We start from the raw sequence: 228,416 nt of genomic DNA, 5'->3' as shown, positions 1-228,416 counted from the left end.
GCCCGGACCCCTCATCAACACAGGATTCCACTTCCCGGGGGTACGGGACGCCCGCATCGACGAGAGTGCATGAATTCCGCTAGGCTGCCGGGGTCGGCCGGGCGACAGGGCATCCCCAGCGCCGCGGCAATCCGTGCTGCGGCGCGCAGCTTGACGGAGGAAGTCATGCGCTGGACCAGCGGCTTGCTTGTGGGAGTGGCCATGGCGGTCACCGTGACCGGTTGCGGAAGTGCCCCCGGCTCGTCCACGCCCGGTGGCGCCGCCCCGGCGGGCACGGGCGCCGCGCCCGCCGTGCCGAAGAGTGCCAACGTGGCGGCCGCGCTCGACGTGGTGAACGCCCAGTTCGCGTCGATCAAGGCGGGCGACTGGGCCACCGCCTGGGACGGGTGGACTGACGCGGCAAAGGACGAGATCGCCAAGGACGTCTACGTGAAGACGAACGAGGCCTGTCCGGCGCTGACCGCTGCCGCGTTCGAGCTTGAGCGCGTGACCCCGATCGACGACACCACTGTCGACGTCGGCTGGCGGCGCGACGGCATCAGCGAGCACGGCACGTCCCGCCTGGTCGGGACGGTCTGGCAGTTCGACCCGGGCAGCACGCTTGTCGAGTACGCGGGCGGCGTCGACGCGGCCGTCGCCAAGCGCACCGCGGCCGGGGAGTGCACCGCGGCGTGACCGGCCGCGCGGCGGGCCGCACCGCCCGCCGCGCACGCCGTCCTCCGGCTTCGGCGGCGTGGAGTGCCGCGCTCCCGGTACCGATGACGATCACGTTCGTTGGTGTGGACACGCTCTGTTTCAGGAGCGTCGCCATGCCGTGGCCGTCCTCCATTGCCGAACGCCGATTCCGAGGTACCACCTTGACAGACTTCTTGGGACCGTTCTTGAGACGCCGTCGAGAAACTCCTGGCAGCGTCCTTGTCATGCCACGGAACTCCCTGCACCTGCTCCTGAGCTCGGTCGCGGCCGCGCTTGTCGTCACGGGTTCCTCGCTGCTGGTGCCGGCGCTGCGCGGTGACGCCACCTGGCTGCCGAGCGCGGACGCCTCAGTCGCACCCGCGGCGAGCGCGGCCGACCTTGAGGCCGACCCGGAGGCCGAGGCGCGACGCGAGTGGGCGGCGAAGGGCGAGAGGCTGACCGCGGCGCTGGCCGGGTACGCGGAGGGCGGCGCGGAGTTCGCCGTCACGCTTGTCGACAACCGCACCGGGTACGCGTTCGACTACTTCGGCGACGAGTCGTTCGAGACCGCGAGCGTCGCCAAGGTGGACATCCTGGCGGCGCTGCTGCTCCTGGCGCAGGACGAGGGCCGGGAGCTGACCGGCCGGGAGCTGCGGCTGGCCACGCAGATGATCGGCGTCAGCGACAACGACGCGGCCACCGCGCTCTACGACGTGATCGGCGCGGCGTCCGGGCTGTCCGCGGCGAACGCGCGCCTCGGCCTGGAGCGCACCACGCCGAGCGCCAGCTGGGGCCTGACCACGACCACGCCGAACGATCAGGCCCGGCTTGTCGGCGCGCTGCTGACCACCGGCACGGTCTTCACCGACTATTCGCGGGAGACCGCGACCACGCTGATGACCTCGATCGACGCGGATCAGGCGTGGGGGGTCAGCGCGGCCGCGGCCGACGGCGAGCGGACCGCGTTGAAGAACGGCTGGCTGAGCCGGGACACCGAGGCCGGCGAGTGGATCGTGAACAGCGCCGGCCGGATCACCGGCGACCGGACGGACCTGGTCCTGGTCGTGCTCTCGCACGGCAACGCGGGCTACCGGGCGGGCGTCGACACTGTGGAGAAGGTCGCCACGCTGACCCGGGAGCAGTTGGGCGTCTGAGCGGTACGCTTGACGCACCAGTGTGCGGAGGACGAACAGCGGAGGGTTGTCATGGCCGAGGCGTACATCGTCGGTGGCGTAAGAACCCCGATCGGGCGTTACTCCGGTGCGCTCGCCCCGGTGCGGCCGGACGACCTGGCCGCACACGTGATCCGCGCGTTGTTCGACAGCTACGACACTGTCGATCCGGAGGCGGTCGACGACGTCGTCCTCGGCTGTGCGAACCAGGCCGGCGAGGACAACCGCAACGTGGCCCGGATGGGCGCGCTGCTGGCCGGCCTCCCGGTCGGCGTGCCTGGCACCACTGTCAACCGGCTCTGCGGCTCCGGCCTCGACGCGGTGTCCTACGCGGCCCGGGCGATCCGCGCCGGCGAGGCCGACCTGCTTGTGGCCGGCGGTGTGGAGAGCATGAGCCGCGCGCCGTTCGTGCTGCCCAAGGCCGAGACGCCGTTCTCCCGTGCGGCCGAGATCGCGGACACCACGCTCGGCTGGCGGCTGGTCAACCCGATCATGGAGAAGCAGTACGGCATCGACTCGATGGGCGCGACCGCGGAGAACGTGGCCGCCGATTTCGACGTCTCCCGCGAGGACCAGGACGCGTTCGCGCTCCGGTCCCAGGAACGGGCGGCCGCGGCCCAGGCGTCCGGGCGGCTGGCCCGGGAGATCGTTCCGGTGAGCGTGCCGGTCCGGCGCGGCGAGCCGGTCGTGGTGGACAGGGACGAGCACCCGCGCGAGACCAGTCTGGAACGGCTGGCGAAGCTGCCCACGCCGTTCCGTTCCGGTGGGACTGTCACCGCGGGCAATGCGGCGGGCGTCAACGACGGCGCGGCCGCACTGCTTGTCGCGAGCGGCGACGCGGTCTCCCGTTACGGGCTGACGCCGCTGGCCCGGGTGACCGGGGCGGCCACCGCCGGCGTACCCCCGCGGATCATGGGGGTGGGTCCCGTCCCCGCGACCCGCAAACTGCTCGACCGGGCCGGGCTCACCGTCGCCGGCCTCGACCTGATCGAGCTGAACGAGGCGTTCGCCGCCCAGGCGCTCGCGGTGCTGCGCGCGCTCGGCCTCCCCGACGACGCCGCCCACGTCAACCCGAACGGCGGCGCCATCGCGCTCGGCCACCCGCTCGGCATGAGCGGCGCCCGCCTCGCCCTGACCGCCGCGCTCGAGCTGGCCGATCGGGACGCGTCCCGGGCGCTCGCCACCATGTGCATCGGCGTCGGCCAGGGCATCAGCCTGCTGCTGGAAAAACCCTAGATCCTTTTCCCGCTCCCGCGGTGGCCCGGCCCGCATGCTCCCGCGGGCCAACCTCCGGCGGTCCGAAGACTCCGCTGGCGCTCCGCTTCGGCCCGCCGGCCGGAGCCGGTTCCGCTGTGGTTCCGGAAACCCCGCGCGCTCCGCCGCTTGTCACGTCACTGCCGCGGTGCGGTTTTTTTTAGACGGCCCGCAGTGCCGGTGAGCTGCCGGTGACCCGGAGATCGGCCTCGATCCGGGACGCGGCCGCGAGCAGTGGCGGGAGCAGGTCGCGGCGCAGCGCGTCGATCGAGGTGCGGCTGGCGTGCACGGAGACGTTGACGGCCGCGACCACGCCGCCGTTGCGGTCCCGGACCGGGACCGCCATCGAGCGCAGTCCCTCCTCCAGCTCCTGGTCGACGATGGCGTAGCCCTGCGTGCGCACCCGGGACAGCTCCGCGCGCAGCGCCGCCTCGCCGGTGATCGTGCGCGCGGTCAGCCCGCGCAGTTCGACGCGTGCGAGGTAGGCGTCAAGCGACGTCGACGGCGCCGCGGCCAGCAGCACCCGGCCCATCGAGGTCACGTAGGCGGGGAAGCGCGTGCCCACGTTGATCGAGACCGTCATGATCCGGCTGGTGGGGACGCGGGCCACGTAGACCACGTCGTCGCCGTCAAGCACGGACACGGACGACGACTCGCGCACCTCCGCGGCCAGGCGCTCCAGGTGCGGCTCGGCGATCTCCGGAAGCGAGATGCTGGACAGATATGCATATCCCAGCTCCAGCACGCGCGGGCTGAGCCGGAACAGGCGCCCGTCCGTGTGCACGTATCCGAGATCGGTAAGCGTCAGCAGGAACCGCCGCGCGGCCGCCCGGGTCAGATCGCAGATCCGGGCCACCTCACTGAGCGTCAGCTCCGGATGCGTGGCATCGAACGCCCGGATCACCGCCAGCCCGCGTTCCAGCGACTGGACGAAGTGTCCCTCCCGGGCAGAGTCAGTCACGCTGAGCCACCCTACCCCTCCTCGGCGAGGACCCGGCGCGCGACGGCAAGCGCCGCGTTGCTCGCCGGCACGCCCGCGTAGACCGCGGTGTGCAGCAGCACCTCGCCGATCTCGGTCGCGGTCAGACCGTTGCGGCGGGCCGCGCGTACGTGCATGGCAAGCTCGTCGTGGCTGTGCAGCGCGGTCAGCACGGCAAGCGTGATGCAGCTGCGGGTCCGGCGGTCCAGCTCGTCCCGGGACCAGACGCCGCCCCACGCGGTCCGCGTGATGAACTCCTGGAACGGCGCGGTGAGCGGCGTGGTGGCCTCGATCGCGCGGTCCACGTGCTCGTCGCCGAGCACCTGCCGGCGGACGATCATGCCGGCGTCGTCCTCCCGGTCCTCCAGGTGCTCGAGCAGCAGCGCGGTGACCGCGTCCGCCCGCTCCACGTTGGCCAGGTGGGCCGCCTCGGGCAGCACCGCCAGGCGCGCGCCGGGAATCCCGTCCACGATGACCTGGCCGTGCGGCGGCGGCGTGGCCGGATCGTCGCGTCCGGCGATCACAAGCGTGGGTGCGGTGATGCGCGGCAGGTCCGGGCGGAGGTCCATGTGCGCGATCACGGCGCAGCAGCTCGCGTACCCTTCCGGCGGGGTCCTGAGGATCATGTCCTTGAGGCGGCCGGTCAGCTCGGCGTGCCCGGCCGCGAATCCCGGCGTCAGCCAGCGGCCGACAAGCCCGTCAGCGATCGCCGCTATCCCGCCCGCGCGCACCAGCCGGGCCCGTTCCGCCCAGCCCTCAGGCGGCCCGAGCTGCGCGGACGTGCAGCACAGCACCATTCTGCCGACCCGCTCCGGCGCATGCGCCGCCAGCCACATCGCCGTCATCCCGCCGAGCGAGAGTCCCACCACATGCGCCCGCGCGACGCCCAGCCGATCAAGCAACGCGAGCGCGTCCCGCCCCAGATCCTCAAGATCAAAATCTCCCGGGGGTACGGGTGAGCGCCCGTTCCCCCGGGTGTCGCAACGGATCACCCGGAAGCGGCGACTCAACGCGGGCATCTGCGGATCCCACATGCCCAGATCGCTGCCGAGCGAGTTGAGCAGCAGCAACGGCGGCGCATCGACGGGTCCGTCGACGACGTGATGCAATTCGACGGCGCTCATGCCGGTCCCCTCACTGTCGTGCCGATGATGCCGCCTCCACGCCACGCGCCGGCCGGCGGGATCTGCCCGCCCGCCATGCGGGCCGGCCGGAGTGGTCACGTGTCATGTGGGCTGGGCCGCCCGGCATGTGGGCTGGCCGGGAGCGGTCACGAGTCATGTGGGCCGGCCCGCGCGCCATGCGGGCCTGCGGGGAGCGATCACGCGTCGCCCTTCGGGTGGGCGGCGAGGGCGCGGTCGATCAGCGCGGAGGCGCTCCCCAGGTACTCCGCCGGATCGAGCAGCGCGGTCACCCGGTCCCGGTCCAGGTGCGCGGTGATCCGCGGGTCGTCCGCGAGCGTGCCGCCGCCGCGCACCACTGACGCGATCAGGTCGTGGGCGGCGTCCTTGCCGAGCGTGGGGGCGAGCGCGCCCGCGACCCGCTCGGCCAGCAGCGCGCCGCCGGTCAGGTCCAGATTGGCGCGCATCCGGGCCACGTCGATCTCCAGGCTGCCCAGGCACTCGCGCAGCCAGTGTGCGGCCGAGCCGGTGGCGCGCAGCAGATCGGTGAGCGGCAGCCACTCCGCGTGCCAGGCGCCGGCCGCGCGCTGGTGCTCGTGCGGCATCGCGGCGTAGAGCGTGGCGGTCAGTCCCGGCGCCCGGGCGGCGGACGCGGCCGCGGAGATCGCGGCGATCGGATTCGCCTTGTGCGGCATGGTCGAGGAGCCGCCCCGACCGCCGCCCTCCCGGACCTCGCCGACCTCTGTCTGCGCGAGCAGCACCACGTCCCGGGCGACCTTGGCGATCGTGCCCGCGGCACCCGCGAGCGCGCCGGCCAGCTCCGCGATCCGGCCCCGGTCGGTGTGCCAGGGCAGGATCGGCTCGTTCAGCTCAAGCTCATCCGCGAACGCGCTGATCAACGCGATCCCGACGAGTCCGTTGCGCCTCGCGGAGACGCCTGCCGAACCGGCACGACCAGGCAAGCCGGTCGGTTCGTCACGTGCGGTCCGCGCGGCGGTCGGCCCGTCACTCGCGGTCCGCGTGTCCGCCGGTCCGTCGGGTGCGGCCCGGGTGCCCGCCGTTCCGCCGGCCGCGTCCCGTGTTTCGGCAGGTTCGCCGAGTGCGGCAAGGGTGCCGACCGCGCCGCCCAGCTGCACCGCAAGCGTGCCGTGCCGCATCCGGGCCAGCCGGCTGCCGGCCGCGTCAAGCGCGGTCATCCACCCGGCTGCGACAAGCCCGAACGTGGTCGGCAGTGCCTGCTGCAACAACGTACGCCCGGCGATGAGCGCGTCCCGGTGCTCGGCGGCAAGCGCGGCGGCCCGGTCCGCGGCCGAGGCCAGGTCCGCGCGCAGCGGCCCGGTGGCCCGGTGCGCGACAAGCATCGCGGCCGAGTCGATGATGTCCTGGCTGGTGGCCCCCAGGTGCGCCTGCCCGGCGAACTCGGGCCTCAGTTGGGCACGCAGCGCGCGTACCAATGGGACCACTGGGTTTCCGGTGTCGGCTGCCTCATGGGCGAGCGCGGCCGCGTCGAAGCGCGCGGCCTGGCAGACCTCGGTGATCGCGGCGGCGGCCGACGGGGAGACCAGCCCGAGCCGGGCCTGTGCGCGGGCCAGTGCGGCCTCCGCGTCAAGCATCGCCTGCAGCCAGGCCCGGTCGCTGACCGCGTCGTGCACCGGCCCGGCGGACAGCACGCCGTCGAAGAGGCCGCGGCGCTCAGATGGCGAAGAAGACTGTCTCATGGTCCCCCTGGAGCCGGATGTCGAACCGGTAGCCGTCCCCGGAGAGCGGGGCCACAAGCGTGGACCGGCGCGCGGCCGGGACCGTGGCCAGCACCGGGTCGGCCGCGTTCGCCTCCGCCTCGTCCGCGAAGTAGATGCGCGTCACCACCCGGTGCAGCAGCCCGCGGGCGAGCACGGAGACGTCGATGTGCGGCGCCTGCGGCCGGCCCTCGCGGTCCGGCACGGTGCCGGGCTTAAGCGTGAGTATCGCCCAGTTTCCGGCGTCGTCTGTGGGACACCTGCCGAATCCGCGGAAGCCGGTGCCCGGCAGGCCGCGGGGATCGTCCGGGTGCGCGAAACCGCCGGCCGGGTCGGCCTGCCACGTCTCGATGAGCGCGTCCGGCACGATCGCGCCGGTGCCGTCGAAGACCGTGCCGGTGATCCGGATCGCGCCCGGCGTGCCCTCGGCGACCACTGACGGGCCGTCCGGCCAGGGCAGGCCGATCGAGAGGTACGGCCCGACCGTCTGCGACGGCGTCAACCCCCGCTCAGTCATCGTGCGGGTCCTCGGTCGGGGTGCCGTCGTCCGGCCCGGCCAGCACGATGTCGAAGCGGAAGCCGAGCGCCCACGAGTCGACGGTCGCGGACAGGTCGAAGCCGGCGATCAGGCGTTGCCGCGCGCGCTCGTCCCGGATCGAGTTGAAGATCGGGTCGTACGCGAAGAGCGGGTCGTCCGGGAAGTACATCTGGGTCACCAGGCGCTGGGTGAACGCGCGCCCGAGCAGCGAGAAGTGGATGTGCGCCGGCCGCCACGCGTTCGGATGGTTGCCCCACGGGTACGCCCCGGGCTTCACTGTCACGAACCGGTAGTGCCCGTCCGCGTCGGTCAGGCAGCGCCCCACGCCTGTGAAGTGCGGGTCGACCGGCGCGTCGTGCTGGTCCCACCGGTGCTGGTAGCGGCCGGCCGCGTTCGCCTGCCACACCTCGACGAGCGTGTGCGGGATCGGCCGGCCGCCTGCGTCCCGCACCTGCCCGTGCACGATGATCCGCTGGCCCTGCGCCTCGCCACCTGGTGCGAGCGTGAGATCCGCGTCGGCCTCCGTCACCCGGCCCTCGCCGAGCAGCGGCCCGGTGAGCTCGGTGAGCGTGTGCGGAAGCAGCACGAGTTGCTCGCGCGGGGCCCGCAGCACTGTCGACCTGTAGCCGGGGGAGAGCAGCGGCGGATGAGTCGTACCATCGTCGCGTCTGTAGGTGGTGAGGTCCATCAGCCCTCCTCAAGCGCGCGGAGCACGCGCAGCTCGGTGTCGGTCGGCGCGTCGGTGGTCCGCAGGTCCGGCGCGACCCGTAGGTCCCAGCCGGTGGCCTCGCGGGCCCTGTCGAGCGTCACGCCGGGGTGCAGGTGGGTGAGCGTCAACTCGCAGGTCTCCGGGTCGGGCGCGAGCATGCCGAGGTCCGTGACGACGAGTTGCGGTCCGCTGCCGCGCAGCCCGTGCCGCTCCCGGTCGCCCGGCCCGCCGCCGAAGCCGACAGACGTGACGAAGTCGACCTTCTCCACGAACGTGCGCCGGCTGTGCGCCACGATCACGATGACCTCGCGACAGGACGCGGCGATCTCCGGCGCGCCGCCCGCGCCGGGCAGCCGCACGGCCGGGTCCGCGTAGTCGGCGCCGATCACCGTCGTGTTGATGTTGGCGAACCGGTCGAGCTGGGCCGCGCCGAGGAAGCCCATGTCGATCCGGCCCGGCTGCAGCCAGTAGTTGAAGATCTCCGGCACCGAGACCACCGCGTCCGCGGTCTCGGCGAGCATGCCGTCGCCGATCGAGAGCGGCAGCCTGCCCGGCTTCGCGCCGATCGTGCCCGACTCATACACCAGAACAAGACCTGGCGCATGGGTACGCCGGGCGAGGTTCGCCGCGGTGCTGGGCTTGCCGATGCCGACGAAGCACTTGCTGTCGCCTCGCAGCGTGCGTGCCGCCGCGATCGTCATCATCTCTCCGGAGGACCAGCTCATCGGCCCAGCACCTCCGTCCGGAGCCAGCTGGTGAAGGAGTCCCGGTCGCGCGAGATCGCGTCCCACTCCTTGTAGTAGGCGTTGTCGCGCTCGTAGTAGCCCATCGCGTAGGACGGGCGGGCCCCGCCGGGGACCTCCGCCACGCTGGTGACGGTCCACCCCGGCAGCACCACCGCGCCCGGCCGTGGTTCCAGCTCGTCGACGATCTCCTCGACCGTGACAAGCGAGCGCCGCGAGGCGAGCACGACCTCCTTGTGTACGCCGGTGATGCCCCAGATCTGCACGTTCCCGTCCCGGTCCGCGCGCTGCGCGTGCACGATCGCCACGTCCGGGTTCAGCGCCGGGACCGCGGTCAGCACCTCGCCGGTGAACGGGCAGGTGATCGGCGCGATCGTGGCGGTCTGTGCGGGCAGGTCGGTGCCGGTGTAGCCGCGCAGCACCGCGAACGGCAGCCCGGCCGCACCGGCCGCGTACCGGTTCGCCATGCCGGCGTGGCTGTGCTCCTCGATCTCCAGCGGGGCCGGCCAGCCGTGCTGCGCCGCGTCCCGGAACCGGTGCAGCGAGCCCACGCCCGGGTTGCCGGCCCAGGAGAAGACCAGCTTGCGCGCGCACCCGGCGCCGATCAGCTGGTCGTAGACGATGTCCGGCGTCATCCGGACCAGCGTCAGGTCGCGCCGGCCCTGGCGGATGATCTCGTGGCCCGCGGCCACCGGGATCAGGTGGGTGAAGCCCTCCAGCGCAATCGTGTCCCCGTCGTGCACGAGCCGGGCGACCGCGTCGGCCAGCGTGGTGATCTCCCCCATGGCGCTCCCGAGGTCGGCGACAGCGTGCGTCCTGCGCACACACGTTCGTCCAACGAACGTAACGTCCGCCCCCACGCAGCGTCAACGGCGTCTAGGCTGTCGAGTCGGCACGCATAGTGATCCAACAATATCGACGCGTGGCATTGACGTGGCCTGGGTCACGTCTTACGTTCTCTGTGGGAACGAATGTTCGTTATGCGCACACATTCTACCGTCGAAAACGAGCAAGAGGCACAATACGGGCAAAACCCTCAACCGGGAGATGGCTCATGCGTCGCCGCTCAGTCCTCAAGATCAGTGTCGCCGCGCTCAGTGGCACCGTGCTCACCGCCTGCGGCAGTTCACCGGCGGACGAGCCGGGCACCGACGCCTCAGGCCCGCGCACGGTGACGGTCGGCGTCATACCGATCGTCGACGTCGCGCCCATCTACCTCGGCAAGGAGCAGGGCTTCTTCTCGTCCCGCGGGATCGACCTCAACCTGGTCACCGCGCAGGGCGGCTCCGCGATCGTGCCGGGTGTGCTCAGCGGCGAGTTCGAGTTCGGCTTCAGCAACATCACCTCGCTGATGATCGCCCAGACGAAGAAGGTGCCGGTCAAGGTCGTGGCGAACGGCGCGGCCTCCACCGGCGCGGCAGGTAAGGACTTCAGCGGCGTCGTGGTGCGCAAGGGCAGCCAGATCACCACCGCGGCCGCGCTTGCCGGGCGCAAGGTCGCGGTCAACACGCTGAAGAACATCGGCGACACCACGGTCCGCGAGTCGGTCCGCAAGGACGGTGGGGACCCGTCCGGCATCCAGTTCGTCGAGATCGCCTTCCCGGACATGCCGGCCGCGCTCGAGAACGGCCAGGTCGACGCGGCCTGGTTGGTCGAGCCGCAGCTGTCCACAGCGAAGGCCGCGGGCGCGACGGTGGTTGCCTCCAACTTCACCGACACCGCGCCGAACCTGACGATCGCGGCCTACTTCACCGGCGCCAAGCTGATCGGGGAGGATCCGGCGCTGGTCGGCCGCTTCACCGAGGCGGTCAACGAGTCGTTGTCCTACGCGGACGCCCACCCGGACGAGGTACGCGCCGTGCTCAGCAGCTACACGAAGATCAGCGAAGAGGTGCGGGCCGCGCTGATCCTGCCGACGTGGCCGGTCGAGATCAACCGGGCCTCGCTTGAGACGCTGGCCGGGCTCGGCGAGACGGACGGCATCTTCGGCGACGCGAGGCCCGACCTGAGCAAGCTGCTGCCGTGACCACCGCCCGCACCCGGCTCGCGCTCGGCCTGGTCGGCCTGGCCGGATTCCTGCTGCTCCTGGAGGTGTTCCCGCGCGCCGGCCTGGTCCCGGCGCGCTACCTCCCACCGGCGACCGAGATCGGCGTCGCGCTCGGCGGCGAGCTGTCCGAGCCCGCGTTCTGGAGCGCGCTCCGCGACACGCTTCACGGCTGGGTGCTCGGGCTGCTCATCGCGGCCGTGGCCGGCATCGCGCTCGGCCTGCTGATCGGCGCGACGCCGGTGCTGCGCGAGCTGACCGCGTCCACGATCGAGTTCCTGCGCCCGATCCCGTCGGTGGCGCTGATCCCGCTCGTCGTCGTCCTCTACGGCGCCGGCCTGGAGTCCAAGCTGGTGCTCGTCGTCTACGCCGCGTTCTGGCAGATGCTCGTCCAGGTGCTGTACGGCGTGCGCGACGTCGACCCGGTCGCGGACGACACCGCCCGCGCGTACGGCCTCAACCGCCCCGCCCGCATCGCCCACGTGCTCTGGCCGACCGCGCTGCCGTACGTGATGACCGGCCTGCGCCTCGCCGCCGCCGTCGCGCTGATCCTCTGCGTCACAGGCGAGCTGGTCATCGGCGCGCCCGGGCTCGGCTCGCGGATCGCTGTCGCACAGAGCTCCGGCGCGGTCGCCGACATGTACGCGCTGATCGTGGTCACCGGCCTGCTCGGCGTCGCGATCAACGTGGGCGCCCGTGCGGTCGAGCGGCACGCGCTCGCGTGGCACCAGTCGGTCCGTGGCGAGGCGGCGGTGTGATGAGGCTTCTCAAGCTCGTGGCGATGCCTGTCGTCCTGGTCGCCGTCTGGTGGTTCGCGACCGCCCGCAGCGAGAACTTCTACGTGCCCCCGCTGCACGACATCGTGGCGTCCGCGCCCGGCGTCTGGACCCTCGACCGGCTCCGCTCCGACCTGCTCCCCAGCCTGTGGCGCCTGCTCGCCGGGTTCACGCTCGCGCTGCTCATCGGCGTGGCCGCCGGCGTGCTGATCGGCGGCCGTCCCCGCGTGCGGGCCACTGTCGAGCCGGTGCTGGAATTCCTGCGCGCGGTCCCGCCACCCGTGCTGGTCCCGGTGATCATGCTGTTCGCCGGCATCGGCGACGGAATGAAGGTGCTGGTCATCGTCTCCGGCTGCGTCTGGCCGATCCTGCTCAACACGGTCGAGGGCGTGCGCGCGGTCGACGGCGTGCTCACCGAGACCGCCCGCTCCTACGGGCTCACCGGACCCGCCCGGCTGTGGCGGCTGGTGCTGCCGGCCGCCAGCCCGCAGATCGTCGCCGGGGCACGCCAGGCGCTCTCCGTCGCGATCATCCTCATGGTGATCAGCGAGATGTTCGCGGCCAGCTCCGGCCTCGGCTACACGATCGTCGAGTTCCAGCGGAGCTTCGCGATCCCGGAGATGTGGACCGGAATCATCGTCCTCGGCCTGCTCGGCGTGCTGCTCTCCGGCCTGTTCCGGCTGGCCGAGACCGCGATCCTGGGCTGGTACCACGGCCTCCGCCGCGCGCAGAAGGGCTGACATGCTCACCGTTTCGGGCCTGCAGAAGACCTACACCGGCGACGGCCGATCAGTCGAGGCGATCCGCGACCTGACCTTCACCCTCGCGGACGGCGACCTCACCTGCCTGGTCGGCCCGTCCGGCTGCGGCAAGACCACGCTGCTCAAGTGCATCGCCGGCCTGCTCACCCCGTCCGGCGGCACGGTCACGCTCGACGACGCACCGGTCACCGGGCCGCCACCCGGCATGGCAGTCGTCTTCCAGGAGTACGGCCGCAGCCTCTTCCCCTGGATGCGGGTCGCGGCCAACGTGGAACTCCCGCTGCGCCAGAAACACATCCCCCGGGAACGCCGCCGTGCGCTGGTGCACGAGTCACTCGCCGCGGTCGGACTCGCCGACGCCCACTCCGCGTACCCCTGGCAGCTCTCCGGCGGCATGCAGCAACGCGTCGCCATCGCCCGCGCCATCGCCTACGAGCCCCGCGTCCTGCTGATGGACGAGCCGTTCGCCGCGGTCGACGCCCAGACCCGCGCCGACCTCGAAGACCTGATCCGCGACCTCTGGCACCGGCTCGGCGTCACGGTCCTCTTCGTCACCCACGACATCGACGAGGCCGTCTACCTGGGCCAGAACGTCCTGATCCTCTCCGCGTCCCCCACGGTGATCCTCGAACACCTCCCGATCGACCTCCCCGCCGAGCGCGACCAGCTCCACACCCGCGCGGCCCCCCGTTTCATCGAACTCCGCACCCACGTCTACGGGCAGATCCAGGCCGCGAAGAAGGCCGTCCGTGCCGACGCCGGGCCGCGATAGGGCAGCTCAGAAGGGGAAATGCTTCGGGCGCTGCTGGAGTGTGATCCAGCGAAGGTCGGTGAAGGCGTCGATGCCGGCGCGGCCGCCGAACCGGCCGTATCCGGAGGACTTGACGCCGCCGAACGGGGCTACCGGCTCGTCGTCGACGGACTGGTCATTGATGTGGACGATGCCGGTCTGCAGGCGCCGGGCCAGGTCGAGGCCGCGGGACAGGTCGCCGGTGAGAACGCCGGCGGTCAGGCCGTACGGGCTGTCGTTGGCGATCGTGACCGCGTGGTCCGCGTCGTCGACAGTGATCACGGTGCAGACCGGGCCGAAGATCTCCTCCGCGTAGATGCGCATGTGCGGTTCCACGCCGGACAGCACTGTGGCGGGGTAGAGCGCACGGTCCGGTGCGCCGCCACCGGCCGCGAGTTTCGCACCCTGGGACACGGCCTCGTCGACAAGCGTCGCGACGCGGGCGGCGGCGGACTCGCTGATCAGCGGGCCGATCACTGTGGTGGGGTCGGACGGGTCGCCGGCCGGGAGCGCGGTGGCCTTCGCGGCGAGCAGTGCGGTGAACTCGTCCGCGACCGCGCGGTGCACAAGCACCCGGTCGGCGGACATGCAGATCTGCCCGGCGTTCAGGTAGGCGCCGAACGCGACCGCGTTGACCGCGTACTCCAGGTCGGCGTCGTCCAGGACCAGCACGGAGTTCTTGCCGCCGAGCTCGAGCACCGCGGGCGTGAGGTGGCTGGCGGCCAGCTCGCCGATTCGGCGGCCGACGGAGGTGGAGCCGGTGAAGTTGACCCGCCGGACACGCGGGTCGGCGATCAGGGTCTCCGCGATCACTGCCGCGTCGGCGCGGTCGTTGGTGATCACGTTGAGCACGCCCGGCGGCAGTCCGGCCTCGTGCAGCAGGTCGGCCAGGTAGTGGGCGGCGGCGAGCGGCGCGTCCTCGCTGGCCTTGACCACGACCGTGTTGCCGACCGCGAGCGGCGTGGCGATCGCGCGGGTGCCGAGGATGATCGGCGCGTTCCACGGCGCGAACGCGGCGACCACCCCGGCCGGCTGGCGCAGGCCGAGCGCGAGCGCGTCCGGATTGTCGGTGGCGAGCACCTCGCCGATCGGGGTGCTGACCATCGCGGCGGCCTCGCGCAGCATGCCGGTGGCCAGGCCGACGTTGAACATGGCCCAGCCGAACGGGCCGCCGGTCTCCGCGCCCACCAGCGCAGCGGCCTCGTGCGCGTGCTCCTCGAGCAGGTCGGCGGCCCGGTTCAGGATCGCGCGCCGGGCGGACGGCGGGGTGGCGGCCCAGCCGGGGAACGCGGCGTGGGCGGCGTCGACCGCACGGGTCACGTCTTCCGGCCCGGCCGCGGCGACGAGCGCCAGCGGCGTACCCGTCCAGGGATTGAGGTCCTGGGTGGTGCGGCCGCCGGTGGCGGGAACGTGCTCGCCGTTTATCAGGAGATTGCGGGTGTCTGTCATGGGAGGCGCTCCAGTGTTCGCATGGCGCACAACAGTTACCCATAAGAACGCTAGAGGGGGGCCAGTTAACAGTCAAGAAACGCGGAGGCCCCGCCGGTCGCGGGCCGATCGCTGCAGGGGAGGCAAGCAGCGATCGGTCCGCGACCGGCGGGGCTCCCGATGGCGCACCGGCCACCTCCGGGGCCACCGGAGAGTGAAGCCTGAGAGCCTGGTGCGCGCGTCGAACCGGGTGTTACCGGGATCAGAGCGTAATGATCTTGATGTTGCTGAGCGTCACGTCGCCGCCCTTACCCTCGGCGGAGCAGATGTTGATCTGCTTGACCTTGCCGGAGCCGTCCGTGGTGTTGAAGCAGAGGACGTAGTTGTTCGCGTCCCCGCCCTTGACCGAGACGTTGACGTTCTTCTGCAGGCCGCCGCCGTTGTAGCCCTTGACGTCGACGTTGTTCAGGCTCCACTCGGCGCCGCCGCCGAAGGTCGAGCAGTCGTCGCGCTGGTTGAGCTTGTCCGAGACGACGTTCCAGCACTTGGCGGACGCGCCGCCGTCGGTGCCCTTCGGCACGCCGGCCCGGTCGATGACCCCGGACGTGATGGTGCGGGCGATGTTGCCCTTCTGCACCGTCACGTTGTTCAGGTAGACCTTGCCGCCCTTGGCCGTGGCCCAGCACTTGGTCATCTGGCCGGTGCCCTTGGCCCGGTGGTTCTCGCACTTGTCGGCGGCGATGCCGACGCGGGCGGCCGCCCGGTCCAGCGAGGCGAGCGCGGAGGCGTTGGCCTTCGCGGCCGACTGCGACACGAAGATCTCGACGCCGCCGAGGCCGACCGAGCCGCCGGCCGCGTTCGCCTTGCAGTTGTTGAGCTGCAGCTTGTAGCCGGCCTTCTTGGCGAGGCTGAGCGCCGCGGCGACGTTGCCGCAGACCACTGTGGAGTTGCCGTCGCCGCCCTTGACGGTGATGTCAGTGGTGTCCGCGGACGCCGGCGACGGCGCGACGGTGACGGCCATCGCCAGAACGAGCATGCCGGAGGCGACCGCGCCGATGCGCGTCAGGTGTTGCAGTCTCATGAAGTCTTCCCTGTGTTGGAGGCGGGGCCCGCAAGCGTCTGCACGGCTCCGGTGCTGAGGTCCTGCACGGTGACGGAGAAGCTGCGGGCGAGCGTGGGTTTGCAGTCCAGGCCGGTGATCACCGGGGGCTGGACGGAGAACCCGGCGACCTGCTCGCCGGCGCGTACCCCGTTGCCGTCTGCCTTGTGTTCGGAGACGACCTCGGTCTCGGAGGAGGCCTGGGAGGTGAGCGACACGCCGCCGCCGATGCAGACGACGTCCACGGTGCCGGTGGCCCGGATGGAGACCAGGCCGGTCGACCACGGCTTCGCCCCGGTCTCCCGGAACGTCACCTTCAGCAGGTTGCCGTCCCAGGTGGCCGTGTTCGTGCTTGCGAACGTGGGCGTGGCGTCCGCGGCCTGAGCCGGGGAGGCGACTGTCGCCGCGGCGGCGCCGGTGAGCAGGCCGGCGGTGAGGATCACGCCGGCGCGGGAGAGTGTCATGGTCATCCGCCCGTCGTGAACGTGCGTTCGCAACCGGAGTACCAGGCGTTCTTCACCGGGCCGAGGCAGCGGTCACGGCCGGAGCCGCCGTCCGCCTTGCCGCCGTTGGGGCCGGCCACCAGCCGGTCGTCGTCCGCGCCGCCGTAGAGCGTGTCCCAGCCGGGGCCGCCCACGAGGATGTCGTCGCCGGCGCCGCCGATCAGGATGTCGTCACCGGCGAGCCCGAGCAGGAGGTCATCGCCGCCGAAGCCGCAGACGACGTCCTTGCCCTTGGTGCCGATCAGCTTGTCGTCACCTGAGGTGCCGTTGATGGTGCAGGCCGGCCAGGGCTTCGGCGTGGCCGGCGTCGCCGCCTGCGCCACTCCGGGCGTGAACGCGGCGGCCAGTAGAACTGAGAACGAGGCGCCCGCCAGGAGGGCGCCCCGGGTAGGACTGGTCATCTCGCCATTCCTTCCGTGACTGCGGCACGAGGGGCGCTGCGTGCGCTGAGAGCCCGTGCACGCACTTGCCGACGAGTCGGAGGAGAACCTCACCTCGCGAGCGGCCCGGAGTGTGCCGCCGTGCCGCCCGCGAGGCGGGGGAGGACCGCATATGAGGTGAGGGGGCCGGTCACCCGGCCCCCTCGGTGAATCAGCTGGTCTGGATGACCGTGAAGTCGACGTTGGACAGCTTGACGTCGCCGCCCTTGGCGTCCGAGATCGCGGCGCAGTCCTGGAAGTTCTTCGAGGACGCAGAGCCGCTCAGCACGTTCGCGCACGCGGAGAGCGCGGTCGCGTCGCCACCGGCGATCTTGATGTCGGCGCTGTTGAGCTTCTTGCCCTTGCCGCCGGACGCGTCCTGGATGACGTTGACGTCAACGTCCTTCAGGACGACGCCGCCACCCTGCGCCGACGAGATGTTCTGGCAGGACTGGATCTTCGGCGGGGACTTCTTCAGCTTGGCGTAGGTCTTCGCCACGTTGAAGCAGGCGCCGACGGCCTTGGCGTCGCCGCCGACGATCGCGATGTCCGCCTTGTTGGTGGTCGACGACGGGCCGAAGCCGGCGGCGGCCGGGGCGGCGGCCACGGCGACACCGAACGCGGCGGTGGCGATCATCAGGGAGATGCGGCCGGTGGTGGCCATGGTGATCTTCATGGTGAGAGCTCCTGAAGTGCACATGCCGGAATCGGTCCGACGCCGGCCCGAGGGACTGCAGTAACCGGAGGTAACTGCGCGATCACTCGAACACGGCAAACACTATTCAAGGCAGCCGCAAAGAGCCCGTATTTTCGCCATGTGTAGGCTGTCGCGTAATTTACACTACAATTTCGTAGAAAATCGGGCATGTCGGATATGGAAAACTAGACTGGACGGTTTTCCGGGTGTAGTGCGCGACGGGCGCGGGCAGACAGGCGAAGATACCCGCTATTCGCGGACCAAACCCTTTTGCGGCAACGAATCCGGCGCCCCGCTCAACCTCTCCGCGACGCCCTCGTTGAACCGCTCCAGCAGGTCCGCGAACCGTTCGCGGTCCCGGGCCGGCCACGAATCGGTGAGTTCCCGCAGCAGCTCCCGGCGCGCCGTGCGCATGCCGCGCAGCACCTCCGTGCCGTACCCGGTGATCTCGATCAGCGCGGCGCGCCGGTCCCCCGGGTCCGCCGAGCGGCTGATCAGGTCCTCGTTCTGCAGCGACTGCACCTGGCGGCTGACCGTGGACACGTCCAGGCCGAACAGCGCGGCAAGCGCGGTGAGCCGCATCGGCCCGTCGTCGTGCAGGCGGCCGAGGATGCTGTACGCCGCGCGCTCCACGTGCCGTGCCACGCCGGGCAGGCGCACATGGATCCGTTGGGTGCGCCGGACGAGAAGCGTCAGCTCACGCTCGATGCGGTCCCGCTCGTCGGTCATCGCGCCCATCCTCTGTGCCGCTGCCGTGCCCTATGTGCCGCTGCCATGCCCTGCCGCCCCGCCGCGGCCTGCGAAGCCGTGCAGTGCCGCGTGCCGCCGGCGTGTCGCCGCGGAAGCAGAAAGCCAAGTGTGGCCGGGCCGCGCCCGTGCGACAAACCGGGCCGCCGTTGTGCGACCGATCACGATCGTGGCAGGCCCGCGCGCGTGCGGGGGACGGCTGGGGCCGCCTGTGCCAGAGTGCAGGGATGGCTCAGCAACCCGGCCCGCGCGACGCGCAGGCGGAACCGGGCCGCCTCCGGCTGGGCCTGCGCGTCCTGCGCGACTGGCGGCCCACGCTCCCACGTTTCCGCGCGCTCACCCGCGCCATGCTCACCTCGTTCGTGGTGCTCGCGGCCACGCTCTGGCTGCTGCCCGGCGTCAACGCCAGCGGCCTCGTCGCGCTGCTCTGGCTGGTCGCGCTGGTCACCGGCGTCGGCGCGTTGCTGCGGCCGCTGCTGCTTGTGGTCGCGACAGTGCTCGGCGGGTTCGGCTCGCTGCTGCTCGGCGTGGTGGTGCAGGCGATCATCCTGTACGTCGCGCTGCGCCTGAACCCGGCCGGCGGCGGCACCGGCTTCGAGGTCGCGTTCGCCGCCTCGTGGATCGCGATCGCGCTGGCCGCGGTGGTCAACTGGGTGGTCGACGCCGGCACCGACGACACGTTCGTGCTGGAGACCATGCGCCTGATGTCCCGCGTCCGGCGCAGTCACCCGCGCCCGGCCGACTGCGACCGGGACGGCATGCTCATCGTCCAGCTGGACGGCGTCTCCGCGCCGCTGCTGCGCTGGGCGGTCCGCGCCGGGAACCTGCCGCACATGGGCCGCTGGCTGCGCGACGGTACGCACCGGCTGGCGCCGTTCCACACTGGAGTGCCGGCCACCACGCCCGCGGTCCAGGCCGGGATCCTCTACGGCGACGTGCGCCAGGTGCCCGCGTTCCGCTGGTACGAGAAGGCCGAGCGGCGCCTGATGGTGACCAACCGCCCGCGCGACGCGGCCGAGATCGAGCGCCGCCTCTCCACCGGTGCCGGCCTGCTCCGTGACGGCGGCGTGAGCATCAGCAACGTCTTCCCGGGCGACGCCGAGACCTGCCTGCTCACCGTGTCCCGGGCCGCGCTGCCCGGCCCGTCCTCCTCCGGGTACGCCGCGTTTATGACGTTCGGCCTGGCCCGCGCGATCGTGCTGGGCTTCGGCGAGATCATGAAGGAGCTGTGGCAGAGCCGCCAGCAGCGCCGCCGCGACGTGCAGCCCCGGATCCGCCGGGGTGGCTACTACCTGCTGCTCCGCCCGGCCACGAACGTGCTGCTGCGCGACCTGAACGTGTCGCTGATCGCGGAGCAGATGGCGAAGGGCGCGCCTGTCGTCTACTGCGACTTCGTGGACTACGACGAGGTGGCGCACCACGCCGGACCGGCCCGCAACGAGGCACTTCACTCGCTTGAGGGCCTGGACCGGGTGGTAGGCATCCTGCACCGGCTCGCCGCGGACGCGCCCCGCAACTACCACCTGGTGGTGCTCTCCGACCACGGCCAGGCGCAGGGCGCCACCTTCCGGCAGCGGCACGGCGAGCGCGTCGAGGATGTGGTGCAGCGGCTGGTCGCCCGCGCCGGCACCGAGGCGCCGACCGGCCGGGCCCGTTCCTCGACCGCGCCTGTCGAGCAGTGGGGGCCGGTGAACGCGCTTCTCACCGAGGCCGCGAACCGGTCCGGCCCGACAGCGGCGGCGGCCCGGGCCGCGACCCGCAAGCGCTCCGAGGGCGGCGAGGTCACGCTCGGCCCGGTGGACGCGGCGGAGGACGACGACGCGGAGTCAGTGGTGGTCGCGTCCGGGAACCTGGCGATGGTCTACCTGCCGCGGCTGGCGGGCAAGGCCACGAAGGAACAGCTGGACGTCGCGTACCCCGGGCTTGTGGAGGATCTGGCCTCGCACCCGGGCGTGGGCGTGCTTGTCGTGGACTCCGCAGCCGGGCCGGTCGCGCACGGAGCCCGGGGACGGCACCGGCTCGCGGACGGCGTGGTCGAGGGCGAGGACCCGCTGCTGCCGTACGGCCCGCGCGCCCGCGCCGACCTGCTGCGCCACCAGACCATGGACCATGTGGGAGACCTGGTGCTGATCAGCCCGGTCGACTCCGCGACCGAGGACGTCGCCGCCTACGAGGAGCTGGTCGGCTCGCACGGCGGGCTGGGCGGCTGGCAGACCGAGGCGATGGTGCTGCACCCGGACGAGTGGCCACGCGAGTCCGAGGAGTTCGACGGCCCGGACGCGGTGCACCGCCAGCTGCTGACCTGGCTTGAGAAACTGGGCGTCCGCAACGCGAGCCCGGATGACGACGCGACCTCGGATGACGACGCGACCTCGGATGACGACGCGACCTCGGATGACGACGCCACCCCGGATGAGGACGCCACCCCGGATCGCGACGCTATGCCGGCGCCTCTCGGCGGCGGGACACCCACGACGCTATCTGCGTGACCACCACGACGAGCACGATCGCGGCCACCACGCCCTCCCACGGCCGGGCGAAGACCGTGCCGCCGAGCAGCCCGACCGCGGCGTAGACGGCGGCCCACAGCGCGCAGGCCGGCGCGTTCGCAAGGACGAACGTCCGCCAGGACACGCCGATCACGCTTGCGGCCAGCAGCATCGGGATCCGGCCGCCGGGCACCAGGCGGGAGATCAGCAGCACCGGCACCTCGCGGTTCTTCAGCTCCTCGCCAAGCTTGTCGAGCTTCTCGTTGCCGCGCAGCCAGCGCAGCCGGCGGGCCAGCTGCTCACCACCCCAGCGGCAGGCCGCGTAGGTGACCAGGTCGCCGAGGTACGCGCCGAGCGCGCCGGCCGCCACCACGAGCAGCACCAGGACCGGATTGTCGTGCGCGGCCACCGCGGCCGCGCCGCTCACCGCCACACCTGTCGGTACGACCGGCAGCACCGCACCGAACGCGACCAGGCCGAACAGGGAGAGGAGTACCCCGATGGTCACGGCGCCCCGAACTCCACAGTCTCGCCGGGTAGCGGCAGATGCGCGCGCACGCCCGGGATCAGCTCCTCCGCCGCGCGCACGAAGTCGCTTCCGGGGGAGTGGAACATGTGCGGCCGTACCCGGCCCATGCCGACCGGCCAGAACGTGCCGTAGTGGATCGGGACCGCGTCGGACGCGCCGACCCGGCGCACCGCCTCCGCACCGTCGGCCGGCCCCAGGTGCTGCGACGGGTGCAGGCTCGGGCCCCAGCCGCCGACCGGCACCAGCGCCACGTCGACCGGGCCGATCTCGGACATGCCGTCGAACAGGCCTGTGTCGCCCGCGAACCAGGTGCGGGCCGCGCCCTCGATGACGAAGCCGAGCGCGTCACCCCGGAGGCGGGACCAGGGGCCGCGCCCGCCGTCGTGGGCCGCGGGCACCGCCCGTACCCGCAAATCCTTGATCTTGGTTTCCTCGCCGGGGGCGAGTTCGACGCAGTTGCCGGAGTAGTGGCTGCCGAGGCGGCGGTGGATCAGGCCGGCCGCGCCGCGTGGCACCACGAACACGGTGTCGGCTGGTATCCGGCGCAGCGACGGGACGTCCAGGTGGTCGGCGTGCAGGTGGGAGACGAGCACCGCGTCGGGTGCGCCGGGGAGCAGGGGCCGGGGGCCGCGCATCCGGCGCAGATGGGCGAGCCGGTCGCCGAGCAGTGGGTCGGTGAGCAGCCGGACCCCCGAATCCTCGAGCCAGATCGTGGCGTGCCCCCACCACGTGGCCCTTACCGCCGTGCCGTCCACGTCGCCCACGGTACGTGACGATCACCCGTGGGCCGCGGGTAGACACCTCACCGGGTGATCTCGCGCAACGCGCCGGTGAGCGTGGCGCGGACCGCCTCCGGTGTCATCCGGTCCGGGAACATCAGCGCCTGCAGCGACAGCCCGTCCACGATCACGTGCAGCCGGGACGCGTGCGCCTCGAGCGCCGGGTCGGCGAGCGGCGTGGCGAGCTCGGGCGGCTCCGGGGTGCCGGTGAGCCGGGCGGCCGAGAGCCGGCACAGGTAGCGGGTGCCGGCCCAGGCCACGTCGCGGGCGGCGTCGATGCCGGGTGTGCGAAGCGTGAAATCCGCGATCATCACGAAGATCAGCACCTCGACGCGGCGCTCCTCGTCCAGCGGCAGCATCTCCTCAAGCACCGCCACGACCTGGTCGAGCGGGGTCAGCGACGCGTTCTCCAGGTGCACGCGGATGCGCTCCGGGACCCGTTCCATCATCAGCTGCGCCGCGAACGCGAGCAGCTCGGCCTGGGTGGAGAAGTAGTGCCGGATCGCGCCGGTGGACCAGCCGGACTCGGCCGCGATCGCCCGGACCGAGGTGGCGCCGATGCCGCCGCGGGCGACCACCCGCCACACGGCCGCTGCCAATTCACGTCTGCGCTGGTCATGGTCGACGATTCTGGGCACCCCTCTTTTTAGCACGGCTGTGTTACTTTGTTTTTCACACGACTGTGCGAAATAAAACGGGGAAGGACGCTCGTGGATCTCCTGACGCTCGCCGGCCTGGCCGGCCTGGCGCTCATCGACAGCACAAGCATCGGCACGCTCGTCATTCCGATCTGGATGCTGCTGTCGCCAAAGGTGCGCGCCTCCCGGTTCCTGGTCTACCTGGCCACCGTGGCGGTCTTCTACGCGATCGTCGGCGTGATCCTGGTGCTCGGCGCGGAGGCGGCCACGGCCGCGTTCGCCGGGCTGTCCGGCGCGCGGTGGGTCGCCTGGGTGCAACTCGCGCTCGGCGTCGGACTGTTCGCCTGGAGCTTCCGCTTCGACGGCAAGAAGGGGGACCGGTCCGGCCGCTGGCGGGACCGGCTGGCCGGTGAGGACGCCACCATCCCCGCGATGGTCGGTCTCGGACTCGGCGCGGCCGCGCTCGAGGTGGCCACCATGCTGCCCTACCTGGCCGCGGTCGGCCTGATCACCGCCGCCGATCTGCCGGTCGCCGGCTGGCTCGCCACGCTCGGCGGCTACGTCCTCGTCATGATCGTGCCCGCGCTGCTGCTCGGCGGCCTGCGCCTGCTCGCCGGTCACCGCGCCCAGGTGCCGCTGGAGCGCCTCGGTGCCTGGCTGGCCCGGCACACCGCGGGCGCGCTCGGCTGGGTCCTCGGCATCGCCGGCTTCCTGCTGGCCCGCGACGCGGCGTTCCGCCTCGGCCTCTTCGACAGGTGGATCCGTTGACGACCCGCCGAGCCGCCCCTAACATCGATGGCCATCGGTGGCTTGCGGATTCACGCGCCCGCGAACCACCGCGCCCGCGAACCGCCCCGGCCGGGAGCCCGGGGCGGTGTGCGAGCCGCCGCCGGCGTGCGGGCTCATGCCGGGTCAGTCATCTCCGCACCCGGAAAGGTTGCCATCATGCGCCCGACATGGACGCGCCTCGCTCCCGTCATCGCCGCCGGACTTGTGGCGGCTCTGCTCGTACCACCGGCCGGCGCACATGCGGACGAACCGGTCACTGTCATCGACAGCACGTTCGAGGACGGCACCACAGGCGGCTGGACACCCCGCGGCGGTGAGACAGTGGCGCCGTCCACAGCTGTCGCGCACGGCGGCTCCGGCAGCCTCGCGATCACCGGGCGCACCGCCACCTGGGAGGGCCCGGTCCTTGACGTGCTCGGCACGTTCGTCACAGGCACCACATACACGATCTCCGCCTGGGTACGGCTCGCCGCCGGCTCGGACAGTGCCCGGCTCAGCGTCGAGCGGCGCACCGGCGGCACGGCCTCCTACGACCAGGTGGCAGGCGACACCGCACTCACCGCGGGCGCCTGGGTCAACCTGACCGGTACGTACACGCTGGCCTCCGACGTCGAATACCTCACTGTGTACGTCGAGACCGCGACCGGCACCGGCGACCTCCACCTGGACGACGTCACGGTCTCCTACCTGCCGGAGACGCCGATCCAGACCGATATTCCGTCGGTCAGGGACGTGGTCACCGAGTTCCCGGTCGGGGCCGCGATCACGCCTGCCGCACTGCTCGGCGAGCACGGGAAGCTGCTCACCAAGCACTTCGACTCCGTCACGCCGGGCAACGCGCTGAAGTGGGACGCCACCGAGCCCACCGAGGGTACGTTCCGGTTCACCGACGCGGACACGATCGTCGACTTCGCGAAGGCCAACGGCCTGGCGGTCCGCGGGCACACGCTGGTCTGGCACAACCAGACGCCGGCCTGGGTGTTCCTTGATGCGGACGGCGCCGCGATGACCGCCACCCCGGAGAACAAGGCGCTGCTGCTGGCCCGGCTGGAGGCGCACATCCGCGGCGTGGCCGGTCGGTACGGCGCGGACATCCCGGTCTGGGACGTGGTGAACGAGGTGATCGACGAGTCCCAGCCCGACGGCTACCGGCGCAGCAGATGGTACGAGATCACCGGGCTCGACTACATCCGCACCGCGTTCCGGGTCACCCGCGAGGTGCTGCCGGACGCGAAGCTCTTCATCAACGACTACAACACGAACGTGCCGGCCAAGCGCGACAAGCTCTACGCGCTTGTGGCGCTGCTCAAGAGCGAGGGCGTGCCGGTCGACGGCGTCGGGCACCAGATGCACGTCAACATCGACTGGCCGGCGATCGACGAGGTCGAGGCGATGATCCAGACGTTCGTCCCGCTCTGCGTGGAGCAGCAGATCACCGAGATGGACGTGTCGATCTACACCAGCAGCGGCGAGTCGTTCCCGGCCCCGCCGGCGGACCGGCTGCTCGCGGTCGCCTACCGGTACCGGGACCTGTTCGCGCTCTACCGCAGGTACGCCGCGCACCTCACCTCGGTGACCGTGTGGGGCCTCGCGGACGACGACACCTGGCTTGACACGTTCCCGGTCACCCGCAAGGACGCGCCGCTGCTCTTCGACACCAGGTTGCAGGCGAAGGACGCGTACTGGGGGGTGGTGGACCCGTCCCGGATCGGCACCACGACGGCCCCGGTGACCCCGGATTCACCCGCCTGAGCTGTGGCGTTCGCCCGATGGGTCGCTCGTGGGGCCGCGGTGTTGCACACTATCCGCCGTGATGGAAGACAGCGGGCCGCCCCACGCGCACCTGCGGGCAGCCGTGCCCCCGCCGGTGCGGACGGCAGTGGTGCTCAACCCGGTGAAGGTCGCCGACCTTGCCGAGCACAAACGGCTGATCCGCGACGGCCTGGCGGTGGCCGGGTGGCCCGAGCCGCTCTGGCTTGAGACGACACCCCAGGACCCCGGCGTCGGCCAGGCACGGGCGGCGGTCGCTGCCGGAGCGGAGATCGTGCTCGTGTCCGGCGGCGACGGCACGGTTCGGGCCGTGATCAGCGGGCTGGCCGGGACCGGCGTGGCGATGGCAGTGCTGCCGTCCGGCACCGGAAACCTGCTGGCCGCGAACCTGGGCCTGGAGGGCAACGTCACCGCGGCCGTACGGGTCGTGCTCGGCGGCGGGCGGCGCCTGATCGACGTGGGCGAGGTGGACGGCACCGGCGACTGCTTCGCGGTGATGGCCGGCATGGGCTTCGACGCGCAGATGCTTGCCGGTACGTCCGAGCGGGCGAAGAAACGGATCGGCTGGATCGCGTACCTGTTCGGCGCCGCCCGGCACCTGCGGGACCGCCCGATGCGGGTGCGGATCAAGCTCGACGGCAACCGGGTGCTCGACCGGCGCGCCCGTACCGTGCTGATCGGGAACGTCGGCCGCCTCCAGGGCGGCGTCCGGCTGCTTGCCGACGCCGAGCCGGACGACGGCCAGTTCAACGTGGCAGTGGTGACCGCGCGCAGCCTCGGGCAGTGGGCGGTGCTCAGCCTCGGCGTCCTGTACCGGTGGCGTCGCGTGCCGCGGATGGAGCTGTACACCGCGTCGGAGGTGGAGGTGCGCAGCAACCGGGCTCAGCCGCGCCAGCTCGACGGCGACCTGATCTCCCCGGACGAGGTGCTGCGCGTCCACCTGCGGCCCAGGGCACTTGTGCTCTGCGTACCCCGCCCGGAACGCTCCCGCGACCTCGCCGAGGGTGTGGACCGGGTGAAGGAGCGCGCATGACCGGGTCGGTACAGCGACGGCCACGCAGCCGCCCCCGCGAAGTGGAGTCCCGGGCATGAGCAGCACCAACCAGGTTCCCGAGACGAAGCTGATGTCCGGGGACGAACTCTCCGCGGACGACGCCTGGCGCGCGCTGCGCGTCTACGGCCGCTGGCACCTGTTCCACGACGCGTTCGTCAGGTTCCGCTACGGCGACGGGTTCAGCCACTCGCGTGCGTTCGCGCTGCAGCTGTGTCTCGCGGTGGTGCCGTTCCTGATCGCGCTTGCCGGCCTCGCCACCGACCTCGGCGCGGAGGAGGGCGGCCTGGTCGTCGCGGACACCATCCTGGCGCTCACCCCCGGCGCCAGCCACGACGTGGTCAACGACCTGCTCACCGACGACGACATGACCGAGGACGCGGGCGAGCTGGCGCTGACGCTGGGTCTGATCACCGGCATGGTGTCGCTCACCCAGTCGATGGCGCAGATCGAGCGCGGCGCGAACCGCATCTACGGCGTCGAACGCGACCGCCCCGCGCTCCTCAAATACGCGCGCGGCGCCGGTCTGGCGGTCTTCGCCGGCGTACCGGCGCTGTTCGGCTTCCTCACGCTTGTCGCCGGCCGCCCGTTCGGCCACTCGATAGAGAACCGCTATCCCTGGGGCCACGACTTCGCCGGGATCTGGAACGTGGTCCGCTGGCCGGCCAGCCTCGCGCTTGTCGTCTTCGCGATCGGCGTGATATTTCGCTACGCGCCCCGCCGCCGCCAGCCCGGCCTGTCCTGGCTGCTCTTCGGTGCCGCGGTCGCCACAGTGCTCTGGTGGGCGACGAGCCTGCTGCTCGCCGGCTACGTGCGCTTCAGCGACGGCTTCGGCGCGACCTACGGCCCGCTTACCGGCATCATCGCGCTGCTGCTCTGGGCCAACCTGACCGGCATCGCGCTCTTCCTCGGCCTCGCGTTCGCCGCCCAGCTGGAGGCGGCCCGGGTGGGCGCGCCCGATCCGGCCAAGCCCGACGAGTGGCACCCCGCCCCGGAGGACAGCCTCCCGCACGCGCCGCACCTCCCCACCCAGCGCGCCCCTCGGGCCCAAAAGGTCAAAACCGTCAAAGCCGCCGCGAGGGTACGACGAAAGCCGGCCGGATTCGCGGTCAAGCCGGACGGACTCCGCAAGCCGGTCCACCCCCGCAAACGTCCACCGGCGGTGTAGCCGCCCGCGCTCCCGGGTAGCGGTGATCCCATGCTGACGGCTCCGCGACGCGCACTTGCTCGCTTCACCGAGCGGTCAGTGCTCGGCCTGCTTGCGGTGCTCGCCATCGGCGCCGCGTTCGGCCTGCTCCTACTGCTGGTCCGTGCCGAGTGGGCCCCGCTGCACGCACTCGACCAGGACACGGCCGCGGACCTCAACGCGGTCGTGTCCCGGCACGAGCCGGTCGCGGCCACGCTGCGTGCGATCTCCGAACTCGGCAACCGCCTGCTCATGGCCGGACTTGTCGGCGTGGTCGCGGCCGTGCTGCTCATCCGCCGCGAACACCGCCTCGCGCTCTACCTGGTCGTCACCGGCGTCGGCGCGCTGCTGCTCGACCCGTCACTCAAAGCGCTCGTCGGGCGGCTCCGGCCGGTCGTCGACAGCCCGGTCTCGTCCGCGCCCGGTGCCAGTTTCCCAAGCGGCCACGCTCTAGGCACGGTCGTCGCGTACGGCGCCGTGCTCCTGGTCCTGCTGCCCGCGCTCCGCCCCCTCCGGCGGCGCGTCGCGATCACGGTCTGGGTGGTGCTCGTCGTGCTTGTCGGCTTCACCCGGATCGCGCTCGGCGTCCACTTCGTCTCCGACGTGCTCGGCGGCTGGCTGCTCGGCCTCGCCTGGCTGGGCATCATCGCCCACGCGTTCCGCCTCTGGCAGCGCGACCGCGGCCGTCCCACCCCGCCGGTCACCGACGGCCTCAGCCCGTCCGCCGCCGCGGATCGCCGTGGTCGCGTCGGGTTGCAGTATTAGGTGCTGTATCGACGTGGGATGCCGGGCTGCGGCGGGGCCCAGGATCGGTGTGCGGTCGCGATGCTGGCCTACGGGCCGGTCAGGTCCGCGACATCGTGGTGACCGGCGTGCGGCAGGAGCGAGGCCGGATCGACGAACGGCCGGGCCGTGGCGTCGCCGCTGGAGAGAAGCGCGCGCACGGTACCGGCCAGGATGTCCGCCAGTTGGATGCGCGGCTCGTCCTCCGCGACCAGGAACCGCACCGCCGCCAGCCGGCCGTCGCTCCACGTCCGCAGACGCGCCACCCGGGTGCTGGACAGCGCGATCTGCCGGTCGTGCGCCACCGTCACGCCGTGCCCGGCATCCCAGCGCCGCACCGCCGCGAGGATCGCCGGTGTCAGTGGATCCACCGAGGCCCCCGCCGCCTCCGGATCAGCGGCAAGCGCCGCCCGGTACTCCGCCGCCCGCGCACCCGCACCTGCCAGCCACCCGAGTAAGTCGTCCACCCCCGAAGGGGGCGGCCCGTTCGCCGCCAGGGGACCGGAGCGGACACCTTCACGCGGCGCATTCACCGCCTCCGGAGGGAGCGGAGCGATGGCGCGCGGCCCGTTCGGCGTCGGCAGAGCCGAACCGGCGGTGTCGCGTGGCCGACGCGCCGCCTGTGGAGCCGCTAAGCCGCCACGAATTTCGGTGACGACTGTGAAGAACTGGTCTGCCGAGCCGCGTCGGCGCAGCAGGTCGTTGGCCACCTCCGGCAGGCGGCGCTCCACGATGGAGGCCGAGGCGCGCGTCACGTACCGGTGCAGCAGTTCGGTCTCCGGCCGGAGAGCCGCGCCGCCGGGAGCGAGCGGACCGTCGCCGAGCAGCAGTTCCACGACGCGGGCGAGGACGTAGTGGGTTTTGTCGACCACGAAGACCGACGCCCGGCCCCGCAGTGGCGCATCCGGGCCGAGGAACCACTCAAGCACGGCGCGGTGGCGGGGCCTGAGCAGGTGGTTCGCCTTGTACTGGGTGGCCGGGGAACGGATCCGGGCGCGCAGTTCGGCCAGGATCGTGGCGGCCTCGGCCTCCGAGATCAGCACGGACGCGTGCGCGAAGAGCGCGGTGGTCGACCCGACCAGACGGTCACCCTCGTAGCCTGACTCGTCGCACACGATCTCCACCGGCCCGGCCACGCCCACACCCTGCCACGCGCGGGACCGCACCCCACAGCGCTTTTACCGCGCCGGCGCGAGACACACGGCGGCGGCCGCGGCCACTGACAACGCCTCCGGCCAGCCGGGCCCGGCGGGTACCACCGGCACCGCGGGGTGGGCAGCCTCCAACTCGGCCCGGCCTGCGACCCCGCCCGGAGACGACACCGAGGACCAGACCACGAGCCGATGGGGTACGACCCGCCCGACCGCTGCGGAGAGCGCGCCCCACGGCATGTCGGCCCCGAGCCGCCAGGACTCGACACCGTTCTCCAGCAGCACGACCGCCAGCGCGGCAAGCGGCAGATCACCCGGCACAACAGCGAAGCCGCCCAAGCCGCTGGAGCCGGCGGAGCCGCCCAAACCGCTGGAACCGGCCGAACTTCCCAAGCTGCCTGAGCTGCATGAGCTGCCCGCGGACGGTGCAGAGGGTGTGGCCGGTGCGGCCCGTGTGTCCCCGGTAGCGCGTGCGGCGGGGGCGGCGGGTGCGGCGGGGGCGGCGGGGGCGGCGGCGAGCATGACGGACGGGCGGTGGCCGGGGCGCGCCAAGTGGGTGAGGCGACAGTCGAAGGCGGTCCGCACGCCGGTGACCAGCGCCAGCGCCGGTGCCGTGGTCAGGGCCGGCCCGCCGACCGCCGCGAGCGCCGGCGCGCACAGCAGCTCCCAGGTGGCGAGCGCGCCGCGGGTCTCCAGCGCGTTCGTGACCAGGCGTGCGGCGGCCCGGTCGTCGACCCGCCCGGCCGCCCCCATCAGCCGGCGCACCGCGGCCCGCCAGCCGGCCGGCGCGCCGGAGATCCGCCCCGGCGCGCACAGCGCGGACGAGGCCACCTGAGGCGTCGTCTCGGCCCGGATGCCGAGGCCGGGCGCGGGCGACGACTCGGCGAGCGGTGAGCGGGTGGCGGCGCAACCGCTGCGGAGGTACGGCGTGGAGCTCACGGGGCTGTCCTCCGGGGCGTCGGCGAGGTCGTGCAATCGTGAGCCCGGAGCGCGGCGCACGCCGTACCCGCGAAGGGCTCTAAGCTTGTGAATTGGTTTGAAAAGCGATCGATCCTATTTTCGTACCATCCTAGCGAAGAGGTGGCAAGCCGTGGCGGATGGTCGTGACGTGATCGCGGCGCTTGAGCGGATGCAGCAGTCGCACCTGACGATGCATCACGCGGTGGCGCGGCGGCTGGACATCAATCCGACCGACGCCGAGGCGATCGCGCATCTGAGCGCGGACGAGCCGCTCACCCAGGAGGCGCTGCGGGCGCGCCTGCTGATCAGCAAGAGTGCGATGACCGCGCTCGTGGACCGGCTGGAGCGAAGCGATTTCCTGGTCCGGGCGGCCAACCCGGCGGATCGGCGCTCGACGCTGCTGTCCCTGTCCGAGCGCGCGCGGACGGGCTGGGTCAACGGGATGGCGAAGGTGATGGACACGATCGGCCCGGTGGCGGCGGCGCTCGAGCCGAACGCCGCCGCCGTGGTCACCGAGTTCCTCACCCGGGTCACCGAGCTGCAGCTCGGGCTCGCGGACGATGTGATGAGGTGGCGGTCAGAAACGCGGGAGTAGCTCGCGCCGCGCCCAGTCCAGGAACGCCTCCTGGCTCTCGTCGCCGACCTGGACCAGGGCCACGTGGCTGAAGCCGGCGTCGATGTACTTCCTGATCGCGGCGACGTGCTTCTCCACGTCCGGGCCGCAGGTGACGGCCTCGGCCACGTCCTCCTCGCGCACGGTCTGGGTGGCGGCCGCGAACGACTCCGGCTCGGGCAGCTCCGCGTTGACCTTCCAGGTGAGGCCGGACCAGCGCCACTGGTCGTGCACGATCTTCCGGCACGCGGCCTCGTCCGGGCCCCAGCAGATCGGCACCTGGCCGTAGCGCGGCCCGGCGCCACCGGCGTCGCGGTACGTGCCGAGCAGGTCGGCCGAGGGTTCGATCGCGACGACGGCGTCCCCGTATTCGGCGGCGAGCGCGGCGGAGGACTGGCCGGAGATCGCGATCGCCATCGGCACGCGTTCCTCGGGGCGGTCCCAGATGCGCGCCTCCGGCACGTCGAAGTACGTCCCGGAGTAGGTGAGGCGCTCGCCGGCAAGCAGCGGCCGGATGATCTGCAGCGCCTCCGCGAACATGTCGTGCCGGTCCTGGACGTGCGGCCACGGGCCGACGATGTGCTCGTTGAGGTTCTCGCCGGAGCCGAGCCCGAGCGTGAACCGGCCGCCGGACAGCACACCGACCGTCGACGCCTTCTGGGCGACGACGGCCGGGTGGTAGCGGCGGGTGGGGCAGGTGACGAAGGACAGCATCTCGACGCGGGAGGTGGCGTGCGCGACCGCGCCGAGCACGGACCAGGCGTAGGGGGAGTGACCCTGCGACTCCAGCCACGGGTTGAAGTGGTCGGACATCACCAGGTGGCCGAATCCGGCGCTCTCGGCGCGGATCGCGTAGTCCACAAGTTCTCGGGGGCCGGACTGTTCGCTGAGCAGCGTGTAACCGATGGAGACCATGGGCCCGGCATACCCGGCCCGCGGCCGGTAAACCGCCCGGGCGCTACAGACGCGGGAGGATCCGGTCCGCGACCGTCTTGGCGATCCGCAGGTTCGCGGCGTCGTCGCCGACCCGGGCGTAGATGTCGACCTGGGTGTCGCCGAAGAGCACGAACAGGTGGCCGGCCTCGGTGAATGCGGCGTCGCCCACACCGGACACCACGGTGCCGGCCTTGGCCTGGTCCTTGAACTCCTTCGGCGTCATCCCGGTGACGAAGAGCGCGAGCTGGCCCTCGGACAGCTGCCACTGGCAGTACCGGACCGCTGCGGTCTCCTCCAGGCCGTCCTTGTCGATCTGCGTGACCTGCCGCGCGGTGAGCGCGGTGACCTCGGCCCGGTTGAGCAGACCGCACGGGTCCTTGATGGCGTCGCCGTTCTTCGCGCCGGTGGGCAGCGAGGGCAGCGTGGGCAGCGCGGTCTTCGGAAGACCTGTGGCCGGCGCCGCTGTGGTCGGGGCGGGCGGGGTGGCCGGCTCCGGGTTCTCGGTGCTGACCAGGATGCAGCCGGAGAGCGCGGGGACGGCGAAGACGGCGGCGGCAAGAAGGGGAAGGGCGCGGCGTCGGAACATCTCAGACTCTCCGGAGGCTGGCGGGCAGGGCGGTTATGTCCTGCAGCCTGCGACATCGCCGCAGGTCGAAGCGGGTCGTCGGCGGATCGCGGCACATTTCCGGGAGTCCGGCACGGGCTGGAATCGCTCCCATCGCAGCTCGGTAACGGTGAAGAAATCTCGAAGTCACGCCATTGACATGACGTACGTCTCAGTCGTAGCTTTCGAGTCGAAGCGTTTCGACAAACCAGTTCAAAGCTCTGACCTGCAAAAACACGGACCCGGCGTGGAGGCTGATCTTCCGATGCGACGCATTGCCGCATCCGCGAGGACTCGCCCGCTGCCGGCCGGGAAATCTGGCGGGACATCACCACGGCGGAACCGGGCGTGACCGGCCCGATCGTCGCGATCCCGCGTGTGGGTGCCCGCGATCCTGGGGCAGAGGGACCACGTACCGGAGGATTATTCGGTATTTTCGGTCGCTTCCTCCGATTGGATCGCCGAGACGACGCACACCAGCCGCCCGTGGCGGAGCTGGGGTGGTGTGCCAGTCAATCGGCCGGAGGGGCGCGAGGCTCCCTCGCTCAGCAGTCGATCCGCGGTTAGCACCACCGGCGCGGGACCGATTTTTCCGGTTCTGCGCCACACAAGGCGCCAGGTCTTATCCACTCACAAGAGGCACCACCTCGCTCCACCAGGAGGACGGCACATGTTCCGTACCAGGAAGATGGGGGTTGTCGCGGCCGCGCTGGCTGTGACCGCTTCCCTCGGTCTCGCGGCTTGCGGCGGCGATTCCGGCGACTCCGGCGACAGCAAGACGCTGCGGCTGTGGCACTACGAGAGCCCGGCCAGTGGTCTGGGCATCGCCTGGGCCGAGGCGATCAAGCAGTTCAAGGCGTCGCACCCGGGCGTCGAGGTCGTCTTCGAGGAGAAAGGCTTCGAGCAGATCCGCCAGAACGCGGGCATGATCCTGAACTCGAACGAAGCTCCGGACATCATGGAGTACAACAAGGGCAACGCCAGCGCCGGTCTGCTGTCCAAGCAGGGCCTGCTGACGGACATGACCGAAGAGGTCACCAAGCGCGGCTGGGACAAGACGGTCCCGGCCAGCATCGCCGTCACGTCCAAGTACGACCAGGACGGCATCATGGGCGGCGACAAGTGGTTCGGCGTCTCGAACTACGGCGAGTACGTGATGGTCTACTACAACAAGGACGAGTTCAAGAAGCTCAACCTTGAGGTCCCGACCACGCTCGCCGAGTTCGAGACGGTGATGCAGAAGTTCAAGGACGCGGGCACCACGCCGCTCGCGGTCGGCGGCGCGGAGTACCCGGCGCAGCAGATCTTCTACCAGCTGGCGCTCTCCCAGGCGACCCCGGCGTTCGTCGACGACTACCAGCTCTACAAGAACAAGGTCAACTTCCAGGGCCCGGAGCTCACCTACGGCGCGACCAAGTTCGCCGATTGGGTGAGCAAGGGTTACATCGCGAAGGACTCGGCAGGCATCAAGGCCGAGGACATGGGCGTCAGCTTCATCCAGGGCAAGGCGCCGATCCTGATCTCGGGTTCCTGGTGGAACGGCCGGTTCAACGAGGAGATCAAGTACGACTGGGGCACGTTCCTGTTCCCCGGCAACAAGCTGCAGGCGGGCTCCGGCGGCAACCTCTGGGTCGTCCCGACCAGCTCGAAGAACAAGGGCCTGGCGTACGACTTCATCGAGATCACGATGAAGCCGGAGATCCAGAACCTGATCGGCAACTCCGGCGGTGTCCCGATCCTGGCCGACCCGGCCGCGATCACGGACGCGAAGAACAAGGAGCTGATCGAGAACTTCAACACGATCAACTCCGCTGACGGCCTCTCGTTCTACCCGGACTGGCCGGCGCCGGGCTACTACGACGTCCTGGTGGGCGGCATGCAGAACCTGATCAACAGCTCCAAGGACCCGAAGGCGGTCCTGGACGAGATCGCCACGCCGTACAACGACAACCTCGCCAGCCTCGGCAAGTAGCAGCAACACCGACCGCGCCGGCGGCCTCGACCAGGCCGCCGGCGCGGATCGCCACTGAAAGGCACCCCCCTCACCATGGCCAAGACCCGGTCCCGGCAGGGCGGCAAGGGCGGCTACCTGCTCTTCCTGCTCCCCGGCGTGCTGCTGTTCACCGCCGTCATCATCATTCCGCTGATCATGAACATCGGGATCAGCTTCACCCGCTGGCAGGGCATCGGCACCCCGCAGTGGGTCGGGCTGGACAACTACGACCGCCTGATCCACGACGCCAACTTCTGGGCGTCCTTCCGGAACATCGGCTTCATCATCGTCGCGATGGTGATCGTCCCGACGCTGCTCGGCCTCTTCCTCGCCGCGGTCCTGTTCGACTACGTCGGCAAGAAGATCGGCCCCGGTACGGCGAGCGCGTTCCGTTCCGGCCTCTACCTGCCGCAGGTGCTGCCGGTCGCTGTCACCGGAATCGTCTGGGGATGGTTCCTCAACTCGAGCACCGGCGTGTTCAACTCGATCCTGGAGAAGATCGGCCTCGGCTTCCTGGCGCAGAACTGGCTCGGTGACCCGAAGTGGGCGCTCTGGTCGGTCATGTTCGTGATGGTGTGGGTCCAGCTCGGCTACCCGGTCGTGATGTTCATGTCCGGCCTGCAGCGCGTCGATCCCGAGCTCTACGAGGCGGCGGACCTCGACGGCGCGGGCTGGTGGCAGAAGTTCACCCGGATCGCGATCCACCTGATCAAGCCGGAGATCTACGTCGTGCTTGTGACGACGACCATCTCGGCTCTCAAGATCTTCGGCCAGATCTTCGTGCTCACCCGCGGTGGGCCCGGCAACTCCACGCTCGTCCCGTCCTACTTCGCGTGGCAGAACTTCTTCGAGAAATTCAACGCGGGGTACGGCGCGGCGATCTCCACGGTGCTGACGCTGATCATCATCGTGCTGACCTACGTCTTCCTGCGCATCCAGACGGCCGACGAGCGCCGGGAGGCCTGACCATGACGTCCTCTGAAACGGTTAAAGCCGCGAAGCCCGGTGGTCTCGCCACCAAGACGCTTGTCCTGACCGGCCTGACGATCTTCACCGGCCTGGTCCTCGCGCCCTTCCTTGTGGTCCTGCTCAACGCGTTCAAGTCGAGCGAGGACTACAGCCAGGGCGGCCCGCTCTCGCTGCCGTCCGCGATCTACCTCCAGGGCATGGTCGACTTCTGGAACCGGGTGGAGTTCGGCGAGAAGCTGTGGAACAGCTTCCTCATCGCGTTCTCCGTCGCGGTGCTCGCGGTGATCATCTCGGTGCTCAACGCCTACGCGATAGGCATCGGCCGGCTGCGCGGGCGTACCGCGTTCCTGATGTTCTTCCTGCTTGCCAACCTGCTGCCGCAGGAGGCGCTCGTCTACCCGCTGTACTTCCTGGCGAAGCAGTTCGACCTCTACAACACCCGGCTCGCCGTGATCATCATTCTGACCGCGATCCAGGCCGCGTTCGGCACGTACCTGCTCTCAAGCGTGTTCCGCGAGTTCCCGCCGTCGCTGCTCGAGGCCGCGGCGCTTGACGGCGCCGGGAAGCTTCGCACGTTGCTTCGCGTCGTGGTGCCGACCAGCTGGCCGACGCTCTCGGTGCTGTTCACGTTCTTCTTCATCTGGACGTGGAACGAGTTCTTCCTGCCGCTCATCTTCCTGATCGACAACGACATCCAGACCGTGCCGCTGGCGCTCGCGGTGCTGCAGGGCCAGCGCGAGGTGGACATCACCACCACTGCCGCGTCCGCCCTGCTCGGCATCGTGCCCGCGGTGGTGTTCTTCCTCTTCTTCCAGCGCACGCTGACCCGCGGGGTCATGTCGGGCGCCGTCAAGTGACCCACGGAGGACCTACGACATGAAGTTCAGCAACGGCTACTGGCGGATGCGGGACGGGGTGAGCCCGCTCTATCCGGCGGAGGCCCGCGACGTTTCGGTGACCCCGGACGCGCTGACCGTCTACGCGCCCACCAAGCGGATCGCCTCCCGGGGGGACACGCTCAACCTGCCGCTGCTGACCGTCGTGGCGAGTTCGCCCGCGCCGGACGTGATCTCGATCAAGGCGACGCACTTCGCGGGGCGCCGGCCGCGTACCCCCGAGTTTGCTCTTGTCCGGTCCGAGACGGCCGTGGAGATCACGGACGACGAGCAGTTCGCGGCGCTTACCAGCGGCGACCTGACCGCGCGGTTCCACAAGGGCGACAGCTGGAAGCTCGAGTTCGTGGCCGGCGGCCGGGTGCTCACGTCAAGCGGCTACAAGAACCTGGCCGCGCTCGACGTGGACGGCGACGGCTCCTACCTGCGGGAGCAGCTGCTGCTCAACGTGGGCGACACCGTCTACGGGCTCGGCGAGCGGTTCGGCCCGCTGGTCAAGAACGGGCAGACCGTCGACATCTGGCAGGAGGACGGCGGCACCAGCAGCGAGCAGGCGTACAAGAACATCCCGTTCTACCTGACCAACGCGGGGTACGGCGTCTTCGTCAACCACCCCGGCGGCGTCTCGTTCGAGGTGGCGTCCGAGTCGGTCTCCCGGGTCGGCTTCTCGGTGCCCGGCCAGGAGCTCGAATACCTGGTCATCTACGGCCCCACGCCGAAGGACATCCTCCGGAAGTACACGTCGCTGACCGGGAAGCCGGCGCTGCCGCCCGCCTGGTCCTTCGGCCTGTGGCTGTCCACCTCGTTCACCACCGACTACGACGAGGAGACGGTAAACAAGTTCGTCTCCGGGATGGCCGACCGCGACCTGCCGCTGTCCGTCTTCCACTTCGACTGCTTCTGGATGCGCGAGTTCCACTGGACCGACTTCGAGTGGGACCCGAAGGTCTTCCCGGACCCGGTCGGCATGCTCAAGCGGCTCAAGGACCGCGGCCTGAAGATCTGCGTGTGGCTGAACCCGTACATCGCGCAGCGGTCCGCGCTGTTCGCCGAGGGCGCCGAGAAGGGCTACCTCCTCAAGACCACGGACGGCGACGTCTGGCAGTGGGACCTGTGGCAGGCCGGCATGGCGCTCGTCGACTTCACCAACCCCGAGGCCCGCGAGTGGTACGCGTCGAAGCTGCGCGGACTTCTTGAGCAGGGCGTGGACGCGTTCAAGACGGACTTCGGCGAGCGCATCCCGGTCAGCGGCATCGTCTGGCACGACGGTTCCGACCCGGAGAAGATGCACAACTACTACACGCACCTCTACAACCGGGTCGTGTTCGACGTGCTCCGCGAGGTCCGCGGTGAGGGTGACGCGGTGCTCTTCGCGCGCTCAGCCACGGCGGGCGGCCAGCAGTACCCGGTGCACTGGGGCGGCGACTGCGAGTCCACGTTCGAGGCGATGGCGGAAAGCCTGCGCGGCGGGCTGTCGCTGTCCGCGTCCGGCTTCGGGTTCTGGAGCCACGACATGGGTGGCTTCGAGGGTAAGCCGCACCCGGCCGTGTTCAAGCGGTGGATCCCGTTCGGCCTGCTCAGCTCGCACAGCAGGTTGCACGGCAGCCAGTCGTACCGGGTGCCGTGGGAGTTCGACGAGGAGGCGGTGGACGTGCTGCGCACGTTCACCAAGCTCAAGGCGCGCCTGATGCCCTACCTCTTCGGCCAGGCCGTGCAGGCCCACGAGCAGGGCGTGCCGGTGATGCGCCCGATGGTCGTCGAGTTCCCGGACGACCTGGCGACCACGCACGTCGAGCGGCAGTACATGCTCGGCGACAACCTGCTCGTCGCGCCGGTCTTCAGCGAGGCCGGCGACACCACGTTCTACACGCCTGCCGGTTCCTGGACCCATCTCCAGACCGGCGAGGTCTTCACCGGCCCGGCGTGGCACCGGCGCACCGTCGGCTTCGGCGAGGTCCCGGTGCTGGTCCGGCCGGGCAGCGTGCTCGCGCTCGGCGAGATCGACGACAGGCCGGACTACGACTACGCGCGCGGCGTGACGCTCGCGCTCTACGACCTCGCGGACGGGGCGGACCTCACCGTCTCCGTTCCCGCGATCGACGGGAGCGAGGCGGCGCGGTTCACAGTGGTGCACGACGGCGGCGCGATCACTGTCACCCGGGTGTCCGGCGAGGCGCTGCCCTGGCGGATCCGTCTCGGCCACGCCGGCGACGTGGTCGAACTGCCCGCGGAGACGTCCAGCCACGTGCTCTAAGACCAGAAAAATGCGGCGGGGGTACGCGTACCCCCGCCGCATTTCTGTGTTGTCAATCTTTACTTCAGCACGCCACCGAGGTAGGCGTAGCTGCCGTAGCCGCTGCCCGGCGCCCACTGCGACGTGGCGTAGAGCGCCTTGTCGGTGCCGCGCACAAGCACGGAGACGCGCCAGTCGTGGTTGCCGGCCGTCTCGATCTCGTTGGTCAGCACGCCGCCAAGCGAGGCCCAGTCGGACCAGCTCGCGGCACCGTTGCCGGATTGCACGCGGGTGTAGAGCGCGTTGTCAGTGCCCCGCACGAAGACCTGCAGCCGGTTGTTCTTGTTGATGATCGCCGCGGCGTTGCTTGTCAGCACGCCACCCATGCTGGTCCACGCGGTCCAGTCGTTGCTGTTCGGCGAGAGCTGACGGCGCGACCACAGCGCGTCGTCGTCACCCTTGGCGAACACCTGGATGCGGCTCTTGCCGTCCAGCACCGCTGCGGTGTCACTCGTGACGCCGCCACCGAGCGACTTCCACGCCGTCCAGCTGCCGCTGTTCGCGGAGGTCTGGCGACGGGTCCACAGCGCGTTGTCGGTGCCGCGGGCGAAGATGTTCAGGCGCTGCAGCTTGTCGAACGAGACCGAGGTCTCGCTGGTGACCTTGCCGCCGAGCGACTGCCAGCTGGTCCAGGACGTGCTGTTCTGGTCCTTCTGGCGCTTGGTCCACACCGCGCCGTCCGTGCCCTCACCGAAGACGGTCAGGCGGCGGTTCTGGTCCACAGTGACAGTCGGGTCGCTGTTCAGCACGCCGCCCAGGCTGGTCCACGCGGTCCAGCTGGTGCTGTTCGGCGCGGTCTGGCGCTTCGACCAGATCGCGTTGTCGGTGCCGCGCGCGAAGACCTGCAGGCGCTGCGACGCGTCCACGCCGACGCGCGGGGCGCCGGTGACGACGCCGCCGAGGCTCGCCCAGTTGGTCCACGTGGTGGAGCCGGCGCTTGTCTGCGTCTTCACGTACACCGCGTCGTTGGTGCCGCGGCCGAAGACCGACAGGCGGCCGTTGCGGTTGAGCGCGGAGTCGACCTTCGGCGCCTCGGCCGGGGCGGCACTGCGGGCCGTTGCCGGCTTCGCGGTGCCGAGCGGCGTCGCCGCCTGGGCCGGAGCCGCGGCGAAACCGCCGCCGAGCAGCGTGAACGCGGTGGCCGAGACAATGGCGCTCCGTACACGTCGGGTTGCTACTGCACCCTCCATGACGTTCTCCTTCCATTCAGGTGGCACGCCGGACCAAACCGTCTCAATGCGACGGATGGTGGAGGTCCGATGTGTCGCGTGCCCCCGGTTTCTGGTTGGTCGCCGGTCCGATACGTGCCTAATGCACGTTTTGACCGACTACAACGGAGCGTAATTGGTGGGTCGGTGCGGAGTAGTGAGTTGAATGCGCCGCCACGCTGTGATTCGTGTCGCGTAAGTGACACTTATGGTAAAAATGGCTATATGACGTTATTTTTCCTGTTTGTCGGCCGTAACCGCTGGACGATGTGCGGTGCGGACGCGCTTTCCGGCCGTGCCGATTCAGTTCGTTCAGAGGTTTCGCTGCGGCGTCATCGGCTATGACGTCATCAGCTTTGCCGCCAGGGCGACCGGCGTCAGGTCGCCGCCGCGCAGGTCCGCCGCGGCCGCGGGCTCGCCGATCGTCTCCAGGTGGTCGGCCGCGGTGCGCAGCGCCCGTGGATCGCCGCTGAGCAGCTTGCGGGCGATGTGCGTCTGGGCCGGCGTCATCTTGGCGAACGCGCACATGTCGAGCGCGGCCATCACGCCCTCGTCGAGCGAGCCGTCCATCGCGCGGCGGGTGCCGATCTCCAGCAGCCACGCCGGCCACCAGGCGTACCGGCCGACAAGCGCGCCGTACCGGATGGCCTCCTCGGGTGGGCGCCCGGCCGCCAGCAGGCGTACCGCGAGCGCGGTGTCGAAGCGTTCGAAGCGCAGTGCGGTCATCACCAGCAGCAGCGTGGACGGCGCGCCGAGCAACGGCTCTGCCGCGGAGGCCGCGCCCGGGTAGTCGCCGCCGACCGCGATGCTGATCACCCCGGCCTCGGCCAGGCGGGTGCTGTCCGAGTCCACCCGGGCGAGCGTGCCGCGCAGCCGGGAGCGGGCCGCATCCGCGTCGTCCGCGAGATGGGCGTCGAGCGGGCGTTGCAGGTGCCGGGTGACTGTGGCCGCGGCCAGCTCTACCTCACGGCGGACCAGCGGGTTCGTCACCCGGGGGGACAGCGCGGAGGTCAGCTCCTCGACGAAGAAGGGCGCGTCGAAGTGGTCGGAGGTGGCGAGCAGCTCCGCCCACCACCCGACCGGATGCGCGGCGATCTCCTCCATTCGCCTGACTATATGATGAAAAATCATTCGTGATGGGGCAAAAGCCTCAACGGCGGTCACCGGGGTCGTGGCTTGGGTCACGTAACGTATCGCCCGGCGGTAACGTACGGAAAACTCCGACGAAACGACGGTTTCCCGCCGGTGCGCAACCGCGGGTGCGGCCGTCCGCTGCGCGGCTGTGAGGAGGGACCATGACCCCGTTCAAACCCGGACTCGAAGGCGTGATCGCATTCGAGACGGACATCGCGGAGCCCGATCGCGACGGCGGCTCGCTGCGCTACCGCGGCGTGGACATCGAGGACCTCATCGGCCAGGTCTCGTTCGGCAACGTGTGGGCGCTGCTTGTCGACGGCGAGTTCGGCCCCGGCCTGCCGCCCGCCGAGCCGTTCCCGGTCCCGGTCCACTCCGGCGACATCCGCGTCGACGTGCAGTCCGCGGTTGCCATGCTCGCGCCCTACTGGGGCCTGCCGCAGCTCCTCGACGCCTCCGACGAGCAGGCCCGCGCGGATCTGGCCCGGGTCTCGGTCACCGCGCTCTCGTTCGTCGCGCAGTCCGCGCGCGGGCTCGGTCTGCCTGCCGTACCGCAGAAGGAGATCGACAAGGCCGAGACCGTGGTCGAGCGGTTCATGCGCCGCTGGCGGGGCGACCCCGACCCGCGCCACATCAAGGCCATCGACGCCTACTTCATCTCCGCCGCCGAACACGGCATGAACGCGTCCACCTTCACCGCCCGCGTCGCCGCGTCCACCGGCGCCGACGTCGCCGCCTGCATCTCCGCCGCGATCGGCTCGCTCTCCGGCCCGCTGCACGGCGCCGCCCCCACCCGGGTCCTGCAGATGCTCGAAGCCGTCGAGTACTCAGGCGACCCGGCCGGCTACGTCCGCGGCGTGCTCGACCGCGGCGAACGCCTGATGGGCTTCGGCCACCGCGTCTACCGCGCCGAGGACCCCCGCGCCCGCGTCCTCCGCCGCACCGCAAAGGAACTCGGCGCCCCCCGCTACGAACTGGCCGAGGCGCTTGAGAAGGCCGCGCTCGAGGAGCTCTCCGCGCGCCGCCCCGACCGCGTACTCCCGACAAACGTCGAGTTCTGGGCCGCCGTCGTCCTCGACTTCGCCGAGGTGCCCGCGCACATGTTCACCTCCGTCTTCACCTGCGCGCGGGTGGCCGGCTGGAGCGCACACATCCTCGAACAGAAGAAGCTCAGCCGCCTCGTCCGGCCCTCCGCCCGCTACACCGGCCCCGACCCCCGCAAACCCTCCGCCGTCCCCGGCTGGGAAAGCCTCTAAGGCCCGCCAGATCCCGGACTACTTTTCCGCTCCCGCCGGGCTGTGGCCCGCTTGCTCGCGCGGGCGCTTGAGCTTGCCTGGGGTGCCCCAGACCCCGATCCAGATCTTCCCGCTCTCGCCGGGGCGTAGCCCGCTTGCTCCCGCGGGCGCTCGAGCTCGCCTGGTAGCCCCAGACCTCGACCCAGATCTTCCGGCTTTCGCCGGGGCGTAGCCTGCTTGCTCCCGCGGGCGCTCGAGCTCACCTGGGGAGGACCCCAGACCCCGACCCAGATCTTCCCGCTCTCGCGGTGGTGCGGCCCGCATGCTCCCGCGGGCCAACCTCGCGGCGGGCAAAGACTCCGCTGGCGCTCCGCTTTCCCCGCCGCTCGGAGCCGGTCGCGCCGTGGTCGGGGAAGGGCCGCAGCCCCGCCGGCCTCACTTCCCGCGAGGCGGCGCGACCGTGCGCGCGCGGCGCCGCTCGCGGGCGGAGGTGATCAGCCGGACAGTTTCGGCCGGGGTGCGGAGGACGTCGTCGGCGGTGAGGCGGAGGACGAGCCAGTCGGCCTCTTCGAGGCGTCGTTCGCGTGCGATGTCCTTGCGGAAGGTGTCGCGCTCCCGGTGATGATCGCCTTCGTATTCGATCGCGATCCGCAGGTCGGGATAGGCGAGATCGACGCGGCTCGGAAAGCGGGCGCCCCTAGTCAGGATCTCGTGCTGGGCCACCGGGCGAGGCAGGCCGGCATCCGTGATCAGCAGCCTGACCAGTGTCTCCATCGGTGACTCGGCAAGCGGTTCCGCTTCGGCCAGCCGCGCGGAGAAGAGCGCGACCCCTATCCACCGCGGCCGGGATGTCGCGAACGCGGCCAGCCGGTCCACAGTCACCAGCCGCCGGAACAGCATCGCGTCGAGCGCCATGACGGCCTGATGCCGGTCCGGCAGCCGTCCCAGGTCGAAGGCTGTGCGTTCCCGCGTGGTCACGGGCAACCCGCCGAACGAGGTCACGTCCTCCGGCGGCAGCCCGCCGTGTGTGATTACCAGCCGGTCCTGCGGTCGTAGGCTCCGGCCGGCCGGCACGGTCACGGTGACCGGCGCTCCCCGCACCGGTATGCCGGCGCCCCAGAGGCAGGCGGCGCTCGGTCCGCTGATCGCCCCGCCGGACGGGAGAACGAGCGCCGCCGCATCGCACCACATCCGGTGATCGTCCTGGTCGAATTCGGCCGCCCTCACATAGACGTCGCGAAATAGCCGCCGCCACTCCGCCGACTGCAGTTGACGCCGGGTCAGGAGTCCTTCCGCGACCACAAGCCTCCCCCGAAACGGCAGGAAGCGGAGTCTCGCGGGCACCGATGCCACCCGAACCACGCCCTCAATTCTGCCCCGCGCCACCCGTGATCGTCGCCGACGGAAGATCGACTGACCGTGTATGCGTAATCAACGTTTTCTCACCCTGAAAACGTTGATTACGCATACACGGTCCGGGGCCGGAGTCAGAGGGCCGGGGCCGGAGTCAGAGGGCCGGGGTTCAGGGGGTGATTGTGACGACGGTGGAGAAGGGGGTGCCGGAGTGGAGGGCGGCGATGAGGGTGGGGATGGCGGGTGGGCTGCCTGAAGCGGCGAGCCAGTGGCTGACCAGGCAGGCGGCTTTGGGATAGGCGTTGGAAGCGGCGGCGGTGTCGAGGTTCCAGGGCTGGGTGGTGAGGGGGAGGGCCTCGGAGAGGGGAAGAAGGCAGCGGTTCGGAGCGGTGGCGGGGGCGAGGTAGCGGGGGTCGTCGGAGAGGACGACGGCGAGGCCCTCGTCGAACCACTGTGGAACCGAGCTGGAACCGAGGCGGGCGTGCAGTTCGACGTGGGCGAGTTCGTGGGTGGCGATGACCGGGGTGAGGCCGTCGGGGGAGAGCATCAGGCCGCGGTTCAGGATCGCGATGCCCTTGCTGCCCCCGCCGCCGAGTCGCTGGTAGCAGGCGTCGGTGACGCAGGCGAGCACGCGCGGGTCGGCGGCCCGGCCGCCGTAGAACGCACGGATGGCGGTGTCGGCGGCGGACAGTGCGGACGTCACGGTCTCGCGCTGGGCGTCGGTGGCGCCGCGTTCGACGTACACCTGCGGCCGGGTCTGGGAAAGGTTGTAGCAGCGTGGGCAGGCGAGCGCGGCGACGGACGGGAACGCGAGGACAAGCACCGCGGCCGCGATGATCGTCAGGGCGATCAGCAGCGCGATGAGCAGTCGTCTCATCCGGCGGCGGCGCGGATGAAGTCGGCGGCCCGGGGGAGGGCGGCGAGTTCGGCGGCGCTCTGATGCGGGTCGGCGGCGCGGTGGGCGAGCGCGTTGTCCAGGTGTGGGAGCAGGCTCGGCGAGGCGGCGATGAACGGGCGGGCGAACGCGGCGGCTCCCTCCGCGAACGGGCCGTCCACCGCGACCTGGCCGAGGATGACCGCGGTCATCGCCAGGTCCAGGCCGGGCGGGCCCTCGATCGCGTTGCACCAGTCGATCAGGACCGGTCCGTCCGGGCCGAGCAGCACGTTGTCCGGGTGGAGGTCCATGTGGAGGATCGCCTCGCCGGGGCCGCGCGGTGGCACCGCGTGCAGCAGTGCGTGCAGGTCGAGCACGATGCGGGCGGCCGTGTGCAGGTCGAGCCCGCCCGTGCTCAACGCGTGGAGCATGGTCGGCCCGCCGACGCGGCCGAGCGTCATCTCCGGCCCGTCGACCAGGTGCATCGGCGGGACCGGGAAGCCATGCGCGTGCAGGTGCCGGAGGAGCTCCGCCTCGGGTTCGGCGGAGCGTCCGTCACGGTATCGGCGCAGCACGCGGGCGTCGTCGAGGGCCCACACGTCAGCGGTGCGTCCGGTGCCAACAAGATTCACGACGATCATTCTAGGGCCTGTGTCGACGTGGAATGCGGGGGCTGCGGCGAGGCCCAGGCGCCGATACAGGCCGCCCTCGGGCCTTGACACATGGTGTTCACTGATCTCAAGAGAGAGCAGTGCTCTCAAAGCGAACCGGGGAGCGATCATGCGGTACGTCGAGGCCACGCGCGCACAACAGCCCTTCAACGACTTCGCGAAGTGGCTGACCGCGCGCGGCGTCAGCCTGCTCGGCAGCAGGGTGCTCGCGGTCCGTGGCCGTCGCAGCGGCGAGATGCGCACCACAGTGGTCAACCTGTTCACCCACGAGGGCGAGCGCTACCTGCTCGCCCCCCGCGGCCACACCCAGTGGGTCCGGAACCTGCGCGCCGCAGGCGAGGCCGAGCTGCGTCTCGGCCGGCGTGTCAAGTACGTCACCGCCGTCGAGGTCGCCGACTCGGACAAGGTCCCGCTGATCCGCCTCTACCTGCGGAAATGGGAGTGGGAGGTGGGCATGTTCTTCGACGGGCTGACCAAGAACTCGCCTGATGAGGACCTGCGCGCGGCCGCACCGGGCTTCCCGGTCTTCCGGCTGGCGGAGCGGCGGCGCTAAACTCGGACCAGGCCGAGGGGCGCTGCGACGGACCGACATATGGAGTCCGCCACGCTCGGCCGGTGAATCATCCAAGGGCGCCTCCGTACCGCGGAGGCGCCTTTTTTGTGCACCTCCCGCGGTATCGCCGCGTGGCCTGACGAGGCCGCGCACACCGCCCGCTCACGGTGAGCGGACGCGGGAGAGGAGACATGACGTGGACATTCAGGACTACAAGGTCGCGGACCTCACGCTTGCCGAGGCGGGCCGGCACCAGATCCGGCTTGCCGAGCACGAGATGCCGGGCCTGATGGCGCTGCGCCGCGAGTTCGCCGAGTCCCAGCCGCTGCGCGGGGCCCGGATCGCCGGCTCGCTGCACATGACAGTGCAGACCGCGGTGCTGATCGAGACGCTTGTCGCGCTCGGTGCCGAGGTCCGTTGGGCCTCCTGCAACATCTTCTCCACGCAGGACGAGGCGGCCGCGGCCGTGGTCGCGGCCGGCACGCCGGTCTTCGCCTGGAAGGGCGAGACGCTCGAGGAGTACTGGTGGTGCACGATGCGCCTCTTCGACTTCGCCGGCGGCCAGAGCCCGAACCTGATCGTCGATGACGGCGGCGACGTGACGCTGCTTGTGCACAAGGGCGTCGAGTACGAGCGGTCCGGCACGGTCCCGCAGGCCGCCGCGGGCGACCACGAGGAGATGCGGATCATCCTGGACACGCTGCGCGACAGCCTGGCCGAGGACCCGCAGCGGTTCACCCGGATCGCGGCCGGCCTGCGCGGCGTCAGCGAGGAGACGTCGACAGGCGTGGCCCGGCTCTACAAGATGGCGGCCGAGGAGGCGCTGCTCTTCCCGGCGATCAACGTCAACGACTCGGTCACCAAGAGCAAGTTCGACAACAAGTACGGCATCCGCCACTCGCTCGCTGACGGCCTCAACCGGGCCACCGACGTCATGCTCGGCGGCAAGCTCACCGTCGTCTGCGGGTACGGCGACGTCGGCAAGGGTGCCACGGCCGCGCTGCGCGGGCAGGGCGCCCGGGTGGTGGTCACCGAGATCGACCCGATCTGTGCGCTGCAGGCCGCGATGGACGGCTTCCAGGTCACCACGCTCGACGACGTGGTGGAGCAGGGCGACATCTTCATCACCACCACCGGCGGTACGGACATCATCCGTGCCGACCAGATGGCGCGGATGAAGCACAACGCGATCGTCGGCAACGTCGGGCACTTCGACACCGAGATCGACATGGCCGGGCTCGCGGCGTACCCAGGGATCGAGCGGATCGAGGTGAAGCCGCAGGTGCACGAGTGGCGCTTCCCGGACGGCCACTCGATCCTGGTGCTCTCCGAGGGCCGGCTGATGAACCTGGGCAACGCCACCGGGCACCCCAGCTTCGTCATGTCGAACTCGTTCGCGAACCAGGTCATCGCGCAGATCGAGCTGTGGACCGGGGAGTACAGCACCGCGGTCCACCGGCTGCCGAAGCACCTGGACGAGAAGGTGGCGCGCCTGCACCTGGACGCGCTCGGGGTCAGGCTGACGGAGCTGACCAAGGAGCAGGCGGAGTACCTCGGCGTGGACGTCGAGGGGCCGTACAAGCCTGAGCACTACAGGTACTGAGACGGCGATGGGGGCGCTCGTCACGAGCGCCCCCATCGACAACGCAACCGCTCAGCCCGCCGCGACCTCGTACAGCCGCTCCGGCGAGACCAGGCCCGCGTAGAGCTTGCCGTCGTCGGTCACCAGCACGCTGAACAGCGTGCCGGAGAGCAGCCGGCCCTTGCCCCAGACGCCGCTGACCTCCGGGAACGTCTCGGCCAGCGCGGCCAGGTCCGGCACGCCCTCGGGCGTGGTCTCCGGCTTGGCCGCCTCGCCCGGGACCGCCTTCTCGGCAGCGCCCAGGTCCGCGGTGACGACTGTGGTCCAGCCCTCGCCGACCGTCTTCGGACCGGCGGCCTCGGCCACCGTGTCCATCTCGGCCTGCTGCTCGGGCGTCATCGCCTTCTCGGCGTCGGGCCCGGCCAGGTCCTTGCCGGCGTCGCCACCCTCGGTGACCGTCCCGCCGGGCGGCGGGTTGAACGCGAACTGCTCCGCGGCCGGCCGGTTGAAGTCGACCTGGGTGAACGCGACCTTGAACGCGGACACGCCGTCCTTCTTCGCGATCACCTCGACGCGCAGCGGCACCTTCTTCTCCGCGTCGATCGCCAGCCGGACCTCGCCGACAAGCGATGCCTTGTCACGCGGGCGCAGGATCAGCTCGTAGGCGTCCCGCCCGGCGACGGTCGCGGTCCGGCCGACGACGACCTCGGTGGTCGGGTCGACTGCCGCGAGCGCCTGGTCGGCCGCCTCCTGCGGGGTGCTCGGCAGGTCGGACGGCAGCGCCTCAGGCGTGTGGTCGTCCTTGTCGGCCGGCATGGTCCAGTGCTGCGCGGTGTTGCCCGCGCTCTGCCAGATCCACACGTCGGTGCCGTTGCGGATCACATCGGTCTGGCCGAGCGTGCCGACAAGCGCGACCCGTGACTTGTCCGGATCCGAGTGCCAGACGCGAAGCGTGTTCGTCCCGGCGACGAGCGAGCCGAGGTTGCCGGCCTCGCCGCCGGCGTTCGCGGCAAGCTTCGCGATGCTGGGCAGGCCCAGGTCCGCGGTCTGCACGACCGTGCCGGACAGGCCGTCGATCTTGGCCGACTGCAGGTCGACCAGAAGCTCGGCCGCGCTGCGGGGCGGGAGTGCCGGATCGGCGCCCGCGGCGAGCGCGCCCACCGCGGCGCCCCCGCCGATGACGGCCACCGCAGCGGCGGTCGGAATGAGCCAGCGCCGGGCGGTCGGTGAATTCATCAGTGCCATGGTTGTCGCACCTCCTGGACACCACTATGGGACGGCGTGCCTGTGACGAAGCTGAGCGGCTGAGGCGACGCTGAGACTGACCATGGCACGCTACGGGAATGCGACTGCTTGTGGTCGAGGACGAGGCCCGGATGGCACGGGCGCTGCAGCGTGGCCTGCAGGCCGAGGGGTTCGCGGTCGACGTTGCCGCGGACGGGCCGAGCGGGCTGGACATGGCCCGGCACGGCGGATATGACGCGATGATCCTGGACGTGATGCTCCCCGGTCTCTCCGGCTACCGCGTGGTGCGGCAGTTACGCGCGGAGGAGGTGTGGCTGCCGGTGCTCATGCTCAGCGCCAAGGACGGCGAGTACGACCAGGCGGACGGCCTGGACTGCGGCGCCGACGACTACCTCACCAAGCCGTTCTCGTTCGTGGTACTGCTCGCCCGGCTCCGCGCCCTGCTTCGTCGCGGCGCGCCCCAACGGCCGGCCGTGCTCGCGGTCGGCGACCTCACGCTCGACCCGGCCCAGCGCCGGGTCATCCGAGGCGGCGAGGAGATCACGCTTACCGCGCGCGAGTTCGCGCTTCTCGAATACCTGATGCGCCGCGAGGGCACTGTCGTCTCCAAGACCGAGCTGCTCGACCACGTGTGGGACGCGGCGATGGACACCGCGCCGAACGTGGTCGAGGTCTACGTCGGCTACCTCCGCCGCAAGATCGGGCGGGATGTGCTGGAGACAGTGCGTGGCGCCGGCTACCGCCTGTCGGCGGCCTGATGACGAACCGGCGGAAGGAACGCTCACTCCGTACCCGCATCGTGCTGTTGGGGGTCTTCGGGCTTGCCGTGGGGCTCGCGCTCGGTGGCATCACGCTGATCACCACGCTGAACTTCGCCATCAACCGCACCGCGAACGCGGAGGCCGAGAAGACCGCGCAGGCGATCGTGCGGCTGATCGAGGAGGAGGAGCTGCCCGACCTGGTCCCGGTCGCGGGCACTGAGGTCCGGGTTCAGGTCGTGGACGCGCGGCTGCGGGTGCTCAAGTCGTCGATCGACGCGGACCGGCTCACCCCGATGCTTCACGCGGACGAGTTCCCGCGCGTGCTCGCGGGCGAGCGGCTCCTCATCGACGGCGTGCGGATCGGCGTCGACGGGCCCGTGCTGATCGTGTCCGCGAGCACCGGCGCCGGCGACGACCAGCAGGTAGTGCTGGTCGCGAAGTCAATGGGCGACCTGTTCCAGAGCGCCCGCTACGTCCGCGTCGCGCTGCTCGTCGCGTTTCCGCTGCTCGTGCTGGGGCTCGCGCTGGTCGGCTGGCGGGTCGTCGGCGTCACGCTACGCCCGGTCGAGGAACTGCGCCGCGGTGCCGAGGAGATCACCGGCGGCGGGCGGGCCGGACGCCTGCCGGTGCCCGCCTCCCGCGACGAGATCCACCGGCTCGCGCTCACGCTCAACGACATGCTGCACCGGCTGGACACCGCCAGGGCCCGGCAGCGCGCGTTCGTCGCGGACGCCGCACACGAGCTGCGCAGCCCGCTGGCAAGCATGCGGGTACAGCTGGAGGTCGCACAGCGGCTGCCGGACGACACGGACTGGCAGGCGTTCATCGACGACCTCATGATCGACGCGGACCGGCTCGGCCGGCTCGTCGACGACCTGCTGCTGCTGGCCCGCGCGGACGACTCGGCGGAGGCGGCCCGGCGTACCGCCCCGGTCGAGCTGGGCGAGCTGCTCACGGACCTGACCGGCCGCTATCCCACGGTGGAGTTCACCGTGCCGTCGTCGCAGTTCTGGGTGGACGGCGACGCGGACGCGCTCCGCCGTGCGGTCTCCAACCTGCTCGACAACGCGGGCCGGCACGCCCGGTCCACTGTCGCGCTTGCCGTCACCACCGAGGGCACCCGCCACCTGATCACCGTCACTGACGACGGCCCCGGCATCCCCGCCGCCGACCGCGAACGCGTCTTCGACCGCTTCACCCGCCTCGACGACGCCCGCGCAAGCAACGACGGCGGCTCCGGCCTCGGCCTCGCCATCGTCCGCGAGGTCGTGCGCCTGCACCACGGCGCGGTCACGCTCACCGACGCGCCCCGCTCCGGCCTGCGCGCGGAGATCCGCCTGCCCGCCCTCGACTAACGGTTCGTGCAGGCCTCCGCGGACTTCTCCACAGCGGTCGTGGAGTAGACGACAGCGACAGTGAAGCAGTAGTCGGCGTCCGGATTGCTCAGGTTCATCGAGAAGCGCTCGGTGCCGGCCGCCAACTCCGTGATCAACTGTGGGGTCTGGCCCTTCCGGCCGCCGTTGAGCACCACCGGACCCTCCGCATTCTCGGGGTACGCCCAGGTCAGCGTCACCTGCGTGCGCGAGTCCTCGATCGTGAGGCCGGTCGGCGGGCCACCACCGGCGCGCGCCGGAGCCTCCGCCGGCGGGGGCGTGGCAGCCGGCGTGGTCGCGGCCGGCGTCTCCGGGGGCGGCGTCTGCTCCGTGTCCCGCTCGGTAAGCAGGAACCCGCCGATCACCACGACCGTGCCGAGCCCCACCACGATCAACGCGGCGAGGATCTTGCCGATCGGCCGCTCCGGGTACCGCTCCGGAGCCACGCCGACCGGCCGCCGGGTCGGCACAAGCATTCCCGGATGCTGCTGGACCGGCGCCGGGCCGGCAGTCAACGAACGATCCCCCTGGGTCCGCCGGTGCGCCTTGATCTGCGGCTGCCCCGGCTGCCCGTAGCCCGGCGCCAGCGGCGAGTAACGGCCGCCCGGCGGAGGCGTCCGGACCCCGCGCGCCTGCGTGCGCCACGGCTGCTCCTGCTGCGACTGCCGCCGCTCATACCCCCGACGCTCCGGCCCGCCGTCCCCGCGATAGTCCGGCGCGGCGTCTCCGCGATAGTCCGGCGCGGCGTCCCCGCGATGGTCCGGCGCGGCGTCTCCGCGATGCTCAGGTCCGCCGTCCGGGTGCCGTGGGTCGGCCGGAACCGGATGCCGGGGCTGCGCGACAGCGGGTGTGCCGGCGGCCGGTGGCTCCGGAGGCCCACCGGCGGATGATCCGCCCAGCTCGTCGAAGACGGCCGGGGGAAGCGGCGCGGCCACACCCTCGTCCGCCCACCACTGATCCTCCGCGGCCCGGCTCCCGTGCTCGTCATAGGACGACATCGGGGAGGGCGGCGTCGCGTACCGGCCCGCACGCCCCTGCGGCGGCGCCGGCACGGGCGGCTCCTGCGCGACCGGACCTGGCGCGGACGACCACGCGCCGGACGCCTCGGGCGGCTGCCACGCCGGCGGCTCGTCCAGCGGCCAGTCCCCGAACGCGGAATCCACGTCCGCACCGCGCGGCCCGGCATCCACCGGGTTGGCCGACCCGCCGGACGCCCAGGGCGTCGACCTCGGAATGCCGGAGGCCGGCCAGCGCGGCGCCGGGGCCTGCGGTCGCGTCGCCTCAGGAGGTGTCTCGGCAGGCGGGGTCTGCGCGGACGAGGCCTGCGCGGGCTGGTTCTGCGCGGGCGGCGTCCACGGGGTCGCGCCGCTGTCGCCGGGCTGCGGGCCGGACTCGCCGGCCGCGTGCGAGCCACGTGGCCACGGCTCGGACGGCCCGCGCGCGGGCGGCGGCTGCCACGGCGTCGACGGGCCGGCGGCAGTCGGCCCGTCGACGGCCTGCTGCCACGGCTCCGGCGGGACCGAGGACTCCCAGGCCGGCGACTCCCAGGCAGGCGGGGCAGAGGACTCCCGGGCCGGCGCTGCCGAGGACCCCCACGACGGCCCGGCCGGAGGCTGCCACGGCTCCGGGGCCGGCAACGGCTCGCCCTCCGGCCCCCAGGCACCCTGCTCGGCGGAACGGTTGCGCAGCTCATGACCCGCGTAGAAGCTCACCGCACGCCAGGGTTCGACGTTCTCCCCGGGCTGCAGCGGCGGATGCCACGGCCCGACCACGGGCTCGCCCTCGACCCACCGGAGCGAATCATCCCCGGCGTCCTGGATCGGCGGCCGCCACGACTCGGGATCCCGGTCCACAAGCGGCGCCCGCGAATCCAGATCAAAATCCTGCCACGGTACGCCCCGGAGCTCCGACTCCCCGGCCTGTGCCTTCTGCTCGGCCACGCGCGGCCCGGCGACCAAACCTCCGTCGCCGTCCACGGCCGGTTCGCTCTCGTGCGGCGTCTCCCCGGCGGCCTCGTCCTTCGTGAGGACGGTGTCGTCGCGGGGCGTCCCCTCCGGGCCGGACTCGGACCGGAGATCGGCGCCCGGCAGCGGTGCGTCCGTTGCGTGGACGCCCGGAAGGTGCCCGCCGTCCACGGCCGGCGCGCCTTCCGCCTCCCGGACTGCCGGGAGCTCGGTGTCTGTGGGCTGGGCTTCCCGTTCGTGGACAGCCTCGGCGTCTGCCGGCGAGGCCTCCGGTTGGTGGATGACCGGGAGGCCGGCGTCTGCGGGTGCTGCTTCCGGTTCGTGGACGGCCTCGGCCTCGGCGTCCGCGGGTGTGGCTTCCGGTTCGTGGACGGCCGGGGGAGTGAGGTCTGTGGTTGCGGCCTTCGCTTCCTGGAGGAGAGGGAGAGCGGCTTCCGCAGTCGGCGTGGTCTCGGCTTCACGGGTGTTCGAGATGCTCGCGGCCGTCGAGGCACGCCACGCCTCCCAGTCGAGGTCCGCGGGCTCGCTGAGGTCGTCGACCGGCGCGGCGGCTGGCGGCGACGCGTCTTCCGGACCGTGCTCCTCCGGCACCTCGGCCGGCGCGGGCGGGCGTCGCGGTTCCCAGTCGAGGTCCGAGGCCGCCCGGCGATCGTCCACATCGGGCGGCACGTCGCCGAACGTGTCCAGGCTGTCATCGTCGGCCGCGACCACGGAGTTCGCATCGTTCCACGGCTCGTGCAGCGCTTCCCCGGCCGCGCCTGTCCCCGGTCCGTGCAGGTCTTCCCGGGTCGGCTCCGTCCCCGGTTCGTGCGGCGCTTCCTGGGTCGCATCGGTCCACGGCTGGTGCGGGGCTTCGCCGCCCGCGTCTGTCCACGGCTCGTGCAGCGCTTCCCGGTCCGTGCCCGTCCACGGTGCCTGCGGCGTTTCCGGGGTCGGGTCTGTCCACAGTTCCGGGGTCGTGGCCGTCGCGGGCACCGGCTCGGAGGCCCACGGGCTCACCTTCGGCGGCCGCTGCGGCGCGGTTCCCCACGGGGTGCCCGTGCCGGTCGGCACGCGGGTTTCGCCCGTGCTGCCGGGCTCGTTCGTCCCACGCCCGGTGGTCGGACCGGCTGTTTCGGCGGGCCGGATCGGGTGCGGCTCGGCGTCACGTCGGCCGGCCGGGTCCGCGGTGCGTGCGTCTGCGTCAGTGGTGCTGCTGGCGTCGGTGGTGCGGCTGGCGTCCGTGTCGAGGTTCGGGACGGTGGCGGCCGCGTGCCCGGCGGGTTCCGGGTCGGCGGCGGCGTCTGGGTCGGCGGCGTCTGGGTCCGCGTCCGCGGTGTGGCTCGCGTCTGCGGTGTGGCTCGCGTCTGCGGTGTGGCTCGCGTCTGCGGTGTGGCTCGCGTCTGCGGTGAGGCTCGCGTCTGCGGTGTGGCCCGAGGGCGGGGTGCCGGTGGCGTCGGGCGCGCTCGGGGTGAGGTCGGGGTCCGGGGGCACGGCCGGGGGTTCGGGGCTCTCGGGCGTACCGGCGAGATCTGGGGTTGAGGGGTTGAGGGCCGGGTCGGCGGAGAAGTCGTCGTCGGCGGGGGAGTCGTTGCGGCAGACGTGGTCGGGGTTGGCGCCGGCGTGGGCCAGGGCCGCGATCTGGGCGGCCATCGGGTGGTCGGCCGGGAGGTAGTCGCGGCAGAGGTTGCGGGCGCCGCTGAAGCGCCTGTGAGCTTCGCCGAAGTTGCCGCAGTCGCGTTCCATGGTGCCGAGCCGGGCGAGCATCTTGATGCCGGCCGGGTGGCCCTCGCCGTAGGTCTCCCGGTGGCGGCGGTAGGCGTCCGCGAGGAGGTGCCGGGCGGTGTCGCACTCGCCGCGCGCGTGTTCGACAGTGGCGAGGTCGGCCTGGGCGGCCAGTACGCGCATGCTGCCGGGGCCGTCGACGAGCGTCAGGCGGGCGACCACGTCGCGGTAGAGCTGGGCGGCGGAGGCGTTCGCGCCGACCCGGTGCAGCACGGCGGCGAGTGTGGCGGCCGCGACAACTGTGCGCTCGTCCGCGGGGCCGTGCAGCCGCTGCTGGGCGGCGTGCGCGAACGTGGCCCAGGCCCGGGCGGAGTGCGGTTCACCGAGCGCGACCAGGATGCGGGCGAGCAGGCCGGCCGCGTCGGCCAGGTCGGCCGAGGCGCGGAGCGGATCGACGTCGACGGCGGCGAGCGCGTCGCTGAGCAGCATCTGGGCCGACCCGAGGTCGCCCGCGCCGATCAGGTCCTTCGCGTGCGCCGTCAGTTCCGCCAATCCGTGTGACACGTGCCCCATAGTGCTCGTTCCAGAACGATGTGTTCAAGTGGGCGCTCTCGCCGGGTGTGTCCCCGGGGCGCCTTACTGGGCGATTCCGGACTGTCGCGATCCCGTCAGCGCAGCTCGTGGTCGGGGTCGAGGTGGTCGAGCAGCCGGGAGCTGATCTGGCTGAGTTGGGCGAGCTGGTCCGGGGTGAGCTGGTCGAAGAGGTGGGCGCGGACGCCGTCCACGTGGCGGGGTGCGGCGGCCGCGAGCACCTCGTAGCCCTGCTCGGTAAGGACCGCGAGCTGGCCGCGCCGATCGGTGGGGCAGTCCTCGCGCCGGACCCAGCCCTGTTCGGTGAGTCTGGTCACCGCGTGCGAGAGCCGGCTGCGGGACGACGCGAGCGAGTCCGCGAGATCGCTCATCCGCATGCTTCGCTCCGGTGCTTCGGACAGCCTGACCAGGATCTCGTAGTACGCGTGCGGCATCCCTGAGTCGCGCTGCAGCTCCTTGTCGAGCGTGTCCAGCAGGGCCCGGGAGGCGAAGAGGAATGCCCGCCAGGTGCGTTGCTCGTCGGGATTCAGCCAGCGCGTCATGGCCGTATAGTAATCAACTAGTTGAACTCTCAACTATCCCCGGCTACCGTTGGCGTGGGATCGACACGACGAGGGGATCACGATGGGCGTCTTCCGGCTCAACCACGCAGTGCTCTACATCAGCAATCTCGACCGCAGCGTCGCGTTCTACCGGGACGTGCTCGGGTTCCGGCAGGTGCCGATGACGCCGAACGGGTTCCGGGCCGCGTTCATGCAGGCGCCGGACTCGACGAACGACCACGACCTCGGGCTCTTCGAGATAGGCGAGGCGGCCGGCCCGTCGATGGCCGGGCGGGCCACGGTCGGGCTCTACCACCTGGCGTGGGAGGTCGACACGCTTGACACGCTCGAGCAGGTGATGGCCGCGCTGGCGAATGCGGGCGCGCTTGTCGGCACGTCCGACCACGGCAGCACCAAGAGCCTCTACGGCCGGGACCCGGACGGGCTCGAGTTCGAGGTGGTCTGGCTCATTCCGGCGGACCTGCTCGACGACGCCGCGCTCTCCGCGCGGAAGTCGATCGGGCGGCTGGACATCGCCCGGGAAAAGCAGCGGTACGGCGGTCAGACGCGCGGTGGAGTGGGAATCTCCGTGCCCGCCTGACGATCGCCGTACCGCTCTGCGCTGCTTCTGATACTAGGACCGGGACTTGTCCTGCTTCCAGGAGAACGGTCCGGGGAGGTCGACGCGGTGCGCGCGTGCCTTCGAGTTCCAGGACCAACGGCCGATCTTGATGCTCCACGACGAGAAACCGTTCTCGGTGAAGTTGAAGATCAGCGGTCCGAACTTCCTGCGCTTACGGAACATCAGGCCCATGGCGTGTGCTCCCTTCATCTGCATAGCTGCCGGGGTTGTGGACCATGTGCCCGAAACCCCGGCGGCGCAAACGTTCGGGTGAATTAGCGCGGTTCCCACGCGTCTGGCCGCGTCGTCAGCTTCTTGACGTGGTTGGGCAGTCTGCCGCTGACCACGTCCGCAAGGCTTGTCTCGTCCACCACTTCACGCACGGCGCTGCGGACCGCGACCCAGAGCTTGGGCAGGTTCTCCGCGGCGCCGTCGTAGCGGGTCTCCTCCGGGCGCATGCCGCGCACGCCCGCGAGGGGGCCGTCGACCGCGCGCAGGATCGAGCCGATCATGATCTCGCGCGGACTTTGGGCGAGCGTGTAGCCACCCTCGGCGCCGCGCTGGGCCCGGACGATGCCGGCCCGGCGGAGATCGGCGAGCACGGCCTCCAGGAACTTCCGCGGCATGTCCTGCTCCGCGGCGATGGCCTGGGCGGACATCAGCGAGGGGTAGACCGAGGCCAGGCTGAGGGCGGCTCGGACGGCGTACTCGCCACGCGCGGAGATCTGCACCCCCACATTGTGACCCCGAACGTGGTCGTCAGGTGCGCCGCCCTACTTTGTCCGAAAATCTGGTGGCTCGATGGCCTAGATCCGGTGGAACGCGGTGGTGCGCAGGCGATGCGGGCCCGGCTCGGCCGTCTCCAGCGGCTGCCCGGTGAGCGCGACGCGGAATGCCCCCGGGGAACTGCCGGTCTCGCGGTGGAAGAAGCGGCCGAAATTCGTCGGCTCCGGGAAGCCCAGGGCGCGGCCGATATCCGCGATCGGCGTGTCCGTGCAGGCCAGCAGCCGCCGGGCCTGCAACGCCACCCGGTCGTCGATCACCTGCTTCGCGCTTCGCCCGGTGGCGGAAAGGCAGGCCCTGGTGAGGGTACGGACCGAGCAGCCGACCAGCCGGGCGTATTCCTCGACGCGGCGGGTAAGCGCGTACCGGTCTTCCACCGCGGCAGTGAACTCGTGGAACGTGGTCGGCGCCGGCGTCTGGGTGGCCGTATCGCCTGCCAGCAAAGCGATCCGCAGCATCAGCACGGTGAGCTGGTGGCGCAGCAGGTCGTCGGCGAGCGGTGTGCCGGCGTGCCGTTCCCGGTCCACGATCAGCTGGCTGACCTCGCTGATCACCGCGTCCTCGTCCTCGCCGGCGAGCTGCCAGGCGGACCTGCCGCGGGGCTGCCAGTGGTCGCCGGGCAGATCCTCCGGGCGCCAGGTGACGAGCGCCGCGTCCAGACCGGCGCGACGGTTGAGCCGGATCGCCTGACCCGGGCCGGCCCAGAGCAGCGTGCCGGGGCGGCAGTCGTGGCGGACGAAGTCGATCTCCTGAGTGCCTTGTCCGACTGTGACCAGTAAGAGCAGGTTCCGATCCAGGAGATGCGGTCCGTCTTCGGTGAAGTCGCTGAGCGTAGTGGCGCCGATCCCGGTGGCGCGAACGGGCGTGCCACCCGGCGGTGTCTGACCGATACCGACCATCCGACTGACGGTAACCGCCGCAGGCCAGGGCCGCATCCCCACCGCCGGTACTATTCCGTTTATTGCATATTTATGGCGATTTCGCGGTTTTTGGGGGTATAAGACTGACCCGCACGGCCCCTATCTGGGCCGCGCGGGTCATATCAGTTCTTTTGTCCCTTTTAAAACCATGAAAAGCGCGCTTTCCTACCGTCCTGCCAGCAGCCGGTTCACGGCGGCATCGACATCCAGATGCTCACCCTCCCGGCCCCGCGGCACCACCACGTACGTCCGGCGAAGGAACCGGACGAGCACGCTGCGTGGTACCTCGAAGAGGGCGTTTCCGTCCGGCGACGACAGGGCGAGGGCGACGAAGTCCCCCTTCGGAGTGGCCCACGGCCACACCCGGACATCGCCGATCCCGGCCGGCTCGTCGAGCCCGGTGACCAGTAGCTCCCGCGCAAATGACCAGCTCACGGCCTCTCCGCCGGCCGTCTCGGCGTGGAAGAGGACGTGCACCGCGTACGGATCTGACGGGTCATAGCGAAGGCTGGCGCGCACCGGCAACGCGGTAGCATCCGGTGCGACAAGCCGCAGCGACGTCTCGACCTCGACGGTCGTCGGTCGGATGACACTCATTGACGTTCTCCCCCCGGCACCGCTGCGGGGTACTCACCCCGCGTATCCCATACTCAGCGGATACATCCGATTACGCTCCGTCATACGCTGATCTCACCCAGTAGTAGGAAGTCGGGCCGAACTGGTCTTCCAAAAGAAAGAACTGAAGTAAGATCCCGGCGTCTTGCCTGCTCCTCGGTCCGTCGTTTCCGGCGGCACCAACGTCGACTCACTCCGGTAACGTCGAGTTGTCCTGATCAGTGACGGCCCTAGGGCTACTGGGGGTAGGTAATGGCGGCAAATCCCTCCACGGCGTCCGATACAACGGGCACAACAGTGGGTGATCATGAGGCCGACGAGGTCCTCGAAGAAGCGACCAAGCCGGTGCCCCGCTGGCGGCGCGGCATGCACGACCGGCTCGCCCGGATCCGTGCCAACCCCACCGGCGCGATCGCACTCAAGATCGGCATCGGCATCCTCGGCGCGCTCGTGGTCGCCGTCGGCATCGTCGCCATACCGCTGCCCGGACCCGGCTGGGGCATCGTCATCGTCGGCCTCGCCATCTGGGCCATCGAGTTCGCCTGGGCCCGGCACCTGCTTCACTTCACCCGCCGGCACGTCCAGGCCTGGACCCGCTGGATCATGCGCCAGCCGTGGCCACTCCGGTCCCTGCTCGGCCTGCTCTGCTTTGTCTTCGTCAGCGCGATCGTCTGGCTCTCGCTCAAGCTCACCATGGGCATCGACCTGATCCAGGTCGGCCTGGATCTGCTGGACCGCTTCTAACCCCCGCTGTCCGTCCGGGCGCGCCGGAACCCCGATGTGCGCCCGGGCTCCGGCATCCGGTATTGTTCCTTCTCGCAAGGGCGATTAGCTCAGTGGAAGAGCGCTCCGTTCACACCGGAGAGGTCACTGGTTCGAACCCAGTATCGCCCACCAGATACAGAGGCCGTGTGTTCGCGAAAGGTGCGAACCGCGGCCTTCGTCATGTCTGCGTGCTGTCTGCCCAGGGGCCGAGCCCTCGCAAACCTGGTGGGCCGGGCCTGCACTTCCCTGCGACAGCCCGGCGGCTCGTTCTAACTGTCGTTTCAGGTTCGCTCGGTAGAAGTGGCATCGCCGGGCGATGCGGGTCTCGGGATGGCCGAACGCACAGCCGGCGCCGGCCCCGCAGCGGACGGCTGTCGGACCGCCCCGCGACCGGGAAAGGCAGCGCTTCATGATCTCCGTGCTCGTGGTGGACGCCCAGCCCCTGCAGCGTTTCGGGTTTCGCATGCTGCTGGAGAGCACCCCCGACACCGAGATCGTCGGCGAGGCGGAGAACGGTGCCGAGGCGGTTCGGCGGATCACCGAGCTGCGTCCCGACGTGGTGCTGATGGACATCCGCCTGCCGGGCGTCGACGGGATCGAGGCCACCCGTCGCGTCGTCGCAGCCGGTGGGCGTTCGCGGATCCTGATGCTGACGACGTTCGACGGTGAGCGGTACGCGTTCGCCGCGCTGCGGGCCGGGGCGAGCGGTTTCCTGCTCAAGGACATCCGCCCGGAGGAGTTGCTCGCCGGCATCCGAGCCGTCGCCGCCGGGGACGCGGTGATCGCGCCGGCGCTGACCCGGCGGCTGCTCGATGCGGTCGCCGACCGGCTCGACGATGACCTCTGCGAGCCGGTGCGGGAGGATCCCCGGCTGGACTTCCTGACCGGCCGCGAGCGCGAGGTCTTCGCCGCCATCGGCCACGGCCTCACCAACGGCGAGATCGCTAAGCGGTTCACGCTGTCCGAGTCGACAGTGAAGACCCACGTCGGGCGGGTCCTCGCCAAGATCGGCGCGCGGGACCGGATCCAGGCCGTCATCCTCGCCTACGACCTGGGACTCACCCGGCCGGTGCAGCACACCTCGCGCGACTGTGGTTCCCGGCCGCGTCGCTCCGGCCTGATCCGCTCGGCCTGATCGGCTGCCACGACGCGCCACGAACGTGTGTGAGCGGTGAGCTCACACACGTTCGGCGCGTCGTCAGGGCGTGCGGGGGGAGACCGTCAGGAAGCCCGAGCACATCTCGTCGCTGGTGCCGTCGCCCCAGACCACGTAGCGCGGCGGCAGCTTTTGCAGCTGCGGCAGCTGTTTGCGCAGCCCCGCGTCGTGCGTGCACGTCACCCGCAGCGTGTCGCCCGGACCGATCTCGGCCGGTGCCGGCAGCGGTGTCAGCCGCTGGTTGTCGAAGTCGAACTGCGGCACGTCAAGCAGGACCTTGGCCTTCGGCGTGCCCGGGTTGAGTTCGACCTTGATGGATCGCCCGAGCATGTGCATGTGGCCGAAACCGGCGAACACCGTCACCGGCTCCTCCACCGCGTGGTCGCAGGTCTGGGTGTTGCCGGGCTTCGGCGCGCCCTGGCTGCACTCCTCCACCTGCTCGTTCGCCATTCCGCCGACGTCGTCCCCGAACCGCCTCGTCACGTCCGCGATCGAGGCCGCCCGGTCACAGAGCGGACCCGACTCGTCGGGGAGGCAGGGCAGCTCGGTCGGCCCGCTGATCGGCCACGTGTCGAGTTCACGGGTCTGCGGCGTGCCGTCCTTCACCCGCAGCCGCAGCGCCGAGCGGTCCGCCCCGGCCGGCTTGCCGTCCGTCGCGAGCAGGTTGTAGTGGATCTGAAGGACGATCAGGCCGCCCGGCTCCAGCCGGTAGCCGACGTCCTGGCTGAGCAGCGCCTCCGTGGCGCCCGGCGCCCAGGTGTCCACCCACGTGGCGTCCCCCTCCTCCACCTCGGCGCCGGGCACACCGGTGCCGCCGAAGCACTGCCAGCCGAAACCGGGGGTCTTGGCGTCCTGCTCGCGTACCGCGGCGGCGCCGGCCGGCGGCACCGAGTACACGATGGCGTGGTGCGCTATGGCGACGTTCTCCGGCGTGAACTGGGTGCCGGTCAGGAATGCCGCCTTGGTCAGGCCCGGGTCGATCACCTGGCACCGGTACTCGTCCGAGCCTCCCCCCTCCGGCGGGGCGGGCGTGTAGGCCTCGGCCATCCTCAGGTCGAGGAAGCGCTCGCCGGCGCGCAGCGGCTGCGGTGGAGCCGACGACACGCCCGTGTGCGCGCTGTGCGGGCCGGGCGCGGCGGGCGGCGCACCGGTGTCGGCGTTCGACCCGCAGGCAGCGACGACAGTGAACGCTGCCAGCGCCATGGCGCCCGCCCCAATCCTCCGGAGTGGGCTATCAGGTTTCGTCATGACCCGAAGGCTAGGACCGATTTCGCCGTGTTTTGTCGTACCGCGGTCGTCATCCGCGGGAGGGGAGCGGTACCGCGGTACTACGTCGGCGGCCGCCCGAGCGCCGCATTAACAGTCGTCTCAGATTCGCTCACTACAAAGTCCCCGTCAGGGAAGCGATGCAGCCCGCGTACAGGAGGACATTGATGATAGTCAAGCCAGCACCGACCGGTCGATTGGCAGGCCGATGGGTGCCGTGGTTGGTGATCGGCCTGTGGGTGGCGCTCGCGGCGGTCATGGTGCCGTTGAGCGGGAAGCTGAGCTCGGTCACCACGGACCGCGCCGTGGACACCCTGCCGGCCGGCGCGGAGTCCACAAAGGTGGCGGTGCTTGAGGACAGTCTCCCCGGCGGGGAGGACAACACGTTCGTCTTCGTGTACCACCGCGCCACCGGCATCACCGACTCCGACCGCGCGGCGGTCGAGCGCCACTACGACACCCTTGCCAAGCGGTACCCGCCCAAGGGGCAGGCGGCGGCCGGCGAGGACGACGACGATGAGGGTACGTCGACGAGGCTCTCCACCGACGGCAAGGCGATGATGTTCAACCTCGACGTGAGCACGGCCTACGGTGGACCGGAGACCATCGTCGGCCCGTTGCGGGACACCGCGAAGGACCGCCCTGCCGGCCTGGAACTCGACGTGACCGGCCCGGCCGCGATCGACGGGGACATGGACGCGGTCTTCGACGGCATCGACCTGCAGGTCTTCCTCACCACGGTCATCGTCGTCACGGTCCTGCTCATCCTCACGTACCGCAGCCCGGTGTTGTGGCTGGTTCCGCTGGTGGCCGTCGGCGTGGCCGCACTGACCTCGATGGCGACCGTCTACCTGCTCGTCAAGGGCTTCGGCATCGTCATCAACGACCAGAACTCGGCGCTGCTGACGATCCTGGTGTTCGGCGTCGGCACGGACTATGCGCTGCTGCTCATCGCCCGGTACCGGGAGATGCTGCACCACCACGAGAACGTCCGGGTCGCGATGGTCCACGCGCTCCGCAGCGCGGCACCGGCCATCCTCGCGTCCGCGGCCACGGTGGTCGCCGGCCTGCTCTGCCTGCTCGTCGCGGACCTGAACAGCACCAGCGGACTCGGCCCGATCGGCGCGGCAGGCATCCTGTGCGCGCTTGTGGCCATGCTGACGCTCTTCCCGGCGGTGCTCGTGGTGCTCGGCAGGCGGGTCTTCTGGCCGGCCATCCCGCGGTTCAGCGCGGCCGTGCAGGAGAAGCCGGGGCTGTGGGGGCGGCTCGGCACCGCGATCAACCGCCGCCGGTGGATGGCGACGATCGGCTCGGTCGGCATACTCGGCGTGCTCGCCATCGGGCTGACGGGCAACACCGGCGCCCTGCGGGAGCAGGACCAGTTCCTCTCCGCGCCGGAGTCGGTCACCGGCTTCACCGTGCTCCGCCAGCACTTTCCGGAGCTCGGCGGCCAGCCGATGACTGTCTTCACGCGGCCGGCGTACCAGGATCGGGTGCTCGAGGTAGTCAAGAACACCCCGGGTGTAGCAATGGTCGTCCCGGGTCAGACCATCAACGGCTGGGCCGACATCTCCGTGTTCCCGGCGGACGCGCCGGACACCGTCGCGGAGTACGACACGATCAAGCGGTTGCGCACCGCCGTGCACACGGTGAGCGGGGCGGAGGCGATCGTCGGCGGGCCGAGCGCGGAGAACCTCGACACCGAGGTGACCACAAGCCGCGACGAGAAGCTGGTGATCCCGCTTGTGCTCGCGGTCGTCCTGATCGTCCTCGGGCTGCTGCTGCGCGCGATCGTGGCCCCGCTGGTCCTGATGGCCACCGTGATCGTCTCGTTCGCCGCGGCCTTCGGCGGCAGCGTCTTCGTGTTCGACACGATCCTCGGGTTCAAGGGCATCGACTACTCGGTGCCGATTCTTGCCTTCCTGTTCCTGGTGGCGCTCGGCGTCGACTACAACATCTTCCTGGCCAGCCGGGCCCGGGAGGAGGCAGCGCTCCTCGGCACCAGGGAGGGCATGCTCAAGGCCCTCTCCGCCACCGGCGGCGTCATCACCTCGGCGGGCCTGGTCCTCGCGGCCACGTTCGCGGTCCTCACCACACTTCCGCTGGTGATGCTTATCGAGGTCGGGTTCCTGGTCGCCTTCGGCGTGCTGCTCGACGCCCTGCTGGTGCGGTCGGTCCTGGTGCCCGCCCTCACCCTGCTGATCGGCAGGCGGATCTGGTGGCCGAGCCGGCTGTCCCGGCCGACGGCGGAGCCGCCGAACGGGCCCCTGGCGCGTACCGACGGCGAGGAGCTCGCCCTGCAACGGTGAACACGGACGAGATCCGGGTCGGGGCATCCAGCCCCGACCCGGATCTTTTTCTGGGCCGGATGGTTCCCGTCAGCCCACCGCGGTGTCCTCCCGGGGGCGCGCGATCGGGGCCGCGGCCGGAATATCGACCCGAAGCAGCGCGCCACCGCGGGCGGAGCGGGCGACTGTGACCCGGCCGCCGTGGGCGAGGACGACCCGCTGCACGATCGACAGCCCCAGACCGGATCCCGGCATCGCCCGGGCGCTGTCGGCACGGTAGAACCTGTCGAACACCCGCGGTACGTCGGCGGCGTCGATGCCCGGCCCGGCGTCGTCGACCTCGAGCGCCGCCGAGGCGCCCTCGGCACGCAGCCGGACCTGCACCGGCTGGTCCGCGGGGGACCATTTGCCGGCGTTGTCGACGAGGTTGAGCACCGCTCGCTGGAGCGCGGCGGGACGCCCGTTCACCCACACCGAGGTCACGTCGAGTGCGACCTCGAGGCCGGGCTTGCGGGAGCGCGCCTGGGCCGCGGCGGCCACCACCACGTCGGCGAGGTCGAGCAGCTCGGCGCCCTCGTCACCGACGTCGCCGCGTGCCAGGTCGGTCAGCTCGGCGGCGAGGGTGCTCAACTCGGCCACCTGGGCGCCGAGATCGGTGAGCAGCCGGGTCCGGCTCTCCGCCGAGAGGGCGGTGTCGAGGGTGCCGCGCCGGTCCAGCCGGACCAGCAGCTCGATGTTGAGGCGCAGGCTGGTGAGCGGGGTCTTGAGCTCGTGGGCGGCGTCCTCGGCGAGCAGCCGCTGGGCCCGCCGGGAGTCCCGGAGCGCGGCGAGCATGTCGTTGATCGCCTGGATCAGCCGCCGGATCTCCCCACCGCCCTCGTCCGGGATGCCGGCGTCGAGATCCCGGGTGTTCGCGACATGGACCGCGGCGGCGGTCAGCCGGTCGATCGGCGCGAGTCCGGTCCGCGCCACGGTCCGCCCGACCAGGGCGCCGCCAGCCACGCAGAGCAGCCCGATCACCAGCATGCCGAACCCGAACTGGTTGATCGGGCTGTCGTCGGCGAGGTCGGCCACCTGGACCGCGCCGTCGCCCGCCCGCAGCGTGTAGACGCGGTAGCCGTCGTTCCAGTCGGTCGACTCCAGCAGGTCGGCCGACGCGCCCCGCGCCACACTCCCGGCGCTCTCGCTGACGGAGGGCAGTGCGGGTTGGCCGGCCGGCGTCCGGGTCGAGCCGTCGGGCAGGATGACCCGCACCAGCCGACCGGCCCCGGGGTACGGCGGTAGCTGGACCTGCGCCAGACCGGCGCGCTCCGCGTTCGTCGCAAGCACGCGGGCGTCGGCGCGCAGCTGCGTCGCGGCGGTGTCCCGCAGCTTCCGGTCCATCAGCTCGCTTGCCACCTGGAACGCCAGGAACACGCTTACCGCGATGGCCGTCGCCGCGATCACAGTCATCCTGGTCCGCAGGGACCGCCGGCGCCACCATCGGGTCAACCGGCGCGGTTCCCGGCGGGCGTGCCCGCTCACGGCGGAGTCTCCCGCAACGTGTATCCCAGGCCGCGCAGCGTGTAGATCAACCGCGGCTCACCCTCGGCCTCCATCTTGCGGCGCAGGTAGCTCACGTACACCTGGAGGTTGTTGGCGGTGGTGCTCATGTCGAAGCCCCAGATCGCCTCGAACAGCACGTCGCGGGGCAGGACCCGGGTCGCGTTGCGCAGGAGGACCTGCAGGAGGGAGAACTCGGTCCGGGTCAGGCGCAGCGGCCGCGCGCCCCGCCATGCCTCGAACCTGTCGGGATCGAGCCGGACGTCGGCGAACGACAGGATCTGCGACTCCTCGTCGGCAGGCGTCCGCCGGCGCAGCAGGGCCCGTACCCGGGCCAGCAACTCCTCGGTGGCGAACGGCTTGGGCAGGTAGTCGTCGGCGCCCGCGTCCAGCCCCGTGACCCGGTCCGAGACCTGATCACGGGCGGTCAGCATCAGCACCGGCAGATCCCGGCCCTCGGCCCGCAACCGCCGGCAGGTCTCCAACCCGCCGAGGCGGGGCATCATCACGTCGAGGATCAGCAGATCCAGCGTGTCACCGCCCGCCCCGGCGACCCCGTCGAGCACGGCGAGACCGTTGGCGACGGTGCTGGTGTCGTAACCCTCGACCTGGAGCACCCGCTCCAGCGACTCACGGATGGCCGCGTCGTCATCCGCGATCAGGATCCGCACGCTGGCTCGCCCCCTTCCACGTCAATGCTTTTGCCGCTCATTCTCCCGGGCCGACCTGAAGCCAGCATTAGAACCGCCGCCTGGTCCGTGCTCTCACCGACGCCTGAGCTGTGGCGGGTGGTAACCCAGCGGATCGATTCGATGAGGATGGTCAGGGTGAGGGGACCAACCCTGCCTCGACGGCCAGAACCGCGGCCTGTACGCGGTTGCGGACCTCGAGCCGGGTGAGGATCACGCTCACGTAGCTCTTCACCGTGCCCTCGACGAAGTGCAGGCGGGCGGCGATCTCCGCGTTGGACAGGCCGGCGCCGAGCAGGGCCAGCACGTCCCGCTCGCGAGGGGCCAGGGTCTGGATTCGGGCGCGGGCGGCGTACCCCCGGCTGGGTGTGGTCTGTCGCCACTGGGCGATGACGCGCTTGGCGATCGCGGGGGACAGGCACGCGGCGCCGCCGGCCACGGCACGGACGCCGGCGATCAGCTCGTGCGGGTCGAGCGCCTTCAGCAGGAAGCCGGCGGCGCCCGAGTCGAGCGCGCGCACGATGTATCCGTCCTCGCCGAACGTGGTCAGGATGATCACCGCGGTCTCCGGTGCCCGTGCGCGGATCCGGCCCGCCGCGGCCAGGCCGTCCAGGACCGGCATGCGGATGTCAAGCAGCGCCACGTCCGGCCGGTACGTCTCGGTAAGTGTCACGGCCTCGCCGCCGTCCGACGCCTCCGCGACGATCTCGATGCCGTCGTCGGTCCGCAGAATCGTGCGGATGCCGGAGCGGATCATCGGCTCGTCGTCCGCGATAAGCACTCGGATCATCGGGTCAGCAGGTCCTTCGTGATCAGGGCGCCGTCGGCGAAGCAGAGGCGGTACAGGTCGCCGGACAGGCTGAAGATGCCGGGCCGGTAGAACTCGCAGCTGGCGTGCGGCGGGGCCGGCGGCGCGGTGAGCACCGGCGGCGGCGTGCGGATGTAGCTGTGCGGGAGCGCGATCCCCCGCGCGCAGCCGCGTCGCCGTCTCCCGGTGCTCGTCCGGCAGCTCCCTGTCGACCTCGAGGCCGCCGGCCAGCAGCGCCATCAGGCTCAGCTGGTGACCGAGCGAGTCGTGCATGTCCCGGGCGATCCGGGTGCGCTCGTGCAGCCGGGCCTGCTCCGCCTGCAGCTCCAGCCACGCGGCCCGCTCCCAGCCGGCCCGGGCCAGTTCCGCCCGCTGCCGCCACCAGCTCCCGGCCCACCAGGGCAGCGCGCAGAGGACGAACTCGGCCAGCAGCACGTTTATCGCGCCGGAGGCCGTCCCGTTCGCGGCTGCGACCGGCAGCCCCGCGACCGCCACCACCGCGAAGACGATCTGTGGCGGCCCCACCCGGTCCAGCCGCCGCCCGGCCGCGAAGCAGACCGCGACCGCGCCGAGCATCGGCACCACGGCCGGGTCGGGGAGCAGGCTCACCGCGGCGGCCAGGGTCAGCGCGGCAAGCGGAAACCGGCGCCAGACCACGGCCGCGGCGGCGATCAGCGCGGTTCCGGCCGCCACCGGCCAGGACACGTCACCCTGGACGATCATCGAGAGCAGAAGAAAGATCAGGATCGCGGGGGTACGCAGCCGTCGCACCATCCCGGTCACGCTAACAGCGCACCCCAGCCGCCGGCACCTGCCGGAAGACAGGTGCCGGCCCGGAGATCCGAGACGGGGTTCGCTTTAGCTGTACGTGCAGGTGATCGCTTTGTCCCCCAGGAGTGCCCTGGCCCGGGCGCGGGCCAGGTTGAAGTCCTGCCAGTCGTCCTCGTGCCGGGCAAGGTCCCGGGCGATCTGAGCGGTCAGGCAGTCGTCGCCGGCCCTGGCCAGCTCCGGCGCCGCGTCCGCGGAGAGCGTGCGCAGGTAGAACGTGTCGATCCGATCCCGGCGAAGGTTGTGCCGGGCGATCAGCGCGTCCGGGTTCACCGCGACCAGTGCCAGCATGGTCACCGCTGTCGCGCCGAGCACGGCCCGGGGCAGCCATCGCGCGTGCAGCCGGATGCCGGCGACCAGCACCATCACGAAGATCACGCCGAGCCAGATCTCGGTGGCGAAGACCAGCACGCGCAGCCGGGTAAGGCCGTAGACGTCCGCGTAGACCGCCATCCGGGACAGCGCGGACGCCACGATCAGCAGCGTCAGGCCGGACAGCACGCCGAGCAGCACCCGGACCAGCACCCGGTCGGCGCGGGACGCACGCGGCGCGGTGACCGCGGCGATGCTGATCACCACGAGCGTCAGGCCGGTGACCACAAGCAGCTGCCAGAAGCCGGACCTGGCGTACTCCGCGTAGGTCAGGCCGTCAGTCTCCAGTACGTGCCGCGCGCCACCGAACAGCACCGCGGCCTGGACCAGCACGAACGCGCCGAACAGCAGGTCCAGCGCGACAAGCGGCAGCAGCCACTCGGCCCGGCGGAACGGGCGGCGGACCGGCTCGTTCAGGTCGGCGGTGCGCGGCGGCGCGGCCCGCAGGAACGCGAGCGCGCCGATCGCCAGCAGCAGCACCGGGAACAGGATGACCACCCGGGCCACGATCGTCCCGTCCAGCTCGGGCAGCGCGGCCACGATAAGCGAGTTGAACGCCGCATCAGCGGACGCGAAGAGCGCGCCGAACACGATAAGCAGCACCACTGTGAGCAGGATCGGCAGTGCCAGCCGGGGCGCGTCGCCGCCTCTGCGGCGCCGGATCGTCCGCGCACCACGGACCAGCCAGGGGACGGCTCGCCCGGCGGCCGCGGGCAGGACCGCCGTGAGGTAACCGAGCGCCCGGACCGAGCGGTCGCCGACCGCGGCGAGCAGGGCAGTGGCCAGCGCGGTGAGCACACAGAGCGCGAACAGCCAGCCGGCCGCCCTGATCGTCCCGGCGCCGGCCAGCAGCAGCGTGACGGCGGCCCAGAGGTAGCGGTCGGCGGGACGCACGACCGTGGGCACGGCGGACGTGACACGCGGCGGCGGCATCTCGGTGTGCGTGCGGGCGCGGCCGGCCACAGCGATCGCGGCGCCGGCGGCCAGCGCGGTGATCAGCCAGCCGAGACCGGGCAGATCGACGGTGAGCGTGCCGGCACCGATCGCGGCGGCGGCGAGCAGGGCGATCACGGCAGCCGGTCCGGCGGGGGCGGCGGGGTCGATCCAGCGGTAGGGGAGCGGCGCGGCCCACGGGCCCTGGTGCGGGGTGGCGTTCCAGGCGCCCGGCGGCGTTCCGGGCGCGGCGGGTGGGCCCGGCGGCTGATGTGGCAGGCCTTGCGCTGCGGCAGGGGCAGCAGGAACGGCAGGCGCGGGCGTGGCGGATCCCGCGAGAGGCGGGGTCGACGCCTGCCGAGGTGTGGGTGAGCTGAGCGTCGCCTGCGGTGCGGCGGGAGAAGCCGGATTCTGCGGTGCGGCGGGAGAAGCCGGATTCTGCGGTGCGCCGGGAGAGGCCGGGTCCTGCGGTGCGGCGGGAGAGGCCGGCTCCTGCGGCGCGGCGGGCTGGGCCGGCACGTCCTGCGGTGCGGCGGGCGAAGCCGGTGGTTCTTGCGGTGCTGCGGTCACGACGGCGGACTCCCCGTTGGGTGGGTAGGTGGCGGCGCCCGGCCGCGCGACGCGCGGACGGCACAGGCGCCGTACTCAAGTGACGTGTTCAGGGCGGCGATTCATCGCCTCCGGTGGTCAGTGACTTTCGCGCGGCAGCCGCACCTGCACGTGACAGCCGGTCATCGCGTCGTCCGGACCCGGGTCGACCACCGCGATGCTGCCGTGATGAAGCTGCACCACCCAGCGCGCGATCGCCAGCCCCAGCCCGGTGCCGCCGCCTGTCGCGCGCTGGCCTCGGGTGAAGCGTTCGAAGACCCGGTCGCGCTCCGCGGCCGGGATGCCGCTGCCCTGGTCCGCGACGGAGAACAGCACGCCACAGTCGCCGTCGGCCGCGGCGCGGAGCCGGACCGTGCCGCCCGGCGGGCTGTGCCGGGCCGCGTTGTCGAGCAGGTTCGCGAAGAGCTGGTGCAGCCGTTCCGGGTCGCCGTCGAGCGTGAGACCGGACTCGGCCGACAGCATGATCGGCACGGCGGGGCTGTTCACCTCGGCCTCCGCGACCACGTCGGCGAGGAAGTCGTCAAGGACGATCCAGGAGCGTTTCATCGGTACGATCCCGGCGTCCAGCCGGGACAGGTCGAGCAGCTCGGCGACGAGTTTGCCGAGGCGCTCGGTCTGGGCCAGTGCGGTGCGCATGGCGGCCGGGTCCGGCGCGGAGACGCCGTCCACGATGTTCTCGAGCATGCCGCGCAGCGCGGTGATCGGGGTGCGCAGCTCGTGCGAGACGCTTGCGATCAGCTCCCGCCGCTGCCCGTCCGCCGCGGCCAGATCCGACGCCATCAGGTTGAACGCGGCGGCCAGTTCGCCGACCTCGTCCCGGGAGGTGGAGTGCACCCGGCGGGTGTAGTCGCCGCGCGCCATCTGCCGGGCCGCCTCGGTCATCTCGCGTAGCGGCACCGTCGCGCCGTGCGCCGCGATCTGCAGCGTGAGCAGCGCCAGCGCAACCGCAGAGGCGATGAACGCGACGTTGAGCGGGATCCACTTCAGCGAGTACCAGAGCACGAGCAGACCGACGCCGCCGGCCAGGCCGAGCGCGAGCGACAGCTTCGCCTTGATCGAGCGGACCGGGTCGAACGGGCGGGGGAGGCGGCCGGTCAGGCGCTCGAGCACGTTCATCACCGGGCCGACCGGGGGCCGGGCCCGCAGCCAGCCGCCGACCCGGTAGATCGCGTCGAGGATCCGGGAGCCGGTCCGGATCAGCACATGTAGGCCGGCGGCCGGGCGCCCGCGGACGTGGGTCACCTGTCCACCTCAAGCGCGTACCCGACGCCGTGCACGGTTCTGATCAGGTCGGCGCCGAGCTTGCGGCGCAGGCCCTTGATGTGGCTGTCCACGGTCCGGGTGCCTGAGGCGTCGGCCCAGCCCCACACGTCGGCGAGCAGCCGCTCCCGGGGCAGGACCGTGCGCGGCCGCCCGGCCAGGTGCACAAGCAGGTCGAACTCGGTCGGCGTCAGGTGCGCCTCCACACCGGCCCGGGTGACCCGCCGCTCGGCCCGGTTGATCTCCAGGTCACCGAACACGATCGGCGGCTCGCCGGCCGCGGCCTTCGTCATCCGGCGGAGCAGCGCGTGCACCCGCGCAGTCAGCTCGCGCATCGAGAACGGCTTGGTGAGGTAGTCGTCCGCGCCGACCGCGAGCCCGATCAGCAGGTCGGTCTCGTCGTCGCGCGCGGTGAGCATCAGCACCGGCACCGGGCGCTCGGCCTGGAGTCGGCGGCACACCTCCAGGCCGTCGAAGCCGGGGAGCATCACGTCAAGCACCACCGCGTCGGGGTGGATCCGGCGGGCGGCCTCGACCGCCGCCGGGCCGTCCCCCACGCAGTGCACCAGGAAGCCCTCGGCACGCAGTCGGGCGGCGACCGCATCCGCGATCGCACGCTCGTCCTCGACGACCAGGATCGTGCGCTGTGCGGCCATTGAGTGTTTTTCAACCTGTCCCAACCTGGTCACAGCCCGACCCGTGGACACGGCCTTGGCGCAGTAGAGCAGCCAGGTTGAGAAATGCTCATTACTCCTCCTCGTGGACCCCCGTTGGCAGTGACTCTAGGTGGCGGTCGTGCAGAGGAACGGCGGACGTTGTGAACGAAGTGTGGAGAAGCCTTCCACCCGTACCCCCGGATGATCTTGATTTGGGGGTGCCGTTCCACAGTGGAAATCGGCTGACTGGGCCACGCCCGGGATCTAGGGTGACGTGGATCTCGTTTACGCTCCGGAGGTAACCCAGTGTCAGATTCCGACGACGCAGCCATTCGCACGTTCGTGCGCGAGGGGCGTCTTACCGCCATGCCGAGCAAGCTGACCCGTCGCCGGGCCGTGCTTGACCACCTGGCGGCCGGGTCCTTCACGCCCGGTCGCCGCTACCGCGAAACCGAGGTCAATGACATCCTCCGCGCCTGGTGCGACGGGGTGCCGGGGGTGGATCATGTCGCGATCCGCCGATACCTCGTCGACCTGGACATCCTGGCCCGCGAGGACGGTCTCTACTGGCGCGCCTACGAGGCGTGACTAGAACATCTGTGCGATAGTCTTTCCGGTCATTGCGCCGCGACGCCTGAGATGTGCGGCATGGAGCGACGGTCTCGTCGGACCCTGCGGTTAGGCTCGCGGGGTCGTGTTACGGCGCCACCCAGCACAAGCGCGAGGATCTGGAGTCAAGAACCGGTGACTGCACAGCCCGAGACCCTGTACGGGGCAGCCGACCTCACCCACCTCGAGGGGCTGGACGCGGTTCGTAAGCGGCCCGGCATGTACATCGGATCCACCGACAGTCGTGGCGTCAACCACCTGTTCAACGAGATCATCGACAACTCGACGGACGAGGGTGTCGGCGGTCACGCGACCCGCATCAAGGTGACGCTTCACGAGGACGGCTCCGTCCAGGTCGACGACGACGGGCGTGGCATTCCGACCGACACGCACGCCAAGTCCGGCATGTCCGGCGTCGAGCTGGTGCTCACCCGGCTGCATGCGGGCGGCAAGTTCGGCGGGTCCGGCTACAAGACCTCCGGCGGCCTACACGGCGTGGGCGCGTCCGCGGTCAACGCGCTGTCCCTGCGCTACGACGTGACGGTGCGGCGGGACGGCAAGATCCACGAGATCTCGTTCCGGCACGGTGTCGCGGGCGAGTTCCACGGCCCGGGCCCGGATGCGCCGTTCACCGCCGCGGCAGGCCTGCGCGTCACCGGGAAGATGAAGCGCGGCGAGCCGACCGGCACGTCCACTCGGTACTGGTACGACGCACGCTACTTCGAGGCCGGCGCCGCGCTCGACGTCGAGGCGGTCCGGACCAAGCTGCGCAACACCGCGTTCCTGGTCCCCGGCGTTTCCTACGTGCTCCGCGATGCGAACGTGGATCCGATGTCCGGCAACGGCACCGAGGAGTTCCACTTCCCGAACGGGCTTGCCGACATGGTCGACTTCCTGGCGCCGTCGAGCGAGAAGCCGGTCTCCGGCACGATCACCATCAACGGCACCGGGTCGTACCGGGAGAACGCCGCCGACGAGAACGGCGTCATGCGGTCGAACGTGGAGCGCACCGCCGAGATCGAGATCTCGTTCCGCTGGGGGACCGGCTACGAGCGGATCGTTGAGTCGTTCACCAACACGATCCGCAACGTGCACGGCGGCACCCACCGCAAGGGCTTCGAGCGGGCCGCGGTCCGCGCGCTGGGCGAGGCCGTGAAGAACACCCGCGGCCTGCTCAAGCCGAAGGAGGACCCGCCGGTCCTGGACGACGTGCTGGAGGGGATGACAGCCGTCATCCACGTGCGCGTGCCGGAGCCGCAGTTCACCTCGCAGACCAAGGACGAGCTGTCCACGGCCGGCATCACCCGGGTGGTGCAGGCGGTTGTGGAGGCGCGCCTCAAGGAGTGGGTGCAGGACAAGCGGACCAAGATCGAGGCGCGCACGGTCCTGCAGAAGATCGTCGACGCGGGCCGGGTGCGGCTCACCCAGAAGCAGCAGAAGGACGCGGCCCGGCGGAAGACGGCGCTTGAGGGCGCGTCGATGCCGGCCAAGCTTGTCGACTGCCGCTCCACGGGCGTCGGCCGCAGCGAGCTGTTCATCGTCGAGGGTGACAGCGCGCTCGGTACGGCCCGGATGGCGCGCTCCTCGGAGTACCAGGCGCTGCTGCCGATCCGCGGCAAGATCCTGAACGTGCAGAAGGCAAGCATGCAGCAGGTCCTTGACAACGCGGAGTGCTCCGCGATCGTGCAGGTGCTGGGTGCGGGCTCCGGGCGCACGTTCGACGTGTCCGCGATGCGCTACGGCCGGGTCCTGATCATGGCAGATGCGGATGTCGACGGCTCGCACATCCGTACCCTGCTGATCACGCTGTTCGCGAAGTACATGCGGCCGGCGATCGAGGCCGGCCGGCTCTACGCCGCGATGCCCCCGCTCCACAAGATCACCACCAAGGGCCGTTCGCCGCAGACGATCTACACCTACACGCAGCCGGAGATGACCAACACGGTCGCCAGGCTGACCAAGTCCGGCAGACAGATCGTCACGCCGATCCCGCGGTTCAAGGGCCTCGGCGAGATGGACGCGGACGAGCTGTGGGACACCACGATGAACCCCGCCTCCCGCGCGGTCCGGCGGATCACGCTCGAGGACGTCGAGGCGGCCGAGCGCACGCTTGAGCTGCTCATGGGGGAGAAGGTCGAGCCCCGCAAGAACTGGTTGATCGAATCGTCCGACCGCGTCGACCGCGACGCCATTGACGCGTAAGGGATTTCTTTCCAATGGCTCGCCGTAAAGACTCCAAGTCCGCCAAGGTCGACCTGTCCGCGTTCGACGCGGCCGGCGCGCGGATCATCGACAACCCGCTCACCACCGAGGTCGAGGACTCCTACCTGGAGTACGCGTTCTCGGTCATCCACTCCCGCGCCCTGCCGGACGCGCGGGACGGGCTCAAGCCGGTCCACCGCCGCATCCTGTTCTCCATGTCCGAGCAGGGCTACCGGCCGGACCGCGGGCACGTGAAGTCGGCCCGCGTCGTCGGTGACGTGATGGGTAAGTACCACCCGCACGGCGATGTCGCGATCTACGACGCCATGGTCCGGCTCGCCCAGGACTTCTCGCTCAACGTGCCGCTTATCGACGGCCACGGCAACTTCGGCTCGCCCGACGACGGCCCGGCCGCGGCGCGGTACACCGAGGCACGCATGTCCCGCGAGGCGATGCTGCTTGTCGGCGAGCTCGGCGAGGGCACAGTCGACTTCGTCCCGAACTATGACGGCTCGCTCATGCAGCCGTCCGTGCTCCCGGCCGCCTTCCCGAACCTGCTTGTCAACGGCACGTCCGGGATCGCGGTCGGGATGGCGACCAACATGATCCCGCACAACCTCGGCGAGGTGGTGACCGCGGCCCGGTGGCTGATCAACCACCCGGACGCGACGCTCGACAAGCTGATGACGTTCGTCCCCGGGCCTGACCTGCCGACCGGCGGGCTGCTGCTCGGGCTGGACGAGGTCCGTCGCGCGTACGAGACCGGCCGGGGCGTGGTGCGCATGCGCGGCAAGGTGGAGATCGGGCCGCTGGAGGGCTCACGCGGACGCCAGGCGATCACCGTCACCGAACTGCCGTACGGCATCGGCGCCGAGAAGGTCATCGAGAAGATCACCGACGAGGTCAACAAGACCCGCCGGCTGCAGGGCATCGCTGACGTCAAGGACCTCACCGACCGGGAGAACGGCACCCGCCTGGTCGTCGAGTGCAAGGTCGGCGTGAACCCGCAGGCGCTGCTCGCCGACCTCTACCGGCTGACGCCGCTTGAGCAGTCGTTCGGCGTCAACAACCTGGTGCTCGTCGACGGACAGCCGCGGACGCTCGGCCTCAAGGCGCTGCTTGAGGTGTTCCTTGAGCACCGCTACGAGGTGGTCACCCGGCGGACGACCTACCGGCGGACCAAGCGGCAGGAACGCCTGCACCTGGTGGACGGCCTGCTCATCGCGCTGCTCGACATCGACAACGTGGTCCGGCTGATCCGGGCCAGCGACGACGCGCAGTCCGCAAAGGACGGCCTGATGGAGCAGTTCGGGCTCTCCGACATCCAGGCGACGTACATCCTCGACACGCCGCTGCGCCGGCTCACCCGCTTCGACCGGCTGGAGCTGGAGGCGGAGCAGGAGCGGCTCAACAACGAGATCGCCGAGCTGTCGCTGATCCTCGACGACGACAAGGTGCTCAAGAAGCTCGTCTCGGACGAGCTGGGCGCGGTCGCCAAGGAGTTCGGCGCCGGCCGCCGCACCGCGCTCATCGACGGCGACCTCAAGGAGGTGCTGGCCGCCTCCGTCCCGGCCGGCCCGCTCGAGGTCAAGGACGACCCCTGCCAGGTCATCCTGTCCGCCACCGGCCTGGTCGCGCGCACCGCGGCCGAGTCCGAGGAGGCCTCCGAGGCGACGCTCCGCAACGGCCGCGACCGGCACGACGCGGTCCGCGCGCTTGTCCACACCACCGCGCGCGGCCAGGTCCTGCTCATCACGAACAAGGGTCGCGCGTTCAAGACCGACGTGCTGCCGCTCCCGGTCCTCCCCGAACACACCGGCACGGTCTCGCTCCGCGGCGGCATGTCCGCAAGCGAGCTGGCCGACCTCGAACCCGGCGAGACAGTCATCGGACTGGCCCCCCTGGTCCCGAAGCCCGGCGAGACGCTCGCGCTCGGCACCCGCCAGGGCTCGGTCAAGGTCTGCGCGCCGGAGTGGCCGGTCCGCGCGGACGTCTTCGAGGTCATCGGCCTCAAGGACGGCGACGAGGTGGTCGGCTCCACCTGGATCACCGGCGAGGAGTCGCTGGCGTTCCTGACCAGCGACGCCGCACTACTCCGCTTCGCCGCCTCGATCGTCCGCCCGCAGGGGATAAAGGGCGGCGGCATGGCCGGCATCAACCTCAGCGCCGGCGCCACCGTCGTCTTCTTCGGCGCGATCGGCGCAGACGACCCGGCCCACGGCGCGCCGCTTGTCATCACGTCGACCGGCCGCACCGTCAAGGTCACGCCGTTCGGCGAGTACCCCGCAAAGGGCCGCGCCACCGGCGGCGTCCGCGCCCACCGCTTCCTCAAGGGCGAGGACACGATCGTGGTCGGCTGGATCGGCGTCCGCCCCGGCGCCGCCACCGCCACCGGCGAGCCGATCGACCTCCCCGAGATCGACATGCGCCGCGACGGCTCCGGCCTGGCCGGCGTCTGCCCCGACCTGATCGGCCACCTGATCGAACGAGGCTGACCCCTCACTCACCACGCCGTCTCGCCGCCACCTCCGAGTGGCCGCGAGGCGGCGTTTTCAATTCATCTTCCCGCTCCCGCGGTGGTCCGGCCCGCACGCTCCCGCGGGCCCCGGTCGGCCCCGAGGGGGCCTCCCTTCCGGTTCCGCGTGGGGAAAGACCAAAGAACCACGTGCGGGGCCGTTCTACCCGTTTTGCGCCCGGGTGTGGTCACGGTCAGGTGTCACGCCCGGCGCTCCTGGTCAGGCGTTGTTCTTCAACCCGAGGACGAAGCTGTTCCACGCCGACTGGCTGAACGTCAGCATGAGGCCGGCCTGGTCCTTGGAGTCGCGGACCTGTGCCGTACCGGCGGTTGCGCGGGCTTCGACACACTGGCCGTTGCCGCCGCTTCGGGAACTCGTGCGCCAACGGCTGTCCATCGGGCCTCCCTATTCCTGGTGCTCCGCATCGCGGATCTTCTTGATCATGGCAGTTGACGCGCTGGGCGACAACGCCGACGACCGCAAGCTGTTGAACACGTTCGTGCAGCGCTGAACGTCGTCACCCTCAGCGTAGAGGTCACCGGTCAAGCCCTCGATGTAGACCACCCCTGGGCTCTCGGGGAATTTCAGGATGGCGAAGCTGGACAACATCGAGGCGTAAGCGCCCTCCCGGAACGGGATGATCTGAAGCGTCACGTTCCATAGCTTTGTGGCCTCAACCAGTGCGGTGAGCTGGGCACGCATGACGTCTGGTCCACCAATCTGGCGGTGAAGGACCGCCTCGTCCATGACGGCGACCAGTCGCAACCGGCCGGTGTGGATCAACTTCTGCCGTTCCATCCTTACGACTACGCGTTGTTCCACCGCCTCGGGCGTGGGCTGGGTTGCCTCCCGTGTGGTGATCGACCGGGCGTACTCCTCGGTTTGAAGCAGGCCGGGTACCACGATCGTCTCGAAGTTGTGCATCTCGTCCGCTGCGGATTCCAGGCCGATGTACTGCCGGTAGACCTGAGGTAGGTCGCTGTACTTGGCCCACCAGCCGCGTTGCTTGCCCGTGCGGGCCATCGTCAGCAACGTCTCGCGCAGCTCGGGATCTGCCACGGTGTACTCGTCGAGCAGCGCGTTCAACGCCGGTGCCTTGATCCCGACCCGGCCGGACTCGATGCGGCGCAGCGTGCTCGGTGACACCTCGATGACGGACGCGGCGCGTTCGGTCGAGATGCGCGCCTCATCCCGCAGGCGTCTGAGCTGAGCGCCGAGCTGGAAACGAACGAAGGTCGGACTGTCCACCCGGGCATTGTGCCCGACTGCCCGTGCCCTTCCTATGCGTCCACCCGTTTGCGTGAGCGGGACGCCTCGCGCATGTTGACCCGATAAAAATGCGCGCGCAAAATGACTCGCGCGGATGTGGTGTCGATGTCGGACAGCCCCGGCTGCCTCATCCCCTATGGGAGTCCAGATGGTGATCGTGCAAGTGCTCGCGGCCGCATTGACGCGACGGCACCGGCCGGTGTGGTCGGGAGAGCGGCGCGTCTGCCGCTGCGGATCCCGCCTGCCCTGCCGCACGCTGCATCGGTTGCGTGTCTCGTGACCAGGGACGACACAAGGCCACGGCTCAATGTGGTCTATCGGTTCGCGGACGTGGACTACAAATTCGGCCTGGGCACGCTGATCTGCCGTGTCATCCGCGTGATCGAGAAGGTCACGTTCGACAACGAGCCCTGGTGGCACATCGAGGCTTTCTGCAGACGGGTCGTCACCGATCCGGGGGCTGAGCGCCGTGTCTACGTCCGCGCGTCCGCCGTGAAGAAGTCCCAGGTGCAGCGATGAACGACCACACACCACGCCGCCCGTCGTGGGACTGTCGCCTCTGCGGCCGGGAGTGGCCGTGCGATCAGGCGCAACTCGACTTGCTTGCCGAGTACGAGGGCGCTCGGGTGTCCCTGGCGATCTACCTCGGCGCGTGCCTGGCCGAGGCGGCCCGCGAGCTGTCCACCGTACCCGCTGGCTGGCTTTATGCCCGGTTCCTGGGGTGGGTGAGGGTTCCCCGCCCTGCTCCTGCGGAAGTCCGCGAGAGTGGTGACCTGGTGTCCGACAAGCACGCAGCCTCGGCGTAAGCCGTGCGGGACCCGGTGGCCTCCGGCCCTCAACTAATACCAGGAACTTGCTCCGCGCCGTGCCCAGCGCGGACTCAAGGTGACGCCTGTTGAACTGGTTCTTGTTCTTTCCCACGCGGAACCGGAAGGGAGGCCCTCTCGGGGCCGACCGATGCCCAATGCCGCTTAGTCCATTTTGATCTTGAAATGGACCTGGTCGGGCCGCGGACCTCTGGGCAGTGCGGATGCTGTCCGGTCCGGTGGGTAGGGCGCGGACGCAGGTGGGCGTTACTGAGCTTTCGGGCTCAGGGTCCATGTCTGGCGAGACCTTCCAGTCCGTCGGCCGGAAATAGATCTTCAACTATGCGAGATTCAAGATCCTTGTTTGCTCACTGTTCTTTACGCCGCTGGGAAAGGACCGTGAGCGAAACAAGGATTCGGCCACTTCGTCGGCCAGGTGCTTATGAGACGACATTTCCGGTGCCGGGGTTGGGTACGGAGCACGCCGCTCCTGATCTCACCCGCGGGAGCGGGACCATGGCTGCGAAAAGCGGCCTCGCGATCACCGGGCCGTGATCGCGAGGCGGCTCAAGGGCGGGCGCCGGGCGGCCCAGACGGGTGAGTGGCGGGCCGCCCGGCGCCCTGAGGGGGGAAGGTCTAGAAGGTGGTGGTGAGGAAGTCGCGGGTCGACAGTGCCCGCGCGGTGATCCGGACGTCGCCGATCCAGCCGTAGAAGCCCTGGTTGAACCGCTCGGCCGACTGGGTCGCGCCGATGGTGAACGGCTTGCCGAGCGTGGCGATCCCGTGCGAGCGCTGCGACGGGTTGCGGGCGATCATGGAGCCGTCGACGTAGATGATCGTGCGGCGGCCGTCGTTGACGATGGCGATGTGGGTCCAGCGGCCGGTCGGCAGCGCGTGGCTCCAGGAGGTCGGGTCGGCGTCGACGTCGGTCGGGTAGACGACGTACTGGAGGAAGCGCTCGCTTGTGACGTTCAGACTGCAGGTGGGCTCGTCCTGGGACCAGCCGCTGGTCTTGCCGGCGTCGCCGTTGCGCCCCTGCCAGCTGAGGATGCCCATCCACGCGTGGTCGCCCTCGAACGGGTCGGGCAGCTTGATGAACGCCTCGATTGTGTAGCCGGACTCGAACTTCAGGCTGTTCAGAGGGGCATTGGATGAGGTTGCCAGGATGGTGCCGCGGTCGGGCGACTTCCCGCCGTTGAAGCGCAGGCTGGCGTGGGCGGGCGCACCGAGGTGGTGGTCGGAGGAGGCCAGCAGCGGTGCGCCGGCGCCGATCGACTGCACGGTCAGGTCGTTGCCGCGCCTGGCGAGGTCACGCACCACTGTGCCGTTCACGATCGCGGTGTTGTCCGCGCCCATGTTGTCGAACCGCCAGTACGCCACTGTGTCCCGCAGCAGCACGGCGGACGCGGGGCGGGCGGCCGGCGGGACCACGCCGGAGAAGCCTGCGAACCGGGCGTCGAAGTCGATGTCGAGCGTGAAGCGGTCGACCGGCCCGGTCAGCTCGATCGTCTCCTCCTCGAGCGCGGTGCGCTTCGACGGGTCCTTGGACAGGAACCACGGAGAGAACGTGGACACGTCGATCACGCCGCGCGCCAGGTCGAACGCGTACGACCGGATCATGCCGGCGCCGCCGTAGTAGCGGTCCTGGTAGTTCGTGATGTGGACGTGCACGTCGTGACCGGCGTCGTTCTTCAGCACGGTGCGGCCGGGCGGCCAGTAGTGCCCGTTCAGCGACAGGAAGATCTGGTCGTTCCTGCGGATCAGCCGGTCCCAGATCTGCTGGCCGTAGCCGGACAGGTAGGCCGTGCCCGCGTCGTCCGCGTAGGCCAGCTCATGCGTGGTGATGATCGCGGGCAGCGTCCGGTGCTTGTCCAGCACGGACTGCGCCCACGCGAAGCCGGCGTCGGAGAGCCGCCAGTCCAGCGCCAGGATCAGCCACTTCCGGCCGCCTGCGGTGAGCACGTGGTAGCTGTTGTAGCCGTCCGGGGACGCGCCGCCGAACGTGCGCGCGGCCGCGAACCGCTTCGGGTTGAACGCCTTCAGGTAGGCGGAGGCGCCGCGCTGGTCCGTGGTGCTGCCGTTGATGTCGTGGTTGCCGGCGAGCACGCTGTAGGGGACCTTGCCGTCGATCGCCTTGAACGTGTCCGACGCGAGCCCGATCTCGTGCTCGCTGCCGTGCTCGGTGACGTCGCCGAGGTGCGTCATGAACGCGATGGTGCGGTTCTCGCGGAGGTACGTGAACGTCGCGCGCAGCGGCTCCGGGTCGGAGCTGTCCTCGTCGAACAGGTACTGCGTGTCCGGCAGCACAGCGATCGAGAAGCGCGGGTGGTCCACGTCGAATCTGCTGCCTGTGGCGTGCGCCGGTGCGGCGTCGAACGCGCCCGAGGCGAATCCGGCGGCCGCGCCGACCGCGGGTGCGGCGACCGCCGCCTGAAGCAGGGTGCGTCGGGGCAGGGCCATCGTGGTACTCCCATGTGTCGCGATCAGGTGATCCGGCGTGAGCCTGGCCCGCGTCGATGACGCTCGCATGGCGTGACGGCGACCGGCGCCTGAAAAACTGCAAGATCCTCTGCGGGTACGCCGTACCCCGGCAGATCTTTTCCGGTTTTTTTCGGCGGGGGTGTCGAGAACGGGGTGACGGTCTCTACCTGTCCGTGAGAGCGTCGGATCGGCGCACCGAACGAGGAGCAGAACCGTGAAGTACATGCTGATGATGCAGTTCTCCCAGGTCTCCGTGGACTTCCCGGAGATCCACACCTGGAAGCCGGAGGAGATCGAGAAGCACATCGCGTTCATGGGCGAGGTGAACGAGGCGCTGACGAAGTCCGGCGAGTGGGTGGCGGCCGAGGGCCTTGGCGCGCCGAACGAGCTGAAGATCGTGCGGGCGGACGCGGACGGCGCGCCGGTGGTGACCGAGGGCCCGTTCCCGGAGACGAAGGAGTTCCTGGCCGGCTACTGGATCGTGGACGTGGAGTCGCCGTCCCGCGTGCTGGAGGTGGCCGCCTACATCTCCAGCGCGCCCGGCCCGGAGGGGAAGCCGCTGAACATGCCGATCGAGGTCCGCCAGATCATGGAGGCGCCGGCACCTGATTCGTGGTGACCAATGCCGCGTTCGAGGGCCTGCTGCGTGAGCTCGCGCCGCAGGTCCTCGGCGTGCTCACCCGCAGGTCCGGCGACTTCGCGGCCGCGGAGGACGCGGTGCAGGAGGCGTTGCTTGCCGCGTTCCGGCAGTGGCCGTCCGAGGGGGTGCCGGCGAATCCGCGCGGCTGGCTGATCCAGGTGGCGCAGCGGCGGCTGATCGAGGAGATCCGCAGCTCCTCGGCGCGGCGGAACCGGGAGTCGACCGTTTCCCGTCTTGAGGAGCCGCTGACCGGGTCGTCCGCCGAGGGCCGCGACGACACGCTCGACCTGCTGTTCCTCTGCTGCCATCCGGCGCTCACGCCGGCGTCCGCGATCGCGCTGACGCTTCGCGCGGTGGGCGGGCTGACCACGGCGGAGATCGCCCGCGCGTTCCTGGTGCCGGAGGCGACGATGGCCCAGCGGATCAGCCGAGCCAAGCGGACATATGCCGCGTCTGCCTCGGGCCGCGGTGATCTCGCCTCCGTGCTTCACGTGCTCTATCTGATCTTCAACGAGGGGCACACCAGCTCGGCCGGGCCGTCGCTGCTGCGCGTGGAGCTGTCCACCGAGGCGATCCGGCTGACCCGGGCGGTGCGCGCGCTGCTGCCTTCGGAGAGCGAAGTAGGCGGGCTGCTGGCGTTGATGCTGCTCACCGAGGCGCGAGCGGCCGCGCGGACCGGCCCGGTCGGCGAGCTGGTGCCGCTGCCGTCGCAGAACCGCGGCCTGTGGGACGCCGCCGCGATCGCGGAGGGGATCGCGCTTGTCACCGAGGTGCTGCCGCGCGGCCCGATCGGCCCCTATCAGGTGCAGGCCGCGATCGCGGCGCTTCACGACGAGGCGCCGTCCGCTGACGAGACCGACTGGCCGCAGATCCTCGCGTTGTACGGCGTGCTGGAGCGCCTGACGCCGAGCCCGGTGGTGACGCTTAACCGCGCTGTCGCACAGGCGATGGTGGCCGGGCCGGTCGCGGGACTTGCGACGCTGGACCGGCTGGCGGCCGACCCGCTGCTGGCGCGTGGGCACCGGCTGCCGGCCGCGCGGGCGCATCTGCTGGAGATGGCGGGGTCCCGGACGGCGGCGATCGAGGAGTACCGGACCGCCGCGGCACGTACGTCGAGCGTGCCGGAACGCAATTACCTCACTCTGCGTGCTGCCCGGCTTGCCGCTCTTGGGCCTTCCGCCAACTAATAAGGTTTATTTACCGTTCCTTTAGCCCGCAGCTGGTGCCCCCACTGAAAGCATTCTCACGTCCTCGACGTGTGGAATGGGAGTTGGTGCACGGTGAAGCTCAGAGTCGTCGCTACGGTGCTGGCGGTCGCGGGTGCGGGAGCAGCCGCCGCGATCCTGCCGATGACGATGGCCTCGGCCGCCGAGTGCGCCAGCGGGTACAGCGCGTCCGCGGTCTACTGGGGCGGCAACACGGCGTCGTTCGGCGGGCGCAACTGGCGGGCCAAGTGGTGGACGCAGGGCGAGCAGCCGAGCACGGCCGGGACCGGCGTGTGGGAGGACCAGGGCTCGTGCGGCGGTGGCGGTGGTAGTGGCGGCGGCGGTTCTACCGCGTGCAACCACCCTGCCTGGGCCGCGGGCACGACCTACAAGGCCGGCGCCATCGTCAAGTACACGGACGGCAAGTACTACATCGCCGAGCACGAGAACCCGGGGTACGACCCGATCATCAGCACCTGGTTCTGGGAGCCGTACACCTGCTCCGGCAGCGGCGGCGGCACGACCCCGCCGGCGCCGACCACCGGCGCGCCGAACCCGGGTGGCTTCGTGGTCTCCGAGGCGCAGTTCAACCAGATGTTCCCGGGGCGGAACCAGTTCTACACGTACAAGGGCCTGGTGACGGCGCTGTCCGCGTACCCGGCGTTCGCCGGCACCGGAAGCGACACGGTGAAGAAGCAGGAGGCCGCGGCGTTCCTCGCGAACATCAACCACGAGACCGGCGGGCTCGTGCACATCGTCGAGCAGAACACCGCGAACTACCCGCACTACTGCGACCCGGGCCAGTCCTACGGCTGCCCGGCCGGCCAGGCCGCGTACTACGGCCGCGGCCCGATCCAGCTGAGCTGGAACTTCAACTACAAGGCCGCGGGTGACGCGCTCGGCATCGACCTGCTGCGCAACCCGAACCTGGTCCAGAACGACGCGGCGATCGCCTGGAAGACCGGCATCTGGTACTGGATGACGCAGACCGGGCCGGGCACCATGACCGGCCACAACGCGATGGTCAACGGCCGGGGCTTTGGCGAGACGATCCGCAGCATCAACGGCTCGATCGAGTGCAACGGCGGCAACCCGGGTCAGGTGCAGAGCCGGGTCGCCGCGTACCAGAGCTTCTCCTCGATCCTCGGCGTCTCGCCGGGAGCGAACCTGAGCTGCTGATCCGGTTCCACCACATGGCCGGTGCCGCCGTTGCGGCACCGGCCATTCTTCTCTTACCTCCGGGGGTACGGCGTGAGCGCGTCCCTTATTCCATCAGAGGAGCGTGGGCCGCCGGTCTTACGCCGTTTCCTTCTTCAGGGTCAGGCGTAGCCCGATCGTGCCACACCGCGCGACGTCGTACCGCGTGAAGTGACTCTCGTGGGCCAGTTCCTTGAGCCGCGCCGGCGTGTGCGCCCGCCGCCGCAGCCAGCCCAGGATGAGCCGGGTGGACAGCGCCTTCCCGCCGGACAGCCGCATGCCGCCGACCTCGGCCGCGATCCGCGCGCGCGAGGCGTGCGGATCAAGATCCTCGATCATCGCGACGCCGCCCGGCCGCAGCACCCGGCGCATCTCGTTGAGCGCCTCCACCGGATGCAGGAAGTTCTTGAACGCGGCCTGGCAGATGATCACGTCGAAGCTGCAGTCGTTGAACGGCATCGCGGCCGCGTCACCCTGCCGGACGTCGACGGTCACCTGCTCCCGCACGGCACGCTCCCGGACCATCCCGGCGAAGGTGTGGCTGATGTCCAACGCGGACACCCGTGCGCCACGCCTCGCCAGCTCCACGGTCAGGTAGCCGGGACCGGGAGCGATCTCAAGGATGTCCCCGCCCACGGCCGTCAGCCGGTCCGCGTCCGCGCGCCACGCGGCCAGTTGGCTCTCGGTGCCGCGGACCCGGGCGTAGCGGTGTGCCGCCGCGCCCTCCATCTCCGGGCTCAGCCTGCTCTTGGTCATGCGTTTCTCCTGTTCAGGACAGGATCCACTGACGAGGAGGCCCGGCTATGCTTCTGGTTGCCACCTTGCGCCGGCCGCCTCGCGCGGATCGATGTGAGGAACGCGCCCCGGTCGTGGTGTTGGCGCACCGTGACCGGGGCGTTTTTCATTGCTCCAGCAGCTCGGCCCACCCTTCCGGGCCGATGCCGGACTCGTGGAACGCACGCCACTCGGCCAGGCCGGGCAGCGTCCCCTCGGTGAGTTGCTTGTGCAGCGCACTCACCCAGGTGGTCTCCGCTTCGCGCATCGCGAGCGCGAATTCAGTCTCGATCAGAAACATCGGGGGTACGCCTGGCGCGTCCAGATCGGCGCGCAAGGTCTCGATCTCCCGTGCCAGCCCGGTCATCCGGGCTGCCAGCAGGGCCGCCACCTCGTCCGGAGGCAGTACGCCGGCCACTGACAGCGCGGACTCGAACCGGTCCGGGCCCCGCGCCGGCCTGCTGATCAGCTCACGCAGCCAGTCGTGCAACTCCGCGCGCCCGTCGTCGGTGATCGCGTAGCTGGTCCGCTCCGGCCGCCGCCCGGAGCGATCGGTCCCGGTCGCGGCGATCAGGCCGTGCTTCTCCAGACTTCCGATCACTGTGTAGAACGAGCCCCACTTGATCGCCATGTCCCGCTCCTTACCGGTCCGCTTCAGGACGGTCGCCAGCTGGTAGGGGTGCATGGGGACGCCGGGGGAGAGCATCGCGAGCACGGCGAGCGCCAGCAGGTTGCCGACCTTGCGTCGCGCCATGGATGGCCTGCCTCCGGGTACTCGTCAACGTTTACTCGTAGGCGAGTATATGCCGTGAGGTGGTCGCCGGATAGCCCGCTCGATCAGCTCTAACACGGTCGGCCATCGGTGATCTCTGGTGGGGCGCCGCGGGGTGGCGTGATGGCAAGGCCCGAGGGCGGTGGCGGGGACAGCTCCCCGACGGCACCTCGGCGGGTCCTCGCCTGATAACGAGGGGAATTCCGCACGCCGACGGTCGGGCGGGGCCGTCCGCCTCAAGCGTGGGTGAAGGCCAGGCGAACGGTGCGCCGGGTGCTGGAGAGCGGGACCGAGGACGCCGCACTCACGCTGAACGGGGACGTCCTGTTGCTCAACCGGCTCGGCGGAGTCGCGCGGAAATCAGTCAGACCAGGTGGTGAGCTCATCACGAGGTCGACGACATCGACCGTCACTCGAAGCGCTCACCCCGCTCCGCCTTTTCCAGCAGCAGGCGCGGCGGGGTGAACCGGTCGCCGTAGCGGCCGGCCAGCTCGCGGGCGCGGGTGATGAAGCCGGGCAGGCCGCCGGGATACTGGTTGATGTACTGCAGGACGCCGCCGGTCCAGCCGGGATAGCCGATGCCGAGGATGGAGCCGATGTTGGCGTCCGCGACGGAGGTGAGCACACCCTCGTCGAGGCAGGTGACGGACTCGATCGCCTCGATGAAGAGCAGGCGCTCCTTCAGGTCCTCGAACGGGATGCCGGTCCCGGGCTTCGCGTAGGCGGCGAGGCCGGGCCAGAGCCGGGTGCGTTTGCCGTCCTTGTACTCGTAGAAGCCGGCACCGCCGGAGCGACCGGGGCGGCCGGCGTCGACGAGCTGGTCGATGATCGCGTCGGCCGGGTGCGGGGTCCACGCGTCACCGGCGGCGGCCGCGTACTCCCGGCGGATCCGCTGCGGCAGCGTGAGTGTCAGCTCGTCCATCAGCTGCAGCACCGGTGCGGGGTATCCTGCCTGGCTGCTGGCCTGCTCGATGGAGGGTGCGGGCACGCCCTCGGCGAGCATGGCGACGCCCTCGTTGGTGAACGTGCCGATTACCCGGCTGGTGAAGAAGCCGCGGCTGTCGTTGACCACGATCGGCGTCTTGCGCAGGCGGCGGACCACGGCGAGCGCGCGCCGGACGGCCTCGTCGCTCGTGCGCTCGCCACGGATCACCTCGACCAGCGGCATCTTGTCGACCGGGGAGAAGAAGTGCAGCCCGACGAAGTCGGCCTGGCGGCGTACCCCCTCGGCGAGAAGTGTGATCGGCAGCGTGGACGTGTTTGAGCAGAGCAGCGCGTCCGGCGCGACCACGTCCTCGATCTCGGCGAAGACCTTGTGCTTGAGCGCCGGGTCCTCGAACACGGCCTCGATCACCACGTCCACTCCGGCGAGCGCGCCCGGATCGTCCGCCGGCGAGATCCGGGAGAGCAGTTCGGCACCGGTGGCCTCGGTGAGACGGCCGCGGGAGACCGCCTTCGCCACCAGGCGTTGCGAGTAGCCGAGGCCGCGGGCGGCGGCCTCCACGGACACGTCCTTGAGTGCCACGTCCAGCCCGGCCTTGGCGCAGACGAACGCGATCGCGGCGCCCATCATGCCGGCGCCGAGCACGCCGACTTTCGTGATCGGCGGGACGTCGCCGACGTCGCGGGCGTTGGCCGTGTTCAGGTCGAAGAAGAACGCCTGAATCATGTTCTTCGCGATCTGGCCGGTGACCAGCTCCACGAAGTACCGGTTCTCGATCACGAACGCGGTGTCCAGGTCGACCTGTGCGCCCTCGACCGCGGCGGCCAGGATGTTGCGCGGCGCGGGGTAGGGCGCGTTCTTCAGCTCCTTGCGCAGAGTGGCCGGGAACGCGGGGAGCAGGGCCGCGAGCGACGGCGTCGACGGCGTACCCCCGGGGATCGTGAAGCCTTTGACGTCCCACGGCTGGGCCGCGCCGGGGTTGGCGCGGATCCACTCGCGGGCGGCGGGCAGCAGGTCGTCAGCGGACGGGACCAGCGCGGAGATCAAGCCGAGTTGGTGGGCGGCGGCCGCGCGGTGGCGGTTGCCGCGCAGCAGGACCTGGGTCAGCGCGGTCGTGAGGCCGAGCAGGCGGACGGTGCGCACCACGCCGCCGGCGCCGGGCAGCAGGCCCAGCGTCACCTCGGGGAAGCCGACCTCGAGGGTGGGATCGTCGACCGCGATCCGGTGGTGGCAGGCGAGCGCCAGCTCCAGGCCGCCGCCGAGCGCGGAACCGTTCAGCGCGGCGACGACCGGCCGGCCGAGCGTCTCCAGCCGGCGGAACTGCGCCTTCACTGACGCGGCCCGGGCGAACGACTCCGCACCCTGATCCGGGCCGGGCGTGCGGAGCTGGTCCAGGTCGCCGCCGGCGAAGAACGACTTCTTCGCGGACACGAACACCACGCCGGTGATCGACTCGCGCTCCGACTCCAGCCTGGCGACGGTCTCCTCCATGCTGCGCAGGTAGGCCGCGTTCATCGTGTTGGCGGCGCGCGCCGGATCGTCGAGCGTCAGCACGACGATGCCGTCGTCCTCACGGTCCCAGCGGATCGTCGACGTCATGTGAGCCTCTCGATGATTGTGGCGATGCCCATGCCGCCGCCGATGCAGAGCGTCACCAGGCCGTACCGCCCGCCGCGTCGCTCCAGCTCGTCGACGATCGTGCCGAGGAGCATCGCGCCGGTCGCACCGAGCGGGTGGCCCATCGCGATCGCCCCACCGTTGACGTTCACCCGCTCGGGGTCGAGCTTCATGTCGTCGATGTAGTGCAGGACCACGGCCGCGAACGCCTCGTTGATCTCGACCAGGTCGAGGTCGTCGACGGTCAGGCCGGCACGGTCAAGCGCCTTCCGCGAGGCCGGGGCCGGGCCGGTCAGCATGATCGTCGGATCGGCGCCGCTGAGCGCCGCCGAGACGACGCGCGCCCTGGGCGTCAGGCCCGCCGCCTCGCCCGCGGCCTGCGAACCGACAAGCACAAGCGCGGCGCCGTCCACTATGCCTGACGAGTTGCCGGCGTGGTGCACGTGCTCGATGCGCTCGACCCAGTGGTATTTCTGCAGCGCCACCGCGTCGAACCCGCCCTGCTCGCCGATCTGCGCGAACGACGGCCTGAGCGCACCGAGCCCTTCCACTGTGGAATCCGCCCGGATGTGCTCGTCGTGGTCGAGGATCAGCAGGCCGTTGCGGTCCCGCATCGGCACGACGCTCCTCGCGAACCGGCCCTCCGCCCAGGCCTGCGCGGCGCGGGCCTGCGAGCGGAGCGCGAACCGGTCCACGTCCTCGCGGGAGAAGCCGTCGATCGTGGCGATCAGGTCGGCGCTGATGCCCTGCGGAATGAAGTCGGTCTTCAGACTGGTCTCCGGATCGAGCGCCCAGGCCCCGCCGTCCGACCCCATCGGCACCCGGGACATCGACTCCACGCCACCGGCCAGCACCAGCTCCTCCCAGCCGGAACGGACCTTCTGCGCGGCGATGTTCACCGCCTCGAGCCCGGAGCCGCAGAACCGGTTGACCTGCACGCCCGCGACGGACGGCGGCAGCCCGGCCGCGATCGCCGCGGTCTTGGCCAGGTCGGAGCCCTGATCGCCGAGCGGGGAGACGATGCCGAGCACCACGTCGTCGATGCGCTCCGGATCGAGCCCAGGGAAGCGGCGGCGCAGCTCGTCGATCAGGCCGACGACGAGCGAGATCGGTTTGACCCCGTGCAGCGAGCCGGTCTTCTTACCGCGGCCGCGCGGAGTGCGCACCGCGTCATAGATGAACGCCTCGGTCATCGAAGCCTCCCGTTATCTGCGAACCGCCGTTAACTTTCCGCGACGTTTCGGCTCGCTGTCAAGCACTTCAACAATTCACAAGTGCGAACCGTCCCTCACCGGCGGTAAGCTTCCCCCGGTGCGCAGCGCAGACACGATCGAGCCGTCCCGGCGGCGGCCGAAGAACCGCAAGGACCAGATAGCGCTGGTCGCGGCCGAGCTGTTCTGTGCACGCGGCTACCACCGCGTCGGCATCGACGAGATCGCGGCCGCGGTCGGCATCAGCGGCCCGGCGGTCTACCGGCACTTCCCCGGAAAATACGCGATCCTGCTGTTCGCCACGCGCTCCCTGATCACGCGCGTCCTGACGGAGGTGGACGCGGACGACGCCGACCCCGCGGCCCGGCTCGATGCGCTGCTCACCGCGCTGGCCAAGGTCGCGGTCGACGGCCGTGACGTGGGCGGGCTCTACCAGTGGGAATGGCGTTACCTGGAGCCGCTGCATCTCGCCGAGTTCGCGGAGGGCGTGACGGAGCTGTCCCGCCGCTTCGTCGTACCCCTGCTTGCGGTTCGGGAAGATCTTGATCGTCCGGCCGCGTCCGCGCTGGTCCGGGCGATGCTCAGCGTCTTCGGCAGCCTCTCGACGCACCGCGCCGCGATCGCCCGGGGCCGGGCCGAGCATACGCTGCGCCGCGTCGCTCTCACGGTGCTGCACGGCGACGCGCCCGTGCCCCGTCCGCTGACCAAAAAGCCCAGACCAGTGCCAGACCCGGCGGGGGTACGCCCGGGAGCGCGCCGGGAACTCATCCTGGCCGAGGCGATCCGGCTGTTCCACAGGTACGGCTACCACAAGGTGGCGATGGGCGACATTGCGCGCGGCGTGGGAATCAACGCATCAAGCGTCTACCGGGTGTTCCCCGGCAAGGCGGACATCCTGGCCGCCGCGTTCTACCGCGCCTCGGAGCGGGTGTCCGACGCGACCGCGATCGCGCTGGACGGCGCGGCCGACGCGGCCGACGCGTTGCGCCGGCTCACCGAGTCCTACGTGGAGCTGACGTTCGAGCGCAGCGACCTGGTCTCGGTCTACCTCGCGGAGAACGGCAACCTGCCCGGCGGTGACCGGCACGAGCTGCGCAAGGTGCAGCGACTGCACGTGGAGGAATGGGTGCGGCTGCTGACCGAGGTGCGGCCCGGGTTGCCGGCGCCGGAGGCGCGGGTGCTCGTGCACGCCGCGCTCACCGTGGTGACCGATCTGGGCCGATGGGTCCGCTTCGACAGGCGTACCGGCATGGACGCGCACCTGGTCCGGCTCTCCATGCTGATCATGGCCGGGTGAAGTTAATCCCGATTCGCGGCGTCCGGTCACCACTTCGTGACCGATCGAGCAGAATCACTTCCCCCGGAAGTTAACCGGCGTTTACAGTCTCGGCATGAGCGACGCACCACCCGTCCTTGCGCCGCCCGCCACCGTGCGGCGCGGAAGGAGGCTACCGCCATGCCGTCCCCGAGCGACTCCGCCGACCGTGCCGCACGCTGCGCCGAGACAGCGCGCAACCTGACCGTCCCGCTGCTGCTGCACCGCAACGCCACCGACTTCGCCGACCACCCCGCGCTCACCTCCCTCGGCGCGGACGACACCCTCACCTGGTCCGCGCTGCGAGAGCGGGTCGCCCACGCCGCCCGCGGGCTGGAGGCGCTCGGCCTCGGTTCCGGCGACCGCATGCTGATCAACATGGCGAGCCGGCCGGAGCACTGGATCACCGACCTCGCCGCCGCCCACCTCGGCGCGATCCCGTCCACTGTCTACGCCACGCTCAGCCCCGACCAGCTCGGCTACCTGGCCCGGCACAGCCGTGCTGAGATCGTGGTGCTGGAGGGGGAGGCGGAGCTGGCCCGCTGGGCGCCGATCCTCGCCGAGGTGCCCACGATCCGCCACGTGGTGACAGTGTCCGGCCCGGCCTCCGGCGACGGCCGGGTGGTGCGGCTCGCCGACCTCGAGTCCGCCGGCGCCATCGCGCACCGGGCCGACCCGGCCGCGTTCGAGAAGCGGTGGGGCGAGGTCCAGCCCGGCCAGCCGGTCACGATGCTCTACACGTCCGGCACCACAGGCGACCCCAAGGGCGTCGTGCTCTCCCACCACAACGTGCTCCAGCAGTGCGTCCTCGTCGAGGACTCGATCGCCACGCCGGACCACCCGACCTCGCTGGCCTACCTTCCGCTCGCCCACATCGCGGAGCGGATCCTCGGCATCTACTACCCGCTCTACCGGGCAGGCCACGTGACGATCTGCCCCGACCAGAAACAGCTGCTCGCCGGCCTGGTCGCGGTCCGTCCCACCTCGTTCTTCGGCGTGCCCCGCGTCTGGGAGAAGATGGTGGCCGGCGTGCAGGCGCAGATCGCGGTCGTCGACCGGAGCGTGCGCACCGCGTTCGAGATGGCCAGCAGCCTCGCGCTGGAAAGCTACCGGCTGCGCGCCGCCGGCACCCCGGTCCCACCGGAGCTCGCCGCCCGGGTTACCGCGCTCGACGAGGCGGTGCTGCGCCCCATCCGGGCCCGGCTCGGCCTCGACAACGTGGTCTGGGCCGGCAGCGGTGCCGCCCCGATCCCGGTGTCCGTGCTGCTCTACCTGGCCGGCCTCGGCATCGACGTGTTCGAGGTTTGGGGCATGACCGAGACCGCGGGCACCTGCACGCTCAACACGCCGGAGGCGTTGCGCACCGGCAGCGTCGGGCGCGCCTACCCCGGCATGGAGGTGCGGCTCGCGGAGGACGGCGAGATCCTGGTCCGCGGCCCGCTCGTCTGCTCCGGCTACCTCGCGGCGGACGGCAGCGTCGAGCCGGTGACGGACGCGGACGGCTGGCTGCCCACCGGCGACGTCGGCGTGCTCGACGACGGCTTCCTCACCATCACCGACCGGAAGAAAGAGCTGATCATCAGCTCCGGCGGCAAGAACATCTCACCGGCCCGGATCGAGTCGCTGCTGCGCGCACATCCGCTCATCGGTCAGGCCGTGGCGATCGGCGACCGCCGGCCGTACGTGACTGCGCTCATCGTCCTCGACGACGAGATCGCCCCACTGTGGGCCCGCTCCAAAGGCCTGCCGGACACGTCAATCCCCGCCCTCGCCACCGACTCCCTGCTCCACGCCGAGATCGCCGCCGCCGTCGACGCCGCCAACGCGAAACTCGCCCGTCCCGAGCAGGTCAAGGCCTTCCGCATCATGCCCGCTCCCTGGACCCCGGAGTCCGGCGAACTCACCCCGACCCTCAAACTCCGCCGCCGCATCGTCACCAGCCGTCACGCCGCCGCCATCGACGCCCTCTACGACACCCCCACCCCCGACTGACCCCCGACTGACTCTCCTCTGTTCCGTCGTCCGTTCCGTCGTCCCACGTCAGGCGCGAAGCCGTCTTATGCGAAGTCGCCTTACGGCTAGCCGTCTTGTGGGAAGCCGCCGCCGGAGGACCGGCCGGCGGGGTTGGGCGTGGCCGGGGTGGTCAGCCGGAATGGACGTCTGCGGGGGACCGGTCGGCGCTCTTCTTCAGGGCCCGGCGTTCTGTGCGATCGGCGAGCGTCATGGTTATTCGTGCTGCGGTAACGCCGCCCGCTATCCGCAAGGGAGGGATGACCAGCGACATCAGTGTGCGGACGAGCCGGGCGAAGCGGCGTAGCCGACGTTCCTGGTCCGGTGACCAGTCCAGGCCGAGCCGGTCACGCATCACCTCGGGGAGGGCGCCGGCCATCACCAGCAGCGCCAGCCGACCGGCGACGTCGGCGAACGGGCGCCAGAGCAGGTCCGGTATCAGGCGAGACGGCTTCTTCAAGCGGCGGACGCTGTCGATCACGTCCCGGACGGCCTGGTTGTCCTCCAGGCGGATAAGCACGCGGTCGTCGTAGTAGGCCCGGAAACTCGCCCAGTCGACGGGAAGGTGATGCTCGCGGAGCCCGAGGATCAGGCCGAGTTCGCGCATGTCCCGGTAGTACTCGGCAACCTGACTGTCAGTGAGCGGGCGGCCGAAGATTCGGTGCGCGTCCACGCCACCCTGGATCAGGGTCGCGTGCACCCACAGGTACGCCTCCGGGTTGAGCGCGTGGTAGCGGCGGCCCTGCGCGTCCACGCCCTTGATCGCCTCGTGCATGCGGCGGAGCCGGGCGGCCTCCCGCTCGGCGCCGCGCTGCCCGCCGTAGATCATGGTGGAGAGCGACAGGTAGGTGCGGATCAGACGCTGCCACGGCTCCTCGCGGTAATTCGAGTGCTCCAGCACGCCCGCGCCGACCACCGGGTGCGCCACCTGGAGCACCAGCAGCGGCGGCCCGAGCAGCATGTTCCGCGCGTCCCCGAAGTACCGCCAGACCACCGAGCCACGCTGTGGGGCTCTTGCCTCCGTCGGCATCCCGCGTCTCCTCCGGTCTGTTCCAGCCTTCGCCGGCAGTGAATAGATCTGGTGCGACGGACACGCATGCCCAGTCGCCAGGGTATGTCGCCGCTGCGGAAAGCCGCCGAGCCCCGACCGCCGAGCCGATCCCCTCGGCCGGCCGCGGTGCATGCGTCCACGCGGTGTCCGCATTAACGAGCTTCGGGCAGCGAACGTCGTCACCGGGGGTTCAGGCGGTGTCCGCGTTAAACGGGTTCCGGGCGGTGCCCGCGTCAACGGGTTCCGGGCGGTGCCCGCGTCAACGGGTTTCGGGCGGTGCCCGCGTCAACGGGCTTCGGGCGGTGCCCGCGTCAACGGGTTCCGGGCGGTGCCCGCGTCAACGGGCTCCGGGCGGTGCCCGCCTCAACGGGCTCCGGGCGGTGACCACGGCGATGGGGATCAGGCAGCGATCGCGACGATGGGATCAGGGAGAGACCGCGTTCCTGGGGCTGGGGCGGTGACCACGGCGATGGGGATCAGGCAGAGACCGCGTTCCTGATTGCCGCGGCCACCACCTCGATCGCGGTCGCGCGGATGGTGTCGAGATCGTTCTCGCCGGTGCGCGCCCGGCTGCCTGTGGCGAGTGAGACCACCGCGTCACCGTCGAAGCGGGTGTGCGACGGATGCAGCGCACGGGCCATGCCGTCATGCCCGCTCTGCGCGAGCAGCAGACACTCCGTCTTGCTCAGCGTCGCATCCGTCACCACCACGACAAGCGTCGTGTTCTCCCGCCCGGAGCCGACATCAGGTGGATACGCCGCGACCTCGGGCTCACCGCTGACCGCCCGGGGAGCCGAGGCCCGGGTCGGAACATCATCGGGCACAGTGGGTCCGGGATCGGCGACGGGCGGCCCCGGATCCCGATCCAGAACCTCCGCGGCCCCGGTGGTCTCGGGGTCACCGTTGACCGGCCGGGGAGCCGGGCTCTGCGTCGGGACTCCATCGGCCACGGCGGGTCCGGCCACGGCGGGTCCGGCCACGGCGGGTCCGGCCACGGCGGGTCCGGGATCGGCGATTGGCGATCCCGGGAGGCCGCCCGGCGCGGGACCTGTTGTCTCAGGGCCGCCGATGACCGAGCCGAGTGCGTTGACCACGGCGAACGCGGTCACCGTCGCGCCTGTGGGATCAAGGGCGGATGCGGCGCCGAAACCGCCGGGATCCTGCCGGCCGTACCAGCGGCCGCTGACGGCGCCGGTCCCGGCACCCACCCGGCCGACGGCGATGGTGCCGGTGGGTGCGGACAACGCGTCACGGAGCGCGGCGCGCCCGGCGGCGGCATCCGGTGGAGTCGACGCCACGGAGGCGTCGAAGATGGACATGCCGACGACGATCGGGACCGGGCCGTGCGCGGTGGGGAAGCCCTCGCCGCGCCCGCGGAGTTCGTGCATCACGCCGTCCGCTGCGGCCAGCCCGAAGGCGGAACCGCCGGACAGCACCACGGCGTCGACCCGGTCGACCATCCGCTCCGGTCTGAGCAGCTCGAACTCGCGGGTCGCGGGCGCACCGCCACGCACCTCACCGGATCCGGTGGTGGCGGGCGGCGGCAGCACGACCGTGACACCGGTGCCCTCGCCGGTCCAATGCCCGACCCGGACACCGGCCGGCACCCGCACTGTCACCTCTGCGGTTCCGCCGCCGGGCGCGGACGCCGGGTCCGGAGAAGGAGCACGTCCCTTCGTGGGTACGTCGCCGAGTGCGCCATCGGTGGCCTCGGCGCCAGACGCTGGCTCCGGCCGGGAAACCGGGAGCTGATCGGCGTCATCGCGAAGATCGGTGGCCATGCCGCGATGGTATGCCGCTTCGCCCCCTCCAGCCGTGGTCCACCGCGAGTGCCGTGGTCCACCGCGAGTGCCGTGGTCCACCGCGAGTGCCCCCGCTAGCAGCGTGGTCTTCTCGGAGCCGTTCGGGGTGGACCACCGCGAGTGCCACGCGCCGGCCGGTGCCACACCCGGCGGTCACGCCTGATCCGGGCGGGACGTGGAGGATGACGGGCGGGGAGGGCGCAGGCAGTGCGTGGGAATGCCGGGCGGTGGGGGAGGGGCGCCCAGGTCGGCGGGGCGGTAGCCGTGCGGATAGCCGGGATATGTGCGGTTGCCGGGCATCACGGCCAGGGCCGATGCCGTCCGTGGCGGCAGGAGCCAGCGGACCGCCCGCGCCCGCGCTCGCAGCCCCGCGCGCCCGAGTGAGCCGACCGCGGCCGGCGCCGGGCGCATGCCGAAGGCGCGAAGCATCGGCGGGTCGAGCATTCCGCGGACGCCCAGCCGGACGGCGGGGCGGAGGAATCGCGGGAACCAGGCCGCGAACAGGCCGATCGTGTACTCGCCGATCTCCCGATTGCTTTCCGCGAAGACGAAGCAGCGCGACTCGTACCCCACCTTGAAGCTTTTGAATTGGTCGTAGGAATCGGGGATGTCGCGGATTCCGAGGCGGGCGCCGACCTCGTGGTAGTAGTGGTAGGCGGCGATTTTCTCGTGTGGGTGCAGGGGGCGCCAGCCGTAACTGTCCACCCAGGCGATCGGGTCGAAGACGAAGGTCGACAAAACGTAGAGCATGTCGTCGTTGGTGATGGCGTAATGGCCGTGGGCGCGGTTGATGACCCGCAGCGCCTCCCGCCCGCGCGGCGAGTCGTAGCCGTGCGCGGCGATCTCGGCCATCAGCAGCGCGGTGTCGTCGTAGCGCTGCTGGGCCCGGTCGCGGAATTCGCCGGTGGCGGCGAGGAGCGCGGAGATTGACGGCACGCAGTACGTCCGGAACAGCGCGAATTCCAGGGCCCGCGTGTAGTCCCAGGGGAATTCCAGGCCTGAGGAAATGCGGTAGATCTCCTCGTGGTCACGGACCGGGTCGAGCCGTTCGATCTCGCGCAGCCATCGGTAGCGGTCTCGCATGGCACCTCCAGAAACGACATCACAACCCGAGCGACCGGCCGATGACCTCCTTCATGATCTCGGTGGTCCCGCCGTAGATGGTCTGGACCCGCGAGTCGAGGTACGCCCGTGCGACCGGGTATTCGCGCATGTATCCGTACCCTCCGTGCAACTGCAGACAGCGGTCCACGACACGCTGCTGGAGCTCGGTCGTCCACCATTTCGCCATTGCGGCGTCCGACGCGGACAGTTCCGTGTCGACCAGGCAGCGGTCGACGAAGACTCGGCCGAGCTGCAATTCGGTGGCGAGTTCGGCGAGCACGAAACGGCTGTGCTGGAATCGGCCGATCGGGCGTCCGAACGCCTCTCGTTCCCGGCAGTAGTCGAGCGTGATCCGGAAGATCTCCTCGGCCGCGGCCAGGGCTGCGACCGCGATGGAGAGGCGCTCCGCGGGCAGGTTCCGCATCAGGTACGCGAATCCCATGCCGGGCGAACCGAGCACGTTGGCTTCCGGGACGCGCACGTCCTGGAAGAACAGTTCCGCGGTGTCCTGCGCGTGCTGCCCGATCTTGTCCAGGTTGCGGCCACGGCTGAAGCCCGGCATGTCGCGCTCGACGACGAGCAGGCTGATGCCGCGGTGCCCGGCCTCCGGGTCGGTGCGTGCGGCCACGATGACCAGGTCGGAGATGATGCCGTTACTGATGAACGTCTTCTGCCCGTTGAGCACCCAGTCGCCGCCATCGCGGACCGCTGTGGTCCGCATGCCCTGGAGGTCGCTTCCCGCGCCCGGCTCGGTCATCGCGATCGCCGTGATGATCTCCCCGGTGCAGAAGCCGGGCAGCCACCGCCGTTTCTGCGCGGGCGTGGCGAGCGAGGTCAGATAGGGGCCGACGATGTCGTTGTGAAGCGAGAACGCGGGACCTGTCGCCCCGGCACGGGCCAGCTCCTCGGTGAGCACGGCGTTGAACCGGAGATCCTCGGTGTCGCCGCCGCCGTATTCGGCAGGCACGAAGAAGCCGAGCAGCCCGGCCCGGCCGGCCGCGGTCCAGACCGCGCGGTCGACGATCCCGTCCCGTTCCCACTGTGCGTGATGCGGCACGATCTCCTTGGCGACGAACGTGGCGACGAGCGACCGGAACGCGTCGTGGTCCGCCGTGAAAATGTCCCGCTTCATGACACCAGCTCCTCTGCCTGCGACGGCTGCCTGCGACGACTTGCCTGCGACACGGTCATGCCAGTCCCCACTCCGCAAGCACCTCGTCCGTGTGCCGGCCCGGCAGTGCCGGTGGCCGCCCGAGCGAGGCCGGCGTGCGGGAGAAGCGGGGTGCGGGCGCGGGCTGCACCACACCGTCCCGCTCGGTGAAAGTCCCACGGGCGGCCAGATGGGCATCGTGTGGCGCCTCCGCGAGCGAGAGGACCGGCGCCACGCACGCGTCGCTGCCCGCGAAGACCTTCGACCACTCCTCACGGGTACGACCGGAGAACGCGGCGGCCACCCGGTCGCGCAGATCCCCGTCCGACTGGGAGACGCCCTCCAGACCCAGCAGCCGGGCGAACTCCGCGAAGAACTTCGGCTCCAGCGCGCCCACCGACATGTGCCGGCCGTCAGCGGTCTCGTACACGTCGTAGAACGGCGCGCCGGTGTCAAGCAGGTTCACGCCGCGCTCGTCCCGCCACACGCCGGACGCCAGCAGCCCGGACAGCATGGTGGTCAGGTGTGCGGCGCCGTCCACGATCGCCGCGTCCACCACCTGGCCGTGCCCGGAACGCAGCGCGGACAGCACGCCGATCACCAGGTAGAGCGATCCGCCCGCGAAGTCGCCGAGCAGGTTCACCGGCACCTGTGGCGGCCCGCCGGCGCGGCCGATCGGGTGCAGCGCACCGGAGAGCGCGAGGTAGCCGATGTCGTGCCCGGCCGTCGTCGCCAGCGGCCCGTCCTGGCCCCACCCGGTCATCCGGCCGTAGACCAGGCGTGGGTTGCGGGCGAGCGCCTCGTCCGGGCCGACGCCGAGGCGTTCCGCGACGCCGGGCCGCCAGCCCTCGATCAGCACGTCCGCGCGGGTGGCCAGCGCCAGCACCCGGTCCACACCCGCCGGCGTCTTCAAGTCCGCCAGCACCGAGCGTTTGCCGCGGTTGAGCAGGTCGTGGGCCGGGTCGCCGGAGAGCGGCGAGCCGGGGCCGGGGCGGTCGACCCGCACCACGTCCGCGCCGAGGTCGGCGAGGAGCATCGCGGCGAAGGGCGCCGGGCCGATACCGGCCAGCTCGACGACGCGCAGCCCTTCGAGAGGACCACTCACCCGTACCCCCTTATATTGCGATATTTGTTAATGTGTGCGGATATTCGCCGAGGAGTGCCGATGCGCCAGCAGCTTGCAGATGAGATAGCGACCGCGTTGCGCGCGCGGATCATGTCCGGTGAGCTGCGGCCGGGCGACCGGATCCGGCTGGAGGAGGTCGCGTCCCAGCTCGGGGTGAGCATCACGCCGGTCCGCGAGGCGCTCCTTCACCTGCGCGGCGAGGACATGGTCGAGCTGGAGCCGCGTAAGGGCTACGTGGTCGCGCCACTGTCCAGACAGGACATCCGTGACGTGTTCCAGTTGCAGGGCGACATCGCGGGTGAGCTTGCCGCGCGCGTCGCGGCCCGGATCACGGACGGGCAGACCGCGCAGCTCACGGCGATGAACCGGACGCTTGCCCGCACCCGCACGGCCGACTCGATCGAGACGCTTGAGTTCGACTTCCACCGGGCGGTGAACCGGATCGCGGAGGCGCGCAAACTCAGCTGGTTCCTGCACACGGCCACGCGGTACACGCCGGCGCGCTTCTACTCCTCCGACGCGGGCTGGCTGGCCGGGATGCGCGAGGACCATGAGGCGCTGCTTGCCGCCTTCGCCGCGCACGACCAGGATGCGGCCCGCGCGGCGATGACGCGCCACTTCACTGACGGCGCGGACCGGCTTGTCAAACACCTCGACGGCCTCGGCATCTGGTCCTGACACGCGTACCCCCAGATTTGATATTTGATATGTTACGACCGCCGTCAATGCCCTGCTGGGAGCGGCCGTGCGACTGTTCCTGATCGTGCGACCACGGATCCGGCAGGGAGGCCGCCCGCGGCCGACCGGTGTCGCAGGGGGGCCTCGGGTGGTGATGCGCGATCAGCCAGGCATATCTTGATCTTGATTTTCGAGCGATACAGCGGCTAGATCAGCGCGGGGACCATGGTCGTCGGCAGGCTGATCGTGACGTGGGTGCCGGCACCGAGTTCGGAGACGAGCGTGATGTCGCCGCCGTGGCCCTGGATGATGCTGCGGGTGATCGCGAGGCCCAGGCCGGAGCCCTGGATGGCCTGCTCGCTGGCGTTGGCGGCGCGGTAGAAGCGGCGGAAGAGGTTGGCCTGATCGTCCGCGGGGATGCCCATGCCGGTGTCGCTTACCGTGATCTCGACCAGGTCGGGACGGCCGGCCGGGATCGCGCAGCGGATGATCACCTGGCCCTGGCTCGGAGTGAACTTGATCGCGTTGGAGAGCAGGTGCAGGACCGCGCGTTCGAGCAGCTCAGGGTTCCCGTCGACGTGGGCGTCACGGGCGCGGTTGTCGATGGTGAAGGACAGGCCCGCGCTGTTCGCCATCGGGGCCAGCGAGGTGGCGGCGAGGTCGACCACGCTTGCGATCCGGACCGGGCGCTTGTCCAGCCCCTCGCTTGCGGACTCGACCTGCGAGAGCGTGAGCAGGTCCTCGACCAGGTTGAGCAGGCGGCGGGCGTTGCGGTCGACGACGCCGAGCATCCGCTGCTGGGAGGGCGGTATCGCGGACATGTCGTCCTGGATCGCCTCAAGATAGCCCTGGATGCTTGTCAGCGGCGTCCGCAGCTCGTGCGAGATGGTCGAGACGAACTCGTCCTTGTGCCTGTCGAGCGCCTGCAACTCGCCGACGACCGCGCGCTGCTGGGCGTGGAGCGCGGCGTGGTGAAGCGCCCGGTTCAGGTCCTCGACGACCAGGTCGAGCAGCTGGCGGTCGTCGTCGGTTACCTCGCGCCGCGGTTCCAGCTCGACGCTGATCACGCCGCGGGCCTCGTCTGTCACGCCGACCTGCCGGCTGAGGTCCTTCGCCGGTACGGACCGGTCCAGCAGCATCGGCTCCAGGCCCGGCCGGTGCCACTGTGCGGCGCGTGGGCTGCCACCGCCGAGCTTGATCCAGACGCGGTCGGCGCGGAGTGCGACGCCCAGCCGGTCGACCACCTCCTGCATGATCACGTCGGTTTCGAGCGCGTCGCCGATCGCGCTGCCGATCGCCCGGGCCAGCGCACGCGTCTCCAGCTGCTGGTGCTGGAGGCGGCGCAGGCGGTCGCTCTCCTCGGCGAGCGTGTTGAGCGAGATGCCGGCCTCGCGCAGTTCGGCCGGGCCGGAGACGCGGATCCTGGCCCCGTGCTCGGCCGCGGCCAGGCGGCGCAGCGTCCGGGTCAGGTGGGTCAGCGGCATTGCCACGCCCCGCACCACCCGCACCGCCAGGACCAGCACGAACGCGACACTCAGCAGGGACAGCACGGCGGTGGCGATGTCCATGATCGGGACCAGTCGGCCGATCGTGCCGACCACCTCGCCCTGCTTGGTGGCCAGCCACTCGGCCGCCTCCCGGTTCGCCTCGCGGAACCGGTCCGACCACTGCTTGCCGACCGCGTCCCAGGCCGTGCTCACGGCCGCGGGCCCGCCGGGGCCGCCCGCGATCGGCGCGGCGAACTCGGTGAGCCACCGCTCGCCCAGCTGGCGCTCGGTCTGCAGCAGGTCGTCCAGTACCGGGTCCGCGGAGTGCCGCAGTGCCTCGTCGATCGCGGGCACGAACTCGGTGGAGCCCCTGTGGTACGAGTCGAGGAAGCGTACGTCCGCGGTCAGCTGGTAACCCCGGATGCCGGTCTCCGCGTCGGTGAGCGCCTGCAACGCCCGGGTGTTCGCGGCGCCGGCCGGGTAGATCGTCTCGGTGAGGACACGCGCGGACGCGGTCAGCTTGCTGATCATGACTCCGCGGACGACGCCGGCGACCAGCAGCAGCAGCGTGAGCACGGTGAACCCGACGACGAGCTGCCGGACCGCGGAACCACGCGGAGCACTACGCCACCATGCTGCGCGCATCTCTCTCCAGTCGTAGTGAGCCCTCCTGCGCTCCATACGGCGCTGTCGCCGGAAACCTGAGCCTTTGACGGGCACCTCTCGGCCCGTCCCGGGAACGACAGATAAGGCGTTCAGGACCTCGTTGCCTGCAGCGTGTACGTCAGTGGCAGCCGCGCCGGGCGGTCCGTGAGCCGCCACTCGTCGAACTCCGGGTCCAGGTGCAGCTTGCCGGGCAGCGCGTTCCACGGCACGGTGTCGTGCTCGACGAGCGCGGTCAACGTCAGTCCGGCGTCGAACAACGCGGTGATGATCTCGCCGAGCCCGTGGTTCCAGCTGTGCGTGGTGGTGTTCGTGAGCGTCTTCCCGCCGGTGTCGACGTAGGTGGCCGCCTCGTCCCAGACCAGCGGCTCCGGCGTCTCGAAGTACGGGAACTCGACGGAGAGCAGGTCGCCCTCGCGCATCTCGTTGATCGCCCAGAGCATCGGGTGCCCCTCCCGGATGAACAGCCGCCCGCCCGGTTTCAGCAGCCCGGCGACGGTCTGCGCCCAGCGCCGGATGTCCGGCATCCAGCAGATCGCCCCGATGCCGGTGTAGACCAGGTCGAACCGGGCGGCACCGAGCACGTCGACCGCGCCGTAGACGTCCGACTCGACGAACTCCACGTCCGCGCCGGCCAGTGCCGCGACCTTCCGCGCCTCGGCCAGGGACGTGGGCGAGAAGTCCAGGCCGGTCATCCGCGCGCCGAGCCGGGCCAGCGACACCGTGTCCGTGCCGATGTGGCACTGCAGGTGCACCGCGTCCAGGCCGCTGATGTCGCCGAGCCGGGGACGGTCGAACCTGACCACGTCGCTCAGGAACTCGGGATCGTCCGCGAAGCGCCGGACCCGGTAGCCGTCCGCGTCCACGTGCAGGGTCGCGCGCTCGTTCCAGTTCCGCCTGTTGATGTCTAGATAGTCGCTGCTCACGGCGGAAGGCTAGCGGTTTCCGGCGTTCCCGCCGATCGAAATAAGCGGTATGGTCGTGCCCGTCGGGAGACCGGCCCGGTTGACACGCCAGTAGCGGCTCGCGACACTGAGGCCGGGGGAGAGCGCTCTCTCACCGAGCGCGAGCGGCAAGGGAGCAGTCGTGCGACAGAGGGCCTTGTGGGCTGCCGCGCTCGTGCTGGCCCTGGCGTCCGGCTGCGGGGAGGCCCCCACACCACAGGCGCCACCACAGACCCAGGCCGCAGCGAACCCGCAGACCTTCAACGGTACGGATCTCGCCTGGATACAGCTGATGGTCCCGATGACCGAGCAGCTGATCCCGATGCTCGAGATCGGCTCCACGCGCGCTCAGGCCCAGCCGCTGCGCGACCTCAGCACCCGGCTGCGCGACAAGCACCGTGCCGAGGCCGGTGAGCTGCGCGCGCTGCTCACCCGCACCGGCCTGCCGGACGAGAACCCGCACGAGGGCCACAACATGCCGGGCATGGTCACGCCGGACGAGGTGACCGCGCTTGCAGCCCAGGCGCAGGGCACCGCGTTCGACGAGAGCCTCACCACCGCGTTGCGGGAGTACCTGGCCCAGGTGGCGATGGTCTCCGGCAGCGAGAGCGAGGTCGGCACGGACACCGAGACGACGGCGCTCGCCACCCGCATCGCGGCCGACCGGCAGAAGGACCTGGCCGACCTGGAGAGCGCGGTCTAGGGCCTGTTTGACGGATCGCGACGGCCTGCGGCGTGGCCCAGGCGCCGCCCGGCCGCACGCCGCGAACACCCGGATACAACACCGGTATCCGGGCGCCCACGGCGCACACCCGGACCTCGCCTCGGCTCGCCGGGATCCGTCAAACACGCCCTAGCGGTCCGGCTCCGGGTCGGTCACGTCCGCGACAGTGGCGGCGAGCGCCGTGATCGCGTCGTCCGCGCCGAGCGTGATGCCGGTGCCGTGCGCGCCGCCGCCGAGCGAGATGCGCCGCCCGGTGATCAGTTCGTCCGCGACCACCGGCCAGGCCGTGGTGGCGCCGAACGGGGTGATGGTGCCGCGCTCGTACCCGGTGGCGTCCTTCGCGGTCGCGGCGTCCGGCATCGAGAGGCGGCTGACGCCGAGCAGCGTGCGCAGCTTCGGCCAGGAGATCACCCGTCCGCCCGGGACCAGCACGAACAGGTAGTCGTCCGGACCGCGTCGCACCACGATCGTCTTCACGATGTCGCGGACCTCGACGTTCTGCGCGGCGGCGGCCTCGGCGAGGCTCCGCACCGGCCCGATCGTAACGACCTCGTGGTCGATGCCGGCGGCGGCGACCGCGCGCACGGCTGGGGTGTCGCTCATGACGACGATCAAAGCACTGGTGTGACGGTTCGGTTCCCGTCAGTGGCGGATCTCGCCCGCAGGAACCTCGCGCGCCCACGCGGCGTCTCACGTTGTGCCGGTCCGCCGACCGGCACGGAGATCCGAGGGGGTCGTTTCCGATGCAGCCCTATGCCGATGCGCCGGAGAGTCGTACGTGGAGGGCGCCTGTCGTGCCCGTGCCGCACGATGGGGAGATGCCGTCGCTGGGGATCAACCCCCGCCCGCCGGCCCGCCCGAAGCGGTCCCGCCGCAAACGGTCCTGAACAAGCCCGGCCCTCGGCGCCGTCGAGAGGCCGAGGGCGCCGGGCTTTACTCAGTGTGCGGCGGAGGTGGCCTCGCGCAAGGCCATGATCTCCGGGTACGCCACCGCGAGCGTGCCTCTGACCCAGACCATCCGCCGTACGGCGGTCTCCGGGTCGTCACCGAAGTGTGCCGCCATCGAGGCGGCGCACCCCTCACTGCCGAGGCACAGGATCATCCGGGTCACTTCGGCCTGGACCGCCTCGCAGGTGGGGCGCTGCGACGGCTGCAGGTGCGAGACGAAGAGCGCCTCCGCAGCCAGATCGTCAACTGTTGTCATCACCGTGTCCCCGCTGCTAGCTCCAACTACTTTCGTAACGTAGCACTCTTGTGATCTACCTAACTCCTAAGTACGTACCGCATTGGCGGACAACGCGTGCGTCGACCGGCTATCTCGCGGATCGCCTGAACGGCCAAAGTCCGAAAAATCCTGATGGGGTACGACTTTCCGCAGCTTTTCCAGGTGGCGTGCGTGCTCCGGAGGCGTCGGCCGAATCGCGCATCCGACGCTCGTTTTCTGGATAACCGGCGTGGTTCAGGGCGCGAGCGTGACGATCGTGCGGGCACCCTCGCCGCGCCGCATCCGGTCGAACGCCGCAACCGCCCCGTCCAACGTGGCATGGTGCGTGACAAGCGGCTTCAGGTCCAGCGTGCCGTCCAGCACCGCCTCCGCGAGCAGCGGCACCTCCACGTCGAAGTCCGCGGCGCCGTAGACGCAGCCGCGCAGCGAGCGGCCGGAGTGGAACAGCTCAAGCGCGGAGAACTCCACCATGTCCGATCTGCCGCCCATCCCGACCACGGTGACCTGCCCACCCCGGCGCGCGGCCCGGTACGCGGCCCGGATGGTGGCGGCCCGGCCCACGCACTCGAACGCCTGGTCCGCACCCCGCCCGCCGGTGGCCGCCCGGACCGCCCGGCTCAGCGTGTCGTCCGCCACCAGGTAGTCGGTGGCGCCGGCGGCAAGCGCCAGGTCCCGTTTGGCGGTGGACACGTCGACGGCCACGATCGGGCCGGCCCCGGCAGCGCGTGCGGCGGTCACCACGGCCAGACCCACACCGCCCATGCCGAACACCACCACCGACTCGCCGGCCTGGACCCGGGCCGTGTTGCGCACCGCGCCGAAGCCGGTCAGCACCGCACAGCCGAGGAGTGCCGCGTCGGCGAACGCGAGTTCGGCAGGCACGGTGACCGCGGCCCGCTGCGGGATCACCACGCGGGTAGCGAGCGCCCCCAGGCCGAGCGTGACGTGAAGCGGCGTGCCGTCCACGAGCGTGCCGCGCGGCGCGGACGGCGCACCGGACGTCTCGCACAGCCACGGCTCGCCGCGCGTGCAGTGCCAGCAGGCCCGGCACGGCGGCGACCAGTTCAGCACGACGTGGTCGCCGACCGCGGCGCGGGTCACGCCCGGCCCGGTCGCGGTCACCGTGCCTGCCGCCTCGTGGCCCAGCACCAGCGGGAACGACGGGGCCAGCGTGCCGTTGACCATTGACAGGTCGGAGTGGCAGACGCCGGCCGCACCGATCTCCACCTCGATCTCGCCCGCGCCGGGTGGCGCGAGCGTGAACGACTCCACGGTCAGCGCGTCGCCGCGTGCGATAAGCCCGTGCGCGTCGCTCACCGCTGGATGGCCTTCGTCTCGAGGAACTCGTGCAGGCCGTGCGCGCCCAGCTCGCGGCCGAGCCCGGAATGCTTGTAGCCGCCGAACGGCGCGAGCGGGTTGAACCGGCCGCCGTTGATGTCCACCTGGCCGGTGCGCATGCGGCGGGCGACCCGCAGCGCGCGCTCCTCGTCGCCGGACCAGACGCCGCCGGCCAGCCCGTACCGTGAGTTGTTGGCGATCGTCACCGCGTCGTCGTCGTCGGAGAACGGGATGATCGACAGGACCGGGCCGAAGATCTCCTCCTGGGCGACCGTCGCGTCCGGCCGTACGTCGGCAAGCACTGTCGGTGCCACGAAGTGACCGCGCTCCGGTGTCTCCGCGTCCAGACCGCCGGCGGCCAGGCGTGCGCCCTCGGCGAGGCCCTTCTCCACGTACCCCCGGACCCTGTTCTTCTGGTTCTCCGAGCTGAGCGGGCCGAGCCGGGTCCCCTCCGCGAACGGGTCACCGAGCGTGTACGCGGAGGCGGCGGCCGCGGCCAGCTCCACCGCGTCGTCGTAGCGGGACCTGTGCACGAGCATGCGCGTCCAGGCCGTGCAGGTCTGGCCGGAGTTGAGGAGCGCGTTGCCGACGCCGACCTTCACCGCCCTGGTCAGGTCCGCGTCCGCGAGGATCACGTTTGCGGACTTGCCGCCCAGCTCGAGCGCGACCCGGGCGATCCGGTCCGCTGCCAGATGGCTGATCCGCGCGCCGACAGCTGTCGAGCCGGTGAACGAGACCATGTCCACGTCCGGGTGGGCCGCGATCGCCTCGCCGACCACGGTGCCGTGGCCGGTGACCAGGTTGACCACGCCCGGCGGCAGGCCTGCCGCGTCGATCGCGTCGAAGAGCAGGTAGGCCACCAGCGGGGTGATCTCGCTCGGCTTGAGCACCACGGTGCAGCCGGTCGCCAGCGCGGGCGCGAGCTTCGCCACCACCTGGTGCAGCGGATAGTTCCACGGGGTGATCGCGCCGACCACGCCGATCGGCTCGCGGACCACAGTGGAGTTGCCGATCGTCTCCTCCGGCAGCGGCTGCCCGGCCAGGTCCGCATACGAGCGGAGCACGGCCAGCGGCAGCCCGGCCTGCACCGCGGTCGCCACCTTCATCGGCGTGCCGAGCTCGCGCGCGATCGTCCGGGCGATGTTGTCCGCCTGCCCGGCCAGCACGGTGTGGAGCTTGTCGAGGTGGGCGGCGCGTTCGGCCGGGTCCGCGGCGGACCAGGCCGGGAACGCCCGGCGGGCCGCGGCCACGGCGGTGTCGACGTCCTCGGCGGTGCCGGCCGGAACGTGGTCGATGACGCTCTCGTGGGTCGGGTCCTCGACCGGGATGGTGTCTCGCCCGGCCGGCGCGACCCAGGCGCCGTCGATGTAGAAGCGGTCCATGGTTGCCCCTTCGTATGGAGAAGAGATCGAAAACTAGCGCCGCAAGTTTTTACCGTACCCGAACTCGTCGTAGGTGAGCAGCAGTCCGTTGATCAGTGCGTCGAGGCCGAGCGTGAACGCGCCCTCGTCCACGCTGCGCTGGTGTTCCGGCAGGCGGTGCGCCTGGGTGAGGTGCGGGTAGTCGGTCGCGTAGAGGGTCGGGTCCTCGACGAAGCCGCGCGCGAACGAGCCGAGCGCGGACCCGGCCACGAAGTACCGCATCAGCGCGCCGATGTGCGTGGCGCGCGCCGGCGGCCAGCCCTCGCGGACCAGGCCGCCGTAGACCGCGTCCGCCATCCGCAGTGCGCCCGGACGCCGCCCGGGGCCCTGCGCCAGGTGCGGCACGATGTTCGGGTGCGCGGCGAGCGCGGTCCGGTAGGACCGGCCCCACGCCTTCAGCGCGACGTGCCACGGCTCGGTGGCGAACATGCCGATCTCCACCTGGTCCGCGATCGAGTCGGCCACCGCGTCCAGGATCTCGTCCTTGGTCGCGAAGTGGTTGTAGAGCGACGGGCCGCGCACGCCCAGCTCAGCCGCGAGCCGCCGGGTGGAGACCGCGGCCAGCCCTTCCGCGTCGATCAGCGCGGTCGCGGCGGTGATGATCCGCTCCCGGCTGAGGAGCGCCTGTTTCGGCCTGGGCATCTTTCCCCGTCTCCCTGGACTTCATAAAACTATCGGCGCTAGTTTAAGTGCAGCCGGCCGTCTGCGGACAGGGGAACGAGCGATGGATCTTGCGTTGACACCGGAGCAGGATGCCGTGCGTGAGGTGGCGGCCCGGTTCGCCGACCGCGAGCTGCTGCCGCACGCGGCCGAGTGGGACCGGCGCGAGTCGATCGACCTGGGCATCATCAAACAGCTCGGCGACCTGGGGTTCCTCGGCCTGACCATCCCCGCTTCGGACGGTGGTTCCGAGGGCGACCACCTCGCCTACTGCCTGGTCCTGGAGGAGTTGGGGCGTGGTGACTCGGCCGTGCGCGGCGTGCTCTCCGTCTCGCTGGGTCTCGTTTCCAAGACCATCAGCGGGTACGGGACGGAGACGCAGAAAGCCGAGTGGCTGCCCAGGCTGTGCGCGGGCGACGCGCTGGGCTGCTTCGCGCTGACCGAGCCGGGCACCGGGTCGGACGCGGGCGCGCTCACCACGCGGGCGGTCCGGGACGGCACGGACTGGGTGATCGCCGGGGAGAAGACCTTCATCACGAACGGGACCTGGGCGGATGTGGCGCTCGTCTTCGCCCGCACCGGTGAGCCGGGGCCGCGGGGAGTGAGCGCGTTCCTCGTACCCACTGATGCTCCTGGTTTCGATCGTCATGAGATCAAGAGGAAGCTGGGGCTGCGCGGTCAGGCCACCGCGTCACTGTCGTTCGATTCCGTGCGGGTGCCGTCGTCAGCACTCGTCGGCGAGCCCGGACAGGGTTTCCGGATCGCGATGTCCGCGCTCGCGAAAGGCCGCATGTCGGTGGCCGCCGGTTGCGTCGGAATCGCACAGGGCTGCCTCGACGCCGCCGTTTCCTACGCGGGGCAGCGAACGCAATTCGGCAAGCCGATCGCGGCACACCAACTCGTGCAGCAGCTGCTCTCCGAGATCGCTGTGGACACCGCTGCGGCCCGGCTGCTGACCTGGCGCGTCGCGGACCTGATCGACAGGGGAATTCCGTTCGCCACGGAGTCCTCGATGGCGAAACTGTTCGCAAGCGAGGCCGCGGTCCGCAGTTCCAACAACGCATTGCAGGTCTTCGGCGGGTACGGATACATCGACGAGTATCCGGTCGGGAAATACCTGCGCGACGCGCGCGTGATGACGCTCTACGAAGGCACCAGCCAGATCCAGCAACTCATCATCGGCCGGGCACTGACCGGCATCAACGCCATCTCGTGAAGGGATTTTCCGGTGGACTTTGCATTGAGCGACGAGGAACGCGCGATCCGGGACACGGTGCGCAGCTTCGTGGTCAAGGAGATCCTGCCGCTTGAGGACACCGTGCTGCGCCGCGAGCGCGCGCACGAGCCCGGCCTGCGGCTGGAGGAGCTACGGGAACTGCAGCAGAAGGCGCGGAAGTTCGGCTTCTGGGGCCTGGCCACGCCGGAGGAGTACGGCGGCATGGGCCTGCCCGCGGTGCTGCAGTCGCTGATCTGGACCGAGCTGGGGCGCACGATCGTGCCGTTCCGGTTCGGCGGCGAGGCCGACAACATCCTGTTCTTCGCGAACGACGCGCAGAAGGAGGAGTTCCTGCTGCCCACGATCGAGGGCACCCGCATCTCGTGCTTTGCGATCACCGAACCGGGCGCCGGGTCGGATGCGGCGAACATCAAGATGTCCGCGCGCCAGGACGGCGACGACTGGATCCTCAACGGTGAGAAGACGTTCATCACGAACGGCAACGAGGCCGACTTCGCGATCGTGGTCGCGGTGACCGACCGTTCGCTCGGGGCGCGCAAGGGCGGTGCCACCGCGTTCCTCGTCGACAGGTCCATGGGCTGGCGCTCCGAGTTCATCCAGACCATGGGCGAGGGCGGCCCGGCGTCGTTGATCTTCGAGGACGTGCGGGTGCCGTCCCGGAACATCCTCGGCGCCGTGGGGCAGGGCTTCGAGCTGGGCATGCAGTGGATCGGCAAGGGACGCTACACCATCCCGTCGCACGCGATCGGCATCGCGGAGCGGGCGCTTGAGATGGCGCTCGACCACGCGCGGACGCGGGAGACCTTCGGCCGCGCCATCGGCGAGAACCAGGCGATCCAGTGGATGATCGCGGACTCCGAGGTCGAGCTGGAGGCGGCGCGCATGCTTGTGCTGCGCGCCGCCTGGACTGTGGACTCCGGGCGCGACCCGCGACACGCCTCATCGATGGCGAAGCTCTACGGCGCCAACATGGTCAACAACGTGGTGGACCGGGTGCTGCAGATCCACGGCGGCATGGGCTACACCCGCGAGCTGCCGATCGAGCGCTGGTACCGGCAGGTGCGGCTCTACCGGATCTTCGAGGGTACGGACGAGATGCAGCGCCTGATCATCTCCCGGGACCTGCTGCGCGGGTACACGATGATCGGACTCTAGCTTTTCTGCTCTACGCAGAGTGCCTTCGCCGGTCCGGTCGGGCACAGTGAGCGGCATGAGGCTGCTGGTGCTTGGCGGGACCGAGTTCGTGGGGCGTGCCGTCGTGGAGGCCGCGGTGGCACGCCTGTGGGACGTGACAGTGCTCAACCGTGGTCGCGCCCGCGCCGTGCCGCCCGGCGTCGCGTCGCTCCAGGGGGACAGGACCGCGCCGGACGGGCTGGCCGCGCTGTCCGGCATGTCCTTCGACGTGGTGGTGGACACGTGGAGTCGCGAGCCGGCCGCGGTCACCGCAGCCGCCTCGACAGTGTCCGCCGGCGCGTATGCGTACGTGTCCAGCCGGTCTGTGTACACGTGGCCGTCCGCGGCCGGGGCGGACGAGACCGCGCCGGTGGTGACACCCTCGTCGGACGTCTCCGACTACGCCGGGATCAAGCGGGCCGGCGAGCTGGCGGCCATCGAGTCGTTCGGGGACCGGGCCCTGCTGGTCCGGGCCGGGCTGATCCTCGGGCCGTACGAGAACATCGGCCGCCTGCCCTGGTGGCTGACCCGGATCGCGCGCGGCGGCGACGTACTCGCCCCCGGGCCGGCATCGCTGCCGCTGCAGTACGTCGACGCCCGCGACCTGGCGGAGTGGACGCTCTCCGCGCTTGAGGCCGGGCGCGGCGGGCCGTACAACATGGTCAGCCCGCCCGGCCACGCCACCATGTCCTCGCTGCTCACCGCCGCTATCGCGACCACCGGCTCGTCCGCGGTGCTGCGCTGGGCCGAGCCCTCCGTGATCACGGACGCGGGCGTACGGCCCTGGACCGACCTGCCGATCTGGACCCCGCCGGGCGAGATGCACGACGCGCTGCACGCCTCCGACGTCTCCCGCGCGCTCGCGACCGGCCTGCGCTGCCGCCCGGTCACCGAGACCGTCGCGGACACCTGGGCCTGGCTGCAGTCGATCGGCGGCGTAGCCCCGCAGCGCGACGACCGGCCCGCGGTCGGCCTCGACCCCGGCGTGGAGGCCGCGATCCTGAAGGGCCTTTCATGATCATCGAGGTGGTGGCCGGAGGAGCGTCGCGTTTCCCGCGATCAGCACCGGGGTCTACGGCTATCCGGCTGCCGAGGCGGCGCGCATTGCGGTGGCGACGCTGCGCGCCACCCGTACTCACGTAGAGGTTGTTCGTTTGGTCGCATTCGACCGGGGAACGCGTGATCTCCTAGAGGCGGAGCTGGCGGCGCAGGAGGAACGATGACGGTACGCATCACACAGTGGACGATCGACGTGGTCGACCTCGAGCTGATGACATCGTTCTGGAGCGCCGCGCTCGGCTACCGGGCGGAGCAGGGCGACGAGCCGTTCGAGGTGCTGGCAGATCCGGAAGGCAACGAATTCTGCGTGCTCCACCCATAATTCACTCCTGCGGGCGGCGGCTCGTCGAGAGGCGGCGGCGTCACGGGAGCGCTACCGTAACGGTATGTCTCTGGAAGGCCGGCTGCTCGTCGCCGCGATCGCCCTGCTCATGCTCGCCATGCTGGCGGTCGCGATCGTGCTGGGCTTCCGCGTCTGGAAAATGCGCCGGATGCTCGCCGAACTGGGCGCGGGCGGAAAGTTCGCATTCTGGGGCGCGCTGATCTACACCATCTCCCCGGTCGACCTGCTCCCCGACCCCATCCTGCTCGACGACATCGGCATCCTCGCCGGCTCACTGCTCTACCTCACCCACCTGGTCCGCAAGCTGCACGCCAGCCGCCGCCCGCCGACGCCGCACTACCTGCCCCCCATGCCCCAGCAGCAGCCCCCGGTCCCGACCTCCCCCGCGCCCCAGCCCCGGCCGCTCCCGCCAGGCTCGCCTCCAGCCTGACCTCTCTCCGGAGGATCAGACTCGCTTGATCCTCCGCTCCCGGCGCGGTATGGCCGCCCCGGAGCCGGAGCGCTCCTCGCGGAGGGCCGCCGGAGGCAAAAACCGCCGCCAATATCACTCAGGCCGAGCCGCGACACCGGACGATGTGGGCGCGAGACGCAACCCGGGCAACACCACTCGGTTCCGACCGCGATACCGGTCAGTCGCCGTTCTCCGTCAGCCGGTCACCGCGTCGGGCCAGCATCTTCAAGCCGGGAATCCCGGCCACCGCGAGGCGCAGTTCGCGGGTGACGTCCAGCAGCTCGTGGATGTCCGGTCCAACCCGGTCCAGTGTTTGCAGCATCGGCAGAATGTTCTGGGTGAGGTGGCTGGTGAGCTTCGGCAGCTCGTCCACCAGGCGGATCGCGGCGTTGACCTCCTCCGGCGACAGCTGCTCCACGAAGCGGTGCGCCATCGGCGCGGCCCGGTAGAGCGTGGGCGCGTAGGAACCGAGCAGATCGTCCGCGGTCGTTGCCGTGCCCTCCACGCGTGCCACCAGAGCAGCCGCACGCCCCGACACCTTCTCCGCGCCGCCGACGACGCCCTCGGCGGCGCCCGCGACGCGCGTAGCGGCCTCGATGATCCGTGCGGCGTCCTCGATTGCCTTGGTGGCGGAGGCGGTGATCAGGACAACTTCCCGGATCGCGGTCTCCGCCTCCGAGACCAGCGTGCCCGCGGTGTCGACGGTCGCCCCAGTCCGCCCGATGAGTCCGCCGGCCGCGGCCAGCAGTTCCTCCACGGCGCTCACCGCGCCCTCGGCCCGCTCGATCAGCCCCGCGGCCCCGCCGATCGCGCCGTCCGCACGCGTGATGAGCGCTTCCGCATCCCCGATCGTGGATCCGGCCCGCGTCACCAGCGCCCCGGCCTCGTCAATGGTGCCGCCTGCGCGGCCGACAAGCGCGTTCGCGGTGGTGATGGTGTTGCCGGCCTGGCCCACGAGGCTGTCGGCCTTCTCGATGGTGCCGCCTGCGCGGGCCACGAGCGTGCCGGCCTCGTCGATGGTGCTGCCCGCGCGGAGTACGAGCCCGTCCGCCGTGGTGATGATCGCGCCGGCCTGGATGACCAGGCCGTCCGCTGTGGTGATGGTGTCGCCCGCGCGGGTGATCAGGGTGCCCGCGGTGGTAACGATCTCGCCGGCGCGGACGACAAGCGTCTCCGCCGTGCCGACAGTCGTCTCGGTCCTGGTGATCAGCGCGTCGGCGCGGGCGATAAGCGTCTCCGCGGTGTCGACCGCCGCGCCGATCCTGCCGGTCAGCGTCTCCACGTCGCCGAGCACCGAGAGCACCCTGACCGGCGCCGAGACCAGCGTGACCGCGGTGGAGACCGCCCCGCGCGCGGCGTCGGCGGCCACGTCGCGTGCCGCCCCCACCGCGTCCCGTGCCGCACCGACCGCCCCCGGCGCACCGCCGGCCACGCCCTGTGCCACGTTGAGCGCGGTCTGGGCGACGCCGATCGCGCCCTGCGCGGCCAGCAGCCCCACGTCGACGACGCTGCGGGCGGCCTCCGAAGCGGCCCGTCCCGCCGGGTTGTCGCGTGCCGCCCGGGTGATCGCGCGGTGCGCCACCCCGCTGAGCGACGCGGCGCCGAGCGCGGCGCCCTCCAGCACGGCACGGCCGTGGCCGAACAGATCTGCGGGGCGGGGGAGCGGGACCATGCCATCATTGTCCCCCGCCGGGGCCACCTGGAACCACGATGGCCCGGAGTGCCGCAGGTAAAGGCCCGAACCGTGCCCGTGTCAGCACTCGGTGAGGGCCGCTCACGTCGAGCGCTGTCAGGGATGCTGGGTTGCACCGCGGGGGATGCGGTGGCCGATCTCGTGGTCGGGTTCGGCGGTTGCGGCCTGACCGGCGGTTGAGGACCGCTCCCCGACTACGGCCCGGTGCGCACGGCATGAGGAGTGTGCGGCCGGGCCGTACCGTGGCGGGGTGGGTCAGTCGCCCTTGACGTTGATGAACTGGCGGAGGGTGTGGCGGATCTCGACCAGGTCGGAGGCGTCCGTCATGACCTGGTCGATCGGCTTGTACGCCTGCGGGATCTCGTCGATGAACGCGTCGGTGTCGCGGTACTCGATGCCCTTCATGGCGTCGCGGAGCTGGTCGCGGGTGAAGGTGCGGCGCGCGGCGGACCGGGAGTAGTTGCGGCCGGCGCCGTGTGGGGCGGAGTTCAGTGCGACCGGGTTGCCCTTGCCGGTGACCACGTACGAAGCGTCGCCCATCGAGCCCGGGATCAGGCCGGACACGCCGCGTGCCGCGTTGATCGCGCCCTTGCGGGACAGCCAGACCTCGCGGCCGAAGTGGGTCTCGCGGGCGGTGTAGTTGTGGTGGCAGCTGACCCGCTCGGACTCGATGACGGCCTCGCCCTGCCACTCGGAGAAGCAGGCGATCACCCGGTCCATCATCTCCTCGCGGTTGAGCAGCGCGTACTCCTGCGCCCACTGGAGCTGGGCGAGGTAGGCGTCGAATTCGGCCGTGCGCTCGACCAGGTATGCCATGTCGAGGTCGGGCAGGTCGATCCAGTAGCGCTTCATCAGGTCGCGGGCGATTTGGATGTGGTGGCTGGCGATCCGGTTGCCGACGCCGCGCGAGCCGGAGTGCAGGAAGAGCCAGACCATGCCGTTCTCGTCGGTGCTGCACTCGATGAAGTGGTTGCCGGAGCCGAGCGAGCCGAGCTGGAGCTCCCACCGCGCCGCGTGATCTGCCGGGATAAATCCTGCCTTGTCCGCCATGTCGGTCAGGGTGGCGATCCGGGGCGCCGCAGAGGACGAGATTGACCGATTCGCGCCGCCGGCCGACAGCGGGATGGCCCGCTCGATCGACTCGCGAAGCGTGGACAGCTTCCCGATCAGCGACGAGCGGTGGAACTGCGTCTTGACGGCCGCCATGCCGCAGCCGATGTCCACTCCCACGGCGGCCGGGATGACCGCGCCGAGCGTCGGGATGACCGAACCCACTGTCGCGCCCTTGCCCAGGTGCGCGTCAGGCATCAGCGCGACGTGCGGGAAGATGAACGGTAGCGTGGACGTACGTTCGGCCTGCTCACGGGTCTTCGACTCCAGGATGCTCGCCCAGTTCAGCAGACGGTCGTTGATCTTCTCCACGGTGACGTTCCTCCCCTCGAAACGAACAGAACGTGATCATCGTGGTGCAAAAGCGCGGAACCGGCACCTGAATTTCAGCCGCCAGCGGACAAACAAAAGCGGCGGAGCCTCCGTTTCGCGGCTAGGTTCGGTGGGTGACAGACACGCCAGAGGCGCTTGTGCCGAATCCGCCCGCCGGCCTGCCCCGCACGATCGGGGAGCTCAAGGCCGCCGGGCACATCTTCCGTACCGTCAAGGAGGAGCTGCGGGAGAACCTTCTCGCCCAGCTCCGCAGCGGGGAGAAGCGCTTCCCGGGCGTCGTCGGCTACGACGACACAGTGCTGCCCGAGGTCGAGCGTGCGCTGCTGGCCGGCCACGACATGGTGCTCCTTGGTGAGCGCGGCCAGGGTAAAACCCGCCTGATCCGCTCGCTCGTGAACCTGCTCGACGAGTGGACGCCGGTCCTGCCCGGCTCCGAGCTGAACGAGCACCCGCTCAACCCGATCACGCCGTCGGCGCGCGAGGCCGTCAGGGAGGCGGGCGACGACACGAAGATCGCCTGGCTCCACAGGTCGTTCCGGTACGGCGAGAAGCTCGCCACCCCGGACACAAGCGTCGGTGACCTGATCGGCGACGTCGACCCGATCAAGGTGGCGCAGGGCCGCACGCTCGGCGACCCGGAGACCATCCACTTCGGTCTGGTGCCGCGCACCAACCGGGGCGTCTTCGCTGTCAACGAGCTGCCCGACCTGGCCGAGCGCATCCAGGTCAGCCTGCTCAACGTGCTTGAGGAGCGGGACATCCAGGTCCGCGGCTACCAGCTGCGCATGCCGCTCGACATCCTGCTTGTCGCAAGCGCGAACCCGGAGGACTACACGAACCGCGGGCGGATCATCACGCCGCTGAAGGACCGGTTCGGCGCGGAGATCCGTACCCACTATCCCGTTGAACTTGATCTTGAGCTTGAGCTGGTGAAGCAGGAGGCCGATCTGGCCGCCGAGGTGCCGGAGCACGTGCTGGAGATCGTCGCCCGGTTCGCCCGTGGCGTGCGGGAGTCGCCGAGCGTCGACCAGCGCTCCGGCGTCAGCGCCCGGTTCGCCATCGCGGCGGCCGAGACCGTCGCGGCAGGTGCGCTGCGGCGGGCCGGCCTGCGCGGCGAGGCCCAGCCGGTCGCGCGCGTCGCGGACACCGCCTCGATCGTGTCGACGCTGCGCGGCAAGGTCGAGTTCGAGAGCGGCGAGGAGGGCCGGGAGATCGAGATCCTGGCGCATCTGCTTCGCGTCGCGGTCTCGGACACGTTCCGGGCGAAGCTGTCCGGGCTGGACCTGTCCGGTTTCACCGACCTCGCGGCCGACGGCACCATCATCGAGAGCGGCGAGCTGACCAGCGCGGAGGAACTGCTGGCCCAGGTCGGCACCGTCCCCGGCCTGGCCAAGGTACTGGACCGGCTCGGCCTCGGCGACGCACCGACCCGCGGTGAGGCCGCGGCCGGCGTCGAGCTGGTGCTGGAGGGCCTGCACCTCACCCGCCGGCTGGCCAAGGACGTCACCGACGACGGCCGCACGATCTACGGGAGCTGACCATGTCCGGCAACCGCTTCCGGTACGGAGCCTGGCGGGACGGGCCCGACCCGCTCGCGCCGCCGTTCGACGTGCGCGCCGCCGTGGACCAGGTCGGCGGCGAGATCCTTGAGGGCCGCAACCTCCGGGACGCGCTGCGCGACCTGCTCCGCCAGGGGCCGCGGGGCGAGCGCGGCCTGGACGAGCTGACCGCACGGGCCCGGCGTCTGCGCCGCGAGGCGATGCGCCGGGGCAACCTGGACGGCGCGGTCACCCGGTCCCAGGCGCTGCTCGACCAGGCGCTGATGGCCGAGCGGGACGCGCTTAACGCGAGCGACGACCCCGACGCGCTCTTCAAGCACGCGCAACTGGAGAACCTGCCGCGGTCCACGGCCCGTGCGGTCGAGGAGCTGTCCGGCTACCAGTGGACCAGCGACGAGGCCAGCGCCCTTTACCAGCAGATTCTCGACGGGCTGCGCAACGAGGTGCTTGAGCAGCGCTTCGCCGGGATGAAGCAGGCGTTGCAGGGGCAAGGCGGCCCGGAGGCCGCGCGCCAGATGGCCGAGATGATGGCCGATCTCAACGCGCTGCTCGCCCGGCACGCGCGTGGCGAGGACACCACGGATCAGTTCGCCGAGTTCATGCGCCGGCACGGCGAGATGTTCCCGGAGAACCCGCAGACCGTGGACGAGTTGATCGACGCGTTGGCCCGGCGGGCGGCGGCGGGGGAGCGGCTGATGCGCTCGCTCTCCGCGTCGCAGCGCGCGGAGCTGGAGAGCCTGATGGCGCAGGCGTTCGGCGACTCCGGGCTGGCCGAGCAGATGTCCGCGCTCACCGACAACTTGCGCACGCTCCGGCCCGGCCTCAACTGGGGCGGCCGGGAGCGGGTGCAGGGTCGCGGCGAGCTCGGCTACGGCGAGGCGGCCGGCGCGCTCGAGGAGATCGGCGACCTCGACGACCTGATCGACCAGCTGGGCCAGGACCATCCGGGCGCCACGCTTGACGATGTGGACGTGGAGGCGGTCGAGCGTCAGCTCGGCAGGTCCGCCGCGGACGACGTGCGGCGTCTGCGCGACCTCGAACGGGAGCTGCGCCGGCAGGGCTGGATCCAGCGCGGCCAGGACGGCATGACGCTCAGCCCGAAGGCGTTGCGGCGGCTCGGCGGCACGGCGCTGCGGCAGGTCTTCGCGAACCTGTCCCAGGGCCGCCGGGGCCAGCACGATCTGCGCTCCGCGGGCGCGGCAGGCGAGCTGACTGGCGCGTCCCGTCCGTGGGAATTCGGCGATGAGCAACCGCTTGACGTGGTGCGCACGCTCGGCAACGCCATCCGCCGCACCGCGTCAGGTGGTGTGGCGCCGACGCCGCTCCGGCTCCAGCCGGACGACTTCGAGGTGGCGGAGACCGAGGCGCGGACCACCGCGGCCGTCGCGGTCCTTGTCGACCTCTCCTACTCGATGTTCGCGGACGGCCGGTGGGGGCCGATGAAGCAGACCGCGCTCGCGCTCTCCCACCTGGTCGCGACGAAGTTCCCGCAGGACGCGCTGGAGATCATCGGCTTCAACAGGTACGCCGTGCGCCTGTCCCAGCAGGAGCTGGCCGCGATCGAGCCGACCCGCCTCCAGGGCACGAATCTGCAGCACGCCCTGATGCTGGCCGGCCGCCACCTGCGGAAACACCCGAACGCGGAGCCTGTGGTGCTCGTCATCACTGATGGTGAGCCGACCGCGCATCTCGACTCCGACGGCGAGGCGTACTTCGACTGGCCGACCACGATGGAGACGCTGCGCGCGACGCTCACCGAGGTCGACCACCTGACGCGCTACGGTGCGACGCTCAACACGTTCATGCTCGGCGAGGACGAGGGTCTGCGCCGGTTCGTGGAGGGGCTGGCCCGCCGCAACGGCGGCCGCGTCTTCGCCCCGGACGCGGACGAGCTGGGCAGCTACGTGGTGTCCGACTACATCCGCGCACGCCGGGGCCGCCGGGGCGGCCTCGCCGCCTGAAGATCAAGTTCCATGGGCAGCGGGGGTACGCATGCGCGTGCCCCCGCTGTGGTCTACAGCCGAAAGCCGAGGTCCGGGGTCACGTCTGCCACGTCCATCTGAGCCTTCTGCAGCCGCCCCGAGTAGTCCCAGTTCATCGACTGCCAGCGGGTGAACTGGTCCAGGACCCAGCGTCCGGACTGCCGACTCCCGTTGCCGGACTTGCCATTCCCACCGAACGGCAGGTGCGCCTCCGCGCCGGACGTGGAGTTGTTGACGCTGAGCATCCCGGCCGAGACACCACGCCGGTACGCGAACACCTCGTCCGGCTCGTTCGTGTAGATCGCGCTGCTCAGGCCGTACCCCGGAAGGTTCGACAGCCTGATCGCCTCATCGAGGGTGTCGTAGGCGATCACGCCGACCAGCGGGCCGAACGTCTCGTGCCGGAAGATATCGTCGGTCTCGGTAACGCCCGCGACGACCACCGGGTGGTAGTAGAGGCCGCTCGCCGCGTCGCCTGTGAAACCCTTGCGGGCTGCGTCCTCGGTGATCCGCCCGGTCGCGGACGAGCCGGAGACCGTGTGGTGCGGCCCGATCCAGCCGAGGAACTCCTCGAACCGCGCGGCGAACCGGGCGTCCAGCAGCGGGCCGAGCACCACGTCACCGGCCGGGTCGCCGATCGGCGCGGCCTCGACCGCGGCCGTGAACCGGCGCAGGAACTCGTCGTGCACGCTGCGATGCGCGATCACGGTGCCGAGCGACGTGCACCGCTGACCCGCGGTGCCGAAGCCTGCGAACAGCGCGCCCTCCACGGCCAGGTCCAGGTCCGCGCTCGGCGTGACCACCATGGGATTCTTGCCGCCGAGTTCCAGGCACGGACTCTGCAGGTGCCGTCCGCACAGCTCGCCGATCCGCCGACCGACCTCTGTCGAACCGGTGAAACCGACCTTGTCGATCGTGCCGCTTTCCAGCGCATGTGCAAGACCGGCGAACGTGGCCTCGCCGTCCGCGAAGACCAGTTGCAGCACGCCGTCCGGCAGGCCCGCCGCCTGGAACAGCGCGAAGAGAGCGTGCGCGCTCGCGGCCGCGTACTCGGCCGGCTTCCAGACGACTGTGTTGCCGGCCAGCAGCGCCGGGACCAGGTACCAGGACGGGACCGCGACCGGGAAGTTCCCCGCGGTGATCACGGCGACCGCGCCGACCGGGTTGCGGAACGTGAAAAGCTGCTTGTCAGGCATCTCGCTCGGCACAGTCTCGCCGTAGAGACGCCGGCCCTCGCCGAGGAAGAACTCACAGGTGTCGACGATCTCCCGGACCTCGCCGAGCGCCTCCGCGTACGGCTTGCCGATCTCCCGGGTGACCAGCCGGGCCAGCACCTCCGCATTCGCCTCGACGATCCGGCCGACCGCGCCCAGCACCCGGCCGCGGACCGGTGCGGGGACGTCGGCCCAGGCGGGCTGGCGCTCCCGGGCGGTCGCGCAGGCGGCGGCGAATGTGCCGGCGGTGGTGAGGGCGACCTCGGCAACGGTCTCGTGGGTGCGGGCGGGGTTCACCGAGGAGTAAACGGTCCCTGGATCTGCTGCTCGGTCATCGGCCAGACGCGACGTGATCCTCATCGATGTAGATTCTCACGGCGCAACCGCCCACGTCATCGAAGTTGATCAACGGTCCGGTGTTCTCCACGATGATCCGGCCGCCGTCGGCGGCCGACCGTTCCACAAGGTGCGTGCCACCGCTCAGCCGGGCCACCGCCTCGCGTACGTCGGCCATTTCCAGCTCCGGCGCCTGTAGCGACAGGTTGAGGAGCAGGTCGGCGCCGTACCCGCGGCGATTGCGGCGCATCAGCCCTCGCAGCCGGCGGCCGCCCCGGGCCGAGGCCTCCGGGTCACGGAGCCGGATGAAGAGGACGTTCGCCGGGTTCAGCCAGATGCGGTCGATCTGCTCCCACCGGGCGTAGACGTCGTACCGGAGCGGGTTGCCGGCGCAGGCCCGGAAGCCGGTGGCGTCGAAGCGCGGCGGTTGCAGGATGTTGGCGGTGAGGACCGACATGATGAGGACGTAGTTAGGCAGCACGACGGCGAGCATCACCAGGAACGTGCGCGCCGGGTTCGCCGCGTCTTCGGCCACCCGCCAGCCCGAGATGACGAACATAAGGTACAAAACCGTGAAGAAGGTCAGGAACAGCGGCCACGCCCGCGTGCGTATGACCAGGTCAGGCGACATGTTCGAGTCTCCGGGCGCTGCTGCTGCGGTGGGCGACCGCGATGGCGAGGTGGGCCGCGTCCATGCCGGAGCCGCCGGTCGGGAGGTCGTAGGCGCGCACGGTGATGATCGTAGGGTTCGGAGTCAATCCTCCACGTAGGACCAACCTGACCACTTCTCCACCGTGAGGGCGAGCATCTGCCCTGTCGGGGGCTTTGCGGCGTACTGCGGGTAGGTGGCCGTCAACGCGTCGAGTGCCTCGGCCGGGCCGGTCTCCAGCACCTCCACCCGCCCGTCCACGCGGACCCACCAGAGGCGGGTCCAGTCGTCGTCGTACTCGTCGATGAGCAGGGAGGCCACGCCGGTGTCCCGGGCGTTGGCGAGCCGCCGCAGCCGCGCAGAGCGTTTCGGCTTGTGGTCGACAGCGCTGTAGATCCGGTCGCCGACAAGCGCGAAGCAGATCGGCACCAGATGCGGCCGGCCGTCCGCACCGACAGTGGCCAGGCGGCCGACCCGGGCGTCGGTCACGCGCCGGCGCATCCGGTCCGGGGTCACAGCACCGCCGCCGCGGCCGCGCGGCCCGCCTCCCGGCCGGTGAACAGGCAGCCGCCGAGGAACGTGCCCTCAAGCGAGGCGTAGCCGTGCACGCCCCCGCCGCCGAAACCGGCCACCTCACCGGCGGCGTAGAGACCTGGCACGGGGGTGCCGGAGTCGTCAAGCACGCGTGCGGACAGGTCGGTCTGCAGGCCGCCGAGCGTCTTGCGGGTGAGCAGGTTGAGCCGGACCGCGATCAGCGGGCCGGCCTTCGGGTCGAGCAGGCGGTGCGGGGCCGCGACGCGCTGCACCTTGTCGACGAGGTAGCGGCGGGTGGCGCGGATCGTGGTCATCTGCGCGTCCTTGCCGAACGGGTTCGCCGCCTCCCGGTCGCGTGCCTCGACGATGTGCCGGACCGCCTCAAGACTGAGCGCGGGGCCGTCCGACGCGGCGGCCAGCGTGTTCATGCCGTCGACAAGCTCCGGCAGGGTGGCCGCGACCACGAAGTCCTCGCCGTTCTTCTTGAACGCCTCGACCGGCGCGGTCGCGCCCGGCCGGACGCGTTGCAGCGTCTCGCGCACGCTCTTGTTGGTCAGGTCGGGGTTCTGCTCGGAGCCGGAGAGCGCGAACTCCTTCTCGATGATCCGCTGGTTAAGCACGAACCAGCTGTAGTCGTACCCGGTGGTCCGCAGGTGTTTGAGCGTGCCGAGCGTGTCGTGGCCGGGGAAGAGCGGCGCGGGCAGCCGTTTGCCTGTCGCGTCGAGCCAGAGCGAGGACGGCGCGGGCAGGATCCGGATGCCGTGCGCCGGCCAGATCGGGTCCCAGTTCTTGATGCCCTCGACGTAGTGCCACATCCGGTCCTCGTTGACGACCCGGCCGCCGGCCGCCTGGGTGATGGCAAGCATGCGGCCGTCCACGTGCGCGGGCACGCCGGAGATCATGCGCGTGGGCGGTGTGCCGAGACGCGCTGGCCAGGCCGCCCGGACCAGCGCGGGATCGCCGCCGATGCCGCCGGACGCCACGATCACGGCCTGGGCGCGATGATCAAATTCGCCCACGGGGGTACGGGACGTGCTCACCCCGCGCGGCGCGTCGCTCGGCTCCAGGATCGTGCCGCGGACGCCGACCACCGCGCCGCCCTCGACGATCAGCTCGTCGACCCGGTGCCGGAACGCGAATTGGACAAGCGGAGAAGCCTGGGCCCCGGACGCGAACGGCGCGACCACGCCGGGTCCCGTTCCCCAGGTGATGTGGAAGCGCGGCACGCTGTTGCCGTGCCCGGTCGCCTGGCCGTCGCCGCGTTCGGCCCAGGAGACGGCCGGGAAGATCCGGTGACCGAGGCCGCGCAGCCAGGACCGTTTCTCTCCGGCGGCGAAGTGCACGTACGCCTCCGCCCACCGCCGGCCCCAGTCGTCGGTGTCCCTGTCGAACGCGGCCGTGCCGAGCCAGTCCTGCCAGGCCAGCTCCACTGAGTCGCGGATGCCGACCCGCCGCTGCTCCGGCGTGTCCACCATGAACAGCCCGCCGAACGACCAGAACGCCTGCGCGCCGAGGTTCTGCTCCGGCTCCTGGTCGACGACGAGCACGCGCCGTCCGGCGTGTGCCGCCTCGACTGCCGCGACAAGCCCGGCGAGCCCGGCTCCGATGACGATGACATCCGCATCCATCCGCTCACCGTAGGCACCTGAATGCCAAAAGACTGTCCGCCCGGGTGACAAATTGGCGGGACTATTGTCATCGCGGTGACAAAAGACGCGCTGCTCGACCTGGAGCCCGGTCTCGCCCGGCTGCCGCCCGAGGCGGGCACGCGGTTGCGCGTGCTCCGGCCGGAGCTGCACGCCCGGGTGCTGGAGACGGTCCGGGCCGTGTTCGCCGCGCAGGGCCGCCCGGTCACCGGCCGGAACGTGGAGTGGGGCGTGCGCACCGCTGTCGACGCGTTCGCGGACGGGGTCGCCGACCCGTCCCGCCCGATGGGCCCGAGCCGCGCGGTCTTCCACGCGCTTGGCCGCACCGAGTTCGACGAGGGCTACCGGGTGGACGCGCTGCGGGCGGTGCTGACGCTCGGCGCGCGGGAGATCTGGGCGTTCCTCACCGCGCACGAGGTGGCGCCACCCGCCGACCTCTATCTGATCGCGGGCGCGCTCTTCGGCTATGCGGACTCGCTTGCCGGCGTGGCCGCGGAGGGCTACCTCGCGGCGCAGCGCGAGTCCGGGCATGACTGGGCGCTGGCCCGGCGGCGGCTGATCACGCTGCTGGCGCAGGCGGACCCGCCCGGTGAGGCGGCGCTGCACGCCGCCGCGGACGCGGCCCGCTGGCCGCTTCCGGAGACGGTCGCGGTGGCGAGCGTGGAGGGTACTGATGCGGACCATCTCGCCCGGGTGGTCGGCGCCGGTGCGGTGGCCGCGGTGATCGAGGACGCGGTGCGCGTGGTCGTACCCTCGCCGCCTGGTCTTGATCTTTTGAAACGGTCGCTGGCCGGGCGCCGGGCCGCGCTCGGGCCGGTCGTGGAGACCGCGCGGGCCCGGCTCTCCTACCGGCTGTCACAGCGCGGGCTGGCGGCCGGGCGCCCCGGCGTGACCGAGTGCGACGCGCACCTGGTGCCGCTGCTGCTCGGCTGGGAGCCCGGCCTCGCGGATCACCTGGCCGCCTGGGCGCTGGCCCCGCTGGACGGCCTGCGCCCGGCCGCGCGCGCCACCCTGGAGACGACGCTGCTGGCCTGGCTTCGTGAGCAGGGACAGGTGGTCCCGACCGCGGCGGCGCTTCACACGCACCCGCAGACGGTCCGTTACCGGCTGCGGCGGCTGCGTGAGCTGTTCGGCGACGCGCTCGACGAGCCGGACACCAGGCTGTCGCTGTGGATCGGCCTCACCAGCCGGGGTAACCCGCCGCGGCAAGCGTCTCCTCCAGTTCGGTGAGGTGCAGCGCGGTGATCGTGGCCATCCGCTCCGGGTGGCGCAGGTCGGCGGCCGCGGCCAGGTCCCGGGCGTCCGGCGTGGTCAGCCGGTCCAGGTCCTCCCCGACCGGCGCGACAGCGATCGCGGCCGAGACGAGGTCCGCGTCGGTGAGCAGCGTGGCCGCCCAGCTGGCCAGCACCTCGTCGACCTCCGCACGCCACGGCTCACCCGGCGTCGGGTGCACGTCGGAGCCGGTCAGCCAGTCCAGCCGCCCGGCGCCGCCGGTGCCGGTGAGCAGCAGCAGCCCGGCGTCCAGGTCGGTCGGGTAGCGCAGCCGGGCCGCGAGCGCGACCGCGGGGCGGACCTGCTCCTCGGCCAGCCGGAAGGACAGAAAACCGGGAAGCGGGGGGTACGCCGAGAGGAGCCAGCGGGTCGTCGCATGGATCACGGGTGAGAGGTCGGTGAATCTTGCCCACCCGGTGGACTCGATCGGCTCGGTCGTCATGAGGAAACCTCGCAAGGGCGTGGTGCGCGTGGTAACTCGCCGTGCGACGCTGCGTGCGAGCGTGCCTCATGGTAGGGGAGCAGTGCCCGTCCGCTCGCCCCCTTGATCGGGTGAACCTGAAAAATTTACCCGTTAGAAGGGTCTTGCGGCGGTCGATGCGATCGGGTGCGGGGCTCCGCTGACCGGGCTGTCACAGCGGTCGATGTGGCCGTGAGCAGCGCTCGGATTCCGATCATCCGGCTGGTAACCTACGGAAACGTAAGTTACGGACACGTAGGAGAGCGCGTGGCAGACGATCGGCCTTGGCTGGCGGCCTACCCCGAGGGCGTCCCGGCGGACATCACGGTCCCCGAACGGCCGCTGACGGCGAACCTGGAGGCGTCCGTCGCACGCTTCCCGGACCGCGTCGCGCTCGACTTCCTCGGTGCCGCCACCACGTACCGGGAGCTCGGTGAGCAGATCACCCGCGCGGCCGGTGCGCTGCACTCGCTCGGCGTCCGGGCCGGCGACCCGGTCGCTCTGGTGCTGCCGAACTGCCCGCAGCACATCGTGGCGTTCTACGCGGTGCTCCGCCTCGGCGCGATCGTTGTCGAGCACAACCCGCTCTACACGAAGGACGAGCTCGCCCACCAGCTCGCCGACCACGGTGCGCGCGTCGCGATCGTCTGGCAGAAGGTCGCGTCCCTGGTCGACGCGTCCCGCGACCGGACCGGCGTCGAGACGATCGTCTCCGTCGATCTGACCGCCGCGCTGCCCACGCTCAAGCGGCTCGCGCTGAAGCTGCCGGTCGCGGCGGCCCGCAAGTCCCGTGCGGACCTGACCGGGCCGGTCCCGGCGGGCGCGCTGAGCTGGGAGAAGCTGGTCGCGGAGAGCGCGCCGATCGAGGCCGGCGTGCCCTACCCGGCCGTCGACGACACCGCGTTGCTGCAATACACCGGCGGCACCACAGGCACGCCGAAGGGCGCGATCCTCAGTCACCGCAACCTCGGCGCGAACACGGCGCAGAACCTGGCCTGGGTGCAGGGCCTGCGTCCCGGCGACGAGACGTTCTACGCGGTCCTGCCGATGTTCCACGTCTACGGCGTGACGCTCTGCCTCACCACGGCCATGGCGATCGGTGCGACGCTCGTGCTGCTGCCCCGCTTCGAGCCCGGCCTGGTGCTCGACGCGGTCAAGCGCCGCCCGCCCACGTTCTTCCCCGGCGTGCCCACCATGTACGACCGGCTCGGCGTGGAGGCGGTCAAGCGCGGCGTCGACCTCAGCTCGGCCCGGTACGCGATCTCCGGCGCGATGGCGCTGCCCCCGGACACGGTGGACCGCTGGGAGAAGATCACCGGTGGCCTGCTGATCGAGGGCTACGGCATGACCGAGACGTCCCCGATCACTGTCGGCAACCCGATGTCCAAGGGGCGCCGGGCCGGCTCGATCGGCGTGCCGTTCCCGTCCACCTACGTCCGCCTCGCGGACCGCGACGACTCCAGCGTGGACGTGCCCCGCGGCGAGCCCGGTGAGCTGCTCATCAAGGGTCCGCAGGTCTTCTCCGGGTACTGGAACCTGCCGGAGGAGACGGACAAGGTGCTGCTTCCCGGCGGCTGGATCCGGACCGGTGACGTGGCCACGATGAGCGAGGACGGCTACCTCACGATCGTCGACCGGATCAAGGAACTGATCATCACCGGCGGCTTCAACGTCTACCCCTCCGAGGTGGAGGAGGTGCTGCGCGGCCATCCCGAGATCGCGGACGCGGCAGTGGTCGGCATCCCGGCGGAGAACGCGGGCGAGCAGGTCGTCGCCGTCGTCGTCCCGGCCGAGGGCGCGAAGCCGGACCCGGAGGCGGTACGTGCCTGGGCCCGCGAGCGGCTGGCCGGCTACAAGGCGCCGCGCCGGATCGTGATCGCCGAGGAACTGCCACGCAGCCTGATCGGCAAGGTGCTGCGCCGCCAGGTCCGGGAGAACCTGCTCAAGGCGTAGCTTCCCGGCGTTCCGTGCCGCCACCTCGAAGATCAAGAGCCTGCTCGACGGGTACGCCGTGCGCCTCGCCGACGACGGCCGGCTCAGTCGTGCCCGCCCGCTCCCGCGCACGTGCGATGTGACCGGCCTGCGGTTCTCCTTCCCGCGTGGTGAACCCCGACCGCTATCGTCCGGGGGTGAATTGGCGCAAGGCATACCTCGCGATGTGGCTCGTCGCGCTGACCGCGGCACAGGCAGCGGCGCTCCTGGTCGTCTACCGGCTCTTCGTGCAGACCCGTACCGGGCAGGCCGTGGACACCATCGCACTGACCGCGAACTGGATCGGCCGCGACGAGTTGGAGCAGCCGGTCAACGTCGTGCTCAACGCGATGTCAGTGGTCTCGCTGGCACTCGTCACCGCGCTTGTCTTCTTCATCGCGGTGTTCCGGCGGCGGTTCCTGCTTGCGGTGGTCGCCACCGTGGTCATCGCGGGCGCGAACATCACCACCCAGCTGCTGAAGTACCGCGGCCTGCGCCCGGACCTCGGCATCGACCCGGACAGGGTGGACGTGGGCAACACGCTGCCCAGCGGCCACACCACGATAGCGGCCGCGGTGGCGATCGCGTTGATCATGGTGCTGCCGCGCGCGATCACCGGCGCGGGCGCGCTTGCGCTGACCGGGTGGGCCGCGTTCGCCGGGATCGCCACGCTCGCGGCGGGCTGGCACCGGCCGAGTGACGCGGTGGCCGCGTTCCTGGTGGCGGGCGTGTGGGCGTCCGCGTCCGGCCTGCTGCTGCTGATCTTCGACCGGAACGAACCCGCGCCGGACCTGGTACGGCCACCTCGCTCCGCGGTCCTGCTTGTGCAGATCGGGATCGGCGCGATGGCGGTGGCCGTGGCGCTGCTCTGGCTCACCCACGACGTGGTCGACTGGTCGATCGAGGAGCTGAGCGTGCGCCGGCTCATGGTCGCCTACGCCGGCGGCGCGGTCGGCATCGGCGCGACCGCGTGCCTGGTGCTGGGCCTGGTCGCGGCGTCCGTGCCGTATCTGGTGCCGCGACGGCTGTCGATGCAGGACGAGACCGAAACCGAAACCGAGACCACGACGCCGCCTGCCGATCCGGTTCCGTGAGAGGCGGTGGTTCTTTCCCGGCCCACGGCGGGTCGCGCAGGGAGGAGCCCTGGCGACGACCGGTGCCCGCGGGAGCGTGCGGGCCGCCACCACCCGCGGAGTGGGAAGAAGATTGTCGTCTGTTGGATCGGCGGCCCGGCCGGAGGTCTCTTGCGGGAGAGCCGGTATTTCTGCCGGCACGGGCCGCCGCGGCGCGAACTCTACGGTCCGCACGATTCAATGTTGAGCCGGGGGTCAGTTCCGGACCGGGTTGAAGTGGGCGCCCAGCAGCGCCAACTCCACGGTTTCCAGAAGACGGCTGGACTTGAAGGGCTTCGGGACGAGGTAGTCGAGCGGGTTCGGCGGGTCCAGTTCCTCGGCGCGAAGCGAGCCGCTGGCCAGCACGATCGGCAGGTCGGCCGTGTCGGGGTCGGCGCGGAGTGCGTTGCGGACCTCCAGGCCGGTCATGTGCGGCATCTGGTTGTCGATGATCAGTACGTCCGGGCGGTTCTCGCGGACCCGGGCGAGCGCGGCCGCGCCATCCTCCTCCACGTGCACCACATGACCGGCGCGGCGCAGGATCGAGGCCACGATGACGCGTAAATCCGGATCGTCGTCGGCAGCGATGATTGTCGCCATACGGTCCTCCAAGTGCCGGTGCAGCTGGTTTACCCCTGCTGCTTTCAAGCACTAAAACACCATATGTCGGTATTTTTGAGTGAATCAGTGTCGGGAACGCGACAGAGTGGAAACGGACGGTTTCAACTCCGGCGCGGCTGTACCCGCTTCGTCGGCGGCGCGGAGGTCGGGTCCTCCGGCCAGGGGTGCCGCGGATAGCGCCCCCGCAACTCCGCTCTGACCTGCGGATATCCGGTTTTCCAGAAGGACGGCAGATCTTTGGTGACCGCGACCGGGCGACCGGCCGGCGACAGCAGGTGCAGCACCACGCCGACCCGCCCGTCGCCCACAATCGGCGCGCGCGACCAGCCGAACGCCTCCTGCACCTTCACGGCCAGCACCGGCGCGGCCGGGTCCGCGTAGTCGAGCCGGACCCGCGACCCGCTCGGCACCGTCACCCGTTCCGGCGCCACCTCGTCAAGCCTGGCTGCCTCCCGCCACGGCATCAGCCGCCGCAGCGCCTGCGACAGGTCCGCCCGCCGCAGATCCCCAAGCCGTCGCGCCTTCGCCAGCTCCGGACCCAGCCACTCGTCGAGGCGGGCCAGCAGCGCCTCATCCGTCACGTCCGGCCACGGCTCGCCGAGCGCGGCCCGGCAGAACGCCAGCCGCTCCCGCAGCGCCGCGGCCTCGCGCCCCCACTCGAGCGCCGCGCCCAGGCCCCGCTCCACGAGCGCGTCGCGCAGCGCGGACGCGACAAGCGCGCGGTCCGGCTGGGCGAGACGGCGCTCCTTCAGCACAAGCACGCCGAGCCGTTCCACCTGCCGGGCCAGCAGCTCGTCGCCGTCCCAGACCACCTCGTCGCCGGCGGTGAGCAGCGGCGCGCCGGCCTCCCGCGCGGTCGCCTCGTCGATCACGGCGGCGAGGCGCACCCGTGCGTTGCGCCGGCCGGCACCCCGGTCCGCGGCCGCGATGGCCAGCCACGCGCTGCCGGCCAGCCCGGACCCGTCGGCCAGCTCGGCCGCGGTGCCACCGGCCATCAGGTAGTCGCTGCCGCCGGCCTGCCGGGCCCGGGCCAGCCACTCGGGATAGGCCAGCCCTGCCACCAGCCCGGCGGCGAGGTCGTCGGTGAGCCGCTGCCGGCCGGCACCGGCGCGCCGATCCGTTCCCGCGCCGGCCCGGGGCACGGCGCGATCGCCACCGGCTCCACCGGCCACGAGGGCGTCCCCACCGCGAGGCGCGTCCGGGCCGGTCCGGGGCACGGGGCGATCGCCACCGGCTCCACCGGCCACGAGGGCCTCCCCGCCGCGAGGCGCGTCCGGGACGACGGACAGCGCGGAGCGCAGACGCCGGGACTCGGTGCGCCACCGGGAGGACGCCGCCGGGTCCGCGCCGGTGCGCAGCGCGCGCCAGGCCGCCGCCAGGTCGTCGCGGCGGCCGGTGAGCGTGTCGTCGGAGAGCAGTGCGACCACCTCGGCCGCGCGGTCCGAGCCGACCGCGGGCGCGCCGTCGAGAAGCGCGCGGGCCAGCCTGGGATGCGCGCCGACCCGGGACATGGCGCGGCCCCGGGACGTGACCCGGCCGTCCGGCCCGAGCGCGCCGAGCGCGTGCAACGTGGCCGTCGCCACCTCAAGCGCGGCGGCCGGTGGCGGATCGGGCAGTGCCAGCCCGGCGCCGGAGGCCACACCCCAGCAGGCCAGCTCCAGCACGAACGCGGTCAGGTCGGCGGACGCGATCTCCGGCGCCGGGAACGCGGGCAGCCGGTCGTGCTCGGCCGCCGACCAGCAGCGATAGACACGGCCCGGCGCCTCACGCCCGGCCCGGCCGGCGCGCTGGACGGCCGAGGCCCGCGAGACGCGCACTGTCGCAAGCGATCCAAGGCCACGAGAAAGATCCATCCGGGGTACGCGACTGAGCCCCGCGTCCACCACCACGCGCACGCCCGGCACGGTCAGGCTGCTCTCCGCGACCGCGCTGGCCAGCACCACCCGCCGGCGCGGTCCGGGCCGCAGCGCCGCGTCCTGCACGCCGGAGTCCTGCCGCCCGTGCAGCGTGATCAGGTCTACGTCGCTGCGCAGCCCGGACAGCCGCCCGGCCACCGCACCGATCTCACCTGCGCCGGGCAGGAAGACCAGCAGGTCACCGTCGCTCTCGGCAAGCGCGCGCCGGACCACGGCGGCCACGTGGTCGAGATAGCGCGGCTCCACCCGCGTGCCGTGCGGCGGCGGGATCGGCCGGTCCGGCGGCGCCCACACCACGTCCACCGGGAACACCGCAGCGGTCGCGGTCACGATCGGCGCCCGCGCACCGGCAGCGCCCGCAGCCTCAGGGCCGCCTGCAGTATCAGGACCGTCTGCAGCACCAGGACCGCCGGCAGTGCTGGAAACGGCCGGACCGCCCGCAGTGCTGGAAACGGCCGGACCGCCCGCAGTGCCGGGAGCGGCCGGACCGCCGGAAGAGCTGGTAGAGCCGGTGGGGGCGGAGGCGCCGGAGGGGTCGGCCGTGGCGTCCGGAGAGGCCAGGCAGCGCGCGATCCGGTCCGCCTCCGCCGTCGCGGACGTGGCGAGGACGAGCAGCTCGGGGCGGAGATTGGCGCGGATGTCCGCCCCGAACGCGAGCGCCAGGTCGGAGTCCAGGTGCCGCTCGTGGCACTCGTCAAGGATCAGCGCGGCGACGCCGGGCAGCTCCGGGTCGCGCTGCATGCGGGCGACAAGCACGCCTGTGGTGACCACCTCGACGCGGGTACGCGGGCCCACCTTGCGCTCGCCGCGGACCGTGAAGCCCACTGTCTCGCCGACCGGCTCGCCGAGCAGCGAGGCCATCCGCCGTGCGGCAGCGCGTGCGGCCACCCGCCTCGGCTCCGCTACCACCACGCGGCCGCCGTCGGTCAGGGTGTGGAAGGCCAGCGCCAGCGGCACCACAGTGGTCTTGCCGGTGCCCGGGGGCGCGACCAGCACGGCCGTGCCGTGGGCGGTAAGCGCGTCGATCAGTGACGGAAGGACCGCCTCGACCGGAAGCCCGGTGTCCTGCCAGCCCGCCACGGATGTCGCCGCCTCTCGCCGTACCCCCGGAATGCTCTTGTCTGTGAAAGACCTCAGTCGCGGTAACAGCGGCTGATCATCCGGAGTGCCCAGGTCATCCGGTCGGCGGCGGACTCGGGGTGGTCGCCGAACTCGCCGGCCACCTCGCCGGCGCAGCCACGCTCGCCGAGTTTGCCGAGCGTGTCGTGGACGGCGGCGCGGATGTCCGCCTCCGCCGGTCCCTGAGATGCCTGCAGACAGGAAGCGAACAGCGCCTCCGCCCGGACGGCTTCGCGAGTGCTCACCACTACCCCCTGAGAAATGTGCTTCGTGTCATAGCTAACCCGGCGTGCGGTGCCCGGCCGGTAGGCGCGCGGGTGCGGAACGGTCACATCCGCTCCTCGGTGACCGTGCCGGCGTCGACCGCGAGCCGGCGGTTGACGCGGACCGCGTCGAGCATCCGGCGATCGTGCGTGACAAGCAGCAGCGTGCCCGGATATCCCTCAAGCGCGGACTCCAGCTGCTCGATCGCGGGCAGGTCCAGGTGGTTCGTCGGCTCGTCGAGCACCAGCAGGTTCACGCCGCTCGCCTGAAGAAGAGCCAGAGCGGCGCGGGTACGTTCCCCCGGCGACAACGACGCGGCCGGGCGCATCACGTGCTCCGCCCGCAACCCGAACTTGGCCAGCAGCGTCCGCGCCTCGGCCGGCGCCTGGTCCGGCACGTGCGAGGAGAACGCGTCGATCAGTGCGTCGTCGCCGAGGAACAGGCCGCGCGCCTGGTCGACCTCGCCGACCACCACGCCCGGCCCGAGTCCGGCGTCGCCCTGATCGAGCGCGAGCCGGCCGAGCAGCGCGGCAAGCAGCGTGGACTTGCCGGAACCGTTCGCGCCGGTGATCGCCACCCGGTCCGCCCAGTCGATCTGCAGCGTGACCGGGCCGAGCGTGAACGCGCCGCGGGAGACCACGGCCTGCCGCATCGACGCCACCACCGCGCCGGCCCGGGGCGCGGCCGCGATGGTCATCCGCAGCTCCCACTCCTTGCGCGGCTCCTCGACCACGTCCAGCCGCTCGATCATCTTCTCGGTCTGCCGGGCCTTCGCCGCCTGCTTCTCGCTCGCCTCGGCCCGGTGCTTACGGCCGATCTTGTCGTTGTCGGTGGCCTTGCGGCGCGCGTTGCGGACGCCCTTGTCCATCCAGCCGCGCTGCATGCGGGCGCGCGCCTCCAGGCCGCCGAGCGTGTCCGCGTAATCCTCGAAGGACTCGCGCGCGTGCCTGCGGGCGGTCTCCCGCTCCTCCAGGTACGCCTCGTAGCCGCCGCCGTACGTGTTGACCTGCTGCTGCGCGAGATCCAGCTCGACCACCCGGGTCACGGTCCGGGCCAGGAACTCGCGGTCGTGGCTGACAAGCACGGTCGCGGCGCGCAGCCCGGTGACGAACCGTTCCAGCCGGGCCAGGCCGTCCAGGTCCAGATCGTTCGTGGGCTCGTCGAGCAGCACCACGTCATAGCGGCTGAGCAGCAGCGACGCCAGCCCGGCCCGTGCCGCCTGGCCGCCGGAGAGGCCTGTCATCGGGTGGTCCAGGCCGACGGTCAGCCCGAGGTCGGCCGCGACCTCCTCGGCGCGCTCGTCCAGGTCCGCACCGCCGAGGTCGAGCCAGCGCTCAAGCGCTGTCGAATAGGCGTCGTCCGCGCCCTTCGCGCCCTGGGTGAGCGCCTCGGTGGCGGCGTCCAGCGCGGCCTGCGCGTCCGCGACGCCGGTCCGCCGGGCCAGGAACGCGCGCACCGACTCGCCCGGCACCCGGTCCGCCTCCTGGGGCAGATAGCCGACTGTCGCGGACGGCGGATTGATCTGCACCGCGCCCTGCTCGGCCGGGATCAGCCCGGCCAGCGTGCGCAGCAGCGTGGACTTGCCGGCGCCGTTCGCACCGACCAGGCCGATCACGTCACCGGGGGCGGCGACCAGGTCAAGACCGGAGAAGAGCACCCGGTCCCCGTGTCCGGCGGCAAGGTCGCGGGCAATCATCGTGGCGCTCACAAGGAGAGGATGCTACTTGCCGCCGCTGTGCTCCTCCGGCTCCGGTGGCCCGCGACGCACGTGGACGGCCGAGCCGGTCGACACCTCAACAGGCGGGTCCGGATGTCGCCCGCGCCTCACCGGATTCGTCCCCGGAGAAACGGCCGAGCGGTTACGTTGAGCCTGGTGACCGATGTGGCGGGAGCGGGGTGACGAGCATGGATGAGCGTGCGTTCTGGACCGCTGTCGCGCTGCTGTCCGCGGAGGAGCTGGACGACGCGGTGACCACGCTCACCGCCGAGCTCGCCGGCCGGCCGATCAACGAGATCACCGCGTTCGCCGACCACCTGGCCGTGGTCGTGCACGCGATCGACACGCCGGCACACGCGGCGTTCGTGCCCGGCGGCCCGGAGGTGTTCCTGGGCGCCCGCTGTGCGGCGGTGGCGGCCGGGCGGGAGACCTACGAGCAGGTGTTCGCCGATCCCTCGCTGCTCGAGACGTTCGCCTCGCCCGGTGCGGAGTGGCTGCTGGCGGTGCCGGCCAACGCGTACGAGCGGGCGACCGGGGTGGCTTGGACGCACGAGCCGCCGGTGAGCGTGGAGACCGGGAGCAATCCGCTGTGGTCCCCGATCCGGGCGGACGACTCGGACGAGGAGGCGTGGCTGACCTACGGCGGCGGCCTGCACACAGTGCTCGGCACCCGGCCCGCCTACGACGCCACAATGCAGATGCTCATCGCGGCCACCGACGCGGACCCGCGCTGGCGCCGCTGGTGGTCCCGCGCCGGCCTGCACACGCTTGACCTGGCGCCGCTCTACAGCGACGGTGACGCACCGGGCGTGGCGGTCAGCCGCGGACGCCAGCGCGTGGTGGTCGACGCGATCCTCGACCCGCGCGGCTTCGCCCGTACCGACCGCTCCTTCCTGCGCGAACTCGCCCGTGCCGATCTGCTCACCATGCTCGACGCGGTCCGTACCGCGCTCGACCTGGGCCCGCTGCCCGCGCTGCCCCGCGTCCCCGACCTGCCGGACATGCCCGACTCGTTCGCCCCCGGCTCGGAGCTGCCCCGCGTCGACGTGGACGAGGTGGTCCGCTTCGCCGAGGAGGTGGGCGGCGTCGACCTGGAGGAGCTCCGCCCGGTCCTGCACATGCTCGCGACCGATCCACCCCTCTGAGGTCTTCCGGCTCTGGCCACGGCGGAACCGGCTCCGGAGCGACGTGCGGAGCGCCAGCGGAGCCCGGCGCTCCGGTTTGCCCGCGGGAGCGTGCGGCCCTGCTGCCGCCCCGACCCCCGCCCCCAAGCCGGAGTAAACGCTTGCCTCCCCGCGGGAGCGGGAAGATCTAGGTTTTCTGCATGCTTGTGATCAGGTCCTGAAGGCCGATCGAGCGGCCGGGGAGCGGCGTTCCAGGTGACGCGCGGAGGCCGTCGAGCATGAGCGAGAGCGCGCGGGTGAGCATCTCTTCCTTGCCCGGGCCCTGGCGGAGCAGAAGCGTGCCGAGCACGGCTATGTCGCCGGTGCCGACGTCCGGGCGGAGCGTGCCCTCGGTCTGGGCGCCGCGCACGATCTCGTCGAGCAGTTCGAGGATATCGGTGCGGTGCCGGACGATCAGCGGGTCGTCGTGGATGGTGTGCCAGGTGGCCGGGGACAGCAGCGAGAGGCGCAGGCTGAGCCGCAGCACGCGGGAGCGGCCGAGGAGCCGGACCAGCGCGTCCCAGGAGGTGTCCTCCTCGGCGATCGCGGCGCGGGCCTCGTCGGCGAGCGCGCCGAAGTTGTCCTGCGCGACCGCGCGGACCAGCGCCTCCCGGTCGGGGAACCGGCGGTAGAGCGTGCCGATGCCGACACCGGCCAGGCGGGCGATCTCCTCCATCGGGTGTTCGGTGCCCTCGTCCAGGAAGGCCTGGGTGGCCGCGGCGATTATCTGGTCGCGGTTGCGTTGCGCGTCGGCGCGCAGGCGCATCCCCTGCTCGGTGGACATGGGTGGATTGTGCCGTGGACTTCGCTGCGGTGGCGTACTACGGTCGAATTTAACCGGAAGCGTTTCATCCACTTCCAATCGATCTTCGATGATGGGATGACTCTGATGACCGCTCCACAACTCCAGACGACCCGTAGCTGCCCGTACGCGCCGCCCGCGGAGCACGAACAGCTGCGCGACCAGGAGGCGCCCACCAAGGTCACGATGCCGGACGGCCAGGAGGCCTGGGCGGTCGCCCGGCTCGAGGACATCCGGACCATGCTGGCCGACCCGCGCTTCAGCTCCGACCGGGCGCATCCCGGCTATCCGACGCTTGTCGCGCAGCGTCCGCGGCCGGGCACGTTCCGGCCGGTGCTGCTCACCATGGACCCGCCGGAGCACGGCCCGGCGCGGCGTCAGATCGTCGGCGAGTTCACGGTCAAGCGGATGGCCGCGCTGCGCCCCCGCATCCAGGAGATCGTCGACGAGCACATCGACGCGCTGCTCGCCGGGCCGGACCCGGCCGACCTGGTCAAGGCGCTGTCGCTGCCGGTGCCGTCGCTGGTGATCTGCGAGATGCTCGGCGTGCCGTATGCCGATCATGAGTTCTTCCAGTCCTGCTCCACGCGGATGCTGCGCAGGACCACGCCGCCGGAGGACCGCGCCAAGGCCGCGGAGGCGATCCGCGACTACCTCCGGGACCTGATCGCCCACAAGCGCGAGACGCCCGCGGACGACCTGCTCACCCGCCAGCTCGGCAAGTACGACGACCCGGAGGACCTGGTCGGTCTCGGCTTCCTGCTGCTCGTCGCCGGCCACGAGACCACTGCCAACATGATCTCCCTCGGCGTGGTGACGCTGCTCGACCACCCGGACCAGCTCGCCGCCCTGACGGCCGACCCGTCGCTGACCCCGATCGCCGTCGAGGAACTGCTGCGCTACTTCACCATCGCGGAGTTCGCCACGTCCCGCGTCGCCAAGGAGGACGTCGAGCTGGGCGGCGTACTCATCCGGGCCGGCGAGGGCGTGGTCACGCTCGGTAACGCCGCAAACCGGGACCCGGCCGCGTTCACGAACGCGGACGACTTCGACCTGGAACGCGGCGCCCGGCACCACATCGCGTTCGGCTTCGGCCCGCACCAGTGCCTCGGGCAGAACCTGGCCCGCCTGGAGCTGCAGATCGTCTTCGACACGCTGTTCCGCCGGGTGCCGTCGCTGCGCCTCGCCGCCGCCGTCGACGACCTGCCGTTCAAGGACGACGCCGCCATCTACGGCCTCTACGAACTGCCCGTCACCTGGAGCGCCCGATGACCAAGATCCTCGCCGACACCAGCCGCTGCGTCGGCGCCGGCCAATGCGTCCTCACCGACCCGGACGCGTTCGACCAGACCGACGAGGAGGGCATCGTGATCGTCAGGCGCCCGGAGCCCGAGGACGACGCCGCGCTCGACCGGGCCCGGCGTGCGGCACTCATCTGCCCCAGCCAGGCGCTCTCCCTGGTGGACTGACCCTCCGGCGGAAGATCAAGACCTACGTTCATTGTCCCGCTTCCAGCGTGGTCCGGCCCGCATGCTCCCGCGGGCCAACCTCCGCGCCGGGCTCCGCTGGCGCTCCGCACGTCGCTCCGGAGCCGGTCCCGCAGTGGTCAGGAAGATCCTTACAGGGGGAACTCGTCGAAGAGCGTTACGTCGCCGCCGTTCGCGGTGTCGTAGCGGTAGGAGCGGACGACGCCGGCCGCGGAGTCCAGCAGCGTGAAGACCGTGATCTCGTGGCTGGCGACGAACGGGAGCGCGGTGCCGTCCACAGTGGTCAGCGGCGCCACGGTCGGCACGATCGGCTCCAGCCCGCCCGGGTCGCCCTGCAGCACGTAGTCCGGCCCGTCCGGGGCGATCCGGGACTCGCCGGAGAGCTTGTGGTACGCCCCCCAGGTGTTGCCCACATTGGACGTCTCCAGCCAGTTGACGCCCGCGGCGTCGCGGAACCGGGCCCACAGGTGCGAGTGCCCGTTCAGGACCAGGTTCACGTAGTAGGCGGAGAAGACCGGCGCCAGGTCGCGCAGGATGTAGTCGTCCGCGAGCGGGTACTCGTACCGGACCTCGTCCGCCGTGACCACCGGCACCGGGTCGGTGTACGCCGGGACCGAGTTGAAGCCGAGCCCGTGACTGGGGTGGTGGAACATCACCACTCGGTACGCGGCGTTCCGCGCCTCCTCGGACGCGAGCGCGGACACCAGGAACGTGTACTGCGGCGAGCCCTTGCCGATCGGCGCGAAGATGAACCGCCCGTGCCCCCACCGCTCGGGTGCGTCCCGGTCCGCGGTCCGCTCCCCATAGGTGCCCCGGGTGCCGGGCCGCTCCGGCCGCCAGATCTCGGTGCCGAACAGCGACACCACGAACACGTCGCCGATCGTGCGCGCCCACCAGCGCGGGCCGCCGGTGTCGCTGGCCGGGACCGGGAACATCGCCTCGTACGTGCTCACGTCCCAGTCGTCCGGGACCGCGTCGTGGAACTGGAAGTCAAGCGTCTCCGTCTCCGACCAGCGCCCGATCACCTCGTGGTTGCCGATCGTCGGGTAGAGCGGCGCGGACGAGATGATCGGCGCGCCGGTGAACGTGCGACCGGCCGCGGTCCACGAGGCCCGCCCGCCGAACCCGGCGAAGAACGCGCGCCCGTTCTCGTGGTCGAACCAGTCGGCGGCCCGATCCACCACGTTGATCATGTCGCCGGCGAAGAGCACGCCGTCCAGCTCGCCCGCGGTCTCCGCGGCCAGCTCCAGGTTGGCCGGGACCATCGGGCCGAGCTGGTGGTCGCTTGTGAGCAGCAGCCGCACCGGCGCGCCGGCCGGGAGTGCGCCGCGCAGCGTGTGCGTTCCGGAGAGCGCGACGTCGCCGGTGGAGGAGATCGAGACCACGCGGTACGGCGTGCGCGCGTCCGGCAGGTCCGTGACGACCGCGAGCTGCCGGTGCACCGGCCGGGCGTGCGGCCCGCCCGGCGAGTCGTCGCGCATCCGGGCCATCGGCAGCGTCTCCGCCCGTACCACGCGGACACCGGGAGCCCGGCCGTCGACCGCGGCGGACACGTCCGTAAGCGTGGCCACCGCGACGCCGGCCAGTACCGCGTTGACCGTGCCCGGCTCGGCGGTGTGCCACACGACGGTGACGGAACCGGGCTGGGGATCGAGCAGGTACGGCTCGCAGAGCAGGTCCATGTCGCCAGGCTAGGGAGCGCCGGTTTCCAGCCGGGCACTCGTAACCGATCAGTGACCAGACGCACACAACCGGGTATTGAAAAAGGGTTGACCACCCACGGGGGAAGGTGGTCAACCCTTTTCTGCGCTCAGCGTACGACGCTTCCGCCAGGAACGCCAGGCCCGAATGTCGCGGCCTCGTTCACCGGCCGGACACCCGGCTCCCGCCTACCGTCCGGTGCGGACCACCCCGGCGGCTCCGGTGCCTCGCCGAACAGGTTCCGCCACGGCCGTGAGCTGCCCGTTCCGGCCGAACTCGATGCCGGTCGCGGCGCCGATCTCCGCGGTGGAGGTGAAGGCCGGCTGGCCGAGCGCGGTCAGGCGCGGGCCGTACGCGGCGATGAACGCGGGCTCGGCCTGAGGCGTCGCGGAGTTGCGCTGCGACGCGCGCGGTGCGGCAAGCGCCTCCGGCAGCGTCATGCCCAGGTCGATCCGGTTGACAAGGATCTGCAGCACCGTGGTGATGATCGTGGCGCCGCCGGGCGAGCCGACCGCCACGAACGGCTTGCCGTCCTTGAGCACGATCGTCGGCGACATGGAGCTGCGCGGCCGCTTGCCCGGGGCGGGGAGGTTCGGGTCGGCGGCCGTACCCTGCGTCGGCGTGAAGTTGAAGTCGGTCAGCTCGTTGTTAAGCAGGATGCCGCGGCCCGGCACCACGATCCCGGCGCCGCCGATCTGCTCGATGGTGAACGTGAACGAGACCACGTTGCCCCATTTGTCGGCCACGGTCAGGTGCGTGGTGCTGATGCTGTTGTCGGTGTCCGGCACGCCAGCGGCAGCGGCGGCGCAACCGGTGTAGCGCCCGTCCGGGTTGCCCGGGGCGACCGGCTTGGTAAGCGCCGTGGTGGGCGAGATCTGGCAGCGCCGCTCGGCCGCGAACCTGTCGTTCAGCAGCTCGTCAAGCACCGATCGGCGGGTGTAGTCGCCGACGTAGCGGTTGCGGTCCGCGAATGCGAGCGCGGACGCCTCCAGGTAGCGGTGCAGCGCGTCCGCGTCGTCGAGCGCGCCCAGGTCGTACCCCTCCAGGATGTTGAGCGCCTCGCCCACCGCGGTGCCGCCGCTGGACGGCGTGGCCATGCCGTAGACGTCCAGCCCGCGGTAGCCGGCGCGGGTCGGCGCCGGGAAGCGGGCCTGGTAGCGGTCCAGGTCGCGGACGGTCAGGCCGCCCGGCCGGATCGGGTACGCCCAGGTGCCGGTCGGCGTGTCCGAGACCGGCGGGTGCTGGACGGCGTTCGCGATGTCCCGGGCCACGGCGCCGGAGTAGAAGACGTCAGTGCCCTTCTTGCCGATCAGCCGGTACGTGTCGGCGAGATCCGGGTTCCGGAACGTGGAGCCGACCGCGGGCGGCGCGCCGCCGGGCAGGTACAGCTCCGCGGACGAGTCGAACTGCCCGAAGATCGCCGCGTTCGCCGCGACCTGTGAATTGAACGTGGCGTCCACCGTGAAGCCGCGGTCGGCCACGTCCGCGGCCGGTCGCAGCAGCGCGCCGAGCGGCCGGGTGCCCCAGCGGTCGGCCGCGGCCTCCCAGGTCGCGAGCGTGCCCGGCACGCCGACGGACAGGCCGCTGACCCGGGCCGCGTTGAAGTCGAGCGCGGTGCCGTCCGCGTTCTGGAACGAGTTCTCCCGCATCGAGGCGGGTGCGGCCTCCCGGCCGTCGATCGTGTGCACCTTCCGGGTGCGCGCGTCGTAGTAGACGAAGAAGCCGCCGCCGCCGATGCCGGCCGAGAACGGCTCCGTGACGCCTATCGTCGCCGCGGCCGCGATCGCGGCGTCGACCGCGTTGCCGCCGTTGCGCAGCACCTCCAGGCCGACCGCGGTGACTGTCGGATCGACCGAGGCGACCGCGCCGCCGTACCCGACGACGGTGGGGGAGATGGCGGGGCCGTATGCGTGCGCCGGCGTGGCACTGATCATGGTGGCGGCGAGGGTGGTGGCGGTCAGTGCCGCGAACGTGGTGCGGCGATGGTTCACAGTGGCCCTCCGAGATCGACGGATGTCAGATCAGGCCTACCGGTCCCCGGTCCCGCACGCAAGCGCACACGCGACGCCACGGTGTATTTCGGTTGCGGTCCGGTTGTAAGCGCCCCGCGCATCTTCCCCGGCGGCTACCGGCTTTCTACCGTCGAGGACATGCGCGACAACGAGAAGGTGCGGTTCGACCCCGCCGCCCCCGACATCCGCCCGGTCGGCTGGCAGGTGCAGATGCGGATCGACTGGGTGGTGACTCAGGTGATGGCCACCCACCGCGGCCTGCCCGAGGAGGCGGTCCGGACCGAGCTGGCCCAGCGCCTGCGCGGGATGGGCGCGGCCGCCGGTCAGCGGCAGGTGGACAACTACGCGCGGGCGATCTCCGCCATGCCGCAGCTGCCGGCGAGCGGTACGGCCACGGATCCCCGGTAACCGCAGGTTTACCGATCTTGACTCGGCGGCACATTGCCGCCATGGCCGTCACGGACGAGGCGCAACCGACCGAACTCCGGCGCGTGATCACCCGCCCGGTGCTGACGTTCTTCATTCTCGGCGACGTGCTCGGCGCCGGGATCTACTCGCTCACCGGCGAGGTCGGCGCGGATGCCGGCGGCGCGATCTGGGCCAGCTTCCTGATCGCGTTCGCGCTGGCGTTCCTGACCGCGTTCGCGTACCTGGAGCTGGTCACGAAGTATCCGCAGGCCGCGGGCGCCGCGCTCTACGTCGACCGGGCGTTCGGCATCAAGGCGCTGTCCTTCATGGTCACGTTCGCGGTGATGGCGTCCGGTGTCACGTCCGCGGCGTTCGCCGCCAGCCGGGTCGGCGGCCGGTACTTCACGGGCCTCACCGGCGTGGAGAACCCACCCACTGTGCTGCTCGGCGTGCTGGCGATCCTGCTTGTCGCGGCCGTGAACGTGTGGGGCGTCGCGGAGTCCGTGCGGGTCAACGTGGTGATCACCTGCATCGAGCTGGCCGGCCTGCTGTTCATCATCGGCGTCGGCGGCTGGGTGCTCGCCACCGGCGGCGGCGATCCGAGCGCCGCATTCGCCTTCGAGGGCACCGGCTTCGGCGTGGTCACCGGACTGCTGGCCGGCGCGGCGACCGCGTTCTACGCGTTCATCGGCTTCGAGGACTCGGCGAACCTGGCCGAGGAGGTCACCGAACCGAGTAAATGCTTCCCACCGGCGCTCGTCACCGGCCTGGTCCTGGCCGGCGTCGTCTATCTGCTCGTCGCGTTCACGGCCGCGATGACGGTGCCGCTCGACACGCTTGTCGCCTCGTCCGGCCCGCTGCTCGAGGTGGTCCGGATCGGCGTGCCCGACCTGCCCGCGGACCGGGTTTTCTCCGCGGTCTCCATCGTGGCGGTCAGCAACACCATGCTGATCAACATGCTGATGGCGTCCCGGCTGCTCTACGGCATGGCCGGCCGCGGCGTGCTCCCGCCGGTGTTCGGCCGGGTCGGCTCGCGCCGCACGCCGTGGGTCGCGATCGTGTTCAGCTCGCTGATCGCCGTGTTGCTGCTTGTCGCGGTGGACGACCTCGGCGACCTCTCCGACACCACAGTGCTGCTGCTCACCGCCGTGTTCCTGACCGTGAACGTGTCCGCGCTCGTGCTGCGCCGGGACGTGGTGGACCACGACCACTTCCGCGCGCCGACAGCGGTGCTTGTGCTCGGCGCGCTGATCTCCGCGGTATTCCTGCTGCCTGTGGTCCGCGACGCCGAGGTCTACCTGCTCGCGCTCTGGCTGCTGCTCGGCGGCGTGGCGCTGTGGGCGGTCAACTGGCTGCTGCTCCGCCGCACCTCCACGCCTACTGAGTAGAGCGGATCACGATGTTCTTCAGCAGCACCGTGTAGGGCGGCGGGTTCCGCTGCGCGTCGCCGGACGAGCCGAGCGTCACCCGTCCGGACGCGGGCCGGCCCGGCATGTCGATCACGGCGATCTGCGCGGAGTCGCGCCACAGCGTCACGGTGTCCTCGCCGAGCCGGATGGTGAGCTGGAACGGCGTGCCGAGCGCGATCGGGCTGCGCAGCGACGCGGCGCCGATCACGGTCTTGGCGCCGCCGATCGGCTGTCGCTCCAGCCGGAGCTCGTTCTGGCAGGCGTGCAGCACGTACCCGTCCGGGTCGTTCATCAGGAACCAGATCGACGCGCACGCGCCCTGGGTGACAAGCGTGGTGGTCACCGAGATCTGCTGCACGCCGCCGAACACCTCCTGCGGCCCGGTGCACTTGAACCAGCCGTCCGACGGAAGCGTGATCGACATCTGGCCGCCGCTGGGGGCGCAGACGCCGCCGAACCCGCTGCCGGCCGGCCACTTCGCGCCGGACGTCAGGGAATCGGTCAGCTCGCGGCCGTTCGCGCCGATGGAGAGCGGCACCGGGGCCGCGTCGCCGGTGCCGGACTCCGCGCCGGGCTCCTCCGCGCCGCCGTCCTCCTCCGTGCCGGGCGCCGGCCCCGTGCTGGGGCCGCCGACCCCGGCCTCGTTCAGGGGCGGGTCCTGCCGCCCGGCCGAGGTCCAGTCGTGCACCGCAAGCGGAATGCCCACCGCGGCGGCCAGCACCACGGCCGCCAGCACGCCGATCATCGTCGCCACACGCTTCTTCCGCGGCCGGCCGGCGGGCTGAGCCGGGACCGGGGCGTCCTCCGGCGCCGCGGCCTCCATGACCGCGACCACCTCGGGCGGGGGCAGCTCGTCCGTGGCCTCGCCGGAACCGTCAAGCAGCATGTCGAGCAGCTTGCGCGCGGTCGGCCGGTCGGCGGGCTTCTTCGCCAGCGCCGCGGCCACCACCTTTCGCAGCTCCGGCGTGAGCCCTTCCAGGTCCGGCTCCTCCGAGAGGATGCGCATCGCGGTGAGCGGCATCGACGCGTCCTGGAACGGCGTGCGGCCGGTACCCGCGAACATCACCACGGCGCCCCAGGCGAAGATGTCCGCCTTGGAGGTGGTCTGCATCTTCGCGGCCGTGTCCAGCCGCTCCGGCGGCATGTAGGAGACCGTGCCGAGCATCTCGTGCGTCTTGGTGACGCTGCTCGTCGAGTCCATCGCGCGTGCGATGCCGAAGTCGATCACCTTCGGGCTGCCCGGCGGCAGCAACACGTTGCGCGGCTTCAGATCGCGGTGGATCACGCCGGCGCCGTGGATCGCGACAAGCGCGGACGCCATGCCGATCGCCAGGCCGTGCAGGTTCGCCGGGGTGAGCGGCCCCTGCTCGTTGACCACGTCGGCCAGGCTCGGGCCGTCCACGAACTCGACCACCAGATACGGGTGCTCGTGGTCGGAATCCGCGTCGAGTACCTCCGCGGTGCAGAACGGCGGCACCTGCTTGGCCCGGTCCACCTCGCTGCGGAACCGCCGCCGGAAGTCCGGCTGCGCGGCCAGATCGGCCCGGATCACCTTGACCGCGACCTGCCGCCCCTCCCCGTCCTCCGCGAGGTAGACGGTGCCCATCCCGCCCTCGCCGAGACGCCCCTTGATCTGGTACTTGCCCAGCTCCGTGGGGTCGAGCGAGTGCAACGGGGAGATCTTGGCACCGCGCGAGACGTCCGCCGCGCCCTCGTCGGGCGCAACTCGAGGCGATTTCACTCGGGACAAGTTACTAGGTGGACCTGATGGCGACTCGCGCCCCGTGCCCACTTTGGGCGGCTGTGCGGCCACTACCGATGAACCGCGCCGATTGCCCACACCCGGAGGGATGACCTGCCACCCGCAAAGTCAAGATCTTGATCTTCCCGCTTCCGCCGGGGTCGAGCTCCGCGTGCTCCCGCGGGCCGCGGGCCCGTGGCAGCACGGTCAAGACCTGTGTCGTGGCTCGCGGAGTGGATCGTGCTCGCGGGGGTACTGCACCTCCCGGCGGTTTTCGGCATCGGCAAGCGGGTGGACGACGTGGGGACAGTGGTAGCGCTGCTGGTGCTGGCGGGCGTGCTCGCCTTCGCGGTCGCCCGCCCGCGCGGACTTCCGGAGGCGACCGCGGCCGTCCCCGCCGCGCTGCTGGTCGTGTTGACCGGCCTGGTCGGCTGGGGCGAGGCCTGGGACGAGATCGTCGAGCTGGGCCCGACCGTGGCGTTCCTGGCCGCGGTGCTCGTGCTGTCCGCGCTCGCCGACGAGGCCGGCGTGTTCGCCTGGGCGGGCCGGATCGCGGCCGCGCGTGGCAAGGGCTCGCCGACCCGGCTGCTCGGCATCGTGTTCGTGCTGGCGTCCCTGGTCACGGCCGTGCTGAGCCTTGACGCGACAGTGGTGCTGCTCACCCCGGTGGTGCTCCGGACCGCCCGTGCGATGCGCGCGCCCACCTCGCCGCACGTCTACGCCTGCGCCCACCTGGCCAACTCCGCGTCGTTGCTGCTGCCGGTCTCCAACCTGACGAACCTGCTCGCGTTCGCGGCCAGCGGCCTGACGTTCGTGAGCTTCGCGGGACTGATGACGCTTCCCTGGCTCGTGGTGATCGCCGCCGAGTACCTGATCTTCCGCCTCTTCTTCGCGCGGGACCTCCGCACGCCGGCGAACCCGGTGCAGGCGGCCGTCCCCGATCTGGTGACGCCGGACGGTGCTGGTTCGGGCGGCCCCGCGACGCCGGCCCCGGCGGTCCCGGTAGCCGCCTCGCCCGCGGATCTGCAGGCGTTCGGCACGGCGACGACGCCCGCCGCACCGCGCCCGCCGGCCTTCGCGCTTGCCGTCCTGGCCGCCACGTTGCTCGGCTTTCCGCTCGGCGAACTGGTCGGCGTGCACCCGGCGTGGGTGGCCGCCCTCGGCGCGCTGGTGCTCGCCGTACCCCGGCTGCGGTCCGCTCCGATCGCCGAGGGACGTCGACTGCTCGGGGCCGTACACCCGGCGTTCCTGCTGTTCGTGCCCGCGCTCGGGGTCGTGGTCCTGGCCGTGCGCGACTCCGGGTTCGGCACGCTTGTCGGGCACCTGGTGCCGGAGCAGGCCACGCTGCCCGGCCTGCTCGCCGCGGCCGCGCTCGCCGCGCTGCTGGCGAACCTGCTCAACAACCTTCCGGCCACGTTGATGCTCGTGCCGCTGACCGCGGGCAACCCGGGCCTGACGCTCGCGGTGCTGCTCGGCGTGAATCTCGGCCCGAACCTGACCTACGTCGGCTCGCTCGCCACCCTGCTCTGGCGGCAGGTGCTTCACGCGCACGATCACGAGCCCGGCAACCGGCGTTTCATGCTTCTCGGCGCGCTCACGGTGCCGGTCACGATCGTGACCGGCACCGTGGCGCTCTGGCTCGCGCTGCGCCTGTTCGGCTAGGCGTGCGTCAGGCGTTCGCGTTGGTCCAGTCGCAGCTGGCGACGCCGCCGGTCTTCGCAGCGGCCTGCGCGGTGCGGACCGAGGTGCCGTTGACGAAGATCTCGCAGGTGAGGTCGTCGGTGTCGGGGGACATGACGATAAGCGAGACGTGGGCCACCTCGCCGGCCGGCGTGGCCGTCTTCTGCCACGGCACCGACGCGTGCTTGTCCTCGGTGCTCGCGCCGTCGATCTCGTAGGAGACCTGCGCCGTCGTGGCGCCCGCGCCGGTCACCCGCAGCGTGACCCCGTTCGCGACCGGGTCGGTCAGGATTCCGGAGTTCCCGTCCGCGGACTCGCCGGCGCTCCCGTCCGCGGACTCGCCGGCGCTCCCGTCCGAGGAGCCGTCGGCGATCCCCGCCGCGGAGCCTCCGGCGCCACCACCGGCCGTGGCCGCCGAGGTGGGCGCCGGGGCAGCGGTCTCGACAGCTGTCGTTCCGCCGCCGGCGGCGCCGCCCTCGTTGTCGTTTGAGGAGCAGGCGGTGGTGGCGAGCGCGAGAAGCAGGGCGGTGGCGATGAGGGGCAGACGGATGCGGGTCAACGCGAGTCTCTTTCACTAGAAGGGGGTGCCCATAGCGTGACCGATATGCCGAGTGAATCCCAATTCATCCGTATGTGCTCCCCGTCATACTGACCAGGCCCCGCATTGACCCGCCTCCCTACTCTTTGTTCAACGATGGGACAAAGGGAGGGGATCATGAGACGGGTGGTGGCGGTACTCGTGGTGGCGGCGCTGACAGCGCCGGCGCTCGCCGGATGCTCGACGGTCAGCACGGAGTCGGACCAGGTCGCGTTGCACTACGACGCGGGCTCGTTCTCGAGCACCACGTACCAGGAGTGCGTGACCGAGAACAATCGCACCTGGGACGGGCCCGGGGAGAAGTACTACAAGTACCCGGCCGGCCAGCGGAACTTCGACTTCACGGGCGGCGACGACGCGGAGACCGCTCCGTTCACTGTGGTCTCCAAGGACAATCAGGAACTGACAGTCTCCGGCGGCCTCACGTTCCACCTGGACACGTCCTGCGATCCGGACGGCGGCACGCTTCGCGAGTTCCACGAGGAGATCGGCCTCAAGTTCCAGCCGACGCTTGACGATGACGGCCAGACCACCGAGCACTGGCTGGAGATGCTGCGGTTCTACATCGGCCAGCCGCTGAACAAGGCGCTCGCCACGGAGGCGCAGAAGTACGACTGGCTCGCGCTCTACAACGACCCGAACACCCGCGCGCAGTTCGAGACCGCGATCAACGCGAACCTCGGCAACGCGGTGATGGCGACGACCGGCGGCAAGGCCTACTTCGTGCAGTTCAACCTCACGCTGCAGAAGCCGATCCCGCGCAAGGAACTTGTCGACGGCCTGGCCGCGGTGCAGGTGGCGATCACCGAGCGGGAGGCGGTGAAGGAGCAGAACGCGACGGTTGACGAGAAGCTGAAGCAGATCGAGAAGCTTGTCGCCGTGCTCGGCCCGGACGGCTACGTCCTCTACGACGCCATGCAGCGCTGCCTCGTCGGTGAGGCGCCGAAGGGCTGCCCGGCCTTCCTGGCGCTGCCACCTGGCGGAAGCGTGGACGTCCCCGCGCCGGCGAGCAGCTGAAACCCTTGGGCCGGGGTTCCGCGCGCCGATACTCCGGACGTGCCGCTCACGGATGAGCGGCGGGGCGGGCCCGGGTATTCACGGGCCCGCCCCTTCACTTGACGCATGGAGGCGGCGATGGCCGGACGGTGGCGGGGAAGACTGGCCTCGGCCGTGTTGGCGGCGGCGGTCGCCACGGTCCCGGTGGTCGCGCCGAAGCTGACAAGTGTCGGCACGCCGCAGACGGCGGCCGGCTCACGTGCGATGTGGCTGTGGAGCCGGGCCGAGGCGGCGGAGGTCGTGCCGTGGGCGGCCGCGCACGGCATCACCGAGATCTTCGCCTACGTGGAGACGAACGTCGCCGCCACGCCGCAGCTGGCCCGGCTCACCGAGATCAGGAAACGGGCCGGCGCGGCGGGCATCCGGCTGATCGCGCTCAACGGCGAGCCGGACTGGGTGAACAACCCGGCCCCGGCCGTGGCCTGGCGTAAGGCGGTCACCGCCACCGGCCTCTTCGCCGGCCTGCACGTCGACGTGGAGCCGCACGTGCTGCCCGGCTGGACCACGAACCGCGCGACGCTCGGCGCCCGCTACCTGTCCATGTTGGACAAGCTGCGGACCGGCGCGACGCTTCCGATCGAGGCGGACGTGGCGTTCTGGTACGGCGAGGTCACTGTCACCGGCGGGAAGAACCTGGCGACCGAGGTGCTGCGGCGGGTAGGTGCGGTGACGGTGATGAGCTACCGCGACACCGCCACCGGCCCGAACTCGATGTACGAGATCAGCCGCGACTGGCTGGACCGGGGCGCGAACGCGGGTAAGCAGGTCCGGCTCGGCGCCGAGACCGCAGCGCTCGGCGACTGCGCGTACTGCACGTTCGCCGAGGAGGGTGCGACTGTGCTCGGCGCCCAGCTCTCCGCGCTTGACACGGCGGCCGCGGGCGATGAGGCGTACAACGGCATCTCGATCCAGCACTACACGAGCTGGCGGGAGATGGGCGCCTAGGCGCTGTATCGACGTAGGATGCCGGGCTGCGGCGAGGCCCAGGGGTCGCCTGGCCGCACGTCGCAAACGCCCACATACAACACCGGTATGAGGGCGTCCGCGCCGCGCACCCAGGCGACCCCTGGACCGCGCCTCGCTCCGACCCCCACGTCGATACAGCGCCTAACCTTTGACCGCGCCCGCGGTGATGCCGGCGACGAACCAGCGCTGCAGGAACGCGTAGAGCAGCACCATCGGCACGGACGCCACCACCACGCCCGTGAAGAGCAGCGGATAGTCGGTCAGGTACTCGCCGGAGAAGTCGAGCAGCGCCAGCGGCAGCGTGCGTTTCGCCGGGTCGTCGATGAACAGCAGCGGGTAGAGCAGGTCGTTCCAGTGCATCACCAGCAGGAAGATCGCGGTGGCGGCAAGCGACGGCAGCGACAACGGGATCGCGACCCTGGTGAACGACGCCCACGGCCCGGCACCGTCCAGCGCGGCCGCCTCGAAGAGCTCGCGCGGCAGCGTGCGCATGAAGCCGGACAGGATGAACACCGCGACCGGAAGCGTCACCACCACGTTGATCAGCATCAGCCCGAACAGGCTGTCGCGCAGCCCGAGCCGGTCGAACTGCACGTACTGCGGGATCATCATGGCCTGCGCCGGCACCGCCAGCCCGGCCGCGAACACGCCGAACAGGATCCGTGCCGGCCACCTCGGCAGCCGCGCGACCGCGTAGCCGACCAAGCTCGCCAGGATCAGCGTCACCGGCACGGAGACGGCCGCGACCAGCACGCTGTTGCCGAAGACGTGAAGCAGCCCGGCGTCGCCCAGGATCTCGCGGTAGTTGTCAAGCGTGGGCGCGGCCGGCGGGCCGAACGGCGACGCGAACAGATCCGGCGTGGTCTTGAAGGACCCGAAGACCACCACCAGCAGGGGTACGGCGATCAGCAGCGAATAGACGGCGAGCAGCCCGCGTCTCACAGGCGTGCCGCCCTGTTCTGCAACCACGTGACCACCCCGATCGCCACCATGAACACCACAGACTCCGCCGCCGCGTACCCGAGCCGGCTGTTCGCGAACGTGGTGTAGATCCGCGTCGACAGGATGTCAAGCGACGAGCGCGGCGGGTTGCCGGCCAGCCCCAGGATCAGGTCGAACGCCTTGAACGACTGGATCGTCGTGTACGCCACCACGAGCGCGGTCGCCGGCGCCAGCATCGGCCAGGTGACGTACCGGAACCGCTGCCACCGCCCGGCGCCGTCCGTGTGCGCGGCCTCGTACAGCTCCACCGGGATCTGGTGCAGGCCGGCTATGAAGATCACCATCATCTGTCCCGCGTGGAACCAGATCTGCGCCAGCGCCACCCACAGGATCGCGGTGTCCTCGTCGCCGAGGAACGTGCCGGGCAGGCCGAGCGTGTGCAGCAGCCCCAGGTTCGGGTCGTAGACGAACCGCCAGACGAACGCGACCGAGATCGAGGAGAGCACTGTCGGCAGGAAGAACAGCGCGCGCAACGCGGTCGAGCCCCGGCTCCGCGCGGCGAGCAGCACGGCCAGCCCGAGGGCCAGCACGGTCTGCCCGCTCACCACGGCCAGCAGGAACGTCAGGTTGTTGCCGAGCGCGTTCGCGAACTGATCGTCGGCGCCGATGATCCGCTGGAAGTTGCCCAGACCGACACGGTTGAAGCCTGGGCTGAACCCGTCCCAGTCCGTCGTCGCGAACTGCAGGCCCTGGAACGCCGGCAGCACGAAGAACGCCAGATACAGCGCGAGCGCCGGGACCGGGAACAGGTAGAGAGCCGGGTGCCGTCTCACCGCTTCTGGTCCACCACCCGCTGCGCCGCCTCGGCCGCCTCCTCCGGTGTGGCGCCGCCGACGACCTTGACCACCGATTCCTCGACCGCCGTACGGATGTCCAGGTTGTTGAACTGGAAGCGCGGCGCGAGCAGGGTCTTCCTGGTGAGCCACGGCGCGAACGACGTGAGGTCCGCGTTCGTGTACTCGACACCCTTCACCGTCACGTGCTGCGAGGTGCCGTTCGCGTAGACCGCCGCCACGGCCGGGTCGGAGAGGTGGGCCAGCCAGGCCAGCGCCGCGCCCTTCCTCGACGAGTTCGCGTTCACGCCGAGGATGAAGGTGGCGTTGAAGATGCCCTCGTACTTCGCCTGACCGGCCGCGACAGTGATCGGCGCGTAGAGCCCGAGCGGGAACTGCGCGCCGAGCTTGCGCACCGGGCCGGCCGCGTAGGAGCCGGTGGCCAGGAACGCGGCCTTCCCGGTGGCGAACAGCTGCATGGCCGCCTCGTTCGCGGTCCCGGTCACGCCGTCCTGGAAGTACGGCTTGAGCTGCGCGTACTGCTTGAGCGTGGTGAGGAACCAGTCGTCGGTCACCGTGAGCGTGCCGGCCTCGACCCGGGCGAACGCGTCGTCGGACGGCGCGTTGTTCATCACCATCGAGTTGATCAGCTGGCCGCCGTTGCCGCTGTCCCCGCCCGGCCAGGCGATCGGCGTCACGCCCTTGGACTTCAGGCCGTCAAGCACGCCGAGGAAGCCGTCCCAGTCCTGCGGCAGCTCGGCGTACCCGTGCCGGGCCAGAAGGTCTTGGTTTGTCACAGGCATGTTGAAGACCAGTTGGTAGGGGAGGCCGAGCTGCTTTCCGCCGCTGCTCCCGGCCGTGATCAGCGCGGGTTCGTAGGCGCCGAGGACCGGCTGCCCGGTCAGGTCGCTCCACACGCCCGCGGACGCGATGTTCGCGAACTGCGCGCCCCGGAAGGCGGTGAACGCGTCGCCCACGCCGCCGCCACGGATCTTCGTCAGCGCGGTGCTCTGGTAGTCCGCCGAGGCCGATATGTCCTGCCGGACCGTGACCTTCGGGTACTTCCGCACGAAGCTCGCGATCACCTGGTCGAAGACGTCCTTGTCCTCGGCCCGCCAGTGCGCGAACGACAGCTCACCCTCGACCGGCCCGTCGAACGCCACGGCGCCGCTGGTCTGCGGTGCGGCCTCACCGCCCGGCCCGGCGCAGGCGGCGAGCGCGGCGGCGCCGGCGGAGAGACCGGCGGCTTTGAGCAGGCCGCGGCGGGAAAGGGAATTGGACATGCGCGTACGCCTCCGTGCGTCTGTCGGTTGCGCCGGAAAACTTCCCACATTTCCTATCGACTTGCAAGGGTTTGGCGCTGACGAGGTGTGTTCACGTGCACGCTACGCCCGTGACAGTCCACGGTCGACGGTTACTCCGCGCCGGTGTCCACCACGCAGAACCGGTTGCCCTCGGTGTCCGCGAGCACCGCGAAGTCCGGCTCGCCCGGGTGCCGGTCCCAGCCCACGAAGACCCCGCCGATCGAGATCAACCGGGTGATCTCCGCGGCCTGCTCCGTGGCGCCGGCCGCGAACAGGTCCACGTGCATGCGCGGCCGTTCCTCCGCCACCGACGAGTTGAGCGTGAGCACAAGCGGCGTGCCCGGCCCGTCCTCAGGCACCAGCACCACCCAGTCGTCGCGCTCCTCGGCCGCGCTGATCAGATAGCCGAGCGCCTCGGCCCAGAAGCGGACCGCCCGAGGCAGGTCGGAGACGCCGAGCACGATCGCACCAATCCGAAGCATCGCGAGATCGTCTCAGGCCGCCGGAGGTTTACGCAGCTCAGGTCGGCAATCGGGCAGAACCGGTGTCCGATTCGCCGGATCGATGGCGGGGCGTCACGCCTGGAACGAGGCCCGGTAGCCCTCGAACCCGGCGCGCTGCTGCTCCACAAGCGGCGAGCCGTGCGGGTAGACGTGGTCGAACAGCGCCGAATGGTCCCGGTCCGGCAGGTTCAGCACCCGTTCGCGAAGCTCGACCGCGAGATGCCGTACCTCCTCCTCGATCTTCAGGAAGTAGTCCTCGTCCGCGATCCGCTGGTTGCGCAGGAACGTGGCCAGCCGCGCGATCGGGTCCCGGGCCGCCCAGGACTCCTCCTCCGCGCTCGGCCGGTACCGCGTCGGGTCGTCCGACGTGGTGTGCGCACCCATCCGGTACGTGTACGCCTCGATCAGCATCGGGCCGCCGCCGGAACGGGCCCGGTCCAGCGCGTGCCTCGTCACCGCATAGCTGGCCAGCACGTCGTTGCCGTCCACCCGTAGCCCCGGGAAGCCGAAACCGGACGCACGCCGGTAGATCGGCGCGTGGGACTGCCGCTCCGGGCCCACGCTGATCGCGTACTGGTTGTTCTGGCAGAAGAACACGATCGGCGCCTGGTGTACGCCGGCCCAGATGAACGACTCGTTCACGTCGCCCTGCGCGGTCGCGCCGTCGCCGAAGTAGGCGATCACCGCCTCGCCGTCCGCGTCCCGGGCCTTGCCGTCCAGGTTCACGCCCATGGCGTACCCCGTGGCATGAAGTGTCTGTGCGCCAACGACAAGTGTGTACATCTGCGTGTGGTGGGTTGCCGGATCCCACGCCCCCTGGTCGATGCCGCGGAACAGGCCGAACGGGAGCAGCGGGTCCATGCCGCGGGCGAGCAGCACGCCGTGCTCGCGATAGCTCGGGAACGCCATGTCCTGCGGCCGAAGCGCCCGGCCGGAGCCGATCTGCGCCGCCTCCTGCCCGTAGAGGCTCGCCCACAGCGCCATCTCGCCCTGCCGCTGCAGCGCCACGCCCTCCGCGTCGAGCCGGCGGGCGAGCACCATGTCGCGGTAGAGGCCGCGGTACTCCTCGTCGGTCAGATCGACTGAGTACTCGACCCCGTCCGCGCCTGTGGAACGCTCGATCCGTTCGCCATCCGGCGTCAAGAGCTGCACGAATCCGTCGCTCATGTTCATCCCTCCGCTGGATTTCTCAGCCTGGATCTTGAGGTGCACCAGATTCTCGCAGGACGGAGCGGCCATCCCCGGTGACCCAACACACAACGAATTCACATCGATACGGAACAGCATCGTGTCGTTAGCCGGATACTCCATTCGGGTATTGCGGGAACCTCACCCAGGAGGCACATGATGTCCGTTTCTGATTCCGGCACCCCCATCCCGCCCGGCCCGACCGGCGACGTACCGGCGGCCCCGCCCGCGGACCTCACCGAGACCGGCACGTCCGTCACTGTGGCCAGCTACCCCGACTACCAGTCCGCCCAGCGCGCGGTCGACTACCTCTCCGACAACCAGTTCCCGGTCGAGAAGACCGCGATCATCGGCACCGATCTTCGCCTGGTCGAGAACGTGCTCGGCCGCCTCACCATCGCCCGCGCCGCCCTCGCCGGACTCGCCAGCGGCGCCTACTTCGGCTTCTTCATCGGCCTGCTGCTCGGCATCTTCACCGACGGCGGCTGGCTCGGCATCATGCTCTCCGCAATCGTGATCGGCGGGATCTGGGGCGCGATCTTCGGCGCGCTCGCGCACGCGCTCACCGGCGGTCGCCGCGACTTCACCTCCCGCAGCACGCTTCAGGCCGGCCAGTACGCGGTCACCGCCACACCCGACGTCGCCGAGCAGGGCCGGCAACTCCTCGTCCGGCTGAACTGGCAGGCCAGCGGCGCCGCCTGAGATTCCACCCGGTCGATTAGGTCACAGAGGAGGTTCGGCCCCGGCTCGTGGGTATGACCCCTGTGGGGACATGACGCGAGGGAGGGGCACGGGCCACGGAATGACCAAGGATCCACAGCACGACGACGGGGACAACCACCGGGTCTGGTCGAAGATCGACCTGGTGAAGCTGTCCGCCGGAACGCTCGCCGCCATCTCATCGGCGGTCTGCGCTTCCTGGCTGGGCGTCACCGGCACGATCGTGGGGGCCGCGCTGGCAAGCGTGGTCGCCACGGTCGGGCAGGAGATCTACGCCCATTCCCTCAAACGCGCACACAAACGACTGCAGGGGGTACGCCTGGAGCAGGCGCTCACCGCGGTCGGCGCCACCGGGCGGCTGCCGTTGCAGTTCACCCGGCCCGCCGCCGCACCCACGCCCCGGAGCGGGGGCGGCGCCACCTCGGCTGCCGCAATGGCTTCGGGCGGCTTCGGCACGGCGTCCGCCTCGGCCGGTTCCGACTCGGGCCCGGCCTGGACGGGCGTGGACCCGGCGGACACCGGGGTACGCGACTCGGACGAGGAGTTCGTGGTCCTGGACCGCAGGGCTTCGAGCCGGTCGGCCACCGACGGTGCGGACTCTTCGGGCGGCTCGCCCTCGGACTCCGCCACGTCGGGCGAGGCCGCTTCGGACTTCGCCGCTTCGGGCCGGACAGCTTCGGGCGAGACTGCTTCGGACCGGGCGTCCGCCGACCGCGAGGCCTCCGGCGGAGCGGGTGCGGACGCGACACAGTCAGACGCCCGCGCGCGGTTCGGCGCGGAGCCGGGCGACGGCGAGCCGGCCACCGAGGACGGCGACGGCAACCGCGCCCACTGGGTGCGACTCGCCCTGGCCGCGGTCGCGATGTTCGTGTTCGCGATGCTCGCGATCCACGTCTTCGAACTGGTCGCCGGCGACTCGCTTGCCGGTCTGTTCGGCGACAGCTCGGCCGGCGCGACCACGCTCCCGTTCGGCGGCGGCGACCCTGACCCGGCCAGCACGCCGGTGCCACCGACCGAGACGCTGCCGGCCGGCCAGGCGACCATCGCCCCGTCCGACACGCCGCAGTCCTCGGCCCCCGCCGGGACTCCGGCCGCCACCGACTCGGCCCCGGCCACCGGAACCGAGCCCCAGCCGGACGCGACAAACGACCCGGTCGCCCCGCCCGCTGGGGACGAGGCCCCGGTCCAGGAGGCGCCCGCAGCGGACGACGCCCCCATCGGCTGACGCGGACGCACGACCGATCGAGGCTCCCCGGAACGTTCCGGGGAGCCTCGATCACGTCTGCCGCCCGTCTGATGCCCCCGCCGCCTCGATCCGCACACCTCTGCACCGTCTCGCCGGCATCCTGTGTGCGCCCTACGTCCGCAACAACCCACGCCGTCGGGCAACCGTTTGTCCCACCCCCGCTGGGATGCCTACCTCGACGAACTTTGAGTGTCGGACTCCGCGGAGTGGACGAGGGTGCGGAGAAGGTCGGCGAGGTGGGTGCGCTGGGCCGGGGTGAGGGCGGACAGCAGGGCGGACTCGCGGTTGCTCTCGGTGGTGGTGTGGCGGTCGAAGGCGGCGGAGCCGGCCGGTGTGAGGCGTACGTGGACGCGGCGGCGGTCGGCCGGGTCGGTGGCGCGGGTGAGGAGGCCGGCGTCCTCCAGGGGGCGGAGGCGGTTGGAGAGGGCGCCGCGGGTCAGGCCGAGCAGGTCGGCGAGGTGGGACGGGCTGGTGCTGTAGGGCGGGCCGAGGCGGCGCAGCGTGAGCAGCACCTTGAACTCCCAGTGGCGCAGGCCGCCGGCGTCAAGCGCGTCGCGCCGACTGCGGGCCAGGTGCCGGCCGAGGATCGCGAGGCGGGCGGCGATCGCCTCCTGGACCGGGTCCATCCAGGGCAGCTCGCGGGTCCAGGTCTCGACGTGCCGGTCCACGGAGTCTCGCATCTGTCCACCAAGGCATCGACGGGAGTCTGTTTTTTTGTGGATAGTTTTCCGGATAACTACCTTCGCCGCCATGGCCACTGTGCAGATAGACATCCTTGAGCTGACCCGCGCGGCCCACGCGCTCGCCCGGGCCGGCCGCTGGGCCGACGCCACCCGCCTGGTCGACGCGGTTCCGGCGCCGGCCGAGGCCCCCACCACGGCGGCGAGCGGTACCGCGACACCCCCGAACCCCGCGGCGGAACTCGCGCTCGCGGCGGCGGAGGTGGCGCTGGAGTGGGACTGGTTCGCCGGCACTGACCATGCGGAGCCGCGCCTGCGCCACCCCGCCCTCGACCAGGCCGATCCGTGGGCCGTGGCCTACGCCCGGTTGCGCGCCGCCTACCTGCGGCAGTTCTCCGGCGTCCGGGACCAGCGGGCTATCGCCGCACTTGCCGCGGAGGCGGACCGCCTGGCAGATCAAGCCCCTGACGCGGTACGCCGCGGCTGGGCGCTCTTCTACCGCGGCGTGATCGACGACAATCTGGCCGGCCGGCGCGCGGATGCGCCCGCCCGCTATCTGGCCGCGCTCGGCTCCGGCGACGACCTGCTGGACCGCGAGGCGCTGCGCCATCTCGGCGACCACGATCACGACGCCGGGCACCACGAGGCCGCGCTGGCCCGCTGGGAGCGCGCGACAGCGCTCGGCGCGCGGGCCGGTGCGGTGACCGGCACGCTCTCCCAGCAGTTGTTGCTCGCGGTGCTGCACCGCGACGCCGGCGACGAGGCGGCCGCGGTGGGGGTGGCCGGCGAGGTCGCCCGCTGGTCCGGCGCGCTCGGCGCGACCCGCCTGGCGGCCTCGGCCACCGCCTTTCTCAACGGCGTCGATCCGACCGCCGATCCCACGGACAAGACGTCACCGGAGACCGGAAGTTGATCGGGGGCGAACCATTCGGACGACGATGGTCAATTGCGCTCAGGACGTGGCGTACCACTGCTGGTTGAGGTGTTCGACGCTGTTCCAGTCGCCCCAGATCTGCACCTCGGTACCGTTCTGGAAGAGCACGTTGCGGTCCGCGTCGAGTGGCCTGTGGGTCGCCAAGCTGATGATCATGGAATATCCCTCGGGTGTCGACTCGGACCACCATTTCTGCTGGACGGCGCCGGAGCAGTCCCAGAGCCGGACCCGCGTTCCCGGATAGGCGGCGGTCTGGGTGTCCGCGTCCAGGCAGCGGCCGGAGGCCTTGTTGACGAGCTGGTCGCCGTCCCAGTACCAGGCCTGGTTGTCGCCCGTGTGGCAGTCCCACAACTGCAGCCGTGTGCCGTTGTGCGCGATCATTCCCTTATCCGCGTCGATGCATTTTCCGTTGTACGCGTTGTGTAGCTGAAAGTACTCGGGCGCTGCCTGGGCGGGCGAGGCGGGCGCAAGAAAGAGACCGGCAAGCGTGATTGATGCGGCCAGCAGAAGGGTAGAATTCACAATTCTCGTCATGCCGGAAGGCTACCGGCAATATCACACCTTTAATGGCAAGATAGACCGATTGAAACGCGCGCTCAGAGGGGTGGAGTGAGCGGCCGCCAGTCGAGCGGCGTGGAAAGGATCATGGTGCTGGACGGTGGCCCGTACGGCCCGAGCCGGTCGATGACCCGTTCGAACGTGGCCATCGACGCGGCCGCGACGCGAAGCATGCAGCAGGTGTCGCCGGTGACCCGGTGGATCTGCAGGATCTCCGGCCAGGCGGCCACGTCCGGGTCGCGGAGCACGCACATCGCGCCGTAGCAGGACATCCTGATCAGCGCGAGCACACCGCGGCCGGCCTTCGCCGGGTCGACATGTGCGTGGTACCCGGTGATCACGCCGGACTCCTCAAGTCGCCGCACCCGCTCAGCCACGGCCGGCGCGGAAAGGTGCACGCGCCGGGACAGCTCGGAGTAGGACAACCGCGCGTCCACCTGCAGCTCACCGAGTAGCGCCCAGTCCATATCGTCCACAGAGCACTTTCCGTTCGCAAAGTTGAAACGCAAAAGGGATGGCGAATCAAAGGTAGAACGGCCTGAGTACCAGCGACAAGGCATTCCGGAAACGCCGATCGCAGAGACATCATTGGCGACGTGATCGAATCCCTGACGGCGGAGCAGCGCGAGGCGAAGGCCGGGGCGAACGGCGGCGTGCCCACCGCCGAGTTCGCCGGCCGGATCCCCTACGACGCCTACACCCACGCCACCACGCTTCACTCGCTGCAGCGCACGCTCAGCGGCGACCCGGGCGAGATGTCGTTCCTGATGGTCGGCCAGATCATGGAGCTGTACTTCGGCCTGACCCGCTACGAGCTGGACGGCGCCCGCGCGCTGATCCGGGACGGCGACGCCTGGGCCGCGCTCGCCCCGCTGCGTCGCGCCGCGCTCGACCTGGAGGGGCTGAACGCGGCGTGGAAGGCGCTGAGCTGGATGACGCCGTCCGACTTCAACAGGTTCCGCGACCTGCTCGGCGAGGGCTCCGGCTTCCAGTCGGCCGCGTACCGGGAGCTGGAGTTCCTGCTCGGGCTGAAGACCGAATCGCTCATCCGGCCGTTCCGCCGCTCCGAGTCGTACCCCCGGCTGCTCAAGGCTCTTGAGGAGCCGAGCCTGTGGGACGAGACGATGGCGCTGCTCGCCAAGCACGACACCGGCTGGGTCGAGGTCTACCGGGTCGACGGGCCGGACAACCACCTGCGGATGCTCGGCGAGGCGCTGATGGCGGTGGCGGTCGCGTTCGGTGAGTGGCGGCACCAGCACCTGGTCACGGTGCGCCGCACGATGGGCGCGAAGCCCGGCTCCGGCGGCTCCGCGGGTATCGCCTGGCTGGAGCGCTCGATGGCCCGGGTGGTCTTCCCCGAGCTGTGGGAAACCCGTACGTACATGTAACTCACAGCTGTATGTGGTTGGTTCTTCGCGCGAGGATCATCGACAGTCCGTGACGGGGAGATGTCATACTGTGCAACCGTTCTATGTGGACCCTGGAGATCCGATGACGCCTGACGAGTCAGACGCGGTGCGCCGCGACGCCGAGGATCCCGGCCACCGCCACATGTTCCTCATCCCGCCCGCGGGCGGCGGCCGTTACGAGGAGTCCGCCTACCTGGTCGGCAACTCGCTCGGCCTCCAGCCCCGGGCCGCCCGCGACGAACTGCTGGCCCACCTGGACGACTGGGCCGCACTCGGCGTCGAGGGCCACGTCGAGGCGCACGACCCGTGGATGGATCTGCCGCAGAAACTGGCCGGGCCGTCCGCGCGGATCGTCGGCGCCCGCCCGGAGGAGACGGTGGTGATGAACACGCTCACCGTCAACCTGCACCTGCTGATGGTCTCGTTCTACCGGCCGTCCGGCGCCCGGACCAGGATCGTCATCGAGGACGCCGCGTTCCCGTCGGACAGTTACGCGGTGCGCAGTCAGGCCGTGCTGCACGGCTTCGACCCGGAGACCACCGTGGTACGGCTGCGCCCGCGCGACGGCGAGGACGTGCTGCGGACCGAGGACGTGGTCGCCTTCCTGGAGCGCGAGGGCGACACTGTCGCGTTGCTGCTGCTCGCGGGCGTCAACTACCTGTCCGGCGCGGTCCACGACATCCCGGCGATCACCGCGGCCGGGCACGCGGCCGGCGCGCTCGTCGGCTGGGACCTCGCGCACGCGGCAGGCAACGTCGAGCTGCGCCTGCACGACTGGGACGTGGACTTCGCGGCCTGGTGCACCTACAAGTACCTCAACTCCGGGCCCGGCGCGCCAGGCAGCGCGTTCGTGCACGCGCGCCACCTGGGCGCCCCCGCGGTCAAACGGCTGGACGGCTGGTGGGGCACGGACGCCGCCACCCGGTTCGACATGGCGCCGGTCAGCCGCCCGCCGGCCACCGCGGACGCCTGGCAGATCTCCACACCGCAGACGCTCGCGCTCGCGCCGATGACGAGCGCGCTGCAGCTCTTCGACGAGGCCGGCATGCCCGCGCTGCGCGCCCGCTCCCTGCGCCTGACCGACTACCTGCTTGACGCGCTTGACGGCATCGCACCCGGCCGCCCGATCGAGATCCTCACGCCACGTGCCGCGGAGCGCCGGGGCAGCCAGATCTCCGTCCGCGTCCGCGATCAGAACGTCGGTGAGCTGGCCAAACGGCTGCGCTTCGAGCACGGCGTGCTCGTCGACTCCCGCCAGCCCGACGTGATCCGGATGGCACCGGCGCCGCTCTACTCCACCTACCACGACTGCTGGCGGGCGACCGTCGCGCTGGCCGCGCTGTGCTGACCTGGATCGTGCTGACCGGCGCGCCGTGCTGACCGGGCGCGACGACGATTCCGTCCTGACCCGGGACGCGCCGGAGCCGGACCTCACGGTCGCCTACGGCGAAGATCAAGATCAGGTCGCGGGGGTACGCCTCGGCGACCCGGCCCGGCCGCTGCTGCTGATCCTGCACGGCGGCTTCTGGCGTCCGCGTTTCGACCTGACGCACACCGGGCCGATGGCTGAGGCGCTGCGGGAGTCGGGGTGGACCACTGTCGCGGCCGAGTACCGCCGGATTCCGGGCGATCCGGGCGCTACCGCGTCCGACGTGCGGGCCGCGTTGAGCGTGCTTCCGTCGCTGGTCACGGCCCATGACGGGCGGGTGATCGTGATCGGTCACTCGGCCGGGGGTCAGCTGGCGCTGCACGTGGCGGGCCGGATGCACGAAACGGACACCGACTCGCCCGCGCCGGGCACCGGATCACGCCCGCACGCGGTCGTGGCGCTCGCGCCGGTCGCCGACCTGCGCCGGGCTGAGGAGTTGCGGCTCGGTGGCGGTGCGGTCCGCGCGTTCCTCGGCGGCCCGGCCGGGGAGCACGCCGCGCTCGACCCGATCCGCGCCCGTTCCGTACCCCCGGAGCGCATTGTGCTTCTGCACGGCCGGCGGGACGGGACGGTGCCGGTGGAGCTGTCCGAGTCCTACGCGGCACGGCACGGCGTGCGGCTGTACGCGCCCGCGGACGCCCACCACTACTCGTTCATCGACCCGCACGATCAGCACTGGCCGATGCTTGTGGACACGCTCTCCGGGCTGAGCCGGAGAGCGTGATCCGGTGCTGCTCAGGCGCGGGTGCCGCTGACCTTCGAGGTGCCGAACGCGCCGAGCTTCACGTCGCCGGAGAGCGTGTCGCCCGCGGCCGTGACGTCGAAGCCCAGCTTGACCGGGATCGGCTTGGTGAGGTCGAGCGTGAACGTGGCGCTGTCGCCCGACGCCTTGCCGTCCTGGATCGGGGCGGTCTCGCCGCCCTGCTTGGCGGTGCCGGTGACCGTGTCACCGTCCGCGACCAGGTCGAGGATCGCCGTCTGCTTGCCCATCGGCGTGCTGATCTCTACGTTCCAGGTTCCCGAGATGCTCATGAGCGCGAGATTACCCTACCGACCGGTAACAGCGCTCCCCGTGCCCGACTCCTGCCGGATTCCCGCGGAGGCCGCACACTTGATCGATGGTGGACGAGGCGTGGCTGACCGCGGCATACGAGTTGTTGCGCATCCCGAGCACCGCGGACCGGCCCACGGAGCTGGCCCGGGCGCTGGACTGGATGATCGAGCGGGCCGATCCCGGCGCCGGCTTCACTGTGGAACGGTTCGAGTCGCGGGGCAAGCCGAGCGCGCTGCTCTACCGCGGTGACGTGCGCCCCGGCCGGTTCCGGATGATCCTCAACGGGCACCTGGACGTGGTGCCGGCGCCGGACGAGCTGTTCACGCCGCGGCGGGTGGGGGACCGGCTGCACGCGCGCGGCGCGCAGGACATGAAGCTCTCCGCGCTGGTGATGGCGGACGTGTTCCGGGAGCTGGCGCCGCGGGTGCCGTACCCGCTGGGGCTTCAGCTCGTGACGGACGAGGAGCTCGGCGGCCGGGACGGGACCGGCCACCAGGTCGAGGCCGGCGTGACCACTGACTTCGCGGTGATCGGCGAGATGAGCCGGCTTGACATCACTGTCGAGTCCAAGGGCCTGATCGACGTGACGCTGACCGCGGAAGGGCGGGCGGCGCACGGCGCATACCCGTGGCTCGGCGACAACGCGCTGCTCACGGTGGTGTGCGCGGTGCAGGCGATACTCGACCACTACCCGGTGCCGGCCGAGGAGGCGTGGCGCACCACTGTCAACGTCGCGAAGATCGACACGTCGAACGCCGCGTTCAACCAGGTCCCCGCGTCCGCGTCGGCCTGGCTCAACCTGCGCTTCCCGCCGACCGACCCGGACTTCACCGGGCGGACCGTCGCGGAGGTCACCCGGCACCTCGCCCGGATCGCCGGGCCGGGCGTCACCGTCGGCGTCGCGCACGTGGACGCGCCGCACCAGGCCGAGCGGGACCACCCGGACGTGACCGCGCTGCGCCGGGCAGCCCAGGCGCAGGGGTACGGCGGCGCGTTCCTCCGCCGGCACGGCGCCGGGGACGGCCGCTTCTACTTCCAGGCCGGGATGGCCGCGGTCGCGTTCGGCATCGGTGGCGAGGGGCAGCACGGCCCGGACGAGTACGCCGATCTGACCACGATCCCGGCATACCGGGACGCGTTGCGCGACTTCCTACTCAGCACGCGTTTGTAAAGTTCGCACCGCCGCGGCCGATGGGACAGGTACGGCGGCCGGGGACGGTGGGGATGAACGGTAAGGCGGGGCACGGTGACGTTGACGCCGGCTCGCTGCAGCATCGGCGTGTGCTCGAACTGTCGGCGCTCGGCGCCCGCATCGCCGGCGCGGCCGTCTGCCTGCTCATCTTCGCGCTCGTGGCACCGGGCCCGGCGCTGCACGGCATCCCGCAGCTGACCTGGGTGCTGTTCTCCGTGCTGCTGCTGGCCATCACCTGCCTGGTCTCGCTTGCCGCGCTGCGCAACCGCGGCCGGCCCGTCTATCCGCGGCTGAGCCTGGTGCAGATCCCGCTCGACCTGCTCAGCGTGCTGCTCCTGGTCTACGGCACGTCAGCTGACGTGCGCGCCGGGCAGATGTGGACCGTGCTGCTGGTCCCGATCTACGGCGGCGCGTTCCGCGACGACCTGCGCGGCGCGATCGCCAGCGGCGCCGGGTCGATCCTCGGGCTGCTCGCGATCGTCTTCCTGCACGACCCGGCCTGGCTGGACCCCGGCGGCGGGCTCGCGCTTGCCTTCATCCTGGCCGTGCTGGCCTGCCTGACGCTGCTCACCGGGCTGCCCGCGCGCGGCACCAACCGGCGCATCCAGGCCATGCGGGAGGCGAAGGCCGCGCTCAGCTACCAGGTGCACCACGACGCGCTCACCGGCCTGGCGAACCGGACCAGACTTCACGACTTCGCCCGGCAGGCGATGGCGGACCGGCGTGAGATGGCCGTGCTCGCGCTCGACCTGGACGGCTTCAAGCAGGTCAACGACACGCTCGGGCACGCTGCCGGCGACGAGCTGCTGAAGGTCGTCGCGGCCCGGCTGCTCGCCCAGGCCCGCGACGACGACATCGTGGCCCGGCTCGGCGGCGACGAGTTCGTCATCGTGCTCTCCGGCGCGGACGCCGGCATCGCGGCCGAGGTGGCCCGGCGCTGCATGGACGCGGTCGCGGCCCCGATCCAGCTGCAGGGCGAGACCGTCTACGTCGGCACCAGCATCGGCTTCGCCACCACCGGCACCGTCGGAATGACGGGCGTGCCCGGCACCGCGAGCTTCGGCCGGCGCGACTTCGACGGCGTGCTGCGCGCGGCGGACGCGCACATGTACATGGTCAAGGCGAACCGCAAGGGGGACTCGGCGCGGGCACAACCGCCCCCGTCCGCCGCCTACCTGGCCGAACGACGGGGCCGGCACCGGGCCGCGCTACCCCCGGGTCCAAGCGCGCGCTGACCCGCCCGCTGTACGGACAGCACGCGACACCGGCCGGCATGACGGCGTTACGCCGGCCGGTGCGAACGGCAGGAGTCTCAGCGGCGGCGGACCTTCAGGACTTCAGCGCGGCGGCGACAGTGTCGGCCACCGGGGTGGTGGGGCGGCCGATCAGGCGGGACAGGTCGCCGGAGTCGTTGACAAGCGCGCCCCGGGCGATGTTCGCGTCCACGTCCGCGAAGAGCTTCGCCGCCGGCGCGGGCAGCCCGAAGCCGGCAAGCGTCGACTCGAACTCCTCGGCCGGGAGGTCCCGGTAGACGACGGGGGTGCCGGACAGCTCGGTGACCACGGCGGCCAGCTCGGTAAGCGTGTACGGCGCGTCGCCGGCCAGCTCGTAGGCGACGTTCACCGGGCCGTCCGAGGTCAGCACCGCGCCGGCCGCGGCGGCGTAGTCGGCACGGGCGGCGCCGGCGATCCGGCCCTCGCCGGCCGCGCCGAGGATCGCGCCGTTCTGAAGCGTCTGGGGGAGCTGGCCGGTGTAGTTCTCGTGGTACCAGCTGTTGCGCAGGAACGCGTACGGCAGGCCGGCCGCCTTGATGTTCGCCTCGGTGGCCTTGTGGTCGTCGGCCAGCTGCATCGCTGTGGTGTCCGCGTTCAGGATGCTTGTGTAGGCGAACAGGCGCACGCCCTCGGCCTTGGCGGCGTCGATGACTGCCTGGTGGTCGGCCACCCGGTTGCCCGGCGCGCCCGAGATCAGCAGCACCTTCTCCGCGCCGGCGAGCGCGGAGGCAAGCGTCTCCGGGCGCTCGTAGTCGGCCTCGCGCACCTGGACGCCGCGGGCGGCCAGGTCGGCGGCCTTCTCCGGGGTGCGGGCCGCGGCGACGATCTCGCCGGCGGGTACGCCGCGGTCAAGCAGGTTCTCGACCACGAGACGGCCCAGGTGTCCGGTGGCGCCGGTGACAACGATCATTTCTGCTCCTCGAAAGTGCCGCTGTGCAGCTCAGTGCTGCAGCTCGAGCGTGTACTAACTTTTTGAAAGTACCAACGGATAGTGAGCACTAGCACTCAACGCCGCGCCAGCGAACCGGTTACCGTAAGGGCGTGGCTGAGCCCGAGCTCTACTTCGCCGACGTCTTCGCGCGTAACTGCACCTCGCGTGGGGTGCTGGAGAACGTCGCAGGCAAGTGGGGCGTGCTCGCGCTCGCGGCGCTCAACGACGGCGCCTACCGGTTCAACGCGCTGCGCCGCCGGGTCGACGGCGTGAGCGAGAAGATGCTCGCCCAGACGTTGCAGGCGCTTGAGCGCGACGGCCTGGTCCGCCGCGACGTGCAGGCGACCATCCCGCCCCGGGTGGAGTACAGCCTCACCCCGTTCGGCGCGGCCGTCTCGGGAAAGCTGGTCGAGCTGGTCGAGCTGATCCAGGGCGAGGTTGACAAGCGACCCTGACGGGCGGCTGTGACGGCCATAGGATCATCCCATGACCGTTCGATTTGGCGTGTTCGTTCCCCAGGGTTGGCAGATGGATCTCACCGAGATCGCCGACCCGATCGAGCAGTACGAGGCGATGACCGCGGTCGGCAAGGCCGCGGACGCCGGGCCGTGGGACTCGATCTGGCTCTACGACCATTTCCACACAGTCCCCGAGCCCACCATGAACAGCGTCTTCGAGTGCTGGACCGCCACCTCCACGCTGTCCCGGGACACCTCACGGGTCAACATCGGCCAGATGGTCGGCTGCAACGGTTACCGGCACCCCGCGCTCTACGCCAAGATCGCCTCGACCGTGGACGTGGCAAGTCACGGCCGTCTCTACGCGGGTCTCGGCGCCGGGTGGTACGAGCACGAGTGGAAGGCCTACGGCTACGAGTGGCCGGAGCTCAAGGACCGGATGGGCGCGTTCCGTGAGGCCGTCGAGATCGTCACCAAGATGTGGACCGAGGACTCGCCGGTCTACAACGGCAAGTACTACTCGATCGACAAGCCGATCAACGAGCCCAAGGGGGTACGCCGCCCGCACCCCTCGTTCTGGATCGGCGGCGGTGGCGAGAAGGTCACGCTGAAGCTGGTCGCGAAGCACGCGAACGCCTGCAACGTCGGCGGCGGCAATCCCGAGCTCATCACGGAGAAGCTGGCCATCCTGCGCAAGCACTGCGACACGGTCGGCCGCGACTACAGCGAAATCATCAAGTCCACCTCGATCCGCCTCGATCCCGACTGGAGCAGGACGCAGACCCAGGCCGCAATCGATTCGGTGGTGGAAGCCGGCGCCGACTACGTGATCCTCTACATCCCCCGCGTCGCCTACGACCACGACCCGATGCTCACCTTCGCCTCCGACATCATCCCGCAATACTCCTGAGTCCCTGCCCCGGGAGGCGGTTCGGCCGGCCTGATGAGAGCGTCCTGACCGGGCTGCGGCTCGGTCAGGACGTGGGTCTGACCAGCCGGTGCAGTGTGGCGCGGATGCCTTCGGTGTCTTAGGCCCGGTACGAGGCCGAGGGCCTGACAGGGAGCATCGCCGCCCCCGGCAGCCGCCCTCAAACCAAAAGCAGAGAATAGGCAGATGGCGAAACGGAAGCGGGAGACCGGCGGCGATCCGTGCCCGTGCGGCGCGGGCCCCGGCTACGACACGTGTTGCGGACGGCTGCATCGCGGCGAGTCCACTGCCACCTCCGCGGAGCAGCTGATGCGCTCGCGGTACAGCGCGTTCGCCCGTGGCGACGCCCGGTACCTGCTGGAGAGTTGGCACCCCAGCACCCGCCCGGCCGAGCTCGACCTGGGTGACGGCCAGCGCTGGCTGCGGCTGGACATCGTGGACGCCTCCGGCGGCTCGCTCTTCGAGGCGGCCGGCGAGGTGGAGTTCAAGGCGCACTACCGCGAGGGCGGGCGCACCGGCACCGTGCACGAGCGCAGCCGTTTCGTTCGTGAGGACGGCCGCTGGCTCTACGTCGCCGAGGTGTGAATCGGCTGGTCGGTGGTGCGCCGCGTCGATAACCTCCAATGAGGGGGTGACCGGCCGTGCACGGAGCGATGTTCGGCGTCACGTTCGTCCTGGCGAGCGTGTCCGCGACCGTCTTCCTGTTCATGCGATGCGAGGGGAAGGGGCGCCCGTTCGGCCGTAGTGCCCGCCGCTGGGCGCTGGCCGTGATCGGCGTGACGAGTGTGCTCTCCACAGTGACCGCGGCGGTGGCCGTGCTGATCGTCGCGCAGCTGCCGGCGGCACTGCTCGGGCTCGGCGTCGCGGCGCCCAGCTGGCTCTGGCTCGGCGAGCTCAACAGGCGGGCTGCGGACCGGCATGACCTGCGCCGGGACCTGTCGTCGCTCTGGTTGACCCGGTTGCTGACCCGGTTGCAGGAGGGGATGGCGGACGACCGGCAGGACTGGTGCGAGAAGCGCGTCGACGACGAGTGGTCGACTGACGAGCTGAGCCTGGCCGCCCGCTTCTACCACGAGTACCTGACGGAGCGGCTCACACCTGAGGAACGCCGCCGCGGCCGCATCCACGCGCAGCTCGGCGCGATCCAGTCCCGGCTGGACGTGGTGCATCTGATCGAGGCGAGCGCCAGCCGGGCCAAGGTGATCACCGCGTTGCAGGGCTCGAAGGCTACAAAGGAGCCGCGGTACGCCAAGTGTGCGGACGACCTGGGCCGGATGGCCGGGATCCTGCGGCACGACGCGTACCGTGATCTGATTCGGCTCCTCGGGCTGGCCTACAACGCGGGGCATCACAAGATGGCGCCCTACCGGCCGCCGATGCTGCTCGGCAGCCCGGCCGAGCGGGTCAGGCCAGGGCCTCGTCGGCCGGTCGAAGCGTGAAGTCGATCTGCGCGCCGAGCGCCTCGACCACTGACGCGAGTGTCCGGAGTGTCAGGTTCTCGTCGCCGGAGAGGATCTGGCTCACCCGGCCGGGGGAGACGTCCATCGCCCGGGCGAGCTCGCCGCGGGTCACCTTGTTCTCCCGCATGTACCAGGTCACCTCGTCGACCACAAGCCGGCCGAAGTCGCCACCGGCGGGCTCGTTGTCGCGGAACAGGTGTCGCATGACGGCCTCCCCAGGCTTTTCGGTTCCCTGCCTCCGATGTTAGGCAGGACTAAACCTTTAGGCAAGACTAAAGACCTAGGTCAAGAGCGGGCCCCGGGGTACGTACCCCGGAGCCGCTTTTGATCATGCGGTTGTGCAGGTCAATGAGGGTGTGGCGTTGGTGCCGTTCCAGGTGCCGGTGAAGCCGAACGACGTGCTGCCGTTCGCCGGTATCGCGCCGTTGTAGGACACGTTCTTGGCCACTGTGACGCCGTTGGAGAGCGTGGAGATCGTGGCGCCCCAACTCTGCGTCACCTGCTGCCCGTTCGCCCAGGTCCAGGCGACAGACCAGCCCTTGGTCGCGGAACCGCCGTTGGTGATCTTCACGTCGGCCTGGAAGCCGCCGCTCCACTGGCTGGTCACGCTGTACGTCGCGCTGCACGCCCCACCCGGGTTGGGTGTGGACGGCGGCGTGGTGGGCGTCGGGCTGGTCGTGGGCGTCGGGCTGGCCGTGGGTGTCACGGTCAGCGACGGCGACGGGTTCGGGTTGCCGGTGCCACCGAAGATCACGTCGCTGCAGAAGTAGTAGACCTGGTCAGCGTGGCTTGCCTTCCAGATCGTGTAGAGCACGGCCCGCCCGCTGCGGCCCGGCGCGTTCACGTTCACCGTGTAGGTGCGCCCGTTCAGCGCCGGGTCGGACTCGGTCTCGCCGCCACCCGGCGGGATCACGCCGGTCTGCCCGGCCAGCTGCAGGTCACCCCAGGCCAGTCGCTGGGTGAGCGGGTTGAACCCGGGCTTCGTCACGTAGGTCAGCAGGTAGTCCGCGCCGTGTTGCGCCTGGTCGTGCATGCGCAGCGTGAACGCGGTCGGGACGGTCTGGGCCACCCACGCGCCGGGCGTGTCAAGCGCGGAATAGCGGGTGCCGCCGGTGTTACCCGCGCTGCACAGCGTGCCGTCCGGGATCGCGGCCTGGTGGTTGCCCTGGACGTTCTCCCGGTAGAGGCCGTTCCAGTTCCACATGGCTGTCGAGTCCGCCTGCCAGGCCTGCCAGCACATCGGGTCCTGGGTGGCCATGGCCGGGTTCTGAAAGTCGCTGCCCCAGCGCTTCCAGCAGCCGTAGTTACGGGACGGCGGATTCACCGCGGAGCCGTGCGCGAACGCGCCGTCCGCCAAGCCGGTGGTGAGCACGAGCACGGCCGCCGCCACCACGAGCAGCAGGCGGCGCAGGGATTTCGGGATGGGCATGAGGACTCCAAGCACTCTCGTCGACGGTGATGCGAGAAAGTGCCCGAGCGCGGGTCGCGGTGGTGGGTCCGTGCTGGTGGGTCGCGCCGGGGCGGGCGCGGAGGCTGCCCGGCCGTCCGCGCCGTGGGGCTGCGTGGGTCGTCGGCTCCCGCAGGGCCTGAGCCTCACACAAAAGATAGATGCCTGTCAATCAATACGGCTCCACATCGAGCCTGTCGGCGGGGACGGGGCGTAGAACTCCTAAGCGACGACGATGGTCAGCAGCCCGGCTGCGATCAGCACCCCCGCCCAGAGCCGGTCGAGGTTGAACCACGCGGTGCGCAGCACCCGGAGCCCGGCCACCTCGTAGACGACGACCGCCACCACGCCCGCGGCCGCGAACATCGCGAGCGTGTGCACACCCGTCGCGGCCAGCCCGAACAGCGCGTCGCTCCCGGCCCGCGCCGCCGCGTGCCCCTCGTGCCCGGCCGCGACCGGGGCGGTGGCCAGCACCGGCAGCAGCATCAGCCCGGCGCCGTGCGCGGACGACATCAGGAACGACCAGCCGGCGAGTTCGGGCAGCGACAGCCGCATGCCGGCCCAGCGGAAGTGCCGCCGGGACAGCGCCCGCCACAGCCCGAACCCGACAAGCAGCAGGCCGCCGCCGATCGCCACCGTGCGCGTCGCCACCACCGACCGGGTCGCGGTGACAAGCGCGGCCACCACTGCCACCGAGGCGAGGTGCCCGGCCGCGATCGGCGGCAGGGAGAGCAGCAGCGCGCGGCGGGACCGTTCCTGGAGGCCGCGCGCCACCGCGAAGAGCCAGCCCATCGCCGGGTTGACGCCGTGGAACGCGCCCAACGCGGCCAGCGCGGCCAAAGACAGGATCACGGGAAGCAGTACGAGTCGGAGGACGCGTCGCCGCCCTGCAGGCGGGTCTGATGCACGCGCCGGCCCCGGAAGTCCTCGCCGTGCGGGAAGAACCGTTCGTCGAGCGTCAGCGCGTCGCCCGCGTGCAGCAGCGCCTGCCACGCGCCCACGCCGTCCGGGTAGAACTGGTCGTCCCAGGCGCCGTAGAGCGAGTTCGTCACGTAGACGCGGCGGCCGTCCCGGCTCACCTCGACCATCTGCGGGCCGCCGGCCAGCCGCTCGTCCGGGAACGACGGGTGCGGGGCGCGGCGCACGATGCCGCCGAGCTGCACCGCGCCGGCCTCGACCGGGTGGAAGGGGTCGCTCACGTCGTACCGCCGCAGCTCTCCGGTTCCCCAGCAGGAGACGTAGAGCCAGCGGTCGTCGACGGAGAGGTCGATGTCGGTGACGAGCGGTGGCACCGCACCGAACGGCTTGAGCGCGTCCGGCAGCAGCGCCGGGTCGGCCGGCTCGGCCGGGATGTCGATCACCTTGGTCACGGCCCAGCCGTCGCCGGACCCGGCCGGGTGCCAGACCCAGACCGAGGCGGACAGGTCCTCCACGCTGATCACCACGCCGACGAAACCGTGCTGCTTCGTCGGATCGTGCGCGGGGCGCAGTTCGAGCGGCATCTGGTACTGGTCGCCGAGGTCCACGCGCTGGACGTGCTTGCGCCGGCGCAGGTCCCAGAAGTGCAGCGCGTGACCGTACTTCCGGCCCAGCAGCAACTCCGGCACGATGCCGTCCTCGATCATCGACGGCGTGCCCCACTCGGACGTGACGAGCACGTCCTGGTTCAGGTGCCACCAGAAGTCGTACGCCAGGAACTGCGGCCCCCGGTCGGACTCCCACGCGCCGCGCACGTCGAACGTGGTGTGGTCGAGCACCGCGATCCCGCCCGGCCCTTCGGCGCCGTCCGCGCCGCCCAGCGCGGACAGGTAGATCCCGTCCGGCCCGCAGTGCACTGTGTGCGGCCGCGAGTAGCCGGCACGCCCGGCCAGCTCGTCCGGCTGGAGCACCTTCGTGATCACCGGCTGGCGGGGGCCGGCCTTGGTGTCGAGCACGTAGACGCGCGACGAGCGCAGCCCCGGCACGATCAGGTAGCGGCGTTCCACGTGCGGGTGCGGCGCGGCCGGGCAGAGCGCGCTGCTGCACGCGTTCCACCCGAAGTGGTGCAGCTCGTCGCCGATGTGCGGCAGCTCGGTCCAGCCGACCACCCGGCCGAAGTCCGCCGAGCCGGGATCGGTGTCCACCACCGCTATCGCGTCCGGACGTTCGGCCGCCCGGTCGAACGCGGCCACGTAGGCCAGGCGCTCCGGCGGCGCGCCTGCGGCGTCGCGGGGCGAGGCGTAGAAGCTGGGGTCGGGTTTCCACAGTGCCATGGCAGCCTCCTGGGTCGAGAGTCAAGCCTAGTATTTACGTAGGAAATGTGGGTAAGCTCCGGGAACATTCACTCCTCTCAGATCGAGGTTCCCATTGACCGGGGCGCATGTCATCGCGGACGCGGCCGAGGCGCTCGACGTGGCACGCCGGCTCGCCGCCGAGTTCGCCAAGGACGCGGCCGCGCGGGACGCCGAGCGCCGGCTGCCCCGCGCCGAGCTGGATGCGCTCTCCGCCGCCGGACTGCTCGCCATCACCGTGCCGGCCACGCACGGCGGCGCGGGCGTCGACACCGTGACGCTTACCGAGGTGATCCGGCTGCTCGCGGCCGCCGATCCGAACATCGCGCAGATCCCGCAGAGCCACTTCGTGTACGTCAACGTGATCCGGGCCCGCGGCACCACGGAACAGCAGGCGTTCTTCTACCGCGAGCTGCTGGCCGGCAAGCGGTTCGGCAACGCGCAGTCCGAGGCCGGCACCAAGCACGTGCAGGACTACCGCACACGTCTGGTGAGGGACGGCGACGGGTTCGTGCTGGAGGGAACCAAGCACTACAGCACCGGCGCGCTCTTCGCGCACTGGATCCCGGTGCTGGCCCGCGGCGACGACGAGAAGCTTCACGTCGCCTACGTCCCGGCGGACGCGCCAGGCCTCACCGTGATCGACGACTGGAACGGCATGGGCCAGCGCACCACCGCCAGCGGCACGGTCCGGCTCGACGCGGTCCGGGTCCCCGCGGACCGCGTGCTGCCCCACCACCTGACGTTCACCGGGCCGCAGCTGCACGGCGCGGTCGCCCAGCTGCTGCACGCCGCGATCGACGCCGGCATCGCGGACGGTGCGCTCGCCGAGGCGGTCGAGTTCGTGCGCACGAAGTCCCGGCCGCACTTCGAGAGCGGCTTCGACAAGGCCTCCGACGACCCGCTGCTCATCCAGCGCTTCGGCGAGCTGGCGATCGAGGTGCGCGCCGCCGGCGCGCTGCTCGCCGACGCGGCCCGCGCGGTCGACGCGGCCCGCGCCGAGCTGACCGAGGAGAGCGCCGGCGCGGCCTCCATCGCGGTCGCCGCGGCCAAGGTCTACGCGGACAAGGCCGCGCTCGCGGTGACGAACGCGCTGTTCGAGGTGTCCGGCACCCGGTCCAGCCTCGACCCGCTCAACCTGCACCGGCACTGGCGCAATGCGCGCACCCACACGCTTCACGACCCGGTCCGCTGGAAGACCCAGCACATCGGCCGCTACACGCTGAACGGCACCCTGCCGCCGCGGCACGGACTGCTCTGAAGGAGATTTAATGAGGTTCCACTGGTTCCTGCCCACCTCGGGCGACAGCCGGGACGTGGTCGGCGGCGGTCACGGCGTCGCGCCCGGCGCGTCCTCACAGGCCCGGCCGGCCACCGTGGCCTACCTCGGCCAGATCGCCCGCTCCGCCGAGCAGCTCGGCTTCGAGGCAGTGCTCACGCCGACCGGCGCCTGGTGCGAGGACGCCTGGCTCACCACAGCGATGCTCACCGAGGTCACCGAGCGGCTGAAGTTCCTGGTCGCGTTCCGCCCCGGGCTGCTCTCGCCGACGCTTGCCGCGCAGATGGCCTCCACGTTCCAGCGGCTCTCCCAGGGGCGGGTGCTGCTCAACGTGGTCACCGGCGGGGAGAGCGCGGAGCAGCGGGCCTACGGCGACTTCCTGGACAAGGACTCGCGGTACGCCCGTACCGACGAGTTCCTGCAAGTCGTGCGCGCACTGTGGCGCGGCGAGACGGTCACGCTGCACGGCGAGCACGTGCACGTCGAGGGCGCCCGACTCAACCGGGTGCCCGACCCGGTCCCGGAGATCTACTTCGGTGGCTCGTCCGCCGCGGCCGGCCCGGTCTCCGCCCGCCACTCCGACGTCTACCTCACCTGGGGTGAGCCGCCCGCGCAGGTCGCGAAGAAGCTGGAGTGGATCCGCGGGCTCTCCGCCGCCGAGGGACGCACCCAGCGGTACGGCATCCGCCTGCACACCATCTCCCGGGACACCTCCGAGGAGGCGTGGGCCGAGGCGCGGCGGCTGTTGCGCGGCATCTCCGACCAGGAGATCGCCACGGTCCAGGCCGGACTGCACAAGAGCGAGTCCGAGGGCCAGCGCCGCATGCTCGCGCTGAACGGTGGCAGCCGGGACAACCTGGAGATCTCGCCGAACCTGTGGGCCGGCGTCGGCCTGGTCCGCGGCGGCGCCGGCACCGCGCTTGTCGGCAGCCACGCCGAGGTCGCGGACCGCATCGAGGAGTACGCCGCACTCGGCATCGACGAATTCATCCTCTCCGGCTACCCGCACCTCGAGGAGGCGTACTGGTTCGGCGAGGGTGTGCTCCCGATCCTGCGCGCCCGCGGCCTCTGGCGCCACCCGGCCGGTGACCCGGCCCCGCGCGACGCGGTGAGCGTCCCGTTCGCCCCGCCGGCCCTGGCCGAGCCGGTGCGGTCGAGTTGACCGCCGGCCCTTCTCGGTCTCGGATACCTGTCACTCCGCGCTGGTGAGTGGTAGCCGGATCTGGAAGGACGTGCCGGAGTCGGGGTTGAGGAGGGCGATGGTGCCGTGGTGCCGCTCGATGATGGCGCGGCTGATGGCCAGGCCGAGGCCGCTGCCGGGGATGGCCCGGTCGCGGGTGCGGGAGCTGCGGTAGAAGCGGGAGAACAGCCGGTCGCGCTCGTCCGGCGGGATGCCGATGCCGTTGTCGGAGACGACCAGCTCCGCGGCGTAGTCGCCGTCCGCGGACAGCGTCACGGTGACCGCGCCGCCGTCCGGGCTGTACTTGATCGCGTTGCCGATCAGGTTGTCCAGGACGCGTCGCAGGCGCATCCGGTCGCCGGGCAGCACGAGTGAGTCCGGAAGTGTGGCGTGAAGCGTGATGGAGCTGCCGGTGAGTGAGGAGAGCGCGGCGCCGACCGCCTCGCGGACCACCTCGGCCAGGTCGCACGGGGTCATCTGCACTGTGGCGTGGCCGGTGTCGAGGGCGGCCAGGTCAAGCAGGTCGTCGATGATCCCGCGCAGCAGCGTGGTGTTGCGGTCGATCACCTCAAGCAGCGCGGGCCCGTCCGCGGCCAGCTGCGCGGGCGACGCCTCGCGGAGCAGGCTGGTGTAGGCGCTGATCGAGGTGAGCGGCGTGCGCATCTCGTGGCCGATCAGCGCCAGGTACTCGTCCTTGCTGCGGGCCAGCTGCAGTTCCAGGTCCTCGGCGCGGCGGCGTTCCAGGAACTGGCCGACGTGTGCGGCGATGCCGGCCAGCAGCGCGACAAGCGCGTCCTCCGGATCCTCGACGACCTCGGCGAAGAACGCGAGCACGCCGAGCGTGCCGGTGCCGGACCGGACCGGGATGGCGAGCGCGGCGTGCAGCTGGGACGTCTCGATGGTGTCCGCGGGCAGCAGCGCGGTGCCGTCGGCCAGGTCGCGGATCCAGACCGGCTCGCCGGTGAGCCAGGCCTTGCCGGAGAGGCCCTGCCCGTACGCGAGCTGGTCCGGCACGTGCATCTCCGCCACGCTGCCCGGCGCGCTCCAGTGCGCGGCACTCCGCAGCACGCCGCCGGGGCCGTCGACAAGCCACAGCTCCGCGTGCGCCCAGCCGAGCGTGGCGACCACCGCCTCCAGCACCCGCGGCCCGGCCTCCTCCGCGCTCGACGCCTCGGCAAGCGCGGACGTGACGGCCAGCTCGCAGGCGCGGAACCGCTCGGTGCGCTTGAGCTCTGTGACGTCCTGCAGTGCGATCACGGCGCCGAGCCGGGTGCCGCCCGCGTCCGAGATGGGTTGTCCGTCGACGAGCAGCACGCGTGGGCGTTCGAGGGCCGGGCCGGCCAGCACCTCGAGCCCGTGCAGCTCCTCGCCGCGGAACGCGCGGGAGAGCGGCGTGTCGTCCGGCGCCATCGGCCGCCCGTCCGCGTGCCGCAGCCCGAAGTCGAGCGGGTGACCGCCGGGCGCGAACGGCGCCGGCGTGCGCCCGGTGAACCGCAGCATCGCCGCGTTGATCAGCACGCGACGGCCGTCCGCGTCGCAGGCGACCACGCCGTCGTGCAGGTTGTCGAGCACGGCGTCCAGGAAGCGCCGGTGCCGGTCCGTGGTCTGCCGGGCCTCGCGCTCCGCGACGACAGTGCCGCACACCTCGGCCGCGTGCCCGACCATCGACTGCTCGGCCGCGGTCCAGTCGCGCGGCCGGTAGTCGACCACGGCGCAGACGCCGACGATCGCGCCGGCCCGGGAGCGGACCGGATATCCGAGGTAGGCGCGGGCGGCGGCCAGCCGGATCGGCGCGTCCGGCGGGACCCGCTCGTCGTCCTCGACGTCGTGCACCACAAGCGGGCTCCCCGAGTCGAGGATCAGGCCGGCAAGCGTGGACGCCGCAGGCACGGCGCCGAGGCCGGCCCACGCGTCCGGCAGCGCATATCCGCCGCTCATCAGCGCGCGCCGGTCCTCAAGCAGCTGCACCAGGCCGGTCGGTGCGTTCGCGACCCTGGCGGCCAGCTCGGCGATCCGGTCCGCGGCGTCCGGGACCAGCGAGCGGCGGGAGAGGTCCACCCAGTCGGCGTCCGTGTCGCCGGGCGCCGTCACGGCGATGCTGCCCGTCGTCGTCACCGTCCTGATCCTCCCGTTTTTCGCCGCTCCTGCGCCCTCAGACTAATGCCGTGAGACACGTCAAAACCGGCAATTCACAGACGCGAGGGTACGACCCGAGCGTGACCCGGCCCGCTCAGAGGCAAGCCCGGCCGTCGTCGCTGATGCCGCTCACCGCGCCGCCACGCTGCCGCGCTCACGCGCGACGGATGAGCTGGATCCGTCCTCGGCACGCCCGCGCGCGCCGGGTCCCAGGCCGGTCGGGGAGTGCGGGCGGTTGTCCCGGGCACCCGCGCTCACCAGGTTCAGGCCGGTTGGGCGTGCGGGCGGTTGTCCCGGCACACGCTCGACGTGTTCCGGCCTGATCGGGGCGCGCGGCGATCAGGTGGGGAGGTCCGCGCGCGCGGTCCGCACAGCGAACGGGGTGCTCCGGCGAGAACACCGGAGCACCCCGATCGAGCGTTGCCTCACGCGGAAGCGGTCGCCTCCACGTCGCGGACGGTTCTCGCCGGGCGCGGCGTGAGCAGCAGGCCAAGCGTCGCGCCGATGGCCGCCCACATCGCGGCCAGCTCGGCAAGCGACGCGACCCGGAAGTCCCAGATCAGCTGCGGTGACACGTCCGCCGGGATCTCTCCGGTGGCGGCCGGCCAGATGACCAGGATCAGCGCGTAGCCGACGAGGCCGGTCAGCACGCCGCCGGTCACCGCGACCGGCCCGGACTGCCCGCGGGCCAGCAGCACCTGACGGACCAGCACGGCAAGCCAGGCGATCGCCGCGGCGGCCGCGATCAGTGACAGGTACTGCGCGGTGCGGGCGTCCACCGTGTCCGGGTCGCCGACCGCGGGCGGGTTCGCCGGGTACTTCAGCGCCGGTACCAGTGCGAACGCGACGAAGCCGAGGAACGCGAGCAGCGTGGCCCGGCCGAAGTCGGTCCGGCCGGGCAGCCGGTGCCGCACCTTCGCGAACACCACGGCGAGCACAAGCGCGAGGCAGACCGCGACAGCGATCGCGGCGACCATGCCGCCGATCACCTGCATGGTCCGGCCGACCAGCTCGGGTTCGGCGGGCTCGGCTGCGGTGCGGGCCTCCTCGACGGCGAGCGCGCGTTCGATGACCGGCTCGACCACGAAGAACGCGACGAGGGAGGCAGCCACCCCGCCGGCGACGCCCGCGAGGGCGCCACGCCGGAGGATGCCGCCGAGCGTCGGTGAGGACACTATGGGCGTGGTCATGTCGGAGTGCCCCGCGCTCAGTGGCAGGGGACGCCGAGCGCGTGCCGGCCGTCGTGGGTGAACTCGTGCAGGTACGCCGCGACCTGGCCGGTGGTGACCAGCCCGTTCTCCTGGAGAAGCAGGTAGAACACGATGAGCGCGACGGCCGCGAGCAGCCAGGCGAGCAGCGGGACCCTGATCGGGGCGACCGCGGCGGTGGGAGCGGAACTGGCAGACGGCATGATTGTTGATCCTCTCGTCCATGCCTCGTGGCGATGTGATGCGGCGCCACGGCCGGTCTCCTGGCTCCCGGATCAACACGCCCGTTCCTGCCTTCCCAGACCCGAAGGTCCGGTGGCGAGGGTGGAACGGGCACTTCCCGGTCACAGTGGCGAGGACCACGCCGGATTTACACCGGCTTCCCGAGCACCGTGGCCTGCGCAGCTTACGCCCGGTGAAAATCGCGCGACAAGAGGAGGTGATCTATCTACAACTGTTGCTGCTCCTCATCGGTGGCGGAGCGGTAGAAGATCATGTCGTAGATGCGGCGATGCGCGGTGACGCCCCGGCGCTCGAACTTGGTCATCGGCCGGTGCTCGGGCCGTGGCGCATAACGGTCGAAGCCGTTCGTCAGGCCCGGTTCCGCGGTAAGGCTCTCCATCATGGACTGTGCGTAATCCGCCCAGTCGGTGGCGCAGTGCAGCGTGCCGCCCGGGCGCAGCCGGGAGCGGAGCAGCCCGAGGTGTGCGGGCTGGATCAGCCGGCGCTTGTGGTGCCGCGCCTTGGGCCACGGGTCCGGGAAGAAGACGTGGATCGCGTCGAGCGAGGCGGGCGCCAGCTGGTGCCCGACGAGCGTGACCGCGTCGCCGAGCGCCACCCGCACGTTGGTCAGCCCGCGGCGCTCGCTCATCGCCAGCAGATTGCCCACGCCGGGCGTGTGCACCTCGACCGCCAGGTAGTCGCGCCCCGGGTCGGCCGCGGCCATCGCCACTGTCGCCTCGCCCATGCCGGACCCGATCTCCAGCACGACCGGCGCCTCGCGGCCGAACAGCGCGGCCAGGTCGAGCGGCAGCGCGTCGGCCGGGTCGAGCGGCACGTCGACGCCGTGGCTCTCCCAGAGGCGCTCCATCGCGTCGTGGTGCTTCGGACTCATCCGCCCCCGCCGGGGATGGAACGTCCGCACCCGGCCGTGCGGCAGCGCGTTGATCTGCTCGGCCAGGCCGGTGATCTGGTCGTCAAGCACACCCAGCTGGTCGGCAAGCCCCAGCTGGTCGGCAAGACCCGTGTGGTCCGCAAGCCCCGTCTGGTCCGCAAGCCCCGTGAGGTGGAGCGTTGCGTCAAGATCAGTGTTCGTCTCGATACTCATCAGACCCCAGACAATACCCAGGGGGTACGACAGAAGCGCAGCTCCCGCCGTACCCCCTTTCGGGTTTGGTGGTGTTTTGTAGTTGTTTATCCGAAAGTGCAGGTGGCGGTAGTTGTCGGATTACTCCCCGTCCACGACCCGATGAACCCGACCGTGGCATTCCCACCCGGCGGCAGCACGCCGTTCCAGGCCGCGTTGCCGACCGAGACGTCCGCACCCGACTGGGTGACCACGCCGCCCCAGGACTGGGCCACCTGCTGCCCGGCGCCGAACGTGAACCGCGCGGTCCACGAGCGGCTGGCCGTGACGCCGGAGTTCGCCACCGTCAACTCGCCCTGGAAGCCGCCCTGCCACTGACCTGTCACCCGGTAGGAGGCGGTGCATCCGGCCGCGGGCGTCGGCGTCGGCGTGGGCGCAGGGCTGCCGGTCCCGGTCGGCGTCGGGGTCGGCTGGGTACCGGTCAGCGCCTGGACTAGCGGGGGATACCACCGGTTGGCGATCTTGACGTCGCCGGCCGCGTTCGGATGCACGCCGTCGCTGGTGTCAGTGGCCGGCACGAACCCGGTCCACTGGTCGACCACGGTGACCGGCGAGGCCGCTGTCGTCCGGGACGCGGCCCACGCCGGGATCGCCGCGTTGAACGCCACGGTCCGCGCCGCGCACTCGGTGCAGCTCGGCGGGTCGACCGGGATGATCTGCGCGACCAGGATGCGCATGGCGGGGTTGCTGGCACGCATCTGGTCCACGAGCGTGCTGAACGCCGCCAGGATCGTGGCCGGCGCGATGTTGCTCCAGACGTCGTTCGTGCCCAGATGCATGATCACGACGTCCGGATCGGTGGCGGCGAGCCAGCCCGGGAGCAGCGACTGGTTCGCGATGTTCGTGGCCAGGTAGCCGCCGTGGCCCTCGTTCTCACCGTCGTAGACGAAGCCGCAGCCCTGCGCCGGCAGCGTACCCACGAAATCGGTGTTTGTGTATCCGGCCGCCTGCAACTTCTGCCAGAGCAACGCGCGCCAGCAGCCGGGCGAGCCGGTGATCGAGTCGCCGAGCGCCATGATGCGCACCGGGTCGGCCGCCAGCGCTCCGGCCGGTGCGGGCCGGATCATGAGCAGGGTGAGGGCGACCGCGCACAGGGTGGCGGCGGTCGCGAAGAGACGTGTTCTGGGGGACATGGTTCAGCTCCGAACGGGCTCGCTGCGAATGAGGCAGCGTGGCGACGCTCCCGCCGCTGGTGGTGGAAGGCTTGCCCTGCCTCCCGCACGACGGGCCCGAACGGCTCCGGAGATATTTTGTTTCTTCTATGTCAGCTTTTCAAGGGGCGGGGGTCCGGCTGCGACCCCTTGCTCACCGGCACGCGCACGTTGCCGCCGGTGTCCAGCCGGAAGACCCACGACCGGCCGTCCCGCTCGCCGGTCAGGAACGCGGTCCGTGTCGTGAGATAGCTCAGCTCCCGGTCGCCAGGCACGCCGAGCGTCCGCTTCGTCCCGGCGGACAGGTCATACTCGACAAGTTGTAGCGCCCCGCCCTCCAGCGACGCGGTCCAGCTCAGGCGCATGCCGTCCGGCCGCCACGCCGGCACGGCCGCGAACCCGTCCCGCTGCCCGCCACCGCCGAACGAGGCGAAGTCCTCCTCCACGGCGCCGGCGATCGTGCCCACGGTCAGGCACGCGTCGTAGATCGCCTCGCACTGGCCGCCGCGGAACGCGATCCGCTTCCCGTCCGGCGCCCACGACACCGCGTTGTCCTGCGCGATCCGCTCCGCAAGCGTGCCCCGCGCCGGCGCCGGCTTCTCCACCGGCAGCGGCTGGCCCTTGCACTCCGCCGGGAACAGCACCTCGGGCTTCGGGCTCTTGGCCGCCCCGTCGATCCGGTAGACCGCCGGGCCGCCCACGCAGCCCGGCGCCATGAACGCCAGCCAGCGGCCGTCCGGCGACCAGTCCGCGCCGCCCGAGGCGTATCCGCTGAGCCGGCGTGGCGCGGAGCCGTCCGCGTTCATCACCCAGAGGCGGTTCTTGACCAGGTAGGCGATCCGCCTGCCGTCCGGCGCCCACCGCGGCCGTGCGGCGCCGCCGTCCCTGGTGAGCTGCCGCTCCACGCCGCCGCGGGTCACGAACACGTTCCCGTCGCGGACGAACGCCAGGTCGGCCGCGACGTTGCTCTGCTTCGCCGGCCCGGCCGCCTGCGCGCCCTGCGGACAGCACACGGCCGCCACAAGCATCATCAGGCACGCGACCGCACGTCCACCGCTGACGGTCCTGCTGCGCATCACGGTTCCCCCGAGCTCATGACCTGCCACGATCTCGCGGCTATCGCTGCCTGTCCTGCACGGCACCCGATCGACGCAACCGAACGGCACCTGAGCGCTTCCCGCCTCGCACCCTAAGCCGGAACGTCGCTTACGGGTCGGAAATGCCGCATTTCGGGCGCGTTGCGCCGGTGGCCTTCGCGGGCATGGAGAAGCGGCGGCCCGTGGTGAACGGGCCGCCGCTTCGCTCCGATGGATCCGGCGTCGAACCGCGACGCCGCTCCGTCATCGGCGCCGGGGCGCATCGCCGGTGGCGCGTAGGCCGCATCGCCTGTGACCGTATGCCGCGCCGCAGGCGGTGCGTGGGTCACACCGCCTGCGACGCGGGGGTCGCACCGCCTGCGACGCGGGGGTCACGACGTCGGCGGTGCGTGGGTCACGACGTCAGCGGTGCGGGTCACGACGTCAGCGGTGCGTGGGTCGTGACGTCGGCGGTGCGTGGGTCGTGACGTCGGCGGTGCGTGGGTCGTGACGTCGGCGGTGCGTGAGTCGCGGTCTTGGTGGTGCGTAGGTTACGACGCCGTCGACCACATCGCCGCGAACGCCGCGGCCTCGCCTGTCAGCCAGCGGTCGATGTCGGCCGGCTTCGTCGCCGCACCCGCCCGGAACACGTCCCCGCGACGCACGTCGACAAGGACCGGCTCCGCGTGCGGCAGTATCTGGTCCATGTAGGCGGCCATCAGGTGCAGCGTCGCGACAACTGTCTCGTCACTCGGCGGCGTCTCGTCGAAGTGCAGGCGGACCGCTTCGGCGCGGCCCCCCTCGTACCGCAGCCCGAGGTGGGGGTTGATCTTGACTGGCAGACCGCCGATCACCGCGAGCGCGTCATGCGTCTGCGCGAGCCACAGCTTGTCCAGATCGCCAAGTGACTCCAGGTAGCGGGCCGCCCCGGTGGTGGACGCCTCGTACAGCGGACGCCATCGGGGCTTGACCGCCTGCACCACCGCCTCGAGGTGCGTTCCCGGCGTCCGGAACTGGATGTCCGCCTTGAGCGCCTTCACAAGCTGCCCGTGCGGGTTGAACCCCGACTTCGCCTGCCGCGCCCGCCGGAGCCCGCTGACGAACGAGGCCTTCCTGGGCCCGGTGCGGCCGACGTAGCGGGTGAACGACAGCATCGTCGCGTACGGCGTGAGATCAGTCTCAAGTGTGGGCACGGTTGAAGATCCTCCCTGGTGGGGTGGCGTCTTTCGTACACACATACTAATCGACGGGTACGACATTTTCGACCCGCGGCGACGCCCCCGTGACGGATTGAGAGCGGCCGGACCCGCGTCTCCATCGGCGACTCAGCCCGCCGATCGGCCAGAGGGAGCCTGGCCACCTACGTCGTGGGGGCCGGGTCAGGTGGGGCTGGTGGTGGCGCGGTCGTCGGCCAGGACCTTGGTCAGTTCCTCCGGCGGCAGCGGGCTGGAGAAGAAGAAGCCCTGGCCGAAGGCGCACTGCAGGCCGCGCAGCCGGTCAAGCTGGTCCGGCGTCTCCACACCCTCCGCGATCTGCGAGATCCCGAGCGTCTCCGCCAGGTTGACAAGCGCCTGCGTGACCGCGGAGCTCGTGGAGTCGTCGCCGAGCCGCTGTACGAACGACCGGTCGATCTTGATCGCGTGGATCGGCAGGTTCTGGAGGTAGCTGAGGGAGGCGTAGCCGGTGCCGAAGTCGTCGAGGGCGACACGTACCCCCATGTCCGCCAGTTCGGTGAGCGTCACCGCCGCGCCGTCGAGGTCGTAGAGCAGCGACGTCTCCGTCAGCTCGAGGATCAGCCGGCTCGCGGGCAGCCCGGAGTCGAACAGTGCCTGGCGTACGTCGTGCACAAGCCGCCCGGCCAGCACGTGTCCCGCGCTGACGTTTACGCTTACCGAGAACCCGTTCTCGCCCTGCCATTCGAGCGCCTGCCGGCTGGCCTGGTGCAGCACCCACCTGTCGATCTCCGGCAGCAGCCCGTTCGCCTCCGCCGCCGGCAGGAACATCGCGGGCGGGAGCAGTCCGCGCTGCGGGTGCTGCCAGCGCAGCAGCGCCTCCGCGCCGGTGACCCGCCCGGTGTCGAGGTCCACCACCGGCTGGTAGTGGATCCGCAGTTCACCGCGGGCCAGCGCGCTGCGCAGCTCACCGTCGAGCTCCATGCGGTTGAGCGACTCCGCGATGAGCGCCGCGTCGGCGAACCGGTACCGGCCCTTGCCGTCCGCCTTGGCGGCGTAGAGCGCGAGGTCAGCGTCGCGGAGCATGCGCCCGGGGTCGTCCGCGTAGCCGTCACCGAGCGTGATGCCGATGCTGGCACCGACCGAGGCGTCGCCGCCGTCAGTCCGGACCGGGCGGGTAAGCGCCGCGAGCAGGCGGCCGGCCAGCCCGGCCGCCTCCTCCGCCGAGGATTCCATGATGAGCAGCGCGAATTCGTCGCCGCCGAGCCGGGCCACCGTGTCGCCGGCCCGGGTGAGCGCGCACAGCCGCTCGGAGACAGCGACAAGCAGCGTGTCGCCAGCGCCGTGGCCGAGCGTGTCGTTGACGTTCTTGAACCCGTCCAGGTCGACCATGAGCAGCGCGGGCGTGTACCCGGATCCGGGCGTGAGCGCGGCCGCCAGCCGTTCCGCGAAGACCGAGCGGTTCGCGAGCCCGGTCAGTGGGTCGTGTGCGGCCTGGTGGGCGAGGCGTTGCCGCTGCTCGGTGAGTTCGGCGGTGAGGCGGGACGTCATCCACAGTGTCAGCGCCTGACGGGCCAGGATCGCGCCGATCATGAGCGTGGTCAGCACGACCACGACCAGGTCGATGATGCCGGTGCCGAGCACGTGCGCGAGGCTGATGGTCAGGCCGGCGATCGCGGGCAGGTAGGGCATGACCCAGCCGCCGACGATCGTGCGCGGCGACCAGGCCGTGTCGCCGCCGGTGGCCAGCGGCAGCCCGGGTGTGCCGGCGATCAGCAGCACCACCAGGACCAGCAGCCCGGCCAGCGTACGGTCGACGTCCACCGCCGTGTTGATCTCCAGGTACGTCGCGGCCAGGTTGTAGCAGGCGGCAAGCGACAGCGCACCGCTGAACAGGCCGAGCGCGGGCTGTCCCTGCGCGCCGGAGAAGAGCAGCAGCGCCACGGCGAGCACCGCGAGCGAGCCGATGGTGTACGCGATTGTCACCACCGACCGGCCTGACGCGGCGAACGCCCCGGTGTCGTGAAGCGCCGGCTCGACCGCGAGGATCCAGCCGGGCATCAGCAGCGCGGTGCTGATCTGCACGCCGTCGAGCGTCATCCGCAGTTTGCCGGCCCAGCCGGCGGGCGCGGTCGGCAGCATCAGCAGCGCGCCGAACGCGCAGACGAACGTCATCATCGTGGGCAGCGCGACGACGGCGACCGGGACCAGCTCGTGGCCGGCGAGCAGGCCGGCAAGCATCAGCAGGTTCGAGCCGAGCCACAGGGCAAGGCCGATCGCGCCGACCGCCCACAGCCAGCGGCGCCCGGACCGGCGGCGCATCGCGGCAAGCGTGTAGGTGATGAGCCCGCCGGCCAGCGCGGCACAGAGTCCGGCCTGGGCGAACGTGGCGGGGAGGAAGAGCACCGCGATCTGGTAGAGCACGGCGGCGGCGACCGCGCCGGCGGCGTACCGTACGCCGGTCAGGGGTTCAGCGCGGGTCACCGGAGCGGGCCTCCCAGACGAAGTCGACGGCCGTGGCCTGCGGGGTCGTGGTGGCGACCCGGTAGGTGAAGCCGTACGGGTGTGACTGCTCGCCGCCGCCGGGCTGCCAGGTGCCGACGCCGGTGCGGTAGGCGGTGGACCGGGCCGCGAAGTCCGCGACCGTGCCGTCGTAGACAGTGCTCTCCTCGCCGAACGCGGCGCACGACGGGCCGCTGCCGGCGACGATCCGCAGGCGCACCTGCCCGGCCGCCGCGTCGACGAGGTTCGCGCCGTAGAGCCGTACCGAGACACCCGGGTCGCCGGCGTAGTGCACCGTCGCGCAGTGCTCGTCGTCCGTGCCCGGGGTCATCCCGGCGATCTCCAGCCGGGCCGTGCCGGACGAGTGCTGCGTCACCGACACGGTGCCGCGCTGCCAGGCCGCGACCGGCGCGGGCAGTGACGCCGCGTGCCGCTGCCAGACGAACCCGCCGGTGAACAGCAGGGCCAGTACGAGCGCCGCGCCGATCAGGTTGAGCCGGGCGCTGCCCGCACTGCTCTCGCTTGCCGCTCCGGCCTCGTTCCCGGCCATGGTCGGATCCTCCACGTCACCACCGGCGCGGCGGGGGATGCCGCGCTCGGCAGGTTGTATCGGCGTTGCGGCCTGGTACCTGAGCAACGGCTCGCACCGGAAAAACCCTCAGCCGGCACCCGTGGGGGCCGACTGTGCGGCCAGTCCGGTCCCCGAGCCGTCTTCGGTGTGGCAGGTCTCCCCGGAAGGAGCCGGTATGCGTTTTACCCGTAGAGGACTGCTGTCCCGCGGCGCCGCACTGCTCACCGTGGCGCTCGGCGTCGCGGCGGTCCCGGTGCCGGCGGCCGCGGCAGCCCCTGTTTCAAGGCTCCCGCACGCGGTCGGTGGTTACGTCCAGAGTCCGATTCTGCAGAAGGTCAGGGGTGCGCATGCGACCGCGGACCTGCCGGTGAGCGTCGATCTGCGGTCCTACGCCCCGTCCCCGGGCGACCAGGGCCAGGTCGGCTCGTGCGTGTCGTGGTCGATCGCATACCAGATCATGGGTTACTACGCGAAGCGTCAGGCCGGGGTCGGCGCGCCCTACGCGCCGCTCTACCTCTACATGCGCACGGTCGCGTCCGGTGGCGCGCCGAGCGCGGGCACGAACCCGGACAACGCGCTCACCGTCGCGTCGGCCGGCGGCGTGGACACCCAGGAGCACTACTTCCAGGGCACCACCGGGTGGCAGACCCCGCCGACCGCGGACGAGATCGAGAACGCCAAGAAGTACAAGGTGAGCGGCTGGCAGCGGCTGTGGGTCGGCGCGAACCAGGGCGCGAACGCGCAGACCGCGGTGAAGGAGGCACTCGCCTCCGGCCAGCCGGTCGCGATCGGTTTCCCGGTCTACCAGGACTTCATGAACCTCAGGAGCCACACTAACTACACCACCACGAGTGGTACGAGTCTGGGCGGCCACATGGTCGCGCTGATGGGCTACGACGCCACCGGTGTGATCATCCGTAACTCGTGGGGCACCGGCTGGGGCAACAGCGGCGACGCGCACCTGTCCTGGTCGTTCGTGCAGACCGCGGTGAACGGCGCGTACACGGTCAGCGGGATCAGCACGCCGGCGAGCCAGGTGGAGCTGACGCCGTCCGTTGCGTCGCTGTCCGCCAAGTCCGGCCCGGCGTCCGGCGGCACCGCGGTCACCATCACCGGCTCGGGCCTGTCCACCGCGACCGCTGTGCGGTTCGGTGCCACGTCCGCGCAGTTCACGGCGAGCACGTCCGGCGGCGTCACGAAGCTTGTCGCGACCGCGCCGGCCGGGGCGTCCGGCTCCACGGTGAACGTCACTGTCACCAACGGCGCGGGGACGAGCGCGGCCGGGACCGGCACGACGTTCGCGTACACGCCGAGCGGGCCGTCCGTGAGCGCGCTGTCGCCGTTGTCCACAGTGGTCTACGGCGGCACCACGATCACGCTTACCGGCGCGGACCTGACCGGCGTCCGCTCGGTCACGGTCGGGACCCGCACGGTGTCCTACAAGGCGGCGGCGGGCGGCGCGTCGCTGACGTTCGCCGCGCCGGCGCAGGTGGCCGGCGCCTACCCGGTCAAGGTCACCACGTCGTACGGCGTCAGCACTCCGGTCACGCTTACCTACGTGCCGCCGAACGCGCCCGCAGTCACGGCGACGTCGACGTCCACCGCGTCCACGTTCAAGGCGACACCGCTGACGATCACCGGTACGAACCTGCTGAAGGCCACGATGTCACTGGGCGGGAAGACCGTCAGCGGCACGGTCACGGACACGAAGATCACGGTGTCGCTGCCGGCCCGCCCGGCCGGTGACGTCCCGCTGACCATCACCACGGCCGGCGGCGCCGCGACTGTCACGGTCAGCTACACCCCGCCCGCGAAGCCGGTGCTCAGCGCGCCGGCCACGACCGGGCTGACGTACAAGGCCACGCAGATCACGCTTGACGGGACGGCACTTGCCGACGCCACCGCGCTCACGCTCGGCAGCCAGAAGCTGACCTTCACCAAGGTCTCCGCGACGCAGGTCAAGGCCACGTTCCCGGTCAAGACGGCAGGCGATTACGAGCTGCGGGTGACCACGCCGGGCGGGACCAGCGACCCGGTGACGTTCAGCTACGTCGCGCCGGCCAAGCCGGTGATCAGCACGCTGAGCGCGACCTCCGCGCCGCAGAAGAAGACCATCACGATCACCCTCACCGGTACGGGACTGACCGACGCCTCCGCTGTCACGCTCGGCGGAACGCGCACCACGTTCACCAAGGTCTCCGGCACGCAGCTGAAGGTCACCTTCCCGGCAAAGGCCGCCGGCACCTACGACGTGCTGGTCACCACGCCGGGCGGAACCAGCGAGAAGGCCAGTTTCACATTCACCACGTGATATCGGACTTCACCGCAGGGTTGGGGTAAGAAAAGCGGGGCCGTGCCACGGATGGCACGGCCCCGTTCTACTCGTCTTTGCGGGACTGTTCCGCGAGGAACCGCTCCAGCTCCGCGCCGAGCTCGTCCGCGGTCGGCAGCTCCACGGCCGGGCTGGCCAGCAGGCTGTTGGAGGCGCGGCCGCGCACGAACGCGTCGTACTGCTGCTCCAGCGCGCCGACCAGGTTCGTGCCCTGTTCGTCGTCGGCGATCTGGCGGTCCACCTCGGCGCGGACCTCAGCCGCGGAGGCGCGCAGGCCGTCAAGGGTCAGCAGCAGGCCGGTCGAGTGCGATACGGAGCTCAGCAGCGTCTCGGCGGCGGCCGGGTACTCGGTCTGCGCCAGGTAGTGCGGCACGTGCACGGCGTACCCCATGGCGTCCTTGCCCTGTTCGCCGAGCCGGAATTCGAGAAGGTTGCCGATGCTCGCCGGCACCTGCACCTTCTGCATGAACGACTCCTGGTCGCCGAGGAGCGCGGGCCGGGTGGCGTGGCCGGTGACGCTTGTCGGGCGGGTGTGCGGGACCGCCATCGGGATCGCGTTCAGCCCGATGGTGAGCCGGACGCGGAACCGCTCGATGAGCTGGGTCACCGCGGCGATGTACCGCTCCCACTGGAGGTCCGGCTCGGGGCCGGTGAGCAGCAGGAACGGCGCGGAGACCTCGTCGTGCACCAGGTGCAGCGCGAGCGACGGCGCGTCGTAGCTGACCCAGTGGTCGCGGTCGAAGATCATGGTGGGCCGCCGGGAGCGGTAGTCCATCAGCTGATCGAGGTCGAACGTCGCGAGCACGGTGCTGTCAAGCGTCGTGAGCAGGTGGTCCACCGCGAGCTGGGTGGCGCTGCCCGCGTCCACGAAGCCCGTCATCGCGTGGACCAGCACCGGCTCGTCGAGATCCTCGAGCGTCGGCAGATCGTCGGTGAGCGTGTAGAGCCCCTCCGGATCGAGCACCGGACTCCCCCTCCTGGATAAGAACAAGCCGACTCGGCCAACGCGCCGGCATAACGCCTCATTCCCGCGCCACCGGGCGTTCCCCGCGAAATTCTCTCAAATTCGCCACGCGGCGTGTACGGCAGCCACCTCATCTTCGGGCCCGGGCCGCCGATGGGGGATCGGAGGAGAAGGCGGTACGGCGGGAGAGTCGATGCGACGGTCTACGGCGGCGTTCTACGGTGTGACGGGGACCCTGGTGTCCTCGGCCGGTGTGCTGATGCTTGCCGCCCCACTGCCGGCTGAGATCCGGCTGGTGGTGGTCCCGGAGGCCGCGATGCTCGCCGCGGACCTGCTTGCGGTCGCGTTCGCGGTGCGGGCCGCGCGCCGTCCCGGGCTGGCGGACGGCACCCGGCGTGCGTGGTGGATCTTCGCCTGCGCGTTCGCCGCGCTGTGCACCGCCTCGGTCCTCTTCGCCGCGGTCCCTGATGCGAACAGGTTTCCGGTGCCGGGTCACTGGGTGCGGCTCGGCGTGTTCCTGCCGCTGATGCTGACCGGGTTGCTGTCCATGCCGCGGCGGGCCTCCGGGCAGCTCGCGCACCGGAAGACAGCGCTTGACGTGAGCGCTGTGGTGGTCGGCGGCGCGATGTCGATGTGGTACCTGGTGACCGGCCCCGCGCTGGCGGCCGGCGCGTCGCTCGGGCGGGACGGGCTGGCGTTCGCGCTCACGTACCCCATCGGTGATCTTGTTCTGCTCTTCGGGGTGACGCTCGTGCTCGTGCGCGGCGTGGACGCGACGATGCGGCTGCCGATGGCGCTGCTCGGGGCCGCGTTGCTGCTGGAGATCGTCGGCAACACCTATCTGGGGTACCTGGCGGCGCATCCGACCGGACCGGCAGTGGTGCAGTGGATGTTCTTCTGCTGGATGGCCGCGCACACGCTGATCGCGACCGCCGCGTTCGAGGCGTCCCGCACCGGGGGAGCGTCCCAGGTTCCGGGGCCGGCCTCGCTTGCGTTCAGCCGCCTGCCCTATCTCGGCATCGCGGCAGGCCTGGCGTTGCTCGTGGTGGCCACGCTGCGGGAGGGCGAGATCTACCCGTGGACCGGGCTGGTGCTCGGCGCCCTGCTGCTGGTCGGCATCGTGGTGCTGCGGCAGGTCGCCACGTTGCGGGAGAACCACGAGCTGGCTATCACTGACGGTCTGACCGGCCTGGCGAACCGCTCCCGGCTGCACGACGCGCTCGGCCGCGCGCTGGCCCGTGGGCAGCGCTCCGGGCAGTCGACAGCGGTGCTGCTTGCCGACCTGAACGGGTTCAAGCAGGTAAACGACGGGCTGGGGCACGCAGCCGGCGACCGGATGCTCGTCGAGTTCGCAGGGATGTTGCGCCGGGCCGTGCTCGGTGCGGACGTGGTCGGCCGGCTTGGCGGCGACGAGTTCGCTGTGGTGCTGCACGACATCGGCACGGCGGAGAACGCGCAGTCCGTGGTGCGGCGGCTGCGCCAGGAGATGGAGTTGCCGATCCTGATCGGCGACGTGGTGGTGCAGGTGCGGGCCGCGATCGGCGTCGCGGTGACCGGTCCGGGCGTGCACGACGCGGACACGCTGCTGCGGTTGGCCGACGAGGCGATGTACCGGGCGAAGCGGGCCGGGAAGGACGGCGTCGACCCGGAGGTGGAGGCGCTGGCGTTCGAGCTGGGCGACGCGGTCGAGGCCGGTCAACTGCGCGTGCACTACCAGCCCATCGCGACGCTGCCGGACGGCCGGATCGTGGGGGTGGAGGCGCTGGTCCGCTGGGAGCACCCGGAGCGCGGGCAGATCCCGCCGCTGTCGTTCATCCCGCTGGCCGAGGAGACCGGCGCGATCCGGCAGATCGGCGCATGGGTGCTGGAGCAGGCCTGTCGGCAGGTCGCGGCGTGGCAGGCGGCCGGGCACGCGCTGCACCTGGCGGTGAACGTGTCGCCGCGCCAGCTGGAGCCGGGGCTGGCCGAGCGCGTGTTCGCGGTGCTCGACGCGGCCGGGCTGCCCTACGGGGACCTGATCGTGGAGGTCACCGAGAGCGTGCGGGTGGAGGATCCGGTCGCGGTCGCGGAGCTGCGGACGCTTCACGACCGTGGGATCCGGATCGCGCTCGACGACTTCGGCACCGGCTACTCCACGCTGCGGTACCTGACCGCGCTGCCGGTCGACATCCTGAAGATCGACAGGTCGTTCGTGGCGAAGCTGGACGGTACGCCGGAGGGCGCGGTGGTGGCCGAGACCGTGCTGCGCCTGAGCGAGATGATGCATCTGGAGACGGTGGCGGAGGGCGTCGAGTCCTCAGGTCAGGCCGCGGAGCTGGCCGGGCTGGGGTGCGTCAATGCGCAGGGTTTCCACTTCGCCAAGCCGATGGACGCGGGCGCGGTGTCCGAGCTTCTGGCCAATTCCGCAGTCACCACCTGATTTACCGTTTAATCGGTAAATTTCCGTCATATCGTGTGGGGGTGACGACGCAGGCGGCGGGTGTGGCGGTCGCGGTCGGCGACCTGCTTGTGGACGCGGGCCTGCTCACCCGGCAGCAGATGTCCGACGCGGTGCGCACCCGGATCCGTACCGGTGCCCGCCTGGAGACGATTCTGATCACCTCCGGCGTGGTCCGGCGGCTGGACATCTACCGCGTGCTGGCCCGGGGCTGGAACATCCCGTACCTGGAGGACCTGGACGCGTACCCGGTGGACGAGCAGTTGCTCTCCGGCCTGGAACCGACTGAGCTGGTCACCGCGGCCTGGTTCCCGGTGCGCCGGCACGACGACGGCTCGGTGCTCGTCGCCACCGCGGAGGCGCCCACGGAGCGGCGGCGTGCCGAGGTCTCCCGGCGGCTCGGCGGTGCGAGGATCCGGTTCACGGCCGTCACCGGTCTGGACATCGACGTGGCGGTGATGCGCGGCTTCCGTGGCCTGGTGCTTGAGGAGGCGAGCCTCGGCCTGTGGCGCCGCGACGAGAACCGGTCCGCGCGCACCGTGCTCAGCCGGGGGCAGCGCTGGTTCTTCGGGATCGTGCTCGTCGTGCTTGTGGTGCTCTCCATCCTCTTCCCGCGTCAGGTGCTCGTCGCGCTCTCCGCCACCGTCGGCGCCGCGTTCCTGCTTAGCGTGATGTTCAAGTTCGCCATCTGCCTGTCGGGCGCCCGGTTCGAGCGGTACGAGACGGTCACCGGCGCGGACGTGGCCGCGCTGCGCGACGTGGACCTGCCGGTCTACACCGTGCTGGTCCCGGTTTACCGAGAGGCGAACGTGGTCGGAGACCTGGTCGCGAACCTCGGCGCGCTCGACTATCCGCCCGCCAAGCTGCAGATCCTGCTGCTGCTTGAGGAGGAGGACGACGAGACCAGGGACGCGGCGAAGGCGGCCCGGCCACCACAGACGATCGCGTTCGTGACAGTGCCGGCCGGCCAGCCGCAGACCAAGCCGAAGGCGTGCAACGTCGGGCTGTTCCTGGCGAAGGGCGAGTTCTTGGTCATCTACGACGCGGAGGACAAGCCGGACCCGGACCAGTTGAAGAAGGCAGTTGTCGCGTTCCGCAGGGGTGGTCGCAGCCTGGCCTGCGTGCAGGCGGCGCTGAACTACTGGAACGCGGAGGAGAACGCGCTCACCCGGATGTTCACGCTCGAGTACTCGTTCTGGTTCGACTACATGCTGCCCGGCCTGGACGCCAGCAGGATGCCGATCCCGCTCGGCGGCACGTCCAACCACTTCCGTACGGACGCGCTGCGCCAGCTCGGCGGCTGGGACCCGTTCAACGTCACCGAGGACGCGGACATCGGGATCCGGGCGGCGGCGCTCGGGCGGACGGTCAGCGTGATCAACTCGACCACGTTCGAGGAGGCGAACCGGGCGTACGGCAACTTCATCCGGCAGCGGTCGCGGTGGATCAAGGGGTACCTGCAGACCACGCTTGTCCACCTGCGGCATCCGGTCACGCTGCTGCGGATGATCGGGGTCCGGTCCGCGTTCGGGTTCGCGCTGCTTGTCGGCGGCACCCCGCTGACGTTCCTGTGCGTGCCGCCGCTGTATGCGCTGTTCGCGGTCTCGCTGCTGCTGCCACCGGGCGCGCTGTCGCCGTACTTCCCCGGCTGGGTGCTCTGGAGCGGCCTGGCGAACCTGCTGATCGGCAACGCACTGATGATCTACGTGTCGATGATGGGCGCGTTCAAACGGCGGCGGTACCGGCTCGTCGCCTGGGGTCTGGTGAACCCGCTCTACTGGCTGATGCACTCGATCTCCGCCTACAAGGCGCTCTGGCAGCTGATCACCCGACCGCACTACTGGGAGAAGACCACCCATGGCCTCAGTACCGTCGCGGGACACACGCACACCGCAGACGGCGCCGTTCAGACCTGAGTGGCCACCGCTGACACCGTCGACGATCACCGGGCGGCCGCAGCGGATCAAGACGGAGAAGTCGAAGAAGACCACGCGGCGGACCGGTGCGACCCGCGGGTGGATGGTCTGGCTGGCCTTCAGCGCGCCGTTCGTCACGCTCGCACTGCTCTACAACGGGGACGTCACGGCGAACGCGGAGACCGACCGGATCGGCTCCTACATCAGGTGGGGCTCCGACGATCTGAGCTTCGCAAGCCGGCTCTTCCCGCCGCTGCCCGCGGCCGTGGCCGGGCTGACGCCGTTCGGCACCCGGGGGCTCGGTGTGGCAGGCGCACTGCTGGCCGGCGTGGTGCTCGGTGTGCTCGCCGAGCGTCTGACCAAGAGCCTGCCGGTCTGGCTGGCCGGCGTGCTGCTGGCCGGCCTCGGCGCGCTGCCCGCGTTCGGCGTGCTCGCGGTAAGCGACTTCGCCGGGTTCGCGGTGGTGGCACTGCTCAGCATGGGGCTGGCCGGGATGGTGCGGTTCGTGGCGGACGGCGACACCGGCGGCGGATTCGCCTGCGGGCTGGCCATGGGCGCGGCAGTGATGTGCGATCTTTCGGCCGTGCTGTTCACGATCATGCTGGCCGTGTCCTGCGCCCTCATCATCCGGCTGCGCGGCTTCGGCGGCGCGGAGGTGGAGCCCGGGCTGATCCGGGCGAGCATGCTGGTGATCGTGTTTCCCGCCGCGACCGCGCTGGCCGGCTGGTCGTTCCTGGAGTGGCGGTTCGCCGGCACGTTCTACCAGGGGCTGGACGGCCGGTGGGGGCCGAATGTGATCACCGGCGGCCTGGCGGGGCTGGCCGCGCACCCGTGGCGGGAACTGGGAGAGGCGGTGCTGCGTACCCCGGTGTTCCTGGCGGTCCTGTTCCTCGGTGTGCTCCACCGCCGATGGATCTCCGTGCTGCTGCTCCCGTCGCCGCCGCTGCTTTTCGGGCTGGCCGTCGCGCTCGGCCTGCCGTTGTCTCCACAGGAGGCGCTGCTCGTGCTCGGCGTGACCGCGCTTGTCGCGCCGATGCCGGCCGGGCGGGTCACGATCGTGGTGCTGTGTGTTGCGGTCGGGGCACAGCTCGGCCTCGCATGGGTGTGGTGATGTGGCGCGGGGGTATCACAGTTGAAATCCTTATCGAGGAGGCACCGACATGGCACGCATCGTCGACCGTATTCAGAAATTCCTGCGCTCGCCCGCCGGCCGCAGCGCCACCCAGCGCGTGCAGCGGGAACTCGCCAAGCCGCAGACCCAGCAGAAGCTGCGCGGGCTGCTGACCCGGCTGTCCGGCAAGCGACGCTGACCGGCATCCTGTGACATCCCACCACCCCAGAACGTCTCCCGGAGCGCACACGTGACCGTACCGCCGGATGGGTTTTCCGCCGCCTCAGCCGCCGCCGATGACGACGACCCGATCGTCGAGGACGAGACGATCGCCACCCCGCCCGGCAAACTGTGGGACCGGATGAAGAGCGATCCGCAGTACGCACCGGAGCACCTCGCCCTTGAGGCGGTGCGCCGGCTCGGCCCGCAGGCGCGCGACTGGGCGGAACGGTCCCGCGCGGCCCAGCCGGGGCTGCCGGCCGACGTGCTCGCCGAGCGCGCCACGAAGCGGTTCCGCACCCACGCGCGGCTCTCCGGCGCGGTCTCCGGCGCGGCCGGGCTGCCCGGCGCCGTGGTCGACGTGGGCGTGCTCGCCTGGACCCAGGCGCGGATGGTGCTTCACATCGCGGCCGCGTACGGCATCGACCCGACCCACCCGGACCGGGCCACCGACCTGCTGGTCCTGCAGAAGGTGCACAAGGCCGCGGAGACCGCCCGGACCGCGCTCGGCGTGGCCGCGGGCCGGGAACGGGCAAGCGCGCTCTTCGCCCGCGCGGGCGGCACGCCGATGGCCGGCGTGATGCTGCGGCTCGGCCTGCGGCTGGCGCAGATGGCCGGCGTGCGGGCGGCGAAGCGGATGGTCGCGAAGGTCGTGCCCGGCGCCGCGGTCGTGCTCGGCACCTGGGCGAACTCGAGCGCCACCACCTCGCTTGCCAAGCGCGCGGTGGAGATCTACCGGGACACGCCGCCGCGGGCGCTCGCCGCTCAGTAGGGGTAGGTCTTCTCCGCGATCGCGGCCTGACCTGCGACGTTCGGGTGGAAGAAGTCGAGGTGGTTGACGAGGTCGAGCGTGAACCGGACACGGTGCACGGCGCCCTCGTCATCCCGGCAGCGCTCGCCGTACGCGCGGCAGGCCCGGCGCAGCTCGCGGTTGTAGTCCTCGATCCGGGTGTCCACCGCGCGGCGGCGGTCCCGGTCCGCGTCCGCCACCGAGGCCGGGTTCGCCAGCATGCTCGGGCAGATGCCGTGGTTCCAGGCCGCGACCGCGCGCTCGTCCGTGTGCCCGGTCTCCCACAGCCGGTAGACGTCCGGCACGCTCGCGACGAGCACCTCCGCGTCCGGCAGGCCGTCCTTGAGGCGGCCCAGCGCGGCATCGACCTGCTTCCTGAAGTCCGCGACCGGTGTCATCGCCTCCAGGCTGGGGCGGCAGGCGTCGTTCGCACCGATCAGGACTGTCACGTACGCCGCGTTCACGCCGACCGCCTCGTCCGCCTGGCCGCGCAGGTCGGCGGCGCGCGCGCCCGGCTCCGCGAAGTTGTGCGCGTTGTCGGTCATCGCCGCGTTGCCCGTACGGATGCGCCGGTAGTGGCTGTTCACGTCGTCGTCGAAGCCTGTGGACCAGGAGTTCCGCAGGCAGGACAGGGGCGGGCCGCAGGTGCCGTAGCCGGCGGTAATCGAGTCGCCGAGCGCGGCCATCGAGCCGGGCAGGTCGTCGCGCGGCGGCTCGTTCGGCTCGCCGGGAGCGCTGCCGGCCTCGCCCTCGCAGGCCAGCGCCACCGCGCTCAGCACCGCCAGGACCGCGACCTGCAGGCGTCGTGACATCTACGATCCCCCGATGCTGCGGTGCGTGATTGACCTGTGACTTTACGGGGTGAGGGCCCTGGGAAGTATGCCAATCTATCTTCCGGGGGACCCCGGAAAACGTTATCTTGAAAGGCCCGAGCCGGAGGGCTGCCATGATCGATCGCGGTCGTCTTGCCACCCTGCTGGCCCGGGAGCACGCCACCTACGCCGACCGCAATCCGCGTTCCGTCGCCGCCCAGGCGCGCGCCCGGCACCTCCTCGGCCGGGCTCCGGCGATGCACAGGACGCCGCTTCACCTCAGCGGCGCGCATGGCGCGCACGTCACCGACCTTGACGGCCACGACCTCACTGACTTCTGCCTCGGCGACACGGCCGCGATGGCCGGCCACTCGCCCGCGCCGGTGGCCGAGGCCCTGCGCCGCGCCGGACTGGGCATGATGCTGCCCACCGAGAACGCCGAGAACGCCGAGAACGCCGAGGACGCGGAGGCGGTCGGTGCGGAGCTGGCCCGGCGCTTCGGGCTGCCGCTGTGGGGCTTCGCGCTCACCGCTGCGGACGCGAACCGGTGGGCCGCCCGGCTGCTGCGCGCGGTCACCGGACGGCAGGTGATTGTGGTGCACGCACACAGCCGTGGCGAGGACGGGCGGCCGCGTGACCGGGCCGGAACCCGGGTGGTGGAGTTCAACGACGTGGACGGCCTGGCGCGGGCGCTTGCGCACGACGACGTGGCGGCGGTGCTGATGGAGCCGGTGCTGACCGGCGCCGGCCTGGTCACGCCGGAGATCGGCTACCTGGCCAGGGTCCGCGAGCTGACCCAGCGGCACGGGACCTACCTGGTCAACGACGAGACGTACACGTTCTGCGAGGGGCCGGGCGGCGCGACCCGGGCCTGGGAGCTACAGCCGGACGTGGTGACGATCGGGAAGGCGATCGGCGGGGGAGTGCCGTCCGCCGCGTTCGGCATCACCTCGGAGCTGGCCGACGCGCTCGCCACCCGGCCCGGTCTGGACCTGTCCGGCGCGGGCGGCGACGCGCTGTCGATGGCCGCGACCCGGGCGACGCTCACGTCAGTGCTCACCGACGACGCGTTCACGCACATGATCTCGATGGCCCGCGCGTTCGCGGCCGGCGTCCGCCTGGTGCTGGACCGGAACGGCCTGACCTGGTCGGTGTGCCAGCTCGGCGCGCGCGTGGAGTACCGGTTCGTCTCACCGGCGCCGCGCAACGGCTCCCGGTCCGCCGCCGCGGCCGACCCCAAGCTGGAGGACTACCTCTACGTCTACCTGGCGAATCGGGGCGTGCTGCTGACGCCGGGGCGCACCGCGGCACTGATGTGCCCAGACACCACGCTCGACGACGTCGCCCGGCACCAGGAGGCGTTCAGCGGGGCCGTCAAGGAACTGGTGTCCTGAGCCGGCGGGACCGGCTCCGGAGCGACGTGCGGAGCGCCAGCGGAGCCCGGCGCTCCGGTTTGCCCGCGGGAGCGTGCGGGCCGGACCACCGCGGGAGCGGGAAGATGATCTTAGGACCAGGACTGCTTGGGAAGTACGACGATCTGGCCGAAGAACTCCTCGATGTTGCGGACCACGTTCTCGAACTCGTCCAGGTCTATCGGCTTCGTCACGTAGGCGTTGGCCTGGAGCGTGTAGCTGGACAGGATGTCCGTGTCCGCCTTGGACGTGGTGAGCACCACGATCGGGATCAGCCGCAGCCGCTCGTCCGACTTGACCTCGGCCAGGACCTGCCGGCCGTCAACGCGAGGCATGTTCAAGTCGAGCAGGATCAGGTCGGGGCGGGCCGCCTCCGCGTGCTTGCCCTCGCGGCGCAGGAACTGCAGCGCCTCCTGCCCGTCGCCGACCACGTCGACGTGCTTGGGGTTGCCGGACGCCTCCAGCGCCTCCTCGATCATCAGCACGTCGCCCGGGTCGTCGTCGACCACGAGGATGCGAACCGGCTGTGTGGAGGTGGACATCATCACCGGTGGTCCTCTTTCGTTCGCGTGCGGGACAGCAGTCTATGACACCCGCACCGCGTTACCCGCTGATGAGGGGCCGCAATCGCGCTTTCCGGAGGGCCGGTGGGACGTGCCGCGGATACAGGCGTGCCGGCCAGGCACGGGGGAACCTGGCCGGCACGCGGTCCGAAGGTGTTGCCTGTTCAGCAGCCGTCGGGGCCGAAGTGGCCGCGGAGCTTGGTCAGCGCCCTGGTCAGCAGGCGGGAGACGTGCATCTGCGAGACGCCGATCTGGTCGGCGATCTGCGACTGGGTGAGGTTGCCGTAGAAGCGGAGCGTCAGGATCTTCTGCTCCCGCTCGTCGAGCGTCGCAAGCGCCGGGCCCAGCGCGACGCGCAGCTCGGCCAGCTCGAACTCACGGTCGACGCCGCCGAGCGTGTCGCCCAGCTCGGTCGAGCCGTCCGCGGTGGCCGGCAGTGAGAGCGAGGTGGCCGTGTAGGCGCGGGCGCCCTCGAGGCCCTCCAGGACCTCCTCCTCCGTCACCTTCAGGTGCGCGGCGATGTCCGCGACCGTCGGGGAGCGGCCCAGCGACTGCACGAGCGAGCTGTTCGCCTCGGAGATGGACAGCCGCAGCTCCTGGAGCCGGCGCGGGACCCGCACGTCCCAGGTCCGGTCGCGGAAGTAGCGCTTGATCTCGCCGATGATGGTCGGGATCGCGTAGCCGGCGAAGTCGACACCGCGCTCCGGGTCGAACTTGTCGAGCGCCTTGATCAGTCCGATCGTGGCGGTCTGCTCCAGGTCGTCCATCGGCTCGCCACGGCCGGAGAAGCGCAGCGCCAGGTGGCGGGCAAGAGGCAGCCACGCCTCGATCGCCTTGTCGCGCAGCGCGTCCCGGGACGGGTGTCCGGCGGGCATGGCGCACAGGGTCTGCAGGAGCTCGGTTGCCTTGTCCGCCTGGGCGGCGCGGCCGAGCGTCGGAGCCTTGATGTCCGTCGTCGCCGTGTCGGACGTCGTCGTTGCCGTCATGGTGGTCCTCCCAGCACCTCGGGTACCTCCGGGCCCCGGGGGCGCAGTCGACGGTTGGTGCACGCTATCGACCGGGGGCTCGGCGCCGTCATTACTAGCCGTCGCGCACGTACCCCAAACCATCTTTTTCAAAAATTATTTGTCATCCACCAATCGAGTTGGGCTACCATGTCGCTCCGTGATTGGGCAACTACTGTTTGTGACGGACTTCCGACTCCCAACGGGAACGATGACTGTCTATGATGTTGCCCGTGGCACGGATACTTCTCGTACCCGGGCGAAGCGCCGCCTCACCCGATCACTGGCAGTCCCGCTGGGCCGCCGGCCACCCGGAATACCACTGGGTGCCCCGTCCCGGCGGCCCGCTGTTCGACCTCGACCTGCGCGTCGCCGCGCTGCACCGGGCGGTCACCGCGTCCGCCGAGCCGGCCGTGCTTGTCGCGCACAGCGCCGGGTGCATCACTGTCGTGGTCTGGGCGAGCCTGCACGCCGGGCCGGTCAAGGGCGCGCTGCTCGTCGCGCCCCCCTACATCGATCCGGAGTGGAAGCCGGGGCCGGACGATCCGGACGAGCCCGCCATCGACGTGCCCCGGCATGCGCTGCCGTTCCCGGCGATCCTTGTCGCCAGCCGCACCGACCCCTACGCGGAGTTCGAGGAGTCCCGCGACTACGCGGAGGACTGGGGCGCGCAGCTGATCGACGCGGGTGACGCCGGGCACCTGCACAGCGCCGCGGGGTACGGCCCGTGGCCCGCCGGCGAGCAGCTCCTCAAGAACCTGCTGTGAGAAACAGCCCGCGCTGGCTAGGGTCGAGTGATGATCACGGTGCGGCGGGCGGAGTCAGCGGACGCGGCGGAGCTGGTGCGGCTGCGGGCCGTCATGATCCGGGACGCGTTCGGCGAGGGTGACCCGCCGCAGGGGGAGTGGACAGGCATCGCGGAGCGGCAGTTCCGGGTGCGGCTCGGCGACTCCGCCGGGCTGCTCGCCGCGTTCGTGGTGGACCGGCCGGACGAGCCGGGCCTCGCCTCGTGCGCGGTCGGCGCCGTCGACACCCGCATCGCGAGCCCGCAGTCACCGACCGGGGAGAGCGGTTACATCTTCAACGTGGCCACCGACCCGGCGTACCGCGGCCGCGGCTACTCCCGCGCGTGCATGGAAGAGCTGATCGAGTGGTTCGCCAAGCGCGGCGTCGCCTGGGTGTCGCTGCACGCGTCGCCGAGCGGCGAGGCCGGCTACCGGGCGCTCGGCTTCACGCCCCCGCGGCACACCGCGCTGCAACTCGACCTGTGGAGCCGATTCGCTCAGGAGGTCTGAGCCCTGGCCGATCCGTGAGGTCGCCACCGCCACGGACGGCGGCCGCGGACCACGGAGGGCGGGGACAATGCACGCACGATTTATCGGCCTCGGCATCGCCGGGGTGGCGACGGTCATCGCGCTCTCCGGCTGCAGCGTGCTCGGGCTGAGCACCGAGAGCAGCACCGCCGGGTCCGGGTCCGACGCCGCGGCCGGCGGCCAGGAGTGGGGGGCCACCCGCGTGCTCACCGGCACGCCGACCGGCAGCCCCACACCCGCCGGTGTCCCGCTCAGCCCCACGCCGACAAACGTGCTCACGATCTCCGCGGACCCCACCGCCTCGATCAGCCCGGTCCCGCCGGAGTGCATCGGCAACCTCCGGCCGAACGTGCTCAACGGGCTCAGCGTCACGCCCGGCGCCGGGCAGGCGACCGTCACCTGGGTCAATGTCGGGGATCCGACTGTGGAGTCGTACCGGCTCGCCGCCATCCCGCAGACGATCTACCACGGTGAGCAGAAGCCGGCGGACTGGAAGGCGGTCCCGGCCGGCGAGGGCTGCACCACGATCACCCAGACGGTGACCGGCCTGACCAAGGGTGAGCCGTACATCTTCTGGCTCGACGCGATCGTCAACTCCTACGAGTACGGCGTCGGCCGCGACATCCAGATCGCGCGCTCAGCCCCGATCGTTGTCCTGTGACACTGGTTTCGGTCCTGAAACGTGCCTGGACCGGCGGCCCGCCCGCTGGCAAGGTGGGGCGGGGGTGGTGATGCCGATGGCGGCTGACGACGATTTCGGTGCGCGGCTTCGGGCTGCCGCCCCAGACCTGCTTGTCGAGGCCGCGGCGGAGCACCTCCGTGAGTGGCACGGCGTCGACGCGGCGGACGTGCTCCTCGCCGACTACCGCATCTCCGGACTCTGGCCGGTGCTCGACGCCCACGACGACGACCCGATCGGCGGCAACCTGCGCGACCGCGGCGCCTCCGCCCGCTGCTTCGCCGGCCAGCAGCCGGTGATCGAGGGCAGGCGGGTGTTCCTGCCGCTCACCGCATGGGGCGAGCGCGTCGGCGTGCTTGTGCTCGACGGCGACCGCCTCGACCTGGACCGGCTCGCCGAGAACGCGGACGAGTTGGCCGTCGCGCTGCGCGCCGCGGACCGGGACACCGACAGGTATCGCCTGGCCCGCCGCCGCGAACGGCTCACCATGGCCGCCGAGATGCAGTGGGACCTGCTGCCCGGCCGCAGCCTCAGCCACCCGCGCTTCGAGCTGGCCGGGCAGCTCGAACCGGCGTACACGGTGGCCGGCGACCACTTCGACTGGGCCGTCACCGACGAGAAGCTGACACTCACAGTGATGAACGGGAGCGGCACCGGCCTGGCCGCGTCCGCGCTCTCCAACCTCGCGGTCAACGCCATGCGCAACGCACGCCGGTCCGGCGGCGACATCGTCGAGCAGGCCGAGCTCGCCTCCGACACGGTCTTCGCCCACTACGGCGGCGACCGGCACGTGGCCACGCTGCTCCTGGAGGCCGACCTGGCCACCGGCCGCGTCTCCGCAGTCGACGCCGGCTCGCCACACGCGTTCCGGATCCGCGGCGCCACGCTCTCCCCGATCACGCTCGACCAGCAGCTCCCGCTCGGCATGTTCGGCGAGGCGCAGTACTCCACCCAGGGCTTCATGCTCGAACCCGGCGACCGCCTCTTCATCGTCAGCGACGGCGTGCACGCGGCAGCTCCCGGCACCCGTCAGGCCTTCGGCCAGGCAGCGATGATCACCGCTATCCGCGCCACCCGCCTCCAGCCCCCCGCCGAGGCCGTCGGCTCCGTCATGCGCGGCCTGCAGGACTACCACGAGGACGCCGACCCCGACGACGACGCCGTGATCGTCTGCCTTGATTGGCACGGTGTGGACTGATCGGCCCTCATCGGATTGAAGAATCCGCCGGAGGGTATGCGCCTCGGTTATGAAGAGCGTGGGCGATCTGGCAATCGCCGTGGAAGCGGCCGTCGGGCCTCTGCTCGACGTGATCGACTCCGCCCGCCTCGACCCGCGCCTCCCCGTCTCCGCCACCCAGTTCCGCGTCCTCACAGTTTTGGCCCGCCGCCCCGGCCTGACGCTCGGCAGCCTGGCCGAGGCCCTCGACGTGGTCCCGTCCTCGGCCAGCCGCCTCTGCGACCGCCTCGCCGCCACCGGGCTCCTCACCCGTACCCCCGACCCCCGCGACCGCCGCGAGGTCCACCTCACCCTGACCAGCACCGCGACCGGCCTTCTCGAGGACCTCAGGCAACGCCGCTGCCAGGCCATAGAGACGGTCCTCACGAAGATGCCCACCGGCTCCCGCCGCTCCTTGCTGCGCTCCCTCACCGCCTTCGCCGCGGCCTCCGAGGCGCTGACCGCAGACCTGATCGAGGCCGAGATCATCACCCCCACCGCCGACGGACTCGGCGTCGCCTGATCAGGCGCGTGCACCGGGCGCCCGTAGCCGCCGGTCCCGGTGTCCCGGTCGAGTGCGGTGTTCAGACGCCGGTTCCAACCCGAAGATCAGATTCTTTTCCCACTCTGTGGGTGGTTGCGGCCCGCACGCTCCCGCGGGCTCCGGTTCCGCAGTGGTCGGGACGACCCGCCCGCCCGCCGGTCGTGCGGGGGCGTGGCGCTGGCCCGCACGCTGATCGCCTACAGGCCCGACGCCAGGAGAAAGTCGTCCAGATCGAGGCGGGGTGACCATCCCTGTGCGCGTGCCCGGCCGATGTCCAGCACCAGCCCGTAGGCCAGCTGCTCCACGGCATATCGGGTGATCTCCGAACCCGGCATCAGCACGGCCGCGGCAAGCGCGACCGCGGTCGGGACCTGCCTGATCCGGACCCCTGGGAGAACCCGGGAGACGACCTCGTTCCGGCGGTAGGGACGCGCGTCCGCGATGTTGTACGCGCCAGGCGGCCAGCCGCCCGCCTGAAGACAGGCGTCCGCCAGGTTCTCCACCGCGGTGAGGCTGAGCTGCACGTCGGGTCCGGGCAGCCGGATCACGCCCCCGCGGACCGCGCGCCGCAGGCGGGGGAGCAGATGCGGGTCGCCCCGCCCGTAGACCGCGCGCGGCCGCAGCACGACGGCCCCGGCCCGCAACGCCAGCCGCTCGCCGGCGGCCTTGGTCCGGCCGTAGGCGGTGCGCTGTCCCGCGACCGGATGGTCCTCGATGACGGTCCCGCTGTGCACCTGGTACACACTGCCGCTGCTCACCCATACGACCGGGCGACCGTTCGCGGCGTCGAGCAGCCGCTTCGCCCCGTCCACATTGACCGCCCGGAACTGTTCCCCGGCGCGTCTGCCGCGCCCCGGATCACCGACTGCCGCGGCCAGGTGGACGACGAGGTCGGCGCCGTCGAGATCGGGCGTGTCGGTGGCCGCGTCCCAGGGAACGTGCCGGCCGGCCGGGCCGGGCCGGCGCCCGAGGCAGAGCAGGCCGGCACCCCGCCCCGCGACGGCACGCGCCACCTGGCCTCCGCAGAACCCGCTCGCACCGGTGACCGCGACACGCATCCCGGCCTCGATCATGGGCGTGCGCCGTCCGGGCTGCCGGCGGCCGGCACCGGAGTGTCCACCTGGGCCTCCGGCCGGCCGGTGAGGCCGGCTGTGGCCCTGATCCGGAGCATCCGCCAGCCGGGGAGCGCGGCCGTGCGGTCGGGGCGGGCCGCGACCACCACCGGGCGCAGCGGCGCCAGCGCGGCGAGCACGTCGCGGAGTTGGGCGCGGGCCAGCCCGGCGCCCGGGCAGGCGTGCGGCCCGGTGCCGAAGACCAGCTGTGCCACGTGCGGCGGCGCGGGGTCGGCGGGGTCCGGCCCGCTGTGGTGCGCGCCGGTCGCGTGCCGGGTGACGAGGATGAGACGGTCGCCACGCGCCACCGGGCATCCACCGATCGTGCCGTCCGCACCGGCGGCCCTGGGCAACAGCGGCGTCGGCACGATCACCCGCAACAGCTCCGTGACCAGCGCGTCCAGACGTTCGCCCTCGCCGGCGGCATGCTCCCAGAATGCGTCGTCGGCACACCAGGCCACGGCCCGCGGAACCGCGGCGACCGTGGTGTTGATCGCGGCCACCGCCAGCATCGCGGCCAGCCCGGCACCCATCTCGGGCCCGGTCGGCGCGGTCTCCGGTGTGGCTGCGCTGCTTGGTGTGGCTGCTTCGGCCGGGGAGGTGTGTGGCACGGCCGGCCCGGTGACCGGGCAGCCGGAGGCCCGCGCGGCAGCGGGGGGTGCCGAGGTGCGCAGCGCCGCCGAGAGCAGCGCGGTCAGGTGGGACGCCGTGGTCGCCGGGTCGTGGCCGCGTCGTGCGGGGAGGCGGAGGCCCGGCAGGTGGGCGCGGGCCGCTGCCGCGGCGGCGTCGCGGGCGGCCCGGGACAGCGCATGCGGATCGGCCTCGATGCCGAGCAGCGCGGCCGCCGTGCTGCCGGCCAGTTCGGAGGTGAGATCGACCAGGTCCACCTCGCCGCCCGCGTGCAGCACCGCGAGACGCCGGTCCAGTACCGCCCGCCAGATTGGCCGCAACCGTTCCACGCCGCCGCTGTTCAGGCGCGCCGCCAGGTCACGGCGGGTGGTGCGGTGGGCGGTGCCGTCCTGGTCGAAGAGGAGATCGGCGTCGGCGAGGTTCCGGGCGATGGCACCGGTGGTGCCGTCCGCGCGGCGATCCAGGGGGAGGCGGGTCATCGCCTCGATGAACTCGTCGGTGCCGTTGACCAGAAGCGTGCTGCCGAGCCGGGTGACCGGCCGGCGGCGCACGGCGGCGAGCAGCGCGAACAGGAGCGGGTGCCCGCGCAGATAGACCCGCCGATCCCGGGTCCGGGCCTTCACCGGAGGTCCTGGTCGCGGGTCCGGGCCGTCATCGGGTGTCCGCGATGTGGGCGGCGGCCAGCGCGGAGGCGGCGGCGCGGTCGGGTTTGCGGGAGCGGCCGGAGGTGGGGACCGGGGCGAAGACGAGGTGGTCGGGGCGGGCGTCGCCCATGCGGGTGAGGGGGTCGCGGAGCGCGGCGCGGACCGCCGTCTCGGAGGCACCGGGTTGCAGCTCGATGACGGCGGCGACTGTCTCGTCCTGATCGGCTGCGGGTACGCCGACCAGCAGCGCGAGCGCGACGCCGGGTACGTGGAGCGACGGTTCGTACAGGCCGGGGTAGATGTTCTCGGCGGCCCGCAGGATCATGTCCTTGGCGCGGCCGGAGAGGATGACGTGCGGGGTCTCCAGGCGGGCGATGTCGCCGGTGGACACCCATTCGTGCGGGGCCGCGCCCAGGTATCTGTCGCACATCTGGGGTGCGCGCAGTTCCAGCACTCCGGCGGCGTCCAGGCGTGCGGAGACGCCGGGGAGCAGCGCGCCGAGCAGGTCGCCGCCGCCGTCGAAGGCGATCTTCTCGCGGGATTCGACGGCGGCGGCCGGGAAGACCTCGGTCAGTGCGTAGACGCCCCAGGCCTCGGTGGCGCCGGCGTCGCGGACCCGGCCGAGCAGTGCGGCGGAGACCGGCGCGGAGCCGCTGTAGACCCGGCCGGAGAAGCGGGTGCCCGCGTCAAGTGCGGCCCGCAGTTCCGGCGGTGTCAGGTAGGTGGCCTGCGGGTGCAGGTGGGCGAGCTGCCGGGCGAGGGTGTGTGGGCGTCCGGCCGGCATGGCCACCGGCGCGCCGGCGACCAGGGCGGGTGCGAGCACGAAGAACGTGCCGCCGGCGACCGGTGACTCCGCGTCCGGGCGGACCAGGTCGGTGACCGCCTGCATGCCGGCGTCCAGACCGGCCCGGCTGTGTACGACCGCGCGCGGGCTGCTTGTGGTGCCGGACGTGAACACGATGACCGCGTCGCCGTCGCCCTCGTAGACCGGCGGCGGCGGGCCACCCGGGATCTCCAGCGCGGGGGCCGCACCCGGCCAGCGGCGGCCGAGCGTGGCGACCGGGGCGAGGTCGCCGAGTGGCGGGAGTGCGAGGTGGACGCGGCGGGCCAGCGGCGCGGCCCAGGAGGCGAGCGCCTGGGCGGCGCCGTCCGCGACGACGAGCGCGGGGGTGGCGAGGCGGAGGCGGGCGAGGAGCACGTCCGGGCCGGCCTGCGGGTCGAGGATTGCGGTGCGCAGCCCGAGCCGGTGTGCGGCGAGCATCAGCGCGAGCGCGGCCGGGCCGGGGATCGCGGCGACGCCGAGTGTGTCGCCGGCGCGCAGGCCGCGGTGGTGAAGCGCGCGGGCGTACCCCTCGGTGAGGTCGTGTAGTTGTCCGCGGGTGGCGCGGGTGCGGGGGCGGCCGGCGCGGGTGGTGCCGAGGATGGCCGGGCGGTCGGTGTCGTGGGCGAGTACGGTGCGGAGCCGGTCGAGCATCAGGCCTTCTCCCACACCATGGTCATCATGCTGATGCCGCCGCCGAGGCCGACGAGCAGCACCCGGTCGCCGGTCTGGAGATCGGGGAAGATCCGGGTCAGCTGTACGCCGAGGCTGGCGCTCGCCAGGTTTCCGAGCGACGGGAGCGTGTGTACGAGCTTGTCCGACGGCACGCCGGTGATCTCCGTGAATCGTTCCAGGTACGGCCCGGTGACCTGGTGCACGAGCACGTGCCGGTAGTCGTCCCAGTCGAGGCCGGTGCGGGCGCTGACGCGTTCGATGATCCCGGCGCCGACCTTCTCGAAGACCGCGCGGAGCGTGTGCCCTTCGCCGCTGAACCAGGTGTGCTCGTCGCCGCGCGGGTGCCGGGAGCCGCCGCCGGGGATGCCGCCGACCTGCCAGTGTTCGGAGTGCGTTTCGGTGTCTATGTCGAGGATGCCGCCGGTGTTTACCTGTTCGAGAAGCACTGCCGCGCCGCCGTCACCGAACGTGTATCCGGCGAACGCGTCCCGGACCTGCTGCATCCCGCTGAGCGTGCGGCGCATCGCGCGGGTGGGCGTCTCGCCGGTGACGACGAGCACTCGCCCGGCCCGGCCCGCGATGATCATCGACCGGGCCAGGTCGATGCCGTTGATGAAGCTGTTGCAGGCGTTCGTGACGTCGAGCGCGTGGGCGCGGGAGCCGAGCGCGGCCTGCACGATGTGCGCGGTGGCCGGTTCGACCATGTCGCGGCTGGCGGACGCGAAGAGCAGCAGGTCCACGTCGAGCGGGTCGAGGCCGGCTTCGTCGAGCGCGCGGCGGGCGGCGGTGACCGCGAGCGTGGACGCGTATTCGTCGTCGCCGGCGATCCGGCGCCTTTGCACGCCGGTGAGCTGCTCGAACATCCCGTCCGGCAGGCGCAGTCCGCTTGCCGTGGCCACCTGGCGCTGCAGGTCCGCGGTTTCCACCTCGCGGTCCGGGAGCGCCGATGCCGCCGCGGTGATGCCCACCCGAGTCATGATCATGCGCCGTAGCCTCTCGCAGCCCCGCCCCTCCCGGTATGAGTAGGGGAACTCAAATGTGCAGTTCAGCACGGGGCGTCAACGCGCGAAATACAGGAACGGACAGTTCGAGGCGCCATCCCGCTCGGGATGGCGCCTCGACGGATGATCTAGAGGCGGTGCCGGATCCGGTTCAGCTCTGCGACCGAGCGGGCGGAGAACGGGCAGCCGGTGGCCGCGTGCGGGGCGTCGCCTTCCGCGGTCTCGCTCACCGAGCCGAGACCCCACTCGCCGAGGTGCGACTCGAGGCCGGTCAGCACGCCGTCGGTGGGCAGCCCGGCCGCGATGCACGCGTCCAGGTAGGGGCCGATGAGCCAGGGCCAGACCACACCCTGGTGGTACGCCGCGTCGCGCACGATCCGGTTGCCGCGGTGGGTGCCCATGTAGCCGAACTCGCCAGGCGCCAGCGACCGCACGCCCATCGGGGTGAGCAGCGCGGACCCGGCGGCGCGGACCGGCCGTGGCGTGGCCTCCGCACGCAGCGGCGCGTGCGGCAGGCTGAACGCCAGCAGCTGGTTCGGCCGGAGGCTTGCGTCGTCGTGGTGGGTGCCGCCACCGAGCGGGTAGAGCGCCGGGGGCGCGTCGACCACGTCGTAGAGCCAGCCGTCGGGCGCGATGAACCGCCGTTGGAACGAGGCCAGCGCGGTGTCGTGCGTCTTGGCCAGGTCCGCGTTCTCCCGGCCGGAGGCGCGCAGCAGCGAGAGCAGCCCGGCCAGCGCGTTGACCCAGAGCGCGTTGACCTCGACCGGCTTGCCTGTGCGCGGCGTGACCGCGACGCCGTTGAGCCGCGCGTTCATCCAGGTCAGCGCGTTGCGGTCGGAGTCGTGGCGGAGCAGGCCGTCCGAGTCGCCGACGAGCAGCACCGGGGCCTGGCGGGTGGCGGGCGTGATCGGCATGAGCGCCTGGGTCGGCGTCTGGAGCATCGCGGCCAGCGCGGACCTCGCCACGTCCGGCTTCTGCTCGCGGGGCGCCGGGCGGGTGGCCGGCCCGAGGCCGACGTGCCGGAGCAGCAGGTCGGTAAGCGGGTCGGCGAGCGCGGCGGCCAGGTCGGTGTCACCGGTCCGGGTGACGTGCCGCTCGACCGCGTGGACCAGCCAGAGCGGGCCGTCCACCGGGTCGTGAAGCAGCCCGGCGTCCGCGGCCTCGATCGCCGCTGTGACGCGCGCCTGCAACAGCGCGGCGCCGTCCGCGACCCGGCCGGTGTCGAGGAACAGGCCCTCGTACGCGGTCATGGTGTCGCCGAGGTACGCGTTGAACCACGGGTATCCGGACACGACGTCCGGCCCGTTCGCCGTGTCGACGATGAAGGCGTCGGCGGCCAGCGCCAGCGAGGCGGCCACCGAGTCGGCCGGGTCGGCGCCGGTGATCAGCTTGTGTGCGCGGTCCCGGGCGGCCGCGACGATGATCTCGGCGGGCGGCGGCCGCTCGCCCAGGTCGCCGGACCAGGCGGACACCTCAAGTGCCTGGCCGATGTCGAGCGTGGCGGAGAAGGAGCCGGCGTGCCAGAGGTCCTCGGCCGGGTTGAGCCCCCGCTCGGCCTCGGCGCGGGTGTACGCGTCCAGGTGCCACTCGCCGCCGGCGGTCCAGCCGGGGCCGGCCAGCCGGTACGCGTCCTCGACCACGACGCCGTCCGCCACGTTCGCCACGGAGAGCGGCGGGCCGTCGGCGCGGCGCTCACCGTGCGCGTCCCGCCAGGTGCACATGGCGGCAAGGGACAGCTTCACCGGGCCGGGCGCGGAGATCAGGCGGTGCACGACGCCGAGGGACGACTGGCCGTGCGCCATCGCCAGCTCGCGCTCGAGCACCACGTCGCCGACCCGCCAGCGCCAGCGCGGCAGGCCGTCGAGCAGCTCGAACAGCTCCAGGTACGCGTGGCCGTTGGGCGCGATCGCGCCGGAGCTCCACTCATGCGTGTAGAGCTGCACCTTCGCCCCGGACGGGAGCGTGAGCGTGGCGTCGAGCGCGGCGAGCGCGACGTGGCGTTCGGTGAGCGCGGAGTCGGCGATCGCCAGCAGCGCGTGGTACCGCCGGGTGCGGAGGCCGGAGACCGTCCCCATCGCGTACCCGCCGACGCCGTCGGGCACCAGCCATTCGCGGGACGCGCCCGCTCCCTCCGAGAGGGAGGCGCAGACCTGGGGACCGAAGATCAGCGGTGCGTTCAACAGCACGGGCCCTCTGTGATTGAAAGAATCTTGACAAGACACATCGAGGGCCGCACCGTCCGGCGACGTGCCGAGTGCGGCGACGTCCCTGGAGCGGCGGAATCCCTGGAAAATAAGCAGGCGATGCGCTCGACGTTAGCAGCTTCCCGGCAAGATTTTGGGTCCGGCCGATGACGAAATTCAGCGGTACGGCGGGCGAAATCGACGCTCCGCCGGGCCGTGGATACGCGGGGGATTAAGCCGGTGACTCTCGGGGCATATGCGCCTCGCCCTTCGCGCGTCCCTACGGGCGGGCGGGGGTACGGGTGTCCGGGATCACCGTCGCGTGGCGTGGCGGCGGTGCGGGGCCGGTCCGGCGAGGATTGGGACGCGGACGTCCGCGAACTAAAGGGGGAGCTTTTACATGCAGACGTGGCCAGGACGGCGGTATCCCCTGGGTGCCACGTACGACGGCACAGGTACCAACTTCGCGATCTTCTCCGAGGTCGCGGACTCGGTGGAGTTGTGCCTGTTCGACGAGTGGGACATCGGTGCGGAGCAGCGGATCGAGCTGACGGAGGTGGACGCGTTCGTCTGGCACGCGTACCTGCCGGGCGTGCAGCCGGGACAGCGGTACGGCTACCGCGTCTACGGCCCGTACGACCCGTCCGGCAGCGGCGCCCGGTGCAACCCGCACAAGCTGCTGCTCGACCCGTACGCGAAGGCGGTCGACGGGGACGTGCAGTGGCACCCGGCGCTCTACGGGTACCAGATGGACGACCCGAGCCGGATGTCGGAGATCAACTCGGCGCCGTACATGCCCAAGGGCGTGGTGGTGAACCCGTACTTCGACTGGGGCAACGACCGGCCGCCGCGCACCCCGTACCACCACTCGGTGATCTACGAGGCGCACGTGAAGGGCCTGACGAAGAAGCACCCGGAGATTCCGCAGGAGCTGCGCGGCACGTATGCCGGCATCGCGCACCCCGCCATGATCGAGCACCTGCTCAAGCTGGGCATCACCGCGATCGAGCTGATGCCCGTGCACCAGTTCGTGCACGATCACCGGCTCAACGACCTGGGCCTGAAGAACTACTGGGGCTACAACACGATCAGCTTCTTCGCGCCGTACCACGGATATTCGGCTCTGGGTTATCTCGGCCAGCAGGTGCAGGAGTTCCGCGGCATGGTGAAGGCGCTTCACTCCGCGGGCATCGAGGTCATCCTGGACGTGGTCTACAACCACACCGCGGAGGGCAACCACCTCGGCCCGACCATGTCGATGAAGGGCGTGGACAACGCGGCCTACTACCGGCTCTCCGAGGAGGACCGGCAGTACTACGTGGACTTCACCGGCACCGGCAACAGCATGAACATGCGCGGGCCGCAGACGCTCCAGCTGATCATGGACTCGCTGCGGTACTGGGTGCAGGAGATGCACGTGGACGGCTTCCGCTTCGACCTCGCGGCCACGCTGGCCCGCGAGTTCTACGAGGTGGACCGGCTCTCCACGTTCTTCGAGGTGGTCCAGCAGGACCCGATCATCAGCCAGGTGAAGCTGATCGCGGAGCCGTGGGACGTGGGCCCCGGCGGCTACCAGGTCGGCAACTTCCCGCCGGTCTGGACGGAGTGGAACGGAAAGTTCCGGGACACCGCGCGGGACTTCTGGCGCGGCGAGCCGGCCACGATCGCGGAGTTCGCGTCCCGGCTCACCGGCTCGGCCGACCTGTACCAGGACGACGGCCGGCGCCCGTTCCACAGCATCAACTTCGTCACCTGCCACGACGGCTTCACGCTCAACGACCTGGTGTCGTACAACGACAAGCACAACGAGGCGAACGGCGAGGACAACCGGGACGGCGAGAGCCACAACCGGTCGTGGAACTCAGGCGTGGAGGGCCCGACCGACGACCCGGCGGTGCTGGAGACCCGCGCGAAGCAGCGGCGGAACTTCATGGCCACGCTGATGTTGTCCCAGGGCGTGCCGATGATCGGGCACGGCGACGAGCTGGGGCGCACCCAGCACGGCAACAACAACGCCTACTGCCAGGACAGCGAGATCGCCTGGATCGACTGGGAGAACGTCGACGAGCAGATGCTCGACTTCACCCGTACCCTCGTGGCCTTCAGGAAGAAGCACCAGGTCTTCCGCCGGCGGCGGTTCTTCACCGGCCTGCCGGTGGGTGGCCGGGGCGACAACGAGGCGCTGCAGGACCTGGCCTGGTTCACGCCGGACGGGCGTGAGATGAACGACGGCGACTGGGGCAACGACTTCGGCCGCGCGGTCGCGCTGTTCGTCAACGGCGACGGGATCAAGGAGCGCGGCCAGTACGGTCAGCGGCACCAGGACCAGTCGTTCCTGCTCTGCTTCAACGCGCACGACGCGCCCCTCGAATTCACGCTTCCGCCCGCCGAGTACGGGCAGAAGTGGGAGAAGGTCATAGAGACCGCCGAACCGTCACCCGACAACCCGGTCGTCGCCGAGGCCGGCGGCAGCTTCTGGGTGCCGGATCGCTCAATCGTCGTCTTGGACAGGACGGTCTGACGGATGAAGACGCCCGCCGCCACGTACCGGGTGCAGGTCCGCCCCGGTTTCGACCTTTCCGCAACCGCCGAACTCGCCGGATACCTCGCCGATCTCGGGGTCAGTCACTGCTACACCGCGCCGCTGCTGGCCGCCGTGCCGGGCTCGGCGCACGGGTACGACGTCGCGGACCACACCAAGGTCAACCCGGAGCTGGGCGGCGAGGAGGGCCGGCAGCGGCTCGTCGCCGCACTGCGCGAGTACGGCCTCGGGCTTGTCGTCGACATCGTGCCGAACCACGCCGGAATCGCGGTCCCGTCCGCCAATCCCGCGTGGTGGGACGTGCTCAAGCTCGGGCGCGACTCGGCGTACGCCACCTGGTTCGACATCGACTGGAACCGTGGCCGCCTGGTGGTCCCGGTGCTCGGCGAGGCGGACGCGCTGAAGGACCTGGAGTTCAAGGACGGCGACCTGCACTACTTCGAGCACCGGTTCCCGGTCGCGCCGGGGACCGGGGAGGGGACGCCGCAGGAGATCCACGACCGGCAGCACTACGAGCTTGTCGACTGGCGGCGCGGCGACACGGACCTGAACTACAGGCGGTTCTTCGCGATCACCACGCTGGCCGGGCTGCGGGTCGAGGAGCCGGCCGTCTTCGAGGCCACCCACGCGGAGATCCTCCGCTGGTACGCGGCCGGCGAGCTGGACGGCATCCGCGTCGACCACCCGGACGGCCTGCGCGACCCCGGCGACTACCTGCGCCGCCTGCGCCGGGCCGCGCCGGACGCGTGGATCGTCGTGGAGAAGATCCTGGAGACCGGGGAGCAGCTGCCGGACTGGCCGGTCGCGGGCACCACCGGCTACGACGCCATGCGGGAGGTCTGCGGCCTGTTCCTCGATCCGGCCGCCGCAAGCGCGTTCACCGCGCTCGACCACTATCTGACCGGCAAGCGGGTGTCCTGGGCCGAGCTGACCCACGGCACCAAGTACGCGGCCGCGACGAAGATGCTCGCCGCGGAGCTGAACCGGCTGGCCACGCTGGCCGGCGAGGTGGCCGGCGCGAAGCAGGGCCTGGCCGAGCTGGCCGCGGACTTCCCGGTCTACCGGTCCTACCTGCCGGAGGGCGCCCGGCACCTGGCCAAGGCGCGTGCCGAGGCCGGCCGCCGCCGTCCCGGGATGGGCCGCGGCCTGGACGCGCTCACCGCCCGGCTGCGCAACCCGGTGGACGAGTTGGCCGTGCGGTTCCAGCAGTTCACCGGCGCGGTGATGGCGAAGGGCGTGGAGGACACCGCCTACTACAGGTGGACGCGGTTCGCCGCGCTCAACGAGGTCGGCGGCGATCCGGACCGGTTCGGCGTGCGTGCGTCCGAGTTCCACGCGGCGAGCGCGGCCCGGGCGCCGGAGAGCATGACCGCGCTCTCCACGCACGACACCAAGCGCTCCGAGGACGTGCGGGCCCGGCTGGCCGTGCTGTCCGAGGTGCCGCACGAGTGGGCGTCGCGGGTGAAGCGGTGGACCGAGGCGTCCGGGTTCGGCGACCCGGCGCTTGCGCACCTGCTGTGGCAGACGGCTGTCGGCGCGTGGCCGATCGAGCGCGAGCGGCTCAAGGCGTATGTGGAAAAGGCCGCGCGCGAGGCGGGAACCTCGACGAGCTGGACAGATCCGAACACCGAATTCGAAAGCGCGCTTGCCGCTTTGGTCGATCGCGTCTACGACGACTCGGAGTTGTGCACTGAGATCAGTGAGTTCGCGGAATCGATCACCTTTTCCGGATGGGTCAACTCGCTCGGCCAGAAGGTCGTGCAGTTGGCGATGCCCGGGATTCCCGACGTGTACCAGGGCACTGAGCTGTGGGACAACTCGCTTGTCGACCCGGACAACCGCAGGCCTGTCGACTTCGCGGCCCGGCGTGAGCTGCTGGCCCGCATCGACGGTGGTGAACTGCCCGGGATCGACAGCTCCGGCGCGGCGAAACTGCTTGTCACCAGCCGTACACTTCGCGCACGCCGGGACCGGTCCGACCTGTTCACCGGCTACACGCCGCTGGAGATCGAGGGCCCGGCCGCGGCGCACGCGATCGCATTCGACCGCGGTGGCGCATGCGTCGTCGCGACCCGGCTCCCGATGGGACTCGCACGTCAAGGCGGCTGGGGTGAAACAACACTGAAACTTCCGGACCGCGAATACATCGATTCGTTCACGGGCCGCGACTACAGTGGTGCTCGATTGCCGCTCGCCGAGGTGCTCGACACATATCCCGTGGCACTTCTGATCAGGCGCTGAAAGCTGTTGATTCAATGACGAATTTCGCTGTGTGGGCGCCCGGCTCCCACGTCCGACTCAGTCTCCCCGGCGGTGACGTGCGGGAGATGCAGAAGGCCGAGGACGGCTGGTGGCGTGTCGACGTCCCCGAGGCCGGCCCCGGCACCGACTACACGTTCCTGCTCGGCGACTCCGCGCAGGAGCTGCCCGACCCGCGGTCCGCCTGGCAGCCGGCCGGCGTGCACGGTCCCAGTCGCGTCTACGACCACTCCGCGTTCACCTGGTCGGACACGTCCTGGACCGGCCGTCAGCTGCCCGGCAGCGTCCTCTACGAGCTGCACGTCGGCACGTTCACGCCGGAGGGCACGTTCGACGCCGCGATCACCCGCCTCGACCACCTGGTCGAGCTGGGCGTCGACATCATCGAGCTGCTCCCGGTCGCGGCGTTCAACGGCGACCACAACTGGGGGTACGACGGCGTCTGCTGGTTCGCCCCGCAGGAGAGCTACGGCGGCCCCGACGGGCTGAAGCGCCTTGTCGACGCCGCCCACCAGCGCGGCCTGGGGGTGGTCCTGGACGTTGTCTACAACCATTTCGGCCCGTCCGGGGCCTACGCGCCGATGTTCGCGCCGTACCTGCTCGAAGGCACCCAGACCCCGTGGGGCAACGCCGTCAACATAGACGGGCCGGGCTCCGACGAGGTCCGCCGCTACATCATCGACAGCGTGGTCATGTGGCTGCGCGACTACCACCTGGACGGCCTCCGGCTGGACGCGGTGCACGCGCTGCTCGACCGCGGCGCCGTGCACCTGCTCGAGGAGATGGGTGCGGAGGTCGAGTCGCTCTCCACGCACGTCGGCCGGCCGCTCACCCTGCTCGCCGAGTCCGACCTCAACGACCCGCGCATGATCACCCCACGGGAGGCCGGGGGGTACGGGTTGCACGCCCAGTGGGACGACGACGTGCATCACGCGCTGCACACGCTTCTCACCGGCGAGCGCCAGGGCTACTACGCGGACTTCGGCTCGCTCGACTGCCTCGCCGCGGTGCTTACCGGCGCGTTCTACCACGCCGGCACGTTCTCCAGCTTCCGGCAGCGGCGGCACGGGCGGCCGGTCGACCGGAGCACGGTGCCGGGCCACCGGTTCGTGGCCTACCTGCAGAACCACGACCAGATCGGCAACCGGGCGATCGGTGACCGGCTCTCCAGCACGCTCTCCCCGGGTCTGCTGAAGGTCGGGGCGACGCTGCTGCTCACCTCGCCGTACACGCCGATGCTCTTCATGGGGGAGGAGTGGGCCGCGTCCGCGCCCTGGCAGTACTTCACCAGCCACCCGGAGCCGGAGCTGGCGCTCGCGGTGCAGAACGGCCGGCGGCGCGAGTTCGCAAGTCACGGCTGGGCGGAGAGCGACATCCCGGACCCGCAGGACCCGGAGACGTTCCAGCGCTCCAAGCTCGACTGGGCCGAGCCGGGCAAGCCCGCGCACCGCGAGATGCTCGACGTCTACCGGAAGCTGATCGCGCTGCGGAAGTCCCGGGCCGACCTGTCCGAGCCGCGGCTGGACCGGGTGCAGGTGTGGCACGGCAACCAGTTCGTGGTGATGCGCCGCGGCGACTGCGTGATCGCGGCGAACCTGGCGCCGGTCTCGCAGCGGATCAGCCTGCGGGCGGTGCCGCGCAGCGTGCTGCTGGCCACCGAGCCGGGCACGATCCTCACCCGCGACGTGGTCGAGCTGCCGCCGGAGAGCGCGGTCGTCGTCTCACTCTGACCCGCACAACGAAGAACGGCCGCGCGGAGCGATCCGCGCGGCCGTTCTCTCGTCTGCCTGCCTACCGTGAGGCCAGCACCGTGACTGTGGTGCTTGTCGGATCGTCGTCGTCACGCTCCGGCTTGGCGTCCTTCTTGCCCACCACAGCGACCACGCGCGGCTTGACCGACGCGCGCCCGGCGACCACCGCGCCCGGCGCGGTCACCGCGGCCCGGGCCGAGACGGTCGGCGCCTCGGTGTCCGCCACGGTGCGCGGCGCCGGGATCCCGCGCAGCGGCACCCGCGCGATGCCCATGACCGGCAACGCGGCCGGGGCCAGCGCGGCCGCGTCCTCGGGCGACGCGACCTCGGTGCGCGACGCGGCCGCCTCGATCTCGGCCTGCGCGGCCGCGACGACCGCACTCGCCTCGATCTGCCACTCCGCGTCCGCGTCCGCCTCGGCGGCGGACGCCGAGACCGCAGCCTCGCCGGTCGGGATCGTGACAGTGGCCTCGATGTCCTCCACGATGCCGCTGGTCTCGACGACCTCGACGACCTCCATGGCCTGAGCGCTCGCGGTGATCGCGGTGAGGTCCGTGGTCGCCTCGATGTCCTCGGCCGGTGCGACAGGCGCCGGCGCGGCGATCAGTGCCGGCTCGGTGAGGACGATGCGGCTTATCCGCGTGACGCCGGCCGGCTTGGCCCGGCGCGACAGCCGGACCGCGCCGACCTTGGCGAACACCGCCGCGACGCCCTTCGGCGCGGTGGCCTCGGCGACGGCCTGCGCGGCGGTCAGCTCCGCCTCGGTCGCCTCGTGGGCCAGGCTGGTCTTCGCGGCGGACGCGGTCACGGCCATGTCCCAGGCGCGACGCTCGATCCGGGTCGCCTCCTGGTACGCCGCGTTCAGCCGTTCCTGCGCCAGGCGCAGCAGCGACCGCTGGTGCTCCAGGGGGGACACGCTCGGCGACCACTCGCCCTCGAACGTGAGCACGGTGCTGAGCTGGTCGTAGCGGATCTCTCCACGGTGGAACGCGCGGGTGGCGGACCGGCGCAGGTGCGCGCGCCGCTCCTCCAGCTCGGACCGGTCCAGCTCGGTGCTTGTGGACTCCTCGATCTCGTCCACCACCGATGCGAACGCGGAGGCGCGGTTCGCCCGCTCAGCCGCGTCCGTCGCGATCTGCAGCGCGCGCCAGGCGGACTGCTGGACGCGCTCGGCCGCCTCCCACTCGGTGCGGGACCGGGCGGCGGTCTGCTCCGCGTGCAGCGCGGCGGTGGCGATCTCGGCCGCGTACCGCTTGATCTCCGCGAGCGTGGGCACATGCCGCTCGGACGGCAGCGGCTTCGAGATGACCGCGTCCGTGGTGGTACCGATCCGGGCCGCGGTCGCGCGGGCGGCACGCAGCCGCCGGCGGTAGCGACGGCGGTGACGCCGGTACTCGCGCAGTTCCGCGACCGCCTCACGGTCACGGTTGAGCAGCGAGAGGCCCGCGAGCGCGAGCATGGCGAAGGCGAAGAAGGCCAGCCAGCTCAGCGTGGCCGTACGACTGAGCTGAAGGATCTCGTCGATGTTGGCCTGCTGGAAGAAGCCGTCCATGTCATGAACCTCATCAGTGAGGATAGGCGGTGAGCCGGGGAGGGCAGGTGGCATCACCGTAGGACGGCGACGCGATCATGTGAGGGTGCAGTGGCGGTCACAGCCGGTGACCGGTCGCAAAGATCAGGCGTGTCTCAGGGGAGGGGCCCGATCACCCCGCGGCCCGCCGAGGGAACTGCGGGCGAGGGGCCGGCGGCACTCCGGAAACGTGGCAAGCAGCAGCACCGCGGCCGCGAGCAGCGGCAGCGCGCCCGGCAACGCCGGTTCGGGATCACCCGGGCCCGGCGCCTGGACGATGTCGACGGCGGAGCCTGCCGGGCTGATCCCGGTCCGGTCGGCTCCGGCCGGCACCAGATCGATGCCTCCGGCCGTGCTGGTGGCGACGATCCGGTCGGCCGGTGGGGAATCCGAGGTGGTGGATGTCCACCCACCGGTGAAGGCGAGCACGAAAAGCGCGAAAGCCCCGGCCAGACGCAGCGTGCGCCGGCTCACCCAGGTGAGACCCACCTGTGGGAGTCGGGCGGAGCTGAAGACGAATGGCACGCAACTACGGTACCGCCGCTCCGGGCCGCTCGCAGAACGCGTGACCGCCGGGGTGACGACCAGCACGTTCGCGTGTTGTTCTTGTTACCCCGTTCACGCCCTGATAATGCGCTTTTCGGAAAGAATGATCAAAAACCTCCGTGGGTACGAAGGAGGCCGTGACTCTCTACGGAATCCACAACTCGCATGAGCAGATCGGGCCCGCGGCCCTCCTTGACGCCGTCACCAGGGCTGAGTCGGCCGGTTTCGCGGCCGCGATGTCCTCCGACCACTTCTCGCCGTGGAGCGCGCGGCAGGGCGAGTCCGCGTTCGCCTGGTCCTGGCTGGGCGCGGCGATGCAGGCCACCTCGCTGCCGTTCGGAATCGTCAACGCGCCGGGCCAGCGCTACCACCCGGCGATCATCGCGCAGGCGATCGGCACGCTCGGCGCGATGTTCCCCGGCCGATTCTGGGCCGCGCTCGGCACCGGCGAGGCCAGCAACGAGCACATCACCGGCGGTGGGTGGCCGCGCAAGGAGATCCGCACGGCCCGGCTCCGCGAGTGCGTGGACGTGATCCGCGCGCTGCTGGCCGGCGAGGAGGTAAGCCACGACGGCCTGGTGACCGTGGACCGCGCCCGGCTGTGGACGCGCCCGGAGATCACCCCGAAGCTGGTCGGCGCCGCGGTGAGCGTGGAGACCGCCCGCTGGTGCGCGGAGTGGGCGGACGGGCTGATCACCGTGAACGCGCCGCACGAGCACCTGCGCCGCATGATCGACGCGTACCGGGAGGCGGGCGGCAAGGGCGCGCTTCACCTCCAGGTGCACCTGAGCTGGGACCCGTCCGAGGAGAAGGCCGAGGCGATCGCGCTCGACCAGTGGCGCAGCAACGTGTTCGCGCCGCCGGTGTGCTGGGACCTGGACTCCGCGGAGGCGTTCGACGTGGTCTCCGAGCAGGTCGGCATCGATCAGGTACGCGGGTCGGTGAACATCTCCTCGGACCTCGGCGAGCATCGTGACCTGCTGCGCGGCTACGCGGACCTGGGCTTCGACGAGATCTACCTGCACCACGTCGGCCAAGACCTCGGCGGATTCATCGACACGTTCGGGGAGAAGGTGCTGCCTCAGCTTTCCTAAAGTCGCATTTATGACGATTTAGTGGCGGGCAATTCACCGTTACGGGCGCATGTTGGCGATATGCCGGATGTGTCGGTTGCGTGAGCCTTTCCCACGGGTTAGGAATACCGGGCGCAACGACGCGACTCCACTCCGCGTCTCCCTGATTCTCCCCGTACGAAGGAGCCCGCCGATGCGCCCCTCAGACCGACCCGCCGACGCCCCGGTCACCGACCCGGCCGGGGCGCCGGCGCCCCGGCAGATCGGCGGCGCCTACGCGCTGCAGGAGGAGATCGGCGGCGGCGCCACCGGCACGGTCTGGCGCGCGCTCGACTCCTCAAGCGGCGAACAGGTCGCGATCAAGCTGCTCCGCGACGAGCTGGCCGCGGAGCCGAAGACAGTGATGCGGTTCGTCCAGGAGCGCGCCATCCTGCGCATGCTCCGCCACCCGCACATCGTCCCGGTCCGTGAGCTGCTCACCGTCGGGCCGTCGCTCGGCCTGGTGATGGACCTGATCCCCGGTGGCAGCCTCCGCCGCCGGCTGCGCGAGGCCGGCACGCTACCGCCCGCCGAGGCCGCGGTGATCCTCGGCCAGACCGCGGCCGCGCTCAGCCACGCCCACCGCCGCGGCGTCGTGCACCGCGACCTGAAGCCGGACAACATCCTGCTCACCGCGCCCGGCGCGGCCGACCCCACGGTCCGGCTGACCGACTTCGGCGTGGCCCGGGTGCTGCACAGCCCGCGGATCACCACCACCGGCGCGGTGATCGGCACGCCCAGCTACCTGTCGCCCGAAGTGATCTCCGGCGGGCGGCCGACCCCGGCGGCGGACGTCTACGCGCTCGGCGTGGTGCTGTTCGAGCTGCTGCTGGGGCGGCCGCCGTTCTCCGGGCTGACGCCCTATGCCGCGCTGAACGGCTTCTCGCGGGACCGCCCGGACGGCGTGCCGCCCGAGGCCTGGCAGATCATCGAGACCTGCCTGGTGTCCGACCCGCTGCGGCGCCCGACCGCGGCCGAGCTGATCGACCGCTTCCGGCTGCTCGCCGAGACGACCGAGGGCGTGCCGGCCCGGGACGCGCTCGACGCGTCGCTGACCGGCGACCTGTTCCCGGTCCCGGTCTTCATTCCGCCGCAGGGCAGCGTGCCGGGCTTACCCTTCGGGGCGCCCGTCGCAGGTCCACAAGCGGTCGTAGCAGCCCTCACGTCCGGCGCCGTGGCGAATTCCGGTGCCGTCGCCGAGACGGGCACGGCCGGTGGGGCGGCGGGGCCGGGTGCGGGCACGGTGGGGCCGGGCATCGACGGGCCGGGCGCGGCCGGATCGACCACCGGGGGATCGGGCGCGGCCGGGTCGGGCACCGACGGGCCGGGCGCGGACGGATCGGGCACCGGCGGGTCGGGCGCGGATGCTGCCCCAGTCATGCCCGCGGCCCGTCGTACCCGCCGGCGACGCAAACGCACCGCCGAAGAGGTCAGCGCCGCCCGCCATCGCGTACTCAGCCCGATCGCCGCGCTTGCCGCGCTCGGAGTCCTGGCCGGCGCCGCCACGCTCGCGGTCCGGCACGGCGTGGCCGCGGACCACCGCAGTGCCTCCGCTGCCCCGTCCGGCACCCACACGCCCAGCCCGCTCGCGGACCCGGGCGGACGGAGCCCCGCCCCCGTGGTTCACGCGCCGCTCCCGGCGGCCGAGGCCTCGGCCGCCGTACCACCGACTCCGGCCACCGGCGCGTCGGCAAGCGTCCCGGCGCGCCCGGTCGCGCAGACCACGGCCGCGGCCCGGCCTCCCGCTCCGGCCGCCACGCCGGAGACGGTGACCTACACCTGGGGTCCGACCAGGTGCGATTCGGTGATGCAGTGGGCGACAAGCCGGCCCGCGGTGATCCAGACCTGTTACGCGACCGGCCCGGCGGTCAAGCTCAGCGGCATCATCTCGGCGCTGCCGGGCGCGACCGTCGACGTGACGCTGCACCTGGTGGAGGAGTCCTCCGGCCGTACCGTGGCGGGGCCTTTCGACTGCCCGACGATGACGTTCACCCGGGACGAGATCCAGCACGCCTGCGGTGGGTTCGACGCGGCGGTGCCTCGCGGCCGCCGCTATGCCGTGGTGCAGACCTGGCGCTCGGCCTCGGAGAAGCCCGGCCCGCTCACGCCGGGAACGGCCCGCACCCGCTACTTCACCGTGCCGGGCTAGCGCTAAGCCGAGTCGCGGATGACAAGGGTGGGCTGGAAGATGACGGAGCGTGGCAGCCGGGACGGGTCGTCGATGGTGGCGAGCAGGAGGCGGGCCATCTCGGCGGACATCTCCTCGACCGGCTGGCGGACCGTGGTCAGGCGCGGGCGGCAGGCGATGGCCGCGCTGCTGTCGTCGAAGCCGACCACCGCGATGTCGTCCGGCACGCGCAGGCCCAGCTCGTGCAGCGCGGCAAGCGCTCCCTCGGCCATCACGTCGCTGGCCACGAAGAGCCCGTCCAGATCCGGATGCGCGGTGAGCAGCGCGCGGGTGACGCGTTCGGCCTGTGCGCGGGTGAAGTCGCCCTCCGCGAACGGCGCGTCCGGGCCCGCGGCGGCCAGGAAGCCGTCGTGCCGGTCGTGCCCCGCCTGGGTGTCGAGCGGGCCGCTGACCGTGCCGATTCGGGTCCGGCCGAGCGAGCGCAGATGGGCGACCGCGAGATGGGCGCCGGCGCGCTGGTCCACGTCCGTGTGGCTGAGCGGGACGGGATAGCCAGGGCGGGCCGACATGACCGTGGGGATGCACAGGTCGGAGAGCTGACGCGGGATCGGGTCCTCGCTGTGGCTGGAGATCAGCAGCACGCCGTCCACGTGGCCCTGCCGCAGGTAGCGGACCACCAGGTGATGCGCGGGCGGGTCGGCCGGGATGATCACCAGGTGGATGCCGCGCGGCCGCAGCACCTCCTGCGCGCCCGCGGTCACCCGCCCGAAGAACGGGTCGGTGAAGACGCGGTTGAGGAACGGCGCCTCGTACTCGCGGTCCGGCTCGGAGATGACAAGCGCGATCGAGTTCGTACTGCGGGTGACGAGCGAGCGTGCGGCCAGGTTCGGCACGTAGCCGATCTCGGCGATCGCGCGCTCCACCGACGCCCGGATCCGCGGGTCCACCGTCGGGACCGCGTTGATCACCCGGGAGACCGTGGCGCGGGAGACGCCGGCCGCCTCCGCGACCGCCTCGAGGGTGGGTGGGCGGGAATCACGCGGCGGCCGGGAGGACATGTTGGCCTTTATACACCGGCGATGCGCTCCCATCCGTACCCCCAAAAGCAGTTGAAAGATCTTCCGGGGGTACGGATGGGAGCGCGTTTTCCGGTCAGGGGCGGCCGTTGGCGCCGCACTTGATGATCGGGCGGATGCAGTCGTTCACGCGCCGGGCCATCTCCTCGACCGGCCAGGCGTTGAAGAAGTCGCCGTGCATCGTGAAGCCGCCGCCGGACGCCAGGCGCAGCCGCCCGGGGTCGCCGCTGACCGGGTACCGCAGCACCTGGCGCAGCTTCGGCACCGGCACCGGGTGGGTCGACGGGCAGGCCTGGTTCACCGGGTACGCCATGTGCGACTTGTGGTCGGAGGAGTCCAGGTCACGGCCGTTCCAGCACTGCGGGAAGTCCAGGTAGGACTCCAGCATGGTGCCGGCCGGGCAGTTTACGAAGTCGTGCGACGAGCCGACCTGCCCGGCGTGCAGACAGGACCAGCGGGAGATCGTGTTGTCGTTCGGGCCGGTGGCCTTGGCGTTACCGGCCACGATCCGCAGGCCCTGCGGGATCGGCTGGGTGGTGGCGATGATGTCGTCACGCACGCCCTCACCCAGGTAGTAGAACGTGACGATTGTCGGCTCGACCGGCACGTTGTCCTGGTAGAGCGTCGGCACCCAGTACGAGCTGGTGTCCTCGCGCGGGTTGCAGGTGGTCTGCGAGTTGAGCAGGTCGGACAGGTTGGTCATCGCGTTCGTGACAGTGGCGCCGAAGAAGCTGTGCATGTGCGACGCGCCGGGCAGCCCGGGGAAGATGATCGGGTCGTCCGGGAGCCGGTGCGTGTACGGGCAGTCGGCGAGGAACTCCGACACCCGCACCACGTTCGGCGGGAGCGAGGTGGCCGGTGCGCCACCCGCGCCGTAGATCTCGAACTCCCAGAGCGACACGCCGTAGGCAGTGGCCCGCGCCGTGGTGTAGAGCCGGACGTAGCGCCCGGTCCCGTTCACCGCGATGCTCTGGTTGCCGCCTGTCGCGTTCGTGGCGGTGTGGATCGTGGTCCAGGTGTTGCCGTCCGCGCTGGTCTGGATCTGGAACGCGCGGGCATACGCCGCCTCCCAGTTCAGCGCGACCCGGGTGACAGTTGCGGACGCGCCGAGGTCGACGCGCAGCCACTGCGGGTCCGCGGCCGCGGACGACCAGCGGGTGCCGCCGTTGCCGTCCACCGCGGAGCTCGCCGGGAACGTGGCGGACTCGGTGGACGACGCCGCGGCCGTGCGGCCCTGGGAGATCAGCGCCTCCGCCGCGCTCGCGGTGGCCGAGCTGACGATCAGGTAGGTGCTCAGCAGGCCCAGCAGCGCGACCCCGAGCGTGAGCAGACGTTTCATGGTGCCTCCTTACTGGTAGACGCGGACGTAGTCGACGTACATCCGGGACGGGAGCGGCGTGGTGGCGTCCACCGGGCCGGGGAAGTCACCGCCGACCGCGAGGTTGAGGATCAGGTAGAACTTGTGGTCGAACACCCAGGGCCCGCGGGTGGACTCCACTGTCGCCTTGTCCGCGGTGAAGACCAGCCGGCCGTCCAGGAAGAAGCGGATGCCCTTGCTGTCCCACTCCGCGGCCCAGACGTGGAAGTCCTGCGAGAGGTCGACAGTGGCGTACTTCTGGCCGTAACCGGCCGCGCCGTTGTAGGCCGGGGCGTGAAGCGTGGAGTACGCCTCGCTTGTGTTCCGGCCGAGGACCTCCATGATGTCGATCTCGCCGTTGTACGGCCACGGGCGGCCCTCGAGGAAGTCGGCGCCCATCATCCAGAACGCGGGCCAGAGGCCGTTGCCCTTCGGCACCTTGATCCGGGCCTCGACCCGGCCGTACTGCACGCTGAACTTGTTGCTCGTGTTCATCCGGTGCGACGTGTAGTCCCGGCCGTTCGAGGTCTGCTTCCGCGCCTCGATCACCAGCGCGCCGTTGCCGTCCAGGTTCGCGTTGTCGTTGTTCGTGTAGTACTGCACCTCGTTGTTCTGGCCGGTGCCCGGGTCGATCGTCCACTTCGACGCGTCAGGCTTGCCGCCGGCCGCGCCGGTGAACTCGTCGTTCCAGACCAGGCGGGTGGCCGGGAACACCGGGTCCGCGGGCTGGGCCGGAGGCGGCGTCGGGTTTCCACCGGTGCCGTAGACCTGGAACTCGTAGAGCGAGTAGCCGTAGCCGTTCGACCGGGCGGTGCCGTACATGCGCACGTACCGGCCGGTGCCGCTCACGGTGAGCGTCTCCTTGAAGCCGCGCCCCGCCGTGGTCGAGTAGATGCTTGTCCAGGCGTTGCCGTCGTTCGACACCTGGATCTGGTACGCCGTGGCGTACGCCGGGTCCCACTGCAGGACCACCCGCTGGATCTGCGCGGTGGCGCCCAGGTCGACCGCGATCCAGCCCGGGTCCACCCAGCCGTTCACGTTGCTCGTCGCCCAGCGGCTGGCCGGATCCGAGTCGAACGCCTTGGCCGGCGTGCATTCCCAGCAGCTGCCGTCACTCTGGCTTGTCGACGCGGTGCCGGGCTTCCCGTAGGAGAGCAGTCCGCCGGTGCCGGGCGTGCCACCGCCGCCCCCGAAGACCTGGAACTCCCACAGCGAGACGCCGTACTGGGTGGCCCGCGCCGTGGTGTACAGCCGCAGGTAGCGACCGGTGCCGTTGACAGTGATGCTCTGGTTGCCGCCGGTCTGCTGCGTCGCGGTGTGGATTGTGGTCCAGGTGTTGCCGTCCGCGCTGGTCTGCAGCTGGAACGCCGTGGCGTAGGCGGCCTCCCAGTTCAGCGCGACGCGGCTGACCGACGCGGACGCGCCGAGGTCCACGCGCAGCCACTGCGGGTCCGCGGCCGCGGACGACCAGCGGGTCCCGCCGTCACCGTCCACCGCTGAGGTGGCCGGGAACGCGCCCGACTCGGTGGAGGAGGCGGTGACCGGGCGCCCCTGGGAGAGCAGCGTCTCGGCCGCGTCGGCCGCGCCTGCCGTTATGACGAGGTAGGCGCCGAGCAGGGCGACGGCCGCTCCCGCGCTGCGCCATCGGGGTGGGGACATGTGGGGCTCCTCGGGGTGGGGGCGGATCTAGAGAGCGCTCTCCCTTGCGGCATGTCGGTGGGGTTACGAAGCCGTGTCAGGAGAGCGCTCTCTTAGCTGGTACTGTGACGCCGTTCACCGGTTTGTGTCAATAGTTCGATGTCAATCCCGGGGAGCGCTCTCCGACGTGATCTTGACGCGGCCCGGTCGCGGTCTCCGTGCGAGGCCGCGCCGATCGTCGGCCGAGCGGGCAAGATGGCACTCATGGCAACCGAGTCACAGCAGGGCGTCTACGTCAACCCGACCGGCGAGTTCAGCCGGGACCAGCGATACATCACCACGCGCATCACACGGGACGGTCGTGAAGGCTGGCCGGTCGAGGCCGGCCGCTACCGCCTGATCGTCAGCCGGGCATGCCCATGGGCCAATCGGGCGATCATCGTACGGCGGTTGCTGGGCCTCGAGGACGCGATCTCCATGGGGATCGCCGGACCCACCCACGACGAGCGCAGCTGGACGTTCGATCTCGACCCGGGCGGCGTGGACCCGGTACTCGGCATCCCCCGCCTGCAGGACGCGTTCTTCAAGCGCGAACCCGGCTACCCGCGCGGCATCACCGTGCCCGCGCTTGTGGACGTGCCATCCGGCCAGGTGGTGACGAACGACTTCGCCCAGATCACCCTCGATCTGTCCCTGGAGTGGACCGAGTTCCACCGGGAGGGCGCGCCGGAGCTGTACCCGGAGCCCCTGCGCGCCGAGATCGACACTGTGAACAAGCGGGTCTTCACCGAGGTGAACAACGGCGTCTACAGGTGCGGTTTCGCCGGGACGCAGGCCGCCTACGAGTCGGCGTACGGGCGGCTGTTCGACACACTTGACTGGTTGTCCGCCCGACTCGAGACCCAGCGCTACCTGGTAGGCGACACGATCACCGAGGCAGACGTCCGCCTGTTCACCACCCTGGCCCGCTTCGACGCCGTCTACCACGGCCACTTCAAGTGCAACAGGTCAAAGCTGTCCGAGATGCCGGTGCTCTGGTCCTACGCCCGCGACCTCTTCCAGACGCCGGGTTTCGGGGACACAACGGACTTCGTACACATCAAGAGCCACTATTACGAGGTGCATCGGGACATCAACCCGACCGGGATCGTCCCGGCCGGGCCGGAGTTGTCCGGATGGCTTTCGGAGCACGGGCGGGAGTCGCTGGGCGGGCGGCCGTTCGGGGACGGGACGCCTCCGGGGGCGCCTTCCACAGCTGAGACGGTGCCGGTGGGACACAGCCCGTTGTCGGTGTAGGCCTGTTCTTGCGGGCGGGTGGTCGCGCTGGGTGGCGTCGGTCTTGCCTCCGGCGGCCATCCGTCAGGGTCGCCGCCGGGTCTCTCGGTCTCTGTCGGGCTTGGGTGGGCCTCCGGCGCGAGCCCTGTTGGCGGGGGCCTCCGGCGGCCCTTCCGGGGGAGCCTCCGTCGGCCCTCCGGGGGGAGCGCTCCGGCTCCGGGGCAACCGGAAGCGCAGGTCAGCTTCGCTGGTAGAGCTTTGTCGAGGTACCGCGCCTCGCTTTGACCACATATCGATACCGGCCTGGAACGACCGGCAGCGGACCGCCAGGATCACGGTCCGCCGCGTGATCGGCGTGGCCGCCCGGTTGGCGGTGTGCCGCGAGTTTTGCGGTGCGCTGGAATCGCGGTGCGCCGCGAGGTGGCGTGGCGGCCTGGAATTGCGGTGTGCCGCGAGATTGGCGTGCCGGTGGAGATCAAGAACGGCATCGAGGCGAGGGGAACCGCGTCAGTGGCGGGTAGTCGGCCCCTGCCCGGCCTTCCCGAGGGCCAGACCCACGCCGACACTCGCCATGGTCAAGACCGGAAGCGGCCACCGCGGAGCGCAACCGGCACCCAAGCACTGCCCGCCCGAAATTTCACCATAAAGATGCCAGCCCGCAAACCCACCCCCCAGAGATCATCCGTCGAATGTACTGGGGAGTGGTTATCCAGCCCGCAAAACCACTCCCCAGTACATTCGACGGATGACCATTCTTTCTCGCAGGACCGATCAATCCGACGCGACCTATTAAACCGTCGCGTAGCGTCACCAGATGACTTATGTCCCGCACCTCGGGAGATGACCCACCGAGCGTTCAGCTTTTCCATGCAGGTCTGAAATCGCCCCCGATAATCCCTGTACCACGACGTGACGCAACCGCACCTGCGACGGAGCCATGAGCAGCATTCTTACTCTCGGCTCAAAACACCCCGACAGTGCTCCCGTATAAGCACTGCGTGGCCGCTACACCAAGCCAGAAAAGCAGACTGCCACCGCCCCACCAAGCGTGCCCATCGGAGGGTGTCGGGGGGGGGGGGCGGGGGGCATGGAAAAAACAAACCGCCCCCACTAAAACGCCCCGCCCCCGAC

At 71.1% G+C, this 228,416-nt stretch carries 199 protein-coding genes, 1 tRNA gene, 4 pseudogenes and 2 riboswitches (1 of these 206 only partly in view); of the genes and pseudogenes, 90 read left to right on the top strand and 114 right to left on the bottom strand.

What is annotated here, in order from left to right; all coding sequences use genetic code 11:
* Positions 1-15 carry the start of a hypothetical protein gene (locus tag ACIA8K_RS06365; protein WP_396055572.1) on the bottom strand. It extends 564 nt beyond the left edge of the window, so only the first 15 of its 579 coding nucleotides appear in the window; its start codon is at positions 13-15; the stop codon falls past the left edge of the window.
* 150 nt (positions 16-165) lie between these two features.
* Between ACIA8K_RS06365 and ACIA8K_RS06360 the strand changes: the two genes are divergently transcribed.
* The 3 genes from ACIA8K_RS06360 to pcaF all read left to right on the top strand — a co-directional run bounded on the left by ACIA8K_RS06360 (position 166) and on the right by pcaF (position 3,083).
* Complete coding sequence (locus tag ACIA8K_RS06360) at positions 166-675, top strand: hypothetical protein (protein ID WP_396055570.1); 510 nt, start codon at positions 166-168, stop codon at positions 673-675.
* Positions 676-920: 245 nt separating this feature from the next.
* Positions 921-1,829: a serine hydrolase gene (locus ACIA8K_RS06355; RefSeq protein WP_396055568.1), complete on the top strand. Its 909-nt coding sequence runs from the start codon at positions 921-923 to the stop codon at positions 1,827-1,829.
* Between the two features lie 51 nt (positions 1,830-1,880).
* On the top strand, positions 1,881-3,083 hold the full coding sequence (gene pcaF, locus ACIA8K_RS06350; protein ID WP_396055566.1) for a 3-oxoadipyl-CoA thiolase: 1,203 nt from the start codon (positions 1,881-1,883) through the stop codon (positions 3,081-3,083).
* Between the two features lie 178 nt (positions 3,084-3,261).
* Here the strand turns inward: pcaF and ACIA8K_RS06345 are convergent, their stop codons facing one another.
* The 7 genes from ACIA8K_RS06345 to ACIA8K_RS06315 all read right to left on the bottom strand — a co-directional run bounded on the left by ACIA8K_RS06345 (position 3,262) and on the right by ACIA8K_RS06315 (position 9,712).
* Positions 3,262-4,062: an IclR family transcriptional regulator C-terminal domain-containing protein gene (locus tag ACIA8K_RS06345; RefSeq protein WP_396055564.1), complete on the bottom strand. Its 801-nt coding sequence runs from the start codon at positions 4,060-4,062 to the stop codon at positions 3,262-3,264.
* Between the two features lie 11 nt (positions 4,063-4,073).
* On the bottom strand, positions 4,074-5,204 hold the full coding sequence (gene pcaD / locus ACIA8K_RS06340) for a 3-oxoadipate enol-lactonase (protein ID WP_396055562.1): 1,131 nt from the start codon (positions 5,202-5,204) through the stop codon (positions 4,074-4,076).
* 197 nt (positions 5,205-5,401) lie between these two features.
* Entirely contained in the window at positions 5,402-6,919 is a 1,518-nt protein-coding gene (locus ACIA8K_RS06335; protein WP_396055560.1) for a lyase family protein, read from the bottom strand.
* Positions 6,894-7,454 carry a protocatechuate 3,4-dioxygenase subunit alpha gene (gene pcaG / locus ACIA8K_RS06330; protein ID WP_396055558.1) on the bottom strand — a complete coding sequence of 187 codons (561 nt, stop codon included), beginning with the start codon at positions 7,452-7,454 and terminating at the stop codon, positions 6,894-6,896. The genes ACIA8K_RS06335 and pcaG overlap by 26 nt, the downstream gene beginning before the upstream one ends.
* Positions 7,447-8,163 carry a protocatechuate 3,4-dioxygenase subunit beta gene (gene pcaH / locus ACIA8K_RS06325; RefSeq protein WP_396055556.1) on the bottom strand — a complete coding sequence of 239 codons (717 nt, stop codon included), beginning with the start codon at positions 8,161-8,163 and terminating at the stop codon, positions 7,447-7,449. The genes pcaG and pcaH overlap by 8 nt, the downstream gene beginning before the upstream one ends.
* The gene (locus ACIA8K_RS06320; RefSeq protein ID WP_396055554.1) at positions 8,163-8,909 is read right to left on the bottom strand and encodes a CoA-transferase subunit beta; all 747 of its coding nucleotides are present in this window, start codon (positions 8,907-8,909) and stop codon (positions 8,163-8,165) included. Before ACIA8K_RS06320 ends, pcaH begins: the two co-directional genes overlap by 1 nt.
* Positions 8,906-9,712 carry a CoA transferase subunit A gene (locus ACIA8K_RS06315; RefSeq protein WP_396055552.1) on the bottom strand — a complete coding sequence of 269 codons (807 nt, stop codon included), beginning with the start codon at positions 9,710-9,712 and terminating at the stop codon, positions 8,906-8,908. Before ACIA8K_RS06315 ends, ACIA8K_RS06320 begins: the two co-directional genes overlap by 4 nt.
* A gap of 269 nt (positions 9,713-9,981) precedes the next feature.
* On the opposite strand from ACIA8K_RS06315, the gene ACIA8K_RS06310 reads away from it, so the two are divergent.
* The 4 genes from ACIA8K_RS06310 to ACIA8K_RS06295 are packed head-to-tail and all read left to right on the top strand — an operon-like array spanning position 9,982 to position 13,280.
* Positions 9,982-10,953 carry an ABC transporter substrate-binding protein gene (locus ACIA8K_RS06310; RefSeq protein WP_396055550.1) on the top strand — a complete coding sequence of 324 codons (972 nt, stop codon included), beginning with the start codon at positions 9,982-9,984 and terminating at the stop codon, positions 10,951-10,953.
* The gene (locus ACIA8K_RS06305; RefSeq protein WP_396055548.1) at positions 10,950-11,729 is read left to right on the top strand and encodes an ABC transporter permease; all 780 of its coding nucleotides are present in this window, start codon (positions 10,950-10,952) and stop codon (positions 11,727-11,729) included. Before ACIA8K_RS06310 ends, ACIA8K_RS06305 begins: the two co-directional genes overlap by 4 nt.
* A complete protein-coding gene (locus ACIA8K_RS06300; protein ID WP_396055546.1) occupies positions 11,729-12,487 on the top strand; it encodes an ABC transporter permease in 759 nt (252 codons plus the stop codon). Before ACIA8K_RS06305 ends, ACIA8K_RS06300 begins: the two co-directional genes overlap by 1 nt.
* Position 12,488: 1 nt before the next feature.
* Positions 12,489-13,280: an ABC transporter ATP-binding protein gene (locus ACIA8K_RS06295; RefSeq protein ID WP_396055544.1), complete on the top strand. Its 792-nt coding sequence runs from the start codon at positions 12,489-12,491 to the stop codon at positions 13,278-13,280.
* 6 nt (positions 13,281-13,286) lie between these two features.
* Here the strand turns inward: ACIA8K_RS06295 and ACIA8K_RS06290 are convergent, their stop codons facing one another.
* From ACIA8K_RS06290 to ACIA8K_RS06265, 6 genes are all read right to left on the bottom strand, one after another.
* Entirely contained in the window at positions 13,287-14,747 is a 1,461-nt protein-coding gene (locus tag ACIA8K_RS06290; RefSeq protein ID WP_396055542.1) for an aldehyde dehydrogenase family protein, read from the bottom strand.
* A 241-nt stretch (positions 14,748-14,988) separates the two neighbouring features.
* Complete coding sequence (locus tag ACIA8K_RS06285; RefSeq protein WP_396055540.1) at positions 14,989-15,807, bottom strand: hypothetical protein; 819 nt, start codon at positions 15,805-15,807, stop codon at positions 14,989-14,991.
* Entirely contained in the window at positions 15,804-16,295 is a 492-nt protein-coding gene (locus tag ACIA8K_RS06280) for a hypothetical protein (RefSeq protein WP_396055538.1), read from the bottom strand. The genes ACIA8K_RS06285 and ACIA8K_RS06280 overlap by 4 nt, the downstream gene beginning before the upstream one ends.
* Positions 16,292-16,729, bottom strand: coding sequence for a calcium-binding protein (locus tag ACIA8K_RS06275; RefSeq protein ID WP_396055536.1), 438 nt, complete (start codon positions 16,727-16,729; stop codon positions 16,292-16,294). The genes ACIA8K_RS06280 and ACIA8K_RS06275 overlap by 4 nt, the downstream gene beginning before the upstream one ends.
* 190 nt (positions 16,730-16,919) lie before the next feature.
* The gene (locus tag ACIA8K_RS06270; RefSeq protein WP_396055534.1) at positions 16,920-17,423 is read right to left on the bottom strand and encodes a hypothetical protein; all 504 of its coding nucleotides are present in this window, start codon (positions 17,421-17,423) and stop codon (positions 16,920-16,922) included.
* A 270-nt stretch (positions 17,424-17,693) separates the two neighbouring features.
* Entirely contained in the window at positions 17,694-18,173 is a 480-nt protein-coding gene (locus tag ACIA8K_RS06265) for a MarR family winged helix-turn-helix transcriptional regulator (RefSeq protein ID WP_396055532.1), read from the bottom strand.
* A 245-nt stretch (positions 18,174-18,418) separates the two neighbouring features.
* Here ACIA8K_RS06265 and ACIA8K_RS06260 point away from each other — a divergent pair, with 245 nt between their 5' ends.
* Entirely contained in the window at positions 18,419-20,680 is a 2,262-nt protein-coding gene (locus ACIA8K_RS06260; protein WP_396055530.1) for an alkaline phosphatase family protein, read from the top strand.
* Here ACIA8K_RS06260 and ACIA8K_RS06255 read toward each other — a convergent pair.
* The 3 genes from ACIA8K_RS06255 to ACIA8K_RS06245 are packed head-to-tail and all read right to left on the bottom strand — an operon-like array spanning position 20,631 to position 22,626.
* Positions 20,631-21,188 carry a DedA family protein gene (locus ACIA8K_RS06255; protein WP_396055528.1) on the bottom strand — a complete coding sequence of 186 codons (558 nt, stop codon included), beginning with the start codon at positions 21,186-21,188 and terminating at the stop codon, positions 20,631-20,633. The two genes, ACIA8K_RS06260 and ACIA8K_RS06255, sit on opposite strands and share 50 nt — an antisense overlap.
* Positions 21,185-21,964 (bottom strand): MBL fold metallo-hydrolase, encoded by a 780-nt coding sequence (locus ACIA8K_RS06250; protein WP_396055526.1) that lies wholly within the window; start codon positions 21,962-21,964, stop codon positions 21,185-21,187. Before ACIA8K_RS06250 ends, ACIA8K_RS06255 begins: the two co-directional genes overlap by 4 nt.
* Before the next feature lie 47 nt (positions 21,965-22,011).
* Positions 22,012-22,626 carry a TetR/AcrR family transcriptional regulator gene (locus tag ACIA8K_RS06245; protein WP_396055524.1) on the bottom strand — a complete coding sequence of 205 codons (615 nt, stop codon included), beginning with the start codon at positions 22,624-22,626 and terminating at the stop codon, positions 22,012-22,014.
* 72 nt (positions 22,627-22,698) lie between these two features.
* Here ACIA8K_RS06245 and ACIA8K_RS06240 point away from each other — a divergent pair, with 72 nt between their 5' ends.
* The 5 genes from ACIA8K_RS06240 to ACIA8K_RS06220 all read left to right on the top strand — a co-directional run bounded on the left by ACIA8K_RS06240 (position 22,699) and on the right by ACIA8K_RS06220 (position 28,187).
* Positions 22,699-23,394, top strand: a complete 696-nt coding sequence (locus ACIA8K_RS06240) for a GAP family protein (RefSeq protein ID WP_396055522.1) — start codon at positions 22,699-22,701, stop codon at positions 23,392-23,394.
* A gap of 177 nt (positions 23,395-23,571) precedes the next feature.
* A complete protein-coding gene (locus ACIA8K_RS06235; RefSeq protein ID WP_396055520.1) occupies positions 23,572-25,167 on the top strand; it encodes an endo-1,4-beta-xylanase in 1,596 nt (531 codons plus the stop codon).
* A gap of 61 nt (positions 25,168-25,228) precedes the next feature.
* Positions 25,229-26,218 (top strand): diacylglycerol/lipid kinase family protein, encoded by a 990-nt coding sequence (locus ACIA8K_RS06230; protein ID WP_396055675.1) that lies wholly within the window; start codon positions 25,229-25,231, stop codon positions 26,216-26,218.
* 55 nt (positions 26,219-26,273) lie between these two features.
* Positions 26,274-27,404, top strand: a complete 1,131-nt coding sequence (locus ACIA8K_RS06225; protein ID WP_396055518.1) for a YihY/virulence factor BrkB family protein — start codon at positions 26,274-26,276, stop codon at positions 27,402-27,404.
* 30 nt (positions 27,405-27,434) lie between these two features.
* On the top strand, positions 27,435-28,187 hold the full coding sequence (locus ACIA8K_RS06220; RefSeq protein WP_396055516.1) for a phosphatase PAP2 family protein: 753 nt from the start codon (positions 27,435-27,437) through the stop codon (positions 28,185-28,187).
* Between the two features lie 68 nt (positions 28,188-28,255).
* Here ACIA8K_RS06220 and ACIA8K_RS06215 read toward each other — a convergent pair whose 3' ends face one another.
* Both ACIA8K_RS06215 and ACIA8K_RS06210 read right to left on the bottom strand, forming a co-directional pair.
* Complete coding sequence (locus tag ACIA8K_RS06215) at positions 28,256-29,341, bottom strand: hypothetical protein (RefSeq protein WP_396055514.1); 1,086 nt, start codon at positions 29,339-29,341, stop codon at positions 28,256-28,258.
* Positions 29,342-29,383: 42 nt separating this feature from the next.
* Positions 29,384-30,295 (bottom strand): hypothetical protein, encoded by a 912-nt coding sequence (locus ACIA8K_RS06210; RefSeq protein ID WP_396055512.1) that lies wholly within the window; start codon positions 30,293-30,295, stop codon positions 29,384-29,386.
* Positions 30,296-30,446: 151 nt separating this feature from the next.
* Between ACIA8K_RS06210 and ACIA8K_RS06205 the strand changes: the two genes are divergently transcribed.
* Positions 30,447-30,911, top strand: a complete 465-nt coding sequence (locus ACIA8K_RS06205; RefSeq protein ID WP_396055510.1) for a MarR family winged helix-turn-helix transcriptional regulator — start codon at positions 30,447-30,449, stop codon at positions 30,909-30,911.
* On the opposite strand, the gene ACIA8K_RS06200 is transcribed toward ACIA8K_RS06205, so the two are convergent.
* Positions 30,894-31,844 (bottom strand): TIGR03557 family F420-dependent LLM class oxidoreductase, encoded by a 951-nt coding sequence (locus ACIA8K_RS06200; protein WP_396055508.1) that lies wholly within the window; start codon positions 31,842-31,844, stop codon positions 30,894-30,896. The genes ACIA8K_RS06205 and ACIA8K_RS06200 overlap by 18 nt on opposite strands.
* A 43-nt stretch (positions 31,845-31,887) precedes the next feature.
* Entirely contained in the window at positions 31,888-32,451 is a 564-nt protein-coding gene (locus tag ACIA8K_RS06195; RefSeq protein ID WP_396055506.1) for a hypothetical protein, read from the bottom strand.
* A gap of 688 nt (positions 32,452-33,139) precedes the next feature.
* Here ACIA8K_RS06195 and ACIA8K_RS06190 point away from each other — a divergent pair.
* The 4 genes from ACIA8K_RS06190 (at position 33,140) to yicI (ending at position 38,578) form a co-directional block, all read left to right on the top strand.
* Positions 33,140-34,441, top strand: a complete 1,302-nt coding sequence (locus ACIA8K_RS06190; protein WP_396055504.1) for an ABC transporter substrate-binding protein — start codon at positions 33,140-33,142, stop codon at positions 34,439-34,441.
* A 75-nt stretch (positions 34,442-34,516) separates the two neighbouring features.
* Positions 34,517-35,428: a carbohydrate ABC transporter permease gene (locus ACIA8K_RS06185; RefSeq protein ID WP_396055502.1), complete on the top strand. Its 912-nt coding sequence runs from the start codon at positions 34,517-34,519 to the stop codon at positions 35,426-35,428.
* Positions 35,429-35,430: 2 nt separating this feature from the next.
* Positions 35,431-36,288, top strand: coding sequence for a carbohydrate ABC transporter permease (locus ACIA8K_RS06180; RefSeq protein WP_396055500.1), 858 nt, complete (start codon positions 35,431-35,433; stop codon positions 36,286-36,288).
* Positions 36,289-36,307: 19 nt separating this feature from the next.
* Positions 36,308-38,578: an alpha-xylosidase gene (gene yicI, locus ACIA8K_RS06175; RefSeq protein WP_396055498.1), complete on the top strand. Its 2,271-nt coding sequence runs from the start codon at positions 36,308-36,310 to the stop codon at positions 38,576-38,578.
* Between the two features lie 59 nt (positions 38,579-38,637).
* Here the strand turns inward: yicI and ACIA8K_RS06170 are convergent, their stop codons facing one another.
* Both ACIA8K_RS06170 and ACIA8K_RS06165 read right to left on the bottom strand, forming a co-directional pair.
* On the bottom strand, positions 38,638-39,807 hold the full coding sequence (locus ACIA8K_RS06170) for a hypothetical protein (RefSeq protein WP_396055496.1): 1,170 nt from the start codon (positions 39,805-39,807) through the stop codon (positions 38,638-38,640).
* Between the two features lie 357 nt (positions 39,808-40,164).
* A complete protein-coding gene (locus ACIA8K_RS06165) occupies positions 40,165-40,929 on the bottom strand; it encodes a hypothetical protein (protein WP_396055494.1) in 765 nt (254 codons plus the stop codon).
* Between the two features lie 191 nt (positions 40,930-41,120).
* Between ACIA8K_RS06165 and ACIA8K_RS06160 the strand changes: the two genes are divergently transcribed.
* Positions 41,121-42,215 (top strand): citrate synthase 2, encoded by a 1,095-nt coding sequence (locus ACIA8K_RS06160; RefSeq protein ID WP_396055492.1) that lies wholly within the window; start codon positions 41,121-41,123, stop codon positions 42,213-42,215.
* 414 nt (positions 42,216-42,629) lie between these two features.
* On the opposite strand, the gene ACIA8K_RS06155 is transcribed toward ACIA8K_RS06160, so the two are convergent.
* The 3 genes from ACIA8K_RS06155 to ACIA8K_RS06145 form a co-directional block, all read right to left on the bottom strand.
* Positions 42,630-43,196, bottom strand: coding sequence for an endonuclease domain-containing protein (locus ACIA8K_RS06155; RefSeq protein ID WP_396055490.1), 567 nt, complete (start codon positions 43,194-43,196; stop codon positions 42,630-42,632).
* A 520-nt stretch (positions 43,197-43,716) separates the two neighbouring features.
* Positions 43,717-44,424: a hypothetical protein gene (locus tag ACIA8K_RS06150; RefSeq protein ID WP_396055488.1), complete on the bottom strand. Its 708-nt coding sequence runs from the start codon at positions 44,422-44,424 to the stop codon at positions 43,717-43,719.
* Positions 44,421-45,053: a phosphotransferase gene (locus tag ACIA8K_RS06145; RefSeq protein ID WP_396055486.1), complete on the bottom strand. Its 633-nt coding sequence runs from the start codon at positions 45,051-45,053 to the stop codon at positions 44,421-44,423. The genes ACIA8K_RS06150 and ACIA8K_RS06145 overlap by 4 nt, the downstream gene beginning before the upstream one ends.
* Before the next feature lie 148 nt (positions 45,054-45,201).
* Here ACIA8K_RS06145 and ACIA8K_RS06140 point away from each other — a divergent pair, with 148 nt between their 5' ends.
* Both ACIA8K_RS06140 and ahcY read left to right on the top strand, forming a co-directional pair.
* Entirely contained in the window at positions 45,202-45,645 is a 444-nt protein-coding gene (locus tag ACIA8K_RS06140; protein ID WP_396055484.1) for a nitroreductase family deazaflavin-dependent oxidoreductase, read from the top strand.
* Between the two features lie 8 nt (positions 45,646-45,653).
* Positions 45,654-45,735: riboswitch (S-adenosyl-L-homocysteine riboswitch) on the top strand.
* Between the two features lie 106 nt (positions 45,736-45,841).
* Entirely contained in the window at positions 45,842-47,248 is a 1,407-nt protein-coding gene (ahcY, locus tag ACIA8K_RS06135; RefSeq protein WP_396055482.1) for an adenosylhomocysteinase, read from the top strand.
* A gap of 51 nt (positions 47,249-47,299) precedes the next feature.
* On the opposite strand, the gene ACIA8K_RS06130 is transcribed toward ahcY, so the two are convergent.
* Complete coding sequence (locus ACIA8K_RS06130) at positions 47,300-48,472, bottom strand: outer membrane lipoprotein carrier protein LolA (protein WP_396055480.1); 1,173 nt, start codon at positions 48,470-48,472, stop codon at positions 47,300-47,302.
* A gap of 98 nt (positions 48,473-48,570) precedes the next feature.
* Between ACIA8K_RS06130 and ACIA8K_RS06125 the strand changes: the two genes are divergently transcribed.
* Together ACIA8K_RS06125 and ACIA8K_RS06120 are read left to right on the top strand one after the other, a co-directional pair.
* Positions 48,571-49,230: a response regulator transcription factor gene (locus tag ACIA8K_RS06125; RefSeq protein WP_396055478.1), complete on the top strand. Its 660-nt coding sequence runs from the start codon at positions 48,571-48,573 to the stop codon at positions 49,228-49,230.
* Positions 49,230-50,588, top strand: a complete 1,359-nt coding sequence (locus ACIA8K_RS06120) for a sensor histidine kinase (RefSeq protein ID WP_396055476.1) — start codon at positions 49,230-49,232, stop codon at positions 50,586-50,588. The genes ACIA8K_RS06125 and ACIA8K_RS06120 overlap by 1 nt, the downstream gene beginning before the upstream one ends.
* Here the strand turns inward: ACIA8K_RS06120 and ACIA8K_RS06115 are convergent.
* Both ACIA8K_RS06115 and ACIA8K_RS06110 read right to left on the bottom strand, forming a co-directional pair.
* On the bottom strand, positions 50,585-54,838 hold the full coding sequence (locus ACIA8K_RS06115; protein ID WP_396055474.1) for a tetratricopeptide repeat protein: 4,254 nt from the start codon (positions 54,836-54,838) through the stop codon (positions 50,585-50,587). The genes ACIA8K_RS06120 and ACIA8K_RS06115 overlap by 4 nt on opposite strands.
* 104 nt (positions 54,839-54,942) lie before the next feature.
* The gene (locus ACIA8K_RS06110; RefSeq protein WP_396055472.1) at positions 54,943-55,407 is read right to left on the bottom strand and encodes a MarR family winged helix-turn-helix transcriptional regulator; all 465 of its coding nucleotides are present in this window, start codon (positions 55,405-55,407) and stop codon (positions 54,943-54,945) included.
* A gap of 82 nt (positions 55,408-55,489) precedes the next feature.
* Between ACIA8K_RS06110 and ACIA8K_RS06105 the strand changes: the two genes are divergently transcribed.
* On the top strand, positions 55,490-56,008 hold the full coding sequence (locus tag ACIA8K_RS06105) for a VOC family protein (protein WP_396055470.1): 519 nt from the start codon (positions 55,490-55,492) through the stop codon (positions 56,006-56,008).
* Positions 56,009-56,041: 33 nt separating this feature from the next.
* Here ACIA8K_RS06105 and ACIA8K_RS06100 read toward each other — a convergent pair whose 3' ends face one another.
* The 4 genes from ACIA8K_RS06100 to ACIA8K_RS06085 all read right to left on the bottom strand — a co-directional run bounded on the left by ACIA8K_RS06100 (position 56,042) and on the right by ACIA8K_RS06085 (position 58,329).
* Positions 56,042-56,221, bottom strand: coding sequence for a DUF4236 domain-containing protein (locus ACIA8K_RS06100; protein ID WP_396055468.1), 180 nt, complete (start codon positions 56,219-56,221; stop codon positions 56,042-56,044).
* Positions 56,222-56,304: 83 nt separating this feature from the next.
* Positions 56,305-56,760, bottom strand: coding sequence for an RrF2 family transcriptional regulator (locus ACIA8K_RS06095; RefSeq protein ID WP_396055466.1), 456 nt, complete (start codon positions 56,758-56,760; stop codon positions 56,305-56,307).
* A 75-nt stretch (positions 56,761-56,835) separates the two neighbouring features.
* Entirely contained in the window at positions 56,836-57,711 is an 876-nt protein-coding gene (locus ACIA8K_RS06090) for a helix-turn-helix transcriptional regulator (RefSeq protein ID WP_396055464.1), read from the bottom strand.
* Positions 57,712-57,897: 186 nt separating this feature from the next.
* Complete coding sequence (locus ACIA8K_RS06085) at positions 57,898-58,329, bottom strand: SsgA family sporulation/cell division regulator (RefSeq protein WP_033342524.1); 432 nt, start codon at positions 58,327-58,329, stop codon at positions 57,898-57,900.
* Positions 58,330-58,644: 315 nt separating this feature from the next.
* Between ACIA8K_RS06085 and ACIA8K_RS06080 the strand changes: the two genes are divergently transcribed.
* The 3 genes from ACIA8K_RS06080 to ACIA8K_RS06070 all read left to right on the top strand — a co-directional run bounded on the left by ACIA8K_RS06080 (position 58,645) and on the right by ACIA8K_RS06070 (position 60,247).
* Entirely contained in the window at positions 58,645-59,091 is a 447-nt protein-coding gene (locus tag ACIA8K_RS06080) for a TIGR02611 family protein (protein ID WP_396055461.1), read from the top strand.
* Positions 59,092-59,169: 78 nt separating this feature from the next.
* Positions 59,170-59,244: transfer RNA gene (locus ACIA8K_RS06075), tRNA-Val, on the top strand.
* A gap of 277 nt (positions 59,245-59,521) precedes the next feature.
* Positions 59,522-60,247 carry a response regulator gene (locus ACIA8K_RS06070; RefSeq protein WP_396055459.1) on the top strand — a complete coding sequence of 242 codons (726 nt, stop codon included), beginning with the start codon at positions 59,522-59,524 and terminating at the stop codon, positions 60,245-60,247.
* Between the two features lie 63 nt (positions 60,248-60,310).
* On the opposite strand, the gene ACIA8K_RS06065 is transcribed toward ACIA8K_RS06070, so the two are convergent.
* Positions 60,311-61,516, bottom strand: a complete 1,206-nt coding sequence (locus ACIA8K_RS06065; RefSeq protein WP_396055457.1) for a monooxygenase — start codon at positions 61,514-61,516, stop codon at positions 60,311-60,313.
* 230 nt (positions 61,517-61,746) lie between these two features.
* On the opposite strand from ACIA8K_RS06065, the gene ACIA8K_RS06060 reads away from it, so the two are divergent.
* Positions 61,747-63,843, top strand: a complete 2,097-nt coding sequence (locus ACIA8K_RS06060; RefSeq protein ID WP_396055455.1) for an MMPL family transporter — start codon at positions 61,747-61,749, stop codon at positions 63,841-63,843.
* 69 nt (positions 63,844-63,912) lie between these two features.
* On the opposite strand, the gene ACIA8K_RS06055 is transcribed toward ACIA8K_RS06060, so the two are convergent.
* The 7 genes and pseudogenes from ACIA8K_RS06055 to ACIA8K_RS06025 form a co-directional block, all read right to left on the bottom strand.
* The gene (locus tag ACIA8K_RS06055; protein WP_396055453.1) at positions 63,913-65,274 is read right to left on the bottom strand and encodes an ATP-binding protein; all 1,362 of its coding nucleotides are present in this window, start codon (positions 65,272-65,274) and stop codon (positions 63,913-63,915) included.
* Between the two features lie 68 nt (positions 65,275-65,342).
* Complete coding sequence (locus tag ACIA8K_RS06050; protein WP_396055451.1) at positions 65,343-66,035, bottom strand: response regulator transcription factor; 693 nt, start codon at positions 66,033-66,035, stop codon at positions 65,343-65,345.
* Positions 66,036-66,186: 151 nt separating this feature from the next.
* Positions 66,187-66,843 carry a response regulator gene (locus ACIA8K_RS06045; protein ID WP_396055673.1) on the bottom strand — a complete coding sequence of 219 codons (657 nt, stop codon included), beginning with the start codon at positions 66,841-66,843 and terminating at the stop codon, positions 66,187-66,189.
* Between the two features lie 192 nt (positions 66,844-67,035).
* A pseudogene (locus ACIA8K_RS06040) lies at positions 67,036-67,437 on the bottom strand (histidine kinase); the annotation flags it as partial.
* A 282-nt stretch (positions 67,438-67,719) separates the two neighbouring features.
* Complete coding sequence (locus tag ACIA8K_RS06035; protein ID WP_396055449.1) at positions 67,720-69,564, bottom strand: DUF4153 domain-containing protein; 1,845 nt, start codon at positions 69,562-69,564, stop codon at positions 67,720-67,722.
* Between the two features lie 117 nt (positions 69,565-69,681).
* The gene (locus ACIA8K_RS06030; RefSeq protein WP_396055671.1) at positions 69,682-70,719 is read right to left on the bottom strand and encodes an ATP-binding protein; all 1,038 of its coding nucleotides are present in this window, start codon (positions 70,717-70,719) and stop codon (positions 69,682-69,684) included.
* A gap of 122 nt (positions 70,720-70,841) precedes the next feature.
* A complete protein-coding gene (locus ACIA8K_RS06025; protein WP_396055447.1) occupies positions 70,842-71,519 on the bottom strand; it encodes a response regulator transcription factor in 678 nt (225 codons plus the stop codon).
* 306 nt (positions 71,520-71,825) lie between these two features.
* On the opposite strand from ACIA8K_RS06025, the gene ACIA8K_RS06020 reads away from it, so the two are divergent.
* The 3 genes from ACIA8K_RS06020 (at position 71,826) to ACIA8K_RS06010 (ending at position 76,825) form a co-directional block, all read left to right on the top strand.
* Entirely contained in the window at positions 71,826-72,107 is a 282-nt protein-coding gene (locus tag ACIA8K_RS06020) for a DUF2087 domain-containing protein (RefSeq protein WP_396055445.1), read from the top strand.
* A 156-nt stretch (positions 72,108-72,263) separates the two neighbouring features.
* A complete protein-coding gene (locus ACIA8K_RS06015) occupies positions 72,264-74,330 on the top strand; it encodes a type IIA DNA topoisomerase subunit B (RefSeq protein WP_396055443.1) in 2,067 nt (688 codons plus the stop codon).
* A 14-nt stretch (positions 74,331-74,344) separates the two neighbouring features.
* Positions 74,345-76,825 (top strand): DNA topoisomerase (ATP-hydrolyzing) subunit A, encoded by a 2,481-nt coding sequence (locus ACIA8K_RS06010; RefSeq protein WP_396055441.1) that lies wholly within the window; start codon positions 74,345-74,347, stop codon positions 76,823-76,825.
* Between the two features lie 240 nt (positions 76,826-77,065).
* Here the strand turns inward: ACIA8K_RS06010 and ACIA8K_RS06005 are convergent, their stop codons facing one another.
* Positions 77,066-77,242, bottom strand: a complete 177-nt coding sequence (locus ACIA8K_RS06005) for a DUF397 domain-containing protein (protein WP_396055439.1) — start codon at positions 77,240-77,242, stop codon at positions 77,066-77,068.
* Between the two features lie 9 nt (positions 77,243-77,251).
* Positions 77,252-78,094 (bottom strand): helix-turn-helix domain-containing protein, encoded by an 843-nt coding sequence (locus tag ACIA8K_RS06000; RefSeq protein WP_396055437.1) that lies wholly within the window; start codon positions 78,092-78,094, stop codon positions 77,252-77,254.
* Positions 78,095-78,391: 297 nt separating this feature from the next.
* Between ACIA8K_RS06000 and ACIA8K_RS05995 the strand changes: the two genes are divergently transcribed.
* Positions 78,392-78,634, top strand: coding sequence for a hypothetical protein (locus ACIA8K_RS05995; protein WP_396055435.1), 243 nt, complete (start codon positions 78,392-78,394; stop codon positions 78,632-78,634).
* 923 nt (positions 78,635-79,557) lie between these two features.
* Here the strand turns inward: ACIA8K_RS05995 and ACIA8K_RS05990 are convergent.
* Positions 79,558-81,381, bottom strand: a complete 1,824-nt coding sequence (locus ACIA8K_RS05990) for a LamG-like jellyroll fold domain-containing protein (protein WP_396055433.1) — start codon at positions 81,379-81,381, stop codon at positions 79,558-79,560.
* A gap of 244 nt (positions 81,382-81,625) precedes the next feature.
* Here ACIA8K_RS05990 and ACIA8K_RS05985 point away from each other — a divergent pair, with 244 nt between their 5' ends.
* From ACIA8K_RS05985 to ACIA8K_RS05975, 3 genes are all read left to right on the top strand, one after another.
* Positions 81,626-82,021 (top strand): YciI family protein, encoded by a 396-nt coding sequence (locus tag ACIA8K_RS05985; protein ID WP_396055669.1) that lies wholly within the window; start codon positions 81,626-81,628, stop codon positions 82,019-82,021.
* Complete coding sequence (locus tag ACIA8K_RS05980; protein ID WP_396055667.1) at positions 82,018-83,229, top strand: RNA polymerase sigma factor; 1,212 nt, start codon at positions 82,018-82,020, stop codon at positions 83,227-83,229. Before ACIA8K_RS05985 ends, ACIA8K_RS05980 begins: the two co-directional genes overlap by 4 nt.
* A 93-nt stretch (positions 83,230-83,322) precedes the next feature.
* A complete protein-coding gene (locus ACIA8K_RS05975) occupies positions 83,323-84,426 on the top strand; it encodes a glycoside hydrolase family 19 protein (protein WP_396055431.1) in 1,104 nt (367 codons plus the stop codon).
* Positions 84,427-84,543: 117 nt separating this feature from the next.
* Here the strand turns inward: ACIA8K_RS05975 and ACIA8K_RS05970 are convergent, their stop codons facing one another.
* The 4 genes from ACIA8K_RS05970 to ACIA8K_RS05955 all read right to left on the bottom strand — a co-directional run bounded on the left by ACIA8K_RS05970 (position 84,544) and on the right by ACIA8K_RS05955 (position 89,743).
* A complete protein-coding gene (locus tag ACIA8K_RS05970; protein WP_396055429.1) occupies positions 84,544-85,200 on the bottom strand; it encodes a class I SAM-dependent methyltransferase in 657 nt (218 codons plus the stop codon).
* Between the two features lie 145 nt (positions 85,201-85,345).
* Positions 85,346-85,972, bottom strand: coding sequence for a PadR family transcriptional regulator (locus tag ACIA8K_RS05965; RefSeq protein WP_396055427.1), 627 nt, complete (start codon positions 85,970-85,972; stop codon positions 85,346-85,348).
* 427 nt (positions 85,973-86,399) lie between these two features.
* Positions 86,400-88,532 (bottom strand): 3-hydroxyacyl-CoA dehydrogenase NAD-binding domain-containing protein, encoded by a 2,133-nt coding sequence (locus ACIA8K_RS05960; protein ID WP_396055425.1) that lies wholly within the window; start codon positions 88,530-88,532, stop codon positions 86,400-86,402.
* The gene (locus tag ACIA8K_RS05955) at positions 88,529-89,743 is read right to left on the bottom strand and encodes an acetyl-CoA C-acetyltransferase (RefSeq protein ID WP_396055423.1); all 1,215 of its coding nucleotides are present in this window, start codon (positions 89,741-89,743) and stop codon (positions 88,529-88,531) included. The genes ACIA8K_RS05960 and ACIA8K_RS05955 overlap by 4 nt, the downstream gene beginning before the upstream one ends.
* Before the next feature lie 118 nt (positions 89,744-89,861).
* Here ACIA8K_RS05955 and ACIA8K_RS05950 point away from each other — a divergent pair, with 118 nt between their 5' ends.
* Both ACIA8K_RS05950 and ACIA8K_RS05945 read left to right on the top strand, forming a co-directional pair.
* Entirely contained in the window at positions 89,862-91,058 is a 1,197-nt protein-coding gene (locus tag ACIA8K_RS05950; RefSeq protein WP_396055421.1) for a TetR/AcrR family transcriptional regulator, read from the top strand.
* Positions 91,059-91,217: 159 nt separating this feature from the next.
* On the top strand, positions 91,218-93,068 hold the full coding sequence (locus ACIA8K_RS05945) for an AMP-dependent synthetase/ligase (protein WP_396055419.1): 1,851 nt from the start codon (positions 91,218-91,220) through the stop codon (positions 93,066-93,068).
* A 151-nt stretch (positions 93,069-93,219) separates the two neighbouring features.
* On the opposite strand, the gene ACIA8K_RS05940 is transcribed toward ACIA8K_RS05945, so the two are convergent.
* The 5 genes from ACIA8K_RS05940 to ACIA8K_RS05920 all read right to left on the bottom strand — a co-directional run bounded on the left by ACIA8K_RS05940 (position 93,220) and on the right by ACIA8K_RS05920 (position 99,298).
* Entirely contained in the window at positions 93,220-94,116 is an 897-nt protein-coding gene (locus ACIA8K_RS05940; protein ID WP_396055417.1) for an oxygenase MpaB family protein, read from the bottom strand.
* 497 nt (positions 94,117-94,613) lie between these two features.
* Positions 94,614-95,918 (bottom strand): P1 family peptidase, encoded by a 1,305-nt coding sequence (locus tag ACIA8K_RS05935; RefSeq protein WP_396055415.1) that lies wholly within the window; start codon positions 95,916-95,918, stop codon positions 94,614-94,616.
* A 174-nt stretch (positions 95,919-96,092) separates the two neighbouring features.
* Positions 96,093-97,022, bottom strand: a complete 930-nt coding sequence (locus tag ACIA8K_RS05930; RefSeq protein WP_396055413.1) for an oxygenase MpaB family protein — start codon at positions 97,020-97,022, stop codon at positions 96,093-96,095.
* 19 nt (positions 97,023-97,041) lie between these two features.
* Complete coding sequence (locus tag ACIA8K_RS05925) at positions 97,042-98,175, bottom strand: acyl-CoA dehydrogenase family protein (protein WP_396055411.1); 1,134 nt, start codon at positions 98,173-98,175, stop codon at positions 97,042-97,044.
* Between the two features lie 55 nt (positions 98,176-98,230).
* Positions 98,231-99,298, bottom strand: a complete 1,068-nt coding sequence (locus tag ACIA8K_RS05920) for a CaiB/BaiF CoA transferase family protein (RefSeq protein WP_396055409.1) — start codon at positions 99,296-99,298, stop codon at positions 98,231-98,233.
* A 60-nt stretch (positions 99,299-99,358) separates the two neighbouring features.
* Here ACIA8K_RS05920 and ACIA8K_RS05915 point away from each other — a divergent pair, with 60 nt between their 5' ends.
* Positions 99,359-99,997 (top strand): GntR family transcriptional regulator, encoded by a 639-nt coding sequence (locus ACIA8K_RS05915; RefSeq protein WP_396055407.1) that lies wholly within the window; start codon positions 99,359-99,361, stop codon positions 99,995-99,997.
* A gap of 206 nt (positions 99,998-100,203) precedes the next feature.
* On the opposite strand, the gene ACIA8K_RS05910 is transcribed toward ACIA8K_RS05915, so the two are convergent.
* Complete coding sequence (locus ACIA8K_RS05910; protein WP_396055405.1) at positions 100,204-102,129, bottom strand: ATP-binding protein; 1,926 nt, start codon at positions 102,127-102,129, stop codon at positions 100,204-100,206.
* A gap of 110 nt (positions 102,130-102,239) precedes the next feature.
* The gene (locus ACIA8K_RS05905; protein ID WP_396055403.1) at positions 102,240-103,073 is read right to left on the bottom strand and encodes a class I SAM-dependent methyltransferase; all 834 of its coding nucleotides are present in this window, start codon (positions 103,071-103,073) and stop codon (positions 102,240-102,242) included.
* 160 nt (positions 103,074-103,233) lie between these two features.
* Here ACIA8K_RS05905 and ACIA8K_RS05900 point away from each other — a divergent pair, with 160 nt between their 5' ends.
* Entirely contained in the window at positions 103,234-103,794 is a 561-nt protein-coding gene (locus ACIA8K_RS05900) for a DUF305 domain-containing protein (RefSeq protein WP_396055401.1), read from the top strand.
* Positions 103,795-103,944: 150 nt separating this feature from the next.
* Here ACIA8K_RS05900 and ACIA8K_RS05895 read toward each other — a convergent pair whose 3' ends face one another.
* From ACIA8K_RS05895 to ACIA8K_RS05875, 5 genes are all read right to left on the bottom strand, one after another.
* On the bottom strand, positions 103,945-104,418 hold the full coding sequence (locus tag ACIA8K_RS05895) for an aminoacyl-tRNA deacylase (protein ID WP_396055399.1): 474 nt from the start codon (positions 104,416-104,418) through the stop codon (positions 103,945-103,947).
* Between the two features lie 334 nt (positions 104,419-104,752).
* On the bottom strand, positions 104,753-105,019 hold the full coding sequence (locus ACIA8K_RS05890; RefSeq protein ID WP_396055397.1) for a hypothetical protein: 267 nt from the start codon (positions 105,017-105,019) through the stop codon (positions 104,753-104,755).
* 255 nt (positions 105,020-105,274) lie between these two features.
* On the bottom strand, positions 105,275-106,357 hold the full coding sequence (locus ACIA8K_RS05885; RefSeq protein WP_396055395.1) for a zinc-binding dehydrogenase: 1,083 nt from the start codon (positions 106,355-106,357) through the stop codon (positions 105,275-105,277).
* On the bottom strand, positions 106,354-107,760 hold the full coding sequence (locus ACIA8K_RS05880; protein ID WP_396055393.1) for an aldehyde dehydrogenase family protein: 1,407 nt from the start codon (positions 107,758-107,760) through the stop codon (positions 106,354-106,356). Before ACIA8K_RS05880 ends, ACIA8K_RS05885 begins: the two co-directional genes overlap by 4 nt.
* 33 nt (positions 107,761-107,793) lie before the next feature.
* Entirely contained in the window at positions 107,794-108,441 is a 648-nt protein-coding gene (locus tag ACIA8K_RS05875) for a TetR/AcrR family transcriptional regulator (protein WP_396055391.1), read from the bottom strand.
* A gap of 82 nt (positions 108,442-108,523) precedes the next feature.
* Between ACIA8K_RS05875 and ACIA8K_RS05870 the strand changes: the two genes are divergently transcribed.
* From ACIA8K_RS05870 to ACIA8K_RS05845, 6 genes and pseudogenes are all read left to right on the top strand, one after another.
* A complete protein-coding gene (locus ACIA8K_RS05870; RefSeq protein WP_396055389.1) occupies positions 108,524-109,675 on the top strand; it encodes an acyl-CoA dehydrogenase family protein in 1,152 nt (383 codons plus the stop codon).
* Positions 109,676-109,687: 12 nt separating this feature from the next.
* Entirely contained in the window at positions 109,688-110,851 is a 1,164-nt protein-coding gene (locus ACIA8K_RS05865) for an acyl-CoA dehydrogenase family protein (RefSeq protein WP_396055387.1), read from the top strand.
* A 55-nt stretch (positions 110,852-110,906) separates the two neighbouring features.
* Positions 110,907-111,887, top strand: coding sequence for an NAD-dependent epimerase/dehydratase family protein (locus tag ACIA8K_RS05860; protein ID WP_396055385.1), 981 nt, complete (start codon positions 110,907-110,909; stop codon positions 111,885-111,887).
* Positions 111,888-111,909: 22 nt separating this feature from the next.
* Positions 111,910-112,092 (top strand): annotated as a pseudogene (locus ACIA8K_RS05855) (macro domain-containing protein); the annotation flags it as partial.
* Positions 112,089-112,250: a hypothetical protein gene (locus tag ACIA8K_RS05850; protein WP_396055383.1), complete on the top strand. Its 162-nt coding sequence runs from the start codon at positions 112,089-112,091 to the stop codon at positions 112,248-112,250. The pseudogene ACIA8K_RS05855 and the gene ACIA8K_RS05850, both read left to right, overlap by 4 nt.
* Positions 112,251-112,314: 64 nt before the next feature.
* The gene (locus ACIA8K_RS05845; protein ID WP_396055381.1) at positions 112,315-112,701 is read left to right on the top strand and encodes a DUF1232 domain-containing protein; all 387 of its coding nucleotides are present in this window, start codon (positions 112,315-112,317) and stop codon (positions 112,699-112,701) included.
* A 199-nt stretch (positions 112,702-112,900) separates the two neighbouring features.
* Here ACIA8K_RS05845 and ACIA8K_RS05840 read toward each other — a convergent pair whose 3' ends face one another.
* A complete protein-coding gene (locus ACIA8K_RS05840; protein ID WP_396055379.1) occupies positions 112,901-114,394 on the bottom strand; it encodes a hypothetical protein in 1,494 nt (497 codons plus the stop codon).
* A 276-nt stretch (positions 114,395-114,670) separates the two neighbouring features.
* A complete protein-coding gene (locus ACIA8K_RS05835) occupies positions 114,671-115,837 on the bottom strand; it encodes an RtcB family protein (protein ID WP_396055377.1) in 1,167 nt (388 codons plus the stop codon).
* 134 nt (positions 115,838-115,971) lie between these two features.
* Between ACIA8K_RS05835 and ACIA8K_RS05830 the strand changes: the two genes are divergently transcribed.
* Both ACIA8K_RS05830 and ACIA8K_RS05825 read left to right on the top strand, forming a co-directional pair.
* Positions 115,972-117,396 carry a sigma 54-interacting transcriptional regulator gene (locus ACIA8K_RS05830; RefSeq protein ID WP_396055375.1) on the top strand — a complete coding sequence of 475 codons (1,425 nt, stop codon included), beginning with the start codon at positions 115,972-115,974 and terminating at the stop codon, positions 117,394-117,396.
* Positions 117,397-117,398: 2 nt separating this feature from the next.
* Entirely contained in the window at positions 117,399-119,378 is a 1,980-nt protein-coding gene (locus ACIA8K_RS05825) for a VWA domain-containing protein (protein WP_396055373.1), read from the top strand.
* 53 nt (positions 119,379-119,431) lie between these two features.
* Here ACIA8K_RS05825 and ACIA8K_RS05820 read toward each other — a convergent pair whose 3' ends face one another.
* The 4 genes from ACIA8K_RS05820 to ACIA8K_RS05805 form a co-directional block, all read right to left on the bottom strand.
* A complete protein-coding gene (locus tag ACIA8K_RS05820) occupies positions 119,432-120,973 on the bottom strand; it encodes an aldehyde dehydrogenase family protein (protein WP_396055371.1) in 1,542 nt (513 codons plus the stop codon).
* Positions 120,945-121,508 carry a hypothetical protein gene (locus ACIA8K_RS05815; RefSeq protein ID WP_396055369.1) on the bottom strand — a complete coding sequence of 188 codons (564 nt, stop codon included), beginning with the start codon at positions 121,506-121,508 and terminating at the stop codon, positions 120,945-120,947. Before ACIA8K_RS05815 ends, ACIA8K_RS05820 begins: the two co-directional genes overlap by 29 nt.
* 195 nt (positions 121,509-121,703) lie before the next feature.
* Entirely contained in the window at positions 121,704-122,099 is a 396-nt protein-coding gene (locus ACIA8K_RS05810; RefSeq protein ID WP_396055367.1) for a TIGR03668 family PPOX class F420-dependent oxidoreductase, read from the bottom strand.
* A gap of 11 nt (positions 122,100-122,110) precedes the next feature.
* Entirely contained in the window at positions 122,111-123,760 is a 1,650-nt protein-coding gene (locus tag ACIA8K_RS05805; RefSeq protein WP_396055365.1) for an FAD-binding dehydrogenase, read from the bottom strand.
* A gap of 75 nt (positions 123,761-123,835) precedes the next feature.
* Here ACIA8K_RS05805 and ACIA8K_RS05800 point away from each other — a divergent pair, with 75 nt between their 5' ends.
* Entirely contained in the window at positions 123,836-125,008 is a 1,173-nt protein-coding gene (locus ACIA8K_RS05800; protein ID WP_396055363.1) for a helix-turn-helix domain-containing protein, read from the top strand.
* Here the strand turns inward: ACIA8K_RS05800 and ACIA8K_RS05795 are convergent.
* Positions 124,959-125,492: a hypothetical protein gene (locus ACIA8K_RS05795; protein WP_396055361.1), complete on the bottom strand. Its 534-nt coding sequence runs from the start codon at positions 125,490-125,492 to the stop codon at positions 124,959-124,961. The two genes, ACIA8K_RS05800 and ACIA8K_RS05795, sit on opposite strands and share 50 nt — an antisense overlap.
* A gap of 285 nt (positions 125,493-125,777) precedes the next feature.
* On the opposite strand from ACIA8K_RS05795, the gene ACIA8K_RS05790 reads away from it, so the two are divergent.
* Positions 125,778-127,463, top strand: a complete 1,686-nt coding sequence (locus ACIA8K_RS05790) for a long-chain-fatty-acid--CoA ligase (protein ID WP_396055359.1) — start codon at positions 125,778-125,780, stop codon at positions 127,461-127,463.
* A 203-nt stretch (positions 127,464-127,666) separates the two neighbouring features.
* The gene (locus ACIA8K_RS05785) at positions 127,667-128,575 is read left to right on the top strand and encodes a phosphatase PAP2 family protein (protein ID WP_396055665.1); all 909 of its coding nucleotides are present in this window, start codon (positions 127,667-127,669) and stop codon (positions 128,573-128,575) included.
* Between the two features lie 234 nt (positions 128,576-128,809).
* On the opposite strand, the gene ACIA8K_RS05780 is transcribed toward ACIA8K_RS05785, so the two are convergent.
* The 5 genes and pseudogenes from ACIA8K_RS05780 to ACIA8K_RS05760 form a co-directional block, all read right to left on the bottom strand.
* Entirely contained in the window at positions 128,810-129,193 is a 384-nt protein-coding gene (locus tag ACIA8K_RS05780; protein WP_396055357.1) for a response regulator, read from the bottom strand.
* A gap of 122 nt (positions 129,194-129,315) precedes the next feature.
* Positions 129,316-131,520, bottom strand: a pseudogene (locus ACIA8K_RS05775) (ATP-dependent RNA helicase); the annotation flags it as partial.
* Positions 131,521-131,724: 204 nt separating this feature from the next.
* Positions 131,725-132,210 (bottom strand): annotated as a pseudogene (locus ACIA8K_RS05770) (DEAD/DEAH box helicase); the annotation flags it as partial.
* Positions 132,211-132,263: 53 nt separating this feature from the next.
* The gene (locus tag ACIA8K_RS05765; protein ID WP_396055355.1) at positions 132,264-132,494 is read right to left on the bottom strand and encodes a hypothetical protein; all 231 of its coding nucleotides are present in this window, start codon (positions 132,492-132,494) and stop codon (positions 132,264-132,266) included.
* 83 nt (positions 132,495-132,577) lie between these two features.
* Positions 132,578-134,221: an ABC-F family ATP-binding cassette domain-containing protein gene (locus ACIA8K_RS05760; protein WP_396055353.1), complete on the bottom strand. Its 1,644-nt coding sequence runs from the start codon at positions 134,219-134,221 to the stop codon at positions 132,578-132,580.
* Between the two features lie 197 nt (positions 134,222-134,418).
* On the opposite strand from ACIA8K_RS05760, the gene ACIA8K_RS05755 reads away from it, so the two are divergent.
* A complete protein-coding gene (locus tag ACIA8K_RS05755; protein ID WP_396055351.1) occupies positions 134,419-135,375 on the top strand; it encodes a DUF4240 domain-containing protein in 957 nt (318 codons plus the stop codon).
* A gap of 166 nt (positions 135,376-135,541) precedes the next feature.
* On the opposite strand, the gene ACIA8K_RS05750 is transcribed toward ACIA8K_RS05755, so the two are convergent.
* On the bottom strand, positions 135,542-136,177 hold the full coding sequence (locus tag ACIA8K_RS05750) for a TetR/AcrR family transcriptional regulator (protein WP_396055349.1): 636 nt from the start codon (positions 136,175-136,177) through the stop codon (positions 135,542-135,544).
* A gap of 96 nt (positions 136,178-136,273) precedes the next feature.
* Here ACIA8K_RS05750 and ACIA8K_RS05745 point away from each other — a divergent pair, with 96 nt between their 5' ends.
* On the top strand, positions 136,274-137,467 hold the full coding sequence (locus ACIA8K_RS05745) for a cytochrome P450 (RefSeq protein WP_396055347.1): 1,194 nt from the start codon (positions 136,274-136,276) through the stop codon (positions 137,465-137,467).
* Positions 137,464-137,664 (top strand): ferredoxin, encoded by a 201-nt coding sequence (locus tag ACIA8K_RS05740; RefSeq protein ID WP_396055345.1) that lies wholly within the window; start codon positions 137,464-137,466, stop codon positions 137,662-137,664. Before ACIA8K_RS05745 ends, ACIA8K_RS05740 begins: the two co-directional genes overlap by 4 nt.
* 149 nt (positions 137,665-137,813) lie before the next feature.
* Here ACIA8K_RS05740 and ACIA8K_RS05735 read toward each other — a convergent pair whose 3' ends face one another.
* A complete protein-coding gene (locus ACIA8K_RS05735; RefSeq protein WP_396055343.1) occupies positions 137,814-139,364 on the bottom strand; it encodes a metallophosphoesterase family protein in 1,551 nt (516 codons plus the stop codon).
* A gap of 207 nt (positions 139,365-139,571) precedes the next feature.
* Positions 139,572-141,317 carry a gamma-glutamyltransferase gene (ggt, locus tag ACIA8K_RS05730; RefSeq protein ID WP_396055663.1) on the bottom strand — a complete coding sequence of 582 codons (1,746 nt, stop codon included), beginning with the start codon at positions 141,315-141,317 and terminating at the stop codon, positions 139,572-139,574.
* A 216-nt stretch (positions 141,318-141,533) separates the two neighbouring features.
* Between ggt and ACIA8K_RS05725 the strand changes: the two genes are divergently transcribed.
* Together ACIA8K_RS05725 and ACIA8K_RS05720 are read left to right on the top strand one after the other, a co-directional pair.
* Positions 141,534-141,803, top strand: coding sequence for a hypothetical protein (locus tag ACIA8K_RS05725; protein WP_396055341.1), 270 nt, complete (start codon positions 141,534-141,536; stop codon positions 141,801-141,803).
* Between the two features lie 41 nt (positions 141,804-141,844).
* Positions 141,845-143,191, top strand: coding sequence for an APC family permease (locus ACIA8K_RS05720; protein ID WP_396055339.1), 1,347 nt, complete (start codon positions 141,845-141,847; stop codon positions 143,189-143,191).
* On the opposite strand, the gene ACIA8K_RS05715 is transcribed toward ACIA8K_RS05720, so the two are convergent.
* The gene (locus ACIA8K_RS05715; protein ID WP_396055337.1) at positions 143,181-144,953 is read right to left on the bottom strand and encodes a serine/threonine protein kinase; all 1,773 of its coding nucleotides are present in this window, start codon (positions 144,951-144,953) and stop codon (positions 143,181-143,183) included. The two genes, ACIA8K_RS05720 and ACIA8K_RS05715, sit on opposite strands and share 11 nt — an antisense overlap.
* A 300-nt stretch (positions 144,954-145,253) precedes the next feature.
* Here ACIA8K_RS05715 and ACIA8K_RS05710 point away from each other — a divergent pair, with 300 nt between their 5' ends.
* Positions 145,254-146,615, top strand: coding sequence for an SLC13 family permease (locus ACIA8K_RS05710; protein WP_396055662.1), 1,362 nt, complete (start codon positions 145,254-145,256; stop codon positions 146,613-146,615).
* 7 nt (positions 146,616-146,622) lie between these two features.
* Here ACIA8K_RS05710 and ACIA8K_RS05705 read toward each other — a convergent pair whose 3' ends face one another.
* Positions 146,623-147,192, bottom strand: coding sequence for an MmpS family transport accessory protein (locus tag ACIA8K_RS05705; RefSeq protein WP_396055335.1), 570 nt, complete (start codon positions 147,190-147,192; stop codon positions 146,623-146,625).
* 156 nt (positions 147,193-147,348) lie between these two features.
* Here ACIA8K_RS05705 and ACIA8K_RS05700 point away from each other — a divergent pair, with 156 nt between their 5' ends.
* Positions 147,349-148,248, top strand: a complete 900-nt coding sequence (locus tag ACIA8K_RS05700) for an SPFH domain-containing protein (protein ID WP_396055333.1) — start codon at positions 147,349-147,351, stop codon at positions 148,246-148,248.
* A 117-nt stretch (positions 148,249-148,365) separates the two neighbouring features.
* A complete protein-coding gene (locus ACIA8K_RS05695; protein ID WP_396055331.1) occupies positions 148,366-149,232 on the top strand; it encodes a hypothetical protein in 867 nt (288 codons plus the stop codon).
* 162 nt (positions 149,233-149,394) lie between these two features.
* On the opposite strand, the gene ACIA8K_RS05690 is transcribed toward ACIA8K_RS05695, so the two are convergent.
* The 5 genes from ACIA8K_RS05690 to ACIA8K_RS05670 all read right to left on the bottom strand — a co-directional run bounded on the left by ACIA8K_RS05690 (position 149,395) and on the right by ACIA8K_RS05670 (position 154,008).
* Positions 149,395-150,222, bottom strand: coding sequence for a carbohydrate ABC transporter permease (locus tag ACIA8K_RS05690; protein ID WP_396055329.1), 828 nt, complete (start codon positions 150,220-150,222; stop codon positions 149,395-149,397).
* Positions 150,192-151,028 (bottom strand): carbohydrate ABC transporter permease, encoded by an 837-nt coding sequence (locus ACIA8K_RS05685; RefSeq protein WP_396055327.1) that lies wholly within the window; start codon positions 151,026-151,028, stop codon positions 150,192-150,194. The genes ACIA8K_RS05690 and ACIA8K_RS05685 overlap by 31 nt, the downstream gene beginning before the upstream one ends.
* Positions 151,025-152,311 carry an ABC transporter substrate-binding protein gene (locus tag ACIA8K_RS05680; RefSeq protein ID WP_396055325.1) on the bottom strand — a complete coding sequence of 429 codons (1,287 nt, stop codon included), beginning with the start codon at positions 152,309-152,311 and terminating at the stop codon, positions 151,025-151,027. Before ACIA8K_RS05680 ends, ACIA8K_RS05685 begins: the two co-directional genes overlap by 4 nt.
* A 131-nt stretch (positions 152,312-152,442) precedes the next feature.
* Entirely contained in the window at positions 152,443-152,814 is a 372-nt protein-coding gene (locus tag ACIA8K_RS05675; RefSeq protein ID WP_396055323.1) for a VOC family protein, read from the bottom strand.
* Between the two features lie 93 nt (positions 152,815-152,907).
* Positions 152,908-154,008, bottom strand: a complete 1,101-nt coding sequence (locus tag ACIA8K_RS05670; protein WP_396055321.1) for a thiamine pyrophosphate-dependent dehydrogenase E1 component subunit alpha — start codon at positions 154,006-154,008, stop codon at positions 152,908-152,910.
* 174 nt (positions 154,009-154,182) lie between these two features.
* On the opposite strand from ACIA8K_RS05670, the gene ACIA8K_RS05665 reads away from it, so the two are divergent.
* Both ACIA8K_RS05665 and ACIA8K_RS05660 read left to right on the top strand, forming a co-directional pair.
* Positions 154,183-154,725, top strand: coding sequence for a general stress protein (locus tag ACIA8K_RS05665; protein ID WP_396055319.1), 543 nt, complete (start codon positions 154,183-154,185; stop codon positions 154,723-154,725).
* Between the two features lie 100 nt (positions 154,726-154,825).
* A complete protein-coding gene (locus ACIA8K_RS05660) occupies positions 154,826-155,968 on the top strand; it encodes a hypothetical protein (protein WP_396055318.1) in 1,143 nt (380 codons plus the stop codon).
* Between the two features lie 191 nt (positions 155,969-156,159).
* On the opposite strand, the gene ACIA8K_RS05655 is transcribed toward ACIA8K_RS05660, so the two are convergent.
* Positions 156,160-156,669: a MarR family winged helix-turn-helix transcriptional regulator gene (locus ACIA8K_RS05655; RefSeq protein WP_396055316.1), complete on the bottom strand. Its 510-nt coding sequence runs from the start codon at positions 156,667-156,669 to the stop codon at positions 156,160-156,162.
* A 70-nt stretch (positions 156,670-156,739) separates the two neighbouring features.
* On the opposite strand from ACIA8K_RS05655, the gene ACIA8K_RS05650 reads away from it, so the two are divergent.
* Complete coding sequence (locus ACIA8K_RS05650) at positions 156,740-157,582, top strand: hypothetical protein (protein WP_396055314.1); 843 nt, start codon at positions 156,740-156,742, stop codon at positions 157,580-157,582.
* Between the two features lie 39 nt (positions 157,583-157,621).
* Here the strand turns inward: ACIA8K_RS05650 and ACIA8K_RS05645 are convergent, their stop codons facing one another.
* Together ACIA8K_RS05645 and ACIA8K_RS05640 are read right to left on the bottom strand one after the other, a co-directional pair.
* Entirely contained in the window at positions 157,622-158,125 is a 504-nt protein-coding gene (locus ACIA8K_RS05645; protein ID WP_396055312.1) for an RICIN domain-containing protein, read from the bottom strand.
* Between the two features lie 74 nt (positions 158,126-158,199).
* Positions 158,200-158,637 carry an Lrp/AsnC family transcriptional regulator gene (locus ACIA8K_RS05640; protein ID WP_396055310.1) on the bottom strand — a complete coding sequence of 146 codons (438 nt, stop codon included), beginning with the start codon at positions 158,635-158,637 and terminating at the stop codon, positions 158,200-158,202.
* A gap of 111 nt (positions 158,638-158,748) precedes the next feature.
* Between ACIA8K_RS05640 and ACIA8K_RS05635 the strand changes: the two genes are divergently transcribed.
* The 3 genes from ACIA8K_RS05635 to ACIA8K_RS05625 all read left to right on the top strand — a co-directional run bounded on the left by ACIA8K_RS05635 (position 158,749) and on the right by ACIA8K_RS05625 (position 161,723).
* On the top strand, positions 158,749-159,549 hold the full coding sequence (locus tag ACIA8K_RS05635; protein WP_396055661.1) for a tryptophan 2,3-dioxygenase: 801 nt from the start codon (positions 158,749-158,751) through the stop codon (positions 159,547-159,549).
* A gap of 103 nt (positions 159,550-159,652) precedes the next feature.
* A complete protein-coding gene (gene kynU, locus ACIA8K_RS05630) occupies positions 159,653-160,918 on the top strand; it encodes a kynureninase (protein WP_396055308.1) in 1,266 nt (421 codons plus the stop codon).
* 25 nt (positions 160,919-160,943) lie between these two features.
* Positions 160,944-161,723 (top strand): alpha/beta hydrolase, encoded by a 780-nt coding sequence (locus ACIA8K_RS05625; protein WP_396055306.1) that lies wholly within the window; start codon positions 160,944-160,946, stop codon positions 161,721-161,723.
* Positions 161,724-161,734: 11 nt separating this feature from the next.
* Here ACIA8K_RS05625 and ACIA8K_RS05620 read toward each other — a convergent pair whose 3' ends face one another.
* Positions 161,735-162,031 (bottom strand): hypothetical protein, encoded by a 297-nt coding sequence (locus tag ACIA8K_RS05620; protein ID WP_396055304.1) that lies wholly within the window; start codon positions 162,029-162,031, stop codon positions 161,735-161,737.
* 86 nt (positions 162,032-162,117) lie between these two features.
* On the opposite strand from ACIA8K_RS05620, the gene ACIA8K_RS05615 reads away from it, so the two are divergent.
* Both ACIA8K_RS05615 and ACIA8K_RS05610 read left to right on the top strand, forming a co-directional pair.
* Positions 162,118-163,224, top strand: coding sequence for a M20 family metallopeptidase (locus ACIA8K_RS05615; protein WP_396055302.1), 1,107 nt, complete (start codon positions 162,118-162,120; stop codon positions 163,222-163,224).
* 110 nt (positions 163,225-163,334) lie between these two features.
* Complete coding sequence (locus ACIA8K_RS05610; RefSeq protein WP_396055300.1) at positions 163,335-164,480, top strand: diguanylate cyclase domain-containing protein; 1,146 nt, start codon at positions 163,335-163,337, stop codon at positions 164,478-164,480.
* A 94-nt stretch (positions 164,481-164,574) separates the two neighbouring features.
* Here ACIA8K_RS05610 and ACIA8K_RS05605 read toward each other — a convergent pair whose 3' ends face one another.
* Entirely contained in the window at positions 164,575-165,429 is an 855-nt protein-coding gene (locus ACIA8K_RS05605; RefSeq protein ID WP_396055298.1) for an SDR family oxidoreductase, read from the bottom strand.
* A 131-nt stretch (positions 165,430-165,560) separates the two neighbouring features.
* Between ACIA8K_RS05605 and ACIA8K_RS05600 the strand changes: the two genes are divergently transcribed.
* The 4 genes from ACIA8K_RS05600 (at position 165,561) to ACIA8K_RS05585 (ending at position 168,275) form a co-directional block, all read left to right on the top strand.
* Positions 165,561-165,905, top strand: coding sequence for a winged helix-turn-helix transcriptional regulator (locus ACIA8K_RS05600; protein ID WP_396055296.1), 345 nt, complete (start codon positions 165,561-165,563; stop codon positions 165,903-165,905).
* A gap of 31 nt (positions 165,906-165,936) precedes the next feature.
* Entirely contained in the window at positions 165,937-166,818 is an 882-nt protein-coding gene (locus tag ACIA8K_RS05595; RefSeq protein WP_396055294.1) for an LLM class F420-dependent oxidoreductase, read from the top strand.
* 204 nt (positions 166,819-167,022) lie between these two features.
* Positions 167,023-167,421, top strand: a complete 399-nt coding sequence (locus ACIA8K_RS05590) for a YchJ family protein (protein ID WP_396055292.1) — start codon at positions 167,023-167,025, stop codon at positions 167,419-167,421.
* Between the two features lie 56 nt (positions 167,422-167,477).
* Positions 167,478-168,275: a hypothetical protein gene (locus ACIA8K_RS05585; RefSeq protein WP_396055290.1), complete on the top strand. Its 798-nt coding sequence runs from the start codon at positions 167,478-167,480 to the stop codon at positions 168,273-168,275.
* On the opposite strand, the gene ACIA8K_RS05580 is transcribed toward ACIA8K_RS05585, so the two are convergent.
* The 4 genes from ACIA8K_RS05580 to ACIA8K_RS05565 form a co-directional block, all read right to left on the bottom strand.
* Positions 168,241-168,501, bottom strand: coding sequence for a helix-turn-helix domain-containing protein (locus ACIA8K_RS05580; protein ID WP_396055288.1), 261 nt, complete (start codon positions 168,499-168,501; stop codon positions 168,241-168,243). The genes ACIA8K_RS05585 and ACIA8K_RS05580 overlap by 35 nt on opposite strands.
* A 123-nt stretch (positions 168,502-168,624) precedes the next feature.
* The gene (locus tag ACIA8K_RS05575) at positions 168,625-169,725 is read right to left on the bottom strand and encodes a lytic polysaccharide monooxygenase (protein ID WP_396055286.1); all 1,101 of its coding nucleotides are present in this window, start codon (positions 169,723-169,725) and stop codon (positions 168,625-168,627) included.
* 240 nt (positions 169,726-169,965) lie between these two features.
* On the bottom strand, positions 169,966-170,595 hold the full coding sequence (locus ACIA8K_RS05570; RefSeq protein WP_396055284.1) for a hypothetical protein: 630 nt from the start codon (positions 170,593-170,595) through the stop codon (positions 169,966-169,968).
* On the bottom strand, positions 170,592-171,995 hold the full coding sequence (locus ACIA8K_RS05565) for a selenium-binding protein SBP56-related protein (RefSeq protein WP_396055282.1): 1,404 nt from the start codon (positions 171,993-171,995) through the stop codon (positions 170,592-170,594). The genes ACIA8K_RS05570 and ACIA8K_RS05565 overlap by 4 nt, the downstream gene beginning before the upstream one ends.
* A 94-nt stretch (positions 171,996-172,089) precedes the next feature.
* Here ACIA8K_RS05565 and ACIA8K_RS05560 point away from each other — a divergent pair, with 94 nt between their 5' ends.
* Together ACIA8K_RS05560 and ACIA8K_RS05555 are read left to right on the top strand one after the other, a co-directional pair.
* Entirely contained in the window at positions 172,090-173,274 is a 1,185-nt protein-coding gene (locus ACIA8K_RS05560; protein WP_396055280.1) for an SfnB family sulfur acquisition oxidoreductase, read from the top strand.
* Positions 173,275-173,284: 10 nt separating this feature from the next.
* The gene (locus ACIA8K_RS05555; RefSeq protein WP_396055278.1) at positions 173,285-174,454 is read left to right on the top strand and encodes an LLM class flavin-dependent oxidoreductase; all 1,170 of its coding nucleotides are present in this window, start codon (positions 173,285-173,287) and stop codon (positions 174,452-174,454) included.
* Between the two features lie 30 nt (positions 174,455-174,484).
* Here the strand turns inward: ACIA8K_RS05555 and ACIA8K_RS05550 are convergent, their stop codons facing one another.
* From ACIA8K_RS05550 to ACIA8K_RS05510, 9 genes are all read right to left on the bottom strand, one after another.
* Positions 174,485-176,587, bottom strand: a complete 2,103-nt coding sequence (locus ACIA8K_RS05550; RefSeq protein ID WP_396055276.1) for an ATP-binding protein — start codon at positions 176,585-176,587, stop codon at positions 174,485-174,487.
* A 446-nt stretch (positions 176,588-177,033) separates the two neighbouring features.
* Positions 177,034-177,798 (bottom strand): CbtA family protein, encoded by a 765-nt coding sequence (locus tag ACIA8K_RS05545; protein WP_396055274.1) that lies wholly within the window; start codon positions 177,796-177,798, stop codon positions 177,034-177,036.
* A 17-nt stretch (positions 177,799-177,815) separates the two neighbouring features.
* Positions 177,816-178,019: a CbtB-domain containing protein gene (locus ACIA8K_RS05540; protein ID WP_396055272.1), complete on the bottom strand. Its 204-nt coding sequence runs from the start codon at positions 178,017-178,019 to the stop codon at positions 177,816-177,818.
* A gap of 32 nt (positions 178,020-178,051) precedes the next feature.
* A riboswitch (cobalamin riboswitch) is annotated at positions 178,052-178,226 on the bottom strand.
* 38 nt (positions 178,227-178,264) lie between these two features.
* Positions 178,265-178,930 carry a tRNA (guanosine(46)-N7)-methyltransferase TrmB gene (gene trmB / locus ACIA8K_RS05535; RefSeq protein ID WP_396055660.1) on the bottom strand — a complete coding sequence of 222 codons (666 nt, stop codon included), beginning with the start codon at positions 178,928-178,930 and terminating at the stop codon, positions 178,265-178,267.
* A gap of 299 nt (positions 178,931-179,229) precedes the next feature.
* A complete protein-coding gene (locus tag ACIA8K_RS05530) occupies positions 179,230-180,315 on the bottom strand; it encodes a cellulose binding domain-containing protein (protein ID WP_396055270.1) in 1,086 nt (361 codons plus the stop codon).
* 131 nt (positions 180,316-180,446) lie between these two features.
* The gene (locus ACIA8K_RS05525) at positions 180,447-181,409 is read right to left on the bottom strand and encodes a hypothetical protein (RefSeq protein WP_396055268.1); all 963 of its coding nucleotides are present in this window, start codon (positions 181,407-181,409) and stop codon (positions 180,447-180,449) included.
* 551 nt (positions 181,410-181,960) lie between these two features.
* Positions 181,961-182,647 (bottom strand): hypothetical protein, encoded by a 687-nt coding sequence (locus ACIA8K_RS05520; protein WP_396055266.1) that lies wholly within the window; start codon positions 182,645-182,647, stop codon positions 181,961-181,963.
* A gap of 141 nt (positions 182,648-182,788) precedes the next feature.
* The gene (locus ACIA8K_RS05515) at positions 182,789-185,065 is read right to left on the bottom strand and encodes a putative bifunctional diguanylate cyclase/phosphodiesterase (protein WP_396055264.1); all 2,277 of its coding nucleotides are present in this window, start codon (positions 185,063-185,065) and stop codon (positions 182,789-182,791) included.
* Positions 185,052-185,633: a hypothetical protein gene (locus ACIA8K_RS05510; protein WP_396055262.1), complete on the bottom strand. Its 582-nt coding sequence runs from the start codon at positions 185,631-185,633 to the stop codon at positions 185,052-185,054. The genes ACIA8K_RS05515 and ACIA8K_RS05510 overlap by 14 nt, the downstream gene beginning before the upstream one ends.
* A gap of 196 nt (positions 185,634-185,829) precedes the next feature.
* Between ACIA8K_RS05510 and ACIA8K_RS05505 the strand changes: the two genes are divergently transcribed.
* Positions 185,830-187,965: an IPT/TIG domain-containing protein gene (locus ACIA8K_RS05505; protein WP_396055260.1), complete on the top strand. Its 2,136-nt coding sequence runs from the start codon at positions 185,830-185,832 to the stop codon at positions 187,963-187,965.
* Between the two features lie 67 nt (positions 187,966-188,032).
* Here the strand turns inward: ACIA8K_RS05505 and ACIA8K_RS05500 are convergent, their stop codons facing one another.
* Positions 188,033-188,950, bottom strand: a complete 918-nt coding sequence (locus ACIA8K_RS05500) for a proteasome assembly chaperone family protein (RefSeq protein WP_396055258.1) — start codon at positions 188,948-188,950, stop codon at positions 188,033-188,035.
* A gap of 193 nt (positions 188,951-189,143) precedes the next feature.
* On the opposite strand from ACIA8K_RS05500, the gene ACIA8K_RS05495 reads away from it, so the two are divergent.
* From ACIA8K_RS05495 to ACIA8K_RS05475, 5 genes are all read left to right on the top strand, one after another.
* Positions 189,144-191,369 (top strand): putative bifunctional diguanylate cyclase/phosphodiesterase, encoded by a 2,226-nt coding sequence (locus ACIA8K_RS05495; RefSeq protein ID WP_396055256.1) that lies wholly within the window; start codon positions 189,144-189,146, stop codon positions 191,367-191,369.
* A gap of 41 nt (positions 191,370-191,410) precedes the next feature.
* The gene (locus tag ACIA8K_RS05490) at positions 191,411-193,303 is read left to right on the top strand and encodes a glycosyltransferase (RefSeq protein WP_396055254.1); all 1,893 of its coding nucleotides are present in this window, start codon (positions 191,411-191,413) and stop codon (positions 193,301-193,303) included.
* On the top strand, positions 193,245-194,414 hold the full coding sequence (locus ACIA8K_RS05485; protein ID WP_396055252.1) for a hypothetical protein: 1,170 nt from the start codon (positions 193,245-193,247) through the stop codon (positions 194,412-194,414). The genes ACIA8K_RS05490 and ACIA8K_RS05485 overlap by 59 nt, the downstream gene beginning before the upstream one ends.
* A gap of 49 nt (positions 194,415-194,463) precedes the next feature.
* Positions 194,464-194,613, top strand: coding sequence for a hypothetical protein (locus ACIA8K_RS05480; RefSeq protein ID WP_396055250.1), 150 nt, complete (start codon positions 194,464-194,466; stop codon positions 194,611-194,613).
* A gap of 111 nt (positions 194,614-194,724) precedes the next feature.
* The gene (locus ACIA8K_RS05475; protein WP_396055659.1) at positions 194,725-195,405 is read left to right on the top strand and encodes an EcsC family protein; all 681 of its coding nucleotides are present in this window, start codon (positions 194,725-194,727) and stop codon (positions 195,403-195,405) included.
* Here ACIA8K_RS05475 and ACIA8K_RS05470 read toward each other — a convergent pair.
* Positions 195,399-196,235 carry a GDSL-type esterase/lipase family protein gene (locus ACIA8K_RS05470; RefSeq protein WP_396055248.1) on the bottom strand — a complete coding sequence of 279 codons (837 nt, stop codon included), beginning with the start codon at positions 196,233-196,235 and terminating at the stop codon, positions 195,399-195,401. The two genes, ACIA8K_RS05475 and ACIA8K_RS05470, sit on opposite strands and share 7 nt — an antisense overlap.
* Before the next feature lie 134 nt (positions 196,236-196,369).
* Here ACIA8K_RS05470 and ACIA8K_RS05465 point away from each other — a divergent pair, with 134 nt between their 5' ends.
* Positions 196,370-197,629, top strand: coding sequence for an aminotransferase class III-fold pyridoxal phosphate-dependent enzyme (locus ACIA8K_RS05465; RefSeq protein WP_396055246.1), 1,260 nt, complete (start codon positions 196,370-196,372; stop codon positions 197,627-197,629).
* A gap of 110 nt (positions 197,630-197,739) precedes the next feature.
* On the opposite strand, the gene ACIA8K_RS05460 is transcribed toward ACIA8K_RS05465, so the two are convergent.
* Both ACIA8K_RS05460 and ACIA8K_RS05455 read right to left on the bottom strand, forming a co-directional pair.
* Positions 197,740-198,192, bottom strand: a complete 453-nt coding sequence (locus ACIA8K_RS05460) for a response regulator (protein ID WP_396055658.1) — start codon at positions 198,190-198,192, stop codon at positions 197,740-197,742.
* 182 nt (positions 198,193-198,374) lie between these two features.
* Complete coding sequence (locus tag ACIA8K_RS05455; RefSeq protein ID WP_396055244.1) at positions 198,375-199,196, bottom strand: SigB/SigF/SigG family RNA polymerase sigma factor; 822 nt, start codon at positions 199,194-199,196, stop codon at positions 198,375-198,377.
* Between the two features lie 251 nt (positions 199,197-199,447).
* Between ACIA8K_RS05455 and ACIA8K_RS05450 the strand changes: the two genes are divergently transcribed.
* The 5 genes from ACIA8K_RS05450 to ACIA8K_RS05430 all read left to right on the top strand — a co-directional run bounded on the left by ACIA8K_RS05450 (position 199,448) and on the right by ACIA8K_RS05430 (position 202,945).
* A complete protein-coding gene (locus ACIA8K_RS05450; RefSeq protein ID WP_396055242.1) occupies positions 199,448-199,981 on the top strand; it encodes an RBBP9/YdeN family alpha/beta hydrolase in 534 nt (177 codons plus the stop codon).
* A 30-nt stretch (positions 199,982-200,011) separates the two neighbouring features.
* Positions 200,012-200,509: a GNAT family N-acetyltransferase gene (locus tag ACIA8K_RS05445; RefSeq protein WP_396055240.1), complete on the top strand. Its 498-nt coding sequence runs from the start codon at positions 200,012-200,014 to the stop codon at positions 200,507-200,509.
* A gap of 67 nt (positions 200,510-200,576) precedes the next feature.
* On the top strand, positions 200,577-201,188 hold the full coding sequence (locus ACIA8K_RS05440; protein WP_396055238.1) for a hypothetical protein: 612 nt from the start codon (positions 200,577-200,579) through the stop codon (positions 201,186-201,188).
* A gap of 70 nt (positions 201,189-201,258) precedes the next feature.
* Positions 201,259-202,404 carry a PP2C family protein-serine/threonine phosphatase gene (locus tag ACIA8K_RS05435; RefSeq protein WP_396055656.1) on the top strand — a complete coding sequence of 382 codons (1,146 nt, stop codon included), beginning with the start codon at positions 201,259-201,261 and terminating at the stop codon, positions 202,402-202,404.
* A gap of 49 nt (positions 202,405-202,453) precedes the next feature.
* Positions 202,454-202,945: a MarR family transcriptional regulator gene (locus tag ACIA8K_RS05430; RefSeq protein ID WP_396055236.1), complete on the top strand. Its 492-nt coding sequence runs from the start codon at positions 202,454-202,456 to the stop codon at positions 202,943-202,945.
* A gap of 218 nt (positions 202,946-203,163) precedes the next feature.
* On the opposite strand, the gene ACIA8K_RS05425 is transcribed toward ACIA8K_RS05430, so the two are convergent.
* From ACIA8K_RS05425 to ACIA8K_RS05405, 5 genes are all read right to left on the bottom strand, one after another.
* Entirely contained in the window at positions 203,164-204,039 is an 876-nt protein-coding gene (locus ACIA8K_RS05425) for an NAD-dependent epimerase/dehydratase family protein (protein ID WP_396055234.1), read from the bottom strand.
* Complete coding sequence (locus ACIA8K_RS05420; RefSeq protein ID WP_396055232.1) at positions 204,036-205,331, bottom strand: cytochrome P450; 1,296 nt, start codon at positions 205,329-205,331, stop codon at positions 204,036-204,038. Before ACIA8K_RS05420 ends, ACIA8K_RS05425 begins: the two co-directional genes overlap by 4 nt.
* A 28-nt stretch (positions 205,332-205,359) precedes the next feature.
* Positions 205,360-206,826: an AMP-binding protein gene (locus ACIA8K_RS05415; protein ID WP_396055230.1), complete on the bottom strand. Its 1,467-nt coding sequence runs from the start codon at positions 206,824-206,826 to the stop codon at positions 205,360-205,362.
* Positions 206,826-207,830 (bottom strand): 3-oxoacyl-ACP synthase III family protein, encoded by a 1,005-nt coding sequence (locus ACIA8K_RS05410; RefSeq protein ID WP_396055228.1) that lies wholly within the window; start codon positions 207,828-207,830, stop codon positions 206,826-206,828. The genes ACIA8K_RS05415 and ACIA8K_RS05410 overlap by 1 nt, the downstream gene beginning before the upstream one ends.
* 146 nt (positions 207,831-207,976) lie before the next feature.
* Positions 207,977-210,034 (bottom strand): amylo-alpha-1,6-glucosidase, encoded by a 2,058-nt coding sequence (locus ACIA8K_RS05405; RefSeq protein WP_396055226.1) that lies wholly within the window; start codon positions 210,032-210,034, stop codon positions 207,977-207,979.
* A gap of 397 nt (positions 210,035-210,431) precedes the next feature.
* On the opposite strand from ACIA8K_RS05405, the gene glgX reads away from it, so the two are divergent.
* Genes glgX through treZ form a run of 3 tightly spaced genes read left to right on the top strand, consistent with a single transcriptional unit; the run spans position 210,432 to position 216,562 of the window.
* Positions 210,432-212,552, top strand: a complete 2,121-nt coding sequence (glgX, locus tag ACIA8K_RS05400; RefSeq protein WP_396055224.1) for a glycogen debranching protein GlgX — start codon at positions 210,432-210,434, stop codon at positions 212,550-212,552.
* A gap of 3 nt (positions 212,553-212,555) precedes the next feature.
* Complete coding sequence (treY, locus tag ACIA8K_RS05395) at positions 212,556-214,814, top strand: malto-oligosyltrehalose synthase (RefSeq protein WP_396055222.1); 2,259 nt, start codon at positions 212,556-212,558, stop codon at positions 214,812-214,814.
* Positions 214,815-214,828: 14 nt separating this feature from the next.
* Positions 214,829-216,562, top strand: coding sequence for a malto-oligosyltrehalose trehalohydrolase (gene treZ, locus ACIA8K_RS05390; protein ID WP_396055220.1), 1,734 nt, complete (start codon positions 214,829-214,831; stop codon positions 216,560-216,562).
* Positions 216,563-216,623: 61 nt separating this feature from the next.
* Here treZ and ACIA8K_RS05385 read toward each other — a convergent pair whose 3' ends face one another.
* Positions 216,624-218,135: a hypothetical protein gene (locus ACIA8K_RS05385; RefSeq protein ID WP_396055218.1), complete on the bottom strand. Its 1,512-nt coding sequence runs from the start codon at positions 218,133-218,135 to the stop codon at positions 216,624-216,626.
* A 123-nt stretch (positions 218,136-218,258) separates the two neighbouring features.
* Positions 218,259-218,678 (bottom strand): hypothetical protein, encoded by a 420-nt coding sequence (locus ACIA8K_RS05380; protein ID WP_396055216.1) that lies wholly within the window; start codon positions 218,676-218,678, stop codon positions 218,259-218,261.
* Positions 218,679-218,836: 158 nt separating this feature from the next.
* Between ACIA8K_RS05380 and ACIA8K_RS05375 the strand changes: the two genes are divergently transcribed.
* Together ACIA8K_RS05375 and ACIA8K_RS05370 are read left to right on the top strand one after the other, a co-directional pair.
* Positions 218,837-219,793, top strand: a complete 957-nt coding sequence (locus ACIA8K_RS05375) for a TIGR03885 family FMN-dependent LLM class oxidoreductase (protein ID WP_396055214.1) — start codon at positions 218,837-218,839, stop codon at positions 219,791-219,793.
* A 172-nt stretch (positions 219,794-219,965) separates the two neighbouring features.
* On the top strand, positions 219,966-221,960 hold the full coding sequence (locus tag ACIA8K_RS05370) for a serine/threonine-protein kinase (protein WP_396055212.1): 1,995 nt from the start codon (positions 219,966-219,968) through the stop codon (positions 221,958-221,960).
* A gap of 2 nt (positions 221,961-221,962) precedes the next feature.
* Here ACIA8K_RS05370 and ACIA8K_RS05365 read toward each other — a convergent pair whose 3' ends face one another.
* The 3 genes from ACIA8K_RS05365 to ACIA8K_RS05355 all read right to left on the bottom strand — a co-directional run bounded on the left by ACIA8K_RS05365 (position 221,963) and on the right by ACIA8K_RS05355 (position 226,031).
* Complete coding sequence (locus ACIA8K_RS05365; protein WP_396055210.1) at positions 221,963-222,997, bottom strand: LacI family DNA-binding transcriptional regulator; 1,035 nt, start codon at positions 222,995-222,997, stop codon at positions 221,963-221,965.
* 94 nt (positions 222,998-223,091) lie between these two features.
* The gene (locus tag ACIA8K_RS05360; RefSeq protein ID WP_396055208.1) at positions 223,092-224,354 is read right to left on the bottom strand and encodes a DUF1996 domain-containing protein; all 1,263 of its coding nucleotides are present in this window, start codon (positions 224,352-224,354) and stop codon (positions 223,092-223,094) included.
* 9 nt (positions 224,355-224,363) lie between these two features.
* Complete coding sequence (locus tag ACIA8K_RS05355; protein ID WP_396055206.1) at positions 224,364-226,031, bottom strand: discoidin domain-containing protein; 1,668 nt, start codon at positions 226,029-226,031, stop codon at positions 224,364-224,366.
* 234 nt (positions 226,032-226,265) lie between these two features.
* Here ACIA8K_RS05355 and ACIA8K_RS05350 point away from each other — a divergent pair, with 234 nt between their 5' ends.
* On the top strand, positions 226,266-227,306 hold the full coding sequence (locus ACIA8K_RS05350; RefSeq protein ID WP_396055204.1) for a glutathione S-transferase family protein: 1,041 nt from the start codon (positions 226,266-226,268) through the stop codon (positions 227,304-227,306).
* The last annotated feature ends 1,110 nt before the right edge of the window (positions 227,307-228,416 follow it).

It is taken from the genome of Catenuloplanes sp. NPDC051500, assembly GCF_044454585.1.
GTDB lineage: Bacteria > Actinomycetota > Actinomycetes > Mycobacteriales > Micromonosporaceae > Catenuloplanes.
Note: the sequence above shows the minus strand (reverse complement) of the source record. Positions and strands in the feature narration are given on the sequence as shown.

Bases quoted from the DNA above. Each gene is read 5' to 3' on its own strand.
- ACIA8K_RS06360 (WP_396055570.1), top strand. From the start codon at position 166: ATGCGCTGGACCAGCGGCTTGCTTGTGGGAGTGGCCATGGCGGTCACC.
- ACIA8K_RS06355 (WP_396055568.1), top strand. From the start codon at position 921: ATGCCACGGAACTCCCTGCACCTGCTCCTGAGCTCGGTCGCGGCCGCG.
- pcaF (WP_396055566.1), top strand. From the start codon at position 1,881: ATGGCCGAGGCGTACATCGTCGGTGGCGTAAGAACCCCGATCGGGCGT.
- pcaD (WP_396055562.1), bottom strand. From the start codon at position 5,204: ATGAGCGCCGTCGAATTGCATCACGTCGTCGACGGACCCGTCGATGCG.
- ACIA8K_RS06335 (WP_396055560.1), bottom strand. From the start codon at position 6,919: ATGAGACAGTCTTCTTCGCCATCTGAGCGCCGCGGCCTCTTCGACGGC.
- pcaG (WP_396055558.1), bottom strand. From the start codon at position 7,454: ATGACTGAGCGGGGGTTGACGCCGTCGCAGACGGTCGGGCCGTACCTC.
- pcaH (WP_396055556.1), bottom strand. From the start codon at position 8,163: ATGGACCTCACCACCTACAGACGCGACGATGGTACGACTCATCCGCCG.
- ACIA8K_RS06320 (WP_396055554.1), bottom strand. From the start codon at position 8,909: ATGAGCTGGTCCTCCGGAGAGATGATGACGATCGCGGCGGCACGCACG.
- ACIA8K_RS06315 (WP_396055552.1), bottom strand. From the start codon at position 9,712: ATGGGGGAGATCACCACGCTGGCCGACGCGGTCGCCCGGCTCGTGCAC.
- ACIA8K_RS06310 (WP_396055550.1), top strand. From the start codon at position 9,982: ATGCGTCGCCGCTCAGTCCTCAAGATCAGTGTCGCCGCGCTCAGTGGC.
- ACIA8K_RS06300 (WP_396055546.1), top strand. From the start codon at position 11,729: ATGAGGCTTCTCAAGCTCGTGGCGATGCCTGTCGTCCTGGTCGCCGTC.
- ACIA8K_RS06295 (WP_396055544.1), top strand. From the start codon at position 12,489: ATGCTCACCGTTTCGGGCCTGCAGAAGACCTACACCGGCGACGGCCGA.
- ACIA8K_RS06290 (WP_396055542.1), bottom strand. From the start codon at position 14,747: ATGACAGACACCCGCAATCTCCTGATAAACGGCGAGCACGTTCCCGCC.
- ACIA8K_RS06285 (WP_396055540.1), bottom strand. From the start codon at position 15,807: ATGAGACTGCAACACCTGACGCGCATCGGCGCGGTCGCCTCCGGCATG.
- ACIA8K_RS06280 (WP_396055538.1), bottom strand. From the start codon at position 16,295: ATGACCATGACACTCTCCCGCGCCGGCGTGATCCTCACCGCCGGCCTG.
- ACIA8K_RS06275 (WP_396055536.1), bottom strand. From the start codon at position 16,729: ATGACCAGTCCTACCCGGGGCGCCCTCCTGGCGGGCGCCTCGTTCTCA.
- ACIA8K_RS06270 (WP_396055534.1), bottom strand. From the start codon at position 17,423: ATGAAGATCACCATGGCCACCACCGGCCGCATCTCCCTGATGATCGCC.
- ACIA8K_RS06265 (WP_396055532.1), bottom strand. From the start codon at position 18,173: ATGACCGACGAGCGGGACCGCATCGAGCGTGAGCTGACGCTTCTCGTC.
- ACIA8K_RS06260 (WP_396055530.1), top strand. From the start codon at position 18,419: ATGGCTCAGCAACCCGGCCCGCGCGACGCGCAGGCGGAACCGGGCCGC.
- ACIA8K_RS06235 (WP_396055520.1), top strand. From the start codon at position 23,572: ATGCGCCCGACATGGACGCGCCTCGCTCCCGTCATCGCCGCCGGACTT.
- ACIA8K_RS06230 (WP_396055675.1), top strand. From the start codon at position 25,229: ATGGAAGACAGCGGGCCGCCCCACGCGCACCTGCGGGCAGCCGTGCCC.
- ACIA8K_RS06225 (WP_396055518.1), top strand. From the start codon at position 26,274: ATGAGCAGCACCAACCAGGTTCCCGAGACGAAGCTGATGTCCGGGGAC.
- ACIA8K_RS06220 (WP_396055516.1), top strand. From the start codon at position 27,435: ATGCTGACGGCTCCGCGACGCGCACTTGCTCGCTTCACCGAGCGGTCA.
- ACIA8K_RS06200 (WP_396055508.1), bottom strand. From the start codon at position 31,844: ATGGTCTCCATCGGTTACACGCTGCTCAGCGAACAGTCCGGCCCCCGA.
- ACIA8K_RS06195 (WP_396055506.1), bottom strand. From the start codon at position 32,451: ATGTTCCGACGCCGCGCCCTTCCCCTTCTTGCCGCCGCCGTCTTCGCC.
- ACIA8K_RS06190 (WP_396055504.1), top strand. From the start codon at position 33,140: ATGTTCCGTACCAGGAAGATGGGGGTTGTCGCGGCCGCGCTGGCTGTG.
- ACIA8K_RS06185 (WP_396055502.1), top strand. From the start codon at position 34,517: ATGGCCAAGACCCGGTCCCGGCAGGGCGGCAAGGGCGGCTACCTGCTC.
- ACIA8K_RS06180 (WP_396055500.1), top strand. From the start codon at position 35,431: ATGACGTCCTCTGAAACGGTTAAAGCCGCGAAGCCCGGTGGTCTCGCC.
- yicI (WP_396055498.1), top strand. From the start codon at position 36,308: ATGAAGTTCAGCAACGGCTACTGGCGGATGCGGGACGGGGTGAGCCCG.
- ACIA8K_RS06170 (WP_396055496.1), bottom strand. From the start codon at position 39,807: ATGGAGGGTGCAGTAGCAACCCGACGTGTACGGAGCGCCATTGTCTCG.
- ACIA8K_RS06165 (WP_396055494.1), bottom strand. From the start codon at position 40,929: ATGGAGGAGATCGCCGCGCATCCGGTCGGGTGGTGGGCGGAGCTGCTC.
- ACIA8K_RS06160 (WP_396055492.1), top strand. From the start codon at position 41,121: ATGACCCCGTTCAAACCCGGACTCGAAGGCGTGATCGCATTCGAGACG.
- ACIA8K_RS06150 (WP_396055488.1), bottom strand. From the start codon at position 44,424: ATGAGACGACTGCTCATCGCGCTGCTGATCGCCCTGACGATCATCGCG.
- ACIA8K_RS06140 (WP_396055484.1), top strand. From the start codon at position 45,202: ATGCGGTACGTCGAGGCCACGCGCGCACAACAGCCCTTCAACGACTTC.
- ACIA8K_RS06130 (WP_396055480.1), bottom strand. From the start codon at position 48,472: ATGGCACTGATGAATTCACCGACCGCCCGGCGCTGGCTCATTCCGACC.
- ACIA8K_RS06125 (WP_396055478.1), top strand. From the start codon at position 48,571: ATGCGACTGCTTGTGGTCGAGGACGAGGCCCGGATGGCACGGGCGCTG.
- ACIA8K_RS06120 (WP_396055476.1), top strand. From the start codon at position 49,230: ATGACGAACCGGCGGAAGGAACGCTCACTCCGTACCCGCATCGTGCTG.
- ACIA8K_RS06110 (WP_396055472.1), bottom strand. From the start codon at position 55,407: ATGACGCGCTGGCTGAATCCCGACGAGCAACGCACCTGGCGGGCATTC.
- ACIA8K_RS06105 (WP_396055470.1), top strand. From the start codon at position 55,490: ATGGGCGTCTTCCGGCTCAACCACGCAGTGCTCTACATCAGCAATCTC.
- ACIA8K_RS06100 (WP_396055468.1), bottom strand. From the start codon at position 56,221: ATGGGCCTGATGTTCCGTAAGCGCAGGAAGTTCGGACCGCTGATCTTC.
- ACIA8K_RS06090 (WP_396055464.1), bottom strand. From the start codon at position 57,711: ATGGTCGGTATCGGTCAGACACCGCCGGGTGGCACGCCCGTTCGCGCC.
- ACIA8K_RS06085 (WP_033342524.1), bottom strand. From the start codon at position 58,329: ATGAGTGTCATCCGACCGACGACCGTCGAGGTCGAGACGTCGCTGCGG.
- ACIA8K_RS06070 (WP_396055459.1), top strand. From the start codon at position 59,522: ATGATCTCCGTGCTCGTGGTGGACGCCCAGCCCCTGCAGCGTTTCGGG.
- ACIA8K_RS06065 (WP_396055457.1), bottom strand. From the start codon at position 61,516: ATGACGAAACCTGATAGCCCACTCCGGAGGATTGGGGCGGGCGCCATG.
- ACIA8K_RS06055 (WP_396055453.1), bottom strand. From the start codon at position 65,274: ATGACTGTGATCGCGGCGACGGCCATCGCGGTAAGCGTGTTCCTGGCG.
- ACIA8K_RS06045 (WP_396055673.1), bottom strand. From the start codon at position 66,843: ATGATCCGAGTGCTTATCGCGGACGACGAGCCGATGATCCGCTCCGGC.
- ACIA8K_RS06030 (WP_396055671.1), bottom strand. From the start codon at position 70,719: ATGAACGTGCTCGAGCGCCTGACCGGCCGCCTCCCCCGCCCGTTCGAC.
- ACIA8K_RS06025 (WP_396055447.1), bottom strand. From the start codon at position 71,519: ATGGCCGCACAGCGCACGATCCTGGTCGTCGAGGACGAGCGTGCGATC.
- ACIA8K_RS06010 (WP_396055441.1), top strand. From the start codon at position 74,345: ATGGCTCGCCGTAAAGACTCCAAGTCCGCCAAGGTCGACCTGTCCGCG.
- ACIA8K_RS06005 (WP_396055439.1), bottom strand. From the start codon at position 77,242: ATGGACAGCCGTTGGCGCACGAGTTCCCGAAGCGGCGGCAACGGCCAG.
- ACIA8K_RS05990 (WP_396055433.1), bottom strand. From the start codon at position 81,381: ATGGCCCTGCCCCGACGCACCCTGCTTCAGGCGGCGGTCGCCGCACCC.
- ACIA8K_RS05985 (WP_396055669.1), top strand. From the start codon at position 81,626: ATGCTGATGATGCAGTTCTCCCAGGTCTCCGTGGACTTCCCGGAGATC.
- ACIA8K_RS05970 (WP_396055429.1), bottom strand. From the start codon at position 85,200: ATGACCAAGAGCAGGCTGAGCCCGGAGATGGAGGGCGCGGCGGCACAC.
- ACIA8K_RS05965 (WP_396055427.1), bottom strand. From the start codon at position 85,972: ATGGCGCGACGCAAGGTCGGCAACCTGCTGGCGCTCGCCGTGCTCGCG.
- ACIA8K_RS05960 (WP_396055425.1), bottom strand. From the start codon at position 88,532: ATGACGTCGACGATCCGCTGGGACCGTGAGGACGACGGCATCGTCGTG.
- ACIA8K_RS05955 (WP_396055423.1), bottom strand. From the start codon at position 89,743: ATGACCGAGGCGTTCATCTATGACGCGGTGCGCACTCCGCGCGGCCGC.
- ACIA8K_RS05945 (WP_396055419.1), top strand. From the start codon at position 91,218: ATGCCGTCCCCGAGCGACTCCGCCGACCGTGCCGCACGCTGCGCCGAG.
- ACIA8K_RS05940 (WP_396055417.1), bottom strand. From the start codon at position 94,116: ATGCCGACGGAGGCAAGAGCCCCACAGCGTGGCTCGGTGGTCTGGCGG.
- ACIA8K_RS05935 (WP_396055415.1), bottom strand. From the start codon at position 95,918: ATGGCCACCGATCTTCGCGATGACGCCGATCAGCTCCCGGTTTCCCGG.
- ACIA8K_RS05930 (WP_396055413.1), bottom strand. From the start codon at position 97,022: ATGCGAGACCGCTACCGATGGCTGCGCGAGATCGAACGGCTCGACCCG.
- ACIA8K_RS05925 (WP_396055411.1), bottom strand. From the start codon at position 98,175: ATGAAGCGGGACATTTTCACGGCGGACCACGACGCGTTCCGGTCGCTC.
- ACIA8K_RS05915 (WP_396055407.1), top strand. From the start codon at position 99,359: ATGCGCCAGCAGCTTGCAGATGAGATAGCGACCGCGTTGCGCGCGCGG.
- ACIA8K_RS05910 (WP_396055405.1), bottom strand. From the start codon at position 102,129: ATGCGCGCAGCATGGTGGCGTAGTGCTCCGCGTGGTTCCGCGGTCCGG.
- ACIA8K_RS05895 (WP_396055399.1), bottom strand. From the start codon at position 104,418: ATGAGCGACACCCCAGCCGTGCGCGCGGTCGCCGCCGCCGGCATCGAC.
- ACIA8K_RS05890 (WP_396055397.1), bottom strand. From the start codon at position 105,019: ATGACAACAGTTGACGATCTGGCTGCGGAGGCGCTCTTCGTCTCGCAC.
- ACIA8K_RS05880 (WP_396055393.1), bottom strand. From the start codon at position 107,760: ATGGACCGCTTCTACATCGACGGCGCCTGGGTCGCGCCGGCCGGGCGA.
- ACIA8K_RS05875 (WP_396055391.1), bottom strand. From the start codon at position 108,441: ATGCCCAGGCCGAAACAGGCGCTCCTCAGCCGGGAGCGGATCATCACC.
- ACIA8K_RS05870 (WP_396055389.1), top strand. From the start codon at position 108,524: ATGGATCTTGCGTTGACACCGGAGCAGGATGCCGTGCGTGAGGTGGCG.
- ACIA8K_RS05860 (WP_396055385.1), top strand. From the start codon at position 110,907: ATGAGGCTGCTGGTGCTTGGCGGGACCGAGTTCGTGGGGCGTGCCGTC.
- ACIA8K_RS05850 (WP_396055383.1), top strand. From the start codon at position 112,089: ATGACGGTACGCATCACACAGTGGACGATCGACGTGGTCGACCTCGAG.
- ACIA8K_RS05845 (WP_396055381.1), top strand. From the start codon at position 112,315: ATGTCTCTGGAAGGCCGGCTGCTCGTCGCCGCGATCGCCCTGCTCATG.
- ACIA8K_RS05840 (WP_396055379.1), bottom strand. From the start codon at position 114,394: ATGGTCCCGCTCCCCCGCCCCGCAGATCTGTTCGGCCACGGCCGTGCC.
- ACIA8K_RS05825 (WP_396055373.1), top strand. From the start codon at position 117,399: ATGTCCGGCAACCGCTTCCGGTACGGAGCCTGGCGGGACGGGCCCGAC.
- ACIA8K_RS05820 (WP_396055371.1), bottom strand. From the start codon at position 120,973: ATGAGGATCACGTCGCGTCTGGCCGATGACCGAGCAGCAGATCCAGGG.
- ACIA8K_RS05815 (WP_396055369.1), bottom strand. From the start codon at position 121,508: ATGTTCGTCATCTCGGGCTGGCGGGTGGCCGAAGACGCGGCGAACCCG.
- ACIA8K_RS05810 (WP_396055367.1), bottom strand. From the start codon at position 122,099: ATGCGCCGGCGCGTGACCGACGCCCGGGTCGGCCGCCTGGCCACTGTC.
- ACIA8K_RS05805 (WP_396055365.1), bottom strand. From the start codon at position 123,760: ATGGATGCGGATGTCATCGTCATCGGAGCCGGGCTCGCCGGGCTTGTC.
- ACIA8K_RS05795 (WP_396055361.1), bottom strand. From the start codon at position 125,492: ATGACGACCGAGCCGATCGAGTCCACCGGGTGGGCAAGATTCACCGAC.
- ACIA8K_RS05785 (WP_396055665.1), top strand. From the start codon at position 127,667: ATGTGGCTCGTCGCGCTGACCGCGGCACAGGCAGCGGCGCTCCTGGTC.
- ACIA8K_RS05780 (WP_396055357.1), bottom strand. From the start codon at position 129,193: ATGGCGACAATCATCGCTGCCGACGACGATCCGGATTTACGCGTCATC.
- ACIA8K_RS05755 (WP_396055351.1), top strand. From the start codon at position 134,419: ATGGATGAGCGTGCGTTCTGGACCGCTGTCGCGCTGCTGTCCGCGGAG.
- ACIA8K_RS05750 (WP_396055349.1), bottom strand. From the start codon at position 136,177: ATGTCCACCGAGCAGGGGATGCGCCTGCGCGCCGACGCGCAACGCAAC.
- ACIA8K_RS05745 (WP_396055347.1), top strand. From the start codon at position 136,274: ATGACTCTGATGACCGCTCCACAACTCCAGACGACCCGTAGCTGCCCG.
- ACIA8K_RS05740 (WP_396055345.1), top strand. From the start codon at position 137,464: ATGACCAAGATCCTCGCCGACACCAGCCGCTGCGTCGGCGCCGGCCAA.
- ACIA8K_RS05735 (WP_396055343.1), bottom strand. From the start codon at position 139,364: ATGGACCTGCTCTGCGAGCCGTACCTGCTCGATCCCCAGCCCGGTTCC.
- ggt (WP_396055663.1), bottom strand. From the start codon at position 141,317: ATGATCAGTGCCACGCCGGCGCACGCATACGGCCCCGCCATCTCCCCC.
- ACIA8K_RS05725 (WP_396055341.1), top strand. From the start codon at position 141,534: ATGCGCGACAACGAGAAGGTGCGGTTCGACCCCGCCGCCCCCGACATC.
- ACIA8K_RS05720 (WP_396055339.1), top strand. From the start codon at position 141,845: ATGGCCGTCACGGACGAGGCGCAACCGACCGAACTCCGGCGCGTGATC.
- ACIA8K_RS05700 (WP_396055333.1), top strand. From the start codon at position 147,349: ATGAGACGGGTGGTGGCGGTACTCGTGGTGGCGGCGCTGACAGCGCCG.
- ACIA8K_RS05695 (WP_396055331.1), top strand. From the start codon at position 148,366: ATGGCCGGACGGTGGCGGGGAAGACTGGCCTCGGCCGTGTTGGCGGCG.
- ACIA8K_RS05680 (WP_396055325.1), bottom strand. From the start codon at position 152,311: ATGTCCAATTCCCTTTCCCGCCGCGGCCTGCTCAAAGCCGCCGGTCTC.
- ACIA8K_RS05675 (WP_396055323.1), bottom strand. From the start codon at position 152,814: ATGCTTCGGATTGGTGCGATCGTGCTCGGCGTCTCCGACCTGCCTCGG.
- ACIA8K_RS05670 (WP_396055321.1), bottom strand. From the start codon at position 154,008: ATGAACATGAGCGACGGATTCGTGCAGCTCTTGACGCCGGATGGCGAA.
- ACIA8K_RS05665 (WP_396055319.1), top strand. From the start codon at position 154,183: ATGTCCGTTTCTGATTCCGGCACCCCCATCCCGCCCGGCCCGACCGGC.
- ACIA8K_RS05660 (WP_396055318.1), top strand. From the start codon at position 154,826: ATGACCAAGGATCCACAGCACGACGACGGGGACAACCACCGGGTCTGG.
- ACIA8K_RS05655 (WP_396055316.1), bottom strand. From the start codon at position 156,669: ATGCGAGACTCCGTGGACCGGCACGTCGAGACCTGGACCCGCGAGCTG.
- ACIA8K_RS05650 (WP_396055314.1), top strand. From the start codon at position 156,740: ATGGCCACTGTGCAGATAGACATCCTTGAGCTGACCCGCGCGGCCCAC.
- kynU (WP_396055308.1), top strand. From the start codon at position 159,653: ATGACGCCTGACGAGTCAGACGCGGTGCGCCGCGACGCCGAGGATCCC.
- ACIA8K_RS05620 (WP_396055304.1), bottom strand. From the start codon at position 162,031: ATGAGCATCTCGGGAACCTGGAACGTAGAGATCAGCACGCCGATGGGC.
- ACIA8K_RS05615 (WP_396055302.1), top strand. From the start codon at position 162,118: ATGGTGGACGAGGCGTGGCTGACCGCGGCATACGAGTTGTTGCGCATC.
- ACIA8K_RS05605 (WP_396055298.1), bottom strand. From the start codon at position 165,429: ATGATCGTTGTCACCGGCGCCACCGGACACCTGGGCCGTCTCGTGGTC.
- ACIA8K_RS05595 (WP_396055294.1), top strand. From the start codon at position 165,937: ATGACCGTTCGATTTGGCGTGTTCGTTCCCCAGGGTTGGCAGATGGAT.
- ACIA8K_RS05590 (WP_396055292.1), top strand. From the start codon at position 167,023: ATGGCGAAACGGAAGCGGGAGACCGGCGGCGATCCGTGCCCGTGCGGC.
- ACIA8K_RS05580 (WP_396055288.1), bottom strand. From the start codon at position 168,501: ATGCGACACCTGTTCCGCGACAACGAGCCCGCCGGTGGCGACTTCGGC.
- ACIA8K_RS05575 (WP_396055286.1), bottom strand. From the start codon at position 169,725: ATGCCCATCCCGAAATCCCTGCGCCGCCTGCTGCTCGTGGTGGCGGCG.
- ACIA8K_RS05565 (WP_396055282.1), bottom strand. From the start codon at position 171,995: ATGGCACTGTGGAAACCCGACCCCAGCTTCTACGCCTCGCCCCGCGAC.
- ACIA8K_RS05555 (WP_396055278.1), top strand. From the start codon at position 173,285: ATGAGGTTCCACTGGTTCCTGCCCACCTCGGGCGACAGCCGGGACGTG.
- ACIA8K_RS05545 (WP_396055274.1), bottom strand. From the start codon at position 177,798: ATGACCACGCCCATAGTGTCCTCACCGACGCTCGGCGGCATCCTCCGG.
- ACIA8K_RS05540 (WP_396055272.1), bottom strand. From the start codon at position 178,019: ATGCCGTCTGCCAGTTCCGCTCCCACCGCCGCGGTCGCCCCGATCAGG.
- trmB (WP_396055660.1), bottom strand. From the start codon at position 178,930: ATGAGTCCGAAGCACCACGACGCGATGGAGCGCCTCTGGGAGAGCCAC.
- ACIA8K_RS05530 (WP_396055270.1), bottom strand. From the start codon at position 180,315: ATGTCCCCCAGAACACGTCTCTTCGCGACCGCCGCCACCCTGTGCGCG.
- ACIA8K_RS05525 (WP_396055268.1), bottom strand. From the start codon at position 181,409: ATGCGCAGCAGGACCGTCAGCGGTGGACGTGCGGTCGCGTGCCTGATG.
- ACIA8K_RS05520 (WP_396055266.1), bottom strand. From the start codon at position 182,647: ATGTGTGTACGAAAGACGCCACCCCACCAGGGAGGATCTTCAACCGTG.
- ACIA8K_RS05510 (WP_396055262.1), bottom strand. From the start codon at position 185,633: ATGGCCGGGAACGAGGCCGGAGCGGCAAGCGAGAGCAGTGCGGGCAGC.
- ACIA8K_RS05505 (WP_396055260.1), top strand. From the start codon at position 185,830: ATGCGTTTTACCCGTAGAGGACTGCTGTCCCGCGGCGCCGCACTGCTC.
- ACIA8K_RS05495 (WP_396055256.1), top strand. From the start codon at position 189,144: ATGCGACGGTCTACGGCGGCGTTCTACGGTGTGACGGGGACCCTGGTG.
- ACIA8K_RS05485 (WP_396055252.1), top strand. From the start codon at position 193,245: ATGGCCTCAGTACCGTCGCGGGACACACGCACACCGCAGACGGCGCCG.
- ACIA8K_RS05480 (WP_396055250.1), top strand. From the start codon at position 194,464: ATGGCACGCATCGTCGACCGTATTCAGAAATTCCTGCGCTCGCCCGCC.
- ACIA8K_RS05470 (WP_396055248.1), bottom strand. From the start codon at position 196,235: ATGTCACGACGCCTGCAGGTCGCGGTCCTGGCGGTGCTGAGCGCGGTG.
- ACIA8K_RS05465 (WP_396055246.1), top strand. From the start codon at position 196,370: ATGATCGATCGCGGTCGTCTTGCCACCCTGCTGGCCCGGGAGCACGCC.
- ACIA8K_RS05460 (WP_396055658.1), bottom strand. From the start codon at position 198,192: ATGATGTCCACCTCCACACAGCCGGTTCGCATCCTCGTGGTCGACGAC.
- ACIA8K_RS05455 (WP_396055244.1), bottom strand. From the start codon at position 199,196: ATGACGGCAACGACGACGTCCGACACGGCGACGACGGACATCAAGGCT.
- ACIA8K_RS05445 (WP_396055240.1), top strand. From the start codon at position 200,012: ATGATCACGGTGCGGCGGGCGGAGTCAGCGGACGCGGCGGAGCTGGTG.
- ACIA8K_RS05440 (WP_396055238.1), top strand. From the start codon at position 200,577: ATGCACGCACGATTTATCGGCCTCGGCATCGCCGGGGTGGCGACGGTC.
- ACIA8K_RS05435 (WP_396055656.1), top strand. From the start codon at position 201,259: ATGCCGATGGCGGCTGACGACGATTTCGGTGCGCGGCTTCGGGCTGCC.
- ACIA8K_RS05430 (WP_396055236.1), top strand. From the start codon at position 202,454: ATGAAGAGCGTGGGCGATCTGGCAATCGCCGTGGAAGCGGCCGTCGGG.
- ACIA8K_RS05425 (WP_396055234.1), bottom strand. From the start codon at position 204,039: ATGATCGAGGCCGGGATGCGTGTCGCGGTCACCGGTGCGAGCGGGTTC.
- ACIA8K_RS05415 (WP_396055230.1), bottom strand. From the start codon at position 206,826: ATGCTCGACCGGCTCCGCACCGTACTCGCCCACGACACCGACCGCCCG.
- ACIA8K_RS05410 (WP_396055228.1), bottom strand. From the start codon at position 207,830: ATGATCATGACTCGGGTGGGCATCACCGCGGCGGCATCGGCGCTCCCG.
- glgX (WP_396055224.1), top strand. From the start codon at position 210,432: ATGCAGACGTGGCCAGGACGGCGGTATCCCCTGGGTGCCACGTACGAC.
- treY (WP_396055222.1), top strand. From the start codon at position 212,556: ATGAAGACGCCCGCCGCCACGTACCGGGTGCAGGTCCGCCCCGGTTTC.
- treZ (WP_396055220.1), top strand. From the start codon at position 214,829: ATGACGAATTTCGCTGTGTGGGCGCCCGGCTCCCACGTCCGACTCAGT.
- ACIA8K_RS05385 (WP_396055218.1), bottom strand. From the start codon at position 218,135: ATGGACGGCTTCTTCCAGCAGGCCAACATCGACGAGATCCTTCAGCTC.
- ACIA8K_RS05370 (WP_396055212.1), top strand. From the start codon at position 219,966: ATGCGCCCCTCAGACCGACCCGCCGACGCCCCGGTCACCGACCCGGCC.
- ACIA8K_RS05365 (WP_396055210.1), bottom strand. From the start codon at position 222,997: ATGTCCTCCCGGCCGCCGCGTGATTCCCGCCCACCCACCCTCGAGGCG.
- ACIA8K_RS05360 (WP_396055208.1), bottom strand. From the start codon at position 224,354: ATGAAACGTCTGCTCACGCTCGGGGTCGCGCTGCTGGGCCTGCTGAGC.
- ACIA8K_RS05355 (WP_396055206.1), bottom strand. From the start codon at position 226,031: ATGTCCCCACCCCGATGGCGCAGCGCGGGAGCGGCCGTCGCCCTGCTC.
- ACIA8K_RS05350 (WP_396055204.1), top strand. From the start codon at position 226,266: ATGGCACTCATGGCAACCGAGTCACAGCAGGGCGTCTACGTCAACCCG.